This window comes from Pseudomonas sp. RIT288 (genome assembly GCF_000631985.1).
In the GTDB taxonomy this organism is placed as follows: domain Bacteria; phylum Pseudomonadota; class Gammaproteobacteria; order Pseudomonadales; family Pseudomonadaceae; genus Aquipseudomonas.
The window spans coordinates 511987-742672 of record NZ_JFYN01000001.1 but is presented as its reverse complement, the minus strand read 5'-3'; the positions used below and the strand labels follow the sequence as shown (position 1 = coordinate 742672).

202 protein-coding genes (1 of these 202 cut by a window edge) are annotated in these 230686 nt (G+C 60.5%); 118 read left to right on the top strand and 84 right to left on the bottom strand.

What is annotated here, in order from left to right:
• Positions 1 to 46: 46 nt before the first annotated feature.
• Together BW33_RS03320 and BW33_RS03315 are read right to left on the bottom strand one after the other, a co-directional pair.
• Entirely contained in the window at positions 47 to 1000 is a 954-nt protein-coding gene (locus tag BW33_RS03320; protein WP_047597036.1) for a homoserine kinase, read from the bottom strand.
• Between the two features lie 61 nt (positions 1001 to 1061).
• A complete protein-coding gene (locus tag BW33_RS03315; protein ID WP_047597035.1) occupies positions 1062 to 1358 on the bottom strand; it encodes a DUF2782 domain-containing protein in 297 nt (98 codons plus the stop codon).
• Positions 1359 to 1432: 74 nt separating this feature from the next.
• On the opposite strand from BW33_RS03315, the gene polA reads away from it, so the two are divergent.
• The gene (polA, locus tag BW33_RS03310) at positions 1433 to 4237 is read left to right on the top strand and encodes a DNA polymerase I (RefSeq protein WP_047597034.1); all 2805 of its coding nucleotides are present in this window, start codon (positions 1433 to 1435) and stop codon (positions 4235 to 4237) included.
• A gap of 410 nt (positions 4238 to 4647) precedes the next feature.
• Here the strand turns inward: polA and yihA are convergent, their stop codons facing one another.
• Positions 4648 to 5292 (bottom strand): ribosome biogenesis GTP-binding protein YihA/YsxC, encoded by a 645-nt coding sequence (gene yihA, locus BW33_RS03305; protein WP_047597033.1) that lies wholly within the window; start codon positions 5290 to 5292, stop codon positions 4648 to 4650.
• A 191-nt stretch (positions 5293 to 5483) separates the two neighbouring features.
• Here yihA and BW33_RS03300 point away from each other — a divergent pair, with 191 nt between their 5' ends.
• From BW33_RS03300 to BW33_RS03270, 7 genes are all read left to right on the top strand, one after another.
• The gene (locus BW33_RS03300) at positions 5484 to 5789 is read left to right on the top strand and encodes a c-type cytochrome (protein WP_047297457.1); all 306 of its coding nucleotides are present in this window, start codon (positions 5484 to 5486) and stop codon (positions 5787 to 5789) included.
• A gap of 32 nt (positions 5790 to 5821) precedes the next feature.
• Positions 5822 to 6433, top strand: a complete 612-nt coding sequence (locus tag BW33_RS03295; RefSeq protein WP_047597032.1) for a c-type cytochrome — start codon at positions 5822 to 5824, stop codon at positions 6431 to 6433.
• A gap of 200 nt (positions 6434 to 6633) precedes the next feature.
• Positions 6634 to 7275, top strand: a complete 642-nt coding sequence (locus BW33_RS03290; protein ID WP_047597031.1) for a thiol:disulfide interchange protein DsbA/DsbL — start codon at positions 6634 to 6636, stop codon at positions 7273 to 7275.
• A gap of 14 nt (positions 7276 to 7289) precedes the next feature.
• Entirely contained in the window at positions 7290 to 8168 is an 879-nt protein-coding gene (locus BW33_RS03285; RefSeq protein WP_027610242.1) for an endonuclease/exonuclease/phosphatase family protein, read from the top strand.
• Entirely contained in the window at positions 8165 to 10231 is a 2067-nt protein-coding gene (locus tag BW33_RS03280) for a GGDEF domain-containing protein (protein ID WP_047597030.1), read from the top strand. The genes BW33_RS03285 and BW33_RS03280 overlap by 4 nt, the downstream gene beginning before the upstream one ends.
• Before the next feature lie 100 nt (positions 10232 to 10331).
• On the top strand, positions 10332 to 11111 hold the full coding sequence (locus BW33_RS03275) for an N-acetylmuramoyl-L-alanine amidase (RefSeq protein WP_047597029.1): 780 nt from the start codon (positions 10332 to 10334) through the stop codon (positions 11109 to 11111).
• Between the two features lie 76 nt (positions 11112 to 11187).
• A complete protein-coding gene (locus tag BW33_RS03270; protein WP_442965390.1) occupies positions 11188 to 12801 on the top strand; it encodes an EAL domain-containing protein in 1614 nt (537 codons plus the stop codon).
• Here the strand turns inward: BW33_RS03270 and BW33_RS03265 are convergent.
• Together BW33_RS03265 and algB are read right to left on the bottom strand one after the other, a co-directional pair.
• On the bottom strand, positions 12798 to 14588 hold the full coding sequence (locus BW33_RS03265) for a KinB sensor domain-containing domain (protein ID WP_047597027.1): 1791 nt from the start codon (positions 14586 to 14588) through the stop codon (positions 12798 to 12800). The genes BW33_RS03270 and BW33_RS03265 overlap by 4 nt on opposite strands.
• A gap of 10 nt (positions 14589 to 14598) precedes the next feature.
• Positions 14599 to 15945 carry a sigma-54-dependent response regulator transcription factor AlgB gene (gene algB, locus BW33_RS03260; RefSeq protein WP_047597026.1) on the bottom strand — a complete coding sequence of 449 codons (1347 nt, stop codon included), beginning with the start codon at positions 15943 to 15945 and terminating at the stop codon, positions 14599 to 14601.
• A 426-nt stretch (positions 15946 to 16371) separates the two neighbouring features.
• Here algB and BW33_RS03255 point away from each other — a divergent pair, with 426 nt between their 5' ends.
• The 5 genes from BW33_RS03255 to BW33_RS03235 all read left to right on the top strand — a co-directional run bounded on the left by BW33_RS03255 (position 16372) and on the right by BW33_RS03235 (position 20825).
• On the top strand, positions 16372 to 16656 hold the full coding sequence (locus BW33_RS03255; protein WP_047597025.1) for a hypothetical protein: 285 nt from the start codon (positions 16372 to 16374) through the stop codon (positions 16654 to 16656).
• Positions 16657 to 16728: 72 nt separating this feature from the next.
• On the top strand, positions 16729 to 16893 hold the full coding sequence (locus BW33_RS28220; RefSeq protein WP_003177151.1) for a DUF1328 domain-containing protein: 165 nt from the start codon (positions 16729 to 16731) through the stop codon (positions 16891 to 16893).
• Positions 16894 to 16895: 2 nt separating this feature from the next.
• Positions 16896 to 17360, top strand: a complete 465-nt coding sequence (locus BW33_RS03245) for an inhibitor of vertebrate lysozyme family protein (protein ID WP_047597023.1) — start codon at positions 16896 to 16898, stop codon at positions 17358 to 17360.
• A gap of 702 nt (positions 17361 to 18062) precedes the next feature.
• Positions 18063 to 19394: a glutamate/aspartate:proton symporter GltP gene (gene gltP / locus BW33_RS03240; RefSeq protein ID WP_027610250.1), complete on the top strand. Its 1332-nt coding sequence runs from the start codon at positions 18063 to 18065 to the stop codon at positions 19392 to 19394.
• A 201-nt stretch (positions 19395 to 19595) separates the two neighbouring features.
• Positions 19596 to 20825, top strand: coding sequence for a nucleoside recognition domain-containing protein (locus BW33_RS03235; protein ID WP_047597022.1), 1230 nt, complete (start codon positions 19596 to 19598; stop codon positions 20823 to 20825).
• 84 nt (positions 20826 to 20909) lie between these two features.
• On the opposite strand, the gene BW33_RS03230 is transcribed toward BW33_RS03235, so the two are convergent.
• The 9 genes from BW33_RS03230 to BW33_RS03190 form a co-directional block, all read right to left on the bottom strand.
• A complete protein-coding gene (locus tag BW33_RS03230) occupies positions 20910 to 21533 on the bottom strand; it encodes an ABC-type transport auxiliary lipoprotein family protein (RefSeq protein WP_047597021.1) in 624 nt (207 codons plus the stop codon).
• Positions 21530 to 22468 (bottom strand): MlaD family protein, encoded by a 939-nt coding sequence (locus tag BW33_RS03225; protein WP_047597020.1) that lies wholly within the window; start codon positions 22466 to 22468, stop codon positions 21530 to 21532. Before BW33_RS03225 ends, BW33_RS03230 begins: the two co-directional genes overlap by 4 nt.
• Position 22469: 1 nt before the next feature.
• Positions 22470 to 23273, bottom strand: a complete 804-nt coding sequence (locus tag BW33_RS03220; RefSeq protein WP_041073657.1) for an ABC transporter ATP-binding protein — start codon at positions 23271 to 23273, stop codon at positions 22470 to 22472.
• Entirely contained in the window at positions 23270 to 24418 is a 1149-nt protein-coding gene (locus BW33_RS03215) for an ABC transporter permease (RefSeq protein WP_047597019.1), read from the bottom strand. Before BW33_RS03215 ends, BW33_RS03220 begins: the two co-directional genes overlap by 4 nt.
• 54 nt (positions 24419 to 24472) lie before the next feature.
• Positions 24473 to 25501, bottom strand: coding sequence for a DUF5924 family protein (locus BW33_RS03210; RefSeq protein WP_047597018.1), 1029 nt, complete (start codon positions 25499 to 25501; stop codon positions 24473 to 24475).
• A gap of 189 nt (positions 25502 to 25690) precedes the next feature.
• Positions 25691 to 27082 (bottom strand): M16 family metallopeptidase, encoded by a 1392-nt coding sequence (locus tag BW33_RS03205; RefSeq protein ID WP_047597017.1) that lies wholly within the window; start codon positions 27080 to 27082, stop codon positions 25691 to 25693.
• 163 nt (positions 27083 to 27245) lie between these two features.
• Positions 27246 to 28904, bottom strand: a complete 1659-nt coding sequence (locus BW33_RS03200) for a Na/Pi cotransporter family protein (RefSeq protein WP_047597015.1) — start codon at positions 28902 to 28904, stop codon at positions 27246 to 27248.
• A gap of 442 nt (positions 28905 to 29346) precedes the next feature.
• Positions 29347 to 30114, bottom strand: coding sequence for a TerC family protein (locus BW33_RS03195; protein WP_003220266.1), 768 nt, complete (start codon positions 30112 to 30114; stop codon positions 29347 to 29349).
• Between the two features lie 70 nt (positions 30115 to 30184).
• On the bottom strand, positions 30185 to 31492 hold the full coding sequence (locus tag BW33_RS03190; protein WP_007954069.1) for a CitMHS family transporter: 1308 nt from the start codon (positions 31490 to 31492) through the stop codon (positions 30185 to 30187).
• Positions 31493 to 31815: 323 nt separating this feature from the next.
• On the opposite strand from BW33_RS03190, the gene BW33_RS03185 reads away from it, so the two are divergent.
• The gene (locus BW33_RS03185; RefSeq protein ID WP_047597014.1) at positions 31816 to 32217 is read left to right on the top strand and encodes a GFA family protein; all 402 of its coding nucleotides are present in this window, start codon (positions 31816 to 31818) and stop codon (positions 32215 to 32217) included.
• Here BW33_RS03185 and BW33_RS03180 read toward each other — a convergent pair whose 3' ends face one another.
• Positions 32218 to 32544: a DOPA 4,5-dioxygenase family protein gene (locus BW33_RS03180; RefSeq protein ID WP_047597013.1), complete on the bottom strand. Its 327-nt coding sequence runs from the start codon at positions 32542 to 32544 to the stop codon at positions 32218 to 32220.
• A gap of 83 nt (positions 32545 to 32627) precedes the next feature.
• Here BW33_RS03180 and BW33_RS03175 point away from each other — a divergent pair, with 83 nt between their 5' ends.
• Positions 32628 to 33293 carry an NAD(P)-dependent oxidoreductase gene (locus BW33_RS03175; RefSeq protein ID WP_047597012.1) on the top strand — a complete coding sequence of 222 codons (666 nt, stop codon included), beginning with the start codon at positions 32628 to 32630 and terminating at the stop codon, positions 33291 to 33293.
• 81 nt (positions 33294 to 33374) lie between these two features.
• Here the strand turns inward: BW33_RS03175 and BW33_RS03170 are convergent, their stop codons facing one another.
• Entirely contained in the window at positions 33375 to 34325 is a 951-nt protein-coding gene (locus tag BW33_RS03170; protein ID WP_047597011.1) for a choline sulfate utilization transcriptional regulator, read from the bottom strand.
• 114 nt (positions 34326 to 34439) lie between these two features.
• On the opposite strand from BW33_RS03170, the gene betC reads away from it, so the two are divergent.
• The 3 genes from betC (at position 34440) to BW33_RS03155 (ending at position 38651) form a co-directional block, all read left to right on the top strand.
• A complete protein-coding gene (gene betC, locus BW33_RS03165) occupies positions 34440 to 35954 on the top strand; it encodes a choline-sulfatase (protein WP_047597009.1) in 1515 nt (504 codons plus the stop codon).
• A 15-nt stretch (positions 35955 to 35969) separates the two neighbouring features.
• On the top strand, positions 35970 to 36890 hold the full coding sequence (gene choX / locus BW33_RS03160; RefSeq protein WP_047597008.1) for a choline ABC transporter substrate-binding protein: 921 nt from the start codon (positions 35970 to 35972) through the stop codon (positions 36888 to 36890).
• A gap of 192 nt (positions 36891 to 37082) precedes the next feature.
• Positions 37083 to 38651, top strand: coding sequence for a SulP family inorganic anion transporter (locus tag BW33_RS03155; RefSeq protein WP_047597007.1), 1569 nt, complete (start codon positions 37083 to 37085; stop codon positions 38649 to 38651).
• A 125-nt stretch (positions 38652 to 38776) separates the two neighbouring features.
• Here BW33_RS03155 and aroE read toward each other — a convergent pair whose 3' ends face one another.
• Both aroE and hemF read right to left on the bottom strand, forming a co-directional pair.
• Complete coding sequence (gene aroE, locus BW33_RS03150) at positions 38777 to 39598, bottom strand: shikimate dehydrogenase (protein ID WP_047597006.1); 822 nt, start codon at positions 39596 to 39598, stop codon at positions 38777 to 38779.
• A gap of 9 nt (positions 39599 to 39607) precedes the next feature.
• Complete coding sequence (gene hemF / locus BW33_RS03145; RefSeq protein ID WP_047597005.1) at positions 39608 to 40522, bottom strand: oxygen-dependent coproporphyrinogen oxidase; 915 nt, start codon at positions 40520 to 40522, stop codon at positions 39608 to 39610.
• Between the two features lie 163 nt (positions 40523 to 40685).
• On the opposite strand from hemF, the gene BW33_RS03140 reads away from it, so the two are divergent.
• Positions 40686 to 41663 carry a quinone oxidoreductase family protein gene (locus BW33_RS03140; protein ID WP_047597003.1) on the top strand — a complete coding sequence of 326 codons (978 nt, stop codon included), beginning with the start codon at positions 40686 to 40688 and terminating at the stop codon, positions 41661 to 41663.
• A gap of 64 nt (positions 41664 to 41727) precedes the next feature.
• On the opposite strand, the gene BW33_RS03135 is transcribed toward BW33_RS03140, so the two are convergent.
• From BW33_RS03135 to BW33_RS03120, 4 genes are all read right to left on the bottom strand, one after another.
• The gene (locus BW33_RS03135) at positions 41728 to 42399 is read right to left on the bottom strand and encodes a hypothetical protein (protein WP_047597002.1); all 672 of its coding nucleotides are present in this window, start codon (positions 42397 to 42399) and stop codon (positions 41728 to 41730) included.
• Positions 42400 to 42639: 240 nt separating this feature from the next.
• Entirely contained in the window at positions 42640 to 43197 is a 558-nt protein-coding gene (locus tag BW33_RS03130; protein WP_007962683.1) for an L-threonylcarbamoyladenylate synthase, read from the bottom strand.
• 55 nt (positions 43198 to 43252) lie between these two features.
• A complete protein-coding gene (gene dprA / locus BW33_RS03125; RefSeq protein WP_047597001.1) occupies positions 43253 to 44350 on the bottom strand; it encodes a DNA-processing protein DprA in 1098 nt (365 codons plus the stop codon).
• Positions 44351 to 44432: 82 nt separating this feature from the next.
• The gene (locus tag BW33_RS03120) at positions 44433 to 45458 is read right to left on the bottom strand and encodes a LysM peptidoglycan-binding domain-containing protein (RefSeq protein WP_047597000.1); all 1026 of its coding nucleotides are present in this window, start codon (positions 45456 to 45458) and stop codon (positions 44433 to 44435) included.
• A gap of 159 nt (positions 45459 to 45617) precedes the next feature.
• On the opposite strand from BW33_RS03120, the gene def reads away from it, so the two are divergent.
• The 5 genes from def to BW33_RS03095 all read left to right on the top strand — a co-directional run bounded on the left by def (position 45618) and on the right by BW33_RS03095 (position 50307).
• A complete protein-coding gene (def, locus tag BW33_RS03115; protein WP_027610272.1) occupies positions 45618 to 46124 on the top strand; it encodes a peptide deformylase in 507 nt (168 codons plus the stop codon).
• 57 nt (positions 46125 to 46181) lie between these two features.
• Entirely contained in the window at positions 46182 to 47141 is a 960-nt protein-coding gene (gene fmt, locus BW33_RS03110) for a methionyl-tRNA formyltransferase (protein ID WP_047596999.1), read from the top strand.
• Positions 47138 to 48448 carry a 16S rRNA (cytosine(967)-C(5))-methyltransferase RsmB gene (gene rsmB / locus BW33_RS03105; RefSeq protein WP_047596998.1) on the top strand — a complete coding sequence of 437 codons (1311 nt, stop codon included), beginning with the start codon at positions 47138 to 47140 and terminating at the stop codon, positions 48446 to 48448. Before fmt ends, rsmB begins: the two co-directional genes overlap by 4 nt.
• A 22-nt stretch (positions 48449 to 48470) precedes the next feature.
• Entirely contained in the window at positions 48471 to 49847 is a 1377-nt protein-coding gene (gene trkA / locus BW33_RS03100) for a Trk system potassium transporter TrkA (RefSeq protein WP_003220233.1), read from the top strand.
• A 145-nt stretch (positions 49848 to 49992) separates the two neighbouring features.
• The gene (locus tag BW33_RS03095; protein WP_047596997.1) at positions 49993 to 50307 is read left to right on the top strand and encodes a tetratricopeptide repeat protein; all 315 of its coding nucleotides are present in this window, start codon (positions 49993 to 49995) and stop codon (positions 50305 to 50307) included.
• Position 50308: 1 nt separating this feature from the next.
• Here BW33_RS03095 and BW33_RS03090 read toward each other — a convergent pair whose 3' ends face one another.
• The 3 genes from BW33_RS03090 to BW33_RS03080 all read right to left on the bottom strand — a co-directional run bounded on the left by BW33_RS03090 (position 50309) and on the right by BW33_RS03080 (position 52144).
• On the bottom strand, positions 50309 to 50548 hold the full coding sequence (locus BW33_RS03090; protein WP_041073615.1) for a PilZ domain-containing protein: 240 nt from the start codon (positions 50546 to 50548) through the stop codon (positions 50309 to 50311).
• A 110-nt stretch (positions 50549 to 50658) separates the two neighbouring features.
• Positions 50659 to 51546 carry a lysophospholipid acyltransferase gene (locus BW33_RS03085; RefSeq protein WP_047596996.1) on the bottom strand — a complete coding sequence of 296 codons (888 nt, stop codon included), beginning with the start codon at positions 51544 to 51546 and terminating at the stop codon, positions 50659 to 50661.
• Between the two features lie 40 nt (positions 51547 to 51586).
• Positions 51587 to 52144: a DNA-3-methyladenine glycosylase I gene (locus tag BW33_RS03080; RefSeq protein ID WP_047596995.1), complete on the bottom strand. Its 558-nt coding sequence runs from the start codon at positions 52142 to 52144 to the stop codon at positions 51587 to 51589.
• An 81-nt stretch (positions 52145 to 52225) separates the two neighbouring features.
• Here BW33_RS03080 and glyQ point away from each other — a divergent pair, with 81 nt between their 5' ends.
• From glyQ to BW33_RS03060, 4 genes are all read left to right on the top strand, one after another.
• Positions 52226 to 53179 (top strand): glycine--tRNA ligase subunit alpha, encoded by a 954-nt coding sequence (gene glyQ / locus BW33_RS03075; RefSeq protein ID WP_003187265.1) that lies wholly within the window; start codon positions 52226 to 52228, stop codon positions 53177 to 53179.
• Positions 53176 to 55230 carry a glycine--tRNA ligase subunit beta gene (gene glyS / locus BW33_RS03070; protein WP_047596993.1) on the top strand — a complete coding sequence of 685 codons (2055 nt, stop codon included), beginning with the start codon at positions 53176 to 53178 and terminating at the stop codon, positions 55228 to 55230. Before glyQ ends, glyS begins: the two co-directional genes overlap by 4 nt.
• 4 nt (positions 55231 to 55234) lie before the next feature.
• On the top strand, positions 55235 to 55774 hold the full coding sequence (gene gmhB / locus BW33_RS03065) for a D-glycero-beta-D-manno-heptose 1,7-bisphosphate 7-phosphatase (protein WP_177327452.1): 540 nt from the start codon (positions 55235 to 55237) through the stop codon (positions 55772 to 55774).
• A gap of 82 nt (positions 55775 to 55856) precedes the next feature.
• Positions 55857 to 56636, top strand: a complete 780-nt coding sequence (locus tag BW33_RS03060) for a lysophospholipid acyltransferase family protein (RefSeq protein ID WP_047596990.1) — start codon at positions 55857 to 55859, stop codon at positions 56634 to 56636.
• A 168-nt stretch (positions 56637 to 56804) separates the two neighbouring features.
• On the opposite strand, the gene BW33_RS03055 is transcribed toward BW33_RS03060, so the two are convergent.
• Entirely contained in the window at positions 56805 to 58337 is a 1533-nt protein-coding gene (locus BW33_RS03055; RefSeq protein WP_047596989.1) for a sensor histidine kinase, read from the bottom strand.
• A gap of 168 nt (positions 58338 to 58505) precedes the next feature.
• Between BW33_RS03055 and BW33_RS03050 the strand changes: the two genes are divergently transcribed.
• Complete coding sequence (locus BW33_RS03050; RefSeq protein WP_047596988.1) at positions 58506 to 59222, top strand: response regulator transcription factor; 717 nt, start codon at positions 58506 to 58508, stop codon at positions 59220 to 59222.
• 52 nt (positions 59223 to 59274) lie between these two features.
• Here BW33_RS03050 and BW33_RS03045 read toward each other — a convergent pair whose 3' ends face one another.
• From BW33_RS03045 to dnaA, 5 genes are all read right to left on the bottom strand, one after another.
• A complete protein-coding gene (locus BW33_RS03045; RefSeq protein WP_236645189.1) occupies positions 59275 to 61428 on the bottom strand; it encodes a DUF6311 domain-containing protein in 2154 nt (717 codons plus the stop codon).
• Between the two features lie 113 nt (positions 61429 to 61541).
• Entirely contained in the window at positions 61542 to 63959 is a 2418-nt protein-coding gene (gyrB, locus tag BW33_RS03040; protein WP_007960764.1) for a DNA topoisomerase (ATP-hydrolyzing) subunit B, read from the bottom strand.
• A gap of 5 nt (positions 63960 to 63964) precedes the next feature.
• Positions 63965 to 65068 carry a DNA replication/repair protein RecF gene (gene recF, locus BW33_RS03035; protein WP_047596984.1) on the bottom strand — a complete coding sequence of 368 codons (1104 nt, stop codon included), beginning with the start codon at positions 65066 to 65068 and terminating at the stop codon, positions 63965 to 63967.
• Between the two features lie 14 nt (positions 65069 to 65082).
• Positions 65083 to 66186 (bottom strand): DNA polymerase III subunit beta, encoded by a 1104-nt coding sequence (gene dnaN / locus BW33_RS03030; RefSeq protein WP_003220202.1) that lies wholly within the window; start codon positions 66184 to 66186, stop codon positions 65083 to 65085.
• 39 nt (positions 66187 to 66225) lie between these two features.
• A complete protein-coding gene (gene dnaA / locus BW33_RS03025) occupies positions 66226 to 67749 on the bottom strand; it encodes a chromosomal replication initiator protein DnaA (RefSeq protein ID WP_041073598.1) in 1524 nt (507 codons plus the stop codon).
• 566 nt (positions 67750 to 68315) lie between these two features.
• On the opposite strand from dnaA, the gene rpmH reads away from it, so the two are divergent.
• The 24 genes from rpmH (at position 68316) to BW33_RS02915 (ending at position 92379) form a co-directional block, all read left to right on the top strand.
• Positions 68316 to 68450 (top strand): 50S ribosomal protein L34, encoded by a 135-nt coding sequence (rpmH, locus tag BW33_RS28215; RefSeq protein WP_003213577.1) that lies wholly within the window; start codon positions 68316 to 68318, stop codon positions 68448 to 68450.
• A gap of 16 nt (positions 68451 to 68466) precedes the next feature.
• Positions 68467 to 68868 carry a ribonuclease P protein component gene (rnpA, locus tag BW33_RS28210; RefSeq protein WP_201771622.1) on the top strand — a complete coding sequence of 134 codons (402 nt, stop codon included), beginning with the start codon at positions 68467 to 68469 and terminating at the stop codon, positions 68866 to 68868.
• Entirely contained in the window at positions 68861 to 69106 is a 246-nt protein-coding gene (gene yidD, locus BW33_RS28205) for a membrane protein insertion efficiency factor YidD (RefSeq protein WP_080761984.1), read from the top strand. The genes rnpA and yidD overlap by 8 nt, the downstream gene beginning before the upstream one ends.
• A gap of 2 nt (positions 69107 to 69108) precedes the next feature.
• Positions 69109 to 70791: a membrane protein insertase YidC gene (gene yidC, locus BW33_RS03015; protein ID WP_047596981.1), complete on the top strand. Its 1683-nt coding sequence runs from the start codon at positions 69109 to 69111 to the stop codon at positions 70789 to 70791.
• Between the two features lie 81 nt (positions 70792 to 70872).
• Complete coding sequence (gene mnmE, locus BW33_RS03010; protein WP_047596979.1) at positions 70873 to 72243, top strand: tRNA uridine-5-carboxymethylaminomethyl(34) synthesis GTPase MnmE; 1371 nt, start codon at positions 70873 to 70875, stop codon at positions 72241 to 72243.
• A 553-nt stretch (positions 72244 to 72796) separates the two neighbouring features.
• Positions 72797 to 74695, top strand: coding sequence for a tRNA uridine-5-carboxymethylaminomethyl(34) synthesis enzyme MnmG (mnmG, locus tag BW33_RS03005; RefSeq protein ID WP_047596978.1), 1899 nt, complete (start codon positions 72797 to 72799; stop codon positions 74693 to 74695).
• Entirely contained in the window at positions 74692 to 75336 is a 645-nt protein-coding gene (gene rsmG, locus BW33_RS03000) for a 16S rRNA (guanine(527)-N(7))-methyltransferase RsmG (protein ID WP_047596975.1), read from the top strand. The genes mnmG and rsmG overlap by 4 nt, the downstream gene beginning before the upstream one ends.
• A gap of 18 nt (positions 75337 to 75354) precedes the next feature.
• On the top strand, positions 75355 to 76152 hold the full coding sequence (locus tag BW33_RS02995; protein ID WP_003229787.1) for a ParA family protein: 798 nt from the start codon (positions 75355 to 75357) through the stop codon (positions 76150 to 76152).
• A 9-nt stretch (positions 76153 to 76161) separates the two neighbouring features.
• Positions 76162 to 77034, top strand: coding sequence for a ParB/RepB/Spo0J family partition protein (locus BW33_RS02990; protein ID WP_007960777.1), 873 nt, complete (start codon positions 76162 to 76164; stop codon positions 77032 to 77034).
• 148 nt (positions 77035 to 77182) lie between these two features.
• Positions 77183 to 77590 (top strand): F0F1 ATP synthase subunit I, encoded by a 408-nt coding sequence (locus BW33_RS02985; protein ID WP_003229783.1) that lies wholly within the window; start codon positions 77183 to 77185, stop codon positions 77588 to 77590.
• 16 nt (positions 77591 to 77606) lie between these two features.
• Positions 77607 to 78476, top strand: a complete 870-nt coding sequence (gene atpB / locus BW33_RS02980) for a F0F1 ATP synthase subunit A (RefSeq protein ID WP_007960779.1) — start codon at positions 77607 to 77609, stop codon at positions 78474 to 78476.
• Positions 78477 to 78609: 133 nt separating this feature from the next.
• Entirely contained in the window at positions 78610 to 78867 is a 258-nt protein-coding gene (gene atpE, locus BW33_RS02975) for a F0F1 ATP synthase subunit C (protein WP_003097235.1), read from the top strand.
• A 59-nt stretch (positions 78868 to 78926) separates the two neighbouring features.
• Positions 78927 to 79397, top strand: coding sequence for a F0F1 ATP synthase subunit B (locus BW33_RS02970; RefSeq protein WP_047596973.1), 471 nt, complete (start codon positions 78927 to 78929; stop codon positions 79395 to 79397).
• A gap of 12 nt (positions 79398 to 79409) precedes the next feature.
• A complete protein-coding gene (locus BW33_RS02965; protein WP_007911956.1) occupies positions 79410 to 79946 on the top strand; it encodes a F0F1 ATP synthase subunit delta in 537 nt (178 codons plus the stop codon).
• Positions 79947 to 79967: 21 nt separating this feature from the next.
• Complete coding sequence (gene atpA / locus BW33_RS02960) at positions 79968 to 81512, top strand: F0F1 ATP synthase subunit alpha (protein WP_047596971.1); 1545 nt, start codon at positions 79968 to 79970, stop codon at positions 81510 to 81512.
• Positions 81513 to 81562: 50 nt separating this feature from the next.
• On the top strand, positions 81563 to 82423 hold the full coding sequence (gene atpG / locus BW33_RS02955) for a F0F1 ATP synthase subunit gamma (protein WP_007960781.1): 861 nt from the start codon (positions 81563 to 81565) through the stop codon (positions 82421 to 82423).
• A gap of 27 nt (positions 82424 to 82450) precedes the next feature.
• Entirely contained in the window at positions 82451 to 83830 is a 1380-nt protein-coding gene (gene atpD, locus BW33_RS02950; protein ID WP_007911961.1) for a F0F1 ATP synthase subunit beta, read from the top strand.
• Between the two features lie 45 nt (positions 83831 to 83875).
• The gene (locus BW33_RS02945; RefSeq protein WP_007954164.1) at positions 83876 to 84301 is read left to right on the top strand and encodes a F0F1 ATP synthase subunit epsilon; all 426 of its coding nucleotides are present in this window, start codon (positions 83876 to 83878) and stop codon (positions 84299 to 84301) included.
• Positions 84302 to 84418: 117 nt separating this feature from the next.
• Positions 84419 to 85786: a bifunctional UDP-N-acetylglucosamine diphosphorylase/glucosamine-1-phosphate N-acetyltransferase GlmU gene (glmU, locus tag BW33_RS02940; protein WP_047596969.1), complete on the top strand. Its 1368-nt coding sequence runs from the start codon at positions 84419 to 84421 to the stop codon at positions 85784 to 85786.
• 159 nt (positions 85787 to 85945) lie between these two features.
• Entirely contained in the window at positions 85946 to 86722 is a 777-nt protein-coding gene (locus BW33_RS02935; RefSeq protein WP_047596967.1) for a DeoR/GlpR family DNA-binding transcription regulator, read from the top strand.
• Between the two features lie 2 nt (positions 86723 to 86724).
• Positions 86725 to 88557, top strand: a complete 1833-nt coding sequence (glmS, locus tag BW33_RS02930; RefSeq protein ID WP_047596966.1) for a glutamine--fructose-6-phosphate transaminase (isomerizing) — start codon at positions 86725 to 86727, stop codon at positions 88555 to 88557.
• 75 nt (positions 88558 to 88632) lie between these two features.
• On the top strand, positions 88633 to 89559 hold the full coding sequence (locus BW33_RS02925; protein ID WP_047596965.1) for a LysR family transcriptional regulator: 927 nt from the start codon (positions 88633 to 88635) through the stop codon (positions 89557 to 89559).
• A gap of 102 nt (positions 89560 to 89661) precedes the next feature.
• On the top strand, positions 89662 to 90288 hold the full coding sequence (locus tag BW33_RS02920) for a glutathione S-transferase family protein (RefSeq protein WP_047596963.1): 627 nt from the start codon (positions 89662 to 89664) through the stop codon (positions 90286 to 90288).
• Between the two features lie 60 nt (positions 90289 to 90348).
• On the top strand, positions 90349 to 92379 hold the full coding sequence (locus tag BW33_RS02915) for a pyridoxamine 5'-phosphate oxidase family protein (protein ID WP_047596961.1): 2031 nt from the start codon (positions 90349 to 90351) through the stop codon (positions 92377 to 92379).
• Positions 92380 to 92502: 123 nt separating this feature from the next.
• Here BW33_RS02915 and BW33_RS02910 read toward each other — a convergent pair whose 3' ends face one another.
• The 8 genes from BW33_RS02910 to BW33_RS02875 are packed head-to-tail and all read right to left on the bottom strand — an operon-like array spanning position 92503 to position 101508.
• The gene (locus BW33_RS02910) at positions 92503 to 93633 is read right to left on the bottom strand and encodes a glycosyltransferase family 4 protein (RefSeq protein WP_047596960.1); all 1131 of its coding nucleotides are present in this window, start codon (positions 93631 to 93633) and stop codon (positions 92503 to 92505) included.
• Positions 93634 to 94764: a glycosyltransferase family 4 protein gene (locus BW33_RS02905; RefSeq protein WP_047596959.1), complete on the bottom strand. Its 1131-nt coding sequence runs from the start codon at positions 94762 to 94764 to the stop codon at positions 93634 to 93636. It lies immediately after the preceding gene.
• The gene (locus BW33_RS02900; protein ID WP_047596958.1) at positions 94748 to 96124 is read right to left on the bottom strand and encodes a glycosyltransferase family 4 protein; all 1377 of its coding nucleotides are present in this window, start codon (positions 96122 to 96124) and stop codon (positions 94748 to 94750) included. The genes BW33_RS02905 and BW33_RS02900 overlap by 17 nt, the downstream gene beginning before the upstream one ends.
• Entirely contained in the window at positions 96121 to 97386 is a 1266-nt protein-coding gene (locus tag BW33_RS02895; RefSeq protein ID WP_047596957.1) for an ABC transporter ATP-binding protein, read from the bottom strand. Before BW33_RS02895 ends, BW33_RS02900 begins: the two co-directional genes overlap by 4 nt.
• On the bottom strand, positions 97386 to 98183 hold the full coding sequence (locus BW33_RS02890; RefSeq protein WP_047596956.1) for an ABC transporter permease: 798 nt from the start codon (positions 98181 to 98183) through the stop codon (positions 97386 to 97388). The genes BW33_RS02895 and BW33_RS02890 overlap by 1 nt, the downstream gene beginning before the upstream one ends.
• Positions 98183 to 99625, bottom strand: a complete 1443-nt coding sequence (locus BW33_RS02885; RefSeq protein ID WP_047596955.1) for a mannose-1-phosphate guanylyltransferase/mannose-6-phosphate isomerase — start codon at positions 99623 to 99625, stop codon at positions 98183 to 98185. Before BW33_RS02885 ends, BW33_RS02890 begins: the two co-directional genes overlap by 1 nt.
• A gap of 3 nt (positions 99626 to 99628) precedes the next feature.
• Positions 99629 to 100597 (bottom strand): GDP-mannose 4,6-dehydratase, encoded by a 969-nt coding sequence (gene gmd / locus BW33_RS02880; protein WP_047596954.1) that lies wholly within the window; start codon positions 100595 to 100597, stop codon positions 99629 to 99631.
• The gene (locus BW33_RS02875; protein WP_047596952.1) at positions 100594 to 101508 is read right to left on the bottom strand and encodes a GDP-mannose 4,6-dehydratase; all 915 of its coding nucleotides are present in this window, start codon (positions 101506 to 101508) and stop codon (positions 100594 to 100596) included. The genes gmd and BW33_RS02875 overlap by 4 nt, the downstream gene beginning before the upstream one ends.
• A 428-nt stretch (positions 101509 to 101936) precedes the next feature.
• Here BW33_RS02875 and BW33_RS02870 point away from each other — a divergent pair, with 428 nt between their 5' ends.
• From BW33_RS02870 to BW33_RS02840, 7 genes are all read left to right on the top strand, one after another.
• On the top strand, positions 101937 to 103547 hold the full coding sequence (locus BW33_RS02870; RefSeq protein ID WP_047597113.1) for a glycosyltransferase: 1611 nt from the start codon (positions 101937 to 101939) through the stop codon (positions 103545 to 103547).
• On the top strand, positions 103541 to 104845 hold the full coding sequence (locus tag BW33_RS02865) for a glycosyltransferase (RefSeq protein ID WP_047596951.1): 1305 nt from the start codon (positions 103541 to 103543) through the stop codon (positions 104843 to 104845). The genes BW33_RS02870 and BW33_RS02865 overlap by 7 nt, the downstream gene beginning before the upstream one ends.
• Complete coding sequence (locus BW33_RS02860; protein ID WP_047596950.1) at positions 104842 to 105726, top strand: class I SAM-dependent methyltransferase; 885 nt, start codon at positions 104842 to 104844, stop codon at positions 105724 to 105726. The genes BW33_RS02865 and BW33_RS02860 overlap by 4 nt, the downstream gene beginning before the upstream one ends.
• A complete protein-coding gene (locus BW33_RS02855) occupies positions 105723 to 106877 on the top strand; it encodes an acyltransferase family protein (protein ID WP_047596949.1) in 1155 nt (384 codons plus the stop codon). The genes BW33_RS02860 and BW33_RS02855 overlap by 4 nt, the downstream gene beginning before the upstream one ends.
• On the top strand, positions 106871 to 107698 hold the full coding sequence (locus BW33_RS02850) for a class I SAM-dependent methyltransferase (protein ID WP_047596948.1): 828 nt from the start codon (positions 106871 to 106873) through the stop codon (positions 107696 to 107698). Before BW33_RS02855 ends, BW33_RS02850 begins: the two co-directional genes overlap by 7 nt.
• Positions 107699 to 107846: 148 nt before the next feature.
• Positions 107847 to 109034, top strand: a complete 1188-nt coding sequence (locus BW33_RS02845; protein ID WP_047596947.1) for a DUF3142 domain-containing protein — start codon at positions 107847 to 107849, stop codon at positions 109032 to 109034.
• Positions 109021 to 111159, top strand: coding sequence for a hypothetical protein (locus tag BW33_RS02840; RefSeq protein ID WP_047596946.1), 2139 nt, complete (start codon positions 109021 to 109023; stop codon positions 111157 to 111159). The genes BW33_RS02845 and BW33_RS02840 overlap by 14 nt, the downstream gene beginning before the upstream one ends.
• On the opposite strand, the gene BW33_RS02835 is transcribed toward BW33_RS02840, so the two are convergent.
• On the bottom strand, positions 111156 to 111785 hold the full coding sequence (locus tag BW33_RS02835) for a LysE family translocator (protein WP_047596945.1): 630 nt from the start codon (positions 111783 to 111785) through the stop codon (positions 111156 to 111158). The two genes, BW33_RS02840 and BW33_RS02835, sit on opposite strands and share 4 nt — an antisense overlap.
• A 145-nt stretch (positions 111786 to 111930) precedes the next feature.
• On the opposite strand from BW33_RS02835, the gene BW33_RS02830 reads away from it, so the two are divergent.
• Positions 111931 to 112404: an Lrp/AsnC family transcriptional regulator gene (locus BW33_RS02830; protein WP_007960832.1), complete on the top strand. Its 474-nt coding sequence runs from the start codon at positions 111931 to 111933 to the stop codon at positions 112402 to 112404.
• 96 nt (positions 112405 to 112500) lie between these two features.
• Here BW33_RS02830 and lpdA read toward each other — a convergent pair whose 3' ends face one another.
• On the bottom strand, positions 112501 to 113901 hold the full coding sequence (gene lpdA, locus BW33_RS02825) for a dihydrolipoyl dehydrogenase (protein WP_047596944.1): 1401 nt from the start codon (positions 113899 to 113901) through the stop codon (positions 112501 to 112503).
• Positions 113902 to 114111: 210 nt separating this feature from the next.
• Here lpdA and hflK (BW33_RS02820) point away from each other — a divergent pair, with 210 nt between their 5' ends.
• The 5 genes from hflK (BW33_RS02820) (at position 114112) to cfaB (ending at position 121477) form a co-directional block, all read left to right on the top strand.
• On the top strand, positions 114112 to 116073 hold the full coding sequence (gene hflK, locus BW33_RS02820; RefSeq protein ID WP_047596943.1) for a protease modulator HflK: 1962 nt from the start codon (positions 114112 to 114114) through the stop codon (positions 116071 to 116073).
• The gene (gene hflC / locus BW33_RS02815; protein ID WP_047596941.1) at positions 116070 to 117116 is read left to right on the top strand and encodes a protease modulator HflC; all 1047 of its coding nucleotides are present in this window, start codon (positions 116070 to 116072) and stop codon (positions 117114 to 117116) included. The genes hflK (BW33_RS02820) and hflC overlap by 4 nt, the downstream gene beginning before the upstream one ends.
• Entirely contained in the window at positions 117113 to 118174 is a 1062-nt protein-coding gene (hflK, locus tag BW33_RS02810; RefSeq protein ID WP_047596939.1) for a protease modulator HflK, read from the top strand. The genes hflC and hflK (BW33_RS02810) overlap by 4 nt, the downstream gene beginning before the upstream one ends.
• On the top strand, positions 118171 to 120078 hold the full coding sequence (locus BW33_RS02805) for a heavy metal translocating P-type ATPase (protein ID WP_047596938.1): 1908 nt from the start codon (positions 118171 to 118173) through the stop codon (positions 120076 to 120078). The genes hflK (BW33_RS02810) and BW33_RS02805 overlap by 4 nt, the downstream gene beginning before the upstream one ends.
• Before the next feature lie 211 nt (positions 120079 to 120289).
• Positions 120290 to 121477 (top strand): C17 cyclopropane fatty acid synthase CfaB, encoded by a 1188-nt coding sequence (gene cfaB, locus BW33_RS02800; RefSeq protein ID WP_047596937.1) that lies wholly within the window; start codon positions 120290 to 120292, stop codon positions 121475 to 121477.
• Positions 121478 to 121514: 37 nt separating this feature from the next.
• On the opposite strand, the gene cls is transcribed toward cfaB, so the two are convergent.
• On the bottom strand, positions 121515 to 122954 hold the full coding sequence (cls, locus tag BW33_RS02795) for a cardiolipin synthase (protein WP_047596935.1): 1440 nt from the start codon (positions 122952 to 122954) through the stop codon (positions 121515 to 121517).
• Between the two features lie 131 nt (positions 122955 to 123085).
• Between cls and BW33_RS02790 the strand changes: the two genes are divergently transcribed.
• On the top strand, positions 123086 to 123604 hold the full coding sequence (locus tag BW33_RS02790; RefSeq protein ID WP_047596934.1) for a DUF3617 domain-containing protein: 519 nt from the start codon (positions 123086 to 123088) through the stop codon (positions 123602 to 123604).
• Between the two features lie 93 nt (positions 123605 to 123697).
• Here the strand turns inward: BW33_RS02790 and BW33_RS02785 are convergent, their stop codons facing one another.
• The 6 genes from BW33_RS02785 to folE2 are packed head-to-tail and all read right to left on the bottom strand — an operon-like array spanning position 123698 to position 128904.
• Positions 123698 to 125029 (bottom strand): dihydroorotase, encoded by a 1332-nt coding sequence (locus BW33_RS02785; RefSeq protein WP_047596932.1) that lies wholly within the window; start codon positions 125027 to 125029, stop codon positions 123698 to 123700.
• A 3-nt stretch (positions 125030 to 125032) separates the two neighbouring features.
• The gene (locus BW33_RS02780; RefSeq protein ID WP_047596931.1) at positions 125033 to 125593 is read right to left on the bottom strand and encodes a gamma carbonic anhydrase family protein; all 561 of its coding nucleotides are present in this window, start codon (positions 125591 to 125593) and stop codon (positions 125033 to 125035) included.
• Entirely contained in the window at positions 125590 to 126465 is an 876-nt protein-coding gene (locus BW33_RS02775; protein ID WP_047596930.1) for a metal ABC transporter substrate-binding protein, read from the bottom strand. Before BW33_RS02775 ends, BW33_RS02780 begins: the two co-directional genes overlap by 4 nt.
• 11 nt (positions 126466 to 126476) lie before the next feature.
• Positions 126477 to 127343 (bottom strand): metal ABC transporter permease, encoded by an 867-nt coding sequence (locus BW33_RS02770; protein ID WP_047596928.1) that lies wholly within the window; start codon positions 127341 to 127343, stop codon positions 126477 to 126479.
• The gene (locus tag BW33_RS02765; protein ID WP_047596927.1) at positions 127343 to 128011 is read right to left on the bottom strand and encodes a metal ABC transporter ATP-binding protein; all 669 of its coding nucleotides are present in this window, start codon (positions 128009 to 128011) and stop codon (positions 127343 to 127345) included. Before BW33_RS02765 ends, BW33_RS02770 begins: the two co-directional genes overlap by 1 nt.
• Positions 128008 to 128904, bottom strand: a complete 897-nt coding sequence (gene folE2 / locus BW33_RS02760; protein WP_047596925.1) for a GTP cyclohydrolase FolE2 — start codon at positions 128902 to 128904, stop codon at positions 128008 to 128010. The genes BW33_RS02765 and folE2 overlap by 4 nt, the downstream gene beginning before the upstream one ends.
• Before the next feature lie 84 nt (positions 128905 to 128988).
• Here folE2 and BW33_RS02755 point away from each other — a divergent pair, with 84 nt between their 5' ends.
• Complete coding sequence (locus BW33_RS02755; RefSeq protein WP_047596924.1) at positions 128989 to 130191, top strand: N-acetylmuramoyl-L-alanine amidase; 1203 nt, start codon at positions 128989 to 128991, stop codon at positions 130189 to 130191.
• On the opposite strand, the gene BW33_RS02750 is transcribed toward BW33_RS02755, so the two are convergent.
• Positions 130188 to 130565 (bottom strand): hypothetical protein, encoded by a 378-nt coding sequence (locus tag BW33_RS02750; protein ID WP_047596922.1) that lies wholly within the window; start codon positions 130563 to 130565, stop codon positions 130188 to 130190. The two genes, BW33_RS02755 and BW33_RS02750, sit on opposite strands and share 4 nt — an antisense overlap.
• Positions 130566 to 130798: 233 nt before the next feature.
• On the opposite strand from BW33_RS02750, the gene zigA reads away from it, so the two are divergent.
• Together zigA and BW33_RS02740 are read left to right on the top strand one after the other, a co-directional pair.
• Positions 130799 to 132004 carry a zinc metallochaperone GTPase ZigA gene (gene zigA / locus BW33_RS02745; RefSeq protein ID WP_047596921.1) on the top strand — a complete coding sequence of 402 codons (1206 nt, stop codon included), beginning with the start codon at positions 130799 to 130801 and terminating at the stop codon, positions 132002 to 132004.
• On the top strand, positions 132004 to 132654 hold the full coding sequence (locus BW33_RS02740; protein WP_047596920.1) for a DUF1826 domain-containing protein: 651 nt from the start codon (positions 132004 to 132006) through the stop codon (positions 132652 to 132654). Before zigA ends, BW33_RS02740 begins: the two co-directional genes overlap by 1 nt.
• Before the next feature lie 4 nt (positions 132655 to 132658).
• Here the strand turns inward: BW33_RS02740 and BW33_RS02735 are convergent, their stop codons facing one another.
• Positions 132659 to 133015 (bottom strand): hypothetical protein, encoded by a 357-nt coding sequence (locus tag BW33_RS02735; protein ID WP_047596918.1) that lies wholly within the window; start codon positions 133013 to 133015, stop codon positions 132659 to 132661.
• A gap of 28 nt (positions 133016 to 133043) precedes the next feature.
• Between BW33_RS02735 and BW33_RS02730 the strand changes: the two genes are divergently transcribed.
• Complete coding sequence (locus BW33_RS02730) at positions 133044 to 134015, top strand: CobW family GTP-binding protein (RefSeq protein ID WP_047596917.1); 972 nt, start codon at positions 133044 to 133046, stop codon at positions 134013 to 134015.
• 1 nt (position 134016) lies between these two features.
• On the opposite strand, the gene BW33_RS02725 is transcribed toward BW33_RS02730, so the two are convergent.
• The gene (locus BW33_RS02725) at positions 134017 to 134430 is read right to left on the bottom strand and encodes a DUF3301 domain-containing protein (protein WP_047596916.1); all 414 of its coding nucleotides are present in this window, start codon (positions 134428 to 134430) and stop codon (positions 134017 to 134019) included.
• Between the two features lie 117 nt (positions 134431 to 134547).
• Here BW33_RS02725 and pdxY point away from each other — a divergent pair, with 117 nt between their 5' ends.
• Entirely contained in the window at positions 134548 to 135420 is an 873-nt protein-coding gene (gene pdxY, locus BW33_RS02720; protein WP_027610337.1) for a pyridoxal kinase PdxY, read from the top strand.
• A 95-nt stretch (positions 135421 to 135515) separates the two neighbouring features.
• Here pdxY and BW33_RS02715 read toward each other — a convergent pair whose 3' ends face one another.
• Positions 135516 to 135998: an acyl-CoA thioesterase gene (locus BW33_RS02715; RefSeq protein ID WP_003229693.1), complete on the bottom strand. Its 483-nt coding sequence runs from the start codon at positions 135996 to 135998 to the stop codon at positions 135516 to 135518.
• Positions 135999 to 136282: 284 nt separating this feature from the next.
• Here BW33_RS02715 and BW33_RS02710 point away from each other — a divergent pair, with 284 nt between their 5' ends.
• A complete protein-coding gene (locus BW33_RS02710) occupies positions 136283 to 138046 on the top strand; it encodes a cation:proton antiporter (RefSeq protein WP_047596915.1) in 1764 nt (587 codons plus the stop codon).
• A gap of 21 nt (positions 138047 to 138067) precedes the next feature.
• On the opposite strand, the gene BW33_RS02705 is transcribed toward BW33_RS02710, so the two are convergent.
• The 4 genes from BW33_RS02705 to uvrD all read right to left on the bottom strand — a co-directional run bounded on the left by BW33_RS02705 (position 138068) and on the right by uvrD (position 142402).
• Positions 138068 to 138475: an SMI1/KNR4 family protein gene (locus BW33_RS02705; protein ID WP_047596914.1), complete on the bottom strand. Its 408-nt coding sequence runs from the start codon at positions 138473 to 138475 to the stop codon at positions 138068 to 138070.
• Positions 138476 to 138613: 138 nt separating this feature from the next.
• Positions 138614 to 139489 (bottom strand): Tim44 domain-containing protein, encoded by an 876-nt coding sequence (locus BW33_RS02700; RefSeq protein WP_007962237.1) that lies wholly within the window; start codon positions 139487 to 139489, stop codon positions 138614 to 138616.
• Between the two features lie 176 nt (positions 139490 to 139665).
• Positions 139666 to 140106: an EamA family transporter gene (locus BW33_RS02695; protein WP_027610340.1), complete on the bottom strand. Its 441-nt coding sequence runs from the start codon at positions 140104 to 140106 to the stop codon at positions 139666 to 139668.
• A 112-nt stretch (positions 140107 to 140218) separates the two neighbouring features.
• Positions 140219 to 142402, bottom strand: a complete 2184-nt coding sequence (gene uvrD, locus BW33_RS02690) for a DNA helicase II (protein WP_047596910.1) — start codon at positions 142400 to 142402, stop codon at positions 140219 to 140221.
• Positions 142403 to 142603: 201 nt separating this feature from the next.
• Between uvrD and BW33_RS02685 the strand changes: the two genes are divergently transcribed.
• From BW33_RS02685 to BW33_RS02675, 3 genes are all read left to right on the top strand, one after another.
• Entirely contained in the window at positions 142604 to 145534 is a 2931-nt protein-coding gene (locus BW33_RS02685) for a GGDEF domain-containing phosphodiesterase (protein WP_052032673.1), read from the top strand.
• 127 nt (positions 145535 to 145661) lie between these two features.
• Positions 145662 to 146528, top strand: a complete 867-nt coding sequence (gene hexR, locus BW33_RS02680; protein ID WP_007962240.1) for a transcriptional regulator HexR — start codon at positions 145662 to 145664, stop codon at positions 146526 to 146528.
• A gap of 153 nt (positions 146529 to 146681) precedes the next feature.
• Positions 146682 to 146894, top strand: coding sequence for a PA3496 family putative envelope integrity protein (locus BW33_RS02675; RefSeq protein WP_047596907.1), 213 nt, complete (start codon positions 146682 to 146684; stop codon positions 146892 to 146894).
• Here the strand turns inward: BW33_RS02675 and BW33_RS02670 are convergent.
• The gene (locus tag BW33_RS02670) at positions 146836 to 147798 is read right to left on the bottom strand and encodes a LysR family transcriptional regulator (protein ID WP_047596906.1); all 963 of its coding nucleotides are present in this window, start codon (positions 147796 to 147798) and stop codon (positions 146836 to 146838) included. The two genes, BW33_RS02675 and BW33_RS02670, sit on opposite strands and share 59 nt — an antisense overlap.
• Before the next feature lie 190 nt (positions 147799 to 147988).
• Between BW33_RS02670 and BW33_RS02665 the strand changes: the two genes are divergently transcribed.
• Positions 147989 to 149404 carry an acetyl-CoA carboxylase biotin carboxylase subunit gene (locus BW33_RS02665; RefSeq protein ID WP_027610345.1) on the top strand — a complete coding sequence of 472 codons (1416 nt, stop codon included), beginning with the start codon at positions 147989 to 147991 and terminating at the stop codon, positions 149402 to 149404.
• An 11-nt stretch (positions 149405 to 149415) separates the two neighbouring features.
• Complete coding sequence (oadA, locus tag BW33_RS02660; protein WP_047596904.1) at positions 149416 to 151224, top strand: sodium-extruding oxaloacetate decarboxylase subunit alpha; 1809 nt, start codon at positions 149416 to 149418, stop codon at positions 151222 to 151224.
• Positions 151225 to 151392: 168 nt separating this feature from the next.
• On the opposite strand, the gene BW33_RS30095 is transcribed toward oadA, so the two are convergent.
• A complete protein-coding gene (locus BW33_RS30095) occupies positions 151393 to 153141 on the bottom strand; it encodes an autotransporter outer membrane beta-barrel domain-containing protein (protein WP_081794163.1) in 1749 nt (582 codons plus the stop codon).
• A 1164-nt stretch (positions 153142 to 154305) separates the two neighbouring features.
• On the opposite strand from BW33_RS30095, the gene BW33_RS02650 reads away from it, so the two are divergent.
• Both BW33_RS02650 and BW33_RS02645 read left to right on the top strand, forming a co-directional pair.
• Complete coding sequence (locus BW33_RS02650) at positions 154306 to 155658, top strand: HipA domain-containing protein (RefSeq protein ID WP_047596903.1); 1353 nt, start codon at positions 154306 to 154308, stop codon at positions 155656 to 155658.
• Positions 155655 to 155933 carry a helix-turn-helix domain-containing protein gene (locus tag BW33_RS02645; RefSeq protein WP_047596902.1) on the top strand — a complete coding sequence of 93 codons (279 nt, stop codon included), beginning with the start codon at positions 155655 to 155657 and terminating at the stop codon, positions 155931 to 155933. The genes BW33_RS02650 and BW33_RS02645 overlap by 4 nt, the downstream gene beginning before the upstream one ends.
• 31 nt (positions 155934 to 155964) lie before the next feature.
• Here the strand turns inward: BW33_RS02645 and BW33_RS02640 are convergent, their stop codons facing one another.
• Both BW33_RS02640 and BW33_RS02635 read right to left on the bottom strand, forming a co-directional pair.
• Positions 155965 to 156801 (bottom strand): amino acid ABC transporter permease, encoded by an 837-nt coding sequence (locus BW33_RS02640; protein WP_047596901.1) that lies wholly within the window; start codon positions 156799 to 156801, stop codon positions 155965 to 155967.
• Positions 156798 to 157619: an ABC transporter substrate-binding protein gene (locus BW33_RS02635; RefSeq protein ID WP_047596900.1), complete on the bottom strand. Its 822-nt coding sequence runs from the start codon at positions 157617 to 157619 to the stop codon at positions 156798 to 156800. Before BW33_RS02635 ends, BW33_RS02640 begins: the two co-directional genes overlap by 4 nt.
• 112 nt (positions 157620 to 157731) lie before the next feature.
• On the opposite strand from BW33_RS02635, the gene BW33_RS02630 reads away from it, so the two are divergent.
• Entirely contained in the window at positions 157732 to 158631 is a 900-nt protein-coding gene (locus BW33_RS02630) for a homocysteine S-methyltransferase family protein (RefSeq protein WP_047596899.1), read from the top strand.
• An 88-nt stretch (positions 158632 to 158719) separates the two neighbouring features.
• Here the strand turns inward: BW33_RS02630 and BW33_RS02625 are convergent, their stop codons facing one another.
• From BW33_RS02625 to BW33_RS02615, 3 genes are read right to left on the bottom strand one after another with little or no spacing between them, the layout of a single operon-like run.
• The gene (locus BW33_RS02625; RefSeq protein ID WP_047596898.1) at positions 158720 to 159391 is read right to left on the bottom strand and encodes a GNAT family N-acetyltransferase; all 672 of its coding nucleotides are present in this window, start codon (positions 159389 to 159391) and stop codon (positions 158720 to 158722) included.
• 12 nt (positions 159392 to 159403) lie between these two features.
• Positions 159404 to 159850, bottom strand: coding sequence for a GNAT family N-acetyltransferase (locus BW33_RS02620; RefSeq protein ID WP_047596897.1), 447 nt, complete (start codon positions 159848 to 159850; stop codon positions 159404 to 159406).
• 10 nt (positions 159851 to 159860) lie between these two features.
• A complete protein-coding gene (locus BW33_RS02615; protein WP_047596896.1) occupies positions 159861 to 160484 on the bottom strand; it encodes an FMN-binding negative transcriptional regulator in 624 nt (207 codons plus the stop codon).
• A gap of 92 nt (positions 160485 to 160576) precedes the next feature.
• Here BW33_RS02615 and pdxR point away from each other — a divergent pair, with 92 nt between their 5' ends.
• Positions 160577 to 162133 (top strand): MocR-like pyridoxine biosynthesis transcription factor PdxR, encoded by a 1557-nt coding sequence (gene pdxR, locus BW33_RS02610; protein ID WP_047596895.1) that lies wholly within the window; start codon positions 160577 to 160579, stop codon positions 162131 to 162133.
• Between the two features lie 33 nt (positions 162134 to 162166).
• Here pdxR and BW33_RS02605 read toward each other — a convergent pair whose 3' ends face one another.
• The 8 genes from BW33_RS02605 to aspA form a co-directional block, all read right to left on the bottom strand.
• Positions 162167 to 166708, bottom strand: a complete 4542-nt coding sequence (locus tag BW33_RS02605; RefSeq protein ID WP_047596893.1) for a DUF6543 domain-containing protein — start codon at positions 166706 to 166708, stop codon at positions 162167 to 162169.
• Between the two features lie 29 nt (positions 166709 to 166737).
• Positions 166738 to 171312, bottom strand: coding sequence for a dermonecrotic toxin domain-containing protein (locus tag BW33_RS02600; RefSeq protein WP_047596892.1), 4575 nt, complete (start codon positions 171310 to 171312; stop codon positions 166738 to 166740).
• Positions 171313 to 171464: 152 nt separating this feature from the next.
• A complete protein-coding gene (locus BW33_RS02595; RefSeq protein ID WP_047596891.1) occupies positions 171465 to 172565 on the bottom strand; it encodes a polyamine ABC transporter substrate-binding protein in 1101 nt (366 codons plus the stop codon).
• A complete protein-coding gene (locus tag BW33_RS02590) occupies positions 172562 to 173587 on the bottom strand; it encodes a histone deacetylase family protein (protein WP_047596888.1) in 1026 nt (341 codons plus the stop codon). The genes BW33_RS02595 and BW33_RS02590 overlap by 4 nt, the downstream gene beginning before the upstream one ends.
• 211 nt (positions 173588 to 173798) lie before the next feature.
• Complete coding sequence (locus tag BW33_RS02585) at positions 173799 to 174791, bottom strand: AraC family transcriptional regulator (RefSeq protein WP_047596886.1); 993 nt, start codon at positions 174789 to 174791, stop codon at positions 173799 to 173801.
• Between the two features lie 201 nt (positions 174792 to 174992).
• Positions 174993 to 175997: an asparaginase gene (locus BW33_RS02580; protein WP_047596884.1), complete on the bottom strand. Its 1005-nt coding sequence runs from the start codon at positions 175995 to 175997 to the stop codon at positions 174993 to 174995.
• A gap of 172 nt (positions 175998 to 176169) precedes the next feature.
• Positions 176170 to 177615: an alanine/glycine:cation symporter family protein gene (locus BW33_RS02575; RefSeq protein ID WP_047596881.1), complete on the bottom strand. Its 1446-nt coding sequence runs from the start codon at positions 177613 to 177615 to the stop codon at positions 176170 to 176172.
• 486 nt (positions 177616 to 178101) lie between these two features.
• Positions 178102 to 179526: an aspartate ammonia-lyase gene (gene aspA, locus BW33_RS02570; RefSeq protein WP_047596879.1), complete on the bottom strand. Its 1425-nt coding sequence runs from the start codon at positions 179524 to 179526 to the stop codon at positions 178102 to 178104.
• 180 nt (positions 179527 to 179706) lie between these two features.
• Between aspA and BW33_RS02565 the strand changes: the two genes are divergently transcribed.
• The 5 genes from BW33_RS02565 (at position 179707) to BW33_RS02545 (ending at position 183508) form a co-directional block, all read left to right on the top strand.
• On the top strand, positions 179707 to 180615 hold the full coding sequence (locus BW33_RS02565; protein ID WP_047596877.1) for a LysR substrate-binding domain-containing protein: 909 nt from the start codon (positions 179707 to 179709) through the stop codon (positions 180613 to 180615).
• A 309-nt stretch (positions 180616 to 180924) separates the two neighbouring features.
• Positions 180925 to 181416, top strand: coding sequence for a 5-(carboxyamino)imidazole ribonucleotide mutase (gene purE, locus BW33_RS02560; protein WP_047596874.1), 492 nt, complete (start codon positions 180925 to 180927; stop codon positions 181414 to 181416).
• Between the two features lie 10 nt (positions 181417 to 181426).
• A complete protein-coding gene (locus tag BW33_RS02555; protein WP_047596872.1) occupies positions 181427 to 182509 on the top strand; it encodes a 5-(carboxyamino)imidazole ribonucleotide synthase in 1083 nt (360 codons plus the stop codon).
• A gap of 114 nt (positions 182510 to 182623) precedes the next feature.
• The gene (locus BW33_RS02550) at positions 182624 to 182869 is read left to right on the top strand and encodes a GlsB/YeaQ/YmgE family stress response membrane protein (protein WP_003229635.1); all 246 of its coding nucleotides are present in this window, start codon (positions 182624 to 182626) and stop codon (positions 182867 to 182869) included.
• A 102-nt stretch (positions 182870 to 182971) separates the two neighbouring features.
• Positions 182972 to 183508, top strand: coding sequence for a DUF3299 domain-containing protein (locus BW33_RS02545; RefSeq protein WP_027610367.1), 537 nt, complete (start codon positions 182972 to 182974; stop codon positions 183506 to 183508).
• Positions 183509 to 183558: 50 nt separating this feature from the next.
• Here BW33_RS02545 and BW33_RS02540 read toward each other — a convergent pair whose 3' ends face one another.
• The gene (locus BW33_RS02540; protein WP_047596870.1) at positions 183559 to 184458 is read right to left on the bottom strand and encodes a D-hexose-6-phosphate mutarotase; all 900 of its coding nucleotides are present in this window, start codon (positions 184456 to 184458) and stop codon (positions 183559 to 183561) included.
• A 58-nt stretch (positions 184459 to 184516) separates the two neighbouring features.
• On the bottom strand, positions 184517 to 184921 hold the full coding sequence (locus tag BW33_RS02535) for an acyl-CoA thioesterase (RefSeq protein ID WP_003229628.1): 405 nt from the start codon (positions 184919 to 184921) through the stop codon (positions 184517 to 184519).
• Positions 184922 to 185297: 376 nt separating this feature from the next.
• On the opposite strand from BW33_RS02535, the gene BW33_RS02530 reads away from it, so the two are divergent.
• From BW33_RS02530 to BW33_RS02495, 8 genes are all read left to right on the top strand, one after another.
• Positions 185298 to 186596 (top strand): MFS transporter, encoded by a 1299-nt coding sequence (locus BW33_RS02530; RefSeq protein WP_047596868.1) that lies wholly within the window; start codon positions 185298 to 185300, stop codon positions 186594 to 186596.
• Positions 186597 to 186828: 232 nt separating this feature from the next.
• Complete coding sequence (locus BW33_RS02525; RefSeq protein ID WP_047596866.1) at positions 186829 to 187833, top strand: phosphate ABC transporter substrate-binding protein PstS; 1005 nt, start codon at positions 186829 to 186831, stop codon at positions 187831 to 187833.
• A gap of 526 nt (positions 187834 to 188359) precedes the next feature.
• A complete protein-coding gene (locus BW33_RS02520; RefSeq protein WP_177327457.1) occupies positions 188360 to 190393 on the top strand; it encodes an ABC transporter permease subunit in 2034 nt (677 codons plus the stop codon).
• 16 nt (positions 190394 to 190409) lie between these two features.
• Positions 190410 to 192080 (top strand): phosphate ABC transporter permease PstA, encoded by a 1671-nt coding sequence (gene pstA, locus BW33_RS02515; RefSeq protein ID WP_047596863.1) that lies wholly within the window; start codon positions 190410 to 190412, stop codon positions 192078 to 192080.
• A 130-nt stretch (positions 192081 to 192210) separates the two neighbouring features.
• Positions 192211 to 193044 carry a phosphate ABC transporter ATP-binding protein PstB gene (pstB, locus tag BW33_RS02510; RefSeq protein WP_007962289.1) on the top strand — a complete coding sequence of 278 codons (834 nt, stop codon included), beginning with the start codon at positions 192211 to 192213 and terminating at the stop codon, positions 193042 to 193044.
• Positions 193045 to 193169: 125 nt separating this feature from the next.
• A complete protein-coding gene (gene phoU, locus BW33_RS02505) occupies positions 193170 to 193931 on the top strand; it encodes a phosphate signaling complex protein PhoU (RefSeq protein WP_007962290.1) in 762 nt (253 codons plus the stop codon).
• 178 nt (positions 193932 to 194109) lie between these two features.
• The gene (locus tag BW33_RS02500; protein WP_047596861.1) at positions 194110 to 195069 is read left to right on the top strand and encodes a response regulator; all 960 of its coding nucleotides are present in this window, start codon (positions 194110 to 194112) and stop codon (positions 195067 to 195069) included.
• A 184-nt stretch (positions 195070 to 195253) separates the two neighbouring features.
• On the top strand, positions 195254 to 196150 hold the full coding sequence (locus tag BW33_RS02495; RefSeq protein WP_047596860.1) for a peptidoglycan DD-metalloendopeptidase family protein: 897 nt from the start codon (positions 195254 to 195256) through the stop codon (positions 196148 to 196150).
• 116 nt (positions 196151 to 196266) lie between these two features.
• Here the strand turns inward: BW33_RS02495 and BW33_RS02490 are convergent, their stop codons facing one another.
• The 3 genes from BW33_RS02490 to phoB form a co-directional block, all read right to left on the bottom strand.
• The gene (locus BW33_RS02490) at positions 196267 to 197607 is read right to left on the bottom strand and encodes a hemolysin family protein (RefSeq protein WP_007962298.1); all 1341 of its coding nucleotides are present in this window, start codon (positions 197605 to 197607) and stop codon (positions 196267 to 196269) included.
• 123 nt (positions 197608 to 197730) lie between these two features.
• Positions 197731 to 199017, bottom strand: coding sequence for a phosphate regulon sensor histidine kinase PhoR (gene phoR / locus BW33_RS02485; protein WP_236645188.1), 1287 nt, complete (start codon positions 199015 to 199017; stop codon positions 197731 to 197733).
• A gap of 136 nt (positions 199018 to 199153) precedes the next feature.
• Positions 199154 to 199843, bottom strand: coding sequence for a phosphate regulon transcriptional regulator PhoB (gene phoB / locus BW33_RS02480; RefSeq protein WP_003229608.1), 690 nt, complete (start codon positions 199841 to 199843; stop codon positions 199154 to 199156).
• Between the two features lie 151 nt (positions 199844 to 199994).
• On the opposite strand from phoB, the gene BW33_RS02475 reads away from it, so the two are divergent.
• Positions 199995 to 200378: a COG4315 family predicted lipoprotein gene (locus BW33_RS02475; RefSeq protein WP_047596857.1), complete on the top strand. Its 384-nt coding sequence runs from the start codon at positions 199995 to 199997 to the stop codon at positions 200376 to 200378.
• 111 nt (positions 200379 to 200489) lie between these two features.
• Here the strand turns inward: BW33_RS02475 and ubiA are convergent, their stop codons facing one another.
• Both ubiA and BW33_RS02465 read right to left on the bottom strand, forming a co-directional pair.
• Complete coding sequence (gene ubiA, locus BW33_RS02470; RefSeq protein ID WP_047596855.1) at positions 200490 to 201380, bottom strand: 4-hydroxybenzoate octaprenyltransferase; 891 nt, start codon at positions 201378 to 201380, stop codon at positions 200490 to 200492.
• Positions 201380 to 201940, bottom strand: coding sequence for a chorismate--pyruvate lyase family protein (locus BW33_RS02465; protein WP_047596854.1), 561 nt, complete (start codon positions 201938 to 201940; stop codon positions 201380 to 201382). The genes ubiA and BW33_RS02465 overlap by 1 nt, the downstream gene beginning before the upstream one ends.
• Before the next feature lie 200 nt (positions 201941 to 202140).
• Between BW33_RS02465 and BW33_RS02460 the strand changes: the two genes are divergently transcribed.
• From BW33_RS02460 to BW33_RS02450, 3 genes are all read left to right on the top strand, one after another.
• Entirely contained in the window at positions 202141 to 202308 is a 168-nt protein-coding gene (locus tag BW33_RS02460; RefSeq protein ID WP_003437744.1) for a rubredoxin, read from the top strand.
• A gap of 19 nt (positions 202309 to 202327) precedes the next feature.
• Positions 202328 to 203476: an NAD(P)/FAD-dependent oxidoreductase gene (locus BW33_RS02455; protein WP_047596853.1), complete on the top strand. Its 1149-nt coding sequence runs from the start codon at positions 202328 to 202330 to the stop codon at positions 203474 to 203476.
• A gap of 190 nt (positions 203477 to 203666) precedes the next feature.
• Positions 203667 to 203942: an HU family DNA-binding protein gene (locus BW33_RS02450; RefSeq protein ID WP_003213368.1), complete on the top strand. Its 276-nt coding sequence runs from the start codon at positions 203667 to 203669 to the stop codon at positions 203940 to 203942.
• Between the two features lie 96 nt (positions 203943 to 204038).
• Here the strand turns inward: BW33_RS02450 and BW33_RS02445 are convergent, their stop codons facing one another.
• The 6 genes from BW33_RS02445 to tssI form a co-directional block, all read right to left on the bottom strand.
• Positions 204039 to 204395, bottom strand: a complete 357-nt coding sequence (locus BW33_RS02445) for a hypothetical protein (protein WP_047596852.1) — start codon at positions 204393 to 204395, stop codon at positions 204039 to 204041.
• A 95-nt stretch (positions 204396 to 204490) separates the two neighbouring features.
• Positions 204491 to 206827, bottom strand: a complete 2337-nt coding sequence (locus BW33_RS02440) for a lipase family protein (protein WP_047596850.1) — start codon at positions 206825 to 206827, stop codon at positions 204491 to 204493.
• Positions 206824 to 207660 (bottom strand): hypothetical protein, encoded by an 837-nt coding sequence (locus BW33_RS02435; RefSeq protein WP_236645183.1) that lies wholly within the window; start codon positions 207658 to 207660, stop codon positions 206824 to 206826. Before BW33_RS02435 ends, BW33_RS02440 begins: the two co-directional genes overlap by 4 nt.
• Complete coding sequence (locus BW33_RS02430; RefSeq protein WP_047596847.1) at positions 207657 to 208448, bottom strand: hypothetical protein; 792 nt, start codon at positions 208446 to 208448, stop codon at positions 207657 to 207659. Before BW33_RS02430 ends, BW33_RS02435 begins: the two co-directional genes overlap by 4 nt.
• Positions 208445 to 209293: a DUF4123 domain-containing protein gene (locus tag BW33_RS02425; RefSeq protein WP_047596845.1), complete on the bottom strand. Its 849-nt coding sequence runs from the start codon at positions 209291 to 209293 to the stop codon at positions 208445 to 208447. Before BW33_RS02425 ends, BW33_RS02430 begins: the two co-directional genes overlap by 4 nt.
• Positions 209290 to 211314, bottom strand: a complete 2025-nt coding sequence (gene tssI / locus BW33_RS02420) for a type VI secretion system tip protein VgrG (RefSeq protein WP_047596843.1) — start codon at positions 211312 to 211314, stop codon at positions 209290 to 209292. The genes BW33_RS02425 and tssI overlap by 4 nt, the downstream gene beginning before the upstream one ends.
• 716 nt (positions 211315 to 212030) lie before the next feature.
• Here tssI and tssA point away from each other — a divergent pair.
• From tssA to tssM, 19 genes are all read left to right on the top strand, one after another.
• Positions 212031 to 213593 carry a type VI secretion system protein TssA gene (gene tssA, locus BW33_RS02415; RefSeq protein ID WP_047596841.1) on the top strand — a complete coding sequence of 521 codons (1563 nt, stop codon included), beginning with the start codon at positions 212031 to 212033 and terminating at the stop codon, positions 213591 to 213593.
• Between the two features lie 32 nt (positions 213594 to 213625).
• A complete protein-coding gene (tssB, locus tag BW33_RS02410) occupies positions 213626 to 214129 on the top strand; it encodes a type VI secretion system contractile sheath small subunit (RefSeq protein WP_003229587.1) in 504 nt (167 codons plus the stop codon).
• Between the two features lie 25 nt (positions 214130 to 214154).
• A complete protein-coding gene (gene tssC, locus BW33_RS02405) occupies positions 214155 to 215630 on the top strand; it encodes a type VI secretion system contractile sheath large subunit (RefSeq protein WP_003229584.1) in 1476 nt (491 codons plus the stop codon).
• 9 nt (positions 215631 to 215639) lie between these two features.
• Positions 215640 to 216047 (top strand): type VI secretion system baseplate subunit TssE, encoded by a 408-nt coding sequence (tssE, locus tag BW33_RS02400; protein ID WP_047596839.1) that lies wholly within the window; start codon positions 215640 to 215642, stop codon positions 216045 to 216047.
• 11 nt (positions 216048 to 216058) lie between these two features.
• Positions 216059 to 216583 (top strand): PAAR domain-containing protein, encoded by a 525-nt coding sequence (locus BW33_RS02395; RefSeq protein WP_047596838.1) that lies wholly within the window; start codon positions 216059 to 216061, stop codon positions 216581 to 216583.
• Position 216584: 1 nt separating this feature from the next.
• Positions 216585 to 217235, top strand: a complete 651-nt coding sequence (locus BW33_RS02390) for a hypothetical protein (protein WP_047596835.1) — start codon at positions 216585 to 216587, stop codon at positions 217233 to 217235.
• 5 nt (positions 217236 to 217240) lie between these two features.
• Entirely contained in the window at positions 217241 to 217597 is a 357-nt protein-coding gene (locus BW33_RS28190; RefSeq protein ID WP_236645182.1) for a hypothetical protein, read from the top strand.
• Between the two features lie 47 nt (positions 217598 to 217644).
• Positions 217645 to 217869 (top strand): hypothetical protein, encoded by a 225-nt coding sequence (locus BW33_RS02385; protein WP_047597110.1) that lies wholly within the window; start codon positions 217645 to 217647, stop codon positions 217867 to 217869.
• The gene (locus BW33_RS02380; RefSeq protein WP_047596833.1) at positions 217866 to 218288 is read left to right on the top strand and encodes a hypothetical protein; all 423 of its coding nucleotides are present in this window, start codon (positions 217866 to 217868) and stop codon (positions 218286 to 218288) included. The genes BW33_RS02385 and BW33_RS02380 overlap by 4 nt, the downstream gene beginning before the upstream one ends.
• A gap of 69 nt (positions 218289 to 218357) precedes the next feature.
• A complete protein-coding gene (gene tssF, locus BW33_RS02375; RefSeq protein ID WP_007962320.1) occupies positions 218358 to 220145 on the top strand; it encodes a type VI secretion system baseplate subunit TssF in 1788 nt (595 codons plus the stop codon).
• A complete protein-coding gene (gene tssG / locus BW33_RS02370) occupies positions 220109 to 221116 on the top strand; it encodes a type VI secretion system baseplate subunit TssG (protein ID WP_047596831.1) in 1008 nt (335 codons plus the stop codon). The genes tssF and tssG overlap by 37 nt, the downstream gene beginning before the upstream one ends.
• An 11-nt stretch (positions 221117 to 221127) precedes the next feature.
• On the top strand, positions 221128 to 223785 hold the full coding sequence (gene tssH, locus BW33_RS02365; RefSeq protein ID WP_047596829.1) for a type VI secretion system ATPase TssH: 2658 nt from the start codon (positions 221128 to 221130) through the stop codon (positions 223783 to 223785).
• A 10-nt stretch (positions 223786 to 223795) separates the two neighbouring features.
• Positions 223796 to 225316 carry a sigma-54 interaction domain-containing protein gene (locus BW33_RS02360; protein ID WP_027610386.1) on the top strand — a complete coding sequence of 507 codons (1521 nt, stop codon included), beginning with the start codon at positions 223796 to 223798 and terminating at the stop codon, positions 225314 to 225316.
• Between the two features lie 333 nt (positions 225317 to 225649).
• Entirely contained in the window at positions 225650 to 225790 is a 141-nt protein-coding gene (locus BW33_RS02355; RefSeq protein ID WP_003229566.1) for a hypothetical protein, read from the top strand.
• 18 nt (positions 225791 to 225808) lie between these two features.
• A complete protein-coding gene (gene tagH, locus BW33_RS02350; protein ID WP_047596827.1) occupies positions 225809 to 227002 on the top strand; it encodes a type VI secretion system-associated FHA domain protein TagH in 1194 nt (397 codons plus the stop codon).
• 5 nt (positions 227003 to 227007) lie between these two features.
• Positions 227008 to 227508: a type VI secretion system lipoprotein TssJ gene (gene tssJ, locus BW33_RS02345; protein ID WP_007962325.1), complete on the top strand. Its 501-nt coding sequence runs from the start codon at positions 227008 to 227010 to the stop codon at positions 227506 to 227508.
• Between the two features lie 2 nt (positions 227509 to 227510).
• Positions 227511 to 228842 (top strand): type VI secretion system baseplate subunit TssK, encoded by a 1332-nt coding sequence (tssK, locus tag BW33_RS02340; protein WP_007962327.1) that lies wholly within the window; start codon positions 227511 to 227513, stop codon positions 228840 to 228842.
• 5 nt (positions 228843 to 228847) lie between these two features.
• Complete coding sequence (gene icmH, locus BW33_RS02335; RefSeq protein WP_003229559.1) at positions 228848 to 229723, top strand: type IVB secretion system protein IcmH/DotU; 876 nt, start codon at positions 228848 to 228850, stop codon at positions 229721 to 229723.
• Between the two features lie 12 nt (positions 229724 to 229735).
• A protein-coding gene (gene tssM, locus BW33_RS02330) for a type VI secretion system membrane subunit TssM (RefSeq protein ID WP_047596825.1) crosses the window boundary here: on the top strand, positions 229736 to 230686 show its beginning. It continues 2589 nt past the right edge of the window; the window shows 951 of its 3540 coding nt (coding positions 1-951); the start codon lies at positions 229736 to 229738; the stop codon falls past the right edge of the window.

The window sequence follows — 230686 nt, the reverse complement described above, 5'->3', positions numbered from 1 at the left end:
ATGGTGATCCCCTGTAGGAGCTGCCGAAGGCTGCGATCTTTTGATCTTAAAGAGCGAAAGGCAGCGGTGTATGCACCTGCTGCCGCTGCGCCAGCCGCAACTCAAATTCCCGTGGATCGTGAATCAGCACGTCCTGCCCGGCAAATTGCTCGGCGGCGATCAACCGCGACAGCCAGAACCGCACACAGGCCACGCGCAGCATGGTCGGCCAGAGTTCAGCTTCAGCGGCAGTGAACGGACGCAGCGCCGCATAGGCACCGAGGAAAGCGCGGGCACGCGGCCCGTCAATCAAGCCTTCCTCGTCCGAACACCAGTCATTCAAGGCAATCGCCACGTCATAGAGCATCGGCCCCGAGCAGGCATTGTAAAAGTCGATCAACCCGGTCAGATGCGTGCCTTCGAACATCGCGTTATCGCGGAACAGATCGGCGTGAATGTTGGCCCGTGGCAGCGCGAGAATTTTGTCTTTCTGCAGGGTGATTTCTTCCAGCGCCTTGTGCAGCAGCGCACGCGGCTCGTTGCTCAGGTGCGTGAGAAACTCGTTGCCCTCCTCCAGCATCCAGTCCAGGCCACGATCGGTCTTGCGCTTGATCATGCGCTCGCCCTGGGTCGCCAGGTGCAGATGCGCCTGCAACTCGCCGACCTGCGCGCAATGCTGGGCGTTGGCAACTTTGATGTGCTTGCCGGACAGGCGCGGCTGGAGCAATGCCGGTTTACCCTTCAGTTCACGCAGGGCCACGCCGTCAGTGGTGCGCAGCGCGTAGGGCACCGGCAGATCGGCCTCGTGCAGTACGTCGAGCAGGTCGATGAAGAACGGCATTTCCTGCACCGGGCCGCGCTCGACCAGGGTCAGCACGAATTCGCCCTGTTCCAGGCTGATGAAGAAATTGGTGTTTTCGCTGCCGGCGGCGATCCCCTGGAAATCAAGCAGACGGCCGAGCCCGTAAGGGGCGAGAAAGGTTTCCAGCTCGGGCCGAGCCAGGGGGGTGAACACAGACATGGTTAAAAACTGCTCAGTTCGGGCGCCGCGATCAAGCGGCGCCGATTAAAAGTCGGGAATCTTACTTCCAGGTAAAGATTTCCCACGACGGAATCAGCATATCCGGCTGGTCGGAACGGATATAGTTCGCGTCCGAACCATCGGCGCGCACCAGGAAGTACGGTTTGCCGCCCTTCGGCGTGACCTTGATGGCATAGACGAAGCCACTGCGACTGTATTCCTGAATGACCTTGTCGCCTTCGGTGTGCGTGTTAATGGTAACTTCCGGCTCCTTTGACGGCGCATCATCCGCCGCCATCGCGGCCAATGGTGAGGCAGCAATCAAACCGACCAGCAGCAAGCGATTTAACGTACGCATGATAACCTTGTCCCTTTGTCGTCAACGGTCCCGCTATTCTAGCGCCGGGCCCGCCGAAAAGGTTGATTCTGCTCATGAGCCAAGCCCCCCTCGTCCTGGTGGACGGTTCGTCTTACCTGTACCGCGCTTTCCACGCACTGCCTCCGCTGACCACCTCCAAAGGCCTGCCGACCGGCGCAGTCAAAGGTGTGCTGAACATGCTCAAGAGTCTGCGCAAGCAGTACCCGGACAGCCCGTTCGCCGTGGTCTTCGACGCCAAGGGCGGGACGTTTCGCGATGAGATGTACGCCGAATACAAGGCCAATCGCCCAAGCATGCCCGACGACATGCGCGTGCAGATCGAACCGCTGCACCAGAGCGTGATCGCTCTCGGCTTCCCGCTGCTGTGCGTGGAAGGCGTCGAAGCTGACGACGTGATCGGTACCCTGGCGCGCAGCAGCGCGGCGGCGGATCGCCCAGTGATCATCTCGACCGGCGACAAGGACATGGCGCAACTGGTCGACGGCCACATTACCTTGGTCAACACCATGTCCGGTAGCTCGATGGACGTGGAGGGCGTGAAGGAGAAGTTCGGCGTCGCACCGGAACAGATCATCGATTATCTGGCACTGATGGGCGATTCTTCCGACAACATCCCGGGGGTTCCCGGCATCGGCCCGAAGACCGCGTCCGGCCTGCTGGTGGGCGTCAATGGCGGCCTCACCGAGTTGTACGCAAACCTCGACATCGTGCCGACCCTGCCGATTCGCGGAGCCAAGACCCTGCCGGCCAAGCTCGAAGAGCACAAGGAGATGGCCTTCCTTTCCTATCAACTGGCGACCATCAAGGTCGACGTGCCGCTGGACATCGGCCTCGATGACCTGCAAATGGGCGCGGAAGATCCGGCCAGGCTCTACGAGCTGTACACCCTGCTGGAATTCAAGAGCTGGCTGAATGATCTCGATCGTGACGCCAAGCGCCAGGAACTGAGCGCTGCCACCGAACCTGCGCCGGCTGGCGATCTGTTCAGCGCCCCCGCAGAAGAAGCCCCTGCCGCTCCGACCGAAGCAGCGTATGAAACCATCCTTGATCAGGCGCGTTTCGACGTCTGGCTGGAGAAACTGAACAACGCCAGGCTGTTCGCCTTCGACACCGAAACCACCGGCATCGACGCGCAACAGGCACAACTGGTCGGCCTGTCGTTCGCGGTGCAGGCCAACGAAGCGGCGTACATCCCGCTGACCCATTCCTACATCGGTGTGCCCGAGCAACTGGATCGCGACACCGTGCTGCGCGCGCTGAAGCCGATCCTGGAAGACCCGAACAAACTCAAGGTCGGCCAGCACGCCAAGTTCGACATGAACATTCTGGCCAACTGCGCCATCGGCGGCGATCAGAGCCAAGGCATCAACGTGCGCGGGATCGCCTTCGACACCATGCTTGAGTCCTACGTGCTCAACTCCACCGCCACCCGCCACGACATGGACAGCCTCGCCCAGAAATACCTGGATCACACCACCGTGAGCTTCCAGGACATCGCCGGCAAAGGCGCCAAGCAGCTGACCTTCGACCAGATCGCCCTGGAGCAGGCCGGCCCGTACGCCGCAGAAGACGCCGACATCACCCTGCGCCTGCACCAGACCCTGTTCGAAAAACTCAGCGCGATCCCGAGCCTGGCCAGCGTCCTGACCGACATCGAGATCCCGCTGGTGCCGGTGCTGGCGCGCATCGAGCGTCAGGGCGCGTTCGTCGACGCCGAACTGCTCGGCATCCAGAGCATCGAGTTGGGCAACAAGATGGTCGCGCTGGAGCGCGAAGCGTTCGAGATCGCCGGGGAAGAATTCAACCTCGGCTCGCCCAAGCAGTTGGGCGTGATTCTCTACGAAAAGCTCGGCCTGCCGGTGCTGAAGAAAACCGCCAAGGGTCAGCCATCGACCGCCGAGGAAGTGCTGGCGAAACTGGCTGAGGATGATCACCGTTTGCCGAAAGTGCTGATGGAACACCGTTCCATGAGCAAGTTGAAAAGCACCTACACCGACCGTTTGCCGGAGCAGATCAACCCGCGCACCGGGCGTATCCACACCTCGTACCACCAGGCCGTGGCATCGACCGGGCGCTTGTCTTCCAGTGATCCGAACCTGCAGAACATTCCGGTGCGTACCGCTGAAGGCCGCCGTATCCGTCAGGCGTTCGTCGCGCCCAAAGGCTACAAACTGCTGGCGGCGGACTATTCGCAGATCGAACTGCGGATCATGGCCCACTTGTCCAAGGACGAAGGCCTGATGAATGCCTTCCGCAACAATCTGGACGTGCACACCGCGACCGCCGCTGAAGTGTTCAAGGTCGAGCTGAACGAAGTGACTTCCGACCAGCGCCGTGGTGCCAAGGCGATCAACTTCGGTCTGATCTACGGCATGGGCGCGCAGAAACTCGGCAAGGACATCGGCGTCGACACCAAGACCGCCAAGGCCTACATCGACACCTACTTCGCCCGTTATCCGGGTGTGCGCGAATACATGGACCGCACCCGCGCCCAGGCGGCGGATCAGGGTTACGTCGAAACCTTCTTCGGTCGTCGCCTGTACCTGCCGGAAATCAACTCCAATAAACCGCAGGAGCGCGCCGCCGCCGAACGCACGGCGATCAACGCGCCGATGCAAGGCACCGCCGCGGACATCATCAAGAAAGCCATGGTGGCGGTGGATAACTGGCTGGCATCTTCGGGGCTGGATGCCAAAGTCATCCTGCAAGTGCACGACGAACTGGTGCTGGAGGTTCGCGAGGATCTGGTTGAACAGGTGAGCCAGGAAATCCGCCTGCACATGAGCGAAGCGGCGAAACTGGACGTGCCGCTGCTGGTGGAAGTTGGCGTCGGCAACAACTGGGATGAGGCGCACTAAGGCGTCTGGCACGGGCGTTTGCCGCGACACACTGTCGCGGCAAACGCCGGAAACGCGCTTATTTCGAAACGCGCTTGCGGTTATTCCAAAGCTTTTTGAAAAAAATCTGAACTAATCTGACGACTCACTACTCAGAGATACTGAATGGCTGGTGAAGCCCTTCGATGCTCCTATGTTGTGTTAAGTGTTGGCAGATATCTGAACCCCGCCCTAGCGGTTCGGAACTTGAACCCCGGAACTTCTCCCTCCCCAAACGAAGTCCGGGGCTTTTTTTGCCTCAAATCTGGCTGTGGCGCCGCCAGGCTGCGTTAAAGGCGCAGTTAAAAGTGCTCATTCAGGCTCCCTAAACTCCGCTTTTTACCAGCACTTTTGCCTTGCCTGGCAGCACCACAGACAGTTTTGAAAATTTCTTATTCAGCTGTCGCTTCAGCGCCTTTGTCTGCCAGTTCCATCCAGCCCGCCAGCACAGTGTAGGCCTCTTCCAGGCCCATGCGTTTCGGCGCCGAGAACAGCTGGATCGTCACCAGATCACCCCAGCCCTTGCGGATCTCCGACTGCACCTTCAGCAGCGTGTTCTTGGCGGCGCCATAGGTCAGCTTGTCGGCCTTGGTCAGCAGGATGTGCATCGGCATGCCGGCGGCAACTGCCCAGTCGAGCATCAGCAGGTCGAAGTCGGTCATTGGATGACGGATGTCCATCATCAGAATCAAACCCTTCAAACTCTCGCGGCCACCGAGGTAAGCCTCAAGGTGACGCTGCCAGTGTTGCTTGAGCGGAATCGGTACTTTTGCATAACCGTAGCCCGGCAGGTCGACCAGACGCCTTTCATCGTCTAGCTTGAAGAAGTTCAACAGCTGTGTGCGACCCGGAGTTTTCGAGGTGCGCGCCAGACTGGCGTGAGTCAGGGTGTTCAGTGCGCTGGATTTACCGGCGTTGGAACGACCGGCGAACGCCACTTCGAAGCCTTCGTCGTCAGGACATTGATCGACTTTGGCGGCACTGAGCATGAACGTGGACTGTTGGCACAGGCCGAGGATGGGATTCTTGAGTTGCATGGGATTTCCGATGTGGGCGGCGCCGGGATTGGGCGCGGAACGCGGTGTCGCTTCCGTTTCAGTGACGCCAGTATATAATGCCGCAGATTTTGTGTGTGCTTTGTCCCAGCGAAGGATGAAGTTCACGAGAGCCAAAGACCTTGATTGCGCATCAGAACGCAGAACGCTCTCAACCCTGAAAAGGTCGTTTTATGACGAAATGGCTGCTGGCTGCCGGAGTCCTGATACCGCTTTACGGCGCACAGGCTACACAGGAACCGGAAGCCGTGTACAACCGTGTTTGTGGTGCCTGTCATTCCGGCCAACTACCCATGGCGCCCGAAAGAGGCGATCAGGCAGCTTGGACGCCGAGGTTGGCGAAAGGTATGGAGACGCTGGTGCAACACGTGACCCAGGGTTTCAAGGCGATGCCGCCGCGTGGTTTGTGCATGGACTGCAGTGCCGAGGATTACCAGGCCATCATCCTTTGGATGAGCGAGAGTAAACCCGGTCCATAACTCTTAACCCTTAGCCGTAGTTGGATTAGCTGATGAACAAATTGATCGTGAGTCTGCTGTTGACCGTGGGAATTTCAGGCTTCGCCCATGCTGCCGGTGATGCCGCCGCCGGCCAGGCGAAAGCTGCCGTCTGCGGAGCCTGCCATGGCCCGGACGGCAACAGCATGGCACCAAACTTCCCGAAACTGGCAGGTCAGGGTGAACGCTACCTGACCAAGCAATTGCACGACATCAAGTCGGGCAAGCGTCAGGTTCTGGAAATGACCGGCCTGCTGACCAACCTGAGCGATCAGGATCTGTCCGACATTGCAGCCTATTTCGCCAGCCAGAAAGGCAGCGTCGGCGCAGCCGATCCGAAGATCGTCGCTCGCGGTGAAGCTCTGTTCCGCGGCGGTAATCTGGCCAAGGGCCTGCCAGCCTGCACCGGTTGCCACTCGCCGAATGGCGCCGGCAACGCCGCCGCCGGCTTCCCGCATCTGGGTGGTCAACACGCTCAATACATCGCCAAGCAACTGACCGATTTCCGCAAGGAAGAAGGCGGCCGCAACAACGACGGCGACACCATGACCATGCAGACAATCGCCAAGCGTCTGAGCGACGAAGACATTGCCGCAGTCTCCAGCTACATCCAGGGCCTGCACTAACTGCCCTGAATCGAGCGTTAGCGGCGATGGACATCTCCTGCAATGTTAACGCTCGATTAATCCGTCGCAGCAAGTATAAAAAGGGTGGCTTTGGCCGCCCTTTTTTGTGGCCGCTGCCGTTACACTACAGAACTCATGCCCGCCAGGACCTGTCTGAAAACAGGTCGCGCGAGGCGACCAAAATTGTCCAGGAGTAAAGCATGCGTAATCTGATCATCAGCGCCGCCCTCGTCGCTGCCAGCCTGTTCGGCGTGACCGCCCAGGCCGCTGAAGCCCCTGCCGCACCCTATGTCGAACTGGCTAACCCGGTGCCAGTGGCAGAGCCTGGCAAGATCGAAGTAGTGGAGCTGTTCTGGTACGGCTGCCCGCATTGCTATGCGTTCGAGCCGGTGATCAACCCTTGGGTCGAGAAGCTGCCCAAGGACGTCAACTTCGTACGCATTCCTGCCATGTTCGGCGGCCCATGGGACGCTCACGGCCAGATGTTCCTGACCCTGGAAGCGATGGGTGTCGAGCACAAGGTTCACAACGCCGTGTTCAACGCTATTCAGAAAGAACACAAGAAGCTGACCGATCAACAAGACATGGCTGAATTCCTCGCCACCCAAGGCGTCGACAAGGACAAGTTCCTGGCAACTTTCAACTCCTTCGCCATCAAGGGTCAGATCGTAAAAGCCAAAGAATTGGCCAAGAAGTATGAGATCACCGGCGTTCCAACCATGATCGTCAACGGTAAATACCGCTTCGACATCGGCTCTGCCGGTGGTGCCGAACAGGCTCTGCAACTGGCCGACCAACTGGTCGCCAAAGAGCGAGCGGCCAACAAGGCAGCCGCCAACTAAGCGCGGTCACCGCCATGCGCCGCTGGGGCACCGAACGCAGCGTTGGCCTGCATGATCCGCAGGTCAACGAGCATCACCTGGAGTCCACGGGCCTGCCCGCAGACCATCGTCTGCGCCTGCTCAGTTTCAATATCCAGGTCGGCATCAGCACCGAGCGCTATCGGCACTACCTGACCCGCAGCTGGCAGCATCTGCTGCCGCACACCGGGCGCTCAGGCAATCTGCAAAAGATCGGCGACCTGCTTGGCGACTTCGATCTGGTCGCCCTGCAGGAAGCCGATGGCGGCAGCCTGCGCTCAGGCTACGTCAATCAAGTCGAACACCTGGCCCACCTCGGCGCCTTCCCCTACTGGTACCAACAACTCAATCGCAACCTCGGCCGACTGGCCCAGCACAGCAACGGCGTGCTCAGTCGCCTGAAGCCGTGGGCGATCGAAGATCATCCGCTGCCCGGCCCAAAAGGTCGCGGCGCGATCCTGCTGCGATTCGGCGAAGGCCCGGAGGCGCTGGTGGTGGTGATGATGCACCTGGCCCTCGGCGCACGGGTGCGCAGCCTGCAACTGGCCTATATTCGCGACCTGATCAGTGGCTACAAGCACCAGATATTGATGGGCGACATGAACACCCATGCCAGTGATCTGCTACAACAGTCACCGTTACGCGATCTCGGCCTGCTGGCCCCGCAGATGCAAGCCACGTTTCCCAGCTGGCGGCCGCAGCGATGCCTTGATCATATTTTGCTCAGCCCGACCCTGACCCTGGAAAAGGTCGAAGTGCTGGCCCAACCCATTTCCGATCACCTGCCGGTCGCGGTAGAGATTCGTCTGCCGGGTTCGCTCACGGCCGATGCATTGCCCGCGTTGAGTCCTGCCCCTCGCGGAACCCCTGAATGAGCGACGACGCCCAGCGCTGGAAAGAGAAGTACCTCAAAAGCATCGAACAACAGGACAAGCTCGAACGTCGCTGGGCCGCCCGGCTCGACTTGCTGCGCCGCGGTCTGGTGCGCAGCACGCTGGCCGCTGAAGGCACCGACAAGGTCGTTGATCAGTGCATGAAAGAGATGCGCGACGTAGTGCGCACCGACGACATGGACGCCGGCCTCGCCGCCCTGCTGCCACGCCTGGAAAAAGCCGTGCTCGATTCCGAGCAACGTCGCGAGACCCGGATCGATCAGGTCAGCACCGCGCTGACCGCGCTGGTCACCCAACTGCAAGCGTTGCCACTGCCACGGGAAGTCGCGCAACCGCTGAAGAAATTCGCCAAGCAACTCGACAGTCGAGTAGGCCAGGCGCGGGAAATGCCGCTGCTTCTGAGCGAACTCAGTGGCCTGCAGGGCAAGGCGTTGAGCCAGCTGGAAACGCCGCCCGAGCCCGACCGGCCGGGCTTTTTGCAGCGCCTGTTTGGCAGCCGTGACAGTCAAGGGCTGCCAGAAGCCACGGATCAGCCTCAGGCGCCAGCGCCGACCCATGCTGAACCTGCGCCGGAGCCAATACCCGCGCCAACCGCAGCAGTCGAGCCGATTCCGGCAGCACCCGTCACGGCAGAGGCCGTCGCGCAATCACCAAAGGCCGAGCATAAGCAAACGCCAGCAGTGCAGCCCCAGGCCGACTCATCTGTAGTCTCGCTCGTGCCACCGGTCAGTGCTGCCGAGCCGATCAGCGAACCGGTTACTGCACCTGCACTGCCAGCGGCCGAACCTGAAGCCGAACGGCCGACCACCCCGATCACAGCGCCACCGCAAGCTGCCGCGTTCAACCCCGACGAGTTGATCCACCCGGGTGACATCCCGGCACCGTTGCTCCTCGACAGCCTGCCCCTTCCCGAACCGATCGCCCAGGCTTTGGCCGCCATCGATCCGGAGCAACCCGAGCAGGACATTCTGTATGCCCTGCCCGACTCGCCGGAGCCGTCTTACAGCTCGGTGGCCAAACACATCGAAGACACGCTGATCGGGTTGCTCGACGACCTGACCTTGCCCGAGCGCCATCGCCCGCAGGCCGAGGCGATGCGTGACCGGTTGAAAAATGGCCTGAACTGGTACGAACTGCTACCGATTCTCGACGATCTTGCGACGTTGATGCTGGCAATCACCGACAGCGGCCAGCACGAATTCGAAGCTTATCTGCAACAACTCAACGAACGCCTCGAAGCGTTCCAGAGCAACTTGCAGGCCGCCAGCGAAGGACACGCCGACAACAGCTCGGCGGCGCGGGCGATGGACACGCAGATCCGCGAGCAGGTCGACGGTCTGCAGACCAGCATGCAGGAAGCGGCCGATCTGGATGACCTCAAGCAAGTGCTGGAGAACCATCTCGAAGGCCTGCTTGGCACCATGGATCAGCACCAGAAACAACGCGATGCCCGCGAGCAGGAAGTGGCGGCACGTCTCAAGGGTCTGGCCGAGCGTGTGGCGCACATGGAGCAGGAAGCCCTGGGCTTTCGCGAGCACTTGGAAGAACAGCGGCAGAAAGCCCTGATCGATCCGCTGACCGGCCTGCCCAACCGCGCCGCCTGGAGCGAGCGCCTGGAACACGAGATCAAACAGTGGCAGCAACACGGCAACACCTTGAGTCTGGCGATGCTCGACCTCGATCATTTCAAGCGCATCAACGACAACTACGGCCATCTGGCCGGCGACAAGGTGCTGAAGATCATCGCCACAGTGCTGCGCAAACGCCTGCGCGCTGCGGATTTCATTGCCCGTTTTGGCGGAGAGGAATTCGTTCTGCTGCTGCCGGCAACCACGCCTGCGGTGGGCGCCAAACTGCTGGAGACCCTGCGCGCGGCGATCGAAGCCTGCCCGTTTCACTTCAAGGGCGAACGGGTGACGATCACCATCTCCATGGGCCTGGCGTCATTCAGGATGGGAGAACACAGCGATCTGGTGCTTAAAAGAGCCGATCAGGCGCTGTACCGCGCAAAAAACGGCGGACGCAACCGGGTCGAGCTGGGCTGAGCAATTGTTCCATTTTGTTTAATTCAGCCCGCCGGCCGTCGATCCGCAAAGCAGTACGTTACACTGTTGCATTACTGTCTTGCGTGTACTGCCTTCTGCCATGAAATTTTTTGCCCTCCTCGCGTCGCTGCTCGTTCTGGCCGGTTGTGCCGGCGGCCCGCGTTATGACACCAGCCATCCTTCGGCCAATCACGACAGCCGCGTGCAGTTCGTGATCGTGCATTACACCTCGGCGTCGCTCGCGCGTTCGCTGCAACTGCTGACCCACGGCGAAGTCAGCAGCCACTACCTGATCGGCGACGACAAGAGCGCCACCATCTACAAGCTGATGGATGAAAACCAGCGTGCCTGGCACGCAGGCGAAAGCCAATGGCAGGGCCGCACCTGGCTCAATTCCAGTTCGATCGGTATCGAAATCGTCAATCCGGGCTTCAAGGACACGCCGACCGGGCGCCTGTGGTTCCCTTATAGCGAAGCGCAGATTCAATCGCTGATCGTCCTGCTCAAGGACATCAGCCAGCGCCAAGGCATCAGCCCGCGCCATATCATCGGCCACAGCGACATCGCGCCCCTGCGCAAACTCGACCCCGGCCCACTGTTCCCATGGAAACGTCTGGCCGCCGAAGGCTTGGGCGTATGGCCCAATGAACAAGCGGTGGCCCGGCAACAAGTGCAGTTCAACGCCGAACTCCCGAGCATCAGCTGGTTTCAGGCACAACTGGCGCGTGTCGGTTACGACACCCCGCAAACCGGCGAGCTGGATGTAGCGACGCGCCATGTGCTCGCAGCGTTCCAGATGCACTTCCGCCCTTCCCGTTTCGACGGTACGCCGGACGCACAAACGGCGGCGTTGTTGCTGGTACTCAACCAGACAAAATAATGACGCCCGCCCGACGGTCAGGGCGGAATCGTAATCAGCAGCTATAACTCATTGGTAATTCTTCGGATATTCCATGATGGTTGCTACCCGAGCGACGCTGCGTAGCTGGTTTTATCGCCCGTGGTTTTTGGCGATGATCGCGGCTGTCCTCAGTGCTAGCCTGCTGATCGCCGGCGGAATGTTCGTCGCCACGCGCCAGATCGAACAGAACGAGAGCCAAGAGATGAACGCTCAGGGCGAGCGCTTTCTGGCCCGGCTCGAGCAATTGTTCGGGCAACTGCGCGAAAGTCTCGACGACCTGGAGGCGCAGCCGTTGCGCAGTTGCGATGACGAAATGATCGCCACCCTGCAACAGGTCACCTTCAACTATCGCTTCGTCTATGAAGCGGCCTACATGGACGGTTCGCGGATCTGCTCCAACCGCCCCCGCCAGGAAGGACTGTCGGTGATCCGCGCGCCGGACATCAAAGGGCCGACTTACAGTTACTGGCTCAACACCACCACCGAACCGGATGAAAACCGCGCGGCGCTGATGCTCGGGCGCGGCAACTTCCGTGTGGCAACATCCCGCGGGCATTTGACCGACATGGTCGACCTGCCACCGGACAGCAGCCTGCTGGTGGTACTCGATCATGGCAGGCGAGCGATTCCGGTACTCGGCACAGCCCAGACCTGGCCACCGAGCGAAACCTGGCCACCCAAGAGCCGCGAAGCCCTGCAAGTCACCCAGTCACGACTGATCTACCGCATGCCAACCAACAATCCGGAATATCAGTTGGTGCTGATCACCCCGCGCACCGGCATGCACATTCCAGCGGTCTGGTGGTGGATGGTGCCGGCCTGCCTGCTGCTAGGCGCGTTTGCCGGCTTCTTTGTGTTTCTGCTGGTACGCCAGCGTCAATCGCTGGACGCCGAGCTGCAGGGCGCGATTCGGCGTGGCGAGCTGCAAGTGCTGTATCAACCGATCTTCGACCTCGACAGCCGCAATTGCGTGGGCGCCGAAGCCCTGCTGCGCTGGCGTCGCCCGGACGGCACCCTGACCAGCCCCGATCTGTTCATTCCATTGGCAGAAAACACCGGGCAGATTCGGCAGATGACCGATTTCGTCCTGCAGCGCCTGCTGGAACAATTGGGGCCGGTGCTGCGCGCCAATCCGCAGCTGTACATCTCGGTCAACCTCGCGGCGTGCGACGTGATGGTGCCGCGTATCGGTCAGGTCATGGCCAGGCTGTTGACCCTGCATCGGGTCGCGGCGCGGCAGATTGCCTTCGAAGTCACCGAGCGCGGGCTGATTGACGTGGTGGTGGCGCGGGAGAACCTGCAAGCCTTGCGCGATGTCGGCCATCAGGTACTGATCGACGATTTCGGCACCGGTTATTGCAGCCTCGCCTACCTGCAAACGTTGCCGGTGGATTGCCTGAAAATCGACAAGGCCTTCATCGACGCACTCGGTCACGACGCGGCCAGCAGCGGTGTGGCGCCGCACATCATTCATATGGCGCAGGCACTGGATCTGAAGGTGATTGCCGAGGGCATCGAGCATGAAGCGCAGGCCGTGTTTCTCAGCAGTGAAGGAGTCAAGTTCGGTCAGGGCTGGCTGTTCGCCCAGGCCTTGAGTGCGGTGCAGTTCATCGAACTGATCACCCGTGGACGGCGCCTCGCCGGGCGCCGGCTGGACGACGAAGCCTAGACTGCCAGCGCCATGTAGAACTGTGTGCCCTGCCCCGGCCGCGAATAGACGCCCATGCGCCCGCCATGCAACTGCACAATTTCCTTGCACAAAGCCAACCCGAGCCCGGCGCCGCCCTTCTTGCGCCCGACCTGCACGAACGGCTCGAAAATCCGCCCCTGCTGACCGTAGGCAATGCCTTCGCCGTTGTCCTCGACGCTGATGATCACCCGCTCGCCATGCCGACGCGCCTGCAGGCGAATCTGCCCGTCGCGGGCGGTATGACGCAGGGCGTTGTCGATCAGGTTGTCGAGAACCCGCTCGAGTTGCGCCTGATCGGCCTGCAGGCGCGGCAACGGCCCCTGCACTTCGACATTCAAGGCAATGCCCTTGGTCGCCGCCGAATCGGCGAAGCGCGACTGCGCCTGCTCCAGCAAATCGTCGATGGAGCACGGCGCCAGGGTGAGTTTCTGTAAGCCGTTCTGATAGCGCGAGAAGTTGAGCAAGTCGTTGATCAACTGCATCAGGCGCTGCATTTCTTCATTGACCGTGTCGAGCAAGTCCGCCTCGCGTGACTCCGGGGGAAACTTCGCCCGCTCGCGAAACAGCCCGAACGCCATGTGCATGCCGGTAACCGGTGTGCGCAGCTCATGGGAGGCACGCAGCACAAACTCGCTGCGTACACGTTCGAAGGCACGCTGCTCGGTGACGTCATGCAGCACCATCACCGCGCCAAGAATATGCCCCTGGGTGTGGCTGACCGGCGTCAGGCTGTAGGTCAGCAAGCGTGATTCGCCATCGACCTCGATGCTCAGATCTTCCGGAGCGCGCTCAAGGGTGCCGCCGCGCAGCACCAGTTGCAGTTGTGCATCGAGCTCCGGGCGCTCAAGCGCGCTGCCGAGCCCCTGGCCAAGACGGTCACTGTCCCAGCCCAACTGACGCTGGGCCACTGGATTGAGGTGCTCCAGATGCCCTTCGCGGTCGATCATCAGCAAGCCGTCGTCGATGCTGTCGAGCACCGCCTGCAGACGCTGCTGACCGGCCAGCAGCTCGTCGACGTTGGTCGCCTGATGCTCGCGCAGCGCCTCGGCCATCAGCCCGAAGCGCTTGGTCAGCTGGTTCATTTCCATCGCCGAGGAAATCGGCAGCGTCACTTCGAAATTGCCTTGGCCGATGTTGTCCGCCGCTTGCGCCAGCGCTTCGATCGGCGCACCGAAACGCCGGGCAATGGCATGGGCCGTGACAAAGCCGATGATCAACACCGCCAGTCCGACCAACCCGAGCAGGCCGGAGACCAGCAGCGCCCTTTCCCGTGCGTCATGCTGCACCGCATTGATGTTGTCCAGCGCGTGCTTGTGCTCGGCAATCAAACCATTACGCAAAATGTTGAAGCGTTCTCTGAGGTCGCTGTTGCCGCTGAGCACATTGCCCGGATCACGCGACAGCTCGAACGCCTGAAGAAAACGCAGGTAGTCGGCCTTGGCCTGGGTAAAGCCGTACTGCCGGCCGTCATCCTCCACCTGCTGCGAAATGCCTTCATCCAGCAATTGCAGGTAATGCTGCTTTGACGCTTCGAACGCGGCGGGATCGGGCTTTTCGGCCAGCATCAGCACCAGTTGGTCGCCGAGGGTCTGGCGTAATTTGAGCCCCAGGTCGAGGGTCACGAAGTTGCTGCGGATCGTAGCTTCCTGAGTACCGGCCATCTGCATCACGCTGACCAGACCGAGCAACAGCCCGAGCAAGGCGACCGTGATCAGCGCAGAAATACTCAGGAACAAGCGAGTGCGCAACTTCATCGCCAGTTTCATCGTCGGGCGCTCACAGGTTGTACTGCTTGCGCTTGCGATACAGGGTCGACGCGTCGATGCCCAGGGTTTTCGCCGCCTGATCCAGTGTGCCCGCCGTCGCCAGCACCGCGCCGATGTGGGCTTTTTCCAGCTCGTCCAGGCTCAGCGCCGCGCCGACACGTGGCGCGTTGTTCGCGGGTTGCTCGGCCATGCCGAGGTGAGTGATTTCCACGCGTTCCTGCGGGCAGATGATGCTCGCTCGTTCCACCACGTTACGCAGCTCACGGATGTTGCCCGGCCAGCGATAACCCAGCAGCGCCTCCCGCGCCTCGTCACTGAAGCCCCGGGCCGGGCGCGCGTATTCTTTGACGAAGCGCGCGAGGAAGCGGTCGGCCAGGGTCAGGATGTCTTCGGCACGCTCGCGCAGCGGCGGCAAATGCAGGGTGATCACGTTGAGGCGATACAACAGGTCTTCACGGAAGCGCCCGTCGCGCACCATGTCTTCAAGATTGAGGTTGGTCGCGGCGAGAATCCGCACATCGGCACGACGAGTCACTGGATCCCCTACCCGTTCGTATTCCTTGTCTTGAATGAAGCGCAGCAACTTGGGTTGCAACGTCAGCGGAAAATCGCCGATCTCGTCGAGAAACAGCGTGCCACCGTCCGCCTGATTGACCCGACCCAAGGTGCTCTCACTGGCGCCGGTAAACGCACCACGACTGTGGCCGAACAGCTCGCTTTCCATCAGCTCGGCGGTCAACGACGGGCAGTTGATGGTCACGCAGGATTTCTTCTCGCGCTTGCTCCAGCCATGAATGGCCCGGGCCAGTTCACCTTTACCCGTGCCGGATTCGCCGAGGATAAGGATGTTGGCGTCGGTACCGGCAACCTGTCGCGCGGTTTCCAGCACGACTTTCATCGCCGGGCTGTGGGAGTCGAGACCGTCCTTGGGTTTGCGAATCTCGCCTTCAAGGGCTTCCAGACGCGCCGAGAGCTGGCGCACTTCCAGTTGCTTGGCGGTGGCCAGGCGCAACTGATCGGGGCTGCACGGTTTGACCAGATAATCGGCGGCGCCCGCCTGGATCGCGTCCACCGCGGTATCCACCGCCGAGTGCGCGGTGACGATCACTACCCGCATCCATGGCGCCTGAACGCGCATCTGCGCCAGTACATCGAGACCGTTGTCTTCACCCAGACGTAAATCAAGGAAGCACAGGTCAAACACCTGGCGTTGCAACAGTGCATCAGCCTGAGCCGCGCTGTTGGCGGTGGCCACTGTATAACCTTCGTCTTCAAGGCAGTAACGAAAGGTTCGCAGGATGGCGGACTCGTCGTCCACCAGCAGAATGCGGCCTTGATGCTCAGTGGCAGATTCCATTTTTCCTACGCTCCATAGTGATTGATCTTGGGTTAGTCCCGGAAAAATCGGGCAAGTTGCATGGTTGATTCTGAACGATGCTAGCCATAGGAGGGTAGCTCTCTCCTGCCTTGACGGCCAATCCATTGATTTTGTTGAGTTTTTAAACAATCACCGAGTTGCAGAGGGTTCCCTGCGTACTTTTCTGACATCCGCGACGTGCTCTCAATTCCATAAGAATGAATTCTCCTACGAAATAATCATGCATTTCGCACGACTGTAGACGACCCATCGTGCAGGATGCGTCCATCGCTGAATTTTCATCACTTATAACTCATTGATTTTATTGAGTATTTTTCAAATAAAAAACTGGCATGCAGCCTGCAATAACTCATTCAGCCCGGGCAGATTCCACTGCCCTAACCGAATAAGAGTGAGGAACCCAGGATGACTCGCCAACGTGCCGCCCAAATGCGTATCTCGCCACTGCATATCCAGCAAGGCCTGTTTGGCGTACTTGCACTGTTGATCACCCTGATCGTCTGCCAGCAATACCTGAGCTGGGAAAACAGCCGCAAGCCTGAGCCACTGATCTCGATGCAGCACAGCACGCAGACGCACTTCAGCGCCGTGAGCAGCAGTCAGGCCGAAAGCGCCTCGATGCGCATGATGGATGTCGATCAGCCACAGCCGCTGGATCAACTGCCACGTGAAGAGCGCTGGGTTTTCTGACGAACCGAAGAATTCGGGCGCATCGCGCCGGAACACGCAATATCCCTAAATAGAGAAGTAAGGAGAATCACCATGTTGAGCTGGGCAATTACATTCTTGATCATTGCCATCATCGCCGCCGTACTGGGCTTCGGTGGTATCGCGGGCACCGCCACGGGTATCGCCAAGATTCTCTTTGTCGTGTTCCTGGTGATGTTCATCGCTTCCTTCTTCTTTGGCCGTCGCGGCCGAGGTTAACGATGATTGCTTTAAAGACACTGGCAGCCGCCCTGCTTCTGGGCGGTAGTGCCATGGCGATGGCGGCCAATGATGGCCAGGCGCGGGTCAACGAGCTGCTCAGCTCCGACCCGCAATACCGGGAAACCTGGCAAGGCGTCGTCAAACATGAAGAACGCCTTCCGGAATGGGTGATGAACCTGTCCGGCACGCCAGACCAGCAGATGAATGCCGTGACTGAAGATGGCGACAAGTATCTGGTCGGCCCGCTCTGCGAATCCGCGGACAAGTGCCTCAACCACCGCTTGATCGTGGCTTTCAGCTTCGACAAGAAAGACGCATACGCCATGCTCGTCGATGTCCCCGAAGGACTGCCGGCCGACAAGTCGCCAACGCGACATGCCACCTACCGCTTCCTCGGCAAACCGAATCAGGGCATGCAAAACCTGCTGATGGAAACGCTGAAAAAAGATCCGAACTGGTACTGATTCGAACATGAGGGCAGCGCCCCGCTGCCCTTTATTGCGCCTACCCGAGGAAGGCCGGCGCATGACCAGGGGGCCGGGACGTTCTGACTGTTGCAGGGTCGGAGTGACCTACGGGTACAAGGAGTGCCTGCGCAAGGGCCGGGTCAGGGTAAAAGCTGCGACGCAGGTTCGCCGACCCTCAGTGGTTCGACGGACTTGCGCTGAGCTTTATCCGATGCAAAAACATTGATCCAGAGCGTCCTGCTCGTCTTTCAATGCCTCACACTGCGCGCGAAAACATTACGCGGTATTTCCTGGCGACCGTATATCGAGAAAGAATCCCTTTAAACAGTGGGACATCTAGTCTGCAAATGTAGGCTTTTTCTTAAATTTTCCGCCGAATTCACTCGTTCAAAAAACAACCAACCTCGGCTGTAATGGCCGGTTCACGGCACTTATGCCGGCTGAAATGTCGTAATCGAACCGGTTGGGACGCCAGTTTCATTTAAAAAAGCTCATGCCGATTCGGCATAGGGTAGGCGTTTACGGCATTAGACGGCGCAACCTTGCATCGGAATAGTTGCGCCTTTTTTCGCCTGCCGAAGAGCTGTAAATACGCGCTTCGGGGCACCTTATACGGAGGCAGATGCACAGACTTTTCCGCTGACAGAGCGTTCCAGTTCCTGCATGTGCCTGAGTCAAACGCAAGTAAGGGTAAAGATAATGAAGAAGGCAAAACTCAGCCTCGCCTGGCAGATCCTCATCGGTCTGGTTTTAGGGATTGCAATTGGTGCGTTGCTCAACCACTTCAGTGCCGAGAAAGCCTGGTGGATCAGCAACGTCCTGCAACCGGCAGGCGATATCTTTATCCGTCTGATCAAGATGATCGTGATCCCGATCGTCATCTCCTCCCTGATCGTCGGCATTGCCGGCGTGGGCGACGCCAAGAAACTCGGGCGTATCGGCCTGAAGACCATCATCTATTTCGAAATCGTCACCACCATCGCGATCCTTGTCGGTCTGGTGCTGGCGAACGTATTCCATCCGGGCGCCGGCATCGACATGAGCACCCTGGGCACGGTGGATATCTCCAAGTACCAGGCGACCGCCGCCGAAGTGCAGCATGAACACGCGTTCATCGAGACCATCCTCAACCTGATCCCGTCGAACATCTTCGCGGCCATGGCCCGCGGCGAAATGCTGCCGATCATCTTCTTCTCCGTACTGTTCGGTCTCGGTCTGTCGAGCCTGCAGTCGGACCTGCGCGAGCCGCTGGTGAAGATGTTCCAGGGCGTCTCGGAAAGCATGTTCAAAGTCACCCACATGATCATGAACTACGCGCCGATCGGCGTGTTCGCCCTGATCGCGGTGACCGTGGCCAACTTCGGCTTCGCCTCGCTGCTGCCGCTGGCCAAACTGGTGATCCTGGTTTACGTCGCCATCGCCTTCTTCGCCTTCGTGGTGCTGGGCCTGATCGCCAAGCTGTTCGGCTTCTCGGTGATCAAGCTGATGCGCATCTTCAAGGATGAGCTGGTCCTGGCTTACTCCACCGCCTCCTCGGAAACCGTGCTGCCGCGCGTCATCGAGAAGATGGAAGCCTACGGCGCACCGAAAGCCATCTGCAGCTTCGTGGTACCGACCGGCTATTCGTTCAACCTCGACGGTTCGACCCTGTACCAGTCGATCGCAGCGATCTTCATTGCCCAGCTGTACGGCATTGACCTGTCGATCAGCCAGCAATTGCTGCTGGTGCTGACCCTGATGGTCACCTCCAAAGGCATCGCCGGCGTACCGGGCGTGTCCTTCGTGGTGCTGCTGGCGACGCTGGGCAGCGTCGGTATCCCACTGGAAGGCCTGGCGTTCATCGCCGGTGTCGACCGCATCATGGACATGGCGCGTACCGCACTGAACGTGATCGGCAACGCCCTGGCGGTACTGGTTATCGCGCGCTGGGAAGGCATGTACGACGACGCCAAGGGCGAGCGCTACTGGAACTCCCTGCCGCACTGGCGCAGCAAGGAAAAACTGCCGGCTGGCGAGATCTCGAAAAACTGATAGCTGAATCCCTGTAGGAGCTGCCGCAGGCTGCGATCTTTTGATCTTGCTTTTAAAAACAAAAATCAAAAGATCGCAGCCTGCGGGAGCTCCTACAGGTGATTGAGACCCGCCGTACCAGACAAACCCCGGAGCAATCCGGGGTTTGTCGTTTCTGGCGGCCCCGCTATCATTCGCCGCATCTTCCGGGGGATTTGACTGATGCTTAATGGCCTGTGGCTTGGCTTCTTCGTCGTGGCAGCAATATCTGCGCTGGTACAGTGGCTGGTCGGTGGCAACGCCGGGATTTTCGCGGCGATGGTGGAAAGCATTTTCGCCATGGCCAAACTCTCGGTCGAGGTCATGGTGCTGCTGTTCGGCACGCTGACCCTGTGGCTCGGCTTTCTGCGCATTGCCGAGAAGGCCGGGATCGTCGAGTGGCTGGCGAAAGTGCTGGGCCCGCTGTTCCTGCGGCTGATGCCGGAAGTCCCGGCGGGGCACCCGGCGCTCGGTCTGATTACCCTGAACTTCGCCGCCAACGGCCTGGGCCTGGACAACGCCGCCACACCCATCGGCCTCAAGGCCATGAAAGCGCTGCAGGAGCTCAACCCCAGCGCGACCATCGCCAGTAACGCGCAGATCCTGTTCCTGGTGCTCAACGCCTCGTCGTTGACCCTGCTGCCGGTGACGATCTTCATGTACCGCGCCCAGCAAGGTGCGCCGGATCCGACCCTGGTATTCCTGCCGATCCTCTTGGCGACCAGTTGCTCGACCATCGTCGGCTTCCTCTCGGTGGCGTTCATGCAGCGCCTGCGCATCTGGGACCCGGTGGTGCTGGCCTATCTGATTCCCGGCGCACTGATCCTCGGCGGCTTCATGGCGCTGCTGGCGACGATGTCGGCCACGGCACTGGCCGGGCTGTCGTCGATCCTTGGCAACCTCACGCTGTTCGGCCTGATCATGCTGTTCCTGCTGATCGGCGCGTTACGCAAGGTCAAGGTTTACGAAGCGTTCGTCGAGGGCGCGAAGGAGGGCTTCGACGTCGCCAAGAACCTGCTGCCGTATCTGGTGGCGATGCTCTGCGCAATTGGTGTGCTGCGTGCCTCGGGAGCGCTGGACTTTGGTCTGGACGGTATTCGGCATCTGGTGGAATGGGCCGGTTGGGATACGCGTTTTGTCGATGCGTTGCCGACGGCGATGGTCAAACCGTTTTCCGGCAGCGCCGCACGGGCGATGCTGATCGAGACCATGAAGACCTCCGGCGTCGACAGCTTCCCGGCGTTGGTCGCGGCAACGATTCAGGGCAGCACCGAGACCACGTTCTATGTGCTGGCGGTGTATTTCGGGGCGGTGGGGATTCAGCGCGCAAGGCACGCGGTGGGCTGTGCGTTGCTGGCAGAACTGGCCGGGGTGCTCGGCGCGATTGGCGTCTGCTACTGGTTCTTTGGTTGAAGCAAAAGATCGCAGCCTTCGGCAGCTCCTACAGAGGCACGCTTAACCCTGTAGGAGCTGCCGAAGGCTGCGATCTTGGCGACTTCAGGGTTTAACAGGGGCGACTTTCTGGCCTTGATCTACCGCCCACGCGACGACCTTGGCCGTCAGCCGATCACTGGCCTGTCCAAACCCCGCCACCACCGCTGGCACCTGCACATCATTCAAAGGCTGGCGCTCTTCGAAGCGGCGGCTGGCGAGAATCTTCTGGTCATAGCCGCGCACCAGCAGCGCATCGACCCGCACCACGACGCTGGCCTGATTGCCCTGATACTCGGTCTGAAATGCCTGCAAATTGCCGCCCAGTTCAAGATCCGCAGCGAAGTTGCTGTCATCGGTACTGAGCAACGTCACCCGACCATCGCGAGCGAATCCATCCAGCAGCCGGTTACGCACCAGCACCGGCGCCGGATCGCTCCAGCGCGAGGCCTTGTAGCTGCTGATCACGTCACCCTGTGGAATCACCGCGATGTTCGGCCGGTTCAGCGCTTCGCTGGCCTGCAACTTGTTCAGGCGCAGCGACCAGTGCTGGGTCGCCGCTGAGCTTGCCGAGGCGGGCGCTTGCGCGGCGGGCAGGCGATAGACGTCCGAAGGCTCGGCCTTGGGCAGGATCGAGCACGCCGAGAGCAGGGAGAAACTGGCGAGGAGAGCGAAGTGAATCAGCTTCATGGGGTGAATTCCTTGTTCTTGTCACTGCCCAGCAGGTAGCCGCTGGGGTTGGCCTCCAGGCGTTGGGAAATGCCGCGCAGCGAGGTCAGGGTTTCGCGCAGTTCGCGGATCGCCGGCGCCAGGCCATTGAGGCCCTGCAGGCCGTTATCGAGCGAGTTCTGATTCTTGCTCAACAGGCCGTTGATGGTGGCGCTGCTTTGCTCCAGCGATTTCATCGCCTGCTCGGCACTGCCCAGCGCCTGCTTGCCCTGATCGTTGAGCAGGCCATTGGCGTTGCGCATCAACGCCGAGGTTTGCTCAAGCATGCTGCCGGCCTGTTTGCCGACGCTTGCCAGTTGCTGCATGGCCTGGCGCAGGTCGCCGCGCTGATCGTTGATCGAACCGGTGGTCTGCTCCAGATGCGCCAGGGTGTTGCTGACGCGCTCGACATTTTCCTGGGAGAACATCTGGTTGGCATTGCTCAGCAGCGCGGTGATGCCGGTCATCAGGTCGTTGCTGTCGTTGAGCAGTCGCGAGATGGGCGAGGGCGCCGCAACGATGGTCGGCAGCTCGCCGTCATGCCCACGCAGCTTCGGACTCTCCGGGGTGCCGCCGCTGAGCTGAATGATCGAGGTGCCGGTGATCCCGGCCAGTGCCAGTTTGGCCTCGGTGTCTTCCTTGACCGGGGTGTCACCGCCCAGACGTATCCGCGCCAGCACTCGGCGTGGGTCTTTCGGGTCGAGACGCAGGTTGACCACATCGCCGACCTTGATCCCGCTGTACTGCACGGGGCTGCCCTTGGACAGGCCGCTGACCGCCTCGTTGAAGACCACTTCGTAATCCTTGAACTCGCTGTCGACGCTGGACTTGGCCAGCCACAGGCCGAAGAGCAGGGCGCCTGCCACGACAATCACTGAGAACAGGCCGATCAACACATGATGGGCTCGGGTTTCCATGTCAGACCTCGTTGAGCAGTTTGGCGGCGTCCAGCGCCGAGCGGCCACGCGGGCCGTGGAAGTATTCGTGAATCCACGCGTCGTCGGTTTCCGAGACCACGTCGATCGGGCCGGCGACCAGCACCTTCTTCTGCGCCAGCACCGCCACACGGTCGGTGATGGTGTAGAGCGTGTCGAGGTCGTGGGTCACCAGAAACACGCTCAGGCCCAGCGCATCGCGCAAGGTCAGGATCAGTTGATCGAACTGCGCCGCGCCAATCGGATCGAGGCCGGCGGTGGGTTCGTCGAGAAACAGGATGTCCGGATCCAGCGCCAGGGCCCGGGCCAGCGCAGCGCGCTTGATCATGCCGCCGGACAGCGACGCCGGGTATTTGTCCGCCGCCGACAGCGGCAGCCCGGCCAGCGCCAGCTTCACCGCCGCCAGGTGCTCGGCGTCGTTGCGGCTCAGGCCGGCGTGTTCGATCAGCGGCAGGGCGACGTTTTCGGTCACCGTCAGCGAGGAGAACAGCGCGCCTTTCTGGAACAACACACCAAAGCGCCGCTCGACCAGCGAACGCTCATGCTCCGACAGGCTTGGCAGGTTTTGGCCGAAGACTTTCACGTTACCTTCGCTGGGCCGGCGCAGCCCGACAATGCTGCGCAGCAGCACCGATTTACCGCTGCCGGAGCCGCCGACCACGGCGAGGATTTCGCCTTTGTACAAATCCAGATCAAGATTCTCGTGCACGCTCTGGCTGCCAAAGCGATTGCACAGACCACGGACTTCGATCACCGCCTCCGAGGGCGCGCGGGGTAGACGACTCACCAGCCCATCTCCATGAAGAACAGCGCAGCCACCGCATCAAGCACGATCACCACGAAAATCGACTGCACCACGGCTGACGTGGTGTGCGCACCGACCGATTCGGCGCTGCCGCTGACCTTGAAGCCTTCCAGGCAACCGATGGTCGCGATCAGGAAAGCAAAGACCGGCGCTTTCACCAGGCCGACCAGAAAGTGCTGGATGCCGATGTCGCTCTGCAGCAGCGAGAGGAACATCGCCGGCGAAATGCCCAGCGACACCGCGCACACCACGCCGCCGCCGATGATCCCGCAGAGCATCGCCAGAAACGTCAGCATCGGCAGCGCCACCAGCATCGCCAATACCCGCGGCACCACCAGCAGCTCCATCGGATCGAGGCCGAGGGTGCGGATCGCGTCGATCTCTTCGTTGGCCTTCATCGAACCGATCTGCGCGGTGAAAGCACTGGCGGTGCGGCCGGCCATCAGGATCGCCGTGAGCAACACCCCGAACTCACGCAGGAAGGAGAAGCCCACCAGGTCCACGGTAAAGATCGTCGCGCCGAAACTGGCCAGCACCGTCGCGCCGAGAAACGCCACCACCGCGCCGACCAGAAAGGTCAGCAGCGCCACGATGGGCGCGGCGTCGAGGCCGGTCTGTTCAATGTGGGCGACGACGGGGGTGATGCGCCAGCGCTTGGGGCGAAACAGGCTGCGGGCGATGGTTTCGAGGATCAGGCCAATGAAACCCAGCACTTGCAGGGTGTCCTGCCAGACCGTTTCCACGGCGCGCCCGATGCGGGTCAGCAGTTGCACGCTGACGCTGACTTCCGGCTCCTTGACCGGCACACAGAAGTCGCTCAGCGAGCGATACACCGTTTGCAGCAGCGCGCGATCAGCCTGGGAAATCGTGCAGTCGGGGTGTTCGGCGGATTTGCCGAGGCGCTCGGAACCGAGCAGTTCCACCAGCAACGAAGCGCCCGCGGTGTCGAGCGCACCGAGGCTGTTGAGGTCGACCACGGTATTGGCGTCGTACTGGCCGGTAAGTTTGTCGGTCAGGTGCTTGAGGTCGGCGTAATGGGCAAGCGTCCAGTCCCCGGAAACCCGCAGGCGGGCAGGGCTGATTGACGTGTCCAACTGGGCATTACCGCTCATTGAGCTGCTGATCATAAGCTCCGTGCTTGTTCGGCTATTAAGCGAACTAACGTAATAGCACGAACCGGATTACTTTTCTTTGATCGCTGTGCTGTCCTTCACTTCGAAACGCAGTACGCCGATCACCTGACCGTCTTCAGTCAGCACCCGCACCTGCCACTTGCCTGCCGGGTTGCCGGGGAAGTTCTGCTTGTGCGTCCACGCCCGGTAGCCTTCCTTGCGCCCGCCATGGATATCGAGGGCGATGCGGTCGACCTCTTTGCCGTCGAACTGCCACACATGGTAGATCCGCTCATCCAGCCCGCGCGGCGCATTGATCGCGGTGTAGGCGTAGAGACCGCCGTTGCGGATCTGCTCGGCGCTGACCTCGTCGAGGCTGGCGCCGGGGGTGCGATCCTGCAACTGAGTGCTGATCGCCACGTCGGTCATCCACAGCGTCGCCGGCGGCACCCACGAGCGCAGGGTCCAGCCGACCGCGCCGATGCCGAAGGTGATGCACAGAATGGCCAGCGCGTTGCGCACGGTGCGGATCGGGAAGATCGACGCCAGACTCGGGAACGACAGCACCACCGCCGTGCCCAGCGCCCATTTGAAACTCTGCGCGGTGGTCAGGTGCATGATCACCGGCAGCGCAGTGAGCAGGGCGGCGAACAGGGTCAGGGTGTGCAACGCGAGAAACGCCCAGCGCCGCGGCGCCAGCCATTTGTAATAGAGCGGGTCGACAATCGAGATCAGCGCGGCGATGCACAGCAGGCCGGTGAAGATCAGTTGGCCGCTGTTCCAGGTGGTGGTGATGAAGAAGAACGGCAGGACGAAAAACAGGCTCTCCTGATGGATCATCTGCGTCGCGTAACGCAGCAGCGGCTGGGGAATTTCCCGCTTGAAGATGCGCGTGAACAGCCCGGTCAGGGTGTTTTCCAGCATCAGCCAGATCCAGCTGAGCAGCATGATGACGGTGATCCAGCTCGCCAGCCCCTGCTGACGATCGACCAGAATGAAGCTGCCGACCCCGGAGATGAAACCGCCAAGCGCAATGACCCCGGGATAGCGCTTCATCAGTTCGAGAATGCGCTGGATCAGGAGGGGGATTTTCTGCATGGTGGCGGTTCACGACTGAATAGGAAAAAACCTCGACAGAGTACCGCCCGCCGGGCGAGGTGGCGAGGCTCCCGGTCAGTAAAATCACGCAGCCCCCTGTGGGAGCGAGCCTGCTCGCGAATGCGGTGGGTCATACAACATTGCATCAACTGACACGACGCCTTCGCGAGCAGGCTCGCTCCCACAGGGTCAGTGTTCGGCGGGTTTTCGGCGGTGATGCAGACGCCAGCCGATCAAGATCAACAGCAGAACCCCGAGACCACCGGCAATCAGCCACAACACCTGATCATCACTGAGCAACGGTTTCTCGATCCGCAGATACCCCGGCTGCAACAACAACTCGCGCATGGCCTTGTTCGCCGTTTCCAGGGTCACGCCTTGCAGCTCGCGGGCTGGGTTGGCAAAGCGCCCGTCCTCGTAGTCGCCCAGCGCGCTCCAGTAATAGTCGGCCATCGCGCTGTTGCCCTGCACGGCCCAGGCCTGGTGGGCGATGGCGGCTTGTTTGATTCGGGCGAAGGTGTCCGGGTCGAGGCCGTTTTTCAGCAGGTCGGCCTTGAGGTCTTCCAGCACTTGCCGGGCTTCGTCGATGTCATCGCGATCGACGTCGGCATTGAGACTCATGAAACCGACTCCGCCAAACACTTCACGTTCGGCCCACGGCCCGTAGGACAAGCCATGGTTGAGGCGGATCTGCCGGTACAGCGCCCAGTCGAGGTAGTCCTTGAGGATGTCGAAGGTCTCGTCGTACTGATCGTCGAGCATCGGCTCCGGCACCAGCCAGTGCAACTTGGCGCTGTCGCCGATGAAGCTGCGGGTGAGGGTGCGTTCATGGGCGGCGCTGGTGCGGATGTCCGGCAGCTCACGGTGCTGGGCAGGATCCACCGCTTCGAGCGTGCCCCAGGTGCGTTCCAGATAGGCCGGCAGCAGTTTGTCGAGCTCGCCGACGACGATCAGGGTCATGTTGTTCGGCGCGTACCAGGTCTTGCGCACCTTCTCCAGTTGCTTCTGGGTCAGATGACCGACCTCGGCCCGTTGCGGGCATTTCAGGCCCAACTCCACGGCCAGTTGATTGCTCGCGGTGTGGCCCAGATCCTGACGGTCGAGAAAGCGTTGCAGGCGCGTGTAATGGCCGCCGTCTTCGCGCTCGACCACACGTTTCGCGGCGTTGATCGCGTTGTCGTCGATGCGGGTCTGGGTCAGCAGGTCGAGTAACAGGTCGAGAACCTTGCGCTGGTTCTTCGCCGGGGCTTCGATGACGAACGTGGTGTCGGCGTTGCTGGTGAACGCGTTCCACTCGCCACCCAGCGCCTGCATGCGCTCCTCGAGGCCGCCTTCGCCGGTGGCATCGACACCACTGAACAGCAGGTGTTCGAGCAGGTGCGGCAGCTCTTTTTCATCGCAGTCGAAATCGTCGAGACCGACGCCGACCACCAGACGAATCGCCACATGCCCGCGCTCGGTGCCGGGCTTGAGCAACAGCTGCAAACCATTGGGCAACGCGTAGCCTTCGACCTGAAAGCGATCAACGGCGAAGGCGGGCAGAGAGCCAAGCAACAGACAGGCGAACAACAGGCAACGCATAACAGGCTTCCGTACGGCTGATTTGGAGATCCGTGTCGCTATTCAGGCCGCTTTCGCGAGCAGGCTCGCTCCCACCTTGAAATTCATTCCCTGTGGGAGCGAGCCTGCTCGCGAATATCTTGCGGCTGAATCAATGTTACTGACTAAGCCCAGCCGCAGACGTTCAAGGCGAATGCGTAATGTCGGCAATATCATCCGCCTCCAGCGCCCCGGTATCCGCCGTTTCCAGCACCACGTAAGCACTGCTGCAAAACAGCGAATTCAAGCGCTTCATATCCGCAATCAGCTCCAGATGCAGCGAACTGGTTTCCAGACTCTGCACGATCTTACGTTGCAAACGGCTGACATGGGCATGGGCCAGACGCCGTTCCTGCGCGCGAAAGCGACGTTTCTCGCGCAACAGCTGACGGGCGCTTTCCTTGTCACCGCTGAGGAACACTGACAGGCCCAGGCGCAGGTTGGCGATCAGTTGCTGATGCAGACCGGCCAGATCCTCCAGACCTTCTTCGGAAAAGGAGCGACGCTGCGAAGTTTTCTGCTGCTGCACTTTGCGCAGCATGCGTTCGATCAGGTCGCTGGCCAGCTTCAGGTTGATCGCCAGCTCGATGGTCTCAGCCCAGCGCCGACTGTCCTGCTCGCCGAGATCCTCACGGGGCATTTGCGCCAGATACAGTTTGATCGCGCTGTACAGCGCTTCGACGTCATCGGTCAGGCGGCGCATTTCCTGGGTGATGGCGGTCTGCTTGCCGCGCAGCACATCGAGCATCGCGTCGAGCATGTTGTCGATCAGGTCGCCCATGCGCAAGGTCTCGCGGGCCGAGTTGGCCAGCGCCAGGCTCGGGGTGACCAGCGCTGTCGCATCGAGATGCCGCGGCTTGGCGGTGCCGTTGACCTCCGGTCGCTCCGGCAGCAGCCAGGCACACAGGCGTGCCATCGGCGCGACGCTGGGCAGCAGAATCAGGCAACGCGCGGTGTTGTAGAGCAAGTGGAAACCGATGACCATTTCCTGCGGGCTGAAATCCAGGCCGTCCATCCAGTGCACCAGCGGATCGAGCACCGGGATGATCAGCAGCAGGCCGATCAGTTTGTACAACAGACTGCCCAGCGCCACTTGCCGCCCGGCGGCGTTCTGCATGCTGGTGCTCATGAACGCCAGCACGCCGCTGCCGATGTTGGCGCCGATCACCAGACCGATCGCCACCGGCAGGCTGATCACCGCCGCGCCGGCCAGCGTTGCCGTGAGCAGCACGGCGGCGAGGCTGGAGTAGGAAATCATCGCGAACAGCGCGCCGACCAAGGCGTCGAGGAGGATGTCGCCGGTCAGCGAAGCAAAGATCACCTTCACACCCTGAGCGTGGGTGATCGGCGCTGCGGCCTCGACAATCAGTTGCAGCGCGAGAATGATCAGCCCCAGACCGATGCTGACCCGGCCCATTTGCCCGAGCCGCGTCTGTTTGCGCGAGAGAAAGAAAATCACCCCGAGAAAAATCAGCAGCGGCGACAGCCACGACAGGTCAAAGGTCAGCACCCGCGCCATCAGCGCGGTACCGACGTCGGCGCCAAGCATGGTCGCCAGCGCCGGGGTCAGCGCCATCAGGCCCTGACCGACGAAGGAGGTGACGAGCATGGCCGTGGCGTTGCTGCTCTGCACCATCGCGGTCACGACGATACCGGCGACGAACGCGAGCCAGCGCCTGGACATGTTCTGGCCGATCACATGGCGCAGATTGGTGCCGTACACCCGCAGGATGCCGGTTCGGACGATGTGCGTGCCCCAGATCAGCAGGGCCACGGCAGAAAGCAAATTGAGCAGGGTGAGCATGCAGACCCCCTGTAGTAGCAGCGCCCCAAAGGGGCAAGTTGACGGTACCGCGCGGTTTCTACGTTTTTGATACTTAAGCTGTAGTTGGCTAACGGACTGGGCGCCAGCATTGCACAGCTAAAGTGCGGATTGAAACAAAAGTGTCATGAAACCAGGGTCATCCACCTCATCTGAAATCAACATGATCCCCTGTAGGAGCGAGCCTGCTCGCGATAGGGCCATCAGCTTCAACATCGTTGCCGACTGACGGACCGGCGATCGCGAGCAGGCTCACTCCTACAGGTATTGCGGCTGCCCCGGATTGTTCAGCAGCCCTAAACAACTGTGGGAGCGAGCCTGCTCGCGAAAGCGGCGGATCAGCCAACATTGTTGTCGACTGACACTCCGTCTTCGCGAGCAGGCTCGCTCCCACAGGGGTGTTGCGTGATTCAGGACTACCGGGTTACTGCCCCGGCACGTCCTTGCGCAGTTTCACCGGATCTTGCTGCTGCTTCTTCCTGGCCATCGCGCCGCGCAGTTTGATGTTGATCGCCTCAACCGCCAGCGAGAACGCCATGGCGAAATAGACGTAGCCTTTCGGCACATGCACGTCGAACGACTCGGCGATCAGTACGGTACCGACCACCAGCAGGAACGACAGCGCCAGCATCTTCAGCGACGGGTGCTTGTCGATGAACTCGCTGATCTTGCCCGAGGCCGCCATCATCACCAGTACGGCGACGACGATTGCCGCGACCATCACCGGCACATGGGAGACCATGCCGACGGCGGTGATCACCGAGTCCAGCGAGAACACGATGTCGATGATCGCGATCTGGATGATGGTGTAGAGGAAGTTGCCGCCCTTGCCCGAAGGCTCGTCGCCTGTTTCGTCTTCGCCTTCGAGCGCGTGGTACATCTCCTGCGAGCTCTTCCACAGCAGGAACAGGCCACCGAAGAACAGGATCAGGTCGCGACCGGAGATGCCTTGGCCGAACACCACGAACAGGTCAGCGGTGAGGCGCATGACCCAGGTGATCGACAGCAGCAACAGGATCCGCGTGATCATCGCCAGACCCAGGCCGAAGATCCGCGTGCGCTGCTGCATGTGCTTGGGCATGCGGCTGACCAGGATCGAAATCATGATGATGTTATCGATGCCCAGAACGATTTCCAGGGCAGTCAGGGTAAAGAAGGCAACCCAGATTTCGGGGTTGGTCAGCCAATCCATGTGTATTCCTTTGAGCGAGTGTTAAACCAGAACGCCAGCAAGCAGCTGGCGTCATGGTGAGTGAATGCCGTTACAACGTGCTGAACAGCGGGAAAGTCCCCAGCAGCAAGGCGGCCACCAGTATGCACAGGCAGACCAGCACTGCCCACTTCAGAGTGAAACGCTGGTGGTCACCGAACTCGATACCGGCCAGCGCCACCAGCAGGTACGTCGACGGCACCAGCGGGCTGAGCAAGTGGACGGGCTGACCGACGATCGAGGCACGGGCCATTTCCACCGCGGTGATGCCGTAATGGCTGGCCGCTTCGGAGAGCACCGGCAACACGCCGTAATAGAACGCGTCGTTCGACATGAAGAACGTGAACGGCATGCTCACCAGCGCCGTGATCACCGCCAGGTACGGGCCGAGGAAGTCCGGAATCACTGCCAGCAGACTTTTCGACATGGCGTCGACCATGCCGGTTCCGGACAGGATACCGGTGAAGATACCCGCAGCGAAAATCAGACTGACCACCGACAGCACGCTGCCGGCGTGGGCCGCAACGCGGTCCTTCTGCATTTGCAGGCACGGGTAGTTGACGATCATCGCGATACTGAACGCCACCATGAACAGCACCGGCAGCGGCAGCAGGCCGGCGATCAGGGTGCACATCAGCGCCAGGGTCAGCAGGCCGTTGAACCAGATCAGCTTCGGACGGCGTGCATCGGGGAACTGCGAGACGCTGATTTCGCTGTGATCGATTTCGTCGCCGATCAGGTGCAGCTCGCCCAGACGCGCACGCTCACGTTTGCCGTAGAAGTAGGCAATGATCAGGATCGCCACCACACCGGCGGCCATCGCCGGGATCATCGGCACGAAGATGTCCGACGGGTCGACATGCAGCGCACTGGCGGCACGGGCAGTCGGGCCGCCCCACGGGGTCATGTTCATCACGCCGCCGGCGAGGATGATCAGACCGGCCATGATCCGCGGGCTCATGCCGATGCGGCTGTACAGCGGCAGCATGGCGGCCACGCAGATCATGTAAGTGGTCGCGCCGTCACCATCAAGGGAAACGACGAGCGCCAGCACGGCGGTACCGACCGAAACTTTCAACGGGTCGCCCTTGACCAGTTTGAGGATCTTGCGCACGGCCGGGTCGAACAGGCCGGAGTCGATCATCAGGGCGAAGTACAGAATGGCGAACATCAGCATCACGCCGGTCGGCGCAAGCTTGGTAATACCTTCGAGCATCATCGGGCCGATCTTCGGCGCGAAACCACCGAACAGGGCGAACAGGATCGGGATGATGATCAGGGCGATCAGCGCAGACAGGCGCTTGGTCATGATCAGGAACATGAACGTGATGACCATGGCGAAGCCAAGGAAAGTCAGCATGGGAATACTCCAGGCGTAGCGCGGCTAGTTGAGTGAGCGGATCGGAAGGGATCAGCGCAGAACGGGAAGCACGAGACGTACGGGCGGAGTTTCAGCGAGAGGGCGGGTTACAGAGGACATCAGAATCACCATTGTTGTTGTTAATTGGGCCTGACGTGCGAGCGATCACACGCGTTGGCCAACCGGTCTGTTGCCGGTAGTGGCGGCGATCCTAATCGGGCAACCTTTCAGCTACCTTTCGCTGACGAAAGCTTCAGGCGAATGGCCAACCGGCTGTCGGATGCGGCTAGAGTCAATCATTTCGGGGACGGGAGGGCAGAGACATGGAAGAAGTGCACAGCGGTGGCTGCCACTGCGGACATATCCGCTATCAGTTAAGCGGAGCGTTGCAGGACATTGCCCACTGCCACTGCTCGATCTGCCGCAAGGTCAGCGGCGGGATCGTCACCACGTGGATCACGGTTCCGGCGGCCAGCTTCCAGTGGCTGGCCGGGACGCCTTCGCGCTACGACTCGTCGAGCAGTTGCGCGCGATACTTCTGTCCGCGTTGTGGCGCGCAGCTGGCGCTGGTGACATTGCTCAGCCCCAAGAGCATTGATGTGACCATCGCCACGCTGGATCACCCGGGGTTGGCACCGGCCGAGCGGCATATCTGGACGGACAGCCAATTGCCCTGGCTGCATCTGGACGAGCATCTGCCGGGCGAGCCGCAAGAAACGCTCTGATTAAAAAACAGACAGATCCAATGGCCGCATCGCGCCCATCCAGATCGCGTGCTCGGTGTGATCGAGCAAGTCATCGCCGGTGTCCGGGTGCAGGAACACCACCAGCCCCTTGCGATTGAGCGCCAGCCACGGCAGCACCTCACCGAGCAGCTCCGGGCCGAAAGCCAACTGGCAGCTCCAGTCCGGGTGCGGGCCGACCGGGCGCTCATGGACGCGCCCCATCTTCAGAGGAAACAACTGCGCGGCCTGTTCACAAAAAGTCCGCGCCTGATCGATGGTGTCAGCGTCGAAATAGACGTGGGCGTGATAGCCAATGATTGCTTGCATCTGAAAGCCTCTGAATCGGTTCGAACCCTCGGCGCAGGCTGCATGTCACACGCCATACAAGGGACAAGAAAAAGGAATCAGCCATGAAAAATGCCGAAACCCCGACGGTGAAAGTGGTGCTCTATGGTGCCATGGCCAGCCTCGGCGGTGCGTTGATGGCTGAATTGCTGCGCCGGCAGCACGAAGTCATCGCGATTCTCGACGATTTGAACGTACTCGCGCCACGTCCCGGGCTGCGCACCAAAAGCGGCGATCTGTTCGATGCCGAGCGGGTCAAGCAAAGCGTAGCGGGCAGCTCGGCGGTGATCTGTCTGCTGGACGCACCGGGCTTGCCGTTCAACAGCGACCATGTGGAAAGGTCCGTGGTGCTTGGGCCGGTGGAACAAGTGCTGGCGGTCGATGCGTTGGTCGACGGCCTGCAGGCAGCCAATGTTTCACGGCTGTTTCTGGTGGGAGATTTTGCGGTGCTCGACGAGCCGGATCTGGGGGATCCACTGCAACGCCACGCCGCCGAAGAAATCCGCGAAGCCCTGCAAAGCAGCCCATTGCAATGGACGCTGGTGAATGCGCCTCACGGCGTGGCCGGACTGACCATCGAGCATTTCAGCCAGGTCGGCGGCAATCTGGAGCCGGGGCTGGCGGAGCCGCTGGAACGGCTGAACCGGGTGGCGGTGGGGATTGCTGATGAGCTGCGGTTGAATCTGCATGTGGGGCAGCATGTAAATTTTGTGGCGACGTCAGATACGTAAAAAGATCGCAGTCTGCGGCAACTCCTGCAGGGGATCGAGTTTCAGCTGTAGGAGCTGCCGCAGGCTGCGATCTTTTGCTCTTCAAACCGCAATCGAAGGCAGCGCCATTCCCGTCAGGGATTCGGCGCTGCTCGCCTGCTCGGCCATCAACCAGTCGACAAACTGCTGAATCAACGCGCCTCGGCGTTTGCGCTGCGGCAGTTCCACGTAATAACCGAGGCGCGACAGCGTAGTCTCGGCGATCGGTCGACAGAGCAAACCCTGGGTCAGCAAGTTATCCACAAGGTGGCGCCAGCCGATCGCGACACCCTGGCCGCCAATCGCCGCTTGAATCAGCAGGGTGTAATTGTCGAAACGCAATTGGCCCGGTGCTGGCGGGGTGCTGATGCCCAGTTCGCGAAACAGCCCACTCCAGTCAAACCAGTTACTGCTGTTTTCCCCGCGCAGGTGCAGCAGCGGCAACTCCAGCAACGCCTGGGCGGGCAAGGGCAGGGCGCGCTCCTTGAGCAATTGCGGACTGCACACCGGAAACACTTCCTCGCTGAACAGCCAATGGCTTTCGCCCTGTTTGAAACGCCCGTCGCCAAACAAGATCGCGACATCAATGTCGGTTCGCAGCATGTTGTGATTGCGCTCGCTGGTGACCAGGCTGACATCGACGTTCGGGTTGGCTTCGTGGAAGCGGTGCAGGCGCGGCATCAGCCAGTAGGCGGCGAAGGCGAAATCAGTGGCGACCTGCAAAACTTCGTGTTGCTGTTGTGTGCTGATCGCGCTAAGGCCTGCGTCGATATGCTGCAAACCGAGCTGAACCTGCTCGAACAGGATCGCGCCGCCCTCGGTCAGTTCGATGCCGCGATAGATCCGGTCAAACAATCGCACGCCCAGTTGCTCCTCCAGGCGCTTGATCTGCTGGCTGATTGCAGGCTGCGTGGTGCCCAGCTCCACCGCCGCAGCGGTAAAACTGCGATGGCGTGCAGCCGCTTCGAAGGCGCGCAACAGGTCGAGGGACAGATTGCCGAGAGCTTCATACATAAGCTGTGCTTATCCTAGTCATTGTCCGCAGCGGGCTTTACCGGACAGGGCATGGGCTCCATGCTCGATCGCAGCAATGTCGCATAAATATTCACTATGGAATGCCGCGATCACATGAAGCGCAAGAACATTCTTTTCATCATGGCCGATCAAATGGCCGCGCCAATGTTGCCGATCTACGGCCCGTCGCCGATCAAACTGCCGAATCTTTCGCGTCTCGCCGCCCAAGGCGTGGTGTTCGATGCTGCTTACTGCAACAGCCCGTTGTGTGCACCGTCGCGCTTCACCCTGGTCAGCGGTCAGTTGCCGAGCAGGATCGGCGCTTACGATAACGCCGCCGATTTTCCCGCCGACATCCCGACCTACGCCCACTATCTGCGCCGCCTCGGCTACCGCACCGCACTCTCGGGCAAGATGCACTTCTGCGGCCCGGATCAATTGCACGGCTATGAAGAACGCCTGACCAGCGACATCTACCCGGCCGACTACGGCTGGGCAGTGAACTGGGACGAGCCGGATGTACGCCCGAGCTGGTATCACAATATGTCGTCGGTGCTGCAGGCGGGTCCGTGCGTGCGCACCAACCAGCTCGACTTCGATGAAGAGGTGGTATTCAAGGCCCAGCAATACCTGTTCGACCACATTCGCGAGGACGGCGACCAGCCGTTCTGCCTGACCGTGTCGATGACACATCCACACGACCCGTACACGATTCCCAAGGCGTTCTGGGATTTGTACGACGACGGTGATATCCCGTTGCCGACAACCCCGGATCAACATTCCCTCGATCCGCACTCGCAGCGCCTGCTCAAGGTCTACGACCTGTGGGACAAGCCATTGCCCGCGGCCAAGATTCGCGATGCACGGCGTGCGTACTTCGGCGCGTGCAGCTATATCGACGCCAACGTCGGCAAACTCCTGCAAACCCTCGAAGATACTGGGCTGATCGATGACACCATCATCGTCTTCTCCGGCGACCATGGCGACATGCTTGGCGAGAAAGGCCTCTGGTACAAAATGCACTGGTTCGAGATGGCGGCGCGGGTGCCGCTGCTGATCAGCGCGCCGGGGCAGTTCGCTGCCGGCCGGGTCAGCGCCGCGGTGTCCACCGCCGACCTGTTGCCGACCTTCGTCGAACTGGCCGGCGGCACGCTGGAACCGGGCCTGCCGCTGGATGGCCGCTCGCTGCTGGCGCATCTGCAAGGGCAGGGCGGGCATGACGAAGTGTTCGGCGAATACATGGCCGAAGGCACGGTCAGCCCGCTGATGATGATCCGGCGCGGCGCATACAAATTTATCTACAGTGAAAGCGACCCGTGCCTACTCTTCGATGTGCATAACGATCCGCGTGAGCTCGAAGAACTCAGCCATTCGCAGCAACATCGCCAGCTGTTCGACGATTTTCTCGCCGAAGCGCGGGCCAAGTGGGACATCCCGGCGATTCACCGCCAGGTGCTCGCCAGCCAGCGCCGCCGGCGTTTTGTCGCCGATGCCCTGACCATCGGCAAGCTGAAGAGCTGGGACCACCAGCCGCTGGTGGACGCCAGTCAGCAGTACATGCGCAACCACATCGACCTCGACGATCTGGAACGCAAGGCCCGTTATCCACAACCCTGCCAAAACCAATAATGTAAGGGGAAGTCCATGCGCAAGTTATCCACAGCACTGACGATTGGCCTGCTGGCTCTGGGCAGTGCCACGGCATTTGCCGAGCAAAGCTGCGAAACGGTGAAAATGGCTGACCCGGGCTGGAGCGACATCGCCGCGACCAACGCCATCACCGGGTTTCTGCTGGAAGGCATGGGCTACAAGGCCAAGGTCGACACCCTCGCGGTGCCGATCACGTACGGTGGTTTGAAGGACGGTCAGGTGGATGTGTTCCTCGGCAACTGGATGCCGGCGCAGCAGGGCTTCTACGACAAGTTCGTCGCCACCGGTGACGTCACGCAACTGGCGAAGAACCTCGACGGCACCGAGTTCACCCTGGCAGTCCCGGATTATGTGTGGGACGCCGGTGTGCATAACTTTGCCGACCTGAACAAATACGCCGACAAGTTCGAAAAGAAGATCTACGGCATCGGTTCCGGTGCGCCCGCGAACATTTCGTTGCAGGAAATCATCAAGAAGAACGACTTCGACCTCGGCCAGTGGAAGCTGATCGAATCCAGCGAACAGGCGATGCTCGCCGAAGTCTCGCGGGCGGTGAAGAAACAGAAATTCGTCACCTTCCTCGGCTGGACCCCGCACCCGATGAACGTGCAGTTGAAGATGCATTACCTCAAGGGCGGCGAGAAGTATTTCGGCGACACCGGCAGCGTCTACACCTTGACGCGCAAAGGTTATGCCGAAGCCTGCCCGAATGTCGGCAAGTTGCTGACCAACCTGGCGTTCACCCAGGACATGGAGAACAGCATCATGGCTGAGGTGGTGAACAAGAAAGTCAGCAATGCCGATGCGGTGAAGGCATGGATCAAGGCCAATCCGGCGGTGCTGGACAAGTGGCTGGAGGGGGTGAAGACCGTGGATGGCAAGGATGCGTTGCCTGCGGTGAAGGCCAAGCTCTAACGCATTCTTGTGGCGAGGGAGCTTGCTCCCGCTGGAGTGCGAAGCGCTCCCGATCGGGCTGACTGGGTTTTCGCAGACAAACTGAACGGTCTGGTTTGCGACTGCTTCGCAGCCGAGCGGGAGCACGCTCCCTCGCCACAGTGATTGGCGCGTCCTGATAACCTTGCATAAACCCACACACCGCGAGGACCCATGGCCCTGCCCAGTCGCCATTCACTTTTCCCCTTCCTGACCTGGCTACCCCGGCAAACCCGCGCCAGCGTCGGCCGGGATCTGGTCGTTGGCCTGAGCGGTGCCATTCTCGCGTTGCCGCAATCGATCGCCTACGCGCTGATCGCCGGCCTGCCACCGGAATACGGCCTGTATGCGGCGATCATCCCGGTGCTGATCGCCTGCCTGTGGGGTTCGTCGTGGCACTTGATCTGCGGCCCGACTGCAGCAATTTCGATTGTGCTCTACGCCAGCGTCAGTCCCTTGGCCGTGCCGGCATCCCAGGACTACATCACGCTGATCCTGCTGCTGAGCTTTCTGGCGGGGGTTTTCCAGTGGCTGCTCGGCCTGCTGCGCTTCGGCGCACTGGTGAATTTCGTCTCGCATTCGGTGGTGCTCGGCTTCACCCTCGGCGCGGCGGTGGTGATTGCCATCGGCCAGTTGCCGAATCTGCTGGGGCTGGATCTGCCGGCGAAAGCCACGGCACTGGCCAGCCTGATGGATCTGCTACAACATTTGCGGGCTGTGGATAAACCTTCACTGGTTTTGGGTGTGGCCACGGTGCTGGTCGGTTTCGTGCTCAGACACCTACTGCCGCGCTGGCCGACCCTGTTGATAACCCTGGTGCTGGGCAGCGCGGTGGTGTGGTTATGGCCGTCGATGTTCGGCCACGTGCATCTGGTCAGCGCCTTTGTCGGGCGCCTGCCGCCGTTCAGTGCATTGCCGCTGGATCTGGATCTGATTCTGCGCTTGCTGCCGAGCGCCGTGGCGGTGGGCATGCTCGGACTGGTCACCAGCCTGTCGATTGCCCGTTCGATTGCTGCACGTTCGCAACAGTTGCTCGACGCCAACCAGGAAGTCCGTGCGCAGGGTTTGTCGAATATCGTCGGGGCGTTCTTTTCCGGATCGCTTTCCGCGGGTTCGTTCACCCGCTCAGGCCTGAGTTACGAGGCGGGTGCCTGTTCGCCGCTGGCCGGGGTGTTTTCGGCGATCTGGGTCGCACTGTTCGCAATTTTTGGCGCCGGGCTGATTTCACACATCCCCATTCCGGCGATGGCCGGGAGCATTCTGCTGATCGCCTGGGGGCTGGTGGATCATCGCGGGATACGCTCGTTGCTGCGGGTCAGCCGCGCCGAGTTCGTGGTCATGGCGCTGACCTGCCTCGCCACGCTGCTCCTGGAATTGCAGACGGCGATTTATGCCGGGGTGCTGGCATCGCTGTTCTTCTACCTCAAGCGCACCTCGCAACCGCGGGTGCAGCACTGGCGCGACGGCGAGGAGGACGTGCTGCGGGTCGGCGGCTCGATCTTCTTCGGCGCCAGCCATTACCTGCAAGTGCGCCTGCAACGGTTGCACGGTACGCGGGTAGTGATCGAGGCGCAGCAGATCAACTTCATCGACTACTCGGGGGTGGAAATGCTGCATCAGGAGGCGCGGCGCCTGCTGCGTCAGGATCGCAGCCTGACCCTGCGCCGGGCGCGGCCGCAGGTGGTCGAGGAGTTGAGAAAGCTGGAAGGGCCGGAAAAGTGTCCGATCCGGTTTGAGGACTGACCTGCTGCCACTTCCAGACCTCTGTGGCGAGGGAGCTTGCTCCCGCTGGCTGCGCAGCAGCCCAAACCCGATTGCGGGCGCTTCGCACCCGAGCGGGAGCAAGCTCCCTCGCCACAAAGGCTCTGTTACTGCGCCAGTTGGCGTCGCAGTTCGGCCAGAACCGGCGCCGTATCCGGACGCACCCCGCGCCACAGGAAAAACGCCTCGGCCGCCTGTTCGGCCAACATCCCCAAACCGTCCATCGACACCGCCGCGCCATGCTCGCTGGCCCACCGGCAGAACGCGGTCGGCTCCTTGCCGTACATCATGTCGTAGCACAGGGTCTGACCCGGCTCGATCAGGCTCGGCGCTATCGGCGGCACTTCGCCGGTGAGGCTGGCGGAGGTGGCGTTGATGATCACGTCCACCGGCTCCTGCAACCAGTCGAAACCACTGGCCGACACCGGCCCCAGATCACAGAACAACTCTGCCAGCAGCTCGGCCTTGTCCACCGTGCGGTTGGCAATAATCACCGATGCCGGTTTTTCCGCCAGCAATGGCTCCAGCGCGCCACGCACTGCGCCGCCAGCACCGAGCAGCAGAATGCGTTTGCCGGTCAGGCTGAACCCGGCATTCACCGTCAGGTCGCGCACCAGTCCGGCGCCATCGGTGTTGTCGCCCAGCAGCGAACCGTCAGCCAGTTTGCTCAAGGTGTTCACCGCACCAGCCCGTTGCGCGCGAGCGGTCAGGCTGTTCGCCAGGCGAAAGGCTTCTTCCTTGAACGGCACGGTGACGTTGGCGCCGTGACCGTCCTGGAAAAATGCCGTGGCGCAGGCGCTGAAGTCGTCGAGCGGCGCCAGCAGGGTGCTGTAGTCGAGGCGCTGGCCGGTCTGCTCGGCGAACAGTTTATGAATCATCGGCGACTTGCTGTGGCCGATCGGGTTACCGAAAACGACATAACGATCCATCAGCAGTCCTCAGGCCTGGGCCAGCCAGTCGCGGTCTTGCAGGAAGTAGTCGGTCAGGCGCGCTTCTTCGCTGCCGGGTTCGGCCTTGAAGTCATAGGCCCAGCGCACTTGCGGCGGCAACGACATGAGGATCGACTCGGTACGCCCGCCCGATTGCAGGCCGAACAGAGTGCCACGGTCGTAGACCAGGTTGAACTCGACGTAGCGGCCACGGCGGAATTCCTGGAATTCACGCTGTTTCGCAGTGAATACATCGTTCTTGCGGCGCTGCACGATGGGCAGGTAAGCGTCGATGTAGGCATCACCAATGGCGCGCATGAAGGCGAAACTGGTGTCGAAGTCCCACTCGTTCAGGTCATCGAAAAACAGGCCGCCGATGCCACGCGGTTCGTGGCGATGCTTGATGTGGAAGTAGGTGTCGCACCAAGCCTTGTAACGCGGATAGACGTCCGCACCGAACGGCGCGCAGGCCTGCTCGGCGACGCGGTGCCAGTGGATGCAGTCTTCTTCATTGCCGTAATACGGGGTCAGGTCGAAGCCGCCGCCGAACCACCAGACCGGCTCTTCACCTTCCTTCTCGGCGATAAAAAAGCGCACGTTGGCGTGGGACGTCGGCACATGCGGGTTGTGCGGGTGAATCACCAGTGACACGCCGAGGGCTTCAAAACCGCGACCGGCCAGTTCCGGACGATGGGCGCTGGCCGACGGCGGCAGCCCGCTGCCGAACACGTGGGAAAAGTTGACGCCGCCCTTTTCGATCACCGTACCGTTTTCGATCACGCGGGTACGACCGCCACCACCGGCAGGCCGGGTCCAGGCGTCTTCGACGAAGCGCGTGCCACCGTCCTCGGTTTCCAGCGCGGCGCAGATGCGGTCTTGCAAGTCGAGCAGATAGGCCTTTACGGCGTCGGTGCGGGTCGTCATGGCTTCACCTTGAATCGGGCATAACTACGCGGGCGCCCCGCAGGCAGGGGGCGACGCAAATGGGCGCGTAGCATAACACCGCAGGCGCGCGCACCGCAGTTGACGAAGATCAAGCATGGGAGTTGGATAGGGGGCTTACAAAAGCCCCAAGGAGAGCAGGCAGATGGCAAAGCGTATCCAGTTCCGCACCCACGGCGGTCCCGAAGTGCTCGAGTTTGTTGATTATGAACCCGCTGCGCCCGGCCCGAATCAGGTGCGGGTGGCGAACATGGCGATCGGCCTGAACTTCATCGACACCTATTTCCGCAGCGGTCTGTATGCCCCGCCAGCCTTGCCGTCCGGCCTCGGCGCTGAAGGCGCCGGCATCGTCGATGCGGTGGGCAGCGACGTCACCCGGTTCAAGGTCGGTGATCGCGTGGCATATGGCAGCGGCCCGTTGGGCGCCTACAGCCAGTTGCACACCCTGCCCGAAGCCAATCTGGTGAAACTGCCGGACGAAATCAGCTTCGAGACCGCAGCCGGGGTCATGCTCAAGGGCCTCACCGTGCAGTACCTGCTGCGCCAGACCTATGAACTCAAGGGTGGCGAAACCATTCTGTTCCACGCCGCTGCCGGGGGTGTCGGTTCGCTGGCCTGCCAATGGGCCAAGGCACTGGGCGTCAAGCTGATCGGCACGGTCAGCTCGAAGGAGAAAGCCGAACTGGCCAAGGCCAACGGCGCCTGGGCAACCATCGATTACAGCCACGAAAACGTGGCACAGCGGGTGCTGGAGCTGACCGATGGCAAGAAAGTCCCGGTGGTGTATGACGGCGTCGGCAAGGACACCTGGCTGACCTCGCTCGACAGCGTTTCGCCGCGTGGGCTGGTGGTGAGTTTCGGCAATGCCTCCGGTGCGGTGGACGGGGTGAATCTGGGGATTCTTTCGGCCAAGGGCTCGCTGTACGTGACCCGCCCGACGCTGGCGACCTACGCCAACAACGCCGAGAACCTGCAGCGTATGGCCGACGAGCTGTTCGAGATGATCATCAGCGGCAAGCTCAAGGTGGACATCAGCCAGCGTTATCCACTGGCGGATGCAGCGAAGGCGCAGACCGAATTGTCGGCGCGGCGCACCACCGGCTCGACCGTCCTGCAGCCCTGATCACCCCTCGGCGTTTTGCCAGTCAGGGTTGCGCCCCCCTGCTGGCAAGTCAGTTCGAGCGCGTTCAGCAGCTCGGCAGAGGACACTCCAAGGGTTTTTGCACCCATTGGCCAACCGCCTGATCAGGCTGTTGAACCGCCGCGAGGATTTGCCGCCACTCGGCTGACAACACCCAGTAATCACCGCGTGCGCGCTGTTCGATATGCAGGGCATTGGAGGCGATCGGCATCAGGCCGAAACGCTGGTAGAAGCGCAGCTGTTGCGATCTGCACAACGCGGTCACCCCCTTGTAGCCGCGTTTAATGGCCCACTCGGTAGCGGCCGCCAGCAGACCGTTGACCGCGATAGGCAGTTGATTGGGCATGTACGAAATCAAGCGGCTGAATTCGACGTGGCGCGACAGCGCCACCGTGGGAGAAACATGTTGCTGCGCCAGCGATACCCACTCGAACGGCGCCGGAGTCGCCCTCAATACCGCCAACAGTTGATCGTGCCGGTACAGCAGAAAGTGCGTACTGCGCGAATTTATCGCCAGCTTGGTTTCGAGCATCCGCGCCCGTGAAGTCAGCATGTAATGCTGCAGCCGAAGCCGAAATTGCCGATCGACAAACCGGTCGAACTCCTGAGTATCCGCCCCTGCTTCAAGCATCACGATGCGACAACCCTCAAGGTGACTCTTTAACGTCACCTGAAGCGCCTGCAGGTAATCCGTGAGTTGCAAATTAGTAGTGTCCATTCTTTCTCCGCAGACCTTAACTTATCGAAGTGTTTCGAGTGCAAGGAAAGGATGGTTGCTTTTGCCGATTCCGCCACGCCAGAAAGTCTGATAATCAAGTGGGAAAAGCCAATGAATCCGGGGACTTGACGACTTTTCCGACACAGATATTGGCGTCATTGCAGGATAAATCGCAGGCACGCGTAGTCTTCCTCGCCATCAAGGCGAGGAAGACTCACGGTAAAGGTTTTCGACGCAGGATCAGTCGGGGCGAATGACCTTGCCGGTCGCCAGATCACGGATCACGCTGGGGTTCTTGCGACCACCCAGTTGCCCGCCAAGGATCAGGTCGATCTGCCCACGGAAATACTGCTCGACGCGCAACCGCGTGCGCGCCGCCGGACGCCCTTGCGGGTTGGCCGAGGTCGAGATCAGAGGTCCGACCATCGAGCACAGATCCCGCACCTGCGGGTGATCGCTGACCCGCAGCGCCACCGTGTCATGCACGCCCGTCACCCACTCCGGCAACAGGTTCTGATGCGGCACCAGCCATGTGTTCGGCCCCGGCCAGGTGCTGGCCATGCGGTCGATCCACTCTTGCGGGAAGTCTTCGAACAGGAAGTCGAACTGGCGGATGTTGTCGGCGACCAGGATCAGGCCCTTGTCCACCGAACGGTTCTTGATCGCCAGCAGCCGATCCACTGCCTCTTCGTTCCACGGGTCGCAACCCAGCCCCCAGACGGCTTCGGTTGGATAGGCAATCACCGCCCCGGCGCGAATCTCTCGTGCGGCTTGTTGCACACGCCAACTGTTGACCATGAAAAAACTCTCCGAAAACAGGTTTTGCGCAGTTTACCGATCTTCCCTGTAAAACCTAGCGTGTCCTCGCCAGCCAGCGACCGTTTTCACACACTGCGCGGCCGTCCATTTCCAGCTCGGTGAGCGCCGCGAGGACTTTGGGCAACGCCCAGCCGCTGCTGTCGACCAAGGCTTCGCTGGTGTGCGGTGCAGCATGCAACAGATCAAGCAAGGGATGCCCGGCATCCGGCGTGTCTGTGGCTAACGGCAAATGCTGCCAGCCGCGCAGGGCTTCAAGAATGTGTTCGATGGTTTCCACCAGCACCGCACCGTCGCGGATCAACTGATGGCAGCCGCGTGCGCCGGGGTGATGGATCGAGCCGGGGATCGCATACACCTCACGGCCCTGTTCCGCTGCCAGCCGGGCGGTGATCAGCGAACCGCTGGCGACACTCGCCTCGACCACCAGCACACCGAGGGACAAACCGCTGATGATCCGGTTGCGCCTGGGGAAGTTGCTCGCCGTCGGACCGGCGTCCAGTGGAAACTCTGAAAGCACCGCGCTGCCCGAGGCAATCATCGCGTCGGCCAGTCGGCGATTGCGCTGTGGATAAAACTTTTCAAGGCCAGTGCCGAGTACGCCGACGGTTTGCCCGCCGACGTCCAGCGCCGCTTGATGGGCAGCCGCATCGATACCCAGCGCCAGGCCACTGGTGATGACGAAACCGGCCCCCGCGAGGCTGCGGGAAAACGCTGTGGCGGTGTCCATTCCCGGACGTGAAGCACTGCGACTGCCGACCATCGCCAGTTGCGGTTTTTCCAGAATCAGCGGATCGCCAGCGACGAACAACAGCGGTGGTGGGTCAGGGATCTGCGCCAGCAGCGCCGGATAATCCGCCTGGTCCAACATCAATAGATGCTGGCCGGGCTGCTCTAGCCAGCGCAATGCATGGCTGGCGCCATCGCGTACTTCGGGGCTGCGCCGAGCCTCGGCCGATGCAGCCGGCAAACCCAGCGCACGCCAGGCACTGGCCGGCGCACTGATGGCTTTTGACGCCGAGCCGAAGGCTTCAAGCAGTTTGGCAAAACGTTTCGGGCCGATTTCCGGCAAGCGGTGCAGGCGCAAACGCGCTTCCAGTTCCGCAGGGGAAACCGGCGTACAGGCAGACAGCATCGTGGATCATCCTTGATCGTTATAAGTCCCGAACCATTCGGAACAAGCTGTGGATAACTCTGTTGGTAACTTGTTAAGCCTGCTAAGGATTTCGCACCTTGTCGAGCACCGCCAACGAGCGCGATGCGTTGAGTACGAGGCCGTAACTGAGCTTGTCGTAGGTGCGGAACACCATCAGCAGACCGGCCCGTTCGTCAGGAATTTTCAGCGGCTGGCCGGTGATCCGGTCGCGCACGGTCTCCCCGGTTTTCATCACCACCAGCACATTGCCTTCAGCCAGGCCGTCGCGCTTGCCCTTGTTCAAGGTGACCACGTCCATCACACCGATCTGCGTGACGCCGCGCGGCACGTCGATGATCAGGCCATTGATGTTGGTGCTCGGGGCGCTGGGCATGAACGTCGAATTGATCGAGCGCTCCTCGCCACTGAACAGGCGGTCGCCCAGACGTACTTCCTGGGTGGTGCGTTGCAGGGCGAGGGTGGCGACGTCACCCTCGGTGGCGACGATTTCACCGCCACCGATATCGTCGGCGTTGATCCCGAGGAACTCCTTGGTCTGCGGATCGGTGTAAACCTTGCCTTGGCGGAAGATGCCGTACACCGGTTGATTGGGGTCGAAGTGGCCACGGGCGAAGATCCGGTCGCCCGTGCCGCTGAGCACGCGCTCCGCGTCGCCGGCGACGATGTACGGCGCCTTGTCGAAGTCCTCGACCTTGTCGACGATGCGGTTGCTCAGCAGGAAACTGTTGATCGATTTCAGCGGAATGCTCGGAATTGCCTCGGCCACCGGACTGGTGCGGATGCGTGGCGACAGCTTGATGGTGCCCCGCGACTCGCCGCGATTGAGGGTCAGCTGCGGCTGGCCGTTGACGTAACGGAGCGTCAGCGTGTCGCCCGGGTAGATCAGGTTGGGGTTTTCAACTTGCGGATTGGCCCGCCACAACTGTGGCCATTGCCAGGGCTCGCGCAGGTATTTGCCGGAAATGTCCCAGAGGGTGTCTCCCGAAACCACCGTGTATTGCTGTGGAAAACCATCCCTGAGTTGCACTTGCCCTTGCGCAGCAGCGGCCGAAGCCAGAAGCAGCAGGGCGAGTAGTGTTTTCCTCATGCAGCGAATCCCTTTATCATGTGCGTTCGCGTGAACCGTCAGAGCCCCCGTGGCTCGCTACTGCAAATTGCATTAGCTACGCTTCACAACGGTAGCCTGCATCTTCGGACCTGCCAGGCCATCGACCCGACTTTACTCAATACGTGCAGCAATCAGCCTATGGCCATTTTAAACATCCTCGAATTCCCGGACCCGCGTCTGCGTACTATCGCCAAGCCAGTGGCTGTAGTGGACGACGAAGTGCGTCAGTTGGTCGATGACATGTTTGAAACAATGTATGAGGCGCCGGGCATCGGCCTCGCCGCGACCCAGGTCAACGTGCACAAACGTATCGTCGTGATGGACCTTTCCGAAGACCGCACCGAACCCCGGGTGTTCATCAACCCCGAGTTCGAATCGCTGACCGACGAGATGGATCAGTATCAGGAAGGCTGCCTCTCGGTGCCGGGTTTCTACGAAAACGTCGACCGCCCGCAGAAAGTCAAAATCAAGGCCCTGGACCGCGACGGCCAGCCTTACGAACTGATCGCCGAAGGCCTGCTCGCGGTGTGCATCCAGCACGAATGCGACCACCTCAACGGCAAGTTGTTCGTCGATTACCTGTCCACGCTCAAACGCGACCGGATCAAGAAGAAACTGGAAAAGCTGCATCGCCAGAACGCTTGATGCCCCTCTTCAAAGGCTTGCTGCGGCAAGCCTTTTTCTTTTTATGAGATTCCCTTCATGACTGAGCCACTGCGCATTGTTTTTGCCGGCACTCCGGAATTTGCCGCCGAGCACCTCAAGGCCCTGCTGAACAGCCCTTACGAGATCGTTGCGGTCTACACCCAACCGGATCGTCCGGCCGGTCGCGGGCAAAAACTGATGCCGAGCCCGGTCAAACAGTTGGCCCTGGAAAATAATATCCAGGTGTTGCAGCCGCCGACCCTGCGCAACGCTGACGCTCAAGCCGAGCTGGCCGCGCTGAAACCGGACTTGCTGGTGGTGGTCGCCTACGGCCTGATCCTGCCGCAAGCAGTGCTGGATATTCCGCGCCTGGGCTGCATCAACAGTCACGCCTCGCTGCTGCCACGCTGGCGCGGTGCGGCGCCGATCCAGCGCGCCGTGGAACACGGTGATGCCGAAAGCGGCGTGACCGTGATGCGCATGGAAGCGGGCCTCGACACCGGGCCGATGCTGCTCAAAGTCGTGACCCCGATCAGTGCCGACGACACGGGCGGCACGCTGCACGACCGTCTCGCCGAAATGGGCCCGCCCGCCGTGGTCCAGGCAATTGCCGGCCTGGCCGCCGGAACCCTCGAAGGCGAAGTGCAGAACGACGAACTCGCCACCTACGCCCACAAACTGAACAAGGATGAAGCGCGCCTCGACTGGAGCCGTCCGGCAGTTGAACTGGAGCGTCTGGTGCGCGCCTTCAATCCATGGCCGATTACACACAGCACCTTCAACGGTGAAGCGCTGAAGGTATTAGCCGCGACACTGGCTGACGGCAAAGGCGCACCGGGTGAAATCCTCAGCGCCAGCAAGGACGGCCTGATCGTCGCCTGCGGTGAGCAGGCACTGTGCCTGACCCGTCTGCAGCTGCCTGGCGGCAAGGCGCTGAACTTCAGCGACCTGTTCAACAGCCGCCGCGAGAAATTTGCCGTCGGCACCGTGCTCGGCGCCGTGGTAGACGCACAATGAACCCGCGTCTGGCCGCCGCCAAGGCACTCGCCGCCGTGCTCAGCGGCAAGGCTTCGCTGAACAGCTCCCTGCCGACGCAACTGGACAAGGTCGACGACCGTGATCGCGGTTTCACCCAGGATCTGGCGTTCGGCACCGCGCGCTGGCAGCCACGGCTGTCGGCGCTGGCGGAAAAACTTTTGCAGAAACCGTTCAAGGCTGCCGACGCCGATGTCGAGGCGTTGCTGCTGGTCGGTCTCTATCAACTGCTCTACACCCGCGTGCCGCCGCACGCGGCCATCGGCGAAACCGTCGGGTGCGCGGACAAGCTGAAAAAGCCATGGGCCAAGGGTTTGCTCAACGCCGTGCTGCGCAATGCCCAGCGCGAAAGCGAGACGATTTTCGCCGAGCTGGAGCGCGATCCGGTGGTGCGTACCGCCCATCCGCGTTGGCTGCAGAAATCCCTGAAAGCCTTCTGGCCGGAACAATGGGAAGCGATCTGCGCCGCGAATAACGCGCACCCGCCGATGATCCTGCGGGTCAACCGCCGGCATCACAGCCGCGACGCCTACCTCGGCTTGCTCAGCGACGCTGGCATCGCTGCCATGCCCTGCGTCTATAGTCGCGATGGCATCGTTCTCGAAGCCGCCACCGACGTGCGCAGCCTGCCGGGTTTTGCCGAAGGCTGGATCAGCGTGCAGGACGAAGCCGCGCAACTGGCCGCCGATCTGCTTGATCTGGCCCCGGGCCAACGGGTGCTCGACGCCTGCTGCGCCCCCGGTGGCAAGACCTGCCACATTCTTGAAGCCGAACCGGCGCTGGCCGGCGTGGTGGCGGTGGATCTGGAAGCCAAGCGTCTGGTGCGGGTAAAGGAAAACCTTGAGCGGCTGGGCCTGAGCGCCGAGCTGATCGCTGCCGACGGCCGCGACACCGCAGAGTGGTGGGACGGCAAGCCGTTCCAGCGCATCCTGCTCGACGCGCCATGCTCGGCCACCGGCGTGATCCGCCGCCATCCGGACATCAAGCTGACCCGTCAGGCCGACGACATCGCCGCCCTCGCGCTGCTGCAAGGCGAGCTGCTCGACGCCCTGTGGAAGACTCTCGAAGTCGGCGGCATCCTGCTCTACGCCACTTGCTCGACCTTGCCGACCGAGAACACCGAAGTCATCGCCGCGTTCCTTGAGCGCACGCCGAGTGCCCGCGAGCTCGACCTGGCCACTACGGCCGGGATCAAACAGCCCCATGGTCGCCAATTGCTGGCCCAGCAGGGCGGGCATGACGGGTTCTACTACGCCAAGCTGATCAAGATCGCTGCCGCGCGCGGCTAAACGGATTCAATGGAGTGACTGGATGAAAATCATCATCCTCGGTGCGGGGCAGGTCGGCGGTTCGCTGGCTGAACACCTGGCGAGCGAAGCCAACGACATCACCGTGGTCGACACCGACGGCGAACGCCTGCGCGACCTCGGCGATCGTCTCGACATCCGCACCATTCAGGGCCGCGGCTCGCTGCCGTCGGTGCTGCGCCAGGCCGGCGCCGACGACGCCGACATGCTGGTGGCGGTGACCAATAGCGACGAGACCAACATGGTCGCCTGCCAGGTCGCGCACACGCTGTTCCACACCCCCACCAAGATCGCCCGGGTGCGCGAAGCGTCTTATCTGAACCGCGAAGAACAGCTGTTCCAGAACGAAGCGATTCCGGTGGACGTGCTGATCAGCCCCGAGCAGGTGGTCACCAACTACATCAAGCGTCTGATCCAGCATCCGGGTGCGCTGCAAGTGATCGACTTCGCCGAAGGCCAGGCGCAACTGGTGGCGGTGCGCGCCTATTACGGCGGGCCGCTGGTGGGCCAACAGCTGCGCCAGTTGCGCGAGCACATGCCGAATGTCGAGACGCGTGTCGCGGCGATTTTCCGCCGTGACCGACCGATCCTGCCGCAAGGCGACACGGTGATCGAGGCCGATGACGAAGTCTTCTTCATCGCCGCCCGTGAGAATATTCGCGCGGTGATGAGCGAAATGCGCCGTCTCGACGAAACCTACAAGCGCATCGTGATTGCCGGTGGCGGGCAGATCGGCGAGCGCCTGGCCGAGGCCATCGAAAGCCGCTATCAGGTAAAGATCATCGAGATGAACCCGGCACGCTGCCGCTATCTCTCCGACACCCTCGACAGCACCGTGGTGCTGCAGGGCAGCGCCTCGGATCGTGATCTGCTGCTGGAAGAGAACATCGCCGACGCCGACATCTTCCTCGCCCTGACCAACGATGACGAAGCCAACATCATGTCGTCGCTGCTGGCCAAACGGCTGGGCGCGAAGAAGGTGATGACGATCATCAACAACCCGGCTTACGTCGACCTGATCCAGGGCGGCGATATCGACATCGCCATCAGCCCGCAACTGGCGACCATCGGCACCTTGCTGGCCCACGTACGCCGTGGCGATATCGTCAGCGTGCACTCACTGCGCCGGGGCGCGGCAGAAGCCATCGAAGCGATTGCCCACGGCGATGCGAAGTCGAGCAAGGTCATCGGCCGGCCGATCGAGAAAATCGGCCTGCCACCGGGCAGCACGATTGGCGCGATCATCCGCAACGAGGAAGTGATCATCGCCCACGACGATACGGTGATCGAAACGGGCGACCATGTGATTCTGTTCCTTGTGGATAAAAAGCATATCCGCGATGTGGAGAAGCTGTTTCATGTGGGGCTCAGCTTCTTCTGAGGTTTGCGCTGACGGCACTGGCCCCTTCGCGAGCAGGCTCGCTCCCACATTTGGGATACGTTTCCCCTGTGGGAGCGAGCCTGCTCGCGAAGGCGGTCTCAATAAACACCATCAACACCTGACACTCACACAACAGGAATCCCCCATGCTCGAAGCCCTGGAAAAAATGCTCGCCAAGGGTGTGGATAACTCACTGCTGCGCTTTGGCCTGGGCAAGGGTTATCTGGATCTGGGGGAGAACGCCAAGGCCGCCGAGCATTTCCAGCGCTGTGTCGGTTTCGATCCGAAGTATTCGGCGGCGTGGAAGCTATTGGGCAAGGCGCAACTCGCACTCGGCGACCATGCCGCCGCACGTCAGGCGTGGGAACAAGGTCTGGAAGCAGCCCGCGCGCATGGCGACAAGCAGGCCGAGAAGGAAATGACCGTGTTTCTGAAGAAGCTCGACCGACAGGCGCAATAGACTAGAGATAGCGCAGGCCGATACCTTCGGCGTCCACCGTCACCACTTCCATTCGCACCCGTGGCGCGCCTGTGGGTAAACCCTGCACCTGGCCATAAACCACCGCACCTTTGGGCAGTGAAGCCAGGCCTGGATGCTGGACATACACCCCGGTGGCCGACAGATTGCGCGTCTGCCCGAGGCATTCGCCAAAGCTGTCGTGGGTGATCTTGATGCGGAAGGATTTGCGCTGTTCGGACATCTTTATGCGCCCTTGAATGAACGAGGCTGTGGATAAGCCGCAGAAGCAGGATCAAAAGATCGCAGCCTGCGGCAGCTCCTACAGGTTATCCACAGAGTGTGCCAACTTGTTCAGTACCAGCGCGCTTCGCCCGGTGGACGTTTCTTGAAGCGCTTCATGCTCCACATGTATTGGCTTGGATATGCGGCAACGTACCGTTCAACCACTTTGCTCATGGCCGCGCAGGATTCCTCGGTATCGGTGCTGTACATGGCTTCTGGCGCCGCTTCGAGGATCACTTTGTAGCCGGAACCGTCCGGCAGGCGCAGGGCGTGGAGGAACACGCCGACCGCTTTGCCGCCGGCGAGCATGTTCGGCACGAATTTGCTGGTCAACGCCTGGGTGGCGAAGAACGGCACGAAGATCCCGGCGGATTCGGCCGGTTCCGGGTCAGCCGGAATGCCCACTGCACCACCTTTGCGCACTTCCTTGATAACGCTGAGGATGCCTTCCTTGGTGGAGGCAGCGACTTTATTGCCCAGTTGCACGCGTTGCTTGCGCAGCAATTCATCCACCGCCTTGAGCTTTGGCGGGCGGTAGAAAATGATCGGTTTGCACTGGCTGCAATAGAAGTGGTTGAGCACTTCCCAGTTGCCCAGGTGGCTGGTGATGCCGACCACACCCTTGCCCGAGGCCAGCGCATCCTTGAGGATGTCGAGGCCTTCGACTTCGCGCACCAGATCGATCGAACGCTGCGCCGGCCAGATCCAGGCGCAGGCGCTTTCGGTCAGGGATTTGCCGATGTCTTTCAGGCTCTGACCGACCAGGCGCTCACGTTCGGCCGGGTCCATCTGTGGAAAACATTTGGAAAGGTTGATCCGCACCACGTCGCGGGAGCGGTTGGGGGTTTTCCACATGATCCAGCCGATCGCCGAACCCACGGCCTGCACGGCCCGCCATGGCAGCAGGGCAAACAGCCGCAGAGCGCCTACCAGCAAGGCGCCTTTAAACTTTTCCACAGGTCACTCCTGATTTTGTGCTGTGCGCGAGGCGGCCATTCTAACCGCCGTTGACCAGCAGCGCGTAGCGGTCGCAGTCCTGAGTGTGATCCATGACCATGCCCGAGGCCTGCATCAGTGCGTAGCAAATGGTTGGGCCAACGAAGGTGAAGCCAGCCTTTTTCAGGGCTTTGCTCATCGCCACGGCTTCGGGGGTGATCGCCGGGACTTCGCTGCGATCCTTGAAATGATTGATGATCGGTTGGCCGCCGACGAACGACCAGAGAAACGCCACCGGGTCTTCCAGCGCCAGCCAGGCCTGGGCGTTGCGCCGCGCGGCATTGAGTTTGAGGCGGTTGCGGATGATCCCCGGATCAAGCATCAATTCGGCGATTTCCGCGTCGCTCATCTGCGCCACACGCTGCACGTCGAAGCCGTACAACACCTCGCGGTAGCGCTCGCGTTTGCGCAGCACGGTGATCCACGACAGCCCGGCCTGGAACCCTTCGAGCAAAAGCAACTCGAACAAACCCTGCGCATCGCGTAGCGGCGTGCCCCACTCCTGATCGTGATAAGCCATGTACAACGGATCTTCGGTACACCAAAAGCAGCGTGGCATAAGGCTCCAGGGGGTGGAGGTGCGACTGAATCGGGTATACTCCCGCTCTTTAAATCGCAGCCCAAGAAACAGGTGAATTTCGTGAGCCAGCCTACGCCAGCCGTGCGTACCTTCCAAGACTTGATCCTCGCGCTCCAGCAATACTGGGCCGAGCAAGGTTGTGTGGTACTTCAGCCCTACGATATGGAAGTAGGCGCCGGCACTTTCCACACCGCGACCTTCCTGCGCGCCATCGGCCCGGAAACCTGGAACGCCGCCTACGTGCAGCCAAGCCGCCGTCCGACTGATGGCCGCTACGGGGAAAACCCGAACCGTCTGCAGCACTACTATCAGTTCCAGGTCGTCCTGAAGCCGAACCCGGACAACTTCCAGGAACTGTACCTGGGCTCGCTCAAGCATGTCGGCCTGGACCCGCTGGTCCACGACATCCGCTTCGTCGAAGACAACTGGGAATCGCCGACCCTCGGCGCCTGGGGTCTGGGCTGGGAAGTCTGGCTCAACGGCATGGAAGTGACTCAGTTCACTTACTTCCAGCAGGCCGGCGGCATCGAGTGCTACCCGGTGACCGGCGAGATCACTTACGGTCTGGAGCGTCTGGCCATGTACCTGCAGGGCGTGGACTCGGTCTACGACCTGGTCTGGGCTGACGGTCCGTTCGGCAAGGTGACCTACGGCGACGTGTTCCACCAGAACGAAGTGGAGCAGTCCACCTACAACTTCGAACACGCCAACGTCGACAAACTGTTCGAACTCTTCGACTTCTATGAAAGCGAAGCCAAGCGCCTGATCGAACTCGACCAGCCGCTGCCGTTGCCGAGCTACGAAATGGTCCTGAAGGCCTCGCACACCTTCAACCTGCTGGATGCGCGCCGGGCGATCTCGGTGACCGCGCGTCAGCAATACATCCTGCGCGTACGCACCCTGGCGCGTTCCGTTGCGCAAGCCTATCTGCTGGCTCGCGCCAAGCTGGGCTTCCCGATGGCGACCCCGGACCTGCGTGACGAAGTACTGGCCAAGCTGGAGGCTGCACAATGAGTGCTCAAGATTTTCTGGTTGAACTGGGCACCGAAGAACTGCCGCCAAAAGCCCTGAACACCCTGGCTGAAGCGTTCCTCGCCGGTATCGACAAGGGCCTGCAAGCTGCCGGTCTGAACTACGAAAGCAAAACCGTCTACGCCGCGCCGCGGCGTCTGGCCGTGCTGATCACTGCGCTGGCCACCCAGCAGCCGGATCGCAGCATCAACCTCGACGGCCCGCCACGTCAGGCCGCCTTCGATGCCGAAGGCAACCCGACTCAGGCAGCCCTTGGCTTTGCCAAGAAATGCGGCGTCGAGCTGAGCGAGATCGACCAGAGCGGTCCGAAACTGCGTTACAACCAGAACATCGCCGGCAAGCCGACCGCAAGCCTGCTGCCGACCATCGTCGAAGACTCGCTGAACGACCTGCCGATCCCGAAACGCATGCGTTGGGGTGCGCGCAAGGAAGAGTTCGTGCGTCCGACCCAATGGCTGGTGATGCTGCTCGGTGACCAGGTCATCGACTGCACCATCCTCGCGCAGAAGGCTGGCCGCGACTCCCGTGGTCACCGCTTCCACCACCCGCAAAGCGTGCGCATCGGTTCGCCATCGAGCTACCTGGCCGACCTGCGTGCCGCTTATGTGCTGGCCGATGCCAACGAGCGTCGCGAGATCATCAGCAAGCGCACCGAAGAACTGGCTACCCGTCAGGAAGGCACTGCGATCGTGCCGCCGGCGCTGCTCGATGAAGTGACCGCGCTGGTCGAATGGCCGGTGCCGCTGGTGTGCTCGTTCGAGGAACGCTTCCTCGACGTGCCGCAGGAAGCACTGATCACCACCATGCAGGACAACCAGAAGTACTTCTGCCTGCTGGATGCCGACGGCAAGTTGCTGCCACGGTTCATCACCGTCGCCAACATCGAAAGCAAAGATCCACAGCAGATCATCGCCGGTAACGAGAAAGTGGTTCGTCCACGTCTGACCGACGCCGAGTTCTTCTTCAAGCAAGACAAGAAGCAGAAACTCGAAGCCTTCAATGATCGCCTGAAGAACGTGGTGTTCCAGGAAAAACTCGGCAGCGTCTACGACAAGGCCGAGCGCGTATCGAAACTCGCGGCGTACATTGCCGCGCGAATCGGCGGCAACGCCTCGTGGGCGGCCCGTGCAGGCTTGCTGTCGAAGTGCGACCTGGCCACCGAAATGGTCGGCGAGTTCCCGGAGATGCAAGGTGTCGCCGGTTACTACTACGCCCTCAATGACGGCGAGCCGGAAGACGTCGCGCTGGCGCTGAACGAGCAGTACATGCCACGCGGTGCCGGTGCTGAACTGCCGGCGACCCTGACCGGTGCGGCTGTCGCGATCGCCGACAAACTCGACACCCTGGTCGGCATCTTCGGTATCGGCATGCTGCCGACCGGCAGCAAAGACCCGTATGCCCTGCGCCGTGCGGCACTGGGCGTGCTGCGTATCCTGATCGAGAAAAAACTCGACCTCGATCTGAACGATGCCGTGGCTTTCGCCGTGGTGGCGTTCGGGACCAAGGTCAAGGCTGCCGGTCTGAATGACGCGGTGCTGGAATTCATCTTCGACCGTCTGCGTGCGCGTTACGAAGACGAAGGCGTCGATGTCGCCACCTACCTTTCGGTACGTGCCCTGAAGCCGGGTTCGGCGCTGGACTTCGACCAGCGTGTGCAAGCGGTTCAGGCCTTCCGCAAACTGCCGGAAGCGGCAGCGCTGGCAGCGGTCAACAAGCGTGTATCGAACCTGTTGAGCAAGGTTGAAGGCTCGGTGCCGACCGTGGTCGAGGCCAAGTACTTCGACAACGCCAACGAGTTCTCGCTGTACTCGGCGATCCAGCAAGCGGATCAGGCGGTGCAGCCAATGGCCGCAGCGCGTCAGTACAACGAATCGCTGGCGCGTCTGGCGGCATTGCGTGAGCCGGTGGATGCGTTCTTCGACGCCGTCATGGTCAATGCCGAAGACGCCAAGGTCCGGGCCAACCGCTACGCGCTGCTGGCGCGCCTGCGTGGTCTGTTCCTCGGGGTTGCCGACATTTCGCTGCTGGGTTGAGGGATTGCTGTTGAAACTGCTGATTCTCGATCGGGACGGAGTGATCAATTACGACTCCGACGCTTACATCAAGTCGGTGGAGGAGTGGATTCCACTGCCCGGCTCGATCGAGGCGATTGCGCAGTTGAGCAAGGCCGGCTGGACGGTGGCGGTCGCCACCAACCAGTCGGGCATCGCTCGCGGCTATTACGACCTCGCCACCCTCGACGCCATGCACGCGCGCTTGCGCACGCTCGTGGCGGAGCAGGGCGGTGAAGTCGGGCTGATCGTGTACTGCCCGCATGGACCGGACGAGGGTTGCGATTGCCGCAAGCCGAAACCGGGGATGTTGCAAACCATCGCGCGGCATTACGACGTCGAACTGAACAATGTCTGGTTCGTCGGCGACAGCCTTGGTGACCTGGAGGCCGCCAAAGCCGTCGATTCACAGCCCGTTTTGGTAAAGACCGGGAAAGGCGAAAAAACTCTGGGCAAGACCCTTCCGGTCGGCACCCTGATTTTTGACGATCTGGCGGCGATTGCCGCAGAACTTATCCACAACTAGAGTGCTTCTGAAGTTCCTGACCAGGGATTGATCGGGAGTGCGCTTGAACAGTCGGGCATCGCCCGTAACGGTAAACGTCGCCATGTCGATACTGCAGGCCATCAGAATTTTTCTCTTTTACCTGCTGCTGGGCACCACTGCCTTGCTGTGGTGCAGCCTGAGCTTTTTTATCGCGCCCTTTTTGCCGTTCAAGGCGCGTTATCGTTTCATCAACGTGTACTGGTGCCGCTGCGCCTTGTGGTTGACCAAGGTGTTTCTCGGCATTCGTTACGAGATCAAAGGCGCGGAAAACGTGCCGGCTCGGCCCTGCGTGATTCAGTCGAACCACCAGAGCACCTGGGAGACGTTCTTTCTCTCCGCTTATTTCTCGCCCTTGAGCCAGGTGCTCAAGCGTGAATTGCTCTACGTACCGTTCTTCGGTTGGGCCATGGCCATGCTGCGGCCGATCGCGATTGACCGCGACAACCCGAAAGCCGCGCTCAAACAAGTCGCGGCCAAAGGCGATGAACTGCTCAAGGATAACGTCTGGGTATTGATCTTCCCTGAGGGCACCCGCGTTCCTTACGGCACCGTCGGCAAGTTCTCGCGCAGTGGCAGCGCGCTGGCGGTGAATGCGGCGCTTCCGGTGCTGCCGATTGCACACAATGCCGGCAAATTCTGGCCGAAAATCGGCTGGGGCAAGACGCCGGGCGTGATCACCGTGATCATCGGCGAGCCGATGTATGCTGAAGGCGCTGGCCCGCGCGCCATCGCCGAGCTGAACGACCGGGTACAAGCCTGGAACGAACAGACTCAGCGCGAAATGGGTTCGCTGCCACCGGCACCTCAGGCGCCTGCCGCGAATGATCAGGTGGCTGTCTGAGATTTTGTGGATAACCTGTGTACGGTTTTGTTGAAAAAGCCTGAATATTGAAAGTAACCGATTGATTTACTTATATATTTCTCAAGCTCATAAAACACCGTAAAAGGTGCATAAGTTTTTTTCGGAAGTAAAAAAACCGGCTGATATAGCCGGTTTTTTTGTGCCTGTTCACTCGACAATCAGCGGTAGCTGCAGCCGGAACGTAGTGCCTTGATCGACGATGCTGTGGCATTCGATGCTACCACCATGATGGTCGACCACCGCCTTGACCATCGACAGCCCCAACCCTACGCCATCGATACCTTGCGCTGATGAAAAGCGTCGGTACTGCATGAACAGGTCCGGCAATTCTTCGGCGGCGATGCCTTTGCCCTGATCGCTCAGTTCATAGCGCAACCAGTCATCCTGGCAACTGACATTCAACTCGATCGTGGTGCCGGCGGGACTGTATTTGATGGCGTTTTCCAACAGGTTGAACAAGGCGCGGGTCAGCAGGCCTTGATCCGCGTTGATCAGACGCTCCTGGGATTGTTCATCCATCGTGTGCAGCAGTTTGATGCTTTTCTGCTGGGCAATGGGCAGCGCCTGATCCAGTACGTCCAGCACCAGCATCGCGAACAGACTGGGTTGAAACTGGTAAGCCTCGGATTCCGCCCGCGCCAGCAACACGAAGCCATCGGTCAATTCCAGCGCGCGGCGTACCTGGCGCTCGATCTGCTCGAACAGCGGTGAATCTGCTCCGGCTTGATGGCGATGCACATCGAGCAGGGCCAAAATCGCTGAATGTGGGGCGCGCAGATCGTGGGAAAGAAATCGCAGCAAGACCCCGCGCTGTTCTTCTGCGGCGCGTTCGGCGCTCAGGTCGGTGAGGCTCAGTAGCCAGCCGATGGGGGTGTCACCATCCACGGGCAGCAATGCCGCGCGCTCCAGACGCAGACTGCGTTCCTTGTGATCGCGAAACTCCAGCAGCGCCAGGTCGGACAGCGCCGGGCGTGGTTCTGTGAACAACTCCGGGTAACCGAGGCGGGCCAGTTGCTCGAGAACGTCGTCGCCGACCAGCGGGTGATCGAACAATACACGGGACTTGCGATTACCCAGCAGGATCTGCCCCTTGGGATCGCTGATCAGCGTCGCCACCGGCAGGTATTCCAGACCGTCGGCAATGAAGCGTCGGGTATCGCGCGTGCGGCTCATGGCTTGCTCCAGTGCCATGATCTGGCCCTGCAATTGGTCAGCGCTGGCGAATTTCGCGCGGCGCCGTTCCGGGAATACTTTCGGCTCGCGATCCAGTCGCGCCAGCTCCCAGCCAAAATACGTCAGCACCACACTCAGGCGCCGCCAGTTCCAGATCAGGTAGCCGAACAACATGCCGAGTGCCGACGGAGTCGGTGACCACCAGTGCCGAGCCTCCGCCAGCCCGGCGCTGGTGAGCAGCACGCCCGCCACCCCGCCCAGCGTCACCCAGATCGCCCAGCGCGGACGCCACAGCAGCAAGCCGAGGACACCCGCCACCCATCCCACCGAAAGCAACGCGCTCAGAACCGCTGACGCATCGTGCAGATTGATCTGCGCGCGATACGACAACAACGCAGTCAGCGGCAACAGCACTAGACTTATCCACACCCACTCACGCACCAGCCGTCGAAACAGGCGCTGGACCTGACTCGGCTCGCGGCTTTCGCGCCGACGCGGGCTATTCATGGCAAACAGGGCAGGGCACAGTGAATGGTTTCATGAGGCACAGGTCTGAGGATGTAGATCCGAAGAATCATAGCGGACGCCGACCGAAGGTGGACTGCTTACTTTCATTGCACAGGCCGAGCCTTCAGGGTTGCGGGCCAATGCCCAAGCAACAAGGAACCCACGCGTATGCGCGTTGCGATACTGGACGATGAACCCGCCGAACTGCGTCGGGTCGAGCAAACCCTGCAGCAGATGGCTGCGGAGGGAGACCAGCCCTGGTCGTTGCACAGCTTTGAACGGGGCGAGGACCTGTTGCGCCAATTGCGCCGGGACACCTTCGACCTGCTGATCCTCGACTGGCAACTGCCCGACATCACTGGCTTGGCGCTGCTGCGCTGGACCCGCGAACACATGGAGTCGCCGCCCGCCGCGATCATGCTGACCAGCCGCGACGGCGAAAGCGATATCGTCCAGGCGCTGAACGCCGGTGCCGACGATTACGTCAGCAAACCGTTCCGCCCCAACGAGCTGAAAGCCCGGGTTGCCGCCGTACTGCGCCGGCACAGCCAGCAACGCAGTAGCGCTGCCGAAGTTCTGAACTTCAATGACCTGACCTTCGACGACGCTGAACTGAGCGTCACTCGCGAGGGCAAGGCAGTGGTCATGACGGAGCGTGAATACCGCCTGGCGCGCTGCCTGTTCAGTAACCTGGGTCGGCCATTGTCGCGGGAGTATCTGTACGAACGCTTCTGGCCCCACGAAGAAGTCGCTTCGTCACGACCGCTGGATACGCACATTTATCGCCTGCGCAACAAACTGGGGCTGACGGCGGATCGCGGTTGGCAGTTGCTGACGATTTATGGGTATGGGTATCGGTTGGAGAGTGTGGCAACGAGCGAGTGAGGCAAATGCACAAGGCCAGCGTCGTAACGAGGCCTTGCGTGGTCACTTCTGATCAGTGAAAGGTCAGCGCCAGCAAGCCGATCGCCAGTTTTCGCGTATCCTCGCCCCAGCCAAGTTTCTGGGGACTTATTGCCAGAGGGAAATGCAACTGGATCCGCAACACACCTTGCTGCGCGACCAGTGCCTGCACCTGGGCGGGCAGGCTGATTTGGATTGTGTTGGCGGTGGCACTGGTCAGGCTGGTGGAAAGTACCGGCACGTTATTGATGCTGATATCCACCGCTTGGCGCGGGTGTTTCTCAGCCAGGAAGGCGTTGGTTTCAAGCGTCAGCACACTCAAGCCAGTCTTGGGCCGCAGGATAATTTCGGCATCCGTTCCAACCGACCCGGTGCCCCACGCCTCGGCAAACCACCAGCCTTTGGCCAGCGCCTGGGCGCCGGGGCTGCCCTCCGTGAACTGCAGCTTTTCACCTGCTCCAAATGAAGGAATCAATGTCCGGGATTCATCGGTGATTGGCGGACAGCCGGAGCACTGCTTCCAGCCCGGTGCCAGCACGTAGAAGCCGTCAACCTTTGCCAGCACATCGCTGTCGTGATTGATGCTGACCGTCGCTTGCAGGGCAGAGCGCTGTTCGAGCACATAGAGGGTGTCGTATGCAAACTTGCCGGAGTCGATGGCCCTCGTGGCCGCCAACTGCAGGTTTTCCTGAGCTTGTGCGCTCACTCGGCCCAGGTACACGGCATCCGTGGCGAGATGGTTTCTGCCCGCATAATCAGAGAGGGTCATCCAATGGGTTGTCAGGTTTTGCGGAACCACATAGCGGACCTTCTGATAGTGCGTCGCCGCGTTTTGCCAGAACGGGTCGACCATTCGGGTGTTCCACGTTGTGGCAGGCGTGACCATCAGTTGATGGCGAATGTGTTCCCAACCGGCACGGGTGTCAGTGATCTGCACCAGCAGTGCAATCGCCAGCAGCACAAGCGCGGTTCGTGGCGCAGTGTTACGCACGATCAGGCACACCACAGCGAAGATCGCCGCATACATTACCGGCCAGATCATCCGCCCCGACGCACGGAAAATACCGGCCATGGAAATGACGGAGTCAGGCAACCAGTAGACGAACTCGAACGGTCCGACACCGACCCTGTTGGAGAACGCGAAAAGCATTAATCCCAGCAGAGCCAGCAGCAATAACCAGCATTTGCGCATGCCCTCCATAACATGGCTGTCGCCTGAGTACATGCACCACAACGCACAAACGAGCAGGAACAGGACCCCCAATCCCGGAAAAGCCATACCGGCCGAATCCCCGGGTACGCCGGGTATATCGCCGAGGATGTAAGACCATCCGGCTGGGTCAAAGAACGTCAGCGCATTGGCACGAAACAGTCCGAATCCGAAAGAGGCCAGCCCGTCCCCTTCGACGGTGAAATAGCCCGCTTGCCAGCAACACAACCCTGTCAGCAGCAGAAAGCTGAACAGTTCGAAAAACGCGTTTTTCAGCTGCAATTGCCGCTTCGACGAACGGGCCAGCAGGTCGACCAGCCAGATCAAGCCCACCATCGCCAATAAGTAAGCGTGTATCAAAGCGGCGACCGCCAACAACATGCCCCAAGCCAGACGGCGCCGCTCGGTGTGTGGACGCAGGGCTAGATACAACGCAGCCAGAATCAGGAAATGCCCGGCCAGGGACAAATGCTCGCCCATCCTCGAAATCAGCGCCGGGTTGAACAGAAATAGCGCCGCGCCCAGCAAGCGCAGCGCAATGTTGGTGGTGACCAGGCCCATAAGCTTCCAGGCGAACCAGCCCTGTAGCACAAAACATAGCAGCAGCCAGATCCCCAAGTATTGAAAGGGTTCGGGCAGCCATGCGGCGAAGGGTTTGAAGATCAACGCCAACAGCGGATTGGAATCCGAAAAGATGATTGCGCTGCTCAGCTCCAATCCATACGAAGGATTGAGCCCCAGCGGCCACGACCAGGGCGATTGTCTGAAGAACACCCAACCGAGGTAGTGCGTCGCCGGATCACCACTGCCCAGCCATGCAATATTCTGCGGGTTCAGCGCCCTGGGGCCGATGACGATAAAAAACGCCACAACCCCCAGCAGCAGGGGCAACGCATTGACCCATGGACGTCTAACGGAATCCTTCGTTACGCATTGATGAGTCAATTGATTGCTCTTTTTTAGTCGTTTTTCTACCATCCGGCCGCCGCCAGTCTGCGACGAAAGAGCCGCATCGTATCGCGCCTCAAGACGAAATTGAACGCAAAAAAAAGCCCGCTTGCGCGGGCCTTTCGTGGGCAGAGTCGGCAACCTTAGAAATCCAGGTTGGACACCGCCAGCGCATTGCTCTCGATGAAATCACGGCGAGGTTCGACCGCATCACCCATCAGGGTGTTGAAGATCTGGTCTGCGCCAATGGCGTCTTCGATGGTGACTTTCAGCATGCGGCGCACGCTTGGGTCCATGGTGGTTTCCCACAGCTGATCCGGGTTCATTTCGCCCAGACCTTTGTAGCGCTGGATGGTGTGGCGCTTGGTGCTTTCAGCCATCAGCCAGTCGAGGGCTTCCTTGAACTCGGTGACCGCTTTCTTGCGCTCGCCACGCTGGATGTACGCGCCTTCGTCGAGCAGGGTGCTCAATTGAGCGCCGAGGGTGACGACGGTCTTGTAATCGTTGCTGCCGAAGAAGTCGCGGTTGAAGGTGACGTAGTTCGACAGGCCGTGGGAGATCAGCTCGACCTCTGGCAGCCAAACGCCACGTTCACGGTCTTCACGCAGACTGGCCTTGTACACCAGGCCCGACTTCTCGACGGTGCGCAGACGCACTTCGTACTGGGCCAGCCAGTCCTGCATCTTGGCGTGGTCGCCGAGCATTTCCAGGCTCACGGCCGGCAGGTAGATGAAGTGTTCGGTCAGCTCCTGTGGATACAGGCGCGACAGACGCTTGAGGGTCTTCATCACCATGCGGAAGTCGTTGACCAGACGCTCGAGGGCTTCACCGGAAATGCCCGGTGCCTCTTCGTTCAGGTGCAGGCTCGCATCTTCCAGGGCCGACTGCGTCATGTACTCTTCCATGGCGTCGTCGTCTTTGATGTATTGCTCCTGCTTGCCTTTCTTGACCTTGTACAGCGGCGGCTGGGCAATGTAGATGTAGCCGCGCTCGATCAGCTCCGGCAACTGACGGAAGAAGAAGGTCAGCAGCAGGGTACGAATGTGCGAACCGTCGACGTCAGCATCGGTCATGATGATGATGTTGTGATAGCGCAGCTTGTCGATGTTGTACTCTTCGCGACCGATACCGCAGCCGAGCGCGGTGATCAGCGTGCCCACTTCCTGGGAGGAGATCATCTTGTCGAAGCGAGCTTTCTCGACGTTGAGGATCTTGCCCTTCAGCGGCAGGATCGCCTGGGTCTTGCGGTTACGTCCCTGCTTGGCAGAGCCGCCCGCGGAGTCACCTTCCACGAGGTACAGTTCGGACAGCGCCGGGTCTTTTTCCTGGCAGTCAGCGAGCTTGCCCGGCAGGCCGGCGATGTCCAGCGCGCCTTTGCGGCGGGTCATCTCACGGGCCTTGCGCGCCGCTTCACGGGCACGGGCCGCATCGATCATCTTGCCGACGACCAGCTTGGCTTCGTTCGGGTTTTCCAGCAGGAAGTCGGAGAAGTACTTGCCCATCTCCTGCTCGACCGCGGTCTTCACTTCGGAAGACACCAGCTTGTCTTTGGTCTGCGAGCTGAACTTGGGATCCGGCACTTTCACCGAGATGATCGCGGTCAGGCCTTCACGGGCATCGTCACCGGTGGTCGCGACTTTGTGCTTCTTCGCCAGACCTTCCTGCTCGATGTAGTTGTTCAGGTTACGCGTCAGTGCGGAACGGAAACCCACCAGGTGAGTACCGCCGTCGCGCTGTGGAATGTTGTTGGTGAAGCACAACAGGTTCTCGTTGAAGCTGTCGTTCCACTGCAGGGCGATTTCCACGCCGATGCCGTCTTCACGCTGGATGTTGAAGTGGAACACCTGGTTGACCGCAGTCTTGTTGGTGTTCAGGTATTCAACGAATGCACGCAGGCCGCCTTCGTACTTGAACAGCTCTTCCTTGCCGCTGCGCTCGTCCTTGAGGACGATACCGACACCGGAGTTGAGGAAGGACAGTTCACGAATGCGCTTGGCCAGGATGTCCCAGCTGAAGTGAATGTTCTTGAAAGTTTCGCTGGACGCCTTGAAGTGGATCTGGGTACCGGTGGTTTCGCTGTCGCCGACGATTGCCATCGGTGCCTGAGGCACGCCGTGAACGTAGGTCTGTTCCCAGATCTTGCCGCTGCGGCGTACGGTCAGTACCAGCTCTTCGGACAGTGCGTTCACTACCGACACACCTACACCGTGCAGACCGCCGGATACCTTGTAGGAGTTATCGTCGAACTTACCGCCAGCGTGGAGGACGGTCATGATGACCTCGGCGGCGGAAACGCCTTCCTCTTTGTGCACGTCTACCGGGATGCCACGGCCGTTGTCTTTAACGGTGATGGACTCATCCGGGTGGATGATGATGCTGATGTCGTCGCAGTGGCCGGCGAGGGCTTCGTCGATCGAGTTGTCGACCACCTCGAACACCATGTGGTGCAGACCGCTGCCATCGTCGGTGTCACCAATGTACATACCGGGACGTTTGCGTACGGCATCCAGGCCTTTCAGCACTTTAATGCTCGTTGAGTCGTACGTATTTTCTTCGCTCAATGCCTTCACTCCCGATGGTCGTGGGTCTGGGTGATACGGCCCTGTTCCACGTGGAACAAAGCGACTGGCGTTTCCGTCTGCCAGCCTTCCCTCAATAATTCGTGATCTACACAGGTGATGAAAACCTGGCAGCGTAAGTCTTCCAGCAAGCGGCACAGCGCGCGACGGTGGCTCTCGTCCAGCTCGGACGGCAAGTCATCCACCAGATAAATACACTGGCCGCGTCGGGCCTGGCTCACCAGATGCCCCTGGGCAATTCGCAAGGCACAGACCACCAACTTCTGCTGCCCCCGGGACAAGATGTCCGCGGCGTTGTGCGCGCCCAATCTAAGGCGCAGGTCAGCTCGTTGCGGTCCGGCCTGGGTATGACCCATTTGCTGGTCCCGTTGAACGGCCCCAGCCAGTACGGCACTCAATTCCCGGTCCTTGTCCCAGCCTCGGTAATAGCTGAGCGTCAAACCTTCAAGCTCAACCAGTTCGCTCAAGGTTTGTTCAAAGACTGGTTTCAAGGCTTTGATGTAAGCGCGGCGGTATTCATCGATTTCAGCGCTGGCCTGGCACAGTTCCCTGTCCCAAACCGCTTGCGAAACGGCGTCAAGTGTACCATGCCGCAGCCAGGAGTTTCTCTGGCGCAAGGCCTTCTGCAAACGCTGCCAAGTCGCCATGAAACGCGGTTCGACGTGGAACACACCCCAATCAAGAAACTGCCGACGAATCTTCGGCGCACCTTCGAGCAGGCGGAAGCTGTCGGGGTTGATCAGTTGCAACGGCAGGATCTCTGCCAGTTGTGCGGCGCTGCGCGCGTTCTGCCCGTCGATGCGGATCTGGAACTCGCCCTGACGGTCGCGAGATATCCCCAACGCACTGTGGCCACCCTCGGCCAATTCGACCTGACCGAACACGGTGCAGGCGAGTTGCTCGTACTGGATGACCGGCAACAGCCGCGTGCTACGAAACGAACGGGCAAGCCCCAGCAGATGAATGGCTTCCAGAACACTGGTTTTGCCGCTGCCGTTGGCGCCGTAAAGAATGTTGATGCGGGGGGAGGGGGAGAAGGTCACCGGGTGCAGATTGCGCACCGCGGTGACCGAAACACGACTTAAGGACATCCAGGATCAGCTGATTACAGACGCATCGGCATGACAACATAAGCCGAGTCGTCATTGTCGGACTCTTGTACCAGCGCACTGCTGTTGGAGTCGGACAGGATCAGGCGAACCTGTTCGGTGGTCATCACGCCCAGCACGTCGAGCAGGTAGCTCACGTTGAAGCCGATTTCCAGCGAGCCGCCGTTGTATTCAACGCCCACTTCTTCTTCCGCTTCTTCCTGCTCCGGGTTGTTGGCCTGGATCTTCAACTGACCGTTGGCCAATTGCAGACGGATGCCGCGGTACTTCTCGTTAGACAGAATCGCAGTACGGCTGAACGCTTCACGCAGAGCCTGACGATCGCCCAGTACCAGCTTGTCGCCGCCCTTCGGCAGAACGCGCTCGTAGTCCGGGAACTTGCCGTCGACCAGCTTCGAGGTGAAGGTGAATTCGCCGGTGGTGGCCCGGATGTGGTGCTGACCCAGAACGATGCTGACGTTGCCATCCGGCTCGGTGAGCAGACGCGCCAGTTCCAGAATGCCTTTGCGCGGCACGATCACCTGGTGACGATCCGGCTGACCGATATCGGCCTGCATCGAGCACATGGCCAGACGGTGACCGTCGGTGGCCACGGCGCGGATCACACCGGCCGAGACTTCCAGCAGCATACCGTTCAGGTAGTAGCGCACGTCCTGCTGGGCCATGGCGAAGCTGGTGCGTTCGATCAGTCGACGCAGTTTGCTTTGCTCCAGGCTGCAGGTCAGCGAACCAGGGCCTTCTTCAACCGTCGGGAAATCATTGGCCGGCAGGGTCGACAGGGTGAAACGGCTACGACCGGCCTTCACGACCAGCTTCTGCTCGTCGACCTTGATGTCGATCAGCGCGTCGTTGGGCAGGCTTTTGCAGATGTCCATCAGCTTGCGCGCAGGCACGGTGATGGAACCGGTTTCGGCCGGCTCTTCGAGTTGCACGCGACCGACCAGCTCGACTTCCAGGTCGGTACCGGTCAGCGACAGTTGCTGGCCATCGACGACCAACAGCACGTTGGACAGTACCGGCAAGGTCTGTCGGCGCTCGACGACGCCTGCGACCAGTTGCAGGGGTTTCAACAGGGCTTCGCGTTGAATGGTGAAATGCATGGTCTAGTCCCTTGCCTTAATAAGCTGCGCTGGTGTTCATCAAGTGGTCAGTGTACGCAGCAGGTTCTTGTAGTCCTCGCGGATGTCCGCGTCGGATTCCTTAAGTTCGTTGATCTTGCGGCAGGCGTGCAACACCGTCGTGTGGTCGCGACCACCAAACACATCGCCGATTTCCGGCAGGCTATGGTTGGTCAGCTCCTTGGACAGCGCCATGGCCACCTGACGCGGACGTGCCACCGAGCGCGAACGGCGCTTGGACAGCAGGTCGGAGATCTTGATCTTGTAGTATTCGGCGACGGTGCGCTGAATGTTATCCACAGAGACCAGTTTGTCCTGCAGTGCCAACAAGTCTTTCAGGGATTCGCGAATCAACTCGATGGTGATGTCGCGGCCCATGAAGTGCGAGTGGGCGATCACGCGTTTCAGCGCACCTTCCAGCTCGCGGACGTTGGACCGAATTCGCTGGGCAATGAAGAACGCCGCGTCGTGAGGCAACTCGACTTTGGCCTGGTCGGCCTTCTTCATCAAGATCGCCACGCGGGTTTCCAGCTCCGGCGGCTCGACGGCAACCGTCAGGCCCCAACCGAAGCGGGATTTGAGGCGCTCTTCAAGGCCTTCGATTTCTTTCGGGTAGCGGTCACTGGTGAGAATGACCTGCTGGCCACCTTCAAGCAGGGCGTTGAAGGTGTGGAAAAACTCTTCCTGGGAACGCTCTTTACGGGCGAAGAACTGAATGTCGTCGATCAGCAGAGCGTCCACCGAACGGTAGAAACGCTTGAATTCGTTGATCGCGTTCAGTTGCAGCGCCTTGACCATGTCGGCCACGAAGCGCTCGGAATGCAGGTACACGACCTTGGCATTCGGGTTCTTCTTTAATAGATGGTTACCCACTGCGTGCATCAAGTGGGTTTTACCCAGGCCGACGCCGCCATAAAGGAACAGCGGGTTGTAACCGTGCTTGGGATTGTCCGCCACCTGCCAGGCCGCCGCGCGGGCGAGCTGGTTGGACTTGCCTTCGACGAAGTTCTCGAAGGTGAAGGTACGGTTCAGGTAACTGGTGTGCTTGAGCGCGCCTTCGACCTGCACAGTGCGCTGTTCGGCGCGAACCGGGGCCTGTTGCGAGGCCGCACCGGCCATCGGGTCAAAGCTGTCGCGGGACGGCTCTTCACTGACTTCCTCGGTTTTCTGCGTCGAGCGCTTGGCCGGGGCTGCACTTGGAGCAGGTGCTGGCGCACTGGCCGGCGCGGTATTGGCCTGAGCCTGAGACACCTGCGCAGCAGCCAACGGCGCATTCGGTGCGGCACGCGGTGCCGAGCTGCGTTTGCTGCCTATTAATAAGGAAAGCGCTGGCGCCATGCCGTTGCCGTGCTCATCCAGCAGTTCAAGGACGCGACCGAGGTACTTTTCGTTGACCCAGTCCAGCACAAAACGGTTCGGTGCGTAGACGCGCAACTCGTCGCCTTCGGCTTCGACCTGTAGTGGACGGATCCAGGTGTTGAATTGTTGGGCAGGCAGCTCCTCGCGCAAAAGCTCCACGCACTGCTGCCAAAGTTCCACTGACACGGATATCCCCTAAGTTGAAAGCCGGTGAGGCAAAAACAAGCGGCCATTGTAGCGGCGAGCCGTCCACTTATCCACATGCAGGTTGTGTGGTGACCATGATTAATCAATGCGTTAACCGGTAAAAAGGCGACCAACGGTGTGTGCATAAGCTCTGTGGATAACCGCCTCTGAGGGCACTGGACAACTGGGCGTAGAACTCGGTGGATAACCACCCTGTGGATAACAGGCCTTTTCACACACAGGTTATCCGACAGCGCAGCACAGGCTGAACACGGTTTTCCACTGTAGTTGTCATTCTCTGTACATCACGCTCTATAAGGGCTGAGCATGGTTATCCACAGACGAAGGCTGCCCTAGCTTTTATAAGCTTTACAGAAAAGCTTTAAATAATTCCCTTCTTTATTTTTATGTCTGGCAACCAGGATTTCGCTTCCGGAAGCTCCAGAGATCTATTTATAAGGAAACGTTGGTTGGAAATTGACCTGAAGGCTTGCTTTCTCTAGAATCCCCGGTCTCTTAAAACGGGGGCCATTCCGGCCCGTTGTGGACGAACCAGGTAACACGACATGAAACGTACTTTCCAACCAAGCACTATCAAACGCGCTCGTACCCACGGTTTCCGTGCTCGCATGGCTACCAAGAACGGTCGCGCTGTCCTGTCGCGTCGTCGCGCCAAAGGTCGTGCGCGTCTGGCAGTTTGATAATCCGGTACTGGAGGTGAGTCAGGACTTCAGTCGGGAAAAGCGTCTGCTTACCCCCCGGCATTTCAAGGCAGTCTTTGACTCCCCTACCGGCAAGGTTCCGGGGAAAAATCTCCTGCTCCTTGCGCGCAACAACGACCTTGATCACCCCCGTCTCGGGCTGGTTATCGGGAAAAAGAGCGTAAAGCTCTCCGTTGAGCGCAATCGCCTCAAACGTCTGATGCGCGAATCGTTCCGTCTGCACCAGGATTCTCTGGTCGGCTGGGACATCGTTATCGTCGCGCGCAAAGGTTTGGGCGACGTAGAAAACCCCGAATTGATTCAGCATTTCGGCAAACTCTGGAAGCGTCTGGCCCGTAACAAGCCAGTTCCAGCAGTCAAAGCCGAAACTGTAGGGGTAGACAGTCCAGATGCGTAAACTGGCACTCGTTCCGATCCAGTTTTATCGCTACGCCATTAGTCCTTTGATGGCCAGTCACTGTCGTTTCTACCCCAGTTGTTCTTGCTACGCGTATGAAGCCATCGAAAATCATGGCCTTCTGCGCGGTGGCTGGCTGGCCTTTCGTCGTTTAGGTCGCTGTCATCCGTGGAATCCCGGTGGTTATGACCCGGTTCCACCTATCCCTACCTCCCGTTCTTCTTCGATGGCCGAGTAATCATGGATATCAAACGCACGATCCTGATCGTCGCCCTGGCAATCGTGTCCTACGTTATGGTTCTTAAATGGAACCAGGACTATGGCCAGGCTGCCCTGCCGACTCAGAATGTTGCTTCCAGTACGACTGCATCCGGTTTGCCGGACACCGTTCCTGGCAATAACGCTTCCGCCAGTGACGATATTCCGCGTGCCGCAAGCGATACCAGCGCACCTGTGGAAACTCCGGTCGCTGCCAGCAAGGATCTGATCCAGGTCAAGACCGACGTGCTCGATCTGGCGATCGATCCACAGGGCGGTGACGTTGCTCAACTGACTTTGCCACTGTATCCACGTCGTCAGGATCGTCCTGATGTGCCGTTTCAGCTGTTCGACAACGGCGGCGAGCGTACTTATCTGGCACAAAGCGGCCTGATCGGCACTAACGGTCCGGACGCAAGCCCGGCCGGTCGTCCGGTTTACGCCTCGGAGAAGAAAAGTTATCAACTGGCTGACGGTCAGGACCAACTGGTTGTCGACCTCAAGTTCAGCAAGGACGGCGTCAACTACATCAAGCGTTTCACTCTGAAACGCGGCCTGTATGACGTGACCGTGACCTACCTTGTGGATAACCAGAGCGCTCAGCCTTGGTCGGGTTCGATGTTCGCCCAGCTGAAGCGCGACGCCAGTGCCGACCCTTCGTCGACCACTGCCACCGGCACCGCGACTTACCTGGGCGCTGCCCTGTGGACAAGTTCCGAGCCGTACAAGAAAGTGTCCATGAAAGACATGGACAAAGGTCAGCTCAAGGAAACCGTCACCGGTGGCTGGGTAGCCTGGCTGCAACACTACTTCGTGACTGCATGGGTTGCGCCGAAGGGCGAAAACAACATCGTTCAGACGCGTAAGGACAGCAAAGGCAACTACATCATCGGTTACACCGGTCCTTCGCTGACCGCTGCACCGGGTGCGAAAGTTGAAACCAGCGCCATTCTGTACGCCGGTCCGAAAAGTCAGGCCGTGCTGAAAGAGTTGTCCCCAGGTCTGGAGCTGACTGTCGACTATGGCATTCTTTGGTTCATCGCCCAGCCGATCTTCTGGTTGCTGCAACACATTCACGCGATCGTGGGTAACTGGGGCTGGTCGATCATCTTCCTGACCATGCTGATCAAAGGGATCTTCTTCCCGCTGTCGGCTGCCAGCTACAAATCCATGGCGCGCATGCGTGCCGTTGCGCCGAAACTGGCTGCACTGAAAGAGCAACATGGCGATGACCGGCAGAAAATGTCGCAAGCCATGATGGAGCTGTACAAGAAAGAGAAGATCAATCCACTGGGTGGCTGCTTGCCGATCCTCGTGCAGATGCCGGTTTTCCTTTCGCTGTACTGGGTTCTGCTGGAAAGCGTGGAAATGCGCCAGGCGCCGTTCATGCTGTGGATCACCGACCTGTCGATCAAGGATCCGTTCTTCATCCTGCCGATCATCATGGGCGCGACCATGTTCATTCAGCAGCGTCTGAACCCGACTCCGCCGGATCCGATGCAGGCGAAGGTCATGAAAATGATGCCAATCATCTTCACCTTCTTCTTCCTGTGGTTCCCTGCTGGTCTGGTGCTGTACTGGGTTGTGAACAACTGCCTGTCGATTGCCCAACAGTGGTACATCACGCGTAAGATCGAAGCGGCGACGAAAAAAGCCGAGGCGTAACTTACTCTGTGGATAACACCACTCAAAACGCCCCCTAGTGGGGCGTTTTGCTATCTGCCACTTTTGTCTGGATTCCGGTTTATGAGCGCACCTCGTGAAACCATCGCCGCTGTCGCCACCGCTCAAGGTCGCGGCGGTGTCGGCATCGTCCGTATTTCCGGGCCGTTGGCCAGCGTTGCGGCCAAAGCCATCAGCGGCCGCGAACTGAAACCGCGTTACGCACATTACGGTCCGTTTTTCAGTGCTGATCAGCAGGTGCTGGACGAAGGCCTGGCCCTGTATTTCCCGGGACCAAACTCGTTCACTGGCGAAGATGTGCTGGAGTTGCAGGGGCACGGTGGCCCGATCGTTCTCGACATGCTGCTCAAGCGTTGCCTGGAACTGGGTTGCCGTCTGGCCCGCCCGGGTGAATTCAGCGAGCGTGCGTTCCTCAACGACAAACTCGACCTGGCTCAGGCCGAGGCGATCGCCGACCTGATCGAAGCCAGTTCTGCACAGGCTGCACGCAATGCCTTGCGCTCACTGCAAGGGGCGTTCTCCCTGCGTGTGCATAACCTCACTGAACAACTGATCGGCCTGCGCATTTACGTCGAAGCCGCGATCGACTTCCCGGAAGAGGAAATCGATTTTCTGGCCGATGGCCACGTACTGAGCATGCTCGACAAGGTACGTGAAGAGTTATCCACCGTGCTGCGTGAAGCCGGGCAGGGTGCCTTGTTGCGTGATGGCATGACGGTGGTGATCGCCGGTCGTCCGAATGCCGGCAAGTCCAGCCTGTTGAATGCCCTGGCTGGCCGCGAAGCCGCGATCGTGACCGAAATTGCCGGCACCACCCGGGATATCCTGCGCGAACATATCCACATCGATGGCATGCCGTTACACGTGGTGGACACCGCAGGTTTGCGCGATACCGACGATCATGTGGAAAAGATCGGCGTCGAGCGTGCGTTGAAAGCGATCACTGAAGCGGATCGGGTGCTGCTGGTGGTCGATGCCACCGCGCCGGAAGCTGCAGATCCGTTCGCACTGTGGCCGGAATTCCTCGAGACCCGGCCGGATCCCGCCAAAGTCACCTTGATTCGCAACAAGGCTGACCTGACGGGTGAGGTGATTGCCCTGGAAGTCAGCGACGATGGTCACGTAACCATCAGCCTCAGCGCCAAATCCGCTGGCGAAGGTCTGGAGTTGCTGCGCGAACACCTCAAGGCCTGCATGGGCTATGAGCAAACCTCGGAAAGTAGCTTCAGTGCCCGTCGCCGTCATCTGGAGGCTCTGCGCCATGCCAGTGCAGCGCTGGAACATGGTCGCGCACAGCTGACGTTGGCCGGTGCCGGTGAGCTACTGGCCGAGGATTTGCGTCAGGCCCAACACTCTCTGGGTGAAATAACCGGGGCATTCAGCTCCGATGACCTGCTTGGCCGGATCTTCTCCAGCTTCTGCATCGGTAAATAACCCTCCAGCTGTTTACAGACAGGCCCGTTCGCGGCCTGTCTGCACGCCTCATTTCTCGATTTCTTTCTCCAGTGCCGGGCAGATTCTCTCTCCCTGAGCGGATTTCCCTTGTCTGCCATTCACTGAGTCAGCTGATTTCTGTGGATTAAGCCCTGTGAATAACTGCCTCTGAGCTCAGTTGATAACAGGACCTGAAAACTGGATATAACTGCCTCTGTGGATAACCACCCCATTCATCCACAGGCTTAAACCGGTTATCCAAGGGCCTCATTGGCACCTGATAACAGGGTTTTGAAAGTCTGTACACATTGAATATAAAGACTTGTAGAGATCTATCCACAGAATGATCGCTCAGTAAGAATAAACATAAAAACAAAGGTTTTATAAATTTCTCTCTTTTTTATTCTTTTAACCTTGAGTTCTCCACAGCTGGTTAAATTTTGTGCAGAGGGTTCTTTAGGAAGGGCGAAGTCCCTATACTTGTCGACCAGGTTCAGAAACCTGATCTCAAACTATTCCTGAATGACCTACTTAAGCAGGCACGAGGTGCGTGGTGGATTTCCCTTCCCGTTTTGAAGTGATCGTCATCGGCGGCGGTCATGCCGGTACCGAGGCAGCACTGGCCTCAGCACGTATGGGGGCAAAAACCCTGTTGCTGACGCATAACGTGGAAACCCTCGGTGCCATGAGCTGCAACCCGGCTATTGGTGGCATTGGCAAAAGCCATCTGGTCAAGGAAATCGACGCCCTCGGCGGCGCGATGGCCATGGCTACGGATCTGGGCGGCATCCAGTTTCGCGTATTGAACAGCCGCAAAGGTCCGGCCGTACGGGCGACCCGTGCGCAAGCCGACCGCATTCTGTACAAGGCCGCTGTCCGCGAAATCCTCGAAAACCAGCCGAACCTGTGGATATTTCAACAGGCTGCTGATGACCTGATCGTCGAGCAGGACCAGGTTCGCGGTGTTGTCACGCAAATGGGTCTGCGGTTCTTCGCCGATTCCGTGGTGTTGACCACCGGTACCTTCCTCGGTGGACTTATCCACATCGGTTTGCAGAATTTTTCCGGCGGTCGTGCCGGTGATCCGCCGTCGATCGCCCTGGCCCACCGTTTGCGTGAACTGCCATTACGTGTCGGTCGCCTGAAAACCGGTACGCCACCGCGCATCGATGGCAAGTCTGTGGATTTCTCGGTCATGACCGAGCAACCAGGCGATACGCCGATCCCGGTAATGTCGTTCATGGGCAACAAAGAACAGCATCCGCGCCAGGTCAGCTGCTGGATTACGCACACAAACGCCCGCACTCACGAAATCATCGCGGCGAACCTCGATCGCTCGCCGATGTATTCCGCTGCCGGTGAAATCGAGGGCATCGGCCCGCGCTACTGCCCGTCGATCGAAGACAAGATTCACCGCTTTGCCGACAAGGAAAGCCATCAGGTGTTCATCGAGCCGGAAGGCCTGACCACCCATGAGCTTTACCCGAACGGGATATCCACAAGCTTGCCGTTCGACGTGCAATTGCAGATCGTGCAATCGATCCGCGGCATGGAAAACGCGCACATCGTGCGTCCGGGTTATGCGATCGAGTACGACTACTTCGACCCGCGTGATCTGAAGTACAGCCTGGAAACCAAGGTCATCGGCGGCCTGTTCTTCGCTGGCCAGATCAACGGCACCACCGGTTACGAAGAAGCCGGTGCGCAAGGTTTGCTCGCCGGGGCCAACGCCGCGTTGCGCGCCAAGGGCAAAGAAGCCTGGTGCCCGCGTCGCGACGAGGCGTACATCGGTGTGCTGGTCGATGACCTGATTACCCTCGGTACCCAAGAGCCGTACCGCATGTTCACTTCCCGTGCCGAGTACCGCCTGATTCTGCGTGAGGACAACGCCGACCTGCGTCTGACCGAAAAAGGTCGCGAACTGGGTCTGGTCGATGACGCGCGTTGGGCGGCCTTCTGCAAGAAACGCGAAAGCATCGAACTCGAAGAGCAGCGCCTGAAAAGCACCTGGGTTCGCCCGGGTACTCAGCAGGGCGATGCGATTGCGGATAAATTCGGTACGCCGCTGACTCACGAATACAACTTGCTCAACCTCTTGAGCCGTCCGGAAATCGACTACGCTGGTCTGGTCGAAGTGACCGGAAACGGCGCCGAAGACCCACAGGTCGCCGAACAGGTTGAAATCAAGACCAAATATGCCGGTTACATCGACCGTCAACAGGACGAAATCGCCCGTCTGCGCGCCAGTGAAGACACGAAACTGCCTGTGGATATCGATTACACCAACATTTCCGGTCTCTCCAAGGAGATCCAGAGCAAGCTCGGTGCGACGCGTCCGGAGACGCTCGGGCAAGCTTCACGGATTCCGGGCGTGACCCCGGCAGCGATTTCGCTGTTGATGATTCATTTGAAAAAACGCGGCGCGGGCCGTCAGTTGGAGCAAAGCGCTTGAGTTCTAAGGTCACTTCGCAACACGCCGAAGAGTTATCCACAGGAGCCCGCGAGCTCGGTATCAATCTCTGCGCAGCCCAGCACGAATTGTTGTTGGGTTACCTGGCCCTGTTGATCAAATGGAACCAGGCCTACAACCTGACTGCAGTTCGCGATCCTGACGAAATGGTTTCGCGGCATCTGCTCGATAGCTTGAGCGTGATGTCGTTCATCGAAAACGGCCGCTGGCTCGACGTCGGCAGTGGCGGCGGCATGCCGGGGATCCCGTTGGCGATCCTGTATCCAGACTCGCAAGTGACCTGTCTGGACAGCAACGGCAAGAAAACCCGCTTCCTGACTCAGGTCAAACTCGAACTCAAACTGGATAACCTGCAAGTTATCCACAGTCGCGTCGAAGCTTTCCAGCCTGCCCAGCCATTCAACGGGATCATTTCCCGGGCATTCAGCAGCATGGAGAACTTCACCAACTGGACTCGCCACCTCGGCGATGCCGACACGCGCTGGCTGGCAATGAAGGGCGTTCATCCGGCCGATGAGCTGGTAGCATTGCCGGCAGACTTCAAACTCGATAGCGAACACGCCCTGGCCGTACCCGGTTGCCAAGGCCAACGCCATCTGCTGATACTGCGCCGCACGGCATGATTGGGAACACAAGCAAGAATGGCTAAGGTATTCGCGATAGCGAACCAGAAGGGTGGTGTGGGCAAGACCACCACCTGCATCAACCTCGCAGCATCCCTGGTCGCGACCAAGCGCCGGGTGCTGTTGATCGATCTCGATCCACAGGGCAACGCCACCATGGGTAGCGGTGTGGATAAACATGGCCTGGAAAACTCGGTCTACGACCTGCTGATCGGCGAATGCGATCTGGCCCAGGCCATGCACTACTCCGAGCACGGCGGATATCAACTGCTGCCGGCCAACCGCGACCTGACCGCGGCCGAAGTGGTTCTGCTGGAAATGCAGATGAAGGAAAGCCGTCTGCGCAGCGCGCTGGCACCGATCCGTGAAAACTACGATTACATTCTGATCGACTGCCCGCCGTCGCTGTCGATGCTCACGTTGAACGCATTGGTTGCCGCCGATGGGGTCATTATCCCCATGCAATGCGAATACTTTGCGCTCGAAGGTTTGAGCGACCTTGTGGATAACATCAAGCGTATCGCCGAACTGCTGAACCCGAACCTCAAGGTCGAAGGTTTGCTGCGCACCATGTACGACCCGCGTCTGAGCCTGATGAACGATGTTTCGGCGCAGCTCAAGGAACACTTTGGTGAGCAGTTGTACGACACGGTGATCCCGCGCAACATCCGTCTGGCCGAAGCGCCGAGCTACGGTATGCCGGCACTGGCCTACGACAAGCAATCGCGCGGCGCGCTGGCCTACCTGGCCCTGGCGGGCGAGATGGTTCGCCGTCAGCGCAAAAATTCACGCATCGCCGCTGCCCAGCCAACTTAAGGAATCCCCATGGCCGTCAAGAAACGAGGTCTCGGACGTGGACTGGATGCACTGCTGAGTGGTCCGACCGTCAGCGCGCTGGAAGAACAGGCGGCGCAGGCCGATACCCGTGAACTGCAACACCTGCCTCTGGACCTGCTGCAGCGTGGCAAATACCAGCCACGCCGCGACATGGACCCGCAGGCGCTGGAAGAGCTGGCTCAGTCGATCAAGGCGCAAGGCGTGATGCAGCCGATCGTGGTTCGCCCGATTGGCGGTGGCCGCTTCGAAATCATTGCCGGTGAACGCCGCTGGCGCGCCAGTCAGCAGGCCGGCCAGGAAACCATCCCGGCGATGGTCCGTGATGTGCCGGATGAGACCGCGATCGCCATTGCGCTGATCGAGAACATCCAGCGAGAAGACCTGAACCCGATCGAAGAAGCCGTCGCCTTGCAGCGTCTGCAGCAGGAATTCCAGCTCACTCAACAACAGGTTGCCGAGGCTGTGGGTAAGTCCCGTGTGACTGTGGCTAACCTGTTGCGCCTCATTGCACTGCCGGAAGTCATCAAGACCATGCTGTCCCACGGTGACCTGGAAATGGGTCATGCCCGTGCTTTACTCGGTCTGCCGGACAATCAGCAGGTGGAAGGGGCGCGACATGTTGTCGCACGAGGCCTGACTGTGCGCCAAACTGAGGCACTGGTACGCCAGTGGTTGAGTGGCAAACCGGAGCCTGTGGAAGCGGCCAAACCCGACCCGGATATCGCCCGGCTCGAACAGCGTCTGGCCGAGCGCCTAGGCTCTGCGGTGCAGATTCGCCACGGCAAGAAGGGAAAAGGTCAGCTGGTGATTGGTTACAACTCACTCGATGAGCTTCAAGGTGTGCTCGCACACATCCGCTGAAACATTTCCTCATGTAGCGCGCAGTCGGAAATCACTACCTGACAGTTGAATAGGGGCAGAACCGCCCCTATACTCTGCGCGCATTTTGTCGGCACAAATTATGCCAAGTTATTGAATTCTGGCAGCCGACCATTGGAGAGCAAACGTGATGGAAACCCGCAAGCCAAACCGCCTGCCGTTCCATCGCCTGGCGGTTTTTCCGGTGTTGATGGCTCAATTTGTCATTTTGCTCATTGCCGCTTTGGCGCTCTGGCAATGGCATGGAGTCGTTGCCGGATACTCGGGACTTTGCGGAGGCCTGATAGCCTTGCTGCCCAATGTTTATTTCGCTCACAAGGCATTTCGGTTTTCCGGCGCCCGAGCAGCCCAGTCCATCGTCCGGTCATTTTATGCCGGCGAGGCAGGCAAACTGATTTTGACGGCAGTGCTGTTTGCACTGGTGTTTGCAGGTGTGAAGCCATTGGCGCCGATCGCAGTATTCGGCGCTTTCGTGCTGACTCAGTCGGTCAGCTGGTTCGCTCCCCTGCTGATGAGAACAAGACTTTCGAGACCTTAGGGCGTTTGAGGCAACCATGGCAGAAACAACCGCTTCGGGCTATATCCAGCACCACTTGCAGAACCTGACCTTCGGTCAGCTACCTAACGGCGGCTGGGGCTTTGCCCATACCGCAGCAGAAGCCAAGGAAATGGGCTTCTGGGCTTTCCACGTCGATACCCTCGGCTGGTCGGTCGCGCTGGGTCTGATCTTCGTTTTCCTTTTCCGCATGGCGGCAAAGAAAGCGACATCGGGTCAGCCAGGTGCTTTGCAGAACTTCGTTGAAGTATTGGTCGAATTCGTCGATGGCAGCGTGAAAGACAGCTTCCATGGCCGTAGCCCGGTGATTGCACCGCTGGCACTGACCATCTTCGTCTGGGTGTTCCTGATGAACGCTGTCGACCTGGTACCGGTCGACTGGATTCCTCAGCTGGCCATCCTGATCACCGGCGACCACCACATCCCGTTCCGTGCCGTGTCGACTACCGACCCGAACGCGACCCTGGGCATGGCGTTCTCGGTTTTCGCACTGATCATTTTCTACAGCATCAAGGTCAAGGGCATCGGCGGCTTCATCGGCGAACTGACCCTGCACCCGTTCGGCAGCAAGAACATCTTTGTTCAGGCCCTGCTGATCCCGGTGAACTTCCTGCTGGAATTCGTGACTCTGATCGCCAAACCGATCTCTCTGGCCCTGCGTCTGTTCGGCAACATGTATGCCGGCGAGCTGGTGTTCATTCTGATCGCTGTGATGTTCGGCAGCGGCCTGCTCTGGCTGAGCGGCCTGGGCGTTGTTCTGCAGTGGGCGTGGGCTGTGTTCCACATCCTGATCATCACTCTGCAGGCGTTCATCTTCATGATGCTGACCATCGTCTACCTGTCGATGGCGCACGAAGAAAACCATTAAGACCAGTCTCGACTAGTCTGATGTCCTTCCCGGTCAAACGGGAAGGGGCTCTTCACAGGGCACCTGAAACGATTTGTTTTACCGCTTTAATCTAAAAAACCTAAACCATACGACGTAAAAGTCGGGAGGAAAGATGGAAACTGTAGTTGGTCTAACCGCTATCGCTGTTGCACTGTTGATCGGCCTGGGCGCACTGGGTACCGCAATTGGTTTCGGCCTGCTGGGCGGCAAGTTCCTGGAAGGCGCCGCGCGTCAGCCAGAAATGGTTCCAATGCTGCAAGTTAAAATGTTCATCGTTGCCGGTCTGCTCGACGCCGTAACCATGATCGGTGTTGGTATCGCTCTGTTCTTCACCTTTGCGAACCCGTTCGTTGGTCAGATCGCTGGCTAATTACCCGGATTCTTCCGAGTAATTTGGTGTGATGGACAACGTAACTGCGAGGTGTTGGCGTGAACATTAATGCGACCCTGATTGGCCAGTCCGTTGCGTTCCTGATTTTTGTACTGTTCTGCATGAAGTTCGTATGGCCTCCGGTCATCACTGCTCTGCACGAACGTCAAAAGAAGATCGCTGATGGTCTGGACGCTGCCAGCCGTGCAGCTCGCGACCTGGAGTTGGCCCAAGAGAAAGCGGGTCAGCAACTGCGCGAAGCGAAAGCTCAGGCAGCTGAAATCATCGAGCAAGCCAAGAAACGCGGTAACCAGATTGTCGAAGAGGCTGTTGAAAAAGCCCGTGTCGACGCTGACCGTGTGAAGGTTCAGGCTCAAGCCGAGATCGAACAGGAACTGAACAGTGTCAAAGACAAGCTGCGCGCCCAAGTGGGCTTGCTGGCTGTCGGCGGCGCCGAGAAGATCCTGGGTGCCACAATCGATCAAAACGCGCACGCAGAGCTGGTTAACCAACTGGCTGCTGAAATCTAAGCGAGGGCGATCATGGCAGAACTGACCACGTTGGCCCGACCTTACGCTAAGGCGGCCTTCGAGCACGCTCAGGCCCACCAGCAACTGGCCAATTGGTCAGCCATGCTCGGCCTGGCTGCAGCGGTGTCGCAAGACGACACCATGCAGCGCGTGCTCAAGGCCCCGCGACTGACGAGCGCAGAAAAGGCCGCCACGTTCATTGACGTGTGCGGCGACAAGTTTGATGCCAAGGCACAGAACTTCATCAATGTCGTTGCCGAAAACGACCGTCTCCCGCTTCTGCCGGAGATCGCCGCTCTTTTCGACCTGTACAAGGCCGAACAAGAGAAGTCGGTAGACGTTGAAGTGACCAGTGCTTTCGCATTGAACCAAGAACAGCAAGACAAACTCGCCAAGGTTCTCAGTGCACGACTCAACCGGGAAGTGCGCCTGCAAGTTGCGGAGGATGCTGCCCTTATAGGTGGTGTCGTTATCCGCGCCGGCGACCTGGTTATCGATGGCTCGATTCGCGGCAAAATCGCGAAACTTGCCGAAGCATTGAAATCTTGAGTTTGAAGGGGCAGCAGAGCAATGCAGCAACTCAATCCTTCCGAAATAAGTGAAATTATCAAGGGCCGCATCGACAAGCTCGATGTGACCTCCCAAGCCCGTAACGAAGGCACTGTCGTCAGCGTATCTGACGGCATCGTGCGGATTCACGGTCTGGCCGACGTCATGTACGGCGAGATGATCGAGTTTCCGGGCGGCGTCTACGGTATGGCCCTCAACCTGGAGCAAGACTCCGTAGGTGCCGTTGTATTGGGCGCATACACCAGTCTGGCTGAAGGCATGAGCGCCAAGTGCACCGGCCGCATCCTCGAAGTTCCGGTGGGTAAGGAACTGCTGGGTCGCGTAGTCGACGCATTGGGTAACCCTGTTGACGGCAAAGGTCCACTGGGCAACACCTTGACCGACGCGGTCGAGAAAGTTGCACCGGGCGTGATCTGGCGTAAGTCGGTAGACCAGCCTGTACAGACTGGCTACAAGGCTGTCGATGCCATGATCCCTGTCGGCCGTGGCCAGCGTGAGCTGATCATCGGTGACCGTCAGATCGGTAAAACCGCTCTGGCGATCGACGCGATCATCAACCAGAAAGACAGCGGCATTTTCTGCGTCTACGTAGCCATCGGTCAGAAGCAATCGACCATCGCCAACGTGGTTCGCAAGCTGGAAGAAAACGGCGCTCTGGCCAACACGATCATCGTGGCTGCCAGTGCTTCGGAATCTCCTGCGCTGCAATTCCTGGCACCGTACTCCGGTTGCACCATGGGTGAATTCTTCCGCGACCGCGGTGAAGACGCGCTGATCGTTTATGACGATCTGTCCAAGCAAGCAGTGGCTTACCGCCAGATTTCCCTGCTGCTGCGCCGTCCACCAGGCCGTGAAGCTTACCCAGGCGACGTGTTCTACCTCCACTCCCGTCTGCTGGAGCGCGCATCCCGCGTTTCGGAAGAGTACGTAGAGAAGTTCACCAACGGCGCAGTGACCGGCAAAACCGGTTCCCTGACCGCACTGCCGATCATCGAAACCCAGGCTGGCGACGTTTCCGCGTTCGTTCCGACCAACGTGATTTCCATCACCGACGGTCAGATCTTCCTGGAATCGGCCATGTTCAACTCGGGCATCCGCCCTGCAGTGAACGCCGGTGTTTCGGTATCCCGTGTGGGTGGTGCCGCTCAGACCAAGATCATCAAGAAGCTGTCCGGTGGTATCCGTACCGCTCTGGCTCAGTACCGTGAACTGGCGGCATTCGCCCAGTTCGCTTCTGACCTGGACGAAGCGACCCGTAAGCAACTTGAGCATGGTCAGCGCGTTACCGAGCTGATGAAGCAGAAGCAATACGCACCAATGTCGATCGCTGACATGGCGCTGTCGCTGTATGCCGCTGAGCGTGGGTTCCTGACTGACATTGAAATCGCCAAGATCGGCAGCTTCGAACAAGCGCTGATTGCTTTCTTCAACCGCGATCACGCCGATTTGATGGCCAAGATCAACGTTAAAGGTGACTTCAATGACGAAATCGACGCTGGCATGAAAGCCGGTATCGAGAAGTTCAAGGCCACCCAAACCTGGTAAGCCGCAGCGGGAGCCGTGAGGCTCCCGCTTGCTAACCTGATAGGTGTTACATGGCAGGCGCAAAAGAGATTCGCAGTAAGATTGCGAGCATCAAAAGCACGCAAAAAATTACCAGCGCCATGGAAAAAGTGGCGGTCAGCAAAATGCGCAAGGCACAAATGCGCATGGCTGCTAGCCGTCCTTATGCGGAGCGTATCCGCCAGGTAATTGGGCATCTGGCCAACGCCAACCCGGAATACCGCCACCCGTTCATGATCGACCGCGAAGTAAAGCGCGTCGGTTATGTCGTCGTGAGCAGTGACCGTGGTCTGTGCGGCGGCTTGAACACCAACCTGTTCAAGGCCCTGGTCAAGGACATGGCGGTAAACCGCGAAAACGGCGTCGAGATTGATCTGTGTGTCGTTGGTAGCAAGGGTGCGGCCTTTTTCCGTAACTTCGGCGGTAACGTCGTTGCAGCTATCAGCCACCTGGGTGAAGAGCCGTCGATCAATGATCTGATCGGCAGCGTCAAGGTGATGCTGGATGCCTACCTGGATGGCCGTATTGACCGCCTGTCCGTGGTGTCCAACAAGTTCATCAACACCATGACGCAACAGCCTACCGTGGAGCAGTTGATTCCACTGGTGGCAACCCCGGATCAGGATCTCAAGCACCACTGGGACTATCTCTACGAACCGGATGCCAAAGAGCTGCTTGACGGCTTGATGGTCCGTTACGTCGAGTCGCAGGTCTACCAGGCGGTGGTCGAGAACAACGCGGCTGAACAAGCTGCGCGGATGATCGCGATGAAGAACGCTACCGACAACGCCGGTGATTTGATCAGCGATTTGCAGCTGATCTACAACAAGGCGCGTCAGGCTGCGATCACCCAAGAGATCTCGGAAATCGTCGGCGGCGCTGCCGCGGTTTAACGGTTCAAATATTCAGAGGATCCAGCTATGAGTAGCGGACGTATCGTTCAAATCATCGGCGCCGTTATCGACGTGGAATTTCCACGCGACAGCGTACCGAGCATCTACAACGCGCTGAAAGTAGTGAGCGCGGCCGAAACCACTCTGGAAGTTCAGCAACAGCTGGGCGACGGCGTGGTTCGCACCATTGCGATGGGTTCCACCGAGGGCTTGAAGCGCGGTCTGGAAGTTACCGATTCCGGCGCAGCCATCTCCGTACCGGTCGGTAAAGCGACCCTGGGCCGGATCATGGACGTTCTGGGTAACCCGATCGACGAAGCAGGTCCTATCGACACCGAAGAGCGTTGGGGCATTCACCGTCCAGCACCTTCGTTCGCTGAACAGGCAGGCGGCAACGACCTGCTGGAAACCGGCATCAAGGTTATCGACCTGGTTTGCCCGTTTGCCAAGGGCGGTAAAGTCGGTCTGTTCGGTGGTGCCGGTGTAGGCAAAACCGTAAACATGATGGAACTGATCCGTAACATCGCCATCGAGCACAGCGGTTATTCCGTGTTCGCCGGTGTGGGTGAGCGTACTCGTGAGGGTAACGACTTCTACCACGAGATGAAGGACTCCAACGTTCTGGACAAAGTGGCACTGGTTTACGGTCAGATGAACGAGCCGCCGGGAAACCGTCTGCGCGTAGCACTGACCGGCCTGACCATGGCCGAGAAGTTCCGTGACGAAGGTAACGACGTTCTGCTGTTCGTCGACAACATCTATCGTTACACCCTGGCCGGTACCGAAGTATCCGCACTGCTGGGCCGTATGCCTTCGGCAGTAGGTTACCAGCCGACCCTGGCTGAAGAGATGGGCGTTCTGCAAGAACGTATCACTTCGACCAAAGAAGGTTCGATCACCTCGATCCAAGCGGTATACGTACCTGCGGACGACTTGACCGACCCGTCGCCAGCGACCACCTTCGCCCACTTGGACGCCACCGTCGTTCTGTCCCGTGACATCGCTTCCCTGGGTATCTACCCAGCGGTAGATCCACTGGATTCGACTTCGCGCCAGCTGGATCCGAACGTAATCGGTCAGGACCACTACGACACCGCTCGCGGCGTTCAGTACGTTCTGCAACGTTACAAAGAGCTGAAAGACATCATCGCGATCCTGGGTATGGACGAGCTGTCGGAAGCCGACAAACAGTTGGTTAACCGTGCTCGTAAGATTCAGCGCTTCTTGTCGCAGCCGTTCTTCGTGGCTGAAGTCTTCACCGGTGCTTCGGGTAAATACGTTTCCCTGAAAGACACCATTGCTGGCTTCAAAGGCATCCTCAACGGTGACTACGACCACCTGCCAGAACAAGCGTTCTACATGGTTGGCGGCATCGAAGAAGCGATCGAGAAAGCCAAGAAACTGTAATCCCGGCGCCCGGCAACGGGCGCTAATTTAGGTTGAGGCAATCAGATGGCTATGACAGTCCATTGCGATATCGTCAGCGCGGAAGGGGAAATCTTTTCCGGCCTGGTCGAGATGGTGATTGCGCACGGTGCACTGGGTGATCTTGGTATCGCTCTGGGTCACGCGCCGCTGATCACTAATCTGAAGCCAGGTCCGATCCGCCTGATCAAGCAAGGCGGGGAAGCCGAGGTGTTCTACATCTCCGGTGGTTTCCTCGAGGTTCAGCCGAACATGGTCAAGGTGCTTGCCGATACCGTGCAACGTGCCGCCGACCTGGATGAAGCTCAAGCCCAGGCAGCTCTCAAGGCTGCCGAAGCTGCTCTGCACGAGAAGAGCGCAGATTTCGATTACGGAGCTGCGTCCGCACGTCTGGCCGAGGCTGCAGCTCAGCTGCGCACCGTCCAGCAGATCCGCAAGAAGTTTGGCGGTTAATCCGTCAGCCACTTGTTGTGCGATTGATAAAAAAGGGTAGCCTCGGCTACCCTTTTTTCTTTTCCGATTTTTACAACCCGGTCGCAGTTGCTGACCACCCAGGATTGGTAGCCAGTCATGTCTCTTGAAATCGTTATCCTCGCGGCCGGTCAAGGCACCCGTATGCGTTCGGCGTTGCCGAAAGTGCTGCACCCGGTTGCCGGCAATTCCATGCTTGGCCATGTTGTCCACAGCGCACGGCAGCTTGATCCACAGCGCATTCATGTGGTGATCGGCCACGGTGCCGATGTGGTACGTGAGCGTCTGGCGGCTGACGATCTGAATTTCGTGCTGCAGGACAAGCAATTGGGCACTGGTCATGCAACGGCTCAGGCTGTGCCGTTCATCAGCGCCGACACCGTGCTGATTCTCTACGGCGACGTGCCGTTGATCGAAGTTGAAACCCTGCAGCGCCTGCTCAAGCACGTCGTACCGGGCCAGATGGGCCTGTTGACCGTCGAGCTGGAAGACCCGACCGGTTACGGCCGCATCGTGCGCAACGCTGACGGTAAGGTCGCTGCCATCGTTGAGCATAAGGATGCCAGCGAAGCCCAGCGCGCAATCACCGAAGGCAACACCGGCATTCTCGCCGTCCCGGCCAATCGCCTGGCCGACTGGATGAGCCGCCTGTCGAACAACAACGCGCAGGGCGAGTACTACCTGACCGATGTGATCGAAATGGCGGTCAGCGATGGTTTGGTAGTGGCCACTGAACAACCGCACGACCCGATGGAAGTGCAGGGGGCCAATGATCGTAAGCAACTGTCCGAACTGGAGCGGCATTACCAGTTGCGCGCCGGTCGCCGTCTGATGGCGCAAGGCGTGACCCTGCGTGACCCGGCGCGTTTCGATGTGCGTGGCGAAGTCACCGTCGGTCGTGATGTGCTGATCGACGTCAACGTGATTCTCGAAGGCAATGTTGTCATCGAGGACGACGTGGTGATTGGTCCGAACTGCGTGATCAAGGACAGTACCCTGCGCAAAGGCGTGGTGATCAAGGCCAACAGTCACATCGAAGGCGCGATGCTTGGCGAAGGCAGCGATGCCGGTCCATTTGCTCGTCTGCGTCCGGGCACGGTGCTCGAAGCGCGCGCGCATGTGGGTAACTTTGTCGAATTGAAAAACGCGCGCATGGGCGAGGGCGCCAAGGCCGGGCATCTGACCTATCTGGGTGATGCCGAAATTGGCGCTCGCACCAACATTGGCGCGGGCACCATCACCTGCAACTACGATGGCGCCAACAAGTGGAAAACCGTGTTGGGCGAGGACGTGTTCATCGGCTCCAACAACTCGTTGGTGGCACCTGTGGATATCTCATCCGGGGCAACCACCGCGGCTGGCTCGACCATTACGCAGAATGTGGATAACGCTCAGTTGGCCGTTGGTCGGGCGCGGCAGAAAAATATCGATGGCTGGAAGCGTCCGGAGAAGATCAAGAAGAGCTGAGTTATCCACAGTAGCTCTACGATCAAAAGATCGCAGCCTTCGGCAGCTCCTACAGGGATGCCGGGGGGACTGCGATTTTTTTATGGCCTGAGCTTGACGATTGAACGGCAATAGGTTTTGATTGCTTCCGTTATCTTTCGAATCGAAACTTAGGCCGTCATGTCGAAACGCAATACGCCCCAACGCCGACACAATATCCTCGCCTTGCTCAATGAGCAGGGCGAAGTCAGTGTGGATGAACTGGCCAAGCGCTTCGAAACTTCGGAAGTTACGATCCGCAAGGATCTGGCCGCACTGGAAAGCCATGGTCTGTTGCTGCGCCGTTACGGCGGGGCGATCACCATGCCGCAGGAACTGGTCGCGGAACCAGGCCAGAGCGTTTCGAAGTACAAACAGGCGATTGCTCGTGCTGCCGTCAAACGCATCCGCGAACACGCCCGCATCATCATCGACAGTGGCAGCACCACTGCGGCGATGATTCCCGAGCTTGGCCAGCAGCCGGGTCTGGTGGTGATGACCAACTCCCTGCATGTCGCCAACGCCTTGAGCGAACTCGAACACGAACCGGTGCTGCTGATGACCGGCGGCACCTGGGATCCGCATTCGGAGTCTTTCCAGGGCCAGGTGGCCGAGCAGGTACTACGCTCTTACGACTTCGACCAGTTGTTTATCGGCGCCGATGGCATCGATCTGGTGCGCGGTACCACCACGTTCAATGAACTGCTTGGATTGAGCCGGGTGATGGCCGACGTGGCGCGGGAAGTGATCGTGATGGTCGAGGCCGACAAGATCGGCCGCAAGATTCCCAACCTGGAGCTGCCGTGGAGCAGCGTCCATACCCTCATTACCGATGATCGCCTGCCTGAAGATGCGCGCGATCAGATTCAGGCCCGCGGTATCACCGTGATTTGCGCGGCTGTCAGTCAGGAGAAATAAACATGTGTGGAATTGTCGGCGCAGTAGCTGAACGTAATATCACCGCCATCCTGCTTGAAGGCCTCAAGCGCCTTGAATACCGCGGCTATGACAGCGCCGGTGTGGCAGTTTTCACCAACGACGAAAAGCTCGAGCGCATGCGCCGTCCGGGCAAGGTCAGCGAGCTGGAAGCGGCGCTGGCCGCGCAGCCGCTGGTTGGCCGTCTCGGTATCGCCCACACCCGTTGGGCGACCCACGGTGCACCTTGCGAGCGTAATGCGCACCCGCATTTCTCCGGTGATATCGCCGTGGTGCACAACGGCATCATCGAGAACCACGAAGCCCTGCGTGAGCAACTGAAAGCGCTGGGTTACGTGTTCACTTCGGACACCGACACCGAAGTCATCGCTCACCTGCTGAGCCACAAACTCAAGGATCAGCCTGACCTGACCGTTGCGCTGAAAGCCACCGTCAAGGAACTGCACGGCGCCTACGGTCTGGCCGTGATCAACGCACAACAGCCGGATCGTCTGGTTGCCGCGCGCAGTGGCAGCCCGTTGGTGATCGGTCTGGGCCTGGGCGAGAACTTCCTTGCCTCCGACCAATTGGCCCTGCGCCAGGTCACTGACCGCTTCATGTACCTGGAAGAAGGCGATATCGCCGAAATTCGCCGCGATAACGTGCAGATCTGGGACGTCCACGGCAACGCCGTCGAACGCCAGACCGTGCAGTACAGCGATGGTGCCGAAGCCGCCGACAAGGGCGAGTTCCGTCATTACATGCTCAAGGAAATCCACGAACAGCCCGTCGTCGTGCAGCGTACCCTCGAGGGTCGTCTGAGCAACAATCAAGTGCTGGTGCAGGCCTTTGGTCCACAGGCTGCCGAATTGTTCGCCAAAGTGCGCAACGTGCAGATCGTCGCCTGCGGCACCAGCTACCACGCCGGTATGGTCGCGCGTTACTGGCTCGAAGAACTGGCCGGTATTCCGTGCCAGGTCGAAGTCGCCAGCGAATTCCGCTACCGCAAGGTGGTGGTGCAGCCGGACACCCTGTTCGTCACCATCTCGCAGTCCGGTGAAACCGCCGACACCCTGGCCGCGCTGCGCAACGCCAAAGAGCTGGGCTTCCTCGCCAGCCTGGCGATCTGCAACGTCGGCATCAGCTCGCTGGTGCGTGAATCCGACCTGACGCTGTTGACCCAGGCTGGTCGCGAAATTGGTGTGGCTTCGACCAAGGCGTTCACCACGCAACTGGTCGGCCTGCTGCTGCTGACCCTGTCTCTGGGTCAGGTACGCGGCACGCTCGGCAAGGGCATTGAAGCCACGCTGGTGGAAGAACTGCGTCGTCTGCCAACCCGTCTGGGCGAAGCGCTGGCGATGGACAGCACCGTGGAAAAAATCGCCGAACTGTTCGCCGAGAAGAATCACACGCTGTTCCTCGGCCGTGGCGCGCAGTTCCCGGTCGCAATGGAGGGCGCCTTGAAGCTCAAGGAAATCTCCTACATCCACGCCGAAGCCTACCCGGCTGGTGAGCTGAAGCACGGCCCGCTGGCGCTTGTGGATAACGACATGCCAGTGGTCACCGTGGCGCCGAACAACGAACTGCTGGAGAAGCTCAAGTCCAACCTGCAGGAAGTCCGTGCCCGTGGTGGTGAACTGATCGTGTTCGCTGACGAGAAAGCCGGGATGACCAACGGCGAAGGCACCCACGTGGTGCAGATGCCGCACATCCACGACATTCTTTCGCCGATCTTGTACACCGTACCGCTGCAGCTGCTGTCGTACTACGTCGCCGTGCTCAAAGGCACCGACGTCGACCAGCCGCGCAACCTGGCGAAGTCGGTGACGGTGGAATAAGTTATCCACAGCTGACATTGACCCGCAAAAATCGCAGCCTCGGCTGCGATTTTTGTATCTGAATCGAGGACATCCATGGACCGCTTCCAGGAAATGCAGATCTTCGCCACCGTTGCCCAAGAGCAGGGTTTCTCGGCAGCGGCGCGGCGTCTTGGCTTGTCCGCGGCCAGTGTCACTCGCGCCGTGGCGGCGCTGGAGCAGCGTATCGGTACACAGTTGCTGATTCGCACAACTCGCACTGTGCACCTGAGTGAGGCTGGTCAGCGTTATCTGGAAGACTGTCGGAGAATTCTCGCCGAGGTGCAGGAAGCCGAGGATTCGGCGGCCGGCAGTCACGCCCAGCCCCGTGGGCAATTGACGGTGACCGCGCCGGTATTGTTTGGCGAGCTGTTTGTCACACCGCTGATGGCGGCTTATCTGACGCAATACCCGGACGTTTCGATCAATGCGCTATTGGTCGATCGAGTGGTGAGCATGGTCGAGGAGGGCATCGATGTCGCGGTGCGCATCGGTGAGTTGCCGGACAGCAATCAGCACGCGATCCGGGTCGGCGAAGTGCGGCGGGTGATCTGTGGTTCGCCGGCCTATCTGGCTCGACACGGCCGTCCCGCGCATCCGCAGGCACTGGCCGGTGCGCCGGTGGTGACGACATCGGCGATCGGTCAGTTGCGCAACTGGCCGTTTGTGGATCAGGGCGAAGCGATCAGCGTGCGACCCGAACCGAGGCTGGTGGTCACCGCCAACCAGGCGGCGATTACTGCGGCCTGCCTGGGGTTGGGGCTGACCCGGGTGTTGTCCTATCAGGTCGCTGGCAAGGTGGCCTGCGGTGAACTGGAAATTGTCCTCGCCGATTTCGAACTGCCGCCGCTGCCGATTCATGTGGTGTATCAGGGCGGACGCAAGGCGCCGGCGCGGGTGCGCAGTTTTGTCGACCACGCGGTGAAGGTCCTGCGAGAACATCCGGCGCTGCAGAACGCGGCATTATTTCATCCAGTGAAATAATCGATTGCGATTGCTGGTGATTCTGTTGCTTCGAAGATGGGTGGAAGATGGCCTCCATCGGCGCTGCCATCCCGAACGGCGCCCTCTCCAGCGGAGTCGACCATGCAAGCGATCAAACTCTACAACTTCCCGCGTTCCGGCCACGCCCATCGGGTGGAGCTGATGTTGTCCCTGCTGCAACTGCCGACTGAACTGATCCTGGTCGATCTGGCCAAGGGTGAGCACAAGCAGGCGCCGTATCTGGCGATAAACAGTTTCGGTCAGGTGCCGGCGATCGACGATGACGGCGTGGTGCTGGCCGACTCCAACGCGATTCTGGTGTATCTGGCGCAGAAGTACGGCCGCGGTCGTTGGCTGCCAACGGATCCGGTCGGTGCGGCACGGGTGCAGCGCTGGTTGTCGGCCGCTGCCGGGCCGATTGCTTTCGGACCTGCTGCTGCACGATTGGTAACGGTGTTTGGCGCCCAGTTGAATGCTGAAGAAGCGATTACCCGTGCGCACAACCTGCTCAAAGTGATGGAGGTGGAACTGGGCAAGACCCCGTATCTGGCCGGCAGCGAGCCGACCATCGCTGACGTGTCCGCCTACAGCTACATCGCCCATGCGCCGGAAGGCAACGTGTCGCTGGACGACTACGCCAACGTGCGTGCCTGGCTGGCGCGTGTCGAAGCCTTGCCCGGTTTTGTCGGCATGCCGCGCACTGTCGCCGGTCTGCAAAAGACTGCCTGAGAGGTCGGCCCGATCTGATCGAGTTATCCACAATGCGCCGGCGGCGCGGGGAGATGCGTGATGGAACGTTCACCGTGGCACGCTGGCGAGCAACAACTGCAGGCCCATGTCGGCGTTGCCGAGCGCATGGAGGCCTTCGGCCGAAAAGTGATTCGTGACTGGATGCCGGATCAGCACCGCGCATTTTATGAGCAATTACCGTTCATGCTGTACGGCGCGGTCGATGCTGACGGGCGTCCATGGGCCAGCGTGCTCGAAGGCGCGCCGGGGTTTGCTCATTCGCCTGATCCCCAGCACCTGCATTTCGCCAGCCAACCCGCTGCCGATGATCCGGCGCAATTGCGCAATGGCGAGCCGATCGGATTGCTCGGCATTGAATTGCATACCCGCCGCCGCAATCGCCTCAACGGTCATGTCGACAATCTGACCGTGCAGGGTTTCGAGGTGAGCGTGGATCAGGCTTTCGGCAACTGTCCGCAATACATTCAACTGCGCCAGTTCCAGCGCGTGCCGCTGAGCGATCCGCAGACGCGGCCAGCGCAGCACGGCGACGGTCTTGATGACGCGGCCAGGGCCATGATCGGAGACGCCGACACCTTCTTTGTCGCCAGTTACGTCGATGCGGACGGACAACGTGCGGTGGATGTTTCCCATCGTGGCGGGCAAGCCGGGTTTGTCCGGGTTGAAGGTAATCGCCTGACCATCCCGGATTTTGCCGGCAACCTGCACTTCAATACCCTCGGCAATCTGCTGCTCAATCCCAAGGCTGGCCTGCTGTTCATCGACTTTTCCACAGGCGATGTGCTGCAACTGAGCGGGCGGACCGAGATCATCCTCGACGGGCCGCAGATCGAAGCGTTCCAAGGCGCCGAGCGCCTGTGGACATTCGAGGTAGAGAGACTGGTGCGGCGTCCGGCGGCACTGGCCTTGCGCTGGCGCTTCGATGGCATGTCGCCCACCAGCCTGTTGACCGGCACCTGGGCCCAGGCCGATGCGCGCTTGCAGGCCAAGGCCCTGGGTGACCGCTGGCGGCCGCTGCGGGTGACCCGCATCGAAAGGGAGAGCCAGCACATCCGCTCGATCTATCTGCAACCGGACGATGGCGCAGGGATGCCGGTGTTTCAGGCCGGCCAGCATCTGCCGCTGCGCTTCACTCTGGGCGGTGAAACGCATATCCGCACCTACAGCCTGTCGAGTGCGCCATCGGATGATTTCCTGCGCATCAGTGTGAAACGCGAGGGCCTGGTTTCAGGCCATTTGCACCAGCAGATCCGGGTCGGCGATGTCTTTGAGGCACGGGCGCCACAGGGGCATTTCACCGTGGTGCCGCTGGAACAACGGCCGCTGGTGCTGCTGGCGGCAGGGGTTGGTATCACGCCGTTGCTGTCGATGCTGCGCGAGGTGGTGTATCAAGGCCTGCGCACCCGCAGGATCCGGCCGACGTGGTTGCTGCAGAGTTCGCGCAGCCTGGCCGATCAGCCGTTTCGCGAGGAGCTCGATCGCTTGCTGGAAAGTGCTGGCGACGCAGTACGGGTGATTCGCCTGCTCAGTCAGCCGGAAGCCGATGCGCACGAGGGCGAAGATTTCGACCGCCATGGGCGCATTGATCGGGCACTGCTGCGCGATCTGCTGGAGGTCGATGATTACGACCAGATCGATTTTGCTGTCTGTGGGCCCGGCGCTTTTACCCAAAGTGTCTACGACAGCCTGCGCGAGCTGGACATTCGCGACGCGCGGATCCATGCCGAAACCTTCGGCCCGTCGACACTCAAGCGCCAGCCGGACCCGGATGCTGTGGTCATCGAGCAACCACCGGCCGCCATCACGTCAGTGCCGGTGATGTTCGAGCGTTCTGCCAAGGAAGCGCGCTGGCAGCCGGACGGTGGCAGTCTGCTGGAGCTCGCAGAAAGCCGTGGCCTGCGCCCCGAGTTCAGTTGCCGTGGAGGTTCGTGCGGCACTTGCAAGACACGGTTGGTCAGCGGTGCAGTAAATTATCCACAGCCCCCGGCAGACATGCCGGAAGCGGGGCAGGTGCTGATTTGCTGCGCGGTGCCGGCGCAGAGCGAGCAATTGCTGGTGCTGGATCTGTAATGCCTCCCTGTAGGAGCTGCCGAAGGCTCGGGCCGCGTTCGGACGATCTTTTGATTTTAAAAACCCAGGATCAAAAGATCGCAGCCTGCGGCAGCTCCTACAGGGGATCGGTGTTGTGGTGGATCAGGCGTAAGACAGGTCTTTCTCTTCCAGCAGCTCCTGATACAACGCGGTCCACTTGCGGCCCATTTCGTCGGCGGTGAACAGCTGCCGGTAACGCGCCTCGGCCTTGACGCCCATGGCCGACGCGCGTTCGGGGTTTTCCCAAAGGGTGCGCATTGCCTCGCGAAACGCCAGTGGGTTGCTCGGTGGCACCACCAGCCCGGTTTCGTTGTGGATATTGATGTAGCTGGTGCCGGTACCGATTTCGCTGGAGATCATCGGTTTGCCGTACATCGCGCCTTCGAGCAGCGAAATGCCGAACGCTTCGGAACGCAGGTGCGACGGAAACACGATGGCGTAGCTCAGTTGCAGCAGGGCGACCTTGTCTTCATCGCCCAGGCGCCCGAGGAAATGGATGTTACGCAGGCCCAGCGCAGCAGCCTGGGCGTGCAACTCCAACTCGAGCGGCCCGGCGCCGACGATCACCACCGGATAGTCCACATCCTTCAAGGCATCGAGCAGGATGTGCAGACCCTTGTAATAACGCATGACCCCGACGAACAGGAAAAACTTATCCCCAAGCTGCTGGCGCCAGCGATTCATCCGTTCGCTGTCGGCCTGTGGATAACCGGCCTTGTTCAAACCGTAAGGAATCACCCGGGTCTTGTCCTGGAACTGCTGCAATACATCGCTGGTGTGCAGGTAGTTCGGCGAAGCCGCGACAATCCGGTCGGCGCTGGCAAGGAAGCGGTTCATCAGCGGTCGGTAGAGTTTGAGCAGATGCTTCTGGCGAATGATGTCCGAGTGATAGGTCACCACGCTCGGTTTGCTGATGCCGCTGGCAAAGTGCACCAGGTCCATGAACGGCCACGGGAAATGGTAGTTGACCACGTCGGCTTCAGCGGCCAGTTCGCGAAACTGTTTGAACACGCTCCAGGAAAACCCGGTGGAGGCGAACTGGATGTCGAGTCTGGCGCGATGCACTTCGTGTTGGCCGAGTTGCATCACGGGAGGGGTCGGGTCGGCGCTGAGGGTCAGCACCTGGCCGTCGATGCCGTGATGCGCGCCGCTTTCGCAGAGCTGGAAGATCACTTGTTCGATGCCGCCGACCGAATCTGGCAGGTACGTCTTGAAAAAATGAAGAACTCGCATTCAGCCTCCCATGGCCTGGCGGTAGGCACCGGCGGTGGCCTGTGCGCAACGTTCCCAGGAAAAAAGCCGCGTCCGGTGCAATCCGGCTTCTCGGCAGGCCTGCCAATGCGCTTGATCGTCGATCAGGCGGTTCAGCGCATCGCGCAAGCCGTGTGCATCGTCAGGTTCAATATAGTTGCCTGCCGCGCCGGCGACTTCCGGCATGGCTGAAGAACGGGTGAGGATCACCGGGGTGCCACTGGCCATGGCTTCCAGTACCGGTAAACCGAAGCCTTCATACCGCGACGGAAACACCAGCGCACGGGCGCCGGCCAGCAGTTGTGCGACCTGTTCATCCGGCAGATAGCCGAGCAGGCAAACGTGCCCTGAGGCCAGGGCCTGGCGCAGTTCATCGCTGAACTGGGCCTGCTGCCAACCGGCCATGCCGACGATCAGCAGCGGAAAACGCTGGCGCACGGCCTCCGGTAGCAGGGCGTGGGCACGCAGCGCCAGACTCAGATTCTTGCGCGGCTCCAGAGTACCGACACACAGGAAGTATTCGCGCGCGGCGACGGCATGCGCCTTGAGCACCGCTTCGATGGCGTCGGGTTGCCGTGGGTGGAAGCGTTCGGCCACACCCAGTGGCGCCACCACAAAGCGTTCGGCCGGCAGACCGAACCAGGCTTGGGCCTCGTCGGCAATCGCCTGCGAGTCGGTGATGATCCGCTGCGCCTGTTGCACGCCAGCAGCCAGGCGCCGTTCGATTTCCTTGAGACGCGCCGCTGGTTGGGTGTCAGGAAAGTGCAGGTGGGTCAGGTCGTGCAGGGTGATCACGGTCGGGCCGTCGAAGGCCAGCGGCCACAGGCTCGGCTCGTGATACAGATCGATGCCTTGTGCGCGGCCCTGATCGAAACGTTTCTGCTCCAGCCAGCGCCGCGCCTGATAGGCCCCGGGGATCTGCCGCAGCAGTGGCGTCAGGCGCGAGTAGCCGGGCATGGCCGCCTCCGGCAAGGCTGAACTCCAGCCCCAGCCGTGGAACAGCGCCACTTCGACATCGGTTGTGTCGCGCAAGGCGCGGACCAGTTCGGCGACGTAATGGCCGATGCCGGTGCGTGGCGCCTGAAGAATCCGCGCGTTAAGAGCAATGCGCATGCTGGCCTTCGGACGCGGGCAGTGGATGGTTCAGGTTGCGCTCGATGCGCTGCACCAGTTGCGCGCTTGCCTCGCGCCAGCTCAGCCAGCGCCATTGATCCAGGCTCATGGGCGCCGGAAATTCCCCCGAACGCTCCATTCCGAGCACCAGGTCGGTAAGGCTCTGCGGGTTGTGCAGATCGAAATACGCCATGTAATCGCCGCCGATTTCGCGGAACACCGGGATGTCGCTGGCCATCGCCGGCAGCCCGCGTTGCATGGCTTCCACCAAGGGCAGGCCGAACCCTTCGACATGCGACGGGAACACCAGCGCCGTGGCGTGGGAGTAGGCGTGCTCAAGGCTTTTGTCCGACAGCGAGTTGAACATGAACAGGCGACGGTTCAGTTGTGGATGCTGGCGAATCCGCTCGATCAGCGCCTCGCACTTCCAGCCGATTTTCCCGGCGATGCACAAGCGCGCCGTGGAGCCAGCCGCCCAGGCCTGTTCGAAGGCATCGAGCAGGTAGGCGTGGTTCTTGCGCGGCTCGATGGTGCTGACCATCAGGAATACCGGCTCCGGGGTCTTGAACAGGTTCAGCAGGTTGCGATCAACCTCCGCTGCGGCGTCGGTCAGGTCCAGTTCGGAACCGAGGTGGAAATAATCGAACCAGCGCTGCTGCACCTGTTGCGTGCCGATCCGGCGCAACATCTCCTGGCGCACCTGATCGCGGATGGTGGTCGAGATCGCGACATAGCCGTCAGCCGTGCGCGCGATCCAGTCGAACCAGTCGTTGAACACCTTGACCAGACCTGCGTCGCAAAACTGTGGATGGGTCAGCGGGATCAGGTCGTAGATCACCGAAACGATACCGACGCCATCGCGTTTGAGTTGTTCGGCCAAGGGGAAAAAGTTGGCGTGCCAGGACGAGTCGAGCAATACCAGTTGATCGCCGGCCTGATGTTGCAGCGGCACGCAACGCTCCGGAATCGGTTTGCCCTTGAGCAGGCGCCCGAGCACGCGCATCGGCAGGCTGAAACAGGCGAACGCGGTGAGCCGGCAGAGCACGTACAACACCCGCCGGGCGAAATGCGACTGGCTGAAAGGCCGGCGTCGTTCCAGAGCGCGATGGCGCAGCCAGAAACCGTTGGCCCACTGTTCCAGCTTCACCCGCAGGCTGGTCAGATTGATTGTCGGGGTTTTGATCGGGGCCAGGCTTTTCACCTGATACAGGGCACCGTCGAGCATCACCACCGGAATGCATTCGCGCTCGCCGTTGGTGTCGGGTAACTGTTGAATGACGTTGCGCACTACCCGTTGAATGCCCGAGTTGGCGGACGGGTGTTCGAAAACGTAGGTGCACTCCATCAACAGCCGTGTCATCGCGAGATCTCCCTGTCCGGCTGCTGCGCAGTATTTTCACTGGAGCGGCTGATCTCGGTTCGGGCCTGTAGCCACGAGCAGCCGACGAAGTCTTCCTGACGGTTGTTGATGACGTGGAAGACCAGACCGTAATCGCGCCATTCGAAGTTGCGATCCAGGTGCGAATCCAGGCGCGACAGGCTCAGCGCCACCGAATAGCTGCCCTTGCCCAGGCGCATGTCGAAGGCGAAGCGGAACGTCACCTGTTCACCCGCGCTCAGGTCGCTGATCGCCTGATCCTGGCGATGGGTATTGATGCCGTAGATCGCCTGGCCGAGGCGATCCTTGATCAGAAAGCCCAGCACCAGCCGTTCGATGTCCTCGCGCACTGCGGTCTGCACTTCCAGCACCACCGGCTGGCCGACTTCCGCCACGTCCAGACTGCGCCCCTGAGCGTCGAGCAGGCGCACGCTGACAATCCCCGCTTCACCGGTCCCGGAAATGGTCTGTACCTGACCATTGGCGAGCATTTCCTGGCGCACGATCTGGCCTTCGCGCTGGGCAAGCATGGCGTTGTAGTAGTCCATGACCTCTTCGGGTTTGCCGCGCATGGCCAGGCGGCCGTTCTCCAGCAAGATCGCAGTGTCGCAGATCGACTGAATCGCCGAGCGGTCGTGGGACACGATCAGCAGCGTGGTGCCGGCCTTGCGGAAGTTGCGAATGCGCTCGAAGCTTTTGTGCTGGAAGTAGGCGTCGCCCACCGACAGTGCTTCATCGACGATCAGGATGTCCGGACGTCGGGCGGTGGCGACGCTGAAGGCCAGGCGCATCTGCATGCCGCTGGAGTAGGTACGCACCGGGTGATCGATGGCTTCGCCGATTTCGGCAAAGCTCTCGATTTGCGGCATCAGCGCTTCGATCTCTTCGACCTGCATGCCCAGCAACTGGCCGGCCATGAACGCGTTCTGGCGGCCGGTGAAGTCCGGGTGGAAACCCATGCCCAGTTCCAGCAGGGCGGCGACGCGGCCTTGCAGTTGAATCTGCCCGCAGCTGGGTTGCGTGGTGCCGGTGATCATCTTCAGCAGCGTGCTTTTGCCCGCGCCGTTGACCCCGACGATACCGACCGCTTCGCCGGGCTGAATCTCGAAATCGATGTCCTGCAGAACCCAGTGCAAATGGTGCCGGGTGCCGGAAAACGGCACCAGCCACTCGAATAGCCGACTCCAGCGATTGGGGTATTGTTTGTAGGCCTTGCCCAGGCCACTGACGCGTATATGCCCCATCAGAGTTCATCCACCATTTCGCCGACACGTTGCCGAAACAGGCGCAGGGCCATGGCGCAGAACAGCAGGCCGAGGATCAGCAACGGCAGCAGCGACGGCCAGTTCGGCCACTGGTTGTAGAGGAACACGTTCTGGTAACTGGTCATCAGCGCCGTCATCGGGTTGAGGCTGATCAGGTGCTGGATGCCCGGCGGCAGGATCGACAGCGGGTAAACGATCGGTGTCAGCCAGAACCAGAACTGCAGGCAGATGCCGAACATCTGCCCGACATCGCGGAAGAACACGTTGAGAATGCCGAGGATCATTCCCAGCCCGGCGGCGAAGATCACTTGCACCAGCAACAGCGGAATCAGTGCCAGCAAGGCCATGCCGGGCAGGCGTCCGCTGATCAGCAGAAAACCGAAGAACAGCGCCAGGATGATCGCGAAGTTGATCCCGGCGTTGAGCAGCGCAATCACCGGCAGGCAGATCCGCGGGAAGCTGATTTTCTTCAGCAGATTGGCGTTTTCCAGAAACATGCTCTGGCTGCGCGAGGTGATTTCCGCGAACAGTCCCCAGGTCAGCAGGCCGGCGCACAGGTACACGCTGTAGGCCAGACCGTCATCGACCCCCGGCAGGCGCGCGCGCATGATCTGGGAAAAGATCACCGTGTACACGACGATCATCGACAACGGGTTGAGCACGGTCCACAGCGCGCCGAACAGCGAATTGCGATAACGCGCCTGAAACTCCCGCTTGACGCTGCCGAGGATGAATCCGCGGTAGCTGCGCAGCGAGCGATACAGGGAAAGCAGCATCAAACCGTCCTGCCGTATTGGTCTTCGAAACGCACGATATCGTCTTCGCCCAGGTATTCGCCGCTTTGCACTTCGATGATCACCAGGTCGATCACGCCGGGGTTTTCCAGGCGATGCCGGTGGCCGGCGGCAATGAACGTCGATTCGTTCTTGGCCACCAGATGGGTGCCGCTGCCGTTGTTGGTGACCTTGGCCATGCCTTCGACCACCACCCAGTGTTCGTTGCGGTGATGGTGCATCTGCAGCGACAGCTTGCCGCCAGGTTTGACCACGATGCGCTTGATCTTGAAGCGCGGGCCTTCCTCGAGCACGGTGTAGGTGCCCCACGGACGGCTGACCGTGCGATGCAGGCGGTAGGCTTCGTGGGATTTGTCCTTGAGCTGCTTGGCGACGCGTCGCACATCCTGGGCGCGATCGGCATGGGCCACGAGTACCGCGTCGGCGGTGTCGACGATGATCAGGTTATCCACACCCACGGCTGCCACCAGTCGGCCTTCGCTCTGCACGAAGTTGTGGTGGCTATCGATGAAGACCGCTTCGCCGCTGGCGCGATTGTTGTCGGCATCGGCCGGTACCAGCGCTGCCACGGCGCCCCATGAACCGATGTCGCTCCAGTCGAAACCGGCGGGCACCACCACGACTTTGTCTGAGCGTTCCATCAGCGCGTAATCGATGGAGATGTCGGTGATCTCAGCGAACAGTGTCGGCGACAGTTCCTGTTGCAGGCAGCCGACGGTTTCCACCGCGGCACTGGCGTCCATGCAGGCGCGGGTTTGTTCCAGCAGCTCTGGCGCGTGCAATTGCAGTTCGTTGATCAGGGTCGCGGTGGTGAAGCAGAACATGCCCGAGTTCCACAGGAAGTTGCCGCTTTCCAGGTAATGGGTGGCGGTTTGCACGTCAGGCTTTTCCACGAAACGCTGCACTTTCGCTGCGCCTTTGGCGTCCAGCGGTGCGCCGGTCTCGATGTAGCCGAAGCCGGTTTCCGGGGCGGTCGGCAGCACGCCGAAGGTCACCAGATAACCGTCCTTCGCCAGGTTGACCGCGTGTTCGACTGCGCTCTTGAGGGCTTGCTGATTAACGATCAAATGGTCGGCGGGCATCACCACCATGATCGCGTCGTCACCGTGCAGCGCCTGCAGCGACAGGGCGGCGGCGGCAATCGCCGGGGCGGTGTTGCGCCCAATCGGCTCCAGCAGGAAGTGCCCGCGATGGCGCGATACATGGGCGGCGCAAAAGTGATCCTTGCTCTGGAAGTAGTACTCGCGGTTGGTCACCGTGACGATGTCACCCCAGCCGTCCAGCAATGCGGCGGCACGCTGATAGGTCTTGCCCAGCAGCGACTGGCCGTCGGGCAGGGTCATGAACGGTTTGGGATGGCCCTCGCGGGACACCGGCCACAGACGAGTACCGGCACCGCCGGACAGAATCACGGGGATCAGCATGACCTACTCCTTGGCGACGCGTTTCATGTCCGCATCCATCATCATGCGGATCAGGCTGTCGAGGTCGGTTTTAGGCTTCCAGCCCAGCACCCGCTGCGCCTTGGCCGGGTTGCCAAGCAGCACTTCGACTTCGGCCGGGCGGAAGAACGCCGGGTCGATCTTCACGTAGTCGCGGTAGTTCAGGCCAACGTGATCGAAGGCGATGCGGCACATCTCGCGCACGGTGGTGGTGACGCCAGTGGCGACCACGAAATCGTCAGGCTTGTCCTGTTGCAGCATCAGCCACATGGCTTCGACGTAATCGCCGGCAAAGCCCCAGTCGCGTTTGGCGTCGATATTGCCCAGGGCCAGTTCCTGCTGCTTGCCCTGCTTGATACGGGCGGCGGCGTCGGTGACCTTGCGGGTGACGAATTCAATGCCGCGCAGTGGCGATTCATGATTGAACAGAATGCCGCTGCTGGCGTGCAGGTCGAAACTTTCGCGGTAGTTGACGGTGATCCAGTGACCATAGAGTTTGGCCACACCGTAGGGGCTGCGCGGGTAGAACGGGGTGTTCTCGTCCTGCTGCTCGGCCTGGATCAGACCGAACATTTCGCTGGTCGAGGCCTGATAGAAACGCGTGTGCGGGCTGAACTGGCGGATCGCTTCGAGCAGGTGGGTCACGCCCAGGCCATCGACGATACCGGTGGTCACCGGCTGATTCCAGGAAGCGGCGACGAAGCTTTGCGCAGCCAGATTGTAGACTTCGTCCGGCGCCGACTTGATCACTGCGCGCTGCACTGAGCAGGCATCGGCCATGTCACCGTCCAGGTAGACGATGTCGCCTTCGACGCCCATCTCGCGCAAGCGCCAGCGCGAATCGCTGCTGCGCCGTGCGACCAGACCGTGAACCTTGTAGCCCTTGTCGAGCAGCAGTCTGGCCAGATAAGCGCCGTCCTGGCCGGTGATCCCTGTGATCAGTGCACTTTTCATTCTTGTCGTACTCGCTGCTCCCAGTCGGACAGGATCGCCCGCAGGGATTGTTGTGTTGTAATTTTCGGCGTCCATCCCGTGGTCTGGGCGAGCCTTGCGTGACTGCCGCAAACGCGGCGCTGATCCGCACGGCGCATGCGCGCCGGATCCTGCACCAGTTGCAGGTCGACCTCGGCCAGGTCGCCCAGCTGTTCGATCAGACTGCGGATGCTTTGCTCGCGGCCCGAGCAAATGTTGTAGACCTGCCCCGGCGTGCCCTTTTCCAGCAGAGCGAAATACGCCGAGATCACATCGCCGACATCGAGGAAATCGCGCGTGACGTCAATGTCGCCGACTTCCAGTTGCGGGGCTTGCAGGCCCTGTTTGATGCGGTTGATCTGGCGTGCAGCACTGGCGATGACAAAGTTGTCTTTCTGCCCGCTGCCGATATGGTTGAACGGCCGCGCCACCAGCACCGGCCAGCTTTCACTCAGGCCCCATTGCAGGCTGAGAAACTCTGCCGACAGTTTGCTCACCGCGTAGGGATTGCGCGGGCAGGGCGGTTGCAGTTCGGTGATAGGCAGGGCGCTTTCGGCAACTTGACCATAGACGTCGCCGGAGCTGACATACAGGAAAGTCCCCTGAAATCCGCGCGCCTTGAGGGCCTGCAACAGATTGAGGGTGCCAAGCAGATTGATTTCGAGCGTGCGGGCCGGATCGCGGAAGGCTTCGGGAACAAAGGTCTGGCCGGCCAGGTGAATCACCGCGTCGGGCAATTGTGGCCACAGGTCGACGAGGCTGGCAGGTGCCGTGAGATCGTAGGGTGCTGCGGCAGGCAGCAGTTCCCATGTCGAGTCAGGCTGAGCCAGACGAGACTGGAGATGTTGTCCCACGAATCCACTGAGGCCCGTGATGAACAGACGCTTTTTCAAACAGCGACCCCTTGGTCTTTAACTTTCGCCACTTTCCCACAGGCTTTGAGGAGAAGTCTGTCAGGCCGGATGAAAAGGCCGACATGACGGCAGGCGAAGTCGTTGTTGTAGTTGTTTGTTACCAATCTGTGCCAAATGCGCAGCAATTTCAACAGCGCAAACCGTGACCGGTCAGTTCTCGTCAGCGTAGCCCGATTTATTCTCGTCGGGCGGTTCCCGGATTCGCGACGGATGTGTTTAGAATGGCCCTCGTCGCCATCTCCCCAGGTTCGCCGGGGTTGTTGCGCAACAGGGTGAAACCAGCCACTAAAAACAAGAACGAAGACGAGCTCCAGGACGAAGGACGAGCAGCGGTGATCCCGACTCGCTCCAGCGCTTGGCCGTCATAGCGTGAAACTGCCGGGATGGTGGTTTCACCGTGGGATGCCATGAATTTCATTCTTTACTCGGACGTCAACGACCGCTCCATCAGCCAGAGCCTGGGGCGTCCGGAATACAGCTATTACTTCGTGCTCAAGGCTTACCGTCCTGTGCTGGAAAGCCTTGGGCAAGTGCACGTGGTGTCGTCGGCGGCGGAAGTCGACCCGCTGTACCGCCAGTTGCAACTGGCCGGTCAGGATTGTCTCTTCCTTTCGTTCGCTCCGCCGCATAAAACCCCGACCGATCTGCAATGTCCCGTGGTCTGCGTGATCGCGTGGGAGTACGACTCGATCCCGGTCGACCCTCAGGAAGAAGATGCCCGGCACGACTGGAGCCAGATCCTGGCCCGTCACGGTCGGGCGATCACCTTGTCCAGCCACACGGCACAGGCCATTCGTCGAACCATGGGCGAAGATTTCCCGGTACTGGTGTTGCCGACGCCTTTGTGGGAAGGCTTCGCCGGGGTGCGCCGGCAATTCCCGCCTGCTGCGGTGAACCCGGGCGCGGTGTTGCAGATCAAGGGCTGCATTATCGATAGCCACACGCTCGGGTTGTCCGCCGATGGTCTGATCGCACCTGCAGCCGATGTGCAGGAGCCGCAGCCCGACGCCGTGGTCAAGCCTGAAGCCGCGCCACTGCCGCCACTGACCCTGCGCCGACGTGCGTTCATCACCAAACACTACCTGCGCGAAAGTTACCGGGCAGCCGCGACGCCGAACGAGCACGGGCTGCTGTTCCTGCTCAAGCACAACGTGCTGCTGTGGTATCGCGAAGCCGTTCGCGATTTGCTGCCGGTCGCTCTGCGCCGCCAGCTCTTCCGGTTGCGTACTCCAGCCCCTGAGCCATTGTCGCCGGCGGTCAGTGCCGTAGCACCGACGGTGGTCGAGCATCCGCAGGCCTGCCTGCCAGACACCAGCGCCACACTGCAGACCGAGGTCAGCGGCGTGGTGTATGTGAGCGTGTTCAACCCTGAAGACGGGCGCAAGAACTGGCATCACCTGATCACGGCTTTCTGCTGGGCCATGCGCGACGTCGAAGATGCCACGCTGGTGCTGAAGATGACGCAGAACGATCTGGCGACCTATTACGTGCACCTGATCACCTTGTTGTCGCAGCTGTCACCGTTCGCTTGCCGGGTGGTGGTCATGCACGGCTATCTGGAGGACGAAGAGTTCGCCAGGCTTTACGGTGCGGCCAGTTTCTACGTCAACGCGTCCCGCTGCGAAGGTCTGTGCCTGCCGCTGATGGAGTTCATGTCATGCGCGCGTCCGGTGATTGCGCCGGACCATACGGCGATGCACGACTACATCGACGAGCGTGTCGGTTTCATCGTCAAGTCCAGCCGTGAGCCGACCATCTGGCCGGATGATGTGCGGATCCTCTACCGCACCCTGCGCCATCGCCCGGACTGGGGCTCGTTGAAAAAGGCCTACGAGGACAGCTACGCCATGGCCAAGAGCGATCCGGCGGCCTATCAGGCCATGGCCCTGGCGGCCAATGAGCGCATGCGCGAGTACTGCAGTTTTGCTCCGGTACAGCAGCGTCTGGCGCAATTTCTTCAGCTGACGCCGAGTGCAATGCCACAGCTGATCGCCGCGGCGGGGGCAGCATCATGCTGATCATCATTCATTCCGAAACCAACAAGAGCAATATCCAGCAGAACCTCGGCCGGCCCGAATACAGCTACTACTTTGTCCTCAAGGAATTCCGCCCGGTGCTGGAGCGCCTCGGGCAAGTCATTGAAGTGAGCAACCCGGACGAGCTGGTCGATCGCCTGTACTTCGATTGCCTGAGCCGTGGCGAGGCGTGCGTGTTTCTGTCGTTCTCGCCGCCGCATCGCACGCCGATTCATTACGCCTGCCCGACCATTGCGGTATTCGCCTGGGAGTTCAGCACCATCCCCACCGAGAGCTGGCACGGCGAACCGCGTCACGACTGGCGCGTGGTGTTGAACGCCTGCGGCATGGCGATTACCCATTCGAGTTTCACGGTGAACGCGGTCTGCGACGTGATGGGCGCGGACTATCCGATCTGCGCGATTCCCGCTCCAGTGTGGGATCGCTTCGCCGCACGCGGTGCGCAGTTGCGCAAGCAGCCAGTGGTCGAAGCGGTGCAGTTGAAGTTGCGCGGCCTGTTGCTCGACAGCCGCACGGTGGATCTGCGCGCGTACGGTCCACCGGGGTTGTGCGAAGGCACGCCGCTGTCGTTTGCCGGGCCGCCGCAGGACTGCCAGTTGCAACTGGACGGCGTGGTCTACACCTCGGTGTTCAACCCGTACGACGGGCGCAAGAACTGGCAGGACATGATCAGTGCCTTCTGCACCACGTTCCGTGAGGTCGCCGATGCGACCCTGGTGCTGAAGCTCACGCACCATGACATCGCCAATGCCCTGAGCGACATGCTGCATCACCTGTACAAGAACCAGTCCTACCAGTGCCGGATCGTGCTGATCCACGGTTATCTGGCGGACGCCGATTATGAGGCGCTGGTGCAGGCCACCAGCTACGTGGTCAACAGCTCCTATGGCGAAGGGCAGTGCCTGCCGCTGATGGAGTTCATGTCCTGTGGCAAACCGGCGATTGCCCCGTTGAACACGGCGATGGCCGACTACGTCGACAGCGACAACGCGTTCATCGTCGCTTCCACCGAGGAGCTGACGGCCTGGCCCCACGACCCACGCGCCGCCTACCGCACCCTGCGCTACATGACCGATTGGGACTCGCTGTGCGCGGCGTATCGCGACAGCTACGCGGTGGCGAAAAACGATGTCGAACGCTATGCGCGGATGTCCGGGCATGCCGTGCACAACCTGCAGAAATTCTGCAGTCAGGCGAGCGCTGAAGAGCGTCTGCGGAGCTTTTTTGCCCAGCGTGCGCAAGCCATCAAAGCGTTGTCTGTGGAAGCCGCGGGCGCATGATCCGGCGCCTGCTCGCACGCTTGCGCCCGGCACCCTTGCCTGTTGCACCTGAGCCGCCCGGCCGGGTTTCGCCACGGGACGTGGGGTTGCATGACGCGATTCTCGATGGCTGGTTTTTGCAAGGCAGCGGCGAGTTGCTCAAGGGCTTCGCGATCACGGCTGACGACACCTTGCTCGACGTCGGTTGCGGCGAAGGCGTGGCGACGCTGTTCGCGGTGCGGCAGGGCGCCTCGGTAATCTTCACCGACAGCGAACATGACAAGGTCCGCGATCTGGCCCGGCAGGTTGAGGCGCAGAGCACCAAGCCGCATCTGGGGCTGGTCAGCAACAGCCTGCCATTGCCGCTGGCCGCTGGTTGCGCGAGCAAAGTGGTGTGCATGGAAGTGCTGGAGCACATCGACCAGCCCGAACCGTTCATGGCCGAACTGGTGCGCATGGGCCGCCCGGGCGCGCAGTACCTGCTGAGTGTTCCGGCACCGGTAGGCGAGCATCTGCAACAGGGCATCGCCCCGGCCAGTTATTACCAGACGCCCAATCATGTGCAGATTTTCACCGAGCAGCGCTTTGCCGAACTGGTGGAGAACGCCGGGCTAGTGATCGAGCATCGACAGGCCAGCGGGTTCTTCTGGGTGATGGGCATGATCTTCTTCTGGGCCAGCGAACGCGCCGCTGGCCGTGACCTCGGTGGCGCGGTACGCGACCGGATTCAGGCGCCGTACCCGCCGTTGATGGAAAGCTGGGCGCGCACCTGGCAAGACCTGCTGGCGCAGCCCGACGGTTTGGCGATCAAGCAGATGCTCGACCGCTTCATGCCCAAGAGCCAGGTGATCATTGCCCGCAAACCGCTGGCTGGCGAAACCCGCACCGGGAGTCCGCCATGAGCGCCCGGCGGATCATGGACATCGAGGTGCTGCGCGCCATCGCCGTGCTCGGGGTGCTGTTCCATCACTTACAGGGCAGTCTGTTCACCGACACGGTGCCGCTGCTGGAAAAAATCCATGCCTGGGCGCAACCGTGGTGGGGCGTCGATCTGTTTTTCGCGATCTCCGGCTTTGTCATCGCGCGCAGCCTGATCCCCGCGCTGCAAGGCTGCACGACGCGTCAGGAGTACTGGCAGCAGACGCGCAATTTCTGGCTGCGGCGGGTGTTTCGCCTGTTGCCGTCAGCCTGGTTGTGGCTGGCGCTGATCCTCCTCGCGTGCGTGTTTCTCAACCGCTCCGGTGCCTTTGGCAGCTTGCACGCCAACCTGCAGGCGACGCTGGCGGGGGTGTTGCAGTACGCCAATTTCCGTTTTGCCGACAGCTTCTTTCATTACGAATACGGCAGCAGTTTCGTCTACTGGAGCCTGGCGCTGGAGGAGCAGTTTTACCTGCTGTTTCCGCTGCTGATTGTGCTGTGCCGCAAGCATCTGGTCTGGGCCTTGCTGGCGCTGGTGGCGGTGCAACTGTTCACCCTGCGCACGCCGTTGCTGATGGTGGTGCGTACTGATGCGCTGGCGCTTGGCGTGCTGCTGGCGCTGTGGAGTGCGCAACCTTCTTACCAGCGCTGGCAGCCGACGTTTCTGCGGCGGCCGTGGGCCGGGGTGTCAGTGCTGATCGGCGTGGCACTGCTGATGAGTTTCATGGCCACCGACCGTTTCACCTTCGCGCCTTATCGCATCGGCTCGATTGCGGTGCTCGGCGCGCTGCTGGTGTGGATCGCCTCGTACAACCGCGATTACCTGCTGCCGGCAGGCCACCTGCAACGGCTGATGGCGTGGATCGGCAGTCGTTCCTACGGCATTTACCTGATTCACATCCCGGCCTATCTGCTGGTGCGGGAGCTGATCTTCCGTTTGCAGGCTGCCGGTTTGCCGAGCCCGGCCGGGCACCCGATTCTCACCTTGCTGATCGCCTTCGGCCTGATCGTGCTGCTCAGCGAGCTGAACTACCGCTTCATCGAAATGCCGATGCGCAATCGCGGTGCCGCCCTGGTGCGGCGCCTCGATACGTCCCGAACTGCCGTTTCAACTCCCGGAGCCACCTCATGCTGAGCCTCTTGAAAAAACTCACGGCGGCGACGCCTGCACCGGCCCCCGCGCAGCCCGTCGCCCCGGTGGCGGACAAGGTCGATCCGTACATGCTCGGTCTCTACGATGCCAAGCTCAGCGGCTGGTTCAACCAGGAGACCGGCGAGCTGTTCAAGGGCTTTGCGGTCACCGCCGATGACACCTTGCTCGATGTCGGCTGTGGTGACGGCGGCAACGTGCATTTCTGCGGCATGCGCGGGGCGAAGATCATCATTGCCGACATCGACGGCGCCAAGGTCGAGGCCTCCCGTCAACGCCTGAGCGATACCCCGGCGCGCAGCGTCGAGTGCCACGTCACCGACTGCAATCCGTTGCCGATTGCCGACGGCACCGCCACCCGCGTGGTGTCCACCGAAGTCATCGAGCACGTCGATGACCCGGCGCAGTTCCTCGCCGAACTGGTGCGGGTCGGCCAGTCCGGTGCGCTTTACCTGCTGAGCGTGCCGCACCCAAGCTCTGAAGATTTGCAGAAGGACATTGCGGCGCCAGAGTATTTCCAGAAGCCCAACCACATTCGCATCATCAGTGAAGAGCAGTTCAAGACGATGGTCAGCGATGCCGGGCTGGAGATCATCAGCCATAGCCAGTACGGTTTTTACTGGTCGATGTGGATGCTGCTGTTCTGGGAAGCCAAGGTCGATTTCAGCAACCCGGATCACCCGTTGCTCGAGCATTGGGCCAACACCTGGCAAGCGGTGCTCGATTCGCCCCGGGGTGCGCAGATCAAGCAGGCGCTGGACGCGGTGGTGGCGAAGAGTCAGGTGATCATTGCCCGCAAGCCTTGAGTCGCTCTCCCTGTAGGGTGAACCTGCTCGCGATGGCGCTGTAACAGTCGATATCGATGTTGCCTGCCACTCCGTCATCGCGAGCAGGCTCACTCCTACAGGGATTTGTGTACCCTGCATTTTTGTATCGGCAGGGAATAGGCATTTCATGCGGTTCGGCTTTTCGATTTTGATCGCGGCGCTGCTGCTCGCTGCTTGCGAGCGGCATGACGCCCCCGCCCTCGATCAACAACTTTATATCTGGCAACGCCAATGGACCCCGGCCCATGACGCTGCCCTGCGCGATAGCCGCGAAAGCTTCTCGACACTGCGCGTGCTGGCCTTGCAGGCATTCCCCAATGACGGCTGGCATCGGGCGCGTATCGATGCGCCGTTGCTCCAGCACGATGGCCGCCCTCTGATCGCGGTGATTCGCCTCGACGGTCAGCTCAAAAGTCTGGATCAGTCGCAGGTCACGGCGCAGATTCTTCGGGTTGTCGCCGACTGGCAGGCGCAAGGGCTGACGCTGAGCGGCGTAGAGATCGACCATGATGCGGGTAATGCGCGTCTGCCGGAATACATCGAGTTCCTGACACATCTGCGTTCCGCGTTACCCGCATCGTTGCCGCTGAGCATCACCGCGCTGCCGGCGTGGCTCGGCAGTTCACAGTTGCCGGCGTTGTTGGCCGCAGTCGACAGCAGCGTGCTGCAGGTACATGCCGTCAGTGATCCGCGACGCGGGCTGTTCGACCCCGAGCAGGCGCGGCGCTGGGCCAGCGACTGGGGCAAAATCAGCAGCAAACCCTTCTATCTGGCACTGCCCGCCTATGGCGTGGCGCTGCTGCCGGATGCCGATGGCGCCCCGGTGGTGGAAAGTGAAGTGCCGATCGAGCGCGACGGGCAACGCCGGGAACTGCTCGCCGATCCGCAGCAACTGAGCGGACTGGCCAAAGACCTGCGCGAGGATCGCCCGGAACATCTGGCCGGGTTGATCTGGTTTCGTCTGCCGCTACCCAACGATCGTCGGGCCTGGAGCCTGACCACGTTGCGCGCCGTGGCTCGCGGCGATGCGTTGAGCAGCCGGCTCGGCCTGAGCTTCAGTGAGCACGACGGCCTCTACGATATCCACCTTGCCAACTCAGGCAATCTCGACGCGGCCTGGCCTGCGCAGTTGCGCGTCAAGGCCAGCGCTTGCGAGGGCGCCGATGCGCTCGCCGGTTACTCGTTGCAACAGAGCGCGGATCTGCTTACCTTCACCCGCCTGCGCGACGGTCGTCTGCCGGCGGGTGGACAACGCGCCATTGGTTGGGCGCGCTGTGCATTTATTGATCAAGGAGGTTCGCATGTTGACCCGTAACTGGCCCCGCCATCTGCTCTGCCTGAGCCTCAGCCTGCCGCTGGGTTCGGCGTTGGCCTGCGGCCCGGACTTCCCGATGCGCCTGCTCGACAATCGCGGGCAGACGCTGGCCGAGCTGCCTGAGGGCAACTTCAACTTCGAGATCAGCCGCCTCGGCAAGACCATTGCCGGGCTGAAGAATGTCACGGCGGCGACGCACAATCCCGACGATATGTACGGCGACGCAAGCGAGCCTGCTGCGGTGCGCGAAAAAGCCGAGCAGGTCGGTCTGAGCGCCGAGCAACAGACGCTGGTCAAGCAACTGCGTGGCCTGACCGATGCGCGTCAGGTCGAAGTGCAGGGCGCCAGCCTGCCGGCGGAAATCCGTTTGTACGTGGCCGGCGCGGTGGCGTTTGCCACTGGCGATCATCCGCTGGCGATCGAATACTTCAACAAAGTGCTGGCGCTGCCGGCCGATCAGCGTCCGCTGCGCAGCACCTGGGCGGCGTATTCCCTGGGGCGTGCCTGGTTTGCCATGAGTGCCGAGGCGGGCGATGTCATCGAGGTGCTGGAGGAGGCACGCGCGGCCTTCCGTCAGGCCCGACAAATGAGCATCGATGGCTTCAGTGATCCGCTGGAGCTGGGGGTGGCCAGTCTCGGTGAAGAGGCGCGGGTGCTGCGCAACGCTGGTGACTGGAACGGCGCCATCGAACTGTACGAAGCGCAGAACCTGCACGGCTCGGCCGTGGGGTACACCTCGCTGAAACAACTGATGAATGAGCTGGCCGAACTGCCCGAACCGCAACTGGCCAAGCTGCTGGAGCGCAAGGCCGTGCAGCAACTGGTCACCGCTTCGTTGATCAGCCGCATGGGCTGGTCGTTCGACGAGCAACCGTCGAACGAGAAGAAGCTCATCAAGCTGCTGCAGGACAGCACCCGTGGCAGCCTGGAAAACGCCGATCGGCTGGCAGCGATGAACTATCAACAGGGTGATTACGCCAGCGCCAAGGCCTTCCTCGAAAACGCCGGTGACGGCGGACTGGCGTGGTGGCTGCGGGCCAAGCTGGCGGTGCGTGACGGCGATAAAAATGCCGCAGCTGCCGCCTATGCCAAAGCCGCGCAGGCGTTCCCGCAGAGCGAGGATTGGGGTTACCGACGCACTCCGGACTGGGACTTTGAAACCGTTCAGCCAAAATGCCGGGTCGAGGGCGAAAGCGCTATTCTGGCGCTGCAACGCGGTGAATACCTGCAAGCGTTCGTGCAGTTGTATCGCAGCAACAGCCTCTACTGGTTCGACGCGGCGACGGTGGCCGAGCGCGTACTGACGGTCGATGAACTCAAGCGGTATGTCGATGACAACGTGCCGGCGCCGCCGGCGTTGACCCAGCAGCAGCGCGACAACTACGTGCCGCTGCCGGTCGCCGCCAGCCTGCGCAATCTGCTGGGCCGGCGCTTGCTGCGTGAAGGGCATTACGAGGAAGCGGTCGGCTATTTCGACAATCCGGATCTGCAGCACAAGGCCCGGCTGTACGGCGAGCAACGGATGAAGGCTGACGCTGCGTGGTGGCCGAGCAAACGCGCCAGCGCTTTGTACAACGCGGCGTGGACCGCGCGTGAATGGGGCATGGATATTCTCGGCTATGAGATGGCGCCGGACTACGCCACATTTGGCGGCAACTACAGCCTGGAAAGCACCGAGCTGAAAGTCGGGCCGCTGGTGGCCGAGGCTGAAGTGCAGCGCCAGAAGGCCAGTGAAGCGCAGCCGGACGAGCGTTATCACTACCGTTTTGTCGCCACCGCGCTGGCCAGCCGGGCCGCCGATAACTTGCCGCACACCAGCCAGGCGTTTGCTGCGGTGTTGTGTAACGCCGCGGGTTTCAACAGCAGCCTGGAAGAGCAGAGCGCGTTGTATCGACGACACGTCAATGAGGGTCCTTATGTGGTTTGGGCCGGTGACTTCGGTCACCAATGCCCATACCCGGATTTTGAGAACGCCGACAAGCGTTACGTCACCCAGGTGACCGATGCTGCGCGCACGGCCCTGCGGCCCTACAAATGGCCGGTACAGATCGGCGCGATCGTGCTGGCGGTCGGCGTTGCATTGGCGCTGATCAGCCGGCGCCAACGCAAGTCCCGCAAACGTTAGGCCTGCTGAATAAAGGTCAGGCGCACGGCGAAGCCGATCAGCAGGCTGCCGAACAGCCATTGCTGGACGCGTTGGGCGGTTGGACTGTGTTGCAGCCAACGGCCCAGCGCAGCACCGGTCAGGGCGTAGGCGCTGTCGAACAGCAGCCCGACGCCTACCAGTAACACGCCGAGGGTGGCAAATTGGGTCAGCACCGCTGCGCCGTCATTGACGATGAATTGCGGCAACAGCACCGAGCAGAACAGCAAGGCTTTGGGGTTGAGCAGATTGGTCAGCAGGCCACGGCGAATCGCCTCGCGCCATTGTCCTTGGGTGTCAGTCACGGCAGCCGTATTCAGGTTCGGCAGCATGCTGCTGCGCAGGCATTGAATGCCGATCCACAACAGGTAAGCGGCTCCGGCCAGGCGCACCAGATCAAATGTCCACGGCGCCGCCTTGAACAACGCGGCCAGACCCAGCGCCGCCAATGCCACATGACAGCCCCGGGCGATCGCCAGGCCAACGGCGGTCGCCAGTGCCGCGCCACGACCCTGGCGGGCACCGGTTTGCAGCAACAGAATCATGTCCGGGCCGGGCAACAGGAAGACCACCGCCAATGCCAGAAAAAACATCCACATATTCGCCATGTTGCCGCCCCTTTCGTTGTCGATTCGGTGAGCAAAGTCTATGGTGCAAGGGCGGGGCAGGTGCTTGCGAAGTGAGCTTCAAAACGCGTCAGGATTGGCATAACCTGCTTTCTTTTTACGCCTTGACCAGCAGGATCTGCCAACAATGAAACTCGACGCTTTTGATCGCAAGATTCTCGCCGCGCTGCAGCGCAACGGCCGGCTGAGCAACGTTGAGCTGGCGGACGAGATCGGCCTGTCGGCGTCACCGTGCCTGCGCCGGGTGCGGATGCTGGAGGAGGCCGGGGTGATTCGTGGCTATCAGGCCAACCTCGATCGCGATGAAGTGGGGCTGGGGCTGACGGTGTTTGTCGGGGTCAAGGTCGAGCGCCACAACGATGAGCAGGCCGAAGCGTTTTACGCGGCGGTCACGGCGCTGCCGGAAGTGATCTCGGCGTTTCTGGTGTCGGGGGAGTCGGACTTTCTGTTGCAGGTGGTGGTGCCGGACCTGCGCGCGTATGACCGGTTTCTCAGCGGCTGTCTGCTGAAGCTGCCGGGGGTGAGTGACATTCGCAGCAACTTTGCGATTCACACGGTGAAGACGCCGGGGGCGTTGCCGTTGGGGCATCTTCCGCTGTAGAGCGGGTCGCTCCTTTCGCGAGCAGGCTCGCTCCCACATTGGAATGCGATCGAATGTGGGAGCGAGCCTGCTCGCGAAGAGGTTGCCGGTCGACGGTTACATCTGTGTTGCCATCCCCTCGACATTCATTGCCGCCTGACGCAGCGCCTCGGAGCGGGTCGGGTGCGGATGGCAGGTCAGCGCAATGTCTTCGGCCGAGGCGCTGAACTCCATGGCCACGCAGTATTCACCAATCATTTCGCTGACGCTCGGGCCGACCAGGTGCACGCCGAGGATTTCGTCCGTGCGCTCGTCGGCGAGAACCTTGGCGAAGCCTTCGGTCTCATGGTTGATCTTCGCCCGGCTGTTGGCGGTGAACGGAAACTTGCCGACTTTATAGGCGCGCCCTTCGGCCTTCAGTTGCTCTTCGGTCTTGCCCACACTGGCCAGTTCCGGACGGGTGTAGATGACATTGGGGATCAGCTCGTAGTTGACCTCGCCGGCCTTGCCGACGATCTGTTCCACGCAGGCCATCGCTTCGTCCTCGGCCTTGTGCGCGAGCATCGGCCCGGACGTCACGTCGCCGATCACCCACACGCCCGGCGCCTCGGTGCGGTGCTGGCGGTTGGCGAGCATGCCGCGCTTGTCGGTGCTCAGGCCGACGTTCTCCAGGCCCAGGCCTTTGGTGTACGGGCGCCGGCCGATCGCGACCAGCACGTAGTCGGCTTCGAGCAATTCTGCGTTGCCACCGGCGGCGGGTTCGACGCTGAGTTGCACACCGTTGGCCGAGGTGGTGGCGCTGGTGACCTTCGAACTCAATTTGAAGCTGATGCCTTGCTTGCTCAGCGAACGCTGCAGAGTTTTGCCGGCCTCGCCATCAACACCCGGGCAGATGCGGTCGAGGTATTCGACAACGGTCACTTGGGCGCCGAGGCGCCGCCAGACCGAACCCAGTTCCAGGCCGATCACCCCGGCGCCGATCACTACCAGATGCTTGGGCACTTCACTCAGCGACAGCGCCCCGGTGGAGTCGAGGATGCGTTGATTGTCGATCTCGACACCGGGCAGGGGCGTGGGTTCGGAGCCGGTGGCGATGATGATGTCCTTGGCGCTCAGCTCGGTCTTGTTGCCCTGCTCGTCGGTCACCGTGACTTTGCCCGGGCCGTCGATGTGGCCCCAGCCCTTGATCCAGTCGACCTTGTTCTTGCGAAACAGAAACTCGATGCCTTTGGTCAGGCCGCTCACGCTTTCGTCTTTCTGTTTCATCATTTGCGCGAGGTTGAGCGTGGGTTTGACCTCGATACCGAGGTTGGCGAATTCCGCACCCATGGCCGCGTCGTACAGCTCCGAGGCGTGTAGCAAGGCCTTTGACGGCATGCAGCCGACGTTCAGGCAGGTGCCGCCGAGGGTGGCGCGACCTTCCACGCATGCCGCCCTCAGGCCCAACTGGCCGGCGCGGATCGCCGCGTTATAACCACCGGGGCCTCCGCCCAGAATGACCACGTCGTAGTTGCTCATGCTGTTGCTCCTCGTTGGGGATACGGATCGCTAAAAGTAGTCGGTCGATAAAATTACGAGCGTAATATGTGCGTTTCCGGACATTTCGGTCAAGGCTTCAGGCAAGCGACAGGTTGCGCATCTTTAGATAAGCGTATTTGTGTACGAATATTTCACGCTTTTCGTTATATCGTAACGATTAAACCGGTGAATCAGTGGCTTTGGGGTGATATGCAAGTCGATCTGGATGTCGATGGCACGCAAGTGACCGGGTTACCGCGCTTTCAACAGGCGGCCACACAGGGGCGGCGCTTGCGTCGTCTGGCCATCGGCCTCGGTGGACTGGCCGGGGCAGGGTGGGTGCTGGCGCTGTTTGTCGAGCTGTTTGCCGCGCAATCGATATGGCCGGCATTGCTGGTAAATCTGGGCGCGGCGTTACTGGTGCTGGTCGCCGGCCTGCAGTCGGCGTGGTGGGTGACGCAATGGCGTGCACGGGTCATTCATCCGCTGGGGCAGGAACCGCTGAACGAGGTCGAGCAAACCGTACCTGATGGCTGGTACGAACGGTTGCTGGAGCGTTTGAGTCAGCGCGGTCTGCACTTGCTCGGTCAGATTGGCGCAGCCACGTTGTGGCTGGGCGGCTGGTCAGTGCTGGTGGTGCTCAGCATCGGGCAGGTGTGGAACCTGACGTTGCCGGCCGCTGCAGTCGGGTTGTCGGCCACGGTGGGCGCCGCGCTGATGTTGCTGCTGGGTTTCGGCTTGCTGGTGCTGGAGCGGCAACTGGCTCAGGAAAACCCGGCGCAATGGCCGGAAGCCGGATCCCTCGCGCAACTGGCGAGAGTGGCGATCATCAGTCTGGTACTGGGGGCGTTGTGCCTGCTTTTCGCCAGCGAGGCGTCTGTATGGCCAGTACGGCTTGCAGTATTGATCGGAATCTTGCCGGGATTGGTCGCGATCGAGTTGCTATTGCGCGCAGTTCTGTCGGTGTTCAGCCCTCGACGCGAGCAGCTCGAACCGACCCTGCTGGCGCGCAGTTTTGTTGCCGATATGCTGCGCTGGCCACCGCAGCCGTTGCTCGCCTTGCAGCACGAATTGCACAACCGTTTCGGCATCGACCTGCGCCAGATCTGGGCGTTCAGCTACATGCGCCGGGCCTTTCTGCCAGTTTTGGCGCTGGTTGCTGCGGTCGGTTGGCTGCTGACCGCAGTCCACGAAATCCCGCTGCAAGGGCGCGGTATCTACGAGCGCTTCGGCAAACCGGTGCAAGTGTTTGGACCCGGATTGCACGCCGGTCTGCCGTGGCCATTGGGCCGTGTATTGAGTGTCGAGAATGGCGTGGTGCACGAGTTGGCAACCAGCGTCGGCGATGCTCCCGCGCCAACCCAGGCCGAGCCTGCCGAAGGCCCGGCGCCGATGGCCGCCAACCGCTTGTGGGATGCCAGCCACGTCAATGACAAATCCCAGGTGATCGCCAGCAGCCGTGGCGATCAGCAGAGCTTTCAGATCGTCAACATGGACGTGCGCTTCGTTTATCGCATTGGTCTGCGTGATCAGGATGCCTTGGCCGCCACTTACAACAACGCTGATGTGCCGACGCTGATCCGCAGCACCGCGAGCCGGATTCTGGTGCACGATTTTGCCTCGCGCACCCTCGACGGTTTGCTCGGTGCCGATCGGGTAGGGCTGGGCGAAGAGATCGGCCGCGCAGTGCAAGGCGATCTACAGCAACTCAACAGCGGTGTGGAGATTCTCGCCACCGTGGTCGAAGCGATTCATCCACCCGCCGGTGCGGCCAATGCTTATCACGGCGTGCAAGCGGCGCAGATCGGCGCGCAAGCGTTGATCTCCCGCGAGCGCGGTGCGGCGGCAGACGCCAGTAATCAGGCGCAGTTGCAGGCCAGTCTCGCCCGCGATCAGGCGAGTGCCAGCGCCCGTGAAATCAACGCCACCGCGCAGACGGCGGATCTGAAATTCAAGGCTGAACAAAAAGCCTATGCCAGCGCCGGGCAAGCGTTCGTGCTCGAGCAATACCTGAGTCAGCTCAGCCTCGGCTTGAGCAAGGCCAAACTGTTGGTACTCGACCACCGTTTAGGCGGCAGCAGCAATGCGCCGACCATCGATCTGCGTACGTTCACGCTGCCGGCTGATCCGACGCCTGCGCGCACCACCGCTCAACCAGGAGTTGCCCCTTGAGCCAGTCGCACATTCACGATTCGCATGACCACGGTGGCCACGATCACGGCCACGCCGGGCATCACCATCATCATGGGCATCATCACCATCATCACGGAGCGCCGGAAGAGGCGGGGCCGTTCCCGTGGCGGCGCATGGGCTGGGCGCTGTTGCTGGTGGCGTTTGCCATTGCGGCGGCGAGCCTGGTGCAAGTGCGCTCGGGCGAGGCCACAGTCATTACCCGTTTTGGCAATCCGTCGCGGGTGTTGCTTGAGCCGGGTTTGAGCTGGCGCTGGCCGGCGCCGTTCGAAGCGGCGATCCCGGTGGATCTGCGTCTGCGTACCACCTCCAGTGGTTTGCAGGATGTCGGCACCCGCGATGGTTTGCGCATCATCGTTCAGGCCTACGTGGCGTGGCGGGTGCAGGGCGACCCGGACAATGTGCAGCGTTTCATGCGCGCGGTGCAGAACCAGCCGGACGAAGCGGCGCGGCAGATTCGCACCTTTGTCGGCTCGGCGCTGGAAACCACCGCCAGCAGTTTCGACCTGGCGGATCTGGTGAATACCGAGGCCAGCAAAGTGCGTATCGCCGATTTCGAAGCGCAACTGCGTCAGCAGATCGACCAGCAGTTGCTGGCCACCTACGGCGTGCGCGTGGTGCAAGTCGGCATCGAACGCCTGACCTTGCCTTCGGTGACGCTCACGGCCACGGTCGATCGGATGCGCGCCGAGCGTGAAACAATTGCCACCGAACGCACCGCCATCGGCAAGCGAGAAGCCGCGCAAATTCGTTCTGCCGCCGAGCGCGATGCGCGAATTGTGCAGGCCGATGCCACGGTGAAGGCCGCAGAAATCGAAGCACAGTCGCGGGTCGAAGCCGCGCAAATCTATGGCCGTGCCTACGCCGGTTCGCCGCAGTTGTACAACTTGCTGCGCTCGCTCGATACCCTCGGCACCATCGTGACGCCGGACACCAAGCTGATCCTGCGTACCGACGCCGCGCCATTCCGTGTGCTGGTGGACGGCCCGCCGAATATTGAAAACAAATCCGGATCGCAGCCATGAGTGATGAAGTTCCACGTGGAACACATTCGTTGAGCAGTCCGTGGATTCAGGCCGGACGCCTGGCGTTTTTCGCCTTATATGCGGTGACGGTATTGGCTGCGTTGGCTTGGGCGTTTTCCAATGTGCGGCAGATCGATCCGCAAAATCGCGCCGTGGTTTTGCACTTTGGTGCACTGCAGCGCATCCAGAATGCCGGCCTGTTACTGGCTTGGCCGCAGCCGTTCGAGCAGGTGGTTTTACTGCCGGCAGCTGATCGGGTGATTGAGCGCCGAGTGGAAAACCTGCTGCGTAGCGCTGAGGCGATCAAGGCTGATCGCGTTGCGACCTTCGCCACTCCTTTGAGTGATGCGCTGGCCGGTTCCGGCTATTTGCTGACCGGCGACGCCGGCGTGGTGCAACTGGATGTGCGGGTGTTTTACAAAGTCACCGATCCCTATGACTTCGTGCTGCAGGGTGATCATGTGCTGCCGGCACTGGATCGGCTGGTCACCCGCAGCGCCGTGGCCCTGACCGCCGCACGGGATCTGGACACGATTCTGGTCGCGCGGCCCGAGTTGATCGGTGCCGATAATCAGGCGGCCGAACGGCGCGAGCGTCTGCGCGGTGATCTGGTGCAAGGCATCAACAAGCGCTTGGCTGAGTTGAAGGCGAGCGGGCAGGGCATCGGCATCGAGGTGGCGCGGGTCGACGTTCAGTCGAGTCTGCCAGATCCGGCGGTCAGTGCCTTTAATGCGGTGTTGACTGCCAGTCAGCAGGCCGACAAAGCCGTCGCCAATGCACGCACCGAGGCGGAAAAACTCACCCAGACCGCGAATGAGCAAGCTGACCGCACCCTGCAAGTGGCCCATGCTCAGGCCGGGGAGCGGTTGGCGAAAGCCTCTGCCGACACCGCCACGGTGATGAGCCTGGCCAAGGCGCAACAACAGGGTACCGACCCGCAGTTGCTCCTGCGTCTGTACCGCGAGCGCATGCCAAAGATTCTCGGGCAGGCAGGTTCGGTGACCACGGTCGATCCGAAAGACGATTCCCGCCTGATCATTCAGGGAGCCAGTAAATGACTGCGACCACTGCTGCACCGAGCCTGTTGTCCTCGGCCGAACAGCGCCGCGCCGCACGGCAATTGACCCTGGCGATGCTCGCCCTTGGCCTGCTCGGCCTCGGCCTGATCTGGCGTTGGCTGGTGCCGGAGCAAACCGGGGTCAGTCAGTTGCTATTGGGTGTCGCTTCCTTGTTAGTGGCGGTGCCGGTGATGCGTTCGGCGTGGTACAGCCTGCGTTATCCGAGCCTGCACGGCATTACCGACCAACTGATTGCCCTGGCGATGCTCGGTGCCTGGGCGACCGGCGATCTGCTGACCGCCGCGTTGCTGCCGATCATCATGATCTTCGGCCACGTGCTGGAAGAGCGCAGCGTGATCGGCTCGCAGGAAGCGATTCACGCCCTCGGCCAATTGACCCGCAGCCATGCACGCAAGATTCAGGCAGATGGCTCGATCATCGAAGTCGATAACGGCACGCTGAAACCCGGCGACACTGTAGAGGTGCGCGCAGGCGATCGGGTACCGGCGGATGGCCGGGTGCTGTTCGGCCAAGCCAGCCTCGACACGGCGTCGATCACCGGCGAGTCGGTGCCGGTGGAAACGGCGGTGGGCATGACAGTGTTTGGTGGCGCGATCAACCTCGACGGCTTGTTGCGCATTGAGGTCACCCGCACCGGCGATCAATCGACGCTGGGCAAAGTCATCGCGCTGATGCAGAACGCCGAGCGTTCGAAACCTCCGATCACTCGTCTGCTTGAACGTTACGCCGGCAGCTACATGGTGCTGGTGTTGCTGTTGGCGGCGGTGACCTGGTTCGTCACCAATGATGCGCAGGCTATGCTCGCGGTGTTGGTCGCAGCCTGTCCTTGCGCTTTGGTGCTGTCGGCACCGGCCACGGCAATTGCCGGAGTGGCGGTGGCGGCGCGCCACGGCATTCTGATTCGCAGTTCGGCGTTTCTTGAGGAGTTGGCAGATCTCACTTCACTGGTGGTCGACAAGACCGGCACGCTGACTTACGGCACCTTGCGTTTGCAATCGATCAGCAGCCCGCGTCTGGATCAGGCCTCAGTGATGGCGCTGGCCGCCAGTCTCGGTGCGGCCAGCAGTCATCCTGTCAGCCGGGCGTTGGCGGGGCTGGTGAGTCAAGAGCAGAGCCTGCCGCTGACAGATATTCACGAGCGTCAGGGTCTCGGGGTCGTCGCGATGACCGGGCAGGGTGAGGCGGCGCTGGGGCGTCCCGAACTGTTCGCGCAACTGGGCATTGTCACCACCGCCGTTCCCGAGCACGACGGTCCGATTGCCGGATTGGCACTGAACGGCGAATTTGTCGCCTGGTTGCTGCTGGCCGATAGCGTCAAACCGGAAGCACGCTTTGCCCTCGCTGAATTGCGCGGCCTCGGCCTGGGTCGCCAGTTGCTGCTGACCGGCGACCGCCAGAGTGTTGCGCAGACGCTGGCCCGTGAGGTCGGCCTGCAAGAGCTGGAAGCGCAGGCGCTGCCCGAGGACAAACTCAACCGCGTGCTCGAGGAAATCGACAACGGTTTCCGGCCGATGGTTGTAGGTGACGGCATCAATGATTCGCTGGCGCTCAAGGCCGGGGTGGTCGGTGTGGCGATGGGCGCCGGCGGTGCCGACATTGCGCTGGCCTCGGCGGACATCGTGCTGATCGGCAGCGATCTGCGGCGCCTCGGCACCTGTGTGCGGCTCAGTCGTCAGTGCCGTCGAACCTTGCAGGTCAACGTGATCATCGGTCTGGGCTGGACCCTGGCAATCGTGGTGTTTGCGGCATTCGGCTGGCTCGGTGCGGCCGGGGCGATGATTGCCGCGCTGCTGCACAACCTCAGTACGTTGCTGGTATTGGGCAATGCCGGACGGCTGCTGCGGTTTCAGGAGCCATTGCTCAAGCTCAAGGATGATCGCTGAAGTGGAGTTTCAGCGAACTGTGCGCCGAATAGGCAGTCATCTATGGAGAGGGCGCACACTTCATTGCCGTTATCTGGGCTGCAACAGTGGGTGCATGACGGCATGTAGGAGCGTCTGGAACGATAGTCTTGGCTAATTAAATCGATAGCCTGCTATTTTTCAAGGATGGTCTACCCTCAGATCTGACGTCTGAAACAAGGGGGGATTTTCCATGCTCGCGCAACTTCCACCGGCCTTACAGAATCTGCAGCTTCCGCTTCGCTTGCGACTCTGGGATGGCCATGAGTTCAATCTGGGGCCGACGCCCAGCGTCACCATTGTGGTCAAGGATCCGACGATGGTCACTCAGTTCACGCATCCAAGTCTCGACGCGCTGGGGGCGGCGTTTGTCGAAGGCAGGCTGGAGCTGGAGGGCTCGATCAGCGAGGTCATCCGGGTCTGCGACGAATTGAGCAGCGCCTTGCTCGATGAGGATGAAGACTCCCAGCCGGTGCGTTCGGTGCACGACAAGGAAACCGACGCCAAAGCCATTTCCTATCACTACGACCTGTCCAATGCGTTCTACCAGCTGTGGCTGGACAGCGACATGGCGTATTCCTGCGCGTATTTCGAAACTGGCAGCGAAACCCTCGAACAGGCGCAGCAAGCCAAGTTCCGGCATCTGTGTCGCAAACTACGTTTGCAGCCCGGTGATTATCTGCTGGATGTCGGTTGTGGCTGGGGTGGTCTGGCGCGTTACGCGGCGCGTGAATTCGGCGCCAAAGTGTTCGGCATCACCCTGAGCAAGGAACAGCTGGAACTGGCCCGTGAGCGGGTCAAGGCCGAGGCTCTGGAAGATCAGGTTGAACTGCAATTGCTCGACTACCGCGACCTGCCGCAGGACGGCCGTTTCGACAAGGTGGTCAGCGTCGGCATGTTCGAACACGTCGGCCACGCCAACCTCGCCGAATACTGCAAGGTCCTGTTCGGCGCGGTGAAGGAGGGCGGTCTGGTGATGAACCACGGCATCACCGCCAAACACACCGACGGCCGTCCGGTAGGACGCGGTGCCGGCGACTTCATCGAGAAATACGTGTTCCCCAACGGCGAGCTGCCGCATCTGGCGATGATCTCCGCCGAGATCAGTGAAGCCGGGCTGGAGATCGTCGACGTCGAAAGCCTGCGCCTGCATTACGCGCGCACGCTGGATCACTGGAGCGAGCGTCTTGAGGACAACCTCGAAGCGGCCGGGAAACTGGTGCCGGATCAGGCGCTGCGCATCTGGCGCCTGTATCTGGCCGGGTGTGCCTATGCGTTCGCCCGTGGCTGGATCAATCTGCATCAGATTCTGGCAGTGAAGGCGCATCCGGATGGCAGCCATGAACTGCCGTGGACCCGCGACGACATTTATCACCCCTGAGGCCTGACCGTTCGCTCATTCGAGAGCGAGCGGTCAGTCAAAGAATCGGTGAAATAAGCCGGGCGATCCGCATGCCGAGCTGTTGCAGGCGGTGGATTTCCCGGCTTTCTTCTTTGGCGACTTCATAAGCCTGCTCGAAATCATCGTTGAGCATACGTTCCACGTGCGCGGCGAACTCGCTGTCGACCGTCAGTAGCATCACTTCGAAATTCAGCCGGAACGAACGGTTGTCCAGATTGGCGCTGCCGATGGCGCTGATTTCGCTGTCGATCAACACCACTTTCTGATGCAGGAACCCCGGTTCGTAGCGGAACACCCGCACGCCAGCGCGCACCGCTTCGAATGCATACAGGCTGGACGCGGCGTAGACGATGCGGTGGTCCGGACGCGATGGCAGCAGCAGGCGCACGTCGACGCCGCGCAGCACCGCCAGACGCAACGCGGCGAACACGGCTTCATCCGGAATGAAGTATGGGCTGGTGATCCACACCCGCTCGGTTGCTGCGTGGATCGCTTCGACGAAGAACAATGAACAGGTTTCGTAGGCATCAGCCGGGCCGCTTGCCAGCAACTGGCAGAGCACGCCGTCCTCCGGGTAAACGTCCGGCAGGATCAGCGGCGGCAATGTCCGTGCAGCCCAGAACCAATCCTCGGCAAACGATTCCTGCATGCAGGCCACCACCGGCCCGCGCACCTGCACGTGGGTATCGCGCCAGGGCGCCAGCGGCGGCTTCTCGCCCATGTATTCATCGCCGACGTTGTGCCCGCCGACGAAGCCGAGTACGCCATCGACCACGACGATTTTGCGGTGGTTGCGGAAATTCACCTGGAAGCGATTGAGCCAGCCGCTGCGTGTGGCGAAAGCTTTGACCTCGACCCCGCCATCGCGCAGCGCCTGCACAAAACTGTGGGGCAGGGCGTGGCTGCCGATGCGGTCGTAGAGCAGATGAATCGCCACGCCTTCGGCGGCCTTCTTCAGCAACAGGTCGCGCAGTCGCTGCCCTAGGCGGTCATCATGGATGATGAAAAACTGGACCAGTACAGCTTCGCGCGCTTGATCGATGGCCTGGAAAATCGCTTCGAAGGTCGCGTGGCCATTCACCAGCAATTGCACTTCATTGTTCGCCAGGCACGGCATACGCCCCAGTTTGGGCATGGCGCGCAGCGAGGCGTAGGCCTTCGAGGCGCGGGCGGTTAGGGCTTCTTCGACCCACGGACGCCAGTTCAACTCGGAGATTGCCTGACGCATCTGTTCGTTGGCCTGGCGACGTGCCTTGATATAGCCGTCGAAGGTGCTACGACCGAAAACCAGATAAGGGATGAGGGTCAGGTAGGGAATGAAAATCAGCGACAATGCCCAGGCGATCGAGCCTTGGGCGGTGCGTACGGTCAGCACCGCGTGGATGGCGGCGATCAAGCCGAGGCTATGTATCAGGGCGATCAGATAACCGAAAATGTGCGGTCCAAAATAATCCATGGGGCAGCCTTGCTCCTGAAGACTCAATGCGTAACAGACCATGTTCCGTGGCGAATGTCGCTATTTAATTGGTGCATGAACCGAAGCAACCGGCCGACGTCTAACGGCCACTACTGATCAGGAGTTTTTCGATGAACGTTCGTCTGCTGAGTTTGGCGCTGGGCCTGGGTTTGGCAATGCCGGTGGTTGCGCAGGCGCAAATGCTGCAGCCGGGGCTGTGGGAAATGACCTCAAGCAACGTCAAGGTCGATGACCAGCCCATGGATGTGCAATCGATCCTTGGCCAGTTGCAAGGCCAGATGACTCCGCAACAGCGGGCGGCGCTGGAAAAGAACGGGATCAACATCGGCGGCAAGGGCATCCGTGCCTGCCTGACGCCGCAGCAAGTGGCGACCAACGATATTCCGCTGGCCGATCCGCAATCTGGCTGCAAACAGCAGATCACCGAACGCACCGGCAACCAGTGGAAATTCCGCTTCAGCTGCCCGAAAGCGCAAGGCACGGGTGTCGCGACGTTCCTCAGTGATCGTGAGTTCACCACCGTGGCCAACGGCACGTTCAACGCCATCGGGATCAACCAGAAGGGCAGTCTGGAAACCCGTGCGGTGTGGTTGGGTCAGGATTGCGGCACTGTGAAGCCAAGAGCTTAAAAGCTTCGCGAGCAAGCTCGCTCCCACAGGGCTGGCGCGATTCCCGTGGGAGCGAGCCTGCTCGCGAAGACGCCCTGTCAGACACCTGATCATTCAGCGCATAAACCGCAGCGGCAGGCCCTGACATCCTTCGTTGATGCGCTGCTCCCGCCAGGCAATCTGCCCCGACACCAATGTGGTATTCACCCGATAGCGGAAAGTCTTGTCAGCAAAAGGTGTCCACCCGCACTGCGACAGAATCGGCTGCCGCGACACTTCCAGAGCCGCTGGCTCAACCAGCACCAGATCGGCCCAATACCCCTCGCGCAAATAACCCCGATCCGGAATCGCAAACAGGTCCGCCACCCGATGGCTGGTCTTCGCCACCAACGTGGTGATCGGCAGCACGCCATCGGCCACCAGCTCCAACAGTGCCGGCAGGGCGTGTTGCACCAGCGGTAAACCGGACGGCGCTTCGGCATACGGGCGCTGTTTTTCCGCCCAGGTATGCGGTGCGTGATCGCTGCCGATCACATCCAGTCGATTGCTCAGCAGCGCTGCGCGCAAGGCATCGCGATCGGCTCGGGTCTTGACCGCCGGATTGCACTTGATCAGGTTGCCGAGGGCTGGATAGTCGCGGTCATCGAACAGCAGGTGATGCAGGCAGACTTCAGCCGTGATGTGTTTCTGGGCGAGCGGCTTGTCCTCGAACAACTCGAGTTCGCGAGCGGTGGTCAGGTGTAAAACGTGCAGGCGGGTGCCGTGACGTCTGGCCAGTTCCACCGCCAGCGAAGAGGATCGGTAGCAAGCCTCGGCATCGCGAATCAGTGCATGAATATTCGCCGGCAGGTGTTCGCCGAGGCGTTCACGCAGACGTGTTGCATTGGCCTCGATGCTCGGCGTGTGTTCGCAATGGGCCAGCAGAATCGTCGGCACTTCGGCGAACAGACGCTCGAGAGTCTTCGGGTCATCCACCAGCATGTTGCCGGTGGACGCACCCATGAACACTTTGACCCCGGCCACTTCGCAAGGGTTGAGTGCGGCGACGGTGTCGAGGTTGTCCTGACTGACACCGAAGTGGAAGCCATAGTTGGCCACGGAGTTAATCGCCGCCCGGCATTTCTTATCCGCCAGCGCTTCGAGGGTGAGGGTGGCCGGCTGGGTGTTGGGCATGTCCATGAAACTGGTAATGCCGCCCGCCACCGCTGCGCGCGACTCGGTGTGAATACTGCCCTTGGCCGGCGCTCCCGGTTCGCGAAAATGCACCTGATCATCAATCATCCCCGGCAACAGCCATCGGCCATTGGCGTCGATTTCCACACGGGCATTTTCACCGTCGATGCTGCGCGCGATCTTGACGATGCGGCCATGGCTGACCAACAGATCGCCGTCGAACTCGCGTCCTTCATTGACCAGTCTGGCATTGCGAATCAGCACGCTGCTCATGATTCAGAACTCGTTCTGCAAGGCTTTGTAGCCGCGCACCAGATCGACGTTGGTGCGCGCCACGTCTTCGGAAAACTCCGAGGCGCTGACACTCACCGGCGGGAATTGCGAGAGGTCGGTGTTGGGGCCGATACGGGTGGTGGAGGGCACGTAGAACGCGTCCGGCAAATCGCGGCCATCGACCACCGAGTTGTGCCGCACCACACAGCCGTCACCGACCACGCAATTGAACAGCACGCTGTTGAAGCCGATGAACACCCGGTCGCCGACCACGCACGGGCCGTGCACGATCGAGCGGTGAGCGATCGAGGTGAATTCGCCGATGGTCACGGCAGCGCCGGATTTGGAATGAATCACCACGCCGTCCTGGATGTTCGAATTGGCGCCGATGGTGATTGGCTCCATCGTTCCTGAAGCATCTACTTCATCGGCGCGGATCACCGCGTAGGGGCCGACGAAGACGTTCTCGCCGATGACCACCTTGCCGCAGATGATCGCGGTTTTATCGACGTAGGCCGACTCGGCAATGTGCGGCAGATCGCCGGAAGGATTTTTGCGGATCATGGTTGGCTCAGCGCGTCGTAAAGGGTGTTGAGGTTGTATTCGAACAGTCCGGTAAAGGTGCTGGCCGGGCCACTGGCGGCGAGGGCATCGGAGTACAACGTGCCGCCGATGTGCGCGCCGCTTTCCTCGGCGATCTGCTTGAGCAGGCGCGCGTCCTTGATGTTTTCCATGAACACCGCTTTGACCTTGGCCTGACGGATCTGCGTGATCAGCGCGGCGACTTCGGCAGCCGAAGGTTCACGCTCGGTGGACAGACCTTGCGGCGCCATGAAGTCGATGCCGTAGGCCTGGCCGAGATAACCGAAGGCGTCGTGGCTGGTGACGATCTTGCGATTGCCCGGTGGCAGCGAGCCTAGCTTGGCCTTGGCTTCGGCGAGCAGGGCATAGATCTGTTTCAGGTAGGTCTGGCTGTTGCGTTGGTAGTCGGCCTTGTTCGCCGGATCAGCGGCGATCAGCGCCTTGGTGATGTTGGCGATGTACAGCTCGGTATTGGCGAGATTGTGCCAGGCGTGTGGGTCGGGGATGGTCTCGCCGTCCTCCTCCAGCGAGCGTGGAATCACGCCATGACTGGCACTGATGACAGGGGCTTTGGTCTCGGTGCTGGTCACCAGGCGATCGAGCCAAGGCTCGAAACCCAGGCCGTTCTTGATGATCAGTTTGGCTTTGAGCAGCGCTTTGGCATCGTCCGGTGTCGGTTCATAGGTGTGCGCGTCGGCGTCCGGGCCGACCATGTTGGTGATCTGGATATGCTCGCCACCCACCTGGTGAACCATGTCGGCGAGGATGCTGAAGCTGGTGACCACCGGCAATTTTTCCGCCGCCGACAACGACATCGACAGCAGCAGGCTGAACAACACAAGTAGAGCGCGCATCGGGAAACACCTCATTGGGATGTGAGCAAAGGCGGGCGGCGCAGCAAGCCGTGCACCGGTCCGAACACCACGGACAGCAGATAACCGATACCCGCGACCAGCACGATCGCCGGGCCGCTGGGCAGCGAGTAATAGAACGAGATCAACAATCCACACCACACCGAGAGGCAGCCGATAAGCGCCGAGATGGCAATCAGGCTCGGCAGGCGACGACTCCAGAACCGTGATGCGGCGGCGGGCAGCATCATCAGGCCGACCACCATCAAGGCGCCGATGGCCTGGAAACCGATCACCAGATTGAGCACCACCAAGGTCAGGAACACGCCGTGGGCGAGAGGGCCGAGGCGGCTGACGGTTTGCAGGAATAATGGGTCGAGGGTATCGAGCAGCAGCGGTTTGTAGATGAGCGCCATGGCAATCAGGCTAAAGGCCGAGACCCATAACATGCCGTGGAGCGTAGGGCCGTCGACCGCCAGTGCCGAGCCGAACAACAGGTGCAGCAAGTCGAGGCGTTTGCCGGCGATGCCAAGAATCAGCACGCCACTGGCGAGCGAGATCGGGTAGATCGCAGCGAGGCTGGCGTCTTCGCGCAGGCCGGTGCGACGGGTAATCCAGGCGGCCAGTCCGGCCATACCCAGGCCGGCACCCAGACCACCGAGGGTCAATGCGGGCAGGCTCAGACCGGCGAACCAGAAGCCCAATGCCGCGCCGGGAAGGATGCCGTGGGCGACGGCGTCACCGATCAGGCTCATGCGCCGCAGGATCAGGAATACGCCGAGCGGCGCTGTGCTACAGGCCAATAACAGTCCGCCGACCAGCGCTCGGCGCATGAACATGAACTCACTGAACGGTTGCCAGAGCTGGGCGACGGTGAGCATCAGGCTACCTGCATGTTGGGTGTTTGCTGGATCAGTTCAGTACTGGGTCCGAACACGCATTCGCGGTTTTTGATCAGCAGTGTCTGCGGGATGTGTTGACGGACGGCGGCGAGGTCATGGCAGACCATCAGCAGTGTCCGTCCTTCGGAGTGCCAGGCGTGGATGTGTTGCCAGAGCAATTGCTGGCCCAGTTCATCGAGCGCGGCGTGGGGCTCGTCGAGCAGCAGCAACGGGGCGTCGGTCAGACTCAAGCGGGCGAGCAGGGCGCGTTGCAGCTCGCCACCGGAGAGGGCCATCAGCGGACGCTGTTCCAGACCGCCAAGGTGCCAATTTTCCAGGGCGTTGGCGAGTCGTTGTGCGCGCAGTTGTGTCGACAATCGACGCCCCCAGAAACCCGCGGCCACCAGTTCTTCGAGGCTGATGGGGAACTGCCGGTCAAGGTGTTGCTGTTGCGGCAGGAACGCCAGGCCGCCCTGGCGTGGAACACCCAGTGCGACTTTTCCCGATAACGGCTTCTGCAATCCGGCGATGACTTTCAGCAAGCTGCTCTTGCCGCAGCCGTTGGCGCCGATGATGGCGCTGAGGCTGCCGTGCTCCAGCGAGAGGGTCAGTGGCAAAGTCAGTGGTTGGCCGGGTGCGCCCCAACTCAGGGTTTGGCATCGGATCATGCGAGTTCTCGGTGCCAGTGGCTTTCAGCGACAGCGTCGTGGGCGTGCAGGCTTTCGGCGTGGATCACTCGCAGATGGAAGCCACTGACCCCGGGGGAGCGACGCAGGGCCAGATTGAGTCGTCGCGCGGCGTCTTCGCAGAACATCAGGTTCTGTCCATTGGCCAACGCGAAGGCTTGTTCGTCGGCACGTTTCACGGCGGTTTGCACGGCGGTGCCGAGCGCCGCTTCGGCGTCACTGATGATCACACTCAGGGGAAGCTCGTCGATGAACTCGTCGAGGTGTATATGCAGATGCGCGGTGCTGCGTTGGCTGTGCGGGGTGGCGACAATGCCTTGGCTTGATCCAAGCCAGGTCAAAACTTCGGCATGTTGCAGTGGCTTGTTGGCGAAATCATCGATGAATTGTTGCTGAATCAACTGCCGCGCCAACGCTGCTGAGCAGGGGCAAGTTGAGGAGTAGGGAAGATCAACTTTCAGTTCCACGTGGAACACTTCGTTTTTCAGACTCGCTGAAATGCTCACTGGGTAGCTCTTCCAACCGGCCAGAGGGCTGACTAACGCAGGCCTTTTCAGCAGCACTTCGCAGTGGATTTTCAGGTAGGCGCTGTTGGATAAACCATCGTGGCTGGCCAGAAAATCCTCGAGAACCTGGCGTAATAAGGAGGGAGAGAGGTCCTGCCGCTCAAGTGCCGCCAGTGCGAGATATAGCCGCGACATATGAATGCCGCGCGCCTCGCCATCATCGAGACTCACGCCGGCATCTGCTTTTGCGCTCAGACGTTGGCCTTGCAATAAAACAGGCAGAGCAATGCCGCACATTCCCACCCAATCAAGCGGTAATGCCTGGCGAGCGGCCTGAGTCGCAATATCCGGAAGTGTCAGCGAATTCATGTTCGGGACCATCGTGTTAATTGAATTGAATGTTACATTATAACAATTCAAATCACGATGCCTTTTTCATGAACGGGTTTTCATATGCACCGACGTCATCTGCTCAACCTACTTCTGGCCAGTACGGCTTTGGCTTTTCCCTTCACCGTTTCGGCCACGCAAATTCGCAATGCGCGCCTCTGGCGTTCGGATGACAAGGTGCGATTAGTGTTCGACCTTAGCGGTCCGGTGCGCTACAAAACCTTCTCCCTGAGCGCTCCAGAACGTTTGATCATCGACCTTTCCGGGGCGAGTTTGAGTGGCGATTTCAGTCAATTGACGCTTGCCGACACTGCGATTCGTTCCATTCGATCAGGGCACTTTGGTCAGGGTGATACACGGATCGTTCTCGATCTGAACCATCCGGTGCTATTGAACAGCTTCCTTTTGGCGCCTCAAGATGGCCAAGGACACCGCTTGGTGCTTGATCTGGTGAGCGCCAAACAGGCATCGAGTCCGGTAATGGTTCCACGTGAAACAACTTCGAATCAGGCTCACCCCAAGCGCGACATCATCGTTGTCGTTGATCCCGGGCACGGCGGGAAAGACCCAGGTGCAGTCGGCGCCAAGGGTGAGCGGGAAAAGGATGTGGTGCTCTCCATCGCGCAATTGCTCGCCAAACGCCTGAAAAAGGAGAAAGGCTTCGACGTCAAACTGGTGCGCAATGACGACTTCTTCGTGCCGCTTCGCAAGCGTGTGGACATCGCGCGTCAGCACAAGGCCGACATGTTTATCTCGGTGCACGCTGATGCGGCACCGCGTCTGACGGCGTCGGGAGCGTCGGTATATTGCCTTTCCGAAGGTGGTGCGACGTCAGCGACTGCACGCTTCATGGCACAGCGGGAGAACGGCGCGGATCTGCTGGGTGCGACCAGTCTGCTCAATCTCAAGGACAAGGATCCGATGCTCGCCGGTGTGATCCTCGACATGTCGATGAACGCTACCATCGCCGCCAGTTTGCAACTCGGCAGCACCGTTCTCGGCAGTCTGGCGGGCATTACCACGCTGCATCAGAAACGCGTGGAACAGGCAGGGTTTGCCGTGCTGAAGTCGCCGGACGTGCCGTCGATTCTGGTGGAAACCGGCTTCATTTCCAACGCCCGCGACAGCCAGCGACTGGTCACGACTCGACATCAGCAAGCTGTGGCGGATGGTTTGTTCGAAGGGCTGCAGCGTTACTTTCAGAAGAATCCACCGGTCGACAGCTATATCGCCTGGCAGCAGGAGCACCAGAAAGCGCAGGTTTAGCAGCCAGTGATCCGGCTGCAGGTGAACTTCGCGCTACTGCCACCAGAACTGGAAAATTGATTGATTGTCGTCCAGCCGACGCGACGGGTGTAGCCCACCCAGGCTTCTCCGTCAGAGGCGATCCCTGTGAAGAACGTCAGTTGGCCGAAGCGACTGTTGGTCTGCGCCCAGTAGCGATTGCCGTCCTTTTCAAAGCCTCGCAGGTAAATCGTGCTGCCCACCGTGTTCACGCTGTAGGCATTGCCCTGCGCGTCGATGCAGGCCAGCAGATTGGCGCTGCGTGTGCAGTTGGCGAGCGCGGGAATTTGCGCCCAGGCATTGGCGCCCGACAGCAACGCAAGACTCAGCAGCGAGCATTTCAGGAGAGTTTTCATCTCGGTTTCCGATGGGCAGATTGCGTGCAGCTTCCTGCTCTTTATCGGTTCGGGCAAGAGCGGGGCTGGCTTATGTTTATTGTTATACTATAACATAAGGTTGAAGTTGAGCCTGAGCGCGTCGATTGCAAGCGTCCGCTTCTGCCATATCGCTGTTTTTAAGCCCTGGAACGCGGTGCGCTACGCCTAACCATCAAAACGCACATCGGCCACCATCTGATGAGGATTATCCAATGTCATCTCCACTTCCAGTGACCGTTCTTTCGGGGTTTCTCGGCGCCGGGAAAAGTACACTTTTGAATTACGTACTACGTAATCGAGAAGGCCTGCGCGTTGCGGTCATCGTTAACGATATGAGCGAGATCAACATTGATGGCAGCGAAGTCCAGCGCGATGTCAGCCTTAACCGTGCGGAAGAAAAACTGGTGGAGATGAGCAACGGTTGCATCTGCTGTACGTTACGCGAGGACCTGCTCGAAGAAGTCAGCAAACTCGCCCGCGAAGGAAGATTCGATTACCTGCTCATCGAATCCACCGGGATTTCCGAGCCGCTGCCGGTCGCCGAGACGTTTACCTTCCGCGATGAACACGGTCAGAGCCTGGCCGACGTCGCGCGGCTCGACACCATGGTCACGGTAGTCGACGGTGTGAATTTCCTCCTCGACTATCAGGCTGCCGAGAGCCTCGCGTCCCGCGGCGAGACCCTGGGCGATGAAGATGAACGCTCAATCACCGATCTGCTGATCGAACAAATCGAGTTCGCCGACGTACTGCTGATCAGCAAGATCGACCTCATCAGCCGCCAGGAGCGCGAAGAGCTGATGGCAATCCTCAAGCGCCTCAACGCCCAGGCGGAAATCATCCCGATGGTGATGGGCGAGGTGCCCCTGGAGAAAATCCTCAACACCGGGCATTTCGATTTCGAGAAAGCTGCTCAGGCCCCGGGTTGGTTGCAGGAGTTGCGCGGTGAGCACGTGCCGGAAACCACGGAATACGGCATCGCCTCGACGGCCTACCGCGCACGCCGCCCGTTCCATCCGCAGCGCTTTTTCGACTTCATTGATCGTCCATGGCCGAACGGCAAACTGCTGCGCTCCAAAGGCTTCTTCTGGCTCGCCAGCAAACCCTGCGACGCAGGCAGTTGGTCGCAGGCTGGTGGTTTGATGCGCCATGGTTTCGCCGGTCGCTGGTGGCGTTTCGTACCGAAAAACCAATGGCCGCAGGATCAGGAAAGTACTGCAGCAATCATGGAAAACTGGACACCGAGTGTGGGAGATTGTCGTCAGGAGCTGGTGTTCATCGGCCAGAACATCGACTTCGTACAGCTCAAGTCGGAGCTCGATGGCTGCCTGCTGACTGACGAAGAAATGGCCGATGGCGTAGACGGTTGGCGCAGGCTGCCGGACCCGTTCGGGCCTTGGCACGACGAGGCTGCCTGATGCTCGCACTCAAATTGCAGCAAAACCGGACGCGCCATCAGCATCAGGGGGCGACGCCGAAAACGCTGGCGCGTATCCTCGAAGACGACGTCAATCTCGCGGTCTGGCAGCGCCAACTGCCGCTGCACATCGCCGATTTCGCAGAGTTGCTGCTGTCGCTCAACGAGCCTTTGGCGGAAGCGCTGTGCATCGAATTGCCGAATGAAGACGCCGATCCTGATCTGAAAGGACTGGCCGCCGGGTTCCGTGATCTGCAAGGCTACGAAGGCTTCATCGCTGACCTGCAATGGCTGGTGAGTGCCTTCGCCTGTCTGCTGGGCGCTCGCCGCATCGGTTTGCGCCTGCGGGTGTTGGATAAAGCCATGTGTCCACGTTTCCATGCCGATCATGTGCCGGTGCGATTGATCACCACCTATGCCGGGATTGGCAGCCAATGGCTCAAGGAGGGCGTGATGGATCGCGAGCAATTGGGCCAGGCCAACGCCGAGCCACACGGCATGAGCCAAATCCAGCAACTCAAGCGTGGTGATGTGGCGCTATTGAAAGGTGAGAAGTGGCATGGCAATGAAGGCTCTGGCCTGATTCATCGCTCCCCGCAACCGGCGCCGGGTGAACGTCGTCTGCTGCTGACCCTCGACTGGCTCGGCTGACGGCTCAAGGCTTGAGCCACTTGCCCTGGCTCTGGCCTTCGCAGTACGGCTGTAAATACGCCGCGTCGGAGGCGACGCCGTAATAGTGGATATCCTGGTGATAGGGCATATTGGCGACTTGCGCGTTGCTGCACACGCCGAACGCGCCGCTCGGGCATTGATCGACGTACTGCACCTCGACTTTCTGCCCGGCCAGAGTCGGTTGGCAGAAGCCGTCGCTGAACAGCTTCTGGGGAATATTGCGGTTCTGCTGGCAGACTTTAACGTCGAGTCGCTCACCCTGGCTGTGCACCACGCAAGCCTGGGCCCATGCTTCGCTCGACAGCAGCATCAATAGCAATGACCATCCCATCCAACGCATGTCCAATCTCCTAAGAAAACTCCCCGTCATGTTGCAGAACATTCCTACCCATGTCATCGCCGGCCCTTTGGGCGCCGGCAAGACCAGCCTGATTCGCCAGCTCATGGCCCAACGGCCGGACGGCGAGCGCTGGGCGGTGCTGATCAACGAGTTCGGTCAGATCGGCCTTGATGCTGCGTTGCTGACCCGCGACGCCGATGGTATCGCACTGGGCGAAGTCGCCGGAGGGTGTCTGTGTTGCGTGAATGGTGCGCCGTTTCAGATCGGCCTCGGCCGTTTGCTGCGCAAGGCCAGGCCGGATCGGCTGTTCATTGAGCCGTCCGGACTGGGCCATCCGGCGCAGTTGCTCAAGCAGTTAAGCGAAGCGCCGTGGTTGGGTGTGCTGGCGCTGCAGCCCTGTGTATTCGTGCTGGATGCCCAGGCGCTGGCAGCCGGGAAACCGTTGCCGCCCGCTCAGCAGGAGGCTTTGGGCAGCGCCGGTCTGCTGTTGCTGAACAAGGCAGAAAGTCTGGATGAGGCTGCACGGCAGACCATCGCCGAACGTTTGCCGGCAGTCAAACTGATCTGGACGCAGCAGGCGCAACTGTCTTTACGCGAGTTGCCGGGTGTGACGGCGCAAGCAATGGCGGGTGTGGATAGCCTTGTTGTGCCGCAGGGGTTGGGACCGATTCCGGCGCTCTGGAGCGACCCGGCATCGCCGATCTGCCTGAGTCAGGCACAAGAGGGCGGTTGGAGCATCGGCTGGCGTTGGCACCCGGGGCAGACGTTCGATACGCAACGTCTGAGCCAATGGCTGCAGAGCCTGAACTGGCGGCGGGCGAAACTGGTTATCCACAGCGCTGGGGGCTGGGTGTCGGCCAATGCCGTGGATAACTCTGAACTGGATTGGCAACCCAGCGAGTGGCGACGGGATTCACGTATAGAGCTGATCTTTGCCGATGCGCAACGTATCGATGATTTGCAGTCAGGCATGGCGCAATGCCGGGTGCAGGCGGGTTAGCTCAAGGCTTCCACTTGTTGTGTTCCTGACGCCACTGGCTCAACTCGATCACTTCGGCCCGTGGGCGGGTAACTTCGACCACCGGCGGCGTATCGTCGAACGGCGCCGGGTAGGGCGCCAGCTCGATCTGTGCGCTGTGCGCGCCAAACTGGGTGACGGTGCCGTTGTGCCGGGTTTCGCCGGTCACAGTGAACTCGAAGTTATAGACCCGGGCCAGGCGCCGACGCCCGCTGGCATCCTTGATCAGACCGATTTTTTTCAACGCGACGTTACCGTCCAGCAGTTCGACGCCGACGTTGAGGCAATGCTGCTTGACCCGCTCCAGCGCCCGCTCGCGCAAGCCGTGGTTGTGCCATAACCATGCGCCGGCAGCGGCGAACAGCATCAGCACGAAGATGTTTTCGAGGGTCAGCATCAACAGGAAACTCCAAAAGATAAGCTCAGCTTAACTGCGTCGCCGGTCTGTCGTACAGGCTGTGTTTCGTCGCATACTGCGCGGCTTGAATTTCAATCGTTTTACGGAATAACCCGAATGAAACGTACGCCTCATCTGCTCGCCATCCAGTCCCATGTGGTCTTCGGCCACGCCGGCAACAGCGCCGCCGTGTTTCCGATGCAGCGGGTCGGGGTGAATGTCTGGCCGCTCAACACCGTGCAGTTTTCCAATCACACCCAGTACGGGCAGTGGGCCGGTGAAGTGCTGGCGCCGCACCAGATCCCCGAACTGGTCGAAGGCATTGCCGCCATTGGCGAACTGGGCAACTGCGACGCCGTGCTTTCCGGTTATCTGGGCAGCGCGGCGCAGGGCCGGGCGATTCTCAGTGGCGTCGAGCGCATCAAGTCGGTCAATCCGAAGGCGTTGTACCTGTGCGACCCGGTGATGGGCCATCCGGAGAAGGGCTGCAGTGTGCCGGCCGAAGTCAGCGATTTCCTGCTGGAGGAAGCCGCTGCGGTGGCGGACATCATGTGCCCGAACCAACTGGAGCTGGACAGCTTCTCCGGGCGCAAGCCGCAGTCGCTGTTCGACTGCCTGGCGATGGCTCGGGCGTTGCTGGCACGCGGGCCGAAAGCGGTGCTGGTCAAGCATCTGGATTATCCGGGCAAGCCGGCGGACGGTTTCGAGATGCTGTTGGTGACCGCTGATGAAAGCTGGCACCTGCGCCGTCCGCTGCTGGCGTTTCCGCGTCAGCCGGTGGGCGTGGGCGATCTGACCTCCGGTTTGTTCCTGGCGCGGGTGCTGCTCGGCGACAGTCTGGTGGCGGCGTTTGAATTCACCGCAGCGGCGGTGCATGAGGTACTGCTGGAAACCCAGGCGTGTGCCAGTTATGAGCTGCAACTGGTGCGGGCGCAGGACCGGATCGCGCATCCGCGGGTGAAGTTCGAGGCGACCGCGATCAGTCTGTAATCGCGTTATCGTTCAAAAGATCGCAGCCTGCGGCAGCTCCTGCAGGGTGAACATTAATCCCCTGTAGGAGCCGCCGCAGGCTGCGATCTTTTGCTTTAAGCGTCGCCCTTGATCTCCTGGTAGCGCTTCTCCAGTTCCTGGCGAATCTGCCGACGCTGCTGCGCCTGCATATAACGACGCTTGTCTTCGCTGTTCTGCGGTTGCAGCGGCGGCACGGCGGCCGGTTTGCGCTGGTCATCCACCGCAACCATGGTGAAGAAGCAGCTGTTGGTGTGGCGCACCGAGCGTTCGCGGATGTTTTCGGTCACCACTTTGATGCCGACTTCCATCGAGGTGTTGCCGGTGTAGTTGACCGACGCGAGGAAGGTCACCAGCTCGCCGACATGGATCGGCTCGCGGAAAATCACCTGATCCACCGACAGCGTTACCACGTAGCGGCCGGCATAGCGGCTCGCGCAGGCGTAGGCCACTTCGTCGAGGTATTTGAGCAGGGTACCGCCGTGGACATTGCCAGAGAAGTTGGCCATGTCGGGGGTCATCAATACCGTCATCGACAGTTGGGCGTTTCCGGGTTCCATAACGTTCTCACGGATCAAGGCTGGATTGGCTGGACGCACCTCTGCGGGTGCCTGGTGGTTTTTTCAAAAGCACCGTTATCGGGACGCCAGACGACTGGCTGCCGTCACGCTGCGACCGATCTGTTTCCTTATATTGCACCGCCTTCCAGCCGGAAGTCGCGGTGTTAACCTGCAAAAGGCCCTTCCCAAGGGCAATTCCTACACGAAAAGCGGATTTTTACTCAACTCGCTCAGAGACTTTCTGAAGTCTGACGGCGGGTCACGTCATACAAGGAGCCCACACCATGCATGCCATCAGCTTTATTCAGGACCTGGCAGTGATCATGTTGGTCGCAGGTGTGGTTACCGTGCTGTTTCACCGCTTCAAGCAGCCGGTGGTGCTCGGCTACATCGTCGCCGGTTTCATCATCGGCCCGCACACACCGCCGTTCGGCCTGATCCACGACGAAGAAACCATCAAGACCCTCGCCGAGCTGGGGGTGATCTTCCTGATGTTCTGCCTCGGTCTCGAATTCAGTCTGCGCAAGTTGTTCAAGGTCGGTGCCACGGCGTTTATCGCGGCGTTCCTCGAAATCGTCCTGATGATCTGGATCGGCTACGAAATCGGCCGCTGGTTCGACTGGAACACCATGGACTCGCTGTTCCTCGGCGCGATTCTGGCAATCTCCTCGACCACCATCATCGTCAAGGCGCTCAACGATCTGAAGATGAAAAACGAGCGCTTCGCGCAGCTGATCTTCGGCGTACTGATCGTCGAGGACATCCTCGGCATCGGCATCATCGCCTTGCTGTCGAGCATCGCCGTCAGCGGCACGGTCAGCTCGGGCGAAGTGTTTTCCACGGTCGGAAAACTGTCGTTGTTCATGATCGTCGCGCTGGTGGTCGGCATTCTGCTGGTGCCGCGTCTGTTGGCTTATGTCGCCAAATTCGAAAGCAACGAGATGCTGTTGATCACCGTGCTCGGTCTGTGTTTTGGCTTCTGCCTGCTCGTGGTCAAGCTCGAATACAGCATGGTGCTCGGCGCCTTCCTGATCGGCGCGATCATGGCCGAGTCGCGGCAACTGCTGAAGATCGAACGCCTGATCGAGCCGGTTCGCGACTTGTTCAGTGCAATTTTCTTCGTCGCCATCGGCCTGATGCTCGATCCGATGATCCTGCTGCAATACGCGTGGCCGATTGCGGTAATTACCGTAGCGGTGGTGCTCGGCAAGATGTTGTCCTGCGGCCTCGGGGCGTTTATCGCCGGCAATGACGGACGCACCTCACTGCGGGTCGGGATGGGGCTGTCACAGATCGGCGAATTTTCCTTCATCATCGCGGCGCTCGGGATGACGCTGCAGGTCACCAGCAACTTCCTTTATCCCGTCGCAGTGGCGGTGTCGGTGATCACCACGTTGCTGACGCCGTATCTGATCCGTGCGGCTGACCCGCTGTCGATCAAGCTCTCGGCGGCGGTGCCCAAGCGTCTGGGCCGGGTGTTTGGCATGTATGGCGAATGGCTGCGCAGCATTCAGCCGCAAGGCGAGGGCGCGATGCTGGCGGCGATGATCCGACGGATCCTGTTGCAGGTCGGGGTCAATCTGGCGCTGGTGGTCGCGATCTTCTTCAGCGGCGCGTTCTTCGCCGGGCGGCTGTCAGTGTGGATGCAGGACTGGATCGCTGATCCAAGCTGGCAGAAGGCGTTGATCTGGGGCGGGGCGCTGCTGCTGTCGCTGCCGTTCCTGATCGCGGCGTATCGCAAGCTCAAGGCGCTGTCGATGCTGTTGGCGGAGATGGGCGTGAAGCCGGAGATGGCCGGGCGGCACACGCAGCGAGTACGGCGGGTAATCTCCGAAGTGATCCCGATCCTCTCGCTGCTGGTGATTTTTCTGCTGCTGGCAGCCTTGTCGGCCAGTATCCTGCCGACCAACAAGCTGCTGGTGCTGGTCGCCGTGGTGGCGGCCGCCGTAGCGGCGCTGCTCTGGCGCTGGTTCATCCGCGTGCACACGCGGATGCAGGTAGCTCTGCTGGAAACCCTCGACAACCACAAGGAGTCGTCGGGACACTGACCGGCCCGGACGTCTGGAGACTCAGCTTTCCAGCCAGACGTCCCGCGCCCAGTGCCACACCGATTCCCAGGACTCTTCGGTGATCAGCTCTTCTTCGCCGGACCACAGCACCACGGTGCCGTCTTCTTCGACGCAGTAGTAGTTGTCGCCGTCCTGGCAGATCGGGATCAGGTCGCGCGGTACGCCGATGTCCCAGGCGTTGGCCGCGACATCCGGCAGGTAGGTGTGTGATTGCGGGTCGGTGACGGTCACCGGCTCGAGGCTGCCGTAAACCACATCACTGACGGTCAGCAGAAACTCTTTGAAGACGAACGGGATGTTGATGAAGAGTTCTTCTTCGATCTCCACCAATTGGTCTTCGTCGGGCAACTCCAGTGGAACCGGTACGGGTTCGTTGGCTTCGCGCAGTTGTTCGATGATTTCTTCCACGTCCGGGATCCTCTTGCTTGAATGGCGCGGTTTATATGGGCCGGTTTATACAGTAGCTCGCTATAGATGCAACTGCGAAATAGAAAACCCCGGCCGAGGCCGGGGTTTTTTATTACCACATGCGTAACGCGCAGGGGATCAGCCGTTCTGGCGGATACCGGCCACCAGCCAAGGCTGGTTTTCGCCCTGTGGACGTTCCATGTTCCAGCTTTCGCTGAACACTTCGCCCTGGTCGAAACGCGAGGTTTTCGACACGCCGCTGAAGGTCAGGGTGGCGATGGTCTTGTCGGCACGATCATCCACGCCGTCCAGCTGTACCTGCAGGTTGTCGATGTAGGTCGACTGGAAGCCGTCGCCCAGATCCGCACGCTCACGCTTGAGGAAGTCGAGCATTTGCGGGGTCACGAACTCGGCGATCTTGTCCATTTCGTTGGCGTCCCAGTGCTGCTGCAGCGACTGGAAGTGGCTGCGCGCGGCGGCAAGGAAGTTCTGCTCGTTGAACCAGGCCGGTGCGTTGATCACCGGACGAGCGGCAACCGGCGCGGCCGAACCACCGAAGATCGAGCCCATCGCAGCAGGCTTCTGCTCGAACACTTCACGCTGCATCGGCGCGCCGGCCGGAGCCAGGTGCTCCTGCTGCTTGCGTCGACGAGCGGCGATGAAGCGGAAGATCACGAACGCGATCACGGCCATGATCAGGATGTCGAAGATCTGCATGCCCTGGAAGCCGCCGCCCATGAACATGGACGCGAGCAGGCCACCGGCGGCGATACCGGCCAGCGGGCCGAGCCATTTCGAAGCGCCACCGGCCTTGGCCGCGGCACCGGCAGCGCCGGCAGCACCAGCGGTCGCTGCTGCGCCGCCCATGCCTGGGGAAGAAGGAGCCATCTGGCTGGTCTGGTGCGTCGGCGCAGCGCCGGCGCTTTTGCCACCACCAAAGCGCTTGGCGTTGGCGTCGAGGCTCATCGTCAGGCCGATGCACAACGCCATGGCGATGCTAAGAAAACGTTTCATAAAGGGAATTCCCGTTTGTGGAGACACGCGCGCCATGTTGCACAGCTGAAGTGTTACTGGCTAGCGAGAGAGTGTTTCGGGCTTTTGCCTGACAGGTTACGTTCAGCTCCGTCGAAGCAATAAGGCCATGTACTTTTGTCTGTAGGAAAATGGGATAGGTTCAGCGGGAAACTTGCTTATCGACGCAGCGCCAACATCACGACGCCGGCGGTGATCAGGCCGATGCCGCCCCATTGGCGCAGGTCGAGCTTCTCGCCCAGCAGAATCACGCCGAGCACCGCCACCAGTACCACGCTGAGCTTGTCCACTGGCGCAACCAGCGAAGCCGGGCCGACTTTCAGCGCGCGGAAGTAGCACAGCCACGATGCGCCGGTACCCAGACCGGACAACAGCAGGAATAGATAGCTCTTGGCGGAAATTGATCCCAGTGACTGATATTGGCCCGTCGCGTACAAAATCAAGGCCAGGCTGACCAATACCACGATGGTGCGCAACAGGGTGGCGAAGTCGGAGTTGACGTTTTCGATGCCGATCTTGGCGAAGATCGCCGTCAGCGCGGCAAAAGTCGCCGAGAGCAGGGCCCAGAATGTCCAGGAAGAGAAGAAGCCTGAGCCCACTGCACTGTCCTTTCCCGAATGGGTTGTAAATCAAAAGATCGCAGCCTGCGGCAGCTCCTGCATAAGTACGCCACCCCTGTAGGAGCTGCCGAAGGCTGCGATCTTTCCGCTCTTAGATAGCTTCCAGCTTGGCGTACCCCAGCATCAGCCACTTGCTGCCTTCGCTGAAGTTCACCTGCACCCGCGCCTGCGCGCCGGAACCTTCGAAGTTGAGGATCACGCCGTCGCCGAAGATTGAATGGCGCACGGTCTGACCGAGGCTGAAGCCGGTTTCCGGGATCTCGCTGCCGCTGAACAGGTTGCTGCCGCTCATCGACTGGTTGCCGCCGAACGGTCGGCTGACGCTGTTCGACAGGCGTACTTCCTGAATCAGCCCCTTCGGCACTTCACGGACGAAACGCGAGACCTTGTTGTAGGTTTCGCTGCCGTACAGGCGCCGGGTTTCAGCATAGGTCATCACCAGATTCTGCATGGCCCGGGTGATGCCCACATAGGCGAGGCGGCGCTCTTCTTCCAGACGACCCGGTTCTTCCAGGCTCATCTTGTGCGGGAACAGGCCTTCTTCCATGCCCACGAGGAACACGTAAGGGAATTCCAGGCCTTTGGCGCTGTGCAGGGTCATCAGCTGAATGCTGTCTTCGTGCTCGTCGGCTTGAGTGTCGCCGGCTTCCAGCGACGCGTGGCCGAGGAATGCCGCCAGTGGCGTCAACTCTTCGTCTTCTTCGGTGTTTTCGAAGTTGCGCGCGGCGCTGACCAGTTCCTCAAGGTTTTCCACCCGGGCCTGGCCTTTCTCGCCTTTTTCCGCTTCGTGATAGGCGATCAGCCCCGATTGCTCGATGACGGTCTGGGTCATCAAGTGCAGCGGCATCTCCATGCACTTGGCGGCAAGGTTCTCGATCAGCTCGATAAACGCACCCAAGGCGCCCGCGGCGCGACCGGTCAGGCCTTTATTGGCGACCAGTTGGCGCATCGCTTCCCACATCGACACATCGCTGTGACGTGCATGGTCGCGGATCGCTTCGACGGTTTTTTCGCCAATGCCGCGGGCCGGGACGTTGATGACCCGCTCCAGCGCGGCATCGTTGCCACGGCCTTCGAGCAGGCGCAGGTAGGCCATGGCATTCTTGATTTCCGCGCGCTCGAAGAAGCGCTGGCCGCCATAGATGCGGTACGGAATGCGCTCGCGCAGCAAGGCTTCTTCGAGAACGCGCGATTGGGCGTTGGAGCGGTAGAGAATCGCGATATCGCTACGGGCCAGGCCGGTTTTCAGCGCGCTTTCGATGGTCTCGACAACGTAGCGTGCTTCGTCGTGTTCGTTGAACGCGGCGTACAGGTTGATTGCTTCACCGTCGCCACCGTCGGTCCACAGCTCTTTGCCCAGACGCCCGGTATTGTTGGCGATCAAGGCGTTGGCCGCCTTGAGGATGCCGGCGGTGGAGCGGTAGTTCTGCTCGAGACGAATGGTCACCGAATCCGGGAAGTCGGACGAGTACTGATGAATGTTCTCGATTTTCGCCCCGCGCCAGCCGTAGATCGACTGGTCGTCGTCGCCGACCACCATCAGGCTGTCGCCGCCCTTGCCGAGCAGGCGCAACCAGGCGTACTGCACGGCGTTGGTGTCCTGGAACTCGTCGACGAGGATGTGGCGGAAGCGCTTCTGATAGTGCGCCAGCAGACCCGGGTGATCGCGCCACAGGTCGAGGGCGCGCAGCAGCAGTTCGGAGAAGTCGATGACGCCGGCGCGCTGGCAGGCCGCCTCGTAGGCTTCGTAAATGCCGCGCATGGTCGCCAGGTACAAGTCGCCGCTGGCCTGAATGTGTTGCGGGCGCAGACCTTCATCTTTCTGCCCGTTGATGAACCACTGGGCCTGTCGGGCCGGCCAGCGTTGCTCGTCCAGCCCCAGCTCGCGGATCACCCGCTTGACCAGTCGCTGCTGGTCGTCGCTGTCGAGAATCTGGAAAGTCTGGCTCAAGCCAGCTTCCTGCCAGTGCGCCCGCAGCAAGCGGTGCGCCAGGCCGTGGAAGGTGCCGACCCACATGCCGGCCGGGTTGATACCCAGCAATTGCTCGATGCGATGACGCATCTCGGCAGCGGCCTTGTTGGTGAAAGTCACCGACAGAATGGAGTGGGGCGAGGCGTTTTCGACCTGGATCAACCAGGCGATACGGTGCACCAGCACTCGGGTTTTACCGGAGCCGGCACCGGCCAGGACCAACTGACGGCCAACGGGGGCTGCTACGGCCTGGCGTTGGGCATCGTTGAGGGAGTTCAGCAGAAGGGAGAGATCATCGCGCATCGGGGCATTCTAGGGTGCGCCGCAGGCCCCGGCAAACCGAGCTTTGCATTAGCCGATGAAAGCGCCGTCGATGACGACCGGTCGGTCACTGGCTACAGGCTTTGGCCTGCCTCGCTCTGCGGGTTTTGCCGGTGATCGGACGGGGGAAAGTTTCCGGCAAATTATGATCTGGAGCAGTTTGGCAACGGGATCGGCTTGTGTATGCTCCGTCCACGTTTCGGGCCCTTGCTCACTCTTATAAGAACAACAACATTGCACAAGACCCTCAGCTCAGACCTGTCGGGCCCCTCTGTGGAACCCCGGGTCATCCGCAAGCATTACGCCGTCGAAATGGCGGTCGAACGCACGCGCCTGCTGTATCAGGGCTCGCTGCTGCCGACGATGTTCATGTTGCTCAATGGTCTGGTCTGCGCCGCTTTGCTCTGGAGCCCGCAGCGCTATTTCGTGGTCAGCATCTGGCTGGTCTGGTTGTTGTCGCTGGTGGCACTGCGGGTAATACAGGTCGCGGCGTTCGATTCGGCGATCCCGGATCGCCAGGCTCAGCCGATCTGGTTCCGCATGTTCCTGCTCGGCTCGACCATGACCGGTCTGACCCTGGCCGGCGCCGGTATCGCGCTGGTGCCCGCCGACAACTTCATGCAGCAAGCCTGGGTGTTCGGCCTGATCGGCGCCGCGACGTTATCGGCCAGCGTTGCCTACGCTGTCAGCCTGCCGGCGTTTCTGTCCTTTACCTTGCCGTGCCTGCTGCCGGCGATCGGCTACCTGTTCTGGGGCGGTGATGAGCAGGCGCGCGGTTGGGGCTGGCTCGGGCTGATTCTGCTCGGTTCGCTGAGCGTGGTCGCCTGGCAGGTCAATCGGCTGATTGATCGCGGCTTGCTGCGGCGCTTTCAGAATCAGCACCTGATCGAACACCTGCAGCAAGCGCAGAACCGCAGCGAGCAGCTCAATCAGGCGCTGGCCAAGGAGATCGAGCAGCGGCGCTGTGCCGAGGGCAAATTGCGTGAGGCGCAGGTCGAACTGGAAGACCGGGTGGCCCAGCGCAGCCGCGAACTGGACGTGGCCAATCAGGCGTTGAGCAAAAGCGAAGCCCGTCTGGCCCTGGCGTTGAAGGCCAGTGAGCTGGGGCTGTGGGACTGGAACCTGCAAACCGACGAAGTCCATCACACGCAGATTCAGGAGCTGTTCGGCCTCGCGCCCGAGTACGTCACGGCAATCCTGCGCGACCTCAAGCCACGCTTGCACCCCGAGGACGTGCCGTCGCTCAAGCAGGCACTGATCGAGCACCTGAAGGGGCGCACCGAGGACTATCAGATCGAATACCGCGTGCGTCACGGAGACGGTCATTGGGTGTGGATCGAAGACCGTGGCCGTGCCGTTGAGCGCAGTGACAGTGGGCGGGTGATCCGCATGGTCGGTACCCGGCGCGACATCAGCGTGAGTAAAAGCCTCGAAGAACAGCAGCGACTGGCGGCCACGGTGTTCGAAGCGGCCAGCGAAGGCATCGTCATTCTTGATCCGAACTACGCCTTGATCGCGATCAATCAGGCGTTCAGCCGTGTCACCGGTTATGACATCGAAGACATGCTCGGGCGCAACGTCGTCGAACTGCCGTGCAGTCGTGATGCGCGGCGGCACTACGTTTCGATCCGTCACGCGCTGGAGCAGCACGGCAGTTGGCAGGGCGAGTTGGTGGAAACCCGCAAGAACGGCGAGCTGTATCCGCAGTGGCTGCAACTCAACGCGGTGCGCGACAGTCGGGGAAATGTGAGTCATATCGTCGGCTTCTTCGCCGATCTATCGGCGCGGCGAGAATCCGAGGAGCGCATGCGCTTCCTGACCCACTACGATGAGCTGACGGGGCTGGCCAACCGCTCGCTGTTCCGCGAACGCCTGCACGAAGCCCATCAGCGCGTGCGTCAGGGCGGGCGCCGCAGTCTGGCGCTGCTGCACATCAATCTCGATCGCTTCAAGTTGCTCAACGACAGCCTCGGCCACGAGGTGGCGGATCAGCTGTTGCAGAAAATGGCCCGACGCCTGGTCAACGCCTTGCCGGAGGCCGACACCATCGCCCGACTGTCTGGTGATGAATTTGCCGTGCTGTTCGATGCCTACGGCAACCTGTCGAGCCTGGCGCGGGTCGCCACGCGGCTGTCGAGCAAGCTGCGCCTGCCATTGACGGTCGAAGGGCATGAGCTGGTGGTCAGTGCTTCGATGGGCATCAGCATGCTGCCGGACAACGCCCGGGAAATCTCTGCGCTGGTCAGTCAATCGAACATGGCGATGCAACACGCCAAGCATCTGGGCGGCAACAATTTCCAGTTCTACACCGACAGCCTGCAGGCCAGAACGCTCGAGCGCTTGCAGCTGGAAAACCAGCTGCGCAAAGCCATCGAAGACAAACAGCTCAAGGTGTTCTACCAGCCGAAGCTATGCCTGCAAACCGGGCGCCTGAATGCGGCGGAAGCGCTGGTGCGCTGGGATCATCCAGGCATGGGCCGGGTGCCGCCGGGGGATTTTATTGGTCTGGCCGAGGAAACCGGACTGATCGGCCCGATCGGCGAATTCGTACTGCGCCAGGCCTGCTGGCAAGCGTGCGAATGGCAGCGCCAGGGGCTGGCGCCGATTCGGGTTTCGGTGAACCTGTCGGTGCATCAACTGCGTCAGGGCAAACTGGTCAGTCTGGTGCGCCAGGTGCTGGAGGAAACCGGGCTGGCGCCGCACTACCTCGAACTGGAACTCACCGAGAGTCAACTGCTGGACAGCGTCGAACACATCATCGCGACCTTCCAGCAATTACGCGATCTGGGGGTGAAGCTGGCGATCGATGACTTCGGCACTGGCTATTCGTCACTGAGTTACCTCAAACGGATTCCAGTGGATTACGTGAAGATCGATCAGGCGTTCATTCGCGGATTGGGGCAGGGCAGTGAGGATGCGGCGATCACTCGGGCGATTATCGCCATGGCTCACGGGCTGTCATTGAAAGTCGTAGCTGAGGGAGTCGAGCGGCAAGAGCAGCTGGAATTTTTACGTGCCGAGCGCTGCGACGAAGTGCAGGGGTATCTGATCAGTCGCCCAGTGGAGGCCGACCGTCTGGCCGGGCTTCTGCGCGAACAGGGGAATCCGCTTTAAAGGCTACATGCACTCCATCGCGCCTGATACGGGGACATGGAGTTATGCATTGAGCAGGCAAAAAGCCAATTCATGTAGTATAACTACAAGCGTGCTACATCCTTGCCCATAAGAAGAGTCCAGCCCCTTGAATCTGCTGCAACACATCGCCCAGTCACGTCACCTGTTACGCAAGTCGGAGCTCAAGGTCGCCGACCACGTGCTGCTTGACCCTGCGGCCGTGATGCACAGTTCCATGGCCGACCTGGCCCACAGCGTCGGTATCAGCGAGCCGACCATTGTGCGTTTCTGCCGGGCCATCGGCTGCTCCGGTTTTCAGGATCTCAAGCTCAAACTGGCGCAAAGCCTGGCCGCCGGTGCCAGCTTCGGCCAGTTCGCGATCCACGAAGACGACTCGGTTGCCGACTACAGCCTGAAAATTTTCGACACCACGTTGCACACCCTGATGGAGGTTCGCGAGAAGCTCGATCCGGTGGAATTGCAGCGCGCGGTGACGCTGATGTCCCAGGCGCAGCGCGTCGAGTTCTATGGCTTTGGTGCGTCAGGCGCGGTGGCGGCGGATGCGCAGCACAAGTTCTTTCGTTTGCTGCTGACGGCGGCGGCGTATTCCGACCCGCACATGCAGGCGATGTCGGCGGTGACGTTGAAGCCGACCGATGTGGCGATCTGCATTTCCCAGTCCGGGCGCTCCAAGGATCTGCTGATCACCGCCAACCTCGTTCGCGAGAGCGGCGCGTCGTTGATCACTCTGTGCCCGAGCCAGACACCGCTGGCCGAGCTGTCGACCGTCAACCTGGCGATTGATGTGCACGAAGACACCGAAATCTATACGCCGCTGACCTCGCGAATCGCGCATCTGGTGGTAATCGACGTGCTGGCGATGGGCGTGGCCATGGCGCGTGGGCCGAGCCTGGTCAATCATCTGAAGAGCGTGAAGCGCAGCCTGCGCAGCTTGCGCTTGTCGCCCAAGGCCGTGAAAGCGCTGGATGATTAAGATCTGAAGATCGCAGCCTTCGGCAGCTCCTACACCGATCTCTGTAGGAGCTGCCGAAGGCTGCGATCTTTTGCTTTTCGGCGGTGGCCTTCATCAAACCGTCATCCCGCCTGCCTATCGTGAAACTCCCGTACTCGCCTTGGGAGACTCGAAATGGCTCAGCCCTACGAAGAACGCAACAGCGCCGCGAAAACCCGTCGTCAACAGGAAGACCAGCGCCGCATGGAGTTCCGTCGCGCGATCGAAGATCGCTTCGAACTCCGTCAGCTTCAAAGCGAAATCAGCGATTTTCCCGAGGACATCGAACTCAACTACTGGCAGGCCGCACCGACAGCTTCCCGTCGAAGCGCTCAACCAGCGCGCTGATCTGCACCCGCTCGCTGCGGATAAACGCCAGGAAGGCGTGCGCTACCGGTGACAGCCGTTTGGCCTTGGCTTGCACCAGGCACCAGCTGCGAAACAGCGGCAACTCTTCGACCGGCAGCTCCACCAGGCCGCCGGTCGCCAGCTCCAGGTTCAGGGCGTGGCGCGTCAACAACGCCAGGCCCAGACCCGCCACCACGCATTCACGCTGGGCTTCGGCCGAGGCCACTTCCTGCGTCTGGGTGAAGTGCACGCGTTTCTCCTTGAAATACTCTTCACAGGCCAGTCGCGTGCCCGAGCCGGGTTCACGGATCAGCAATGTGTAAGGCTCAAGGTCCTGCAAACGCAGCGGTCCCATGTGCGCCAAAGGATGATCCGGACGCGCCACGGCGACAATCGGGTTGTTGAGAAATGGCAGGAATTCCAGGCCCATGTCCTGCGGTACCATCGACATGATCACCAGATCATCGCGGTTGTCCGAAAGCCTGCGAATCACTTGGCCGCGGTTGACCACGGTCAATTGCAGGTTCACTTCCGGGTGCTGGCGCTTGAACGCGGCGAACAGGTGCGGCACGAAGTATTTGGCGCTGGACTCCACTGCCAGTTTCAACTGGCCCTGCAGCGAGCCCTGCATGTCCGACAGCTGCATGTCGAGGTTTTCCAGGCGGCCAAAGATGTCCCGGCTGGCGCGCTGCAGGGCTTCTGCAGCCTCGGTCATGTAAAGTTTTTTGCCGACGTAATCGAATAATGGCTGGCCGATCAGCTCTTCAAGCTGACGAATCTGTAGGCTGACGGCCGGTTGTGTGAGAGACATTTCATCGGCTGCGCGGCTGTAGGAACGTAAATCACACACTTCGTTGAAAATCTGCAACTGGCGTAATGTCATACGCATCAAGGACTTACGCATCTTTTATAGGCTCTGACGGCGGGCTGATGGTTCAACTATAAGTCTTTGCTTATGCCTGACCCAATTTTTATTCATTTTTGTTAATCCCTTGCGAGGGCTAGTGTGGGGTCGCGACCAGATTGAAACATTTGGTCACGCGTCGACCTGGGTCTAGCAGGTCGTGGTGCCACCGGCTCAAGGGAATTTCCAAGTGATAAAAAAGATCCTGATCGCCAACCGTGGTGAGATTGCCGTACGAATCGTGCGAGCCTGCGCCGAAATGGGCATTCGCTCGGTTGCGATTTTTTCCGACGCCGACCGCCATGCCCTGCATGTGAAGCGTGCGGACGAAGCCCACAGCATCGGGGCCGAGCCACTGGCCGGCTACCTCAACCCGCGCAAGCTGGTGAACCTGGCGGTGGAAACCGGTTGCGATGCCTTGCATCCCGGTTACGGCTTCCTCTCGGAAAACGCTGAGCTGGCAGACATCTGCGCCGAACGCGGGATCAAATTCATCGGCCCGTCGGCAGAAGTCATTCGCCGCATGGGCGACAAGACTGAAGCCCGGCGCAGCATGATCAAGGCCGGTGTACCGGTCACCCCGGGCACTGAAGGCAACGTGTCCGGCATCGAAGAAGCCCTGACCGAAGGTGACCGAATTGGCTACCCGGTGATGCTCAAGGCCACCTCCGGTGGTGGCGGTCGCGGTATCCGCCGCTGCAACAGCCGCGAAGAGCTCGAACAGAATTTCCCTCGGGTGATTTCCGAAGCGACCAAGGCTTTCGGTTCGGCGGAAGTGTTCCTGGAAAAATGCATCGTCAATCCCAAGCATATCGAGGCGCAGATCCTCGGCGACAGCTTCGGTAACGTCGTGCACCTGTTCGAGCGTGACTGTTCGATCCAGCGTCGCAACCAGAAGCTGATCGAGATCGCCCCGAGCCCGCAACTGACCCCGGAACAGCGCGCGTACATCGGCGACCTGTCGGTGCGTGCGGCCAAGGCTGTGGGCTACGAGAACGCCGGCACCGTGGAGTTCCTGCTCGCCGAGGGCGAGGTGTACTTCATGGAGATGAACACTCGGGTGCAGGTGGAGCACACCATCACCGAAGAAATCACCGGGATCGACATCGTCCGTGAACAGATCCGCATCGCCTCTGGCCTGCCGCTGTCGGTAAAGCAGGAAGACATTCAGCACCGTGGTTTCGCGTTGCAGTTCCGCATCAACGCCGAAGACCCGAAAAACAACTTCCTGCCGAGCTTCGGCAAGATCACTCGTTACTACGCCCCTGGCGGCCCGGGCGTGCGCACCGACACGGCGATCTACACCGGCTACACCATTCCGCCGTTCTACGATTCGATGTGCCTGAAACTGGTGGTCTGGGCGTTGACCTGGGAAGAGGCGATGGATCGGGGTCTGCGCGCTCTTGACGACATGCGTTTGCAGGGCGTGAAAACCACCGCCGCGTATTACCAGGAAATCCTGCGCAACCCGGAATTCCGTAGCGGCCAGTTCAATACCAGCTTCGTGGAAAGCCACCCGGAACTGACCAACTACTCGATCAAGCGCAAACCCGAAGAGCTGGCCCTGGCCATCGCCGCCGCCATCGCCGCCCACGCAGGCCTGTGAGGAATACAACAATGTCCAAGAAGATCTTTGTCACCGATACCATCCTGCGCGACGCTCACCAATCGCTGCTCGCCACCCGCATGCGCACCGAAGACATGCTGCCGATCTGCGACAAGCTCGATAAGGTCGGCTACTGGTCGCTGGAGTGCTGGGGCGGCGCGACGTTCGACGCCTGCGTCCGCTTTCTGAAAGAAGACCCGTGGGAGCGCCTGCGCCAACTGCGCGCCGCGCTGCCCAACACCCGTCTGCAAATGCTTCTGCGCGGGCAGAACCTGTTGGGCTATCGCCACTACAGCGATGACGTGGTCAAAGCCTTCGTCGCCAAGGCTGCGGTCAACGGTATCGACGTGTTCCGCATCTTCGACGCAATGAACGATGTGCGTAACCTGCGCGTGGCCATCGAAGCGGTGAAGGCTGCGGGAAAACACGCCCAGGGCACCATCGCCTACACCACCAGCCCGGTGCACACCATCGACGCGTTCGTGGCGCAAGCCAAGCAGATGGAAGCCATGGGTTGCGACTCGGTGGCAATCAAGGACATGGCCGGTTTGCTCACGCCATACGCCACCGGTGAACTGGTGCGGGCGTTGAAGGCCGAGCAGTCGCTGCCGGTGTTCATCCATTCGCATGACACGGCTGGTCTGGCGGCGATGTGCCAATTGAAAGCCATCGAAAACGGCGCCGATCACATCGACACCGCGATCTCCAGCTTCGCCTCGGGCACCAGCCATCCGGGCACCGAGTCGATGGTCGCTGCGCTCAAGGGCACCGAATACGACACCGGTCTGAACCTCGAACTGCTGCAGGAAATCGGTCTGTACTTCTACGCCGTGCGCAAGAAGTACCACCAGTTCGAAAGCGAATTCACCGCGGTCGACACCCGTGTGCAAGTCAACCAGGTGCCGGGCGGGATGATCTCCAACCTTGCCAACCAGTTGAAAGAGCAGGGGGCGCTGAACCGCATGGCCGAAGTGCTGGCGGAAATCCCGCGGGTGCGTGAAGACCTCGGTTTCCCGCCGCTGGTGACCCCGACTTCGCAGATCGTCGGCACTCAGGCGTTCTTCAACGTGCTGGCCGGCGAGCGCTACAAGACCATCACCAACGAAGTGAAGCTTTACCTGCAAGGCGGCTACGGCAAGGCGCCGGGTGTGGTCAACGAGAAGCTGCGTCGTCAGGCCATTGGTAGCGAAGAGGTGATCGACGTCCGTCCGGCCGATTTGCTCAAGCCGGAAATGACCAAGCTGCGTGCCGACATCGGCGCACTGGCCAAGTCCGAAGAAGACGTGCTGACTTTCGCCATGTTCCCGGACATCGGCCGCAAGTTCCTCGAAGAGCGTGCCGCCGGCACCCTCGTTCCGGAAGTGCTGTTGCCGATCCCTGAGGCCGGTGGTGTGGCGAAGGCCGGTGGCGAAGGCGTGCCGACCGAGTTCGTCATCGACGTCCACGGCGAAACCTACCGCGTCGACATCACCGGTGTTGGCGTGAAGGCCGAAGGCAAGCGTCACTTCTACCTGTCCATCGACGGCATGCCGGAAGAAGTGGTGTTTGAACCGCTCAACGAATTCGTCGGCGGAGGCAGCAGCAAACGCAGGCAGGCGTCGGCACCGGGCCACGTCAGCACTACCATGCCGGGCAACATCGTCGATGTGCTGGTCAAGGAAGGCGACACCGTCAAGGCTGGTCAGGCGGTGCTGATCACCGAAGCGATGAAGATGGAAACCGAAGTCCAGGCGGCGCTTGCCGGCAAGGTCACGGCCATTCACGTTGCCAAGGGCGACCGGGTGAATCCGGGTGAAATCCTGATCGAGATCGAAGGCTGAGATAACTGCCGCGATCCAACGCTTTAAACCTCGGGGGGGCATGTGCTCCCCTTTTTTTGCCTGCAATATGCCGTTCTCTGTAGAAGATGCCGCAGGCTGCGATCTTTTGATCTTCAAGAGCAAAGTCAAAAGATCGCAGCCTGCGGCAGCTCCTACACTAGCGTTGTGTCAGAACGCCATGCGCCACTGGCCCGTCACGCCATAGCTGCGGCTATCAGAGCCAGCCTCGCCGCTGATGCCGACGCTCAGGGTGTTGCGAGTGGACAGCGTAAGGTCCAGACCTGCATCCAAGCTGAAGCTGTTGCGATCCATCTCGGCACCGATCACCTCGAAGCTTTTGCCACCCTTGACCAGTTGCTGGCGCGTTTCGTTATTCAGATCGCCGTAGGTGTGTTTCATGCTCGCGCTCAGGCGCGGCGTCAACTGCATGCCATTGGACAGGTGGCTGGTGTTCGCCAGGCGCAGGCCGAGGGTGCTGCTCGGATTCGCCCGGGTCTGCCCCTGAACCTTGAGCGCCGCATCGCCACCTTTCTCGGTGAAACCGTCACGCTGGTAGCGTTGATAACCGACGCTGGCGAACGGTTCGATACTGACGTTGCCACGACCCAGGTTGTAGCCGACTTCGGCAAACACCTGCTGGGTGCTGGCGTCATAGCTGCTCTTGAGGCGATCACTGAAACCCTTGAAGGCAATGCGACGTTTGCCACTACCGTCATGACTGCCGTACGAGGCCCCCAGGCGCAGTGCAAACGGGCCGTCCTGACGCAGCGCGTAGGCGCCGAGGTGCCAGCTGTCGAGATCACCGTCGAACTGCCGGGCATCGAAGCGGGTTTGCGCTTTTGCGCCCATCAGGCCGGCATGCCATTGCTCGTCGATTCGCCAGTCGGCTCCCATGATCAGACCTTGAGTGGAATGCTTCAGGACACTGTCGGCGTCCCGGTCGACCTTGCCGCCATTTCCCAGAGCCTGCAGCCAGACCCGCCCATTGCCTCCGCCGCCAGCCGCCAGCCGCGGTGCACTCCCCGACCCTTGCGCTGCGACGCGGTTGTCCAGTTGGTGCATGGCCGAGAGCATGCTGGCGTTGAGCGGATTGACGCTGCTCAATGTGGCTTTGGCGAGGTTGGCGTTGTTGCTGGCGGCGAGTTGTTCGAGAGCCACGCTGGCCGTCGGCTTGCTGGCGCCGAGCAGGGCCGTGACGGCAGTATTTTGAGGTGTGGCCGCGCTTATGGCTTTGCCTGGCTGGCGAGGTGCCCCAGGCTCTTGAGGTTGCTGAGGTTGCTGAGGTTGCTGAGGTTGCTGAGGTTGCTGAGGTTGCTGAGGTTGCTGAGGTTGCTGAGGTTGCTGAGGTTGCTGAGGTTGCTGAGGTTGCTGAGGTTGCTGAGGTTGCTGAGGTTGCTGAGGTTGCTGAGGTTGCTGAGGTTGCTGAGGTTGCTGAGGTTGCTGAGGTTGCTGAGGTTGCTGAGGTTGCTGAGGTTGCTGAGGTTGCTGAGGTTGCTGAGGTTGCTGAGGTTGCTGAGGTTGCTGAGGGGTGGAGGGTGTCTCGTCAATGCTTTGCGCGAGCGCCTGACTATTCTGCGTGGTCGCAAGGCTTGCAAGCGGCACATCGTTACGGGCATAGAGCAATCCCACTCGTTGTGCTTCGTAGTGCAGCGTCGGGGTCATGTATGCCAGATCGTTTTCAACGGTGCCAAACTGCCCCTCAATCTTTCCCGCTTCCAGAACGGTGTGCTGACTGCTTTGCGGGTAGTCGCCGGCGGTGACGAGTTTCAGGGTGGCGTCACCCAAATGAGCGGTTCCTTTTACGACCACCGTCTGACTGTTGCCGGAAGCATCCACGGCATAGGCCAGCACGGCAGAATGGGCCAGGCGCAGATCTCCCGCGACCTTGGGGGCGCCGTAGACATCGTCGACGGTCATGCGTCCGTACACGTTCAAATGATTAACCGCACCATTCCCGGCTATATGGCCGTTTTCCTGAACATCCACCATGCCGTCAATCAGGCCCTGGTTGGTCAGGTCACCGCCAGACGCGACAGTGGCGCCGCCATTGATCGCACCTTTGTTGATCAAGATGCCCTCGGTCACTGCCGAGCCCAGAATTTGCCCTTCGTTGACCAGCAATGCCTTTGGATGAACCAGTACACCGAGGCTGAAATCACCCGGTCCGCTGCGTGTCCAGCTCCCGCGCCTGACCTCCAGCCCACTGAAGTTACGGGTTTCACCCAGCACACCTTTCTTGTTCGCGTCGAGTTGCAGCAGGTTGTCGCCCCCGCCACCATCGACCAGGCCGGCGAAACTGCCTCGAGATTGCACGGTGACAAGGTCATTGCGCGCATCGAGCGCGAGCGCCACACCCTCCTGTGCCGGATAGGCTTTGCTGACCTTCAGTTGAACGGAGTCCGGATGATTGGCGAAAGCGTTGATCGCTGATTTTAATGTTTCAGGGGATGCGGGAGAGATGCCTTGAGTGTCGGGCGGTGTGTCCTGAGCCATGGACAGATCTGCACATCCCATGGCCAGAGTAATGGCCAGTGTCAGGTGTTTTGGTCGAAAGTGGAATTGAACGGGCATCGAGTTCAGCCTCTCGTGGAAGGAGGCCAAACTCTAAGTTGGAGCCAGCAGGCACCGATGTCAGCCGGATCGCTCGGTGCTGCGGGCTACGTCTGTTTGATCTGCGGAAAAGGGCGGCTCGACAAAGATTGGCGGATTGCGTCGTGCCGTCGCGTTGTCTTTTCCTACAAATTGAATTGCCATTAGCCGCTTGTAATGATCAGAAACTCATCTGCCACTGCCCGATCAACCCGTGGTTGCGACTGTTGCTTCCAATCTCGCCGCTTCAGGGCGAGAAAGACATGGATGCAGGGCCTTTTGTTATTAGCGGGCCGTCCGTATAGCGAGGGGTTCTTACAGAATGAAGTCGGAGGATGACCTGCATTATTTTGCGTTCAGATGATCTTAAGCTCAGTTGTATCTGCATTTTGTTGCAGATTGCAACGCCCCATCATCCGTCGAAATGCACTATATTGCGTCTGCGGGCAATAAATTCTCTGTTTGAATGCAATTAAATGCAGGTGTTGAGACATGTACGACCTGACATTACAGATATTCAGTGCTGGAAAATGGCACGACGCGATGATTCTCAGGTTCGACAATCCTGAAAAGGGGTTCGAAAGTCGCTGCAGTTTCGGCTACGAGACGCCATACCTTGTCGAAAATATTGAAGCCATAGGCTCTCCGTTTTCCAAGGCCGTCAGTGCGTTGTATCCATTGGATTGGGAAGGGCGACGCTCCAGTACGCCCGCATTTGTCTATGACATTGCCCCCGCAGGAGCGGCAAAAAGATTTCTGCTTGCGCATCTGGGGCAGGAGAAACCGGCGCATATCGGTGCCGATCTGTATCTGCTCGGCCAGAGCACTCCAGCCCCCATTGGCAATATGCGCATAAAAGAGTCGGCCGAGGCTGTCGATGAGCGTGAGCCCATCGGATTCAAGCGGGAGGATGTTGTTCTCCGCGACAGTCGCTTTCTGGAATACGCCTATGAGCAAGGCGCGGCAATTGGTGGTGCTACAGGGGCAGGCGGTGAGGCACCGAAGCTATTGTTGGCTGAAAACAAGGCCGGCCTTTTTTTCCCTGATGCGGTATTGGGCGATGAAGAGGTCAGGCAGCATTGGTTTATAAAATTTGCCAGAAACAAAGGAAGTCTGGTCGATCAAGATATCCTGCGCAGCGAGTTCCATTACTACAAGGCGCTTCAGAAACTCGGCATTGAAACGATCGCGGTAGAAGGTTTGGCATTAGAAGAAGCGAGTAAGCCGAGCTTGTGGATGCAGCGCTTTGATCGAGAAGTAACGAACGGTGAAGTCAGTCGTTTTGCTGTCGAGTCGATTTATTCGCTGGCTGAAGTAACGGCGCCGGGAAGTGCAATGAACCATATGGATGTCATCCGCATGCTCGCCGGGCTCTGGCGAAAAGCAGGACAGGCCAGTCAGATTCCCGAACTTGTGACGGATTACTTACTTCGGGATCTGATCAACAAGATCCTCGGTAACTCGGATAACCATGGTCGTAATACCGCGATAATTCGCCAGGAAAGTTCGTTTCGTCTGGCGCCGATCTATGACTTGGCCCCGATGGTCATGGATGACGAGGGTGTGACCCGGACAACCAAATGGCCAAAAGATCTGGAGAGGGCGGGAGAGGTCGATTGGCGGGGAGTGTGCCGCGCATTGGCTGATATCGCCGATCCCAAAGACCCTTTGGCAGGTTTGACTGACGCATCAGATCCTTTCGAACGCTTGCGTGAAGATGCCCAGCGTCTGGCGGCGCTCCCCGACATATTGACGGCGAGTGGGTTGCCCGACAGAACGATGAACCACCCGGGAATCCTTCTGAAAAATCTGGAGCAACGCTTGAAAGAGTGGGATCTGAAATGAGCATGTCGGTAGCCGAGCGCACGGTGCTCATCGAAAACATTCAAGAGGCGCTAGCCCAAGGGACACTGGAGATCGGTGAAGCGGTTCGTCGTCTACGCGTGGAAGTGACCGGTCTGCATCAAACCCAGTTTGCCAGGATGTGCAAAATATCGGTTCGCACGCTGGTGCATATCGAGCATGGCGAGGGCAATCAGACATTGAAATCGTTGAATGCGGTGTTTCGTCCGTTTGGACTGAAAATGGGCGTGGTGCGGATCCGACGAGAGATCAATTAAAATCCGACGCTGGCGCAAGGTGCTGATTAACCTAGCTACGCCGCACATAAGCCTTGCCGTAGTGCCGCTCCATGCGCGCCTGGATCAGCTCCAGACCGATCGACATCAGCCAGTAAATGATTGCCGCCGTGGTCAGCATCTCGATGTAGCGGTAGCTCGAGCGTCCGTAGGACTGCGCCAGAAACATCACTTCCCAGACGCCCATCACCGAGATCAGTGATGAATCCTTGAGCATCGAAATGAACTGGTTGGTGGTCGGCGGGATGATCGTGCGCATCGCCTGGGGCAGGGTGATGCGCCAGAAAATCACGCTCTCGCGCATGCCCAGCGCCAGCGAAGCTTCGCGTTGGCCGTAGGGCACACCGAGGATGCCGGCGCGGAAAATCTCGCTGAGGTACGCCCCGTAGTTGAGGGACAGGGCAATGATCCCCGCCACCACCGCGCCGGGTACGACCCCCAGTTGCGGCAGGCCGAGGTAGATCAACAGGATCTGGATCAGCAGCGGCGTGCCGCGAAAGAACGAGGTGTAGAAACTGGCGATCCCGAACGCCACGGCGCTTTTCGACAGGCGCGCCAGAGCGGTGACGAAGCCCAGCAAGGACGAAGCGACGATTGCGCATGCGCAGAGAAACAGGGTCAGTGCCGCACCCTGCAGAAAGCCGTTGGGCGCCAGGTGCACGCCGAGCAGATTCGGCAGCTTGTCGAGGATGATCGAGAGCTTCAGATCGAAGCTCAGGAAAAACCCGGCGAACAGGCTGAACATCGCCGCCCAGGTCAGGTACAGGCGCGTGCGGAAACCGAACAGCCGTTGCAGGCGCGATTCAGCCACCGGTTGCGGCGGCTGTGGAGGTTTCGGGAAGGCAGTCATTGGCTGATGTCGGCGCCGATCCATTTCTGCGACAGCTTGCTCAGCGTGCCGTCCTGCTTGAGTTGCGCGAATACCTCGCGCACTTTGGCGTCCCACTCGGTATCACCCTTTTCGATGGCCACCGAGTTCGGTTCCGAGTACAGCGGCGCGCCCGCCAGTTTGAAACGCTGATCCTGATTCAGACGCGGCTGCGCGGTCACCAGGTTGGTGAGGATGGCGTCCAGGCGCACACCGGCGCCCAGGCCCAGATCCTGGAAGGCGACGTTGTCGGTATCGTACGGAGCGATCTGCACATCCTCGAACGGGTACTCCAGGCGCGTGTCTTCGGCGCCTTCGATGACCAGATTCTTGTTCAGATAACTTTCGTAGCTGCTGGCGCTGGTCAAGCCGACTTTCTTGCCGCTCAGGTCCTTGGCGCCGTGGATGCGATCGTCCTTGGCGTTGACCACGATCACGGCGGGCGAGGCGTAGTACTCGACCGGGAAATCGAACACTTCGGCGCGGGCCTTGCTCGGGGTCATGGAGCAGATGCAGATGTCATAGCGCCCGCTCCAGCGGCCGGCAGCGATCACGTCCCAGGATGGCGTTTCGAGGCGCAGCTTGACCCCCAGCTTGTCCGCGACGGCTTTGGCCACGTCCACGTCGAAGCCGTCGAGCTGATTCTGCTCATTGAGAAACGAGAAGGGTGGGTAGCTTTCCATCAGCACACCGACCAGTTGTTTTTTCTGTTCGACGCGATCGAGTGTGGCGCCGCCGAAGGCTTGAGTGGACGCGGCCAGAATCGTCAGGCCCAAGGCCAGTAGCGGTTGAAGTTTCACAGTCGACACCTGAAAAAAAAGGGGTTGTTATTAACCGAATGGTGCGTATTAAATAGTTATAAGAACTACTCTGGTAGTGAGTAATTTTCATAAGCATATGAGCGAAAAGCATATGGGCACAGCAAGCACGGTAATTCTCGATGGCGGCATGGGCCGTGAGTTGCAACGCGCCGGGGCGCCGTTTCGGCAGCCTGAGTGGTCGGCGCTGGCCCTGATCGAAGCGCCGCAGGCGGTCGAAGCGGTGCACGCCGCCTACATCGCCAGCGGGGCCAATGTGATCACCAGCAACAGTTATGCGGTGGTGCCGTTTCATATTGGCGAGGCGCGGTTTGCCGCTGAAGGTCAGGCACTGGCGACGTTGGCCGGCGAACTGGCACAGCGGGCGGTACAGGCCTCGGGCAAAGCGGTGCGAGTGGCCGGTTCATTGCCGCCGCTGTTCGGCTCCTATCGCCCGGACCTGTTCGAAGCCGCGCGGGTGAACGAATTGCTGACGCCACTGGTGAACGGCCTGGCACCGCATGTCGACCTGTGGCTGGCGGAAACCCAGAGCTCGATCATCGAGGCGCGATCGATCCGCGCCGGTCTGCCGCAGGACGGCAAGCCGTTCTGGCTGTCGTTTACCTTGAAGGATGAAGACACCGACGAGGTGCCGCGTCTGCGTTCCGGTGAATCGGTGGCCGAAGCAGCAGCAGTGGCAGCGGAATTGGGCGTCGAGACGCTGCTGTTCAACTGCAGCCAGCCGGAAGTGATCGGTGCGGCGATTGATGCGGCGCGCGATACCTTCGAACGTCTGGGTGTGCAGATTCACATCGGCGCGTATGCCAATGCGTTTCCACCGCAACCGAAAGAGGCGACGGCCAACGACGGTCTCGATCCGTTGCGCGATGACCTGGATCCGCCGGGTTATTTGCACTGGGCGATTGACTGGCAGCAGCGGGGCGCCAGCCATTTGGGCGGTTGCTGCGGGATCGGGCCGGAACACATTGCGGTGCTGGCGCAGAAACTGGGGTAAACAACAGATCAAAAGATCGCAGCCTTCGGCAGCTCCTACAGGGGATTGATGTTCACCCTGTAGGAGCTGCCGATTTTGCTTTGACGATTTAACTACGGCACTCGACCAAACCTTTGAGCTGCCCGGTCGGCGTCTGGTTGGCATCGCTCAACCACTGCTCGAACCCTGCCGCAATCGCCGGCCACTCCGAATCCACAATCGAATACCACGCGGTATCGCGGTTTTGTCCCTTGACCACCATGTGCTGCCGGAACACGCCTTCGAAGCTGAAGCCCAGGCGTTCGGCGGCGTATTTGGAGCGGGCGTTGCCGTTGTTGCACTTCCATTCCAGGCGCCGGTAGCCCAGTTCGAAAGCGTGTTTGGCCAACAGGTAAACGGCCTCGGTACTCTTCGGCGAGCGTTGCATCGACGCGCCGAAGGTCACGTGGCCGATCTCGATGCGGCCTTGCGCCGGGACGATCGACATCAGGCTGAGGATGCCCTGCACCTGGCCTGTAGCGCGGTCGATGATGCTGAAAAAATACGGATCGCTGCTGGCCGCATGGTTGTTCAACCAATCATTGAAAACGCTGCGCTGCGGGAACGGCCCGTAGGGCAAGTAATCCCACAGCTTCGGGTCGGCGCCGGGGCCTTCGAGGGCGTTGAACAGCTCGTCGCCGTGGCGCGCCGGGTCAAGGCGTTCCAGACGGATGAAGCGGCCTTCGAGCAAGGTGGCGGTGGGGGCGGGGACGCCTTTCCAGTCGGCAAGTGAAGTGGTCATGTACGTGGCTCCTTAAATGGCTTTGCGAAACTGGATGAACCCCGGACGCTCGGCGATGCGCTCGTAGAGCTGGATCGCGGTGGCATTGGTTTCGTGAGTCAGCCAATGCACCTTGCAGCAACCGTCGGCCTTGGCGGTGGCGTAGACGTGTTCGATCAGCAAGCGACCGACGCCGGTGCCACGGGTCTCTGGCACCACCAGCAGATCCTGCAGGTAGCAGGAGTTTTCGATGCTCCAGTTCGAGCGGTGGTAGATGAAATGCACCATGCCCACCGCCTTGCCATCGGCCCAGGCGAGGGCGGCGTGGGTCGGTTCGCTCGGGTCGAGGAAGCGCTGCCAGGTGCTGTGACTGACGGCGTCCGGCAATTCGCTGTTGTAGAAGCGCAGGTAGGCCTGCCACAACGGCAGCCAGGCGGCGTGATCACCGGCAGTCACCGGGCGGATCTGGATCTGACTCATGCTGATTTCCTTAACGCATCAAGTGGGCGAGGGTCTGGTCATGGATGTCGGGGCTGGCAGTCAGGCCTTCGCGCACGCCGGCAATGTCTTCGGCGCTGCGGTTCTGGCTGAGTTTGCGTTTGCCTTCGAGGCGGTCGATCGGGATGGCAAAACCGACGATGGCCTTGAGCATGCCGTCGATGTAGTCGGCCGGCGCGTCGTCGACCCTCCACGGTTGCGCGCGACCGGCTTCATGGCGGTCGGTCAGCGTGCTGACGATGTCGAGCAGGCGCCCGCCGTCGCTGAAGGTTTCGGCGTGGCCGTAGGCGTGCACGGCGACGTAGTTCCAGGTCGGCACGACTTTGCCGTGCTCGGCCTTGTCTGGGTAAAACCCCGGGCTGACGTAGGCGTCGGGACCGGCAAAAATCAGCATCGCTTCGGCGCCGTCACGCAGGTCTTTCCATTGCGGATTGGCTTTGGCCAGGTGCCCGTAGAGCGTGCCGTTCGGGCCCTGTTCGCGGTGCAGCAGCACCGGCACATGACTGGCTTGCAGACCGTTTTCACCGTGACTCACAAGAATCGCGAGACGGGTGGCGAGGATCAGTTCGTGCAGTTGCGACAGTTCGTCGATGGCAAAGGCGCGGGGCGTGTACATGGAGAGATTTTCCTTGGCGAATGCCTGCATCCTAGGCAGGCTAATGGTCTGTTGTAAGAGCCATTGATGAGCAATTTCATAGGTCCATTGTCATGCCCGAATCGCCCACGCTGTCCATGCCGTTCAATCCGGCCGGTATCGAGCTCGACCGCCGTCAGGGTTTGAGCCGTCAGCTCTATCAGGCGCTGCGTCTGCGGGTGCTGGACGGGCGTCTGGCCAGTGGCACGCGGCTGCCGGCCAGCCGTGATCTGGCGGCGGCCTTGGCGATTTCCCGCAATAGCGTGGTGCGCGCCTACGATCAGTTGTACGCCGAAGGCTTCATCGAAGGCCGGGTCGGGGATGGCACGTATGTCGCCCAGTTGCCGCAAAGCGTATTGCCCAAGGAAAAACTATCCACAAAAGTATCCACAGGGTTTTCAACAGGCTTACCCACAACCTTATCCACAAATTGGCTGGATTTACCTGTAGTTCCATCCAGTAAAGTTATCCACAGCGACGCATTGCAGCGGGTTGAAAACAATCATCTGGCCCTGCCGCCCTGTGGTCCGCCGCGCGCTTTTCGGGTCGGCGTTCCAGCCTTCGATCTGTTCCCGTTTGACGTCTGGGCCAAGCTGAATGCGGCTTTCTGGCGCAAGCCGGATTTGCAGCAGTTGTGTTATGGCGATCCGGCGGGCGATGCGCGGTTGCGCGGGATGATCGCGGCCTATTTGCGCAGCTCACGGGGCATGCAGTGCACGGCTGAGCAAATTGTGATCACCAGTGGCGCACAGCAGGGCATAAGCCTTTGTGCACAGTTGCTGGTAGAGCCGGGCGACGGCGTAGCGATTGAAAATCCCGGGTATCGAGCAGCCGGTCATGCCTTCGCCGTGGCCGGTGCCCGGCTGCACGGGGTGGCGGTGGACAGCGAGGGTATCGACTGCCAGCAACTGGCGGGACTCACCGATTGCCGCCTGACCTATGTCACGCCATCCCACCAGTACCCCACCGGGGTGGTGATGAGTCTGGCCCGCCGCCTCGAATTGCTGGCCTGGGCCGAGCGCACGCAGGGCTGGATCGTCGAGGATGATTACGATGGCGAGTATCGCTACAGCGGCGCTCCGCTGGCGCCGTTGGCTGCCCTCGATCGACAGGGGCGAGTGCTGTATGTCGGCACGTTCGGCAAGGTCGCGTTCCCGGCGTTGCGCCTGGGATATCTGGTGTTGCCGCCGGGGTTGGTGGAGGCATTTGCGCAAAGGCGTGCGGTGGATGTGCGTCATTCCGAAGTCAGCACCCAGGCGGTGATGGCCGAGTTCATGGCCGCCGGGCATTTCCAGCGGCACATCCGACGCATGCGCCGCGCGGCGCTGAGCCGACGCAATGTCCTGCTCGGTGGCTGGCCGCAGAATATTCCGGGCGTCGGCCAGTTGCCCGGCGTTGCCGCCGGGCTGCACCTGACCGTGCCGGTCGCCAGTGTGACGCGTGAAAGCCAACTGATCGAACTGGCGCGCAGTGTCGACGTCGAGATCAATGGTCTGAGCAGTTATTGGCTGCCTGATTCCACGACCCCGGTCGACCAGCGCGCCGGACTGGTGCTGGGCTTTGCCGCGGTGCCTGAGCGCGCAATCGAAGCGGCGCTCGAACGTTTGCGAACCGTGTGGCACACCCTCTGAAACGGGCGCAGATCGATGCGCCCGACGGCGGTATCACGCTTGTACTTCGAGTTGCAGGAACAGGCTCGGATCGCCAATCCGGCGCAGCACGTAATCAATTGGCGTCAGGTTTGTGAGGGCCTGTCGACGCTCTGCGCTGAGGGTCTTCAAATGCGCATCGGCGATTTTCAGGTGCGCCGCGGTGAATTGTTCCGGCGCGGCTTCGGGCGAGTCGTAGTGAAAATGCGCGAGCCATAACGGCTGGTCATGGTGGGTGCTGTCGAGTATCTGATACTCCTGAAAATAATCCTGGCGCTTTTTGGTCTTGATCCGGCCCAGGGCGTTCCTGACGATGCGTACCTGGTGATTGTCCAGCAACCATTGCAAATAGGCTTGTCGAGGCTGACGATCCTTGAGCAGACTGGCGCGCACGGCGATGCCTTGAGCGCGTAACCGGAGCGCAGCACTGTTGAGTTCCGCACTCAAGTTGCCCACCGGCAACCGCGTGCCGCCGGAGGCGACAATGCGGGCCTGCGCCTGTTCGACGCTGACAGCAATCTGTTCCAGTCGCCGAGCCTGCTGATCGAACAGATCCTGCATGTCTGCCGGTATACGGTTGGGCTTCAGAGCGTCACGACGGGTCCGGTCAATGAACGTCTGCACTCGCTCATTCTGGGTCAGGGCATCGGCAATGAACTCGATGTCGCCCACGTGCGCCGTCGGGGAGGCGGTGGGTCTGACGGGAAGCATTTCTTCCAGAGGTGATTCGCTGGCGGCTGCGGGTCTGGCGGGCGCAGGGTCACGAGGCCGGCTCTTGGTGACCTTGCCAACCCGCCGGGACGGTCCTGCGACAGAGGGGCCTGGTGTGGCCGGCGTACTGCGGGCTCCGGTTTCCGGCAGCAGTTCGCTCAGTTGCTCCTGCGCCAGTTGTCTGAATTCGCCGAGCAGGCTCCTAATCCGCGTCAGTTCTGCCGCAACCACCATGCCCGGATATTCGCCTGGCAAGTCCCCCAGACGCTGATCGGCATCGACATAGACATCAATCAGTCGGCTCAGGCGATCAATGCGTAGCGTAGCGTTGTCGCCTATGTCGGTTTTCCTGATCAGGGCGGCGTGGCGATGTGTGGCGGTCGCGGCTTCGATTATCAGCCAACCGGTCGCTTCCCGCGCCGCTTCGGTAGCAGTTTCCTGCATGCACAACTCGTGAGACATGCCGATGGCATTGGACTTCAGGTCCCACGGGTTAAACGCCGGGAGCAGTTGGCGCAAGCGTTGTGCGGTGGTCATGCCTGCGCTGCCGATGGTGTCGAGAGTTTCCAAGGAGGTACGGGACAGTTGCAGGCGGGCGATCATGTCCTGGCTCAACGCCAGAGCCTGGTGCAGTTCCTCGTTGTAACTTTGCAGCGCGGCCGGTGTATCGATGACCGTGTGCCGAGCCAATTTACGGGTCAATACCACGTATGCGTTGCGTTTGAGAACGAACCAGAGGCTGAGGTTTTTTTGCAGCAAAGTGGTCATGCGCTGCAGTTCGACGAAATAGCCGTCGCTTCCCCCTTTGAGGCGCCATTGGCCGAGTATTTTCAAGGCCTCGTCGTAATCCCCGATCAGCTTTTCGACTTGTTCAAGGTAACGCCGGGTCGCCTCTTCGTGGGCTTGTCCGGAGGCGCCAAGCATGGCTGACTGGGCTTGTTCCAGAGCAGCGTTGCCGACGGCTTCCTGATTTCTGAAAGCTTCCAGAGCCGTACCGAGCTGGTTCCTCTGGATTTCCTTTTCCTTGCGCTGGGCCTTGAGCTGACTTTGCAGGCTGGTGCCCCCGGCGCCACCGCGCAGACGCAGTCGGGTATCCACGAACCATTGGCCTTGCTGGTTGTGAATCAGCAGCGGACCGGTTTTTGAAGGCGTCTGCGGATCAACGATTTGCACCTGCTGGTCATCGTTTTCAATTACGCGGAACCAGCGATCGCCCGCCTGCGCATAGGTGCTGGCAGCGAAGCGATACAGGGTCGCCTTGCCGCGCAGCAGGGTTTCCACGGCGGCTGCCGTGAGGTCGGGCGCCGGCACGGCCAGAGTATTCAGAAACGTTGCCAATGCACCGGGCGAGCGACGGGGTACCGAGCCGTAGGCCGCAAGCGAGGAGTAATGGCTGGCCGGGAGTTGGTCACTCAACAGCGTGGTGACGTGTGTAACCGTGGGGGGGACAGGCATTTGTGCAGGTGGGGCCTGGATCCGGGGCAGTCCTTCGCTTTCGATTTCGCTGCGCAGCGCAGTGCGGGGGCCGGTTGTGCGTTGTGTGGCCGCATGGTGGGCCAGGATCATGCCCAGGTTCAGCAATATATCGGCGATGGCGCTCCACTGGGCGTGGGTATCACCACGATTGTGGGCGTCCACGACCTGATCGATTTCGCTGATGCTTTGCCAGGCCCAGATCGCCGCGCCTGCCGGGCCGCAGAGAAAGTTCGCGGCAACGTTGAACAACGCCCATCCACTGTCTCGCAGCAAGGCCCAGCGGCGTTGCGCATTGGACAACGACTGTCGGTCGGCGAGTTCGGCCATCGCCAGTGCATGGGTCTTGAACAGCACCGGGAACACGTCACCAGTCAGTGCCGTGGAGGCAAGCCCGACCGGCCCGGCCCACTTCACGCTGGTCCAGGGTTCGGCGAGCAATTGCGCCCCCAGCCACGGACTGGGCAGACCGATGGGGAAGGTGTATTGAGCATATTTGAAACTGGTTTGCGAATCCGCCAGCCACGCGAGCACCGAATCCCTCAATTCGCCTGGCTGATGGACGGCGTACAGCAGGTTTTGCGTTGAGGGGAATTGCAGCAATGGCTGCTCAAGCAACGGACGATACAGCAGGCATGGCCCGGCTCCAGGCAGGCGCGGGGCAATGATGAACATGTTGGTGACAACATCGCCAACAGTCTCCCCGGTATGAGTAAACGTCAGCGGACGAATGACCACCGTGTGTGGATGACCGGGTGTCGGTTTGAGCCACTCCTGGACACAGCGATAACCCTGCTCATCCACACCGCCGAGGCGTCGCAGCTTGGACTCCAGTGCAATCAGCGGCAGCAGTGCGTGCAACTGGCGGATGTAAAAGCGCTGCTGCAGGGGGGCCTGCTGCGGATCGTTGATCAGCCTGTCCCTGATCAATCCGGGGTATACCTCACCCATGTCGATCTTGTTTGCCATCCTCGTCAGGTAGGCGACAGTCAGCCACTGCGGCAGCGCTTGTGGCGGGTCGAATTGCAGAGTCGCCAGATATGGCGTGCGGTTTTGCAGGGCGTACTCGCCCAGGGTTTCGATATGGGAGTCGTGCGGATCGGGCAGCGTCACACCTCCCGATTCGAAGCTGTTGGTGATGCGGATTTGCAATTTGTCCAAAGGCAGCCTGGCCGCCGATGGCTGATCGGCAATGATCGCCTCACGCATGCAATTGTGCGCATACGTATCGATCGGCGGGATTGGCATCAACGCCTTGTCTGCCTGCCGGTACAACTGGCCCAGCGCATTGATCGATTGGCTGTATTGATCGAGCTCGGAAGCCGAAGCGTCGAGCAGCCAGTCGGGTATCGAATCATCGAGGTCGATGAGGGTGTTTTTCTGCGGTTCGCGGGCTTGCTCGATCAGGGGCAGAAGGGAGGTGCCGTCCTCGGTTTCCTCGTCGAGACTCTGCCGGGTGACCGCCCGAATGGCATCGAGCTGGTTGGCAATCAGGACCCAGGCCATGTGGTCGAAAAAATTGCCTTCGGGCTCGAACAACTGCCACTGCAGACGCTGTCCGGCCGGTAACAGTTCGATACGCAGCGGCAGTGATTCACCCAGTTGCTGCAGAGAGTCGAATGTCTCGTAACCATCTTCCACGGTGTACATCATGACCAGATCGCGCAGGCCATAGCGCCCGAAAATCACCGCGGCGCCGCCCAGAATCAGGTGACCGGTATCGCCTTGAGCATCGACGGAGTCGATGTCGATCAGGCACACCCGGATGTCCGACAGTGTTTTGTCGTGACGCTGGCGCTCCTGTTTGTCCGGGCGCCGCGAAACCGCCCGGGCGACCAGGCACTGCTCATCGTCCCAGCCCTCGGCGTTATGGACGTTCAGGGCGTCGCGCAGGGCATCGGAGAGTTCTTGCCAGCGCGGCAATTGGCGTCGGGTGCTGTTCCAGTAATCCAGCTGTCGCTCGGCGAAGGCGACAAACAACAGAGGCGAATAATCGTTGAGCAGGTCGGCAATGGCCTCGATATCGACATCCATATGCACTACTGGCGTGGCCTGGTGGTTCAAGGTCAGAAAGTGTTCACCCTCGAGATAGTTGGCGCTGGAGCCGTTGAAAAATTGCCGGATGAGTGCCTCTGTCAGTGATTCAAATCGAGTCGGCAGGGCCTCCCGCTCAGCGTCGAGCCATTGCCATTGTGGCGTACCGATCATGGCCTGCTCGGGATCGATCTCCTGTTGTGGATACAGCGCTTTGAGCGCCTGGCGCAGCACTGCGCTGGCGACTTCATCGACCGCGGGACCGCGACTGGTCTGATGGACGATCTGGCTCTTTTGCAGCAATGCATGGGTTTCGGTGTTCGCTGAATGCTCAGTCATCGTCATTTTCCTTTTTGACTGTTTCGGGCTTATGAGAAAAACAGCGAACGCGCCAGCTGCGGGCCGATCGCGCTGCGATAGATAGCGATGATTTGCGGGCTGCTGGTGGCCGAGCCCAGGTCGAAGGCACCGGCCAGCCGCCGTTGCTCCTGCAGTTTCAAATGGGCGGCGGTGAATGCGTCGGCCTGAGCATCGAGGCTGTTGTAATGGAAGTGCGCGTACCACAACGTCTTGCCGGTGCGCCGCTCGCGAATTTCGTATTCCTGCAAATAATCCTTGCGCGGGCCTTTGAGGCGACGCCGGGCACCGCCAGACACGATGTCGATCTCATCTTTGTGCAATAACCATTCGACCCGAGCGGCGGTTGGCGGTTGTTGCTTGGTCATCTCGACCCGTATCCGGTAGCCCTCGGCGTACAGGCGTTCACACGCCTGGTTCAATTGGACGATCAGGGCTGGCGGCTCCTCGGTGCTGTTCGCCCGCAGCCGGGCCTGTTCAAGGCTTTTCGCGCTTTCGTCGAGCTGTTCGGCCTTGTGCTGGAACTGCTCTTCGATCTCGACCGGAATCCGACCGGGTTTTTTCGCATGGGCTTCGGTTTGCCGTATGAAGCTTTCCACGCCATCGAGCAGCGCCTGGCCCAGGCTGATCTGGGTGGCGAGATCCGGCACCGGAGCAGGCGGGCGCCGCCGCCCGGGCTGAATGCGTTCAACCCAGACACCGGGCGTTTTCTCGTGAAAGGTGGCGATGACGTTCCCGGTCATGGGCGCTTTCACGTCCAGCAGGACTGGCTGCCCTGGCGCCGAAGGACGCAATTCGCCGACCACTGTGCCCTTGAAGCGGGTTTTGATAATCCGTTTACGTGAGGCTGGCGCTGGCCTTGAAGGGCCGGGCCGAGGCTCCACCGGTCGGTGTTCGAGGAGCAACTGCGCCAGGTGCTCTTCGTTCTGGCGCTGAAACTCGTTGATTCGTTTACGCGTGTGGCTGAAGGGCTCGTCGAGCAGCACATCCTTGTGGTTGAGGGCGAAATCCTCGAACGACTGATCGATGGCGGCAAACTGTTCGAGCATGCCGTTGAGGCCTTCGATCCGCTCGTTGGCCCCCAGGCTGGTGTGGTCGAGCAGCAGTTCCTGGGAGGTCTGAATCACCAGGTTGGTTGTGTCGAGCAGGCGTACCAGATCGCCTTGCGCCTGAGTCAGCGCTGGCGAAGCCTGCTCTTTCAGGCAGATGTCGCGAGCCAGCGACACCTGAAGTGCCTTGAGATCGTTGAGACTGAACACGGGCAGCTTTGCGCGATAGGTATTGGCGACTTCAGCGGCACGTTTGCCCAGTCGGCTCAATTCCTGAAAGCGTGACTGGGCAAACTCGATCTTGCTGATCATGCCCTCGGTCAAATCGTACATTCTGCGGTAGGTGACGGGGTCACCGGTGCCTGCAGCCGTTTCCTCGGCCTCGAGCAGCACCAGGGTTTCCTTGAGGGTTCTGGCGAAGAGGGGGTCACGTTGAGCGAGCCATGTCTGGTTGAAGAACAACTGGGTACCGAGCATCTCGGTCATGGCGGTGCGGAAATGGGGCACGGTCTCAAGCAGGTTCAGCGATTTCAACTGGTCGATGGGAGCTGCGTATTCCCCGGTGCGGCGTTCAAGTGCTGCAAGAAACGTTGTCTGTTGCGCCGCCAGAGCGTCGTCGCTGGCCGCGGTCATGGCGACGTGAGCGGCTGTCAGCTCTGCGCGGGCCTGCTCGCGCGTGTTATCGAACTCGGTCAGTTGTTTCTTGAGTTCGGCGATGCGTTCATTGTTCTCCCGTCGTTTGGCTTTGCGCCGACTCGACAGACCACCGCCGCGCAGACGCAGGCGAGTATCGACAAACCACTCGCCCCGTCGATTGCGGATCAACCCCGGGCCCTGACGTCCGGGTTGTCGCTGCGAATTGATCATCGATACCTCGCCGGTGCCGGTGACCGCCACTTCGAACCAGCGCTCACCCACGGGTGCGTAGTACCCGCTGGCATGTCGATAAAGGTGACGATAACGGCCGGCGTCGCTGGCGGGCGGGGTGAGCGCTTCGGGGCGCGTGACGGCAAAGCGATCCAGGGTCTGGGTCAGGCTCAGCGCGGTGTCGGTCATCAGCGAAGTCTGGTGTTGCGCCGGATATTCACCGATCACATCAGGGCGTTGCACGATGTTCACCGGCGTTGGTGGCGCGGGTTCGTTGCGCTCGGTTTCGACGGTCACCGGCTTTTTTTCAGGAAAGTCCCGAGGCGTCGCGTTACGGGTGCTGGCGTGATGGGCGAGCACCATGGCCAGGGTCAGCAACAGGTCGGTCATCGCGGTTTTCTGCTGCCCGGTGTCGCCTGTGGCAGCGGCGTCGAAGGTTTGTTGCAGATCGTCCAGCACCTGCCAGATCCAGGCAGCGGTACCGACGGTTCGACCGAAAAACGGCAGTGCGGCGCTGAGGATCATCCAGCTCGCATGCTTGAAGCTCTCCCAGCGACTTTCGCTATTGGAGACCGATTGCCGATTCGCCAGCTCGACCATTGCACGGACGTTGGCCTTGAACAGAAAAGCCAGGTAATCCGTAATGATGACTGCTGTTCCCAAGGTCAGCGTGCCGCTCATCTGCAAGGAAGTCAGTGGATCGGCGAGCAGTTGTGAGAGCGACCATACCGAGGGTCGATCATCGCTGAACACGTAATTGGCATAGTTGGCGCGCGCACTGTCCGGCAACCAGGCGAGTACCGACTGACGCAATGTCGGTGAATGCTTGATGGCGTACATCAGGTTGGCCGGCGACGGGTATTGGATCAATGCATGATCGGACAGGGGCCGGTACAACAGGCAGGGTCCCTTGTCCATCTGCCGGGGACCGATCACGAACATGTTGGCCACCTCATCGGTGGTCGTCCCCGGGCGCCACGCGGGGTTGAAGGCCAGCGGTCGAATGACGATCTCCTGACCATCCACCCGGCGATCGGCGTCCAGCAACTGAACCACGGCCGCGACATAGCGATAGCCCGCCTCGTCGACCCCGCCCTGTACGCGAATCTTCTGCTGCAACGCCAGTAACGGCAATTCGACACGTAGCCGGCTGGTGAACAGGTTCTGCCGTCGCAGACTTTCCAGCGGGTCATCGCGCAGTTTTTGCCTGATCAGCGCAGGATAGGTCTGGCCAATGTCGACACTGACGATCAACCTCTCCAGATAATCAGCCGTCATCCATGCCGGCACCGCAGTGCTGCCGATACTGCTCACGGTCTTGTTGCCCAGCGGCAAGGCAATCAGATTCTGCAACGCCAGATCGACCAGGCTGAAGGTGCTGCGTTCGGGCTCCAGCAACGGTGTGAAACTGCCCCACACCACCACGCTGTCGACCACGATGCGGATCTCGGCCAGATTCAGCACAGTGGCCTCGGGATGCTCCTTGAGCAGGCTCGCCTGCAGTTGCTCCAGCGCGAATTCGCGAATCGGTTTGATGCCGTCGTCAAAGGACTGCTCGGCGTTCTGACTTTGCACCTGCGCCAGATTCATCAGATGACGGCTGTAGGCAGTCAGGTCGCTGGGCGAGGCGTCGACCATCCATTGCGGCAACGCTTGCTCGACCAGGTTGAAGCGTGAGGACGACTGCTTGTCCGTGGGATCGAGTTCGTTGGTCGTGCGGCTGACGTGGGGCGTCAGGTTGCTTGTCGCCGGTTCGTTCGCCAGCTCGCCAATCGCGTCGGCCTGCAGGGCGATCAGATTGCACGCCAGATGATCGAAGTAGTTACCGTCAGGTTCGATCAGCCGCCATTGCAGGGTGGCAGGCGACGGCCCGTCCGTCTGGGTCAGCAGTGAAGCACCCAGTTCCTGCAGGGAATCGAAGGCTTGAAAACCGCGAGTGATGGTGTGGGTGAGAATCAGCGTGCGGCTGCCGAGCGTGCCGATCAGTACGGCCATGTCGAGGACGTGCAGATGACTGGAAGTACCATCGCGTGTGGTGTCCAGATCGATCAGGCAGGCGCGGGACTGATAGCGATCATGGGTACTGCGGGTGGTTTTTTGCGGATGGTCGAAAAGACTCTGGGCCATGGCGCGCTGGTCGTCATCCCACGCCGGTTTCGTCCCGACGTTCCACAGCTCGCGCCAGGACCTGGACAATCCCTGCCAGCGCGGGGCGGAGGCGCGGGTGAACTGGTTCCAGTAATCGACCTGTTGTTCCTCGAAGGCCACAAACAGCAGCGGCGCCAGTTCATTGAGCAGTCTGGCGATGGCCTCGATGTTGACGGGCAGTTGTACCGGCGTCTCGTGCGCAGGATGCAAGGTGAGGTAGTGCTCGCCATCCAGGTAGGTCACTGGCTTGTTGGCGACGCCATGACGCACCAGCGCATCGGTCAGCGATTCGAAGTGTCGCGTCCCGGGGACGACGCGCTGGTCACGCAAGGTCCAGCCAGGTGTCACCACCATTGCCAGTCGCGGGTCGATCTGTAACTTCGGGTATAGCGTCTTCAATGCCGGTTGCAGCGCGTGAGTGGCGACTTCCCTGATTGAGGGGCCGGCGACCAGCTGGGTGAGCAGGGCGTCTTGATCGTCCGACAGCACGCGATTGGCAGGAGAGTTGAGGGTTTCTGTCATGGTCACATTCTTGGTCAGAACAGCAGGCACCGCGAAAGAGGCGGTGGGCGATGCGTTGCAAGGTAGTGATGGGCCGAGCACCGAAGGTGGTAGATAGATATCGCAGACAAAAAAAGACCCGCACGGCGGCGGGTCTTGTCGTCAGCGTCGGCTCAGGTTCCGGACTTGATCTTGGTCCAGGCCCGGGTGCGTGCCCGCTCGGCATCCCGCGGTAGCGGTTGCAGGGTGTAAAGCGTGCCCATTGCCGCATCGGTCGGGTACAGGTTGGGGTTGTTGCGGATCGCCGGATCGACCCATTGGGTGGCGTCCTTGTTCGGGTTCGGATACCCGACGAAGTCGCTGACCGGCGCGATCACCGCCGGTTGCAGCAGGTAGTTGATGAAGGTGTAGGCGTCCTCGGTGTTCTTCGCGCCCTTGGGAATGGCGAGCATGTCGAACCAGATCGGTGCGCCTTCCTTGGGCAGACGCATGTCGACCACCACACCGTTCTTCGCCTCTTTGGCGCGGTTGGCCGCTTGCGAGAAGCTGCCGGAATAACCGACCGCGACGCAGATGTCACCGTTGGCGATGTCGGCCATGTACTTGGACGAATGGAAGTAGGTCACGTACGGCCGGATCTTCATCAGCAGCGCTTCGGCCTTGGCATAATCCGCCGGGTTCTTGCTGTTGGGATCCAGACCCAGGTGTTGCAGGGCCAGCGGCAGGATCTCCGACGGCGAGTCGAGCAGGGCGACCCCGCACTGCTTGAGCTTGCTGAGGTTCTCTTGCTTGAAGATCAGGTCCCAGCTGTCCACCGGCGCGTTATCGCCCAGCGCGGCCTTGACCTTGGCCGGGTTGAAGCCGATCAGGATGGTGCCATACATGTACGGCACGGCGAACTGGTTGCCTGGGTCGTTGGCCTCGATCAGCTTCATCAGTTTCGGATCGAGGTGATTCCAGTTCGGCAGCTTGCTGCGATCCAGCGGCTGGAACACCCCGGCCTCGATCTGCTTGGCGAGGAACACGTTGGATGGCACCACCACGTCATAGCCGGAGTTGCCGGTCAGCAGCTTGGCTTCCAGCGCTTCGTTGGTGTCGAAGATGTCGTAGACCAGTTTGGTCTGGGTGTTCTGTGCCTTGAAGTCTTCCAGCGCCTTGGGCGTGATGTAGTCGAACCAGTTATAGACGCGCAGGGTGCGTTCTTCGGCGTGAGCGCCGACGCTGAGCAGCGCCGCGCACAGGGCTGGCGCAATGCAGTGCTTGAGTCGGTTCATTGCTCAAAACCTTCGAGCACGTTAACCGCGTTGATGCCGATTTCCTCCACCGCGTAACCACCCTCCATGACGAATAGCGTCGGTTTGCCGAGGGCGGCGATACGCTTGCCCATGGCCAGGTAGTCCGGGCTGTCGAGCTTGAACTGCGAGATCGGATCGTCCTTGAAGGTGTCGACGCCCAGCGACACGACGATGATGTCGGCGCCGTAGCTGTCGATCTCGTTGCAGGCCTGTTCCAGTGCCGCGCTCCACACATCCCAGCCTGAACCGGCCGGCAGCGGATAGTTGAAGTTGAAACCTTCACCGGCGCCTTCACCGCGTTCATCGTCGTAGCCGAGGAAGAACGGAAACTCGGCTTCCGGGTGGCCGTGGATCGAGGTGAACAGCACATCGCTGCGCTCATAGAAAATCGACTGGGTGCCGTTGCCGTGGTGGTAGTCGACGTCGAGGATCGCGACCTTCTTGTGGCCGGCATCGAGGAATGCCTGGGCGGCGATGGCGGCGTTGTTGAGGTAGCAATAACCGCCCATCAAATCGCTGGCGGCGTGGTGTCCCGGTGGCCGGCACAGGGCGAAGGCACTGTGCGCGCCGCGCTGGATTTCGGCCTGGGCAGTCAGCGCCACTTGCGCTGCACTGTAGGCTGCTTGCCAGGTGCCGGCGGTGATGGGTGCGCCGCCGTCGAAGCTGTAGTAGCCGAGTTGGCCGTGCAGGCTGGTCGGTTTGATTGGACGCAGGGTGCGCGCGGGCCAGGTGTAGGGCAGCAGGTCACCGTCGGTGTTGAATTCAGTCCAGCGCTGCCACGCCCCCTTGAAGAAGTCGAGATAATCGCGGCTGTGGATGCGCGCGATCGGTTCGAGGCCAAAATCCTTTGGCGCTTCCACCGGACCGAGATTCTGGTGCTGTACCCGTTGCAGCACGTGGTCGGCGCGCGACGGCATTTCGAAACACGGCTTGAGCTGGCCGTCGATGAGCTCGCAGCGGCCGTGGTGCAGGTGGTGATCGTCCGAGTAGATCGTCAGCATTTGTTGTTCTCCGCAGGGGGCTGATTCGGTTGCCTCCAGTGTTGCGGCGTGCGGCGAAACGGAGAACGGCAGGAAAGGCCAAAAGGGGATCGATATGGCCAAAAACTCTGACCGCAATTCGCCCCTTTCCAGCAGATCAAAAGATCGCAGCCTTCGGCAGCTCCTACAGATATCGGTGTAGGAGTTGCCGAAGGCAGCGATCTTCTGATCTTCAGGGTCTGAACTGGCTCGGCGCCACGCCGCTCCAGCGCACGAACGCATGGCGGAAACTCGCGGTCTCGCTGAAACCCAGGGTCTCGGCGATGCGGTAGATCGGCAACTGATCCTCACACAGCATCTGCTTGGCCCGTTCGAAGCGCAGTTCGTCGAGCAGTTCCTGATAGCTGCTGCCCATGTCCTTCAAATGGCGGCGCAAGGTGCGCGGCGAGCACTTCATCTGCTGGGCCAGTCCCTCCAGCCCTGGGGCGGCGTTGAGCTGGGCACTGAGCAACTGACGAATCCGCCCCAGCCACGCCTGCCGCCCGGTGAACTCGATGTTCTGTTTGCGGCAGCGGTCGGCCATGGCCTGATGGGTGATGCTGTCGGCCAATGGCAACGGTTGATCGAGCCAGCGCCGGTCGAAGGCGAAGGCGTTGTCCTTGGCGCCGAAGTGCAGCGGGCTGTTGAAGTGCTCGGCGTAGCTGTCGCGATAATCCGGCGCGGCATGTTCAAAGCGTGTCGCCAGCAGCGGCAGCGGATGCCCGAGCAAATCGTCGCAGATGACCTTCAATGACACCAGGCAGAACTCCGCGTTGAACACCGCCATCGACGGACTCTCGCGGTAATCGGCGGCGACGAACCAGACCCGTTCGCCGTCGTCTTCCAGGCTCAGTTCGAAAAGTGTTCCCAGCAGCGCCGGATAGCGAATCGCCAGGCGCAAAGCGTCACCTAAGGTGGCACTGGTGAGCAGGGCGTAACCGAGGATGCCGTAGCAGGAAACGTGCATCCGCCGGCCCAGTTCCAGGCCAATGTCATGCTTGAGCGCGACCGCGTTGGCGCAGACCTGCATTTCCTGATTGGTGGTGATGCGCGTGTCGGCACGGTTCAGATCTGCGGCGCTGATGCCGCTGCCGGCCAGCAGTGCGTCGCTCGACAGCCCTTCGGCCTTGAAGGTGTTGAGCACCAGTGAGACGGCGTTGAGCGTGGTGAGGTGGGAGTGGAGCATGAGATCTTCCAGCCTTGGGGATGCTGGAAACGGCAGCAAGTTGTATGCCGGGTGACGATCAAACTGTGTGAGGGCTGTTGTGGCGAGGGAGCTTGCTCCCGCTGGGGCGCGTAGCGGCCCCAAAACACTGCGACTGCTTCGCAGTCGAGCGGGAGCGAGCTCCCTCGCCACAGGGGCTCACGTCTAGAGAGGGTGTGGGTGTCAGATCAGTTCGCCACACAGGTCGAGTTCGATCAGGCGCCGCACTTCAGCCGATTCCAGGCCCGCACCCAGCAACGCCTGCAGCTTGCCGAACGCTGCTTCGCGGGTCATGCCGCCGCCGGACAACACGCCAACGCCACGCAGCCGGCTGCCGGCCTCGTAAACGTCCAGCTCGACTCCGCCTTCATGGCACTGCGTGACCGCGACCACCACCACACCGTTGTCCCGCGCGCGCGCGAGGCTGGCGAGGAACTCGGGATTGTCGCTCGGCCCGGTGCCGCTGCCGTAGCACTCCAGCACCAGGCCCTGGATACCGCCGTCGAGCAGACCGTCGACAATTCCGGCGCTGATGCCGGGGAACAGTGGCAGCACGGCGACGTTGGCCAGTTGTTTCGGCTGGTTGTAGTTCAGCGTGGCCGGAATCGACGGCGCTTTTATCCCGCCGCCCTGACGCTCCAGGCGCTTGAACGGATGACGGCCGAAGCTGCGCACTTTCGCGCAGCGAGTCGGCGCCAGCAGCTCGCCATGGAAGTACAGATGCACGCCCGGCGCCAGACCCTGACCCAGAGCAACCAGCGCGCCACCGAGGTTTTCCCAGGCATCGCTGTCGGTGACGCCGGCCGGCAGCATCGAGCCGGTGAAACACACGCGGGCATGCAGGCCGAGCAACTGGAAGCTCATCGCCGCGGCGCTGTAGGCCAGGGTGTCGGTGCCGTGCAGGATCAGCACGCTGTCGCAGCCTTGCACGTCCACCGCATCGACCACCGCTTCGCGCAGTTGCTGCCAGTAGGCCGGGGTCATGTTGGCGCTGTCGATCAGCGGCGACATCTCCCGGAAGCGCCATTGCGGCACCACCAGTTCGGGCTGGCTGTGCAGGTAGTCGCGCATGCGGGTTTCGAAACCGGACGCCGGGGCCAGGCCGTTGGCGCTGGCCTGCATGCCGATGGTGCCACCGGTGTAGAGCACCATGACGTGTTGGGCGGCAGGATAAGTCGACGAATTCATGGGGATTCTCCGAAAGGATGAGGTCCTTGTGGGAGCGAGCTTGCTCGCGATGGCGGTTCATCATTCAACATTGATGTTTGCTGAAAGACAGCTATCGCGAGCAGGCTCGCTCCTACAAGTTATGGCATCACAATAACTGACGGGCGCAGGGGATGCGCCCGTCATTCACCTGTCAGCGTTGCGCTGCAGGAATGCCTTGCGGCTCGACTGCGGTCTTGTCGGCGGCTGGCGCCTCGGCCGGCCAGGCCTTCAAGTCCAGATCCAGATCGGTAAATTTGCTGGAGTCGAACACTGGCTGCTTGATGCCCGCACGGCGCTGCTCGTCGTAATCGCGCATCACGCGCATGCCGACCTTGAACAGCATGGCCAGCGCCATCAGGTTGACGAAGGCCAGGCAGGTCATGGTGATGTCGGCGAAAGCGAACACGGTCGACAGATCCTGCATCGAACCCCATACCACCAGTGCCAGGACCAGACCGCGGAACACCATCAGCAAGGCGCGGTTGCGGCTGAGGAACTGCAGGCTGTTTTCGCCCAGGTAGTAGTTGTAGAGGATGCAGGTGAAGACGAACAGCGACAGCGCAACGCTGACGAAGATGCGGCCCCAGTCACCGACCACGGCGGCCAGCGAGTTCTGGGTCAGGACGATGCCGTCACCTTCGAAGCCCGGGGTGTAGAAGCCCGACAACAGGATCAGCAGCGCGGTGCAGGTGCAGATCACGAAAGTGTCGAGGAATACGCTGAAGGCCTGAACCACGCCCTGAGCGCCCGGGTGTTTCACCGAGGCCACGGCGGCGACGTTCGGCGCACTGCCCAGGCCCGCTTCGTTGGCGAACACGCCACGCTTCACACCCATGACGATGGCGCTGCCGAGCAGGCCGCCGAAGGCCGGGTCGAGGCCGAAGGCGCTCTTGAAGATGGTTTCCAGCATGGCTGGCACGTGTTCGATCTGGGTGCCGATCACGTACAGGGTCACGCCGATGTAGGCCAGGGTCTTGACCGGTACCAACAGGTCGGACACTGCAGCGATGCGCTTGATGCCGCCGATGAAGGTGATGGCCAGCAGTACTGCCAGGACGATGCCGGTGTGGCTTGGGTCGAAGGCGAAGGCGTTTTGCAGCGAGTGGGTCACGGTGTAGGACTGCAGGCCGATGAAGGCGAAGCCGTAGGTGACCAGCAGCAGGACCGAGAACACCACTGCCATGCCTTTCAACTTCAGGCCGTGCTGGATGTAGTAGGCCGGGCCGCCACGGTACAGGCCGTCGCCATCGGCGCGCTTGTAGACCTGAGCCAGGGTGCATTCAAAGAAGCTGCTGGACATGCCGACCAGTGCGGTCACCCACATCCAGAACACCGCACCCGGACCACCCAGGGTCACGGCGATGCCGACACCGGCGATGTTGCCTGCACCGACACGGCCGGCAAGGCTGAGCATCAGGGCCTGGAACGAGCTGAGTTGGCCGCCGCTGCTTTTCAGGCTGTCGCGGAACACCGCGAACATGTGGAAGAAGTGCCGCAATTGAACGAAACGCGAGCGAATCGTGAAGTAGCTACCGAGCCCGACAATGAGCACGATCAGTACTTTCCCTGAGAGGAAGTCGTTGATGACTTCGAGCATGGATTTTTCCTCGCTGTTTTTTGTTTAAGCAAATGCTGGATGTTCAGAAACATCGCGTTACACCGGTTTGCACGCGGCACGACAGGTGAGGCGAAGGTTTCGTCGCGGATCCATTTCGCGGGTTTGTTATTAGTTCGGGTTTCGCATGGGTTATGGCCTCGTTACCGACGACCGCTCACGCGAAGAGGGGCGGCACTATACCGATCAGTGCGGCGCCCGTCTGCACGCTCGTGGTGCAAGCGACGAAACGAGAGTGGCTGCAAAATCAAAAGATCGCAGCCTTCGGCAGCTCCTGCAGGGGTACATCCATCCTGTAAGAGCTGCCGAAGGCTGCGATCTTGGCGGTATCAAATACACAAAACATTTAACGTCCTGCCCGCAAAGAAGTTAAAAAAAAGGGCTTGGGGACTGATCCCCAAGCCCTCAAAAGGTGAGAGGTGTCTAGTCCCTCGACCTGGTGAGCGGTGCTACAAATAACGCGTCGGCTCAGGCTTTGAGCGGAACCAGACGCGGGGCAATCATGTTTTCCGGGCGCAGGATGTCGGCGAGCATGGCTTCGTCGAGCAGACCTTCTTCGCGCACCAGTTCCAGCACGCCGCGGCCGCTTTCAAGGGCGATACGGGCGATGCGGGTGGCGTTTTTGTAGCCGATGTACGGATTCAGCGCGGTGACCAGACCGATCGAGTGCTCGACCAGTTCGCGGCAGCGGGCTTCGTTGGCGGTGATGCCGACGATGCAGTGCTCGCGCAGCATGTCCATGGCGCGTTGCAGCAGACGGATCGAGTCGAGGATCTTGAAAGCGATCAGCGGCTCCATCACGTTCAGCTGCAGTTGGCCGCCTTCGGCTGCCATGGTCAGCGCCAGATCGTTACCGATGACCTGGAAGGCCACCTGGTTAACAGCTTCCGGAATCACCGGGTTGACCTTGCCAGGCATGATCGAGCTGCCTGGCTGACGCGCTGGCAGGTTGATCTCGTTGATGCCGGTGCGTGGGCCGCTGGACAGCAGGCGCAGGTCGTTGCAGATCTTCGACAGCTTGACCGCCGTGCGCTTGAGCATGCCGGAGAACAGCACGAAGGCACCCATGTCGGAGGTGGCTTCGATCAGGTCGGCGGCTGGCACCAGCGGTTGACCGCTGATCAGCGCCAGACGCTGAACGGCCAGCGCTTGATAACGCGGGTCGGCGTTGATGCCGGTGCCGATTGCGGTGCCGCCCAGGTTCACTTCAGTCAGCAGCTCCGGAGCCAGCGTCTTCAGACGGGCCAGGTCTTCGCTCATGGTGGTGGCGAATGCACGGAACTCTTGACCCAAGGTCATCGGCACGGCGTCTTGCAGCTGGGTACGGCCCATTTTCAGGACGTGGTTGAATTCTTTGCCCTTGGCCGCGAATGCCTGAATCAGGCTGTCGAGGCTGGCCAGCAGCGCGTCGTGACCCAGCAGCAGACCCAGACGGATCGCGGTCGGGTAGGCGTCGTTGGTCGACTGCGCCATGTTGACGTCGTCGTTCGGGTGCAGGTACTGGTACTCGCCTTTCTGGTGACCCATTGCTTCGAGCGCAATGTTGGCGATCACTTCGTTGGCGTTCATGTTGGTGGAAGTACCGGCGCCACCTTGAATCATGTCGACCACGAATTCTTCGTGGAAATCGCCGCGGATCAATCGGGCACAGGCTTCGCTGATGGCAGCGTGCTTGGCTTCGCTCAGATGACCCAACTCACGGTTGGCGTCAGCGGCGGCCTGTTTGACCATGGCCAGACCGACAACCAGTTTCGGGTAATGCGAAATCGGAACGCCGGAGAGACGGAAGTTGTTCACCGCTCGCAGGGTCTGGATGCCGTAATACGCTTGAGCCGGTACTTCGAGGGCGCCAAGCAGGTCGTTTTCTGTGCGGAAAGATGCAGCGGAGGACATGATAGAAATCATCTCGATATGGACCCGGTCTGTGCCGGAACGCTGCGAATGCTAGGCTTGTGGGGTTTTTTGGGCCAATGCTGTTAAACACTGCCCTATGCACATTCGGCATAATGCCCGTGTGACGCCGCGTGCGCGGCAGACGTGTGACCTGTTTTGGTGCGTGTCCGGGAGGACGTGATGAATCTGGAAAGCAAATGGCTCGAGGACTTCAGTGCCTTGGCCGCCACTCGCAGCTTCTCGCAGGCGGCCGAGCGACGCTTCGTGACCCAGCCGGCGTTCAGTCGGCGGATTCGCAGCCTGGAAGCGGCGCTTGGGCTGACGCTGGTCAACCGCTCGCGCACGCCGATCGAGCTGACGGCGGCGGGGCAACTGTTTCTGGTGACCGCGCGCACCGTGGTCGAACAGCTCGGCGAAGTGCTGCGTCATCTGCATCACCTGGAAGGTGGGCAGGGCGAGGTGATCCAGGTCGCGGCGGCGCACTCGCTGGCACTGGGCTTCTTTCCGCGCTGGATTGCGCAACTGCGTAACGAAGGGCTGAACATCGCCACACGGCTGGTGGCGACCAACGTCGGCGATGCGGTGCACGCGCTGCGCGAAGGCGGCTGCGACCTGATGCTGGCGTTCTACGACCCGGACGCGGCGATGCAGATGGACCCGGAAATCTTCCCGTCGCTGCACCTGGGCCAGACCGAAATGCTTCCGGTGTGCGCAGCTGACGCCGACGGCAAACCGCTGTTCGATCTGGAAGGCGAGGCCAGTGTGCCGCTGCTGGCCTACAGCGCCGGAGCGTTCCTCGGGCGTTCGGTGAACGGTCTGTTGCGTCAGCGTCAGCTGCGCTTTACCACGATCTACGAAACCGCCATGGCCGACAGCCTCAAGAGCATGGCGCTGGAGGGCCTCGGCATCGCCTGGGTACCGCAACTGAGCGTGCGTGCCGAACTTGGCCGCGGCGAACTGGTGGTTTGCGGCGGGTCGCAATGGCATGTGCCGCTGGAGATTCGCCTGTATCGCTGCGCACTGGTGCGCAAGGCCAACGTGCGATTGCTGTGGCGCAAGCTTGAAGGCGGCGCTGCACAGACTTCCTGAGTGGTAGTGTCGGTGGGGAAAGATCGCAGCCTTCGGCAGCTCCTGCAGGTTGAAATGCGTTGCCCTGTAGGAGCTGTCGAAGGCTGCGATCCTTTGATCTTTTTCGCTGACCTTCAAGTCAATAAAACCGGGCCTTTCGCTGATTTGACAGATGGTCGTTTCGGGGGCTGTTTATTGGCTTCTTTGCGGTATACTGCGCGGCCTTCGGCCGGTACGTCCGGCCATTTTTCGTACAATCAAGCCACGCAATCCTGCGTGGCTTGTTGTTTTTGACGCGCCTGCGGGCGCCCAGAGAGAAGAGGCGCGACGATGAGTGCACTGGTTGGCGTGATCATGGGCTCCAAGTCCGATTGGTCCACCCTTAGCCACACCGCCGATATGCTGGAAAAGCTCGGCATCCCGTACGAGGTCAAGGTGATCTCTGCCCACCGCACCCCGGATCTGCTGTTCCAGTACGCCGAAGAGGCTGAGGGCCGCGGCATCGAGGTGATCATCGCCGGTGCCGGTGGCGCAGCTCACCTGCCAGGCATGTGTGCGGCCAAGACCCACCTGCCGGTACTGGGCGTTCCGGTGCAGTCGTCGATGCTCTCGGGCGTCGATTCGCTGCTGTCGATCGTGCAGATGCCGGCGGGCATCCCGGTTGCCACCCTGGCCATCGGCAAGGCTGGCGCGATCAACGCCGCGCTGCTCTCGGCGAGCATTCTCGGCGCCAAGCATCCACAGTTCCACGCGGTACTGAAGACCTTCCGTGCCGAGCAGACAGACAGCGTCCTGGACAATCCAGACCCACGTATTGCCTGAGGTTGTTGAGATGAAGATCGGTGTAATCGGTGGCGGCCAGTTGGGCCGCATGTTGGCGCTGGCGGGCACTCCGCTGGGGATGAACTTCGCTTTTCTCGACCCAGCGCCGGACGCTTGCGCCGCGGCATTGGGCGAACACCTGCGGGCCGATTACGGCGATCAGGATCACCTGCGCCAACTGGCTGACGAAGTCGACCTGGTGACCTTCGAATTCGAAAGCGTCCCGGCGGAAACCGTGGCGTTCCTCTCGCAATTCGTCCCGGTGTACCCGAGCGCCGAAGCCCTGCGTATCGCTCGCGACCGCTGGTTCGAGAAGAGCATGTTCAAGGACCTGGGCATCCCGACCCCGGCCTTCGCCGACATTCAATCGCAAGCCGACCTGGATGCCGCCGTGGCTTCGATCGGTCTGCCGGCCGTGCTGAAAACCCGCACCCTGGGTTACGACGGCAAGGGCCAGAAAGTCCTGCGCAAGCCGGAAGACGTGGTCGGTACATTCGCCGAGCTGGGCAGCGTTGCCTGCCTGCTGGAAGGCTTCGTGCCGTTCACCGGCGAAGTTTCGCTAATTGCCGTGCGTGCCCGCGATGGTGAAACGAAGTTCTATCCACTGGTACACAACACCCACGACAGCGGCATCCTCAAGCTGTCGGTGGCCAGCACCGATCACCCGCTGCAGGCGTTGGCTGAAGACTACTCCAGTCGTGTGCTCAAGCAGCTGGATTACGTCGGCGTGATGGCGTTCGAGTTCTTTGAAGTCGACGGTGGCCTCAAGGCCAACGAGATCGCCCCGCGCGTGCACAACTCCGGGCACTGGACCACCGAAGGCGCCGAGTGCAGCCAGTTCGAAAACCACCTGCGCGCCGTTGCCGGCCTGCCGCTGGGTTCGACGGCCAAGGTCGGCGAGAGCGCGATGCTCAACTTCATTGGCGTGGTTCCACCGGTAGAGAAAGTCATCGCCATCGAAGATTGCCATCTGCACCACTACGGCAAAGCCTTCAAGGCCGGGCGCAAGGTCGGTCACGCCAACCTGCGCTGCGCCGACATGGCCACGCTGCAGGCGCAGATCGTCAAGGTCGAAGCGCTGATCGCCGAGTAAGCAGTTTCATGTGGCAACGGCGGAACCTTCGGGAGCCGCCGTTCTCTCATGGCAGGATGCCAAAGTCTGACTAGGCTTTGGCCTATCTACCATTCAGAGTCAGAGGGAAATGCCATGGGAATTATCGGAACCATCTTTATCGGCTTGATCGTCGGCCTGCTGGCACGCTTCCTCAAACCGGGCGATGACAGCATGGGCTGGATCATGACCATCCTGCTCGGTATCGGCGGTTCGCTGGCGGCCACTTACGGCGGCCAGGCCCTGGGTATCTATCAGGCAGGTCAGGGCGCAGGCTTCATCGGTGCACTGGTCGGCGCGATTGTGCTGCTGGTGATCTACGGTCTGATCAAAAAGAACTGATCCAAGCGGCCAAGTCCTCTCTGCCAACGCGGCAGGGAGGGCTAGAATGCTCGGCGATTCAACGTCCTTCCTTTATCCGAGCATCCTTTACCGAGCACCTCCATGCGCCGTCTTCTGTTGACTCTTCTTTTGCTGGGCAGCGGTCTGGCCCACGCCGGCGAACTGCCGGAAACCGACTGGCTGGAACTGATGCCGAAGTCGGACCAGAAAGCCCTCGAGGCCATGCCCGAAATCGACCACAACTCCCCGGAAGCTACTGGCACCTTCACCGAGAAGGGCGGGATGAAACAGGCCAAGGGCCTGCCGGCGGTGATGTATTCGACCAAGACCGTGGCGTCGATGAACGACAAGCACATCCGTATCGGTGGCTACCCGGTGCCGCTGGAATCCGACGCCAAGGGCCGCAGCACGCTGTTCTTCCTCGTGCCATACCCGGGCGCCTGCATCCACGTGCCGCCGCCGCCACCGAATCAACTGGTGCTGGTGCGTTATCCAAAGGGTTTGAAGCTGGACGATATCTACACGCCATTGTGGGTAACCGGCACGCTGAAGATCGAGAAAGTCAGCAATGACCTGGCCGATGCGGCGTATGCGCTGGAAGCGGACAAGGTGCGGGTGGTGCAAGAGTCCGATCTCTAAAGCAACAGATCGTCCGAACGCGGCCCGAGCCTTCGGACGATCTTTTGATCTTAAAGCGAGTTGCTGCCGATGCTGACGCCCATCGTATGGCTCGCACCCGAGGCCAGCGTGACCACATCATCCATCACATTCGCCGTCTCGATGCACAGCATGCGCTGCCAGCCATCGTTGTCCATGTCGTCCAGCGCTGCCGCGCGGTCGATCCACGGGTTCCAGATCACCGCAGTGCGTGAGCCAGTGGCGGTCAGCGCGATGCGTCGTTCCCAGGTCGGGTCGACGATGCTCAACTGCGGCGGGGCGTCGAGGTAGATGCGGTCGGTTTCGCCGGCAAAATGCAGGTCACCTTTCTGGGCGTTGGTCTTCCAGTTGTCCAAGGTCTCGATGTAATTCAGACCGTCCACGCCGTTGACGTGCACGTTACGCACATCGCTGACGGCGAAATAAGTGTGCAGCGCTTGGCTGACGCTGACGGTTTCGACACCTCGGTTGTGGCTGGTCAGGCTGATGTGCAACTGATCATTCAGATGCAGGGTCAGGGTCAGATCGACCTGATGCGGCCAGCCCGGCAGGCCACCTTCGGGGTAGGGCAGCCTGAATTCAACCTTGACGCCGTCAGCCTCTGATTCGATGCCGCCCAGCTCCCAGTCCATCGCCCGTACCAGACCGTGCGCGGGTGCTGGTTGCTCACCGGTGTACATGGCCTGCACGCTCTGCGGGTTGCGTTCGAACTTGCCGAACCACGGCCAGCACACCGGCACACCGGCGCGGATGCTCTTGCCGGTCTTGAACACCGCCTTGTCGTTGAGCCAGATGATCGGCGGCTGGCCATCGACCTGATAACTGAGGATGTGCGCGCCTTGCTGGGCCACCAGCACTTCGGCCTGACCGTGGCGGATGCGCCAGCAGTTCAGTTCATCCAGTTTCACGGCTTCAACGTTGGGCGTGTTCATGGGGCAGCTCTCGATCAGACACTTGGGACGACTATCGACCGCAAAACCGCGGCGAGGTTTAACGTGCGCGCGGCGGTACCGAGCGGGTGCGACCGCTGCCGTCGATGGCGACGAAGACGAACACCGCCTCGGTCACTTTACGCCACTCGCTGGACAGCGGATCGTCGCTCCACACCTCGACCATCATCTGGATCGAGCTGCGGCCGATTTCCAGGGTCTGGGTATAAAAGGACAATTGCGCGCCGACCGCGACCGGCACCAGAAATGCCATGCGGTCGATGGCCACGGTCGCCACACGGCCACCGGCAACGCGGCTGGCCATCGCGGTACCTGCCAGATCCATCTGCGCCACCAGCCAGCCGCCGAAAATATCGCCAAAGCCGTTGGTTTCGCGGGGGAGTGCGGTAATTTGCAGGGCCAGGTCGCCTTGCGGGATCGGATCTTCTTGTTCGAGCTCTATCATGCCGGGGGTGCCTCTGACCCGTGACTCTTCGTTGGTATTGCTGGTGGTAGCCGTCTTCAGGAAAAACGATTCAGCACCGAACATACTGCGTTCGTCACGTTTTCCATAGGCGTCTAAAGGGAAACTCTGCGAAACCGGCTGATCCCGTTCAAAGGCCGGGCCAACGACGTTTTCGCACAGCAACCCCCTACAAACCGGAGCAAGGTTGCGAGTATATCGGTCGGTAGACTCCGCGACGACCATCGGGTTCTGATTTTGACCGTCAAATACGCGCCTCTATGTGCTTTTTCGAACAATTTGCTATGGTGCCGAACCTGCCCAAGCCACAGCCAGCGTTGTTGTGGCGGTAGATCCGCCTATAAGAGAAGCCCTTGCCATGACCACAGCGCCTTCGAGCCTCGCGCAGCCCGAGCAACCTGCACGCCCCCTGACCCGCAATGACTACAAGACTCTGTCGCTATCGGCCCTGGGCGGTGCGCTGGAGTTCTACGATTTCATCATCTTCGTGTTCTTCGCCACCGTGGTCGGCAAGCTGTTCTTCCCGGCTGACATGCCCGAGTGGCTGCGCCTGATGCAGACTTTCGGCATTTTCGCCGCCGGTTACCTCGCGCGGCCGCTGGGCGGCATCGTCATGGCGCACTTCGGCGACCTGCTGGGGCGCAAGAAAATGTTCACCCTGAGCATTTTCATGATGGCCGTGCCGACCCTGATCATGGGTCTGCTGCCAACTTACGCGCAGATCGGCCTTTGGGCACCGATCCTGTTGCTGTTGATGCGCGTGATCCAGGGCGCAGCGATTGGCGGTGAGGTGCCGGGGGCGTGGGTCTTCGTTTCCGAACACGTGCCGCAAAAACACATCGGCTACGCCTGCGGGACGCTGACCAGCGGCCTGACGGCGGGCATCCTGCTCGGCTCGCTGGTCGCTACGGCAATCAACAGCATTTATACACCGGGGGAAGTCGCGGATTACGCCTGGCGGATTCCGTTCCTGCTCGGCGGGGTGTTCGGTCTGTTCTCGGTGTATCTGCGCCGCTGGCTGCACGAGACTCCGGTGTTCGCTGAACTGCAGCTGCGCAAGGCGTTGGCCGAAGAAGTGCCGTTGCGCGCGGTGCTGCGTGACCATCGTGGGGCGATTGCGGTCTCGATGCTGCTGACCTGGCTGCTGTCGGCCGGGATCGTCGTGGTGATTCTGATGACCCCGACCGTACTGCAGACGGTCTATCACTTCTCGCCGACAGTGGCGCTGCAATCGAACAGTCTGGCGATCGTGTTCCTCAGTGTCGGCTGCATCATCTCCGGTGCCCTGGCGGATCGTTTCGGCGCCGGCCGGGTGTTTGTCTTCGGCTCCCTGGGCTTGCTGATCAGCTCCTGGACCTTCTATCACAGCCTCGCCGATCACCCGAGCTGGTTGTTCCCGCTGTATGCGCTGACCGGTCTGCTGGTCGGCACCATCGGTGCGGTGCCATACGTGATGGTCAAGGCGTTCCCGCCGGTGGTGCGCTTCAGCGGGCTGTCGTTCTCGTACAACGTGGCTTATGCGATTTTCGGCGGCTTGACGCCGATGGTGGTCAGTCTGCTGCTTAAGGAAAGCGCGATGGGTCCGGCTTACTATGTGGCGGTGCTGTGCACGATGGGGATTCTGGTGGGGGCGTGGCTCTGGAAGAAGGGGCGCTGATCCAGATTCTGCATCGGCTGTTCTGACGCTATCGCGAGCAGGCTCACTCCTACAGTTCGAATGTATTTCTATTGTAGGAGTGAGCCTGCTCGCGATTGGGGCCACTCGAATCATTCAGTAAAACCCGGATGCTGGCCTTTCATCCAATTGTCATATTTCAGCCATAGAGTGTTCACACGGCCTGCTGATACTTGGCCCCGACTTAACACACCCTATCTGCTAGGAGTAAGGCATGAAACTGAAGCGTTTGATGGCGGCAATGACTTTTGTCGCTGCTGGCGTTGCGACTGCCCACGCGGTAGCCGCTGGCGTTGACCCGGCAATTCCGGCTTACACCAAGGTCACCGGTGTATCGGGCAACTTGTCCAGCGTTGGTTCCGACACTCTGGCCAACCTCATGACCCTGTGGGCTGAGAATTACAAGAAAGAATACCCGAACGTAAACATCCAGATTCAGGCCGCTGGCTCCGCCACCGCGCCACCTGCGCTGACTGAAGGCACCTCCAACCTGGGCCCGATGAGCCGCAAGATGAAGGACACCGAACTGGCGGCCTTCGAGCAGAAGTACGGCTACAAGCCAACCGCTATCCCGGTGGCCGTGGACGCCCTGGCGGTGTTCGTGCACAAGGACAACCCGATCCAGCACCTGACCATGGAACAGGTTGACGCGATCTTCTCGTCCACCCGTCTGTGCGGCGCCAAGGCCGACGTGAAAACCTGGGGCGAGCTGGGTGTGACCGGCGACCTGGCCAACAAGCCGGTTCAGCTGTTCGGTCGTAACTCGGTATCCGGCACCTACGGCTACTTCAAGGAAGAAGCCCTGTGCAAAGGTGACTACAAGCCTAACGTCAACGAACAACCAGGTTCGGCTTCGGTCGTGCAGTCGATCAGCTCCTCGCTGAACGGCATCGGTTACTCGGGCATCGGTTACAAGACTGCCAGCGTGAAGACCGTGCCTCTGGCCAAGAAAGGCAGCACGGACTTCATCGAAGATACCGAAGAAAACGCCCTGAACGGCAAGTACCCGCTGTCGCGCTTCCTCTACGTTTACGTGAACAAGGCCCCGAACAAGCCTCTGGCCCCGCTGGAAGCCGAGTTCGTGAAACTGGTTCTGTCCAAACAGGGTCAGGAAGTGGTGGTGAAAGACGGCTACATCCCACTGCCAGCCAAGGTTGCTGCAAAAGCACTGGCTGACCTGGGTCTGCAGGAAGGCGGCGCTGAAGTCGCAAAAAAGTAACACCCTAGATCCGGGCTGACCCCCGGATCTGCAGGAACCCTGTAGGAGCTGTCGAGTGAAACGAGGCTGCGATCTTTTGATCTGGCTTCTGATCGCAAGATCAAAAGATCGCAGCCTCGGTTCCCTCGACAGCTCCTACACAGTTTTCAGGCAGTTCCCAAAAGGTCCAACGACCTATCGAATTTTCAATCCTCCTCCAGTAACCGCTGGCGGTGGATTTGGTGCGTCACTGCATTGTCATCTTTCTGTCATACAGGATCGCTAGGGTGAGCGCATGAATGATCTGGCCAATTCCCCAATGACTACGACTTCCCCTCCCAAGCGCATTGATTTCAATACGCCTGAGCTGCAACGCAAGCGCCGCATTCGCGCGCTCAAGGATCGCTTCACCCGCTGGTACGTCCTCGTTGGCGGTCTGGCGGTGCTGGCAGCCATCACCCTGATCTTCTTCTTCCTCGCCTACGTCGTTGCACCGTTGTTCCAGGGTGCCAGCCTGACCGCGAAAGATGCCATCACCCCGGCCTGGATGCAGGACGCCGGCAAGCCGCTGATGATTTCGCTCGAAGAGCAGAATCAGGTGGCGATGCGCGTTTCCGACAAGGGCCAGGCGTTGTTCTTCGACATCGACAGTGGCGCTGAATTGAAGCGCGTCGATCTGCCGGTTCCTGCCGGTGCCAGCGTAACCTCCATCGGTGAAGACCAGCCAGGCCATCCACTGGTCGCCGTGGGCCTGTCCAACGGCCAGGCGCTGGTGTTCCGTCACACCTATAAAGTCAGCTACCCCGATGGCAAGAAAACCATCACCCCGGCCATCGAATACCCGTACGGCAACACGCCGATCGCGGTGAACGAGAGCGGCGGGGCACTGGAGCACGTCAGCCTCAACGCTACCGATTCGACCCTGATGCTGGTGGGCTCTACCGGTTCGCAGCTCAATGTGCTGGCGTTGACCAGCGAAGAAAACATGATGACCGGTGAAGTCACCAGCGAGCAGAAGCGTATCGAGCTGCCGCAGATGACCGAGCCAGTGAAAAATATTTTCGTCGATCCGCGCCAGCAATGGCTGTACGTGGTCAACGGGCGTGCCCAGGCCGACGTGTTCAGCCTGCGCGACAAGAGCCTGAACGGTCGCTACAAACTGCTGGAAAACGCTGACGCTGAAGTCACTGCGAGCACCCAGCTGGTGGGCGGCATCTCGCTGATCATCGGTGATTCCAAGGGTGGCCTGGCCCAGTGGTTCATGGCGCGTGATACCGATGGCGAGCTGCGTCTGAAGCAGATCCGTACCTTCCAGATGGGCACCACGCCGATCGTTGAAATCACCGCCGAAGAGCGTCGCAAGGGCTTCGTTGCCCTCGACGCCAGCGGCAAGCTCGGCGTGTTCCACAGCACCGCGCACCGCACCTTGCTGGTCGAGCCGGTAGCTGAAGGCCAGGGCCTGTTCGGTCTGTCGCCGCGTGCCAATCGGGTGATCGTCGAGGCCGGCGGCAAGCTGCAACCGCTGCTGCTCGACAATCCGCACCCGGAAGTGTCGTGGAGTGCGTTGTGGAGCAAGGTCTGGTACGAGAACTACGACGAGCCTAAATACGTCTGGCAATCGACTGCAGCCAACACCGATTTCGAACCAAAACTGAGTCTTTCGCCACTGACTTTCGGCACCCTGAAAGCGGCGTTCTACGCCATGCTGCTGGCCGCGCCACTGGCGGTTGCCGCCGCGATCTACACCGCGTATTTCATGGCCCCGGGCATGCGCCGCAAGGTCAAGCCGGTGATCGAGCTGATGGAAGCGATGCCGACGGTGATCCTCGGGTTCTTCGCCGGTCTGTTCCTCGCCCCGTATGTGGAAGGGCATCTGCCGGGCATTTTCAGCCTGCTGATGCTGTTGCCGATCGGCATTCTGGTCGCCGGTTTCACCTTCAGTCGTCTGCCTGAGTCGATCCGCCTGAAAGTCCCGGATGGCTGGGAAAGTGCGCTGCTGATTCCAGTGATCCTGTTTGTCGGTTGGTTGTCGCTGTACATGAGCCCGTACATGGAGAACTGGTTCTTCGGCGGTGACATGCGCATGTGGATCTCCCACGATCTGGGCATCACCTATGACCAGCGCAACGCTCTGGTGGTCGGCCTGGCGATGGGTTTTGCGGTGATCCCGAACATCTACTCGATTGCCGAAGACGCCGTGTTCAGTGTGCCGCGTGGCCTGACACTCGGTTCCCTGGCGCTCGGTGCCACGCCGTGGCAGACCATGACCCGCGTGGTGATCCTCACCGCCAGCCCGGGCATCTTCTCCGCGCTGATGATCGGCATGGGCCGTGCGGTCGGCGAAACCATGATCGTGCTGATGGCCACGGGTAACACCCCGGTCATGGAAATGAACCTGTTCGAAGGCCTGCGCACCCTGGCCGCCAACGTCGCGGTGGAAATGCCCGAGTCGGAAGTCGGCGGCAGCCACTACCGCGTGCTGTTCCTCTCGGCGCTGGTGCTGCTGTTGTTCACCTTCGTCATGAACACCCTGGCAGAACTGATTCGTCAGCGTCTGCGCAAGAAATACTCGTCGCTTTAAGCAAAGGTAGAAGTCTGTGAAACAGAACTCCCTGAAAGGATGGTTCAAGAGCGGCGCCCCGGGCGTCTGGATCAGCGGTGGCGCGGTGTCCATCGCGGTCATCATGACCATTGGCCTGCTGGCGGTGATTGCCGTGCGCGGTCTGGGTCACTTCTGGCCGGCGGACCTGATCCACGCCAGCTATGACGTACCGGGCCAGGCCAATCACCTGGTCATCGGCGAAGTGGTACAGAAAGAAGAAGTGCCGCGTGCACGCCTGAAAAGCGCCGGCCTGCCGGTGCCCGACCAGGGCCCGGAATTCATGACCCGCGAGCTGATCAAGGTCGGCAACCGTGACCTGAACGGCAACGATTTCACCTGGGTGGTCGGCGAATGGCTGACCAAGCAGACCACGCCGCCGGAACTGATGGCGATCGAGCGTCGCGAGTGGGGCAACTTCTACGGCTACCTGGTCAACGTCAAACAGGACGGCAAGGTGATTGCCGAAGGCGAAGCGGCCTGGCCTGAGCTGCAAGCGCGGATCAACCGCGTGAACGGCCTTGCTGCGCAACTCAAATCGCTGGAAAAGACTGACATCGGTGCGATCAACGCAGGCTTGGAGCGCATCCGTCTGCACGGGCGCAAACTGGAACTCGGCGGCAAGCTCGACGCCACCGCGCAAGCGGACATGGACGCCGAGCGTGCCGAGCTTAACGCGCGTTATCAGGACATCGAAGCACGTCTGAGCGATCTGCATGCGCAGTTCAATCGTGACGCGCTGACCGCCCGCGACGCCAACGGCAAAGAGATCGAAATCAGCCTGGGCAAAGTGGTTCACGCCTATCAGCCGAATGCCATGGGCACGATGACCAAGATCGGTTTCTACTTCAGCAAGGTCTGGGAATTCCTTTCCGACGACCCGCGTGAAGCGAACACCGAAGGCGGGATCTTCCCGGCGATCTTCGGCACGGTGATGATGACTCTGATCATGGCGATGATCGTGACCCCGTTCGGCGTGCTGGCTGCGGTGTACCTGCGTGAATACGCCAAGCAGAATGCCCTGACCCGGATCATCCGCATCGCGGTCAACAACCTCGCCGGCGTTCCGGCGATCGTCTACGGCGTGTTCGGTCTGGGCTTCTTCGTCTACGTGCTGGGTGGCTCGGTCGACCGTCTGTTCTTCCCCGAAGCACTGCCGGCGCCGACGTTCGGTACCCCGGGTCTGCTCTGGGCGTCGCTGACTCTGGCGCTGCTGGCGGTGCCGGTGGTGATCGTGGCGACCGAGGAAGGTCTGGCGCGTATCCCGCGCACCGTCCGTGAAGGCTCGCTGGCACTGGGCGCGACCAAGGCGGAGACGCTGTGGAAGATCGTCCTGCCGATGGCCAGCCCGGCAATGATGACCGGCATGATCCTCGCCGTGGCCCGCGCCGCCGGTGAAGTGGCGCCGCTAATGCTGGTGGGTGTGGTGAAACTGGCGCCGTCGCTGCCGGTGGACGGCAACTACCCGTACCTGCACCTGGACCAGAAGATCATGCACCTGGGCTTCCACATCTATGACGTCGGCTTCCAGAGCCCGAACGTCGAAGCGGCACGGCCGCTGGTGTACGCCACGGCGCTGCTGCTGGTGCTGGTGATCGCCACGTTGAACCTGTCGGCCGTGTGGATTCGTAACCACCTGCGCGAAAAATACAAAGCACTGGATAGCTGATTTCTTATGTAGGAGTGAGCCAGCTCGCGTTGGCAACACCGCGGTTTCGTAGATAAACCGCAGCGCCTGAATCGCGAGCAGGCTCACTCCTACAAAACCGAACCGAATTTGTTAGCACAGGGAGCCTCCCATGCAGCACGAAACACATACCCACGGCATCAACATGTCGGCCCTGGGTCGCGACAAGCAGAGCCTGAGCCTCGAGCAGGAAACCGTAGCCATCGAAGTCCCGGGCCTGAGCCTGTTCTACGGCGAAAAGCAGGCGCTGTTCGACGTCAGCATGAACATCCCGAAACAGCGCGTGACCGCCTTCATCGGCCCGTCCGGCTGCGGCAAGTCCACGCTGCTGCGTACCTTCAACCGTATGAACGATCTGGTTGACGGCTGCCGTGTCGAAGGCGCGATCAACCTGTACGGCAACAACATCTACCGCAAGGGTGAAGACGTCGCCGAACTGCGTCGCCGCGTCGGCATGGTGTTCCAGAAGCCCAACCCGTTCCCCAAGACCATCTACGAAAACGTGGTCTACGGTCTGCGCATTCAGGGCATCAACAAGAAGCGCATTCTCGACGAAGCGGTCGAGTGGGCGTTGAAAGGCGCGGCACTGTGGGACGAAGTCAAAGACCGTCTGCATGACTCGGCACTCGGCCTGTCCGGTGGTCAACAGCAGCGTCTGGTGATCGCGCGCACCATCGCCGTAGAACCGGAAGTGTTGCTGCTCGACGAACCGTGCTCGGCCCTCGATCCGATCTCGACCCTGAAAGTCGAAGAGCTGATCTACGAGCTGAAGTCCAAGTTCACCATCGTCATCGTCACCCACAACATGCAGCAGGCCGCGCGGGTTTCCGACTACACGGCGTTCATGTACATGGGCAAACTGGTGGAATTCGGCGACACCGACACCCTGTTCACCAATCCGGCGAAGAAGCAGACCGAAGACTACATCACGGGTCGTTACGGCTGATTGAAGCGGCTGCGAGCGGCAAGCTTCAAGCGGCAAGTTAGAAGCGAAGCGGCATGGATCACCACATAACAGCTTGCAGCTTGTAGCTCGCAGCTTTTGGTTAAACGCTTTTTCGGAGCGAACGCATGATTTCCAAAGAAGGCCTCACTCATCACATTTCCGCGCAGTTCAACGCTGAACTGGAAGAAGTGCGCAGCCACCTGCTGGCCATGGGCGGGCTGGTCGAGAAGCAGGTCAACGACGCGGTCACCGCGCTGATCGAGGCCGACTCGGGTCTGGCCCAGCAGGTGCGCGAGATCGACGACCAGATCAACCAGATGGAACGCAACATCGACGAAGAATGCCTGCGCATTCTCGCCCGTCGTCAGCCGGCGGCGTCCGACTTGCGGCTGATCATCAGCATCTCCAAGTCGGTGATCGACCTGGAGCGCATCGGCGACGAGGCGACCAAGATTGCTCGCCGCGCCATTCAGCTGTGCGAAGAAGGCGAAGCGCCGCGTGGTTACGTCGAAGTGCGGCATATTGGCGACCAAGTGCGCAACATGGTTCGCGATGCGCTGGACGCGTTTGCCCGCTTCGATGCCGATCTGGCGCTGTCGGTGGCGCAGTACGACAAGGTCATCGACCGCGAATACAAAACTGCCCTGCGTGAGCTGGCGACCTACATGATGGAAGACCCGCGCTCTATCTCGCGGGTTCTGAGCATTATCTGGGTGCTGCGTTCGCTGGAGCGCATCGGCGACCACGCGCGCAACATCTCGGAACTGGTGATCTACCTGGTGCGCGGCACCGACGTACGCCACCTGGGCCTCAAACGCATGAAAGAAGAAGTTCAAGGCACAAGCGGCGAAACCGCTAATGTTCCGGGCGATGCTGACGATAAGTAAGATTGCCTGAGAAAAGCGCCCGGCCCTTTGGCCGGGCGTTTTTGTTTATGGCGCTTGAACAGCGAATCGAATTAAAAAGCAGCACCCGCGAACGAAAAGTCCCGGCGTGACTGAAGATTGTTGGCAATGTGCCATCAGCAAAGCGGTATGCTTGCCGGGATTTTTATAGGGGTGTTGGATGAGCAAGATCAGTGTGTTGGTCGTGGACGATGCTTCGTTCATTCGTGACCTGGTGAAAAAGTGCCTGCGTAATTACTTCCCGGGGATCCGCACCGAGGATGCCGTCAATGGCAAAAAGGCTCAGGCCATGCTGGCCAGGGAAGCGTTCGACCTGGTGTTGTGCGACTGGGAAATGCCGGAAATGTCCGGCCTCGAGCTGCTGACCTGGTGCCGCGAACAAGACAATCTAAAGACCATGCCGTTCGTCATGGTCACCAGCCGTGGCGACAAGGAAAACGTCGTCCAGGCGATTCAGGCCGGTGTGTCTGGCTACGTCAGCAAGCCGTTCACCAACGAGCAACTGCTGACCAAGGTCAAGCAGGCGCTGAACAAGGTTGGCAAGCTCGACACCTTGATGAACAGCGCACCGACCAAGATGAACTCGGCGTTCGGCAACGATTCCCTGAGCGCGTTGACCGGCGGCAAGCCTGCCGTGGTCGGTTCTGCGCCGGCGGCCGCTGCTGCGGTCAATCCGTTCGCCAAGCCAGCCGCTGCTGCTCCGGCGCCAGCCGCTGCGCCGTCGCGCGGCTTGCTCAACAGCCCACCGGTGCAGGCACCGGCTGCCTCGAAAGCGCCGGTCGGTGGTCGTGGTCAGGGCCAGTTGCGCCTGCCAAGCGGCACCCAGCAATGCGTGATCAAGGCCCTGAGCATCAAGGAAGCGCTGTTGGTGGTGAAACGCACCGAGACCCTGCCGCAGATCCTCGACAGCGCCGTGCTCGACCTGGAGCAGGGCGACAACGCCGAAATCGCCCGCCTCAACGGCTACCTGCATGCCATCGTCGCCCACGAGCAGAAAGCCGACAGCGACTGGCTGCAACTGACTTTCCGCTTCGTTGACCAGGATGCGCAGAAGCTCGACTACATCTCCCGCCTGATCGCCCGCGGTACGGCGCAGAAGCACTTCGTTCCGGGCGCGTAAGCGGCGCATCGAAAAAGATCGCGGCCTGCGGCAGCTCCTACAGGATCGCATTCCAATGTAGGAGCCGCCGCAGGCTGCGATCTTTTGCTTTGTGCGCTGCCCATTTTGAAACATCTGTCGACTAGCCTGGTCTGTCTGAGCTGCTAGGCTCTTTTCCAGGCCTTACTCGACAGAACCTTTGCCCATGCTCGCGCGCCTGCTGTTTTTCTGTGGTCTTTTCCTGGCCTCCACCTCGACTGTGGCCATGACCATCTACAAATCCACCGATGCCAACGGCGTGGTGTCGTACAGCGATCGGCCGAGCAAAGGCTCACAGGTGTTCGTGTTCCAGGACCGCATGGTCGAACACCTGGAGCGTCAGGTGTATCTCGATATCAAGAAACAGAAGGGCACCGACGTGGTGTTCGTACGCAACGATCTGTATGCGCCGGTCGAGATTGCGCTGGCTTTTACCGGTCTGAGCAATGTGCGTGGCGCTCCGGCGCAGACGATTCGCCGGGTGCTGCCGGCTCGCAGCAATACCCGGCTGGCGCTGCTGACGGCGATCAGCCGTGGCCAGCCGCTGGTGTATTCGCCACAATTCCAGTATTCCCTGGGTGACCCCGCTGGCGCCGCGCAGAGCTATCGCTATCCGCTGCCGTGGCGGGGCGGGCCGTTCCGTCTCAGTCAGGGCGCCAACGGTCAGTACAGCCACTATGGGCCGAAGAACAGGTATGCGATGGACATCGCCATGCCGGTCGGCACGCCGATCATTGCCGCACGGACCGGGGTCGTGGTGAAAACCGAAAACTCACAGAGTGGGCGCGGCAATGATGCGTCCGGCAATTTCGTCCGGGTGCTGCATGACGACGGCACGATGGGCGTGTACCTGCACCTCAAGCAAGGTTCGGTGAGCGTGCGCGAGGGGCAGCGAGTAGCGGTTGGCAGTCCACTGGCGCTGTCGGGCAATACCGGCAACAGTAGCGGCCCGCACCTGCACTTTGTGGTGCAGCGCAATACGGGGCAGGGGCTGGTGTCGATTCCGTATCAGTTCAACCAGCCACTGGGGGCGCTGCCCAACTTTGCGTTGGGCAAGCAGTAAGCTTCTAAAAGCAAAAGATCGCAGCCTGCGGCAGCTCCTACATGGGAATGCGATCCCTGTAGGAGCTGCCGCAGGCTGCGATCTTTTAGCAGGCAATGCGGTTCCCCGCATTGCACTCAATCCAGCATCAACACCTTCGCCAGCACAATCTTCGGCCCCTTCATCTTCTTGATGATGATCCGCAGGCCTTCGACTTCCAGCACCTCTTCCTCTTCCGGCACTCGCTTGAGCGTCTCGTAGACCAGCCCGGCGAGAGTTTCGGCTTCGATGTGATCCAGGTCGATACCGAGCAGGCGTTCAACCTTGAACAACGGCGTATCACCACGCACCAGCAGCTTGCCCGGCTGGTACGCGAGGATCCCGCGCTCGGCCTTGCGGTGTTCGTCCTGGATGTCGCCGACCAGCACTTCCAGCACGTCTTCCATGGTCAGGTAGCCGATGATGTTGCCGTCGGCCTCTTCAACCACGGCGAAGTGCGAGCCGCCCTTGCGGAACTGCTCCAGCAACTGCGACAGCGGCATGTGCCGCGACACGCGCTCCAGCGGGCGGGTCAGTTCAGCGAGGTTGAACGACTCCGGAATGTGGTCCAGCGCCGCCAGCTCCAGCAGCAGGTCCTTGATGTGCAGCAGGCCGACAAACTCCTGGCGCTCGCTGTCGTACACCGGGTAACGGCTGAACTTGTGGCGACGGAACATCGCGAGGATTTCTTTCAGCGGCGCGTTGAATTCGAGGGTGATCAGGTCTTCGCGGGAGTTGGCCCAGTCGACCACTTCCAGTTCGCCCATCTCCACCGCCGAGGCCAGCACACGCATGCCTTGGTCGCTCGGGTCCTGGCCTCGGCTGGAGTGCAGGATCAGTTTCAGTTCTTCGCGGCTGTAGTGGTGTTCGTGGTGCGGGCCGGGTTCGCCCTGGCCGGCGATCCGCAGAATCGCGTTGGCGCTGGCGTTGAGCAGGTAGATCGCCGGGTACATCGCCCAGTAGAACAGGTACAGCGGCACCGCCGTCCACAGCGACAGCAGCTCGGGTTTGCGGATCGCCCACGACTTGGGCGCCAGCTCACCGACCACGATGTGCAGGTAGGAAATGATGAAGAACGCGGTGAAGAACGAAATGCCTTTGACCACTTCCGGCGACTGCACGCCGACCGCGCTCAGCAGCGGCTCGAGAAGGTGCGCGAACGCCGGCTCACCGACCCAGCCCAGACCGAGGGAGGCGAGGGTGATACCGAGCTGACACGCCGAGAGGTACGCATCGAGCTGACTGTGTACGGTGCGCAGGATGTGCCCGCGCCAGCCGTTCTTGTCGGCGATGGCCTCGACCCGGGTCGAGCGCAGTTTGACCATGGCGAATTCCGCCGCAACGAAGAAGCCGTTGAGCAAAACCAGGATCAGAGCGAAAAGAATCATGCCGAAATCGGCGAATATTGTTGCGAGGGACAAGCCAGGGGAAGGGTCCATGATGGAGTTTTGCAGGTTCCGTGTGATTCGTAAGAGAGAGGAAATCGCGTCTGAAAGGCAGACACAAGTCAGCCAATGTAGCGGCTGACTTGGCGATTGCCTAGTGGCGCGTGCTGGCCGGTATCACTCGGCGGCGCTGATGGCCCGTGCCTGGGCCACCTGGGCCGGGGCGAAATGGCAGGTGAACGTGCTGCCATGACCGGGCACGCTGCTGATCTCCATCCGTGCGCGGTGGCGCAGCAACACGTGTTTGACGATCGCCAGACCCAACCCGGTGCCGCCGGTGTTGGAGTTGCGGCTGGAGTCGACGCGATAGAAACGTTCGGTCAGGCGCGGCAAGTGTTTGCTGTCGATGCCGATCCCGGAATCCTGCACGCTCAGGTGCGCGCCTTGCTCGTCGCCCCACCAGCGAATGCGGATATTGCCCTCGGCCGGGGTGTACTTCACGGCGTTGAACACCAGGTTGGAGAAGGCGCTGCGCAGTTCCGCCTCGCTGCCCTTGAGCAGGATTTTGCCGTCGGCTTCGAGGGTAATTTTCTGATTTTTCTGCCCGGACAACTGCTGCGCATCGCTCTTGATCGATTGCAGCAGCGTATCGATCTGCACCGGCTGGTTGTCCGACGGGTAGTCGGTGGCTTCCAGCTTCGCCAGCAACAGCAGGTCGTTGAGCAGTGTCTGCATGCGCCCGCCCTGTTGTTGCATTTGCTGCAGGGCACGACTCCAGCGCGGGTTCACTTCCTCGACATTGTCGAGCAGGGTTTCCAGGTAGCCGCAGATTACTGTCAGCGGCGTGCGCAGTTCGTGGGACACGTTAGCGATGAAGTCTTTGCGCATCTGTTCCAGCTGATGAATGCGCGTGACGTCGCGCACCAGCATCAAGTGCTCGTTGTTGCCGTAACGCGTGAGGTACAGCTGAATGCGCACCCGATCATTGGTCGGCGAGGGGATTTCCAGCGGTTCGGCGTAGCTGTCCTGCTCGAAGTATTCCTTGAAGCGCGGATGGCGTACCAGGTTGGTCACCGGTTGGCCGCTGTCTTGCGGGGTCTTGAGGCCGAGCAGGGTTTCGGCAGCGCGGTTCCACCATTCCAGATTGCCGTCGCTGTCGAGCATGATCACCGCATCTTTCAGCGCGGCGGTGGACTCCTGCACCCGGTCGATCACCGCTTGCAGGCGCCCGCGTACCCGTTGGTCGCGGCGTTGCAGGTGGTAGATGCTGTCGAACACTTCGCCCCACAGCCCGTAACCGTCGGGCGGTGCTTCATCGGGTTGGTGCAGGCGCAGCCATTCGTGCAGACGCAACAATTGCTTGAGCGTCCAGGCCAGGTAAATGCCCAGGCCGGCAGCGAGGCTCCAGCCGTAATAGCCGGTGATCAGGCCAATCACCAGACACGCTGTGACCAGCAACAGCATGTGGCGAATCAGGGTGCCATGCCAGTTTTGATTCACGGAGCGTCCTTAACACAGCTTCAAGTTTCAAGCCGCAAGCTGCAAGTCAGAGCGGCTCGTTTTTGCTTGCCGCTTGTAGCTAGAAGCTTGCAGCTGCTTTTTACGCTTTGGTGGAAAACCGGTAGCCGGTGCCGCGCACGGTTTGTACCAGATTTTCGTAGGCATCGCCGAGGGCCTTGCGCAGGCGGCGGATGTGCACGTCGACGGTGCGCTCTTCAACATAGACGTTGCCGCCCCAGACCTGATCCAGCAACTGCCCGCGAGTGTAGGCGCGTTCCTGGTGGGTCATGAAGAATTGCAGCAGGCGGTATTCGGTCGGCCCCATCTCGGCTGGACGGCCGTCGATGGTCACGCGGTGGCTGATCGGGTCGAGCAGCAGGCCGCCGACTTCGATCGGCGCTTCGCCATCGGTCGGGCCGGCGCGGCGCAGCACGGCCTTGAGGCGGGCGACCAGTTCGCGTGGGGAAAACGGCTTGGTGATGTAGTCGTCGGCGCCAACTTCAAGACCCTGGATCTTGTTGTCCTCTTCGCCCTTGGCGGTGAGCATGATGATCGGGATATCCCCGGTCAGCTCATCACGCTTGAGGCGGCGGGCCAGTTCGATGCCGGAGGTGCCGGGCAGCATCCAGTCGAGCAGGATCAGGTCCGGTTTGCGGTCAACGATGATGGCGTGTGCCTGCTGCGAGTTCTCCGCCTCGAGGCAGTCATAGCCGGCCATTTCCAACGCAACGGCGATCATTTCGCGAATGGGCGCTTCGTCGTCGACGATCAGAATGCTCCTGCCAACCATGCCTTAATCCTCTTGTCATTTAACTGTCTTGCGCCGCATTAGATAACGGAATTATTGCAGTCGTGTGACAGTATTTTAGTCGCCCGGCGGTTGGCGTGATCCTGGACTAAGCTCTAAGTCCGAATCCTGACAACCACAAAAGAAGGCTTCCATGACTCAAATGACTGCTTCTTTCAAAGCCCTGCTGCTGGCTGCTGCCGTTGCATTACCATCGATGGCGTTCGCCGCTGACCCGGTCATGATGAAAGACGGCATGATGACCGATCACAAAGGCATGACCGTGTACACCTTCGACAAGGACACGGGCGGTAAATCGATGTGCAATGGCGATTGCGCGAAGAACTGGCCGCCGATGATGGCGCCGGCAGGTGCCAAGGCTGAAGGCAAATTCACCCCCATCAAGCGTGATGACGGCATGATGCAATGGGCATATGACGGCAAGCCGCTTTACACCTTCAAAATGGATGAAAAACCAGGCGACATGAAGGGCGATGGCATGAAGGATGTCTGGCACGTGATGCGCGAGCACAAGTAAACGCAAATCCCCTGTAGGAGTGAGCCTGCTCGCGATGGCGACTTGTCAGCCAATATTGATTTCGACTGACACACCGCCATCGCGAGCAGGCTCACTCCTGCAGGTATGTGTTTAGCGCAACGCGTAATCCAGCACGATCCCGACAAAGATCGCCAATCCGGCCCAGTGGTTGTGCAAAAACGCCTTGAAGCAACGCATGCGGTCGCGGTCACGGGTGTACCAGAACTCCCACGCATAGCAGCCAGCAGCTACCAACAAGCCGAGATGAAACCACGTCCCCAGCTCGAACTTCGAGCCGGCCAGCAGCAGGCAGCCCAGCGACAACGCCTGCAAGCTCAGGATGATCACCCGGTCCGCCTCGCCAAACAGAATCGCCGTGGATTTCACGCCAATCTTCAAGTCGTCATCCCGATCGGTCATCGCGTAATAGGTGTCGTAACCCACCGTCCACAACAGGTTGGCGATCCACAGCAGCCACGCGGCGGCGGGCAGTTCGCCAGTTTCGGCGGTGAACGCCATCGGCATGCCCCACGAGAATGCCGCGCCCAGCACCACTTGCGGGTAATAGGTGTAGCGCTTCATGAACGGATAAGTGAAGGCCAGCGCCAGGCCGCCCAGCGACAGCCAGATGGTCGGCGCATTGGTGCACAGCACCAGCAGGAAACTCACGCCCATCAGCAGCGCGAAGAACACCAGCGCCTCTTTCGAACTGATCTTGCCGCTGGCCAGCGGTCGTTGCGCGGTGCGTTTGACGTGGCCATCGACCTTGCGATCCGCCCAGTCGTTGATCACGCAACCGCCGGCGCGGGTCAGCACCACACCGAGCACGAAAATCACGATATTGGCCAGCGACGGCGAGCCCTTGCCGGCAATCCACAGTGCCCATAGCGTTGGCCATAGCAGCAGGTAAATGCCGATCGGCTTGTCCATGCGCGTCAGCTGAATGAAATCCCAGGCGCGTGGATTCAAGCGGTTCAGGGACTTGAGCAGGCTCTGATACATCAGCAGTTCTCCGGATGGGCGCGGGCGGCTTTCCACAGCGTCGGCAGGAAAATCTCCGCCACCAGCACGCTCAAGGCGCCACGGTCGAAGCGCGAGCGGCGGCCCCACAGTTCGGGCGCGCGGCAGGCTGGCGGCAACCAGTCCTGCGGGAAGTGGCAGACCTCAATGGCGCGGCGCTGAAAGGCGTGGTCGCAAAACAGCAGTTCGCCCAGTGAGCGGCTGCCCAGTTCGTCCATGTGCAAGCCGTCGCCTTGCAGGGCGGCGCGCGACGCCACGCTGCGGGCGAACACCCAGGCCTCGCCGTGGCCGCGCAGGTACACCTCGCGCACCCAGCCTTCGCTGCCTTCGACGAGGTCCAGCGCCGCGCATTCGTCGTTGCGCAGAGTGTCCCAGCCTTCGAACAACGGCGTGACGCTGAAGCCGTCATCGGACAGCCGCGTCAGGCGGCGGGTCAGCGAGCCTTCGTCGAACAACCAGTTCAGGGTCAACGGATCGGGAAGGGGCGTCAGTCGGCTTTGAGTCAGCCAGAGCGGGGCCGGGCAGGCATTTGAATGTTGCACAATGAGTCATTATTGGCCGCAAATGAGGCGGCGAGCTTAACATGGCGTGCTGCGAATTTGATTGATCCGGGTCGCCGTTGCGCCGAACAGGCTTGCATCTGCCCGGCACCATCAGTACAAAACGCCCTGAGCCGGATGGCAGCGCAATCACCATCGACCGTCCGCGCCGACAAAAGCCTGAAACCTGAGGAAGTACCTGAATGAAAAAGTGGCAATGCATCGTCTGCGGCCTGATCTACAACGAAGCTGACGGTTGGCCGGATGACGGCATCGCGCCGGGCACTCTGTGGCAGGACGTACCGGAAGACTGGCTGTGCCCGGATTGCGGCGTCGGCAAGATGGACTTCGAAATGATCGAAATCAACTGAAAAAACCAAGGAGTAAGGCATGAACGCACCTGTCGTAATCGTCGGCACCGGGCTTGCGGGTTACAACCTGGCCCGCGAGTTTCGCAAGCTTGATAGCGAAACTCCGCTACTGCTGATTACTGCCGATGACGGGCGCTCTTACTCCAAACCGATGCTCTCCACCGGTTTCGGCAAGAACAAGGACGCCGATGGCCTGAGCATGGCCGAACCCGGCGCCATGGCCGAGCAGTTGAAGGCCGAAGTGCGCACCCACACGCGCATCAGCGGCATCGACGCCGGCCACAAGCGCCTGTGGATCGGCGAAGAAGCGGTGTACTACCGCGACCTGATCCTTGCCTGGGGCGCGGAAACCGTGCGAGTGCCAATCGAAGGCGATGGCGCAGACATGGTGTTCCCGATCAATGATCTCGAAGACTATGCGCGTTTTCGTGCCGCCGCTGCGGGCAAGCGCCGCGTATTGCTACTAGGCGCCGGGCTGATCGGCTGCGAATTCGCCAACGACCTGATCCTCGGCGGCTATGAGGTGCAACTGGTTGCACCGTGCGAGCAAGTGATGCCGATGCTGCTGCACCCGGCCGCTGCAGCAGCCGTGCAGGCCGGGCTGGAAAGCCTGGGCGCGCGTTTCCACCTGGGCCCGGTGCTGACTCGCCTGCAGAAGGTTGCTGACGGTCTGGAAGCGCATTTGTCCGACGGTCAGGTGATTGCCTGCGATGTAGTGGTCTCGGCCATCGGCCTGCGCCCGCGCATTGATCTGGCGGCGGCTGCGGGCGTGCAGGTCAATCGCGGTGTCGTAGTCGACCGCTACCTGAAGACTTCCCACGCCAATATCTACGCCCTGGGCGACTGCGCCGAGGTCGATGGGCTGAATCTGTTGTACGTGATGCCCCTCATGAGCTGTGCGCGTGCGCTGGCACAAACCCTGGCCGGCAATCCGACGGCCGTGTGCTACGGCGCGATGCCGATCACGGTGAAAACCCCGGTGTGCCCGTTGGTCGTTTCGCCACCGCCACGGGGCAGCGAAGGCGTCTGGACCGTCGAAGGGCAGGGCGCGGACATCAAGGCCCTGTGTCACAGCGCCGATGGTCAGTTGCTCGGCTACGCGCTGACCGGCGCGGCAGTGATGGAAAAACTCGCCCTGAACAAACAGCTTCCGGCCCTGCTGGCGTAAATACCGGTCGTTCTGTCGGAATCACCCCGCTTTTGCCCCCACAAAGGTCGCGGGGAGACTGGCGCCGCCGGTATCCGCGTGCCATTCTCACTCCCGTCTGCCGCAGAGTAGAGCCTGCGGCGCCTTGGGCGCTGTTCCAACGAGAACAGCACGGACATAACAACAAAAAACCGTCAAAGGGGCTTCACTAATGCGTAAACCAGAACTCGCCGCTGCAATCGCTGAAAAAGCGGATCTGACCAAAGAACAGGCCAACCGCGTTCTCAACGCCGTCCTCGAAGAAATCACCGGCGCTCTGCACCGCAAGGACAGCGTCACGCTGGTGGGCTTCGGCACCTTCCTGCAACGCCACCGCGGCGCCCGCACCGGCAAGAACCCGCAAACCGGTGAACCGGTGAAAATCAAGGCCAGCAACACCGTGGCATTCAAGCCAGGCAAGTCGTTGAAAGACAGCGTCAATCCTTAACTGCGGCGAACTCTCCGAATAACGGGGAGCAGCGCAATAAAAAAATGGGCACACCGATTGCGGTCGGGTGCCCATTTTTTGTGGCTGCAAATCGGCTTATTGACGCCGGAAGCAGGCCTTGCCGTTGCCGAAATCCACGGCCAGGCAATTCGGTTCGATCGCCAGTTGCAGATCCTGAAACAGGCCGGACAAATCGCTGTTTGACGCCGGTTTGGTTTCGCTCTTCAGCGTCAAGGTGTTGTTCTCCACCTGCCAGGTGCCTTTGGCAAACCCATCTGCACTGCCATACGCCACGCCGGCGTCAAACGTGCCGTCCTTGCGCAGCAGCAACTCGGCGCCCATTTCCATTGCGCCGGTCAGATAGTAATGACCGTCCAGTGACGGGGTGTCCGCTGACGCTTGAGTGGTTGGCAGGCAAATAAGTGCTGCGAAAAAAATGGCTTTCAATTCCATGAGGTGAAGCTCCTTACCAGCCTTAGTAGAGGGTGCCGAATTTTTTGGCATTGGATTCTGGCATAACCAAGGTTTGCCCGCGCGTTGTTTAGCCATTACACAATCGAATCGATATCCAGCTGAAACGGCGCGCCGACGGCATGCCCTCCGGTCATTGCCGCGATCGCTGCATCATGGTCCTGGGCGGCGGGGGGGATCATCGCCAGTTGTTCCTGAACGAGGTTTTCCGGGTGGGCGTTCCAGCGCCGCAGGTTTTCCTGCACCCACTCAGGTTGGTCGGCATAGCTGCCGTAGACGTCGGCTTCTGTGACTCGCTGGCCGTGCAGGGCGACCAGTCGAGCGTGGGTCATTTCTATTTTGCTGATTTCTCTGTCGAGAACCGCCGTCTTGTGGGTTTTTTCCTCGTGCCGGACATAAGCACTTGGGTGGTCTCGGAGATTGCGCTTCACGGCACTCAGTTGGTCTTTGAGATTCTTCAAGGCGCCGCTAACCCATTCGAACTCCCGGTAAGTCACCAAAGAGCGTTGGAATTGCTGCGCCTCTTGCCAGCGGCGCAAGCTGGCCCAGCAGCCGGGGATGTAGCTGCCAATCATTGAGTGATCGCCTGCCGCGAAGAGCTGCTCAAGAAAAGCGCCGCGCCTGGGCGAGCCATTGATATTTCGCAAGGCTTCGGCGCAACCGTGATCGTTGATGATGCTACAACCCGGCTGCCAGAGAATGGATGACTTGTGTTCCTTGCCAAACACCACCGGCATGAAATGGCGCAGTTCACCATGATGCCCGTAATCGTCCCCCAGAAAATTGCTCATCCCCCAGACCAGCAAAGCAAAACCGGCGACCGGATTAAGGGCCAGTACCACTCCGTTTGCGGTATACATCGGCTTGGGTCTGGCATAGGTGTTCATCCAGGTGGCGGGCACGCTCGGTACAGGGTCGTTCTGGTTGACGATGCGGTGGTGGATCAGTGGTTGGGCGCTGTTGATGAAGGTCGTGTCGCCGGCGCGCGGGGCGCCGTAGGTGTAGAGCACGATATCTGGCTGATAGCGCTGATTCCGGCGCAACATTTCGGACAAGATAAGTGCGATCGCCCCGCCCAGGCTGTGTCCGGTAATCAGCAGTTTTTGCCCACTGTAGAATCTCTCGAGATAGCTCACGACAAACGGGAAAACCGCTTGTGCACCCCCGTAGAATCCACGGTGCACCTTGCCTTCTCCTTCTTGAAAAGGAACCTGGTAGGCGTCTCCATCACGCAAACCATCGGGTAACGTTTCGCTGGTTCCCCGGACACTGATCAATAACAGCTCGTCGTGATGCGTAATGAAGGCTTGGGTGTCTGTACTGTTGTCCTTATTACGGTCATCGAAAAAGTGCAGCTTGGCCGGAAGTTCCTGTTGATCCCCCAGTGCCGGATCATTCACCTCGGGATAGAGCTGTGGATCGAACGGCACTACTTCCAGCCGTTTCGAGTAAGGTACTTCTTCATACAACGGGTAGTACTTCTGCGTTTGCGACGCATCGACTTTCCACAACTCATCAAACTGCGGCAGTGCATGGCCGAACCAATTGCCGCTGCTGGGCTGCACGGGGAAACTCACACGGTCGGTCTTGACCGGTTGCGTGTTCGGCTCCTGACCGAAGTCGGTGTAACTCAGGGTCGCCATCAACGACAGTTGATAGAGGTTGAGTGCGCAGAATTCGTTGCCGGTCGACAACATTGGGCGTAGCGCCCGCATGGGGCGCACCTCCAGTACATGGTGCTTGTTCGGCAACAGGGCAATGCCCTTGGGTTTTGGCGGTGGCGGGGAGAAACCCAGCTCGACCGAGGCCATGTCCGCCTGACTGAAAATCGCGCCCATTCCTCCGTCCGGAGCATTGGTATCAATTTGCATGAACGTTCGGGTTTGGGGCGTGGATCGCATTAGTCTGTGCACCACCATATTCGGTGGATCACGGCGCTCTGCCAGAGGCGGCAAGTGCGCTAAATGTTTGACCAGCTCGCTGACTTCAACCTGGTAGTAGGCGTTGCTCTCGGCAAGGTCTTTTGCTGGGTTGGCCAGGGTACGCACGCCTGATTTGCTGAAGAAGCGGGTTTTCTCGGCACGAACCTGGAGTTCGGTGATGGGGAGGGGGTAGTGCTCTCTTGTCCTTAAATCTTTATAGAATGCTTCTGTTCCTTTAAAGGCCTGGTTGAACTTGATTACTACCGGGCCGCAGTAATGGTTGTTCACGTTGCCAGAACCCGCGGTATCCAGTTTTCCCGTGTAAACGGTGTCCTCATAATCGATAATTTCGTACGTCAACCCAGCATAGGGTTTGCCATCACCAAACTCGTCCACTAGTTGAAAGCTTGTCGAATGTCCGCGCATTGGGCAGGCGTGGATGTTGCCTTGCATAAATACTGCGACGCTCCGATCCAACGGTTCAATGCTCATGGGGTCTCGTCCTTGTTTTCCGTGCAGCCCGGATAAATGGTGCAAACCCGCTCATCCACCATCCTGAAGGTGCTGAAGTCTTTGTAGTTTCCATTGCAATACCCACGCTGATCTTCGAGACCTTCACCCATACAGCGCTTCCAGCCGCCGGGAACCTGGACCCAGGTGTCACCCCAGCCGGGCCTTTCTTCATCTGCCAACTTGATTTTCAATTTCACCGTTTTTCCCGGCAGTTGCGTCAGCGTGTATGCCGTGGAAGGGCGGCTTCGACCGACATTGCCCTGCTCGTCCATTTTTTTGCATCTCAACATTTTTATGAGGTAACGCTTGGGGCTGACCGTGCGGAAAAACCACATGCATTCACCGAAGAACTCACCTGTACCGTCTTCGTCGGAAGTCCCCATGTGTCGCTCCAACAGCTCTGGACGTACGGCAAATGAGGCGTAGTCATAGCTGCTATCACTCCGCTCTGGGCCAAAAACGCCGATGATCTTGATTTCCACTTTGTTCAAGGACAGCGGGCAGTCACTCGCTGTTTTGTACAGCTCAATTTCCGCAGTGCTGACGTATTCCATGTTGGGTTTATTGAAGCTGACCCAGAAATCCGGCTTTCCCGCCACTCGGCACGTTTCGCCTTCGAGGGGCAGGTAGATGGCTTTTAGTTCGTATTTGAAGTTGGGTGGAAGCTCGGGAACAAAGGTGAATGTGTTTGGTTTTCCCACAGCCGAGCAACCCAATGTCAGAGCAAGGCAAGTGCTCAATGTCAGGCACTGAAGGACTCGTTTGAAGTGCGGGAAATACAACCGCGAACGCGGTGTTTTTTGATCCATCATGGTGTCGCATCCTTGTTTTCCGTGCAGCCCGGATAAATGGTGCAAACCCGCTCATCCACCATCCTGAAGGTGCTGAAGTCTTTGTAGTTTCCATTGCAATAGCCACGCTGATCTTCGAGACCTTCACCCATACAGCGCTTCCAGCCGCCGGGAACCTGGACCCAGGTGTCACCCCAGCCGGGCCTTTCTTCATCTGCCAACTTGATCTTCAATTTCACCGTTTTTCCCGGCAGTTGCGTCAGCGTGTATGCCGTGGAAGGGCGGCTTCGACCGACATTGCCCTGCTCGTCCATTTTTTTGCATCTCAACATTTTTATGAGGTAACGCTTGGGGCTGACCGTGCGGAAAAACCACATGCATTCACCGAAGAACTCACCCGTGCCGTCTTCGGCGAAAGTCCCCATGTGCCGCTCCAACAACTCTGGACGCACGGCAAATGAGGCGTAGTCATAGCTACTGTTGCTTCGTCCAGAACCAAAAACGCCGATGATCCTGACCTCCACATGATTCAGCGCCAGCGGGCAGTTGCTCACGGTTCTGTAAAGCGGGATTCGCGAAGTAGGCTCGTAGACCATGTTGGTTTTATTGAATCCAAGCTGGGTATCTTTGCCACCCGGAACCAAGCATGTCTGATCTTTGGCGGGCACGTAGGTGGCCGTCAGGTCGTATTTGAAATTGGGCGGCAAGTCGGGAACAAAAGTAAAAGTGTTCGACTTGCCCGTAACAGAACACCCCAGGTTCAGGGCGACGCAACCGCCAAGCGCCAGACATCGTAATACTCCTGTCATACGACGCCGTTCTCCTGCAGATACAAGGTCTGTTGATACACCCGCTCAAAGTGCGCCGCCGGGTCTTCCCCGGTTTTGGGCAGCCAGATTTTCGGTGGTAGAAATCCCGGTGCCTTCAGGCCTTGGGTCAGCAGGAAATGCACCTGTTGCGGCTGTTGCCAGCCCCACAGCTGGCTCAGTTGCACCTGCCCCCAGATCCAGTCATCCACATCGAACTGCTCGGCAAGCACCGCCATTGCTTCAGTGTGTTCGCCGACCAGATAGCGTCCGGCGTTATCGAACAACACGTTGGCGTAAACCTGTTCCGGTATCGGGGTGTGCAGCCACGGCGGATCTGCCGGCAGCGGATGCTCACCCGGGTCAGGATTGTCGGTGACCGTCCATTGGTCGGCGTGCCAGTAACAGACGCTGGCCATCGGCCCGAGCAAGAGCGCGTGTTGCTCCGGTGGCAGATGCGCAAGCGCGCGACCGATTACGCGATTGTCGTGCACGCGATACACCGCCTGATTCGGTCGCTCGCCAGTGACTATGCGTGCGCGCCAGTGCGCGGACAGCGTATCGAGGTCAACGTGGCTGGCGCTGCCCAGCCAGCCCCAATGCCGCTCGGGTGCGTTCAGCAGCACCTGGATCAGCGGATGTCTGACTGTGCCGATGTGAAAAAGAAACGGGCCGCTTTGTGCCAGCGAATTCGCTGCGGTGCCCCCATACAGACTGCGGTAGTGAGCGGCACCCAATTCGTTGCTCAGCGCGATGCGCTCTTCGAGGTGATCGAGTGAGTCGAGCATCAGCACCAGATCTCGACTCGATTGTGCTTGCTCGTACAACCATTGTTCGAGTGTGTTCATGCGACCTCCCCGATGCTGCACTGGCCGGCGCGACAGGCTTCGCATAGCGGGCAGTAGTCCACGGCCTGTTGGCGGGCGCTGGCGACGATGGATGCGGGGCTGGCGATGTCTGCCATGGATTGGCCGGGCGAGGCTTGCAGCGCCTGCAGCGGCGCTATACCGGCCAGCGGCGCGCCGCCCTGAACGATCGGCACGCTGCTGAAGATCCCGCTGGCGTCGATCACGATGTGATGACCTCCTGCCGTCAGCGTCAGGCTGGAACCGGCGTCGATCACGATATTGTTGGCAGTGATGCGCGCCTGTTGGCCGGCCTGAATCACCAGCGAACCTGCCGACAGGCTGCTGGTACCGCTGATCGTGAGCAGATCATCGGCATTGATCACGGTGCTGCGCACGCCGTGTTGGGTGCGCAGCTCTTTGCCTTCGATCAGGGTGGTGCTGTCATTGCCCACCTGTTCAAAACGGTCATGGCTGATCTGGCTGCGGCTGTCATTGAGGATCAGTTGCTCAATGTCGCGCTGGGCGCGCAGGTAGATTTTCTCCTGCCCGGCGCGGTCTTCGATCGACAGTTCGTTGTAGCCGCCGCTGCGTGGTGAACTCTGACTGCGTAGAACCGTTCGGGTCTTTTGCGCCGGTAATGGATGGGCAGGGGAGGTGAGCTTGTTGGGCACGCAGCCGGTAATCAGCGGTTGATCCGGGTCACCTTCCTGGAACGTCACGACCACTTCCATGCCCACGCGCGGAATGGTCATCGCGCCGAAACCTTCACCCGCCCAACTGGAGGCAACCCGTATCCAGCAACTGCTTTTGTCGCTACCGAGTTCTGCTCGATCCCAAGGAAACTCGACGCGAACCCGACCGTACTCATCGCAAAAGATCTCTTCGCCGGGCGGACCGGTGACGCGTGCGGTCTGGCAGACCAGCAAGGGCTTTTGTGCGGGTAGTCGAGGTCGGTAGATCACATCCGCGGGTGTGGCGCTGAAGGTATTGCGATAGCCCTGAGTGAAACCATCGATGGGTGTTGTAGGGCTGCCGGCGGCTTCCTCAAGGACCTGTGGCTGTTTCCCGTAATGTTGCAGGCTCACCAGCAACCACATGTCGTTGCAGTCCTTGCGCGGATGCTCGATCAGGTTGAACAAGTAGCCGCTGCGCAGCGTCGGCTGATTGCTGGCACCCTCGACCCGCTGGTAGTCGCTGCGATGCCGCTCCAGAGCCTGGCGCACGAGCTGTTTGCCCTGCTTCTCGCTCTTCATCAAGAGTGGGTAACGATAGTCCTCCAGCTCGGGCGTGAACTCGGCGGTGAAGCGACTTTCGAGCAGCAGGCTGGGACGTTTCAGGTCATAGTCGCGACGGGTGACAGTGCTGGTGCGGGTTTTCAAGGCCAAGGTAAAACGATCAATAACCGGGTGCTCGGCAACCATGCCTGAGCCTTGTCGATAAGGCGTCGGCCCAAGCCTTGGGAAAAACACCTGATCGTCAGTGAACACCAGCATGTGTTGCTCGGGCGAGTGCTGGTGATGCCAGGCAATGCCGTCCTCGGCGCACAAACGCTGGATGAAGTCGAAGTCGGATTGCCCATACTGCACGCAGTATTCACGTACGGCGCTGGTGCTGACATGGAAGGTGAAGACGTCGGTCTGGATGCCATGACGCTGGAGAACCTGAGTGATGACTTGCGGGACGGTCAGATTCTGAAAAATCCGCTGGTCATGACTGAACTGCAGATAATGCAACGCAGGCACCAGCGTCAGCTCATAGTGGGTCAGGCGTTTTCCACTTTCACCCACCCGCACATCTTCGATGCGCCCGTGAATCCCCTCGTTGTTGAACCCGAATTGCAGAAATGCCGGTTGGCTGAGCAGGCCTTCCAGATCGATATCTGCACGTTCGCTGACCAGCTCGACCCGCATAGCGTACAGGCGGCTGATGGCTTCATCACCCTCAAATGCGAGCACCTTGAAGTCGTGGAGAACGCCGGGGACTTGCAGGATAAAAGGCGCGCAACTGCCCGTGCTGAACATACGCTTGTCCTTAAGCAAAAGTGAGTCGATGCGCGGTGTCCGATCCTCCCTGATCGCCACGCGAAAAGAATTTGCCAAGGCACGCTAGCAACGCAGGAAATAAATTGATGTAAGAAGTATCCCTGACATTTGTCAGAGTATTCTGGGCGTGAAAGTATTGTGCCGATTGAAGGAAATGACTGTAGGAAGTCACTTCGATAATTATTGAGTTAGCACTGAAGTGCAGCATTCACGAGCTGAATAAAGTTTCAGAAAAATGAAATGCCATCAAATTGATGGCACTTTTGTTGTTGAGTGTTGTCGCCGGTAAATCGTTTGTAAAATCCAATGGATTTTCGGAAGAGTCCTACTTCTATTTTTTTCTAGAGTTGTCATGCTTGCCGCTGTGGAATGGGACGAACGTTCGGGTCGGTGTGCTCAGGCGGGATTGGGCCGCTCTGGATCAAGGGTTCTGTGGGGGCAGAGAAAATGCGGGCGATATATATCGCCATCAGGGATTCCCCGGCCACATATAGGGCGATCTCCTACACAGCCCAATGAACACTTCGTCTTGTTGTTTAACCAGATGCTTGCTAGTGGCCATCATAGTGATTACGATGCGCCCACTTGAAAGAGCACATCTCAATTGGATGAGTCGCTTCAAAGCTCTTCGATACTGTCCCGCGCCGCGGCAACTCCAATAGGCGCATGACTGTAATCCTAATTAAAGGCCATGGATGTCCTACTCAAGCAAACTTTCCGCCCATTACCTCGAACTCGCAAAAGTCTCTGTTTCCAAAGAGAATTTCGCGGGCGAAGACGTTCGTTTTTCGAGCGAATTCGAGGCGCTGGAAAGCGAGCTGGCCAAAGCCTCGTCGATGCACGAAAGCGGGCAGATCGACTGGCTGAAAATCCGTGAAAACAGCGAAAATCTGCTGCGTACCCAATCCAAGGATTTGCGTGTCGGCGCCTGGCTGACCTGGTCGTTGTACCAGCGTGAATCCTTCCCCGGGCTGCTGGCCGGCCTTGGTCTGCTGCACCATCTGTCGGAAAACCACTGGGCCGACGTTCACCCGCTCAAACCGCGAACCCGTGCCGCCGCCATCGGCTGGCTGGTGCCGCGCCTGGAGCAGGTGCTCACTGAAAACATCGCGATCAAGGAACAGCTGCCGATGTTCCGGCAACTGTCCGAGCATCTGGCCGGCCTCGATGCCGCATGCACCGAGCACCTGGGCGATGACGCACCGCTGTTGCTGCCGCTGTCCCGTCGCCTGAAAACCATGATCCAGCGTGCCGCCGACAATCAGCCGGCCCCCGGTGTGGTGGGCGCAGCAGTTGCGCAGGTCAAGCAGGCCGCTAGCCAGCTAATGGCCCCCGGCGCACCGATCGACAACGAAAAAGACGCCTACAAGGCCTTGCGCGCGCAGCAGGAAAGCGCGCGTCCGTTGTGTGCCTGGTGGCTCAAACAGAAAGCCACCGACCTGCGCGCCTTGCGTCTGAATCGCACTTTGCTCTGGCTGCCGATCGACGCGGTGCCTGAGCGCAACGCCGAGCAGATCACCGTGCTGCGCGGCTTGCCGGTGGACAAACTCAAGCAGTATCAGGATCGCTTCGATCAGGGCAAATACGCCGATCTGCTGGTGGAACTGGAGGCGAGCCTGGCGAAGGCGCCGTTCTGGTTCGATGGCCAGAGGATGGTCTGGGAATGTCTCCAGAACCTCAACGCCGAGATGGCAATGCGCGAAGTGGAAATCCACTTCGCGCTTTTGGTTCAGCGCCTGCCCGGCATCATCGAATGTCGTTTCCATGACGGCGCGCCGTTTGCCGATCCGTCCACCCGGGCGTGGATCGCCGGCAATGTCATGCCGCACCTGCAGAGCGCCAGCGCGCCGCGCAAGGTCGAAACCGACGACGTCGAAACCCAGCCCGCCTGGGAAAAGGCCCTGCAGGAAGTGCTGCCGCTGTTACGCAAGGAAGGCCTCAAGCCTGCCGTGCAGACGCTCAAGCAAGGGCTGCAATCGGCTCACGGCGGACGCGAGCGGTTCTTCTGGCAGTTCGCCCTTGCCCGGCTGTGCTTCATGGCCAAGAAGTACGAACTGGCCAAGAACCAGCTAGAAACTCTCGATCAGACATTACAGGACTCAGGCCTGCACGCCTGGGAGCCCGATCTTGCATTGGAAGTGCTGCACCTGCTGCACAGTTGCTGCGAGTTGTTGCCGCAGAACCATGCCGTACGTGAACGCAAGGAAGAGATTTATCGCAGGCTGTGCCACCTCGATCTCGAAGTGGTACTCGAATAGGCCCCAGGGCCACAACCGCAAGGAGAAAAGCCATGGCCAAAGAAGGCTCGGTAGCCCCCAAGGAACGCATCAACGTCACCTTCAAACCCGCCACCGGCGGTGCTCAGGAAGAGATTGAACTGCCGCTGAAGCTGCTGGCAATCGGTGACTACACCCACCGCAAGGACGATCGCAAAATCGAAGATCGCAAGCCGATCAGCATCGACAAGATGACCTTCGACGAAGTGTTGGCCAAGCAAGAGCTGGGTCTGACGCTGAGCGTGCCGAACCGTCTGCAGGAAGATGGCGAGGCCGACGAGCTGGCTGTGCAATTGCGCGTCAATTCGATGAAGGACTTCAACCCGGCCAGCCTGGTCGAGCAAGTGCCTGAGCTGAAAAAACTGATGGAACTGCGCGATGCGCTGGTGGCCCTCAAAGGCCCGCTGGGTAACGCACCTGCGTTCCGTAAAGCGATCGAAGGCGTGCTCGCCGACGACGAATCCCGCGGTCGCGTACTCGGTGAGCTGGGCCTGAACGCCGCAGCCCCGGACGCCTGAGACTCCAGCCAAGGAAGCCAACACAATGAGCACTAGCGCAGCACAAGAGAAGAGCGCCGAAAGCGGCGAGTACAGCATTCTCGACAGCATCATCGCCGAAACCCGTCTGACTCCGGACGACGAAGCCTACGACATTGCCAAGCGTGGCGTGTCGGCGTTCATCGAAGAACTGCTCAAGCCGCAGAACAACGGTGAGCCGGTCAAGAAGGCCATGGTTGACCGCATGATCGCCGAGATCGATGCCAAGCTCAGCCGTCAGATGGACGAGATCCTGCACCACCCGGACTTCCAGGCGCTGGAATCGTCGTGGCGTGGCCTGCAGTTGCTGGTCGACCGCACCAACTTCCGCGAAAACATCAAGATCGAAATCCTCAACGTCTCCAAAGAAGACCTGCTGGACGATTTCGAGGACTCGCCGGAAGTCATGCAGTCGGGCCTGTACAAGCACATCTACACCGCTGAATACGGCCAGTTCGGTGGTCAGCCGGTTGGCGCGATCATCGCCAACTACTTCATGTCCCCAAGCTCTCCAGACGTGAAACTGATGCAGTACGTGGCCAGCGTTTCCTGCATGTCCCACGCGCCGTTCATCGCCGCCGCCGGCCCGAAATTCTTCGGTCTGGAAAGTTTCACCGGCCTGCCGGATCTGAAAGATCTGAAAGACCACTTCGAAGGCCCGCAATTCGCCAAATGGCAGAGCTTCCGTACTTCGGAAGACTCCCGCTACGTCGGTCTGACCGTGCCGCGTTTCCTGCTGCGTAACCCGTACGATCCGGAAGAAAACCCGGTCAAATCGTTCGTGTACAAGGAAACCGTTGCCAACAGCCACGAGCACTACCTGTGGGGCAACACCGCGTTCGCGTTCGGCACCAAGCTGACCGACAGCTTTGCCAAATTCCGCTGGTGCCCGAACATCATCGGCCCACAGAGCGGTGGCGCGGTTGAAGATCTGCCGCTGCACCACTTCGAAAGCATGGGCGAAATCGAAACCAAGATCCCGACCGAGGTTCTGGTTTCCGACCGTCGTGAATACGAACTGGCCGAGGAAGGCTTCATCTCCCTGACCATGCGCAAAGGCTCCGACAACGCGGCGTTCTTCTCCGCCAGCTCGGTGCAGAAGCCGAAGTTCTTCGGCATTAGCGCAGAAGGCAAGGCGGCAGAGCTGAACTACAAGCTCGGCACCCAACTGCCGTACATGATGATCGTCAACCGCCTGGCTCACTACCTGAAAGTGCTGCAGCGCGAGCAACTCGGTTCGTGGAAAGAGCGTACCGACCTCGAACTGGAACTGAACAAGTGGATCCGCCAGTACGTCGCCGACCAGGAAAACCCGAGCGCCGAAGTCCGTGGCCGTCGTCCGCTGCGCGCTGCGCAAGTGATCGTCAGCGACGTTGAAGGCGAGCCGGGCTGGTACCGCGTCAGCTTGAACGTGCGTCCGCACTTCAAGTACATGGGTGCCGATTTCACCCTGTCGCTGGTTGGCAAGCTGGACAAAGAGTAAGAGCGACTCATGGACGGATACGGCAGCCTTTTCGAACGCCTCAACGGCGATGCGGAACTACGCAAGGGCAGGAGTCTCGAGGCTTCTGCCATGGCGTCGGTGGCTGCCCATCTGGCCAAAATGCTCAGCACCCGGGCGGGCAGCGTGCAAACGCTGTCCGACTACGGGTTGCCCGATCTCAATGACATGCGTCTGAGCCTGCACGACTCCCTGAGTCAGGCCCGTCTGGCCATCGAAAACTTCATCGAAGCCTACGAGCCACGCCTGAGCAACGTGCGTGTCATTTCCCTGCCGCGTGACCACGACCAGCTGCGGCTGGCCTTCAGCATCGAAGGCCTGCTGGAAGTCGAGGGTTTCAAGCGTCAGGTCAGTTTTTCCGCGCGCCTGGATGGCAGCGGACAAGTGAAGGTCACCTAAGGAGATTCCCGATGTCTGGCAAACCCGCAGCACGCGTATCCGACCCCACCGCTTGCCCACTTCCAGGCCACGGTACCAACCCGATTGCCGCCGGTTCCGGCGACGTGTTCTTCGACGGCCTCGCGGCCGCCCGCGAAGGCGATGCTTCCGCGTGTGGTGGTGCGATGGTCGGCGGTTTGGCCACGACAGTAAAAATCAACGGCAAGTCTGCTGCCACGGTTGATTCAGTGGGGACCCATGGCAACAAAGTCACTGCCGGTTCCGGGACGGTGATTATCGGCAATTCGCATTCGCCGGCGCCGTTTGTGCCACCAATTCCGTTGAACATATTTGGCTTTGATGTACGTGTTCAGTTAATGGACCCAGTATCGGGAGCCCCGCTTAAAAATATTCCATACACCGCTACGCTTGAGGATGGTTCGGAAATTCGAGGCGTAACAGACGATACCGGACTATCCAAGTCGCTGGGCTCAAAAGCTCAAGTCCAAAATATACAGATTTCGGCTATACCAAATTGGTTGGTGAGGGGAGAGTGAAATGCCTCAAGCCGTAAAAGTCGCAACTGTAGCGACCACTCCTGCGAAGGATAAGACCCCAGTACAAATCTACTTGGTAAGTGATCATGATTTTGTGATTCCTGTTGTGTTTCCGGACTACAAAATTCATGTGGAGGCTTTGGGTATTAGTCATAAGTTCTCTGACCTAGGTCACGCAGGTGTACTAATTGTCAACGGTAAAACGGGGCTGACGAAGTACGGAGAGTACGGGCGTTATGAAGGAGCAGGTCCACCGGGAATTGTGAGGTTACGCCCTGTTCCTAATGTGACGATCAAAGGCGGAGCGATTACTGAGTCATCACTCAAAAAAACGTTGAGAAGTATGTCTTTAGCTTATGGTCAGTCGAGCAACGTGTCTGGGGTTGTACTCAGGGGGGCCGCTTTTTCTCAGGCCGAAGCGTGGCTTAAAAATAAAGAAAAAGACAACGACAACATGAATAGAGACCCGTACAGCATAAGAAGCCACAACTGCATGACGTTTGTGGCTGATTTAGTTGATAGTCTGGATCTCGGTGCGCCTAAAAGATCCTATTTTGCAGTGATACCAAAAGATTATATGGAGGATTTCCAAGAAACAAAGCCAGATCTGGATTACACATTCAGCAGCGATAAGTTGGAGATAAAAGATTGATCTGGTTGAAGCGTTTTCTGATGGCTGTTGGTGCACTGTCTCTGTTGATAGCATTAGGGGTAATGTTTTTTATGGATTTTTCAGAAGATAAGCCGCATGTACTCAGCGAATATCCAAATGCTCACTGGAGAGGTGGTGCTGATGGAGGTCAATACATTGAAGTGACTAAGTCAGAACCTCCATATTATTTTGTTCAAGTCAGGCATGAAAGTGGTGAGTTGTGGGATGAAGGATGGCTCAAGTTTGGAGACGAGAATAGCGAGCCACTCACATCTAACAGTGTAATTGCCTTTTCAGGAGAAGGTGTTATTTATCTTCAGCAACGCAAAATCCTAAGTTCTGAAAAAGCTAAAGCGAAATAGCTATGAGCAAATATTGAAAGGCATTCTTGGATATACGTTGGAAGCTGATGAAAATATCTGAAGCAGGTGAAATTCAAGGCTACCTCGCCTTTGTTGCCGACAGCGACCTGTTCGGCTGGCTGGCCCTGTTGAGCTTTTTTTTACTCGCGGCAGCAATTTTTCCCGCTGCTCGGAATTCGCGCCTGCACCGTGTGATGACGTTTTCGGTTCTGGTAGCCATTGTTGCTATCCATGGCTTTGGTTCGTGGTATGGGAATTTGAGGCTTACATGAGTAGCTATGTTCGTCTCGCCTTATGCCTATTAATCCACGCCCTCGGATGCGTGGCTTATGCATTTTTGAACGACGCGGTTGTGCATGCTTACAGGCTTTATAACGGCGGATTTACCTCCCATGGTGTCGCCATCGGCATTGCGACTTACGCGCTGTTTTACATTTTTCTGGGCGTCAACCTGATCATTGCGCTGATTCCAAGTCTGGTCGTCAAGCTGGCCATCCTTTTTCTGATGGTGGGCGTCATCCTGCTCTGGATGCTACCGGACAACCCGTTAAGAGCCCTGTTTTACGGCGTAGCTCAAGGCTGCGTCACGTTGCTGGCGATCCTCACCACTCAAGTCATCGAGTTGCGTTGGGCTTTGCGAAATATCGCAGGTCGCATTCAGCCAAATCGGTCTGCAGGGGCAATTCAATGACCAGGTCGGGTGTCGAGCGTAATCCACAGGTCGGTATTTCCATGAGTTCCTTTACCAGGCAGGTAACCCGTGTCCTTTAACCACTACTACCAAAGCGAACTCACCGCACTGCGCCAACTCGGTCGCCGTTTCGCCGAGCGTAGTCCGGCGTTGGCGCCGTTTCTGGGCCAGGCTGGGCGGGATCCGGATGTGGAGCGGTTGCTGGAAGGCTTTGCGTTCCTCACCGGGCGCCTGCGGCAGAAGCTCGATGACGAACTGCCGGAGCTCAGCCATTCGCTGATGCAACTGCTGTGGCCGAACTACATGCGTCCGCTGCCGGCGTTCAGCATTCTGCAGTTTGATCCGCTGAAGCGTTCCGGACCTGCGCTGGTGGTCGAGCGCGATACGCCGATTGAAAGCAAGCCGATCGAAGACGTGCGCTGCCGCTTTCGCACCTGCTACCCGACTGAAGTGCTGCCGCTGGATCTGGCAGCGCTGAACTACTCGGTGAAGGGCGATGGTTCGCTGCTCAGCCTGCGTCTGGAAATGAGCGCTGACGGTCATCTCGGTGAGCTGGAGTTGAGCAAACTGCGCCTGCACTTTGCCGGCGAACGCTACATCAGCCAGATGCTGTATCTGAGCCTGCTGCGCAACCTGGAAGGCATCGAGCTGATCCCGCTCGACGGCGCCGGCAAGCCGATCGATGGCGTGGCGGGCAAGCCGATGGCGTTCAAGATTCCGGGTGACCGGGTCAAGCCGGTGGGCTTTGCCGAAGAAGAAGCGTTGATCCCGTATCCGTTGAACACCTTCCGTGGCTATCGCTACCTGCAGGAATACTTCGCCTTCCAGGACAAGTTCCTGTTCGTCGACGTCAACGGTCTGGACATCCTCAAGGCGCTGCCGGAAGACACGCTCAAGCAGATGCGCGGCCTGGAGTTGCGTTTCGATATCCGCAAGAGCGGGATCATGCGCATGCGTCCGACCCTGGATAACGTGAAGCTGTTCTGCACGCCGATTGCCAACCTGTTCGCGCACGACGCCCTGCCGATCCGCCTCGACGGCAAACAGGATGAATACCTGCTGCTGCCGGCGGAATACGATCTGGAAAACTGCGGCGTGTTCTCGGTGGAAACCGTCACCGGCTGGAAGCCCGGCGGCCTCGGTTATCAGGAGTACGTGCCGTTCGAATCGTTCGAGCACGACCCGAGTTTCGACGTACCCAACAGCCGTCCGCATTACAGCATCCGCCAGCGTTCCTCGTTGCTGCACGACGGCCTCGACACCTACCTGAGCTTCGGCATCCGCCATACCGAAGCCCACGAAACCCTGTCGATCGAGCTGATCTGCACCAACCAGAACCTGCCGCGCAAGCTCAAGCTCGGCGACATCTGCATGGCCTGCGAAGAGACGCCGGAGTTCCTGAGTTTCCGCAACATCACCCCGGCCACGTCGAGCTTTGCGCCGCCGCTGAACCGTGACTTCCTGTGGAAGCTGATCAGCAACATGTCGCTCAACTATCTGTCGCTGGCCGACGTCAACGCGTTGAAGGTGATTCTCGAAACCTACGACCTGCCGCGCTACTACGACCAGCACGCGGAGAAGGTCAGCAAACGCCTGCTCGGCGGCCTCAAGCACATCAAGCACCACCACGTCGACCGGCTGCACCGTGGCTTGCCGGTACGTGGTCTGCGCACCGAACTGACCATCGACCCGGAAGGGTATATCGGCGAAGGCGATCTGTTCGTTTTCGCTTCGGTTCTTAACGAGTTTTTCGCGCTTTACGCCAGTCTCAATTCGTACCACGAGCTGCGGGTAAAAAGCACACAGGGAGAGGTGTACCAATGGACACCACGTATGGGCCTGCAGCCCCTGCTTTAAGCGGGCTGACCAAGGTAATACGCGAGTACTCGCTGTTTCAGGCCGTGCTGCTGGTGATCGACCGGCTGCGCGAGGCGCACCCGTACCTGAGCGAAGACGATCTGTACGATCAGGTGGAGTTCCAGGCCAACCCGAGCCTGGGCTTTCCGCGCAGCGACGTCGATCGCGTGGAGTTTTTCGAAGAGCAAGGGCAGATGCGCGCGCGCATGCGTTTCAACCTGATCGGGCTGGTCGGCTCCGGTTCGCCGCTGCCGGCGTTCTATGGCGAACAAGCGCTGGGCGACAGCGAGGACGGCAACCCGACGCGCAACTTCCTCGACCTGTTCCACCATCGCCTGCAACGGCTGATGCTGCCGATCTGGCGCAAGTACCGTTATCGCGCCAGTTTCCAGAGCGGCGCGATCGACCCGTTCTCCTCGCAGCTGTTCGCGCTGATCGGTCTGGGTGGCGACGAGATCCGCAAGGCCAAGGAGCTGAACTGGAAACGCCTGCTGCCGTACCTCGGTTTGCTCAGCTTGCGCGCGCACTCGGCGGCGCTGATCGAAGCCGTGCTGCGTTATTACTTCAAGCACGAAGACCTGGTTATCGAGCAGTGCATCGAGCGCCGCGTGGAGATCCTCGACGAGCAGCGCAACCGCCTCGGTCGCGCCAACAGCCTGCTCGGTGAAGACCTGGTGCTGGGCGAGCGGGTGCGCGACCGCAGCGGCAAATTCCGCATTCACATCACCGAACTCGACTGGGAGCGATTCCACGAATTCCTGCCGATCGGTTTCGGTTACCAGCCGCTGTGCGCGCTGGTGCGGTTCACCTTGCGTGACCCGCTCGATTACGACATTCGCCTGGTGCTGCGCCCGGAAGAAATCCGCGAACTGCGCATTGGTGAGAAGAACGACTGTCGCCTGGGGTGGACCAGTTGGCTGGGCTGCGAAAAAGCAGACGGCGTGGTCACCCTGGGCAGCAAAATTCATTAAGGACGTGAGCCATGATCAACGTAGACCTGCAACAACTCATCCAGGCGCTGGACGCCGAAACCCGTCGTGACCTGGAACGTTCGGCCGAACGTTGTGTGGCCCGTGGCGGCAGCAAGATCCTTGTTGAAGACCTGCTGCTGGGTCTGCTGGAGCGTCCGAACGGCCTGCTGTCGCGCGCGCTGCAGGATGCGGATGTCGATGCCGGTGAACTGAGCGCCGCACTGCAATCTCGCGTTGAACACAGCGCCTCGCGCAACCCGGTGTTCGCCCCGGAACTGGTGCAATGGCTGCAAGACGCACTGCTGGTGGCGAACCTCGAACTGGGTCAGACCCAGGTCGAAGACGCTGCGCTGATCCTCGCGCTGCTGCGCAACCCGATGCGCTACGCCGGCAGCCGTTACCAGCCGCTGCTCGCCAAGCTGAACATCGATCGTTTGAAGGAATTCGCCCTGTCGCAACAGGAGCAACCGGCGGCCAACGGCAAGCCGGCGGCGCAGGGCGAATCGCTGCTGCAGCGCTTCACCCACAACCTGACCCAGCAGGCGCGCGACGGCAAACTCGACCCGGTGCTGTGCCGCGATGGCGCGATCCGGCAGATGGTCGACATCCTCGCCCGTCGCCGCAAGAACAACCCGATCGTCGTGGGTGAGGCCGGCGTGGGTAAGACCGCCATCGTCGAAGGCCTGGCCTCGCGCATCGCTGCCGGTGAAGTGCCGCAGGTGCTCAAGGGCGTTGAACTGCTGTCGCTGGACATGGGCCTGCTGCAGGCCGGCGCCAGCGTCAAAGGTGAATTCGAGCGTCGTCTCAAAGGCGTGATCGACGAAGTCAAAGCCTCGCCGAAACCGATCATCCTGTTCATCGACGAAGCCCACACCCTGATCGGCGCGGGCGGCAATGCCGGTGGTTCCGACGCGGCCAACCTGCTGAAACCGGCGCTGGCCCGTGGTGAACTGCGCACCATCGCTGCGACCACTTGGGCTGAGTACAAGAAATACTTCGAGAAAGACCCGGCGCTGGCCCGTCGTTTCCAACCGGTGCAGTTGCACGAACCGACCGTCAGCGAAGCGGTGACCATCCTCCGTGGTCTGGCGCAGGTCTACGAGAAGAGCCACGGCATCTACCTGCGGGATGACGCGGTGGTCTCCGCTGCTGAGCTGTCCGCGCGTTATCTGGCCGGTCGCCAGCTGCCGGACAAAGCCGTCGACGTCCTCGACACCGCGTGTGCCCGCGTGCGCATCAGCCTCGCGGCTGCCCCGGAAAGCCTCGAACGCCTGCGTGGCGAACTGGCCGAAGGTGGCCGTCAACGTCAGGCTCTGCGCCGCGATGCCGAGGCCGGCCTGCTGATCGACCACGAAGCGCTGGATGCGCTGGAAGCGCGACTGGACGAAGCGGAAAGCGAAATGGTCGCGCTGGAAAGCCTGTGGACCGAACAGAAACAACTGGCCGAGCGCCTGCTGGAACTGCGCCAGCAACTGGCCAAGGCCCGCGAAGTTGCCGCCGTCGAGCCGACTGTCAGCGTTGAAGAAGACGCCGAAGGTACCGTGATCGAAACCATCGCCGCCGAGGTCGAGGAGGGCCAGAGCGTCGAAGCGCTGGAAGCCGAACTCAACCAGACCCATAGCGCCCTGACCGCTGCTCAAGTCAAAGAACGTCTGGTCAGCTTCGAAGTCTGCCCGCGTCTGGTGGCCGAAGTGATCAGCGCCTGGACCGGCGTGCCGCTGGCGCAACTGGCCCGCGAACACAACGCCAAGGTCGCCAGTTTCGCCACCGACCTGCGCACGCGCATCCGTGGTCAGGAACAAGCCGTGCACGCACTGGATCGCTCGATGCGCGCCACTGCCGCCGGCCTGAACAAGCCTGACGCACCGGTCGGCGTGTTCCTGCTGGTTGGCCCGAGCGGCGTCGGCAAGACCGAAACCGCGCTGGCCCTGGCTGACCTGCTGTACGGCGGCGACCGTTTCATCACCACCATCAACATGTCCGAATTCCAGGAGAAGCACACCGTATCGCGTCTGATCGGTGCGCCACCGGGCTACGTTGGTTACGGCGAGGGCGGCATGCTCACCGAAGCGGTGCGCCAGAAGCCCTACTCGGTGGTGCTGCTCGATGAGGTCGAAAAGGCCGACCCGGATGTACTCAACCTGTTCTACCAAATCTTCGACAAGGGTGTGGCCAACGACGGCGAAGGTCGCGAGATCGACTTCCGCAACACCTTGATCCTGATGACCTCGAACCTGGGCAGCGACAAGATCAGCGATCTCTGCGAAGACGGAGCCCGCCCGACCGCCGAGCTGCTCGAAGAGACGATTCGCCCGGTGCTGAGCAAGCACTTCAAACCGGCGCTGCTGGCGCGGATGAAAGTGGTGCCTTACTACCCGGTCGGCGGCCCGGTGCTGCGCGAGCTGATCGAGATCAAACTCGGTCGTCTCGGCGAGCGCCTGAACCGTCGTCAGCTGGATTTCAGCTGGTGCCAGAACCTCGTCGATCATCTGTCCGAGCGCTGCACGCAAAGCGAAAGCGGCGCGCGCCTGATCGACCATCTGCTCGATCAGCATGTGCTGCCGCTGGTGGCCGACCGCTTGCTCGATGCGATGGCCACCGGTGAAAGCCTCAAGCGTGTGCACGCCACGCTCGACGGCAACGCCAGCGTGACGTGCGAGTTCGCCTGAGGTGGGTGTGATGTTCACTCAAGTGCCGCAGCCACTGGTCTATGCCGAAGCCTTGCTGGCGCAGTTCGCCAGCCTGTCGCGCGCGGCGGACGGTGCTGCGCTGCTGGGTGACTTCGTGCGTGGACTGGCCGAACTGAGCGGTTGCGAACTGACGCAGCTGTACCTGCTCGACGCCACCCATACCTGCCTGGGGATGAACGCCGAATGCCTCGACGGCGCGCTGCAGCCGCGCGCCGCCACCAGCCTGCCGGCGGACTACAACGGTGAACAACTGCTGCAGTTTGCACTGTGCCAGAACCGCGTGGTCTGCCTGGACGATCTCGGCGCCAGCCTGCACGAAACCAGTTTCCTGCCGGCCACCACCGGCCGCTGGCAATCGCTGCTGTGCGTGCCGCTGGTCAATCAGCAGAAGGCGGTTGAAGGCTTGCTGCTGTGCGCCAGTCGTCGTCACGTAGACCTGCAAGGCTTTGCCGATTCGCTCGGCCAGCTCGGCTCGTTCGTCCTCGGTCAATTGCACTTGCTGCAGCGTCTGCGCCAGCCGCCGGCGGAATCGGCCACGGTGGCGCGCAGTGTGCCGAGCATCAACGGTTATGGCCTGATCGGCAAAAGCGCCGCCATGCGCCAGACCCATTCGTTGATCAGCAAAGTCCTGCACAGCCCGTACACCGTGCTGCTGCGCGGCGAGACCGGCACCGGCAAGGAAGTCGTGGCCCGGGCGATTCATGATTGCGGCCCGCGCCGCTCTCAGGCGTTCATCGTGCAGAACTGCGCGGCCGTCCCGGAAAACCTGCTGGAAAGCGAGCTGTTCGGGTATCGCAAAGGCGCGTTCACCGGCGCCGACCGCGACCGTGCGGGGCTGTTCGATGCAGCCAACGGCGGCACGCTGTTGCTCGACGAGATCGGCGACATGCCGCTGTCGCTGCAGGCGAAAATTCTGCGGGTATTGCAGGAGGGCGAGATCCGCCCGCTGGGTTCCAACGACACGCACAAGATCGACGTGCGCATCATCGCCGCGACGCACCGCGATCTGTCGACGCTGGTCAGCGAAGGCAAATTCCGCGAGGACCTGTATTACCGCCTCGCGCAGTTCCCGATCGAGCTGCCGGCCCTGCGTCAGCGCGAAGGTGACATCCTCGAACTGGCTCAGCACTTTGCCGAGAAGACCTGCGCGTATTTGCAGCGTGATCCGGTGCGCTGGTCGAGCGCGGCGCTGGAACACCTGTCCGGTTACACCTTCCCCGGCAACGTGCGGGAACTCAAGGCACTGGTCGAACGCGCGGTGTTGTTGTGCGAGGGCGGCGAGTTGCTGGCCGAGCATTTCTCCCTGCGCATGGAGCCGATGCCCGAAGATCACAGCGGCCTGAACCTGCGCGAACGCCTGGAAAAGGTCGAACGCACGCTGTTGCTCGATTGCCTGCGCAAGAACGACGGCAACCAGACCCTCGCCGCCCGCGAACTGGGCCTGCCGCGCCGCACCCTGCTGTACCGCCTCGGGCGCCTGAATATCAATCTGGGTGACTTCGATGGTTGATCTGAACCTGGCTCTTGCCGTTTGCACAACTCCTGTCTTGAAGGGCTTCTCTGTGGCGAGGGGATTTATCCCCGATCGGCCGCGCAGCAGCCGTAATCCAGCAAACGCGGTTCTCCTGAAAGAACCGGTAATCAGGTTTTGGGGCTGCTTCGCAGCCCATCGGGGACAAGTCCCCTCGCCACAAATTGCTCACTTGCCACAGGAGGTGCGTACGCCTCGGTGGTCTGGCTCAGGGCCCCGATGTAGAGCCTTCGAGACCACTCAAGGAATTAATTTCAGCGCCGCCCGCAAGGGTCGGCGCTTTGTGCTTTGTCTACCCCTGGAGACCCTCTGATGTCTGTTCGTCACTGGCACGCTGTCCTGCTGACCCTCGTCGTTCTATGCGGCCTTGGCGGCTGTAGCGGCAATTACAAATTCAACGACAACGACTATCGCCCGTTGGGTGATCCGCAAGCGGTCAATCGCGGCAAGTGACCGCAAGGAGCATCAAACATGGAATTGGTTTTCGAAATGCTGAACACCAAGCAGTTCGTGCCCACCGAGTTGTGCCAGAAGACCTTCAAACAGGCCGGCGGCGTGATCGGACGGGGTGAGGACTGCGACTGGATCATTCCTGACCGCAAGCGCCATCTGTCCAATCATCACGCGATTGTCAGCTACCGCGAAGGCACGTTTTTCCTCACCGACACCAGCAGCAACGGGGTTCAGGACGGCGACAGCGGTGCACGCCTGCACAAGGGCGAACCGGTGCGCATCGAGCACGGCAGCACCTACGTGCTCGGCGACTTCGAGATTCGTGCGCGGCTGGTGCGTGACCCGGCGACCTTCGACGGTGAAGTCGGCCGGCCGCGTGCCGCCGGCAGCATCATTCCGGACGACGCCTTCCTCGACCTCGATCCGTTGAACGCGATCGAACAGCAGGAGCGCGTCTATTCGGAAATCGACGAACTGTTGGCGCCGACCGCCAAGCCCGAGGATTCCCGTCAGCGCGCCGACTATGCGCGAATCGACATGGAAAGCCTGATGGTGCCCGAGCTGGTCGCGCCGGTTGAACCCGAGCCTGCTCCGGCCCCGAGGGTCGTCGAGCGTCAGAGCGAGGGTTTCTGGGAGCATTTCGGCGCGGCACTGGGTGTGGATGTCAAAGGCCTCAGCCACGATGAGCGCGAAGCGCTGGCACTCAACGCCGCGCGTCTGCTGCGGCAGAGCATCGGCGGACTGCAGCAGAGCCTGCGCACTCGTTCGGAGCTGAAAAACGAGCTGCGTCTGGCCCAGACCACCGTGCAAGGCACCAACAAGAACCCGCTGAAATTCGCCGTCGATCCGAGCGAAGCGCTGGAGATTCTGTTGCAGCCGCACAAGCCCGGTCACTTGCCGTCGGAGCAGGCGATTTCCCGTGCATTCCGCGATCTGCAGGCGCATCAAGTGGCCTTGCTCACCGCCAGCCGCGCTGCCGTGCGCGGCACGCTGGAGCACTTCTCGCCGGAACAACTGACCCTGCGTTTCGAGCGCGACAACAAGCCGTTGATCGCCACCTCGGGCGGACGCTGGAGAGCGTTCGGCCGGTACCACCAGGCCCTGCGTCAGGACGATGACTGGAGCGAGCGTCTGCTGGCCCGCGACTTCGCCCAGGCCTACGAAGAACAGATCCGCCTGATCTCCACCCTCCACACCGACCACCAAGGATGATGCGCATGTCTCGCCGCTCGACCGCTTTTTTCAAGACGCTGACTGCGCTCACCGTGCTGGTGCTGCTCGCCGGTTGCTCGTCGCTGTCGCCGTACTCGAAAGTGACCAAGATCAACCTGAAACTGACCGGCAGCGATCAGCTCAACCCGGACCTCAACGGCCGTCCTTCGCCGATCGTGGTGCGCCTGTTCGAACTCAAGCACCCGGTGACCTTCGAGAACGCTGATTTCTTCAGCCTCTACGAGCGAGCCAAGGAATCCCTCAACCCGGATCTGGTGGCCAGCGAAGAACTCGAACTGCGCCCGGGTGAAACCGTGGAAATGAAGCTGAGCGTGGAGGAGGGCAGCCGCTACGTCGGCGTTCTCGCCGCCTACCGTGATCTGCCGGAAACCAAGTGGCGCTACACCGTTCAGGTCACCCCGCTGGAGCTGACCGAGGCCGATCTGACCCTGGATCAGGCCGGGATCCGCAACACCCATGAAGCGCTCGCCAAGGCGGATGACTGAACATGAATACGCATAAAGTCATTTGGCAGGAAGGCATGCTGCTGCGGCCGCAGCACTTCCAGCACAACGATCGCTATTACGATCACCAGATGAAAACCCGCACCCAATTGCTGGGTGGCTACACGTGGGGTTTTCTCAATCTGGAGATCGACCTGCAGTTCCTCAACATGGGCAAACTGGTGATCAGTGCCGCCTCGGGGATCCTGCCGGACGGCAGCCTGTTCGAACTCGGCGGCAACACCGAGCCGCTGGCGCTGGACGTGCCGCCGAACACCGGCAACACGCCGATTTATCTGGCGCTGCCGTTGGTCACCGGTAACCACATCGAGGCGCGCCGTCCGGAGCAGTCCGACGTGCTTGCGCGTTACACCGCGTACGACGCCGAAGTGGCCGACTCCAACGCCGGCGATGATTCCGCCAGCCAGGTCAGCTGTGGTCGCCCGGATTTCAAACTGTTGCTCGGCGAGCAGCAGAGCGATCAGGCCTACGTAAAGCTGAAGATCTGCGACGTGCTCGACACCACGCCGGACGGCGTGATCAGCCTCGACCCGGATTTCGTGCCGACCTACATCCAGGCTCACGCTTCCAGTTACCTGCTGTCGTGCCTCAAAGAAGTCATCAGCATGCTCAACCACCGTGGCGACACGATTGCCGAGCGGATTCGCTCCAACGGCAAGGTCGGTGGCGCGGAAGTCGGCGACTTCATGATGCTGCAACTGATCAACCGTACCGAACTGTTGCTGCGCCATTACCTCGGTCTGGAGCAGGTGCACCCGGAAGAGTTGTACCGCACGCTGCTGACCATGCTCGGCGATCTGGCGACCTTCTCCAGTGACAGCAAACGCCCGCGACTGGACAGCCGCTACTCCCACGCCGATCAGGGCGCGAGCTTCCGCAAACTGATGGAAGCGATTCGTCAGGTGCTGTCGATGGTGCTCGAACAGCACGCCATCGAACTGATCCTGCAGGCGCGTCAGTACGGCATCATCGTGTCGCCGTTGCACGATCACAAACTGCTCGGCTCGGCGTCGTTCGTGCTGGCGGCAAGTGCCAACTGCGACTCCGAAGAACTGCGCCACCGCTTGCCGGCGCATCTCAAGGTCGGCCCGGTGGAGCGCATCCGCCAACTGGTCAACCTGCACTTGCCGGGGATCAAGGTCAAACCGTTGCCGGTGGCCCCGCGGCAGATCGCGTTCCACTCGAACAAAACCTACTTCATCCTCGAACTCAGTTCCGAAGACCTGGCGCAACTCGAGCGCTCCGGCGGCTTCGCGTTCCATGTGTCCGGCGAATTCGCCGAGCTTGAACTGAAATTCTGGGCCATCAGGAACTGACCGCCATGATCAAGGAAACGGATTACAACCAGGACGACAAAACCGTCCTGCTCGATCGTCAGGGCCACGGACCGGCAGCCAGTCCGCTGACCGACTTCGCCGCGCCGCCGCGCTTCGAACAACTGGAAGAACGGATGATCTACGCCGCGCGCCTGCGCCCGGCGGAGGCGTTCAACATCAGCCTGAATTCGCTGGTGGCGGCGTCGTCCGAACTGCTTTCGGAAGTGGTGCGCCTCAAGCACAGCGAAACCCGCGAAGACCTCTACGCGCTCAACGAGCGCCTGACCGCCGGGCTCAAGCTGTTTGAAGTGCGCGCGTTGCACAACGGCGCCGAAAGCAGCCAGGTGATGGCCGCCCGTTACGTACTCTGCACCGTGGTCGACGAAGCTGTCGTGACCACGCCGTGGGGTAATGAAAGCGAGTGGTCGCAGATGAGCCTGCTCAGCAGCTTCCACAACGAAACCTTCGGTGGCGAGAAGTTCTTCCAACTGCTTGATCGCCTGTCGAAGAACCCGGTCAAACACCTGCCGATGCTTGAGCTGATGTACCTGTGCCTGTCCCTCGGTTTCGAGGGCAAGTACCGCGTGCAGGCGCGTGGCATGCTCGAACTTGAAGGCATCCGCGACGCCCTGTACCGGCAGATCCGTCAGTTGCGTGGCGACGTGCCGCGCGAGTTGTCGCCGCACTGGGAAGGCCTCAACGATCAGCGCCGCAACCTGGTGCGCATCGTGCCGGCGTGGATGGTGGTGCTGTTCACGTTGGTCTGCCTGGTGGTGATGTATTCGGGCTTTGCCTGGGTCCTGGGCGAACAGCGTGACACCGTTCTGCAACCTTATCAGCCGCTTGATCCGGCCGCGGTTCAACCGCAGTCGCAGCCGTAACAGGGACGTGTGATGAAAAAGTTTTTCAAGAAAGTCGGCGCCTTCCTGCGCCAGACCTGGGTCTGGACTCTGCTGCTGGTGCTGTTCGTGGCGCTGCTGGTGTGGTTCGTCGGCCCGTTGTTGGCGGTGGATGACTACAAGTTCTGGGAAAGCGCGACCTCGCGTCTGCTGACCATCAGCGTGCTGTTCCTGATCTGGGGCCTGACCATGGTCTTCGTCAGCTGGCGCGCGGGCATCCGCAAAAAAGCCGTCGAGGAAACCGAAGACGGTCAGGATCGCATCCGTCGTGACGAGCTGATCGAAGAAGAGCAGAAAGAGTTGAAGGCGCGCTTCAAGGACGCGCTGAAAACCCTGAAGACTTCGAGCCTGTATCGCGGCCGCAGCGAACGCTGGCGCAACGATTTGCCGTGGTACCTGCTGATCGGTCCGCAGGCCTCCGGCAAGACCAGCCTGCTGGACTTCTCCGGGCTGGAATTCCCGATCAACAAGATCGACCGCAAGCTGACCCGTGACACCCTCGGCACCCGTCATTGCGACTGGTACTTCGCCGACCACGGTGTGCTGATCGACACCGCCGGACGTTACACCACACAGCCGGACGCGGAAGTCGACGGCAGTGCCTGGACCACCTTGCTCGAACTGCTGCGCAAGCGTCGTCGCGGGCGTCCGTTGAACGGTGTGCTGGTGACCATTCCGGTGGAATCCCTGATCGGTGGCAGCGAGCAGGACATCGACACCCTGGCGCGCCAGGTGCGTGGTCGTCTGCAAGACGTCTATCAGAAACTGCACGTCGACGTGCCGGTGTATCTGGTGCTGAGCAAGGCGGACAAGCTGCTCGGTTTCGACGAGTTCTTCGATCAACTGACTCGCGAAGAAAGCGATCAGGTGCTGGGCACCAGTTTCCGCAAGGATCAGGTCGGCACCGACGTCGCAGTCCTGCGCGGCGAATTCGAAGAGCTGCTG

Excerpts from the sequence above, each read along its gene's own strand:
- BW33_RS03320 (WP_047597036.1), bottom strand. The coding sequence starts at position 1,000 with ATGTCTGTGTTCACCCCCCTGGCTCGGCCCGAGCTGGAAACCTTTCTC.
- BW33_RS03315 (WP_047597035.1), bottom strand. The coding sequence starts at position 1,358 with ATGCGTACGTTAAATCGCTTGCTGCTGGTCGGTTTGATTGCTGCCTCA.
- polA (WP_047597034.1), top strand. The coding sequence starts at position 1,433 with ATGAGCCAAGCCCCCCTCGTCCTGGTGGACGGTTCGTCTTACCTGTAC.
- yihA (WP_047597033.1), bottom strand. The coding sequence starts at position 5,292 with ATGCAACTCAAGAATCCCATCCTCGGCCTGTGCCAACAGTCCACGTTC.
- BW33_RS03300 (WP_047297457.1), top strand. The coding sequence starts at position 5,484 with ATGACGAAATGGCTGCTGGCTGCCGGAGTCCTGATACCGCTTTACGGC.
- BW33_RS03295 (WP_047597032.1), top strand. The coding sequence starts at position 5,822 with ATGAACAAATTGATCGTGAGTCTGCTGTTGACCGTGGGAATTTCAGGC.
- BW33_RS03290 (WP_047597031.1), top strand. The coding sequence starts at position 6,634 with ATGCGTAATCTGATCATCAGCGCCGCCCTCGTCGCTGCCAGCCTGTTC.
- BW33_RS03285 (WP_027610242.1), top strand. The coding sequence starts at position 7,290 with ATGCGCCGCTGGGGCACCGAACGCAGCGTTGGCCTGCATGATCCGCAG.
- BW33_RS03280 (WP_047597030.1), top strand. The coding sequence starts at position 8,165 with ATGAGCGACGACGCCCAGCGCTGGAAAGAGAAGTACCTCAAAAGCATC.
- BW33_RS03275 (WP_047597029.1), top strand. The coding sequence starts at position 10,332 with ATGAAATTTTTTGCCCTCCTCGCGTCGCTGCTCGTTCTGGCCGGTTGT.
- BW33_RS03270 (WP_442965390.1), top strand. The coding sequence starts at position 11,188 with ATGGTTGCTACCCGAGCGACGCTGCGTAGCTGGTTTTATCGCCCGTGG.
- BW33_RS03265 (WP_047597027.1), bottom strand. The coding sequence starts at position 14,588 with ATGAAACTGGCGATGAAGTTGCGCACTCGCTTGTTCCTGAGTATTTCT.
- algB (WP_047597026.1), bottom strand. The coding sequence starts at position 15,945 with ATGGAATCTGCCACTGAGCATCAAGGCCGCATTCTGCTGGTGGACGAC.
- BW33_RS03255 (WP_047597025.1), top strand. The coding sequence starts at position 16,372 with ATGACTCGCCAACGTGCCGCCCAAATGCGTATCTCGCCACTGCATATC.
- BW33_RS28220 (WP_003177151.1), top strand. The coding sequence starts at position 16,729 with ATGTTGAGCTGGGCAATTACATTCTTGATCATTGCCATCATCGCCGCC.
- BW33_RS03245 (WP_047597023.1), top strand. The coding sequence starts at position 16,896 with ATGATTGCTTTAAAGACACTGGCAGCCGCCCTGCTTCTGGGCGGTAGT.
- gltP (WP_027610250.1), top strand. The coding sequence starts at position 18,063 with ATGAAGAAGGCAAAACTCAGCCTCGCCTGGCAGATCCTCATCGGTCTG.
- BW33_RS03235 (WP_047597022.1), top strand. The coding sequence starts at position 19,596 with ATGCTTAATGGCCTGTGGCTTGGCTTCTTCGTCGTGGCAGCAATATCT.
- BW33_RS03230 (WP_047597021.1), bottom strand. The coding sequence starts at position 21,533 with ATGAAGCTGATTCACTTCGCTCTCCTCGCCAGTTTCTCCCTGCTCTCG.
- BW33_RS03225 (WP_047597020.1), bottom strand. The coding sequence starts at position 22,468 with ATGGAAACCCGAGCCCATCATGTGTTGATCGGCCTGTTCTCAGTGATT.
- BW33_RS03215 (WP_047597019.1), bottom strand. The coding sequence starts at position 24,418 with ATGATCAGCAGCTCAATGAGCGGTAATGCCCAGTTGGACACGTCAATC.
- BW33_RS03210 (WP_047597018.1), bottom strand. The coding sequence starts at position 25,501 with ATGCAGAAAATCCCCCTCCTGATCCAGCGCATTCTCGAACTGATGAAG.
- BW33_RS03205 (WP_047597017.1), bottom strand. The coding sequence starts at position 27,082 with ATGCGTTGCCTGTTGTTCGCCTGTCTGTTGCTTGGCTCTCTGCCCGCC.
- BW33_RS03200 (WP_047597015.1), bottom strand. The coding sequence starts at position 28,904 with ATGCTCACCCTGCTCAATTTGCTTTCTGCCGTGGCCCTGCTGATCTGG.
- BW33_RS03195 (WP_003220266.1), bottom strand. The coding sequence starts at position 30,114 with ATGGATTGGCTGACCAACCCCGAAATCTGGGTTGCCTTCTTTACCCTG.
- BW33_RS03190 (WP_007954069.1), bottom strand. The coding sequence starts at position 31,492 with ATGCTGACTTTCCTTGGCTTCGCCATGGTCATCACGTTCATGTTCCTG.
- BW33_RS03185 (WP_047597014.1), top strand. The coding sequence starts at position 31,816 with ATGGAAGAAGTGCACAGCGGTGGCTGCCACTGCGGACATATCCGCTAT.
- BW33_RS03180 (WP_047597013.1), bottom strand. The coding sequence starts at position 32,544 with ATGCAAGCAATCATTGGCTATCACGCCCACGTCTATTTCGACGCTGAC.
- BW33_RS03175 (WP_047597012.1), top strand. The coding sequence starts at position 32,628 with ATGAAAAATGCCGAAACCCCGACGGTGAAAGTGGTGCTCTATGGTGCC.
- BW33_RS03170 (WP_047597011.1), bottom strand. The coding sequence starts at position 34,325 with ATGTATGAAGCTCTCGGCAATCTGTCCCTCGACCTGTTGCGCGCCTTC.
- betC (WP_047597009.1), top strand. The coding sequence starts at position 34,440 with ATGAAGCGCAAGAACATTCTTTTCATCATGGCCGATCAAATGGCCGCG.
- choX (WP_047597008.1), top strand. The coding sequence starts at position 35,970 with ATGCGCAAGTTATCCACAGCACTGACGATTGGCCTGCTGGCTCTGGGC.
- BW33_RS03155 (WP_047597007.1), top strand. The coding sequence starts at position 37,083 with ATGGCCCTGCCCAGTCGCCATTCACTTTTCCCCTTCCTGACCTGGCTA.
- aroE (WP_047597006.1), bottom strand. The coding sequence starts at position 39,598 with ATGGATCGTTATGTCGTTTTCGGTAACCCGATCGGCCACAGCAAGTCG.
- hemF (WP_047597005.1), bottom strand. The coding sequence starts at position 40,522 with ATGACGACCCGCACCGACGCCGTAAAGGCCTATCTGCTCGACTTGCAA.
- BW33_RS03140 (WP_047597003.1), top strand. The coding sequence starts at position 40,686 with ATGGCAAAGCGTATCCAGTTCCGCACCCACGGCGGTCCCGAAGTGCTC.
- BW33_RS03135 (WP_047597002.1), bottom strand. The coding sequence starts at position 42,399 with ATGGACACTACTAATTTGCAACTCACGGATTACCTGCAGGCGCTTCAG.
- BW33_RS03130 (WP_007962683.1), bottom strand. The coding sequence starts at position 43,197 with ATGGTCAACAGTTGGCGTGTGCAACAAGCCGCACGAGAGATTCGCGCC.
- dprA (WP_047597001.1), bottom strand. The coding sequence starts at position 44,350 with ATGCTGTCTGCCTGTACGCCGGTTTCCCCTGCGGAACTGGAAGCGCGT.
- BW33_RS03120 (WP_047597000.1), bottom strand. The coding sequence starts at position 45,458 with ATGAGGAAAACACTACTCGCCCTGCTGCTTCTGGCTTCGGCCGCTGCT.
- def (WP_027610272.1), top strand. The coding sequence starts at position 45,618 with ATGGCCATTTTAAACATCCTCGAATTCCCGGACCCGCGTCTGCGTACT.
- fmt (WP_047596999.1), top strand. The coding sequence starts at position 46,182 with ATGACTGAGCCACTGCGCATTGTTTTTGCCGGCACTCCGGAATTTGCC.
- rsmB (WP_047596998.1), top strand. The coding sequence starts at position 47,138 with ATGAACCCGCGTCTGGCCGCCGCCAAGGCACTCGCCGCCGTGCTCAGC.
- trkA (WP_003220233.1), top strand. The coding sequence starts at position 48,471 with ATGAAAATCATCATCCTCGGTGCGGGGCAGGTCGGCGGTTCGCTGGCT.
- BW33_RS03095 (WP_047596997.1), top strand. The coding sequence starts at position 49,993 with ATGCTCGAAGCCCTGGAAAAAATGCTCGCCAAGGGTGTGGATAACTCA.
- BW33_RS03090 (WP_041073615.1), bottom strand. The coding sequence starts at position 50,548 with ATGTCCGAACAGCGCAAATCCTTCCGCATCAAGATCACCCACGACAGC.
- BW33_RS03080 (WP_047596995.1), bottom strand. The coding sequence starts at position 52,144 with ATGCCACGCTGCTTTTGGTGTACCGAAGATCCGTTGTACATGGCTTAT.
- glyS (WP_047596993.1), top strand. The coding sequence starts at position 53,176 with ATGAGTGCTCAAGATTTTCTGGTTGAACTGGGCACCGAAGAACTGCCG.
- BW33_RS03060 (WP_047596990.1), top strand. The coding sequence starts at position 55,857 with ATGTCGATACTGCAGGCCATCAGAATTTTTCTCTTTTACCTGCTGCTG.
- BW33_RS03055 (WP_047596989.1), bottom strand. The coding sequence starts at position 58,337 with ATGAATAGCCCGCGTCGGCGCGAAAGCCGCGAGCCGAGTCAGGTCCAG.
- BW33_RS03050 (WP_047596988.1), top strand. The coding sequence starts at position 58,506 with ATGCGCGTTGCGATACTGGACGATGAACCCGCCGAACTGCGTCGGGTC.
- BW33_RS03045 (WP_236645189.1), bottom strand. The coding sequence starts at position 61,428 with ATGGTAGAAAAACGACTAAAAAAGAGCAATCAATTGACTCATCAATGC.
- recF (WP_047596984.1), bottom strand. The coding sequence starts at position 65,068 with ATGTCCTTAAGTCGTGTTTCGGTCACCGCGGTGCGCAATCTGCACCCG.
- dnaN (WP_003220202.1), bottom strand. The coding sequence starts at position 66,186 with ATGCATTTCACCATTCAACGCGAAGCCCTGTTGAAACCCCTGCAACTG.
- rpmH (WP_003213577.1), top strand. The coding sequence starts at position 68,316 with ATGAAACGTACTTTCCAACCAAGCACTATCAAACGCGCTCGTACCCAC.
- yidD (WP_080761984.1), top strand. The coding sequence starts at position 68,861 with ATGCGTAAACTGGCACTCGTTCCGATCCAGTTTTATCGCTACGCCATT.
- yidC (WP_047596981.1), top strand. The coding sequence starts at position 69,109 with ATGGATATCAAACGCACGATCCTGATCGTCGCCCTGGCAATCGTGTCC.
- mnmE (WP_047596979.1), top strand. The coding sequence starts at position 70,873 with ATGAGCGCACCTCGTGAAACCATCGCCGCTGTCGCCACCGCTCAAGGT.
- BW33_RS02995 (WP_003229787.1), top strand. The coding sequence starts at position 75,355 with ATGGCTAAGGTATTCGCGATAGCGAACCAGAAGGGTGGTGTGGGCAAG.
- BW33_RS02990 (WP_007960777.1), top strand. The coding sequence starts at position 76,162 with ATGGCCGTCAAGAAACGAGGTCTCGGACGTGGACTGGATGCACTGCTG.
- BW33_RS02985 (WP_003229783.1), top strand. The coding sequence starts at position 77,183 with ATGGAAACCCGCAAGCCAAACCGCCTGCCGTTCCATCGCCTGGCGGTT.
- atpB (WP_007960779.1), top strand. The coding sequence starts at position 77,607 with ATGGCAGAAACAACCGCTTCGGGCTATATCCAGCACCACTTGCAGAAC.
- atpE (WP_003097235.1), top strand. The coding sequence starts at position 78,610 with ATGGAAACTGTAGTTGGTCTAACCGCTATCGCTGTTGCACTGTTGATC.
- BW33_RS02965 (WP_007911956.1), top strand. The coding sequence starts at position 79,410 with ATGGCAGAACTGACCACGTTGGCCCGACCTTACGCTAAGGCGGCCTTC.
- atpA (WP_047596971.1), top strand. The coding sequence starts at position 79,968 with ATGCAGCAACTCAATCCTTCCGAAATAAGTGAAATTATCAAGGGCCGC.
- atpG (WP_007960781.1), top strand. The coding sequence starts at position 81,563 with ATGGCAGGCGCAAAAGAGATTCGCAGTAAGATTGCGAGCATCAAAAGC.
- atpD (WP_007911961.1), top strand. The coding sequence starts at position 82,451 with ATGAGTAGCGGACGTATCGTTCAAATCATCGGCGCCGTTATCGACGTG.
- BW33_RS02945 (WP_007954164.1), top strand. The coding sequence starts at position 83,876 with ATGGCTATGACAGTCCATTGCGATATCGTCAGCGCGGAAGGGGAAATC.
- glmU (WP_047596969.1), top strand. The coding sequence starts at position 84,419 with ATGTCTCTTGAAATCGTTATCCTCGCGGCCGGTCAAGGCACCCGTATG.
- BW33_RS02935 (WP_047596967.1), top strand. The coding sequence starts at position 85,946 with ATGTCGAAACGCAATACGCCCCAACGCCGACACAATATCCTCGCCTTG.
- glmS (WP_047596966.1), top strand. The coding sequence starts at position 86,725 with ATGTGTGGAATTGTCGGCGCAGTAGCTGAACGTAATATCACCGCCATC.
- BW33_RS02925 (WP_047596965.1), top strand. The coding sequence starts at position 88,633 with ATGGACCGCTTCCAGGAAATGCAGATCTTCGCCACCGTTGCCCAAGAG.
- BW33_RS02920 (WP_047596963.1), top strand. The coding sequence starts at position 89,662 with ATGCAAGCGATCAAACTCTACAACTTCCCGCGTTCCGGCCACGCCCAT.
- BW33_RS02915 (WP_047596961.1), top strand. The coding sequence starts at position 90,349 with ATGGAACGTTCACCGTGGCACGCTGGCGAGCAACAACTGCAGGCCCAT.
- BW33_RS02910 (WP_047596960.1), bottom strand. The coding sequence starts at position 93,633 with ATGCGAGTTCTTCATTTTTTCAAGACGTACCTGCCAGATTCGGTCGGC.
- BW33_RS02905 (WP_047596959.1), bottom strand. The coding sequence starts at position 94,764 with ATGCGCATTGCTCTTAACGCGCGGATTCTTCAGGCGCCACGCACCGGC.
- BW33_RS02900 (WP_047596958.1), bottom strand. The coding sequence starts at position 96,124 with ATGACACGGCTGTTGATGGAGTGCACCTACGTTTTCGAACACCCGTCC.
- BW33_RS02895 (WP_047596957.1), bottom strand. The coding sequence starts at position 97,386 with ATGGGGCATATACGCGTCAGTGGCCTGGGCAAGGCCTACAAACAATAC.
- BW33_RS02890 (WP_047596956.1), bottom strand. The coding sequence starts at position 98,183 with ATGCTGCTTTCCCTGTATCGCTCGCTGCGCAGCTACCGCGGATTCATC.
- BW33_RS02885 (WP_047596955.1), bottom strand. The coding sequence starts at position 99,625 with ATGCTGATCCCCGTGATTCTGTCCGGCGGTGCCGGTACTCGTCTGTGG.
- gmd (WP_047596954.1), bottom strand. The coding sequence starts at position 100,597 with ATGAAAAGTGCACTGATCACAGGGATCACCGGCCAGGACGGCGCTTAT.
- BW33_RS02870 (WP_047597113.1), top strand. The coding sequence starts at position 101,937 with ATGAATTTCATTCTTTACTCGGACGTCAACGACCGCTCCATCAGCCAG.
- BW33_RS02865 (WP_047596951.1), top strand. The coding sequence starts at position 103,541 with ATGCTGATCATCATTCATTCCGAAACCAACAAGAGCAATATCCAGCAG.
- BW33_RS02860 (WP_047596950.1), top strand. The coding sequence starts at position 104,842 with ATGATCCGGCGCCTGCTCGCACGCTTGCGCCCGGCACCCTTGCCTGTT.
- BW33_RS02855 (WP_047596949.1), top strand. The coding sequence starts at position 105,723 with ATGAGCGCCCGGCGGATCATGGACATCGAGGTGCTGCGCGCCATCGCC.
- BW33_RS02850 (WP_047596948.1), top strand. The coding sequence starts at position 106,871 with ATGCTGAGCCTCTTGAAAAAACTCACGGCGGCGACGCCTGCACCGGCC.
- BW33_RS02845 (WP_047596947.1), top strand. The coding sequence starts at position 107,847 with ATGCGGTTCGGCTTTTCGATTTTGATCGCGGCGCTGCTGCTCGCTGCT.
- BW33_RS02840 (WP_047596946.1), top strand. The coding sequence starts at position 109,021 with ATGTTGACCCGTAACTGGCCCCGCCATCTGCTCTGCCTGAGCCTCAGC.
- BW33_RS02835 (WP_047596945.1), bottom strand. The coding sequence starts at position 111,785 with ATGGCGAATATGTGGATGTTTTTTCTGGCATTGGCGGTGGTCTTCCTG.
- BW33_RS02830 (WP_007960832.1), top strand. The coding sequence starts at position 111,931 with ATGAAACTCGACGCTTTTGATCGCAAGATTCTCGCCGCGCTGCAGCGC.
- lpdA (WP_047596944.1), bottom strand. The coding sequence starts at position 113,901 with ATGAGCAACTACGACGTGGTCATTCTGGGCGGAGGCCCCGGTGGTTAT.
- hflK (WP_047596943.1), top strand. The coding sequence starts at position 114,112 with ATGCAAGTCGATCTGGATGTCGATGGCACGCAAGTGACCGGGTTACCG.
- hflK (WP_047596939.1), top strand. The coding sequence starts at position 117,113 with ATGAGTGATGAAGTTCCACGTGGAACACATTCGTTGAGCAGTCCGTGG.
- BW33_RS02805 (WP_047596938.1), top strand. The coding sequence starts at position 118,171 with ATGACTGCGACCACTGCTGCACCGAGCCTGTTGTCCTCGGCCGAACAG.
- cfaB (WP_047596937.1), top strand. The coding sequence starts at position 120,290 with ATGCTCGCGCAACTTCCACCGGCCTTACAGAATCTGCAGCTTCCGCTT.
- cls (WP_047596935.1), bottom strand. The coding sequence starts at position 122,954 with ATGGATTATTTTGGACCGCACATTTTCGGTTATCTGATCGCCCTGATA.
- BW33_RS02790 (WP_047596934.1), top strand. The coding sequence starts at position 123,086 with ATGAACGTTCGTCTGCTGAGTTTGGCGCTGGGCCTGGGTTTGGCAATG.
- BW33_RS02785 (WP_047596932.1), bottom strand. The coding sequence starts at position 125,029 with ATGAGCAGCGTGCTGATTCGCAATGCCAGACTGGTCAATGAAGGACGC.
- BW33_RS02780 (WP_047596931.1), bottom strand. The coding sequence starts at position 125,593 with ATGATCCGCAAAAATCCTTCCGGCGATCTGCCGCACATTGCCGAGTCG.
- BW33_RS02775 (WP_047596930.1), bottom strand. The coding sequence starts at position 126,465 with ATGCGCGCTCTACTTGTGTTGTTCAGCCTGCTGCTGTCGATGTCGTTG.
- BW33_RS02770 (WP_047596928.1), bottom strand. The coding sequence starts at position 127,343 with ATGCTCACCGTCGCCCAGCTCTGGCAACCGTTCAGTGAGTTCATGTTC.
- BW33_RS02765 (WP_047596927.1), bottom strand. The coding sequence starts at position 128,011 with ATGATCCGATGCCAAACCCTGAGTTGGGGCGCACCCGGCCAACCACTG.
- folE2 (WP_047596925.1), bottom strand. The coding sequence starts at position 128,904 with ATGAATTCGCTGACACTTCCGGATATTGCGACTCAGGCCGCTCGCCAG.
- BW33_RS02755 (WP_047596924.1), top strand. The coding sequence starts at position 128,989 with ATGCACCGACGTCATCTGCTCAACCTACTTCTGGCCAGTACGGCTTTG.
- BW33_RS02750 (WP_047596922.1), bottom strand. The coding sequence starts at position 130,565 with ATGAAAACTCTCCTGAAATGCTCGCTGCTGAGTCTTGCGTTGCTGTCG.
- zigA (WP_047596921.1), top strand. The coding sequence starts at position 130,799 with ATGTCATCTCCACTTCCAGTGACCGTTCTTTCGGGGTTTCTCGGCGCC.
- BW33_RS02740 (WP_047596920.1), top strand. The coding sequence starts at position 132,004 with ATGCTCGCACTCAAATTGCAGCAAAACCGGACGCGCCATCAGCATCAG.
- BW33_RS02735 (WP_047596918.1), bottom strand. The coding sequence starts at position 133,015 with ATGCGTTGGATGGGATGGTCATTGCTATTGATGCTGCTGTCGAGCGAA.
- BW33_RS02730 (WP_047596917.1), top strand. The coding sequence starts at position 133,044 with ATGTTGCAGAACATTCCTACCCATGTCATCGCCGGCCCTTTGGGCGCC.
- BW33_RS02725 (WP_047596916.1), bottom strand. The coding sequence starts at position 134,430 with ATGCTGACCCTCGAAAACATCTTCGTGCTGATGCTGTTCGCCGCTGCC.
- pdxY (WP_027610337.1), top strand. The coding sequence starts at position 134,548 with ATGAAACGTACGCCTCATCTGCTCGCCATCCAGTCCCATGTGGTCTTC.
- BW33_RS02715 (WP_003229693.1), bottom strand. The coding sequence starts at position 135,998 with ATGGAACCCGGAAACGCCCAACTGTCGATGACGGTATTGATGACCCCC.
- BW33_RS02710 (WP_047596915.1), top strand. The coding sequence starts at position 136,283 with ATGCATGCCATCAGCTTTATTCAGGACCTGGCAGTGATCATGTTGGTC.
- BW33_RS02700 (WP_007962237.1), bottom strand. The coding sequence starts at position 139,489 with ATGAAACGTTTTCTTAGCATCGCCATGGCGTTGTGCATCGGCCTGACG.
- uvrD (WP_047596910.1), bottom strand. The coding sequence starts at position 142,402 with ATGCGCGATGATCTCTCCCTTCTGCTGAACTCCCTCAACGATGCCCAA.
- BW33_RS02685 (WP_052032673.1), top strand. The coding sequence starts at position 142,604 with ATGCTCCGTCCACGTTTCGGGCCCTTGCTCACTCTTATAAGAACAACA.
- BW33_RS02675 (WP_047596907.1), top strand. The coding sequence starts at position 146,682 with ATGGCTCAGCCCTACGAAGAACGCAACAGCGCCGCGAAAACCCGTCGT.
- BW33_RS02670 (WP_047596906.1), bottom strand. The coding sequence starts at position 147,798 with ATGCGTAAGTCCTTGATGCGTATGACATTACGCCAGTTGCAGATTTTC.
- oadA (WP_047596904.1), top strand. The coding sequence starts at position 149,416 with ATGTCCAAGAAGATCTTTGTCACCGATACCATCCTGCGCGACGCTCAC.
- BW33_RS30095 (WP_081794163.1), bottom strand. The coding sequence starts at position 153,141 with ATGACCGTCGACGATGTCTACGGCGCCCCCAAGGTCGCGGGAGATCTG.
- BW33_RS02650 (WP_047596903.1), top strand. The coding sequence starts at position 154,306 with ATGTACGACCTGACATTACAGATATTCAGTGCTGGAAAATGGCACGAC.
- BW33_RS02645 (WP_047596902.1), top strand. The coding sequence starts at position 155,655 with ATGAGCATGTCGGTAGCCGAGCGCACGGTGCTCATCGAAAACATTCAA.
- BW33_RS02640 (WP_047596901.1), bottom strand. The coding sequence starts at position 156,801 with ATGACTGCCTTCCCGAAACCTCCACAGCCGCCGCAACCGGTGGCTGAA.
- BW33_RS02630 (WP_047596899.1), top strand. The coding sequence starts at position 157,732 with ATGGGCACAGCAAGCACGGTAATTCTCGATGGCGGCATGGGCCGTGAG.
- BW33_RS02625 (WP_047596898.1), bottom strand. The coding sequence starts at position 159,391 with ATGACCACTTCACTTGCCGACTGGAAAGGCGTCCCCGCCCCCACCGCC.
- BW33_RS02620 (WP_047596897.1), bottom strand. The coding sequence starts at position 159,850 with ATGAGTCAGATCCAGATCCGCCCGGTGACTGCCGGTGATCACGCCGCC.
- BW33_RS02615 (WP_047596896.1), bottom strand. The coding sequence starts at position 160,484 with ATGTACACGCCCCGCGCCTTTGCCATCGACGAACTGTCGCAACTGCAC.
- pdxR (WP_047596895.1), top strand. The coding sequence starts at position 160,577 with ATGCCCGAATCGCCCACGCTGTCCATGCCGTTCAATCCGGCCGGTATC.
- BW33_RS02605 (WP_047596893.1), bottom strand. The coding sequence starts at position 166,708 with ATGACTGAGCATTCAGCGAACACCGAAACCCATGCATTGCTGCAAAAG.
- BW33_RS02600 (WP_047596892.1), bottom strand. The coding sequence starts at position 171,312 with ATGACAGAAACCCTCAACTCTCCTGCCAATCGCGTGCTGTCGGACGAT.
- BW33_RS02595 (WP_047596891.1), bottom strand. The coding sequence starts at position 172,565 with ATGAACCGACTCAAGCACTGCATTGCGCCAGCCCTGTGCGCGGCGCTG.
- BW33_RS02590 (WP_047596888.1), bottom strand. The coding sequence starts at position 173,587 with ATGCTGACGATCTACTCGGACGATCACCACCTGCACCACGGCCGCTGC.
- BW33_RS02585 (WP_047596886.1), bottom strand. The coding sequence starts at position 174,791 with ATGCTCCACTCCCACCTCACCACGCTCAACGCCGTCTCACTGGTGCTC.
- BW33_RS02580 (WP_047596884.1), bottom strand. The coding sequence starts at position 175,997 with ATGAATTCGTCGACTTATCCTGCCGCCCAACACGTCATGGTGCTCTAC.
- BW33_RS02575 (WP_047596881.1), bottom strand. The coding sequence starts at position 177,615 with ATGCTCGAAGTCATCAACGACTTCCTCTCAGGGAAAGTACTGATCGTG.
- aspA (WP_047596879.1), bottom strand. The coding sequence starts at position 179,526 with ATGTCCTCCGCTGCATCTTTCCGCACAGAAAACGACCTGCTTGGCGCC.
- BW33_RS02565 (WP_047596877.1), top strand. The coding sequence starts at position 179,707 with ATGAATCTGGAAAGCAAATGGCTCGAGGACTTCAGTGCCTTGGCCGCC.
- purE (WP_047596874.1), top strand. The coding sequence starts at position 180,925 with ATGAGTGCACTGGTTGGCGTGATCATGGGCTCCAAGTCCGATTGGTCC.
- BW33_RS02555 (WP_047596872.1), top strand. The coding sequence starts at position 181,427 with ATGAAGATCGGTGTAATCGGTGGCGGCCAGTTGGGCCGCATGTTGGCG.
- BW33_RS02550 (WP_003229635.1), top strand. The coding sequence starts at position 182,624 with ATGGGAATTATCGGAACCATCTTTATCGGCTTGATCGTCGGCCTGCTG.
- BW33_RS02545 (WP_027610367.1), top strand. The coding sequence starts at position 182,972 with ATGCGCCGTCTTCTGTTGACTCTTCTTTTGCTGGGCAGCGGTCTGGCC.
- BW33_RS02540 (WP_047596870.1), bottom strand. The coding sequence starts at position 184,458 with ATGAACACGCCCAACGTTGAAGCCGTGAAACTGGATGAACTGAACTGC.
- BW33_RS02535 (WP_003229628.1), bottom strand. The coding sequence starts at position 184,921 with ATGATAGAGCTCGAACAAGAAGATCCGATCCCGCAAGGCGACCTGGCC.
- BW33_RS02530 (WP_047596868.1), top strand. The coding sequence starts at position 185,298 with ATGACCACAGCGCCTTCGAGCCTCGCGCAGCCCGAGCAACCTGCACGC.
- BW33_RS02525 (WP_047596866.1), top strand. The coding sequence starts at position 186,829 with ATGAAACTGAAGCGTTTGATGGCGGCAATGACTTTTGTCGCTGCTGGC.
- BW33_RS02520 (WP_177327457.1), top strand. The coding sequence starts at position 188,360 with ATGCAGGACGCCGGCAAGCCGCTGATGATTTCGCTCGAAGAGCAGAAT.
- pstB (WP_007962289.1), top strand. The coding sequence starts at position 192,211 with ATGCAGCACGAAACACATACCCACGGCATCAACATGTCGGCCCTGGGT.
- phoU (WP_007962290.1), top strand. The coding sequence starts at position 193,170 with ATGATTTCCAAAGAAGGCCTCACTCATCACATTTCCGCGCAGTTCAAC.
- BW33_RS02500 (WP_047596861.1), top strand. The coding sequence starts at position 194,110 with ATGAGCAAGATCAGTGTGTTGGTCGTGGACGATGCTTCGTTCATTCGT.
- BW33_RS02495 (WP_047596860.1), top strand. The coding sequence starts at position 195,254 with ATGCTCGCGCGCCTGCTGTTTTTCTGTGGTCTTTTCCTGGCCTCCACC.
- BW33_RS02490 (WP_007962298.1), bottom strand. The coding sequence starts at position 197,607 with ATGGACCCTTCCCCTGGCTTGTCCCTCGCAACAATATTCGCCGATTTC.
- phoR (WP_236645188.1), bottom strand. The coding sequence starts at position 199,017 with ATGCTGTTGCTGGTCACAGCGTGTCTGGTGATTGGCCTGATCACCGGC.
- phoB (WP_003229608.1), bottom strand. The coding sequence starts at position 199,843 with ATGGTTGGCAGGAGCATTCTGATCGTCGACGACGAAGCGCCCATTCGC.
- BW33_RS02475 (WP_047596857.1), top strand. The coding sequence starts at position 199,995 with ATGACTCAAATGACTGCTTCTTTCAAAGCCCTGCTGCTGGCTGCTGCC.
- ubiA (WP_047596855.1), bottom strand. The coding sequence starts at position 201,380 with ATGTATCAGAGCCTGCTCAAGTCCCTGAACCGCTTGAATCCACGCGCC.
- BW33_RS02460 (WP_003437744.1), top strand. The coding sequence starts at position 202,141 with ATGAAAAAGTGGCAATGCATCGTCTGCGGCCTGATCTACAACGAAGCT.
- BW33_RS02455 (WP_047596853.1), top strand. The coding sequence starts at position 202,328 with ATGAACGCACCTGTCGTAATCGTCGGCACCGGGCTTGCGGGTTACAAC.
- BW33_RS02450 (WP_003213368.1), top strand. The coding sequence starts at position 203,667 with ATGCGTAAACCAGAACTCGCCGCTGCAATCGCTGAAAAAGCGGATCTG.
- BW33_RS02445 (WP_047596852.1), bottom strand. The coding sequence starts at position 204,395 with ATGGAATTGAAAGCCATTTTTTTCGCAGCACTTATTTGCCTGCCAACC.
- BW33_RS02440 (WP_047596850.1), bottom strand. The coding sequence starts at position 206,827 with ATGAGCATTGAACCGTTGGATCGGAGCGTCGCAGTATTTATGCAAGGC.
- BW33_RS02435 (WP_236645183.1), bottom strand. The coding sequence starts at position 207,660 with ATGATGGATCAAAAAACACCGCGTTCGCGGTTGTATTTCCCGCACTTC.
- BW33_RS02430 (WP_047596847.1), bottom strand. The coding sequence starts at position 208,448 with ATGACAGGAGTATTACGATGTCTGGCGCTTGGCGGTTGCGTCGCCCTG.
- BW33_RS02425 (WP_047596845.1), bottom strand. The coding sequence starts at position 209,293 with ATGAACACACTCGAACAATGGTTGTACGAGCAAGCACAATCGAGTCGA.
- tssI (WP_047596843.1), bottom strand. The coding sequence starts at position 211,314 with ATGTTCAGCACGGGCAGTTGCGCGCCTTTTATCCTGCAAGTCCCCGGC.
- tssA (WP_047596841.1), top strand. The coding sequence starts at position 212,031 with ATGTCCTACTCAAGCAAACTTTCCGCCCATTACCTCGAACTCGCAAAA.
- tssB (WP_003229587.1), top strand. The coding sequence starts at position 213,626 with ATGGCCAAAGAAGGCTCGGTAGCCCCCAAGGAACGCATCAACGTCACC.
- tssC (WP_003229584.1), top strand. The coding sequence starts at position 214,155 with ATGAGCACTAGCGCAGCACAAGAGAAGAGCGCCGAAAGCGGCGAGTAC.
- tssE (WP_047596839.1), top strand. The coding sequence starts at position 215,640 with ATGGACGGATACGGCAGCCTTTTCGAACGCCTCAACGGCGATGCGGAA.
- BW33_RS02395 (WP_047596838.1), top strand. The coding sequence starts at position 216,059 with ATGTCTGGCAAACCCGCAGCACGCGTATCCGACCCCACCGCTTGCCCA.
- BW33_RS02390 (WP_047596835.1), top strand. The coding sequence starts at position 216,585 with ATGCCTCAAGCCGTAAAAGTCGCAACTGTAGCGACCACTCCTGCGAAG.
- BW33_RS02385 (WP_047597110.1), top strand. The coding sequence starts at position 217,645 with ATGAAAATATCTGAAGCAGGTGAAATTCAAGGCTACCTCGCCTTTGTT.
- BW33_RS02380 (WP_047596833.1), top strand. The coding sequence starts at position 217,866 with ATGAGTAGCTATGTTCGTCTCGCCTTATGCCTATTAATCCACGCCCTC.
- tssG (WP_047596831.1), top strand. The coding sequence starts at position 220,109 with ATGGACACCACGTATGGGCCTGCAGCCCCTGCTTTAAGCGGGCTGACC.
- tssH (WP_047596829.1), top strand. The coding sequence starts at position 221,128 with ATGATCAACGTAGACCTGCAACAACTCATCCAGGCGCTGGACGCCGAA.
- BW33_RS02360 (WP_027610386.1), top strand. The coding sequence starts at position 223,796 with ATGTTCACTCAAGTGCCGCAGCCACTGGTCTATGCCGAAGCCTTGCTG.
- BW33_RS02355 (WP_003229566.1), top strand. The coding sequence starts at position 225,650 with ATGTCTGTTCGTCACTGGCACGCTGTCCTGCTGACCCTCGTCGTTCTA.
- tagH (WP_047596827.1), top strand. The coding sequence starts at position 225,809 with ATGGAATTGGTTTTCGAAATGCTGAACACCAAGCAGTTCGTGCCCACC.
- tssJ (WP_007962325.1), top strand. The coding sequence starts at position 227,008 with ATGTCTCGCCGCTCGACCGCTTTTTTCAAGACGCTGACTGCGCTCACC.
- tssK (WP_007962327.1), top strand. The coding sequence starts at position 227,511 with ATGAATACGCATAAAGTCATTTGGCAGGAAGGCATGCTGCTGCGGCCG.
- icmH (WP_003229559.1), top strand. The coding sequence starts at position 228,848 with ATGATCAAGGAAACGGATTACAACCAGGACGACAAAACCGTCCTGCTC.